We start from the raw sequence: 230,686 nt of genomic DNA, 5'->3' as shown, positions 1-230,686 counted from the left end.
ACAATTTTTTGATAGAGAAAGACGCCTTGTTCAAACAATCCCATTTCTCTTTTGAGGATAACAAGCTGACCGTGGAAGGCACCTATGATCAGATGGAGCTAAAGCTCGTTGGTAACTATGAGCTCGTCTCTCCTACCCAACTCAAATTCCACATTACCGAGCTGTACTTTGACGGCTTTGCCTTGCCTCAATCGACCGTGGAGGAAATGGAGGAAGCGTACGATCTCGGATTTTATCCGGAGCTGATCTCCCCCAATATCCAAGTGCAAGGCATCACGCTGATGGACGAAGAATTAAAACTCCAGTTACAATTCAATCTTCCATTTGGATTCGGAAAGAAATAAAGCCAGCTATTCATTAGCTGGCTTTTTTCTTGGAGACAACCTTATTGACATGAGCCGGCATTTCCTTCTGCAATTGTGTCATGTACTGGATAGCTTCTTTCGTCAGCGTAGGGTATTTCTGTCCCTGCTTCAGCTTTTCCAATGTTTCTGACACCGGGTAAATGACATAGTTGCGCTTGTTATTTTTCCGATAAAAATGAACGTAAGTCGGAATCATTTCAGCACTTTCGATGCTGGCCTCTCCTGATTCATTTTTGTACAGCACGAGCTTCAGGATAGCGCCAACATCCTTGTAGTCCCAACGCTGCGCAGAGATGAAATTACCCAAAGAGTAGGTGATCAGTCCTTTGTGTTGACGTCCATCTTCGAGGGTAACCGTCTTCCATTCATAAGGTTGTACCACATGTGGATGCGCACCCAAAATCAAATCCGCTCCAAATGTTAGAGCTTGCTCGGCGCTCTTGATTTGTTCAGGACTGGGCATGCGTTGATACTCATTTCCGAAATGAAGCGCTACTGCAACCAGATCGGCTCCTTTTTCTCTTGCCCGTGCGATGTCTTTTTTCATCAGCGCAGGCGAAATCAGATTGACCAGATACGGCTTGCCTTCTGGAATCGCGATTCCATTCGTTCCGTACGTATACGATAGCAAGGCTAGTGTGAATCCGTCCTTGGTCAACAACAAGGGCTCATCTCGATCCTCGGAACTTGCGAACGTTCCCGTGTGCGGAAGACCGGCTTCATCGAGATATTTGATGGTTTGCAGAACCCCTTGTTCTTTGCGGTCCATCGAATGGTTATTCGCTGTCGATACCGCAGTAAATCCAATTTCCTTCAACGTATGTGCAAGCGACTCAGGAGAATTAAACATCGGATAGCCTGAGTATTTTTCCTTGCTACCGCTCATCGTTGTCTCAAGATTGCCGATGACCCAGTCTGCCTCGCGGAACATCGGGATGACATTCGGGAAGAATCGTTTAAAATCATAGCTTTTCGTCGCTGGGTCCCAAACGGCATCCAACTGCTCCTGATGCATCATGATATCACCAACGGCAAGAAGGGAGATGCGCTGTTCCGGAAATCTTGATGGCAAAGGCGGAGGTTGTGTCTCCTGATGATTGGGCGCTGTCTGCGGTGGTGTTTCGGGATCAGGCGCTTTCACGTTGGGAGCTTGGTTCGTCTTATCTGCTTGGGCGATGGGTGCCGCACACCCAACCAGACTCGTGCAGGCGATAACGAGAATGAGTGCCCATTTCCATGTTCGCTTCATAATGAATAGCTCCTTTAGTAAATGGTAACCCCCTTCCTTTTCTCCACCAGCTGACAAAATCCTCTCCCAACCTTTATAAAGAATGATGAAGTGATTTAACGAAGCATGCCTGTGACAAACGGGTTGTACGTTTTCTCATAGTCGATCGTCGTCTTCGGTCCATGTCCTGGATAAACAATGGTTTCATCATCGAGCTCAAACAGTTGATCCTGGATACTGATCATCAGTGTCTCGTAATCTCCTCCGAAGAGATCCGTACGCCCGATGCTCTGGTTAAACAGAACGTCACCACCGAAGCAGTGCTGGCCAATTACAAAGGAACAGCTGCCTGGTGAATGACCTGGCGTATGCAAAACCTGAATGTGAAAACCTGCCAATTCCAGCGTCTGACCATCCTCCAACTCGTGCTCGGCCCGCTCACATACGATGAGTTCAGGCAGATTCCAGCGTCGAGATCCGTTGAGATCAGGGTTCGTGAGCCAGTCCTGCTCCAGTGGATGAATGTAAACCGATGCTTTTGTCAATTCTCTTACTTGGTTGAGACCACCAATATGATCCAAGTGGGCATGGGTCAGAAGAATGGCAACAACATTTTTATTCTCGAGTGCGCGGAGCAACTGATCTGGCTCCATGCCCGGGTCAATCACAATGGTTTGGTTGGTATCGGTGTTTGTCACCACATACGCATTGGTTTGAAATGCTCCCAACGCATAAGATTCAATGGTAAGATTTTGATTCGTCATAGGAAACCTCCTTGATTTTTTGATACGATAGAAAAAACACGCTTGCAAACATGGGGGTATGACATGCGCCATATGTACGGAATTGAACTGAATGTACCAGCCGGGAAGCTCCCTGGCTTCTATGCTCAAGTCATACATAAAATCGGAGATCATGTCAATGTCTTTGATCGGGACAAACTGCTTTTTATTGTAGAGAATCAAGCTGAACAGGAGAAGCTGGAAACCATTTTGGAGAAGTCCAACATGTTAGGCGATGCCTTTTCCCTATTGCTTCTCCCGTCTGCAACCACAATTGATCAACTCGATGATATCGGTTTTTTATCCCAAAATGAACATTTGTATGTATATGCAGATCAAGTTGCCATCGTAACGCTCGGAGCTCCATCCCAATCAGAAGATCAGTGGGCTGCTATGGAGCAACTCCGCGAGCATGTTCTAGGCGTGATACCCGAAAATACACACCAACCCGAAGCCTACCTGATCGATCAGAGCTTGATTCCACTGGCAGAAGGAATCGCGAAGGCTTATCAAGTGAAACTCGTTTGGCACCATCCGACTAAATGAATCCTTTCCATGCAAAAAGGGAGTTCCTGATAAGAGGACTCCCTTCTCCTTTTTACGATGATTTACGATCAAATCGGAACCACACCACTTGATTGTCCACAAGACCAAAATTGGCGGTGTATTTGCTGCCTTCATATACCACTTCTTGTTCGCCTTTTCCTATGCCGTACAGCTTCTCTAGCTGCTCAGCACTATCAAACATGGCGAGTCCTCGATATGTTTTGAATTTTTGCGCGTCCTCACGGGGAACTCCTCCCAGCATGATCGATGTTAATTCACCTTTGTGGACTTTGATCATCATCTGGGTCTGGTTAATTAGCAGCATGCCCATCACTGCATCTCCCGCACCCTGCGCCATCTGCTCTACTGTGTAGCTTTGTCTTGTCACCATATCCATAAAATCAGCTTTTGTCGGCTTCAAAATATCTATCGCTTCTTTTATGTTCTGTCCGAGATAAATGCCGTTTACTCCATATTCCTTTTGATTTTCGGGGTCAAATGTAGCAGTTGGTTCCGACTGGGCCGAACATGCCACCAAGACAACTACTGTTAACATCCAAAACGCAGTCATTCGCAAGCATTTCCACATCATTCAGTTGTGCCCACCTTTGCTACCGCTCTTTTGGTTATCTTAGCGTATCCGGCAAGCATCGGGCAACCATAGGGAGACGAGGTTATTCTCGTGTGCCGCTGACTTTGCGGCGCGGTCGATTAGGCGGCAGATTGCTATCCACCGATTGTTTGAAGCTCTCTAGTATTTTGAGGAGTGATGCGAAAAACGGTGAGCCAAACACCGCAACAATTCCCCACATCCAGGTTCCTAACTGCCACGAATTTTTTACATAAGCGGATTCAGAACCAGTTAAAATGAGAGCCGGATCCAGACCAAGCATGCCAAAAATGACACCAGCAGCCAATACGGAAATTACCAAATTGAAAAAGCGCTTGTAATGCATCAATCGAGCAGCGTGATACTGATCCTCCCAGCAATTTTCTTTCGCCTCATAGTCCGTCGCCAAAAAGGGAATGACTGATTTAAATGCTTCCGTTACACCTGCTGCCGCGCTGGACACCGCTGTTATATAAATCAAAAAAGAAATAGATGAATCCAACGTAACCATCATGCTTCCCTCCTTTGTACATATGTATGGAGTTGGAGGGACAACTTGCAAATTTTTTTGCAGTTTGTATATTTCCCCTTTGCCGTTTATGCGGTAACATGTTGTTGCATGTAAATATGAGGAAGGGCAGGGATTGCTATGCAGGACTTTTCTTTTGTATGGAATCAGTACGACTTGATTCGCGGAATGTTTTTGGCGAGATTGACGGAAATAACCGAGGAAGAAGCAGAGGTGGTTCCAGTTGGCTTTAAAAACAACATTCGCTGGAATATTGGTCATATTCTTCTGACACAAGATTACTTGCTCTTCGGACCAGAAGGAATGAAATGTCCTCCGCATTACGCAGCCATGTTCGCTCCAGGAACCAAGCCTGCTGATTGGCAAAAAGAAGGGCCTTCCCTCGAAGCCTTAGCTACCGAGCTAAAGGAACAGCATGTGCGAATCAAAGAAGAATTGCATTCCCGATTGAATGATCCATTGCCAAAACCGTTTGAACTAGGCGACAAAGGCACTATGCATACTTATGGGGAAATGATGGTTTTCAATCTTTTCCATGAAGGAATGCACATCGGATGTATTTCGTCATTGCGAAATGCGGTCGCAGCTGCTAAATAAGGAAAATCGAACAAAGACGCGGGTATTTTTTATCCGCGTTTTTCTTTTTGCCTCCGAATATGCAAAAAATGAAAACCGCTCCAATGAGGAGCGGTCCTTGTCGAGCCCGAATTGCTTATGGGGTTCTACCGGTTATTCTCTTTGGCTCTTCAACCTCCATCGTAGAGAAAAGTAGCTAAAGGAATCGGTGTATTTCCATACGACTTTCGTCGATTGCTTGATCATGATTATCCACGGATCTTCGCCTCCTGCAAGGCATTTCGCCGTTTACTTACATGAATCATCGGGCTCGACAAATATAGTATGACCTCCTCGCAGTTTTTCATACATCTTCTTTACAATAAATCTGCGGCCAGCTGTGCGAGCACACTCCGTTCGCCTTTTTCCAACTGGATATGTCCTGCTAGCTTTTGATCTTTAAATACTTCTACCACGTAGGTTAAACCGTTGTTGCTCTCATCCAGATACGGATGATCGATCTGCTCAGGATCACCCATTAGCACAATTTTCGAACCGTCCCCCACCCTCGTCAGGATCGTCTTCACTTCATGCTTTGTCAAGTTTTGGGCTTCATCAATGATAATAAATTGTTCTGGGATGGAGCGCCCACGAATATACGTCAAAGCTTCCACCTGCAAACTACCCATGCCTGCCAAAATTTTATCGAGATCACCTGGGCGCTTTGTGTTAAATAAATATTCCAAATTATCATAAATCGGCTGCATCCACGGTCGAAGCTTTTCTTCTTTTTCGCCGGGTAAATAACCGATGTCTTTTCCAAGCGGAACGATAGGTCTTGCCACTAACAGTTTTTTGTATTTTTGCTGGTCCTCGATTTGCAGCAGGCCCGCTGCTAATGCCAGCAAGGTTTTTCCTGTACCGGCCTTCCCGGTCATGGTTACTAAAGGAATATCATCTCGCAGCAGCAATTCGGTTGCCATCCGTTGCTGCACGTTACGGGCTCGGATGCCCCAAATCGGATCATCATCTGACACAAGCATTTCTAACATTTTTCCGTCCGAGTCGACTTTTCCAATCGCTGAAATAGATGGGTTACATTCATCCTTCAGCACTAAAAATTGATGAGGGTAAAAGCGATAGCGTGGAAAGCAGGAGGCCAGCTGCAGCTTTCTTGTCGCGTAGTAAGCCTTGATGATGTCGGACGCTACCATCATCTTCTGATACCCCGGGTAAATACTGGAGAACTCCCCCACAACTCGATCCGAAAGAAAATCCTCTGCGGAAATATTCAATGCATCCGCCTTGACCCTCATAAGAGCATCCTTACTTACCAAAATGACTGGCCTTGGCTGTGGTTTTCCGTTTTCCTCCTCCTGTAAGTTTAGTGCGACCGCCAAAATGCGGTTGTCATTGCTCATTTCCGTGAATTGTTTCTGAAGGCGGTGGAAAGAGGAATGATTCAGTTCCACCCGAAACAACCCACCTGTTTCTAGGGTAATGCCAGTGTGCAATTGCCCCAGCTCACGAAAACTGTCAAAGAGCCGAGATACGTACCGAGCATTGCGGCCAATTTCATCCATGTACCGCTTTTTGGAATCGATTTCTTCTAATACGACAGCTGGTATGACAATTTCATTGTCAGCGAAAGAAAACATCGCCCTAGGATCTTGCAGGAGTACGTTTGTGTCCAGTACGTAGATTTTCTTCAAAATCTCGCCTCCTATTCCCCTTCTTAAATACCTTATGCAATTTTTGGAGGGATGCTCAAATGCGGCGACGTGATGTACTACAGTCTATGTTCAGGTAGACAGAGATAGACGACCCATTGGCAGAATGAAAATGGGCAGCCCAGAACAAAATACTTGTAACCCTGCCCTCCTCACGAAGGAAGGCAATACTGGGAAAGGGAGAATGCCTGTGAAACGGATCATGATCTTCTGCCTCGGTTTTAGCTTGTTGCTTACAGCATGCATGTCGGGCAATAAACCACCGGCGAATCAGGCTGCACAGCCGAAGCATGCCACTCATACTCAACGCGTTCAGCAAACAGCTCCTAAGCCTGCTTATAATCAATCTTCGCAAGCTACCGCTGATCGTCTGGTCCAACTGGCAACACGTGTGAAAAGAGTACACAGCGCGACTGCTGTGGTCTTGGGCAAATATGCCGTAGTTGGTATTACTGTGGACCCGAATCTGGATCGCCCAGAAGTTGGCGTCATTAAGTATACGGTTGCGGAGGCACTGAAAGAAGACCCTCAAGGAGCGAACGCTGTCGTAACCGCAGACCCCGCCGTCGTACAACGGTTACGGGAGATGAGAGATGATATTCGCCGCGGTCATCCTGTTGCCGGAATTACGGAAGAGTTAGCGGATATCGTAGGTCGGATCATACCGCAACTACCGCGCAGTGTGCAGCCTCGCGAAGAAACACCTGCTCAAGTAAAAGAAAAACGCATGCACAAAGAGCCGCAAGGACAAAACAAGATCAACGCAAATCGTACAGGAACACCTTAAAAGAAAAGAGGTATCCCCCGAATTTAAGCCCGGGAGAATACCTCTTTTTCTTTATGGACGGGTGCTTCAGATGGCAAATGATCCAAAGCTTGCTTCAAATCTGCCACCAAGTCATCGAAATCCTCCAAACCAGCTGACAGCCTGATCAAACCATCTGTAATTCCCCTTGCAGCTCTTTCCTCAACAGGCATCGCTGCATGTGACATCGTAGCTGGGTAGGAGAGAATCGTTTCCACTGCCCCGAGGCTAACAGCCACAATCGGCAATTTTACGCGATCAAACAACGCTTTTGCTCGCTCGCGGCTCCCTACATCAAAAGAAAGAACAGCCCCATGACCAGTCGCTTGTTGTGTTTGAATCAGGTGACCAGGATGATCCTCCAGTCCTGTATAGTAGACTCGGCTTACCTCTGGATGCGAAGACAACCAGTCAGCCAAGCTCGCGGCTGTTTTCGTACTGACATCCAATCGGGCCTTCAATGTTTTGAGCCCACGCATCACGAGCCAGCAGTCCTGCACACCCAAAATCGCTCCCATGCCATTCTGGATAAAGTAGAGCTGCTCCCCTAACGCAGCTTCTCTGGTCACAGCCAGACCTGCCACGACGTCGCTATGCCCTCCGATAAACTTCGTTGCACTATGAATGACCACATCTGCGCCAAGCTCCAATGGCCGCTGGTAATACGGTGTAAGGAATGTATTATCGACAATGACGAGCAAGCCGTGCTCCTTCGCGATACGAGAAACCGCTGCAATATCTGTCACCTTTAAGGTGGGATTGGAGGGGGTCTCCAGGTAAACCCCTTTCGTTGCCGGTGTAATGGCCGCACGAACGGCTTCTGTATCTGTTGCATCCACGAACGTAACGGAGATGCCCATTCTCGACAATACCTTGGTCAAAAACCGAAACGTGCCACCGTATACATCTTCCGCCACTACTACATGGTCTCCAGCTGAAAACAACATGAACACGCTGGAAATGGCAGCCATGCCAGATGAGAACGCGAAACCACGTGCGCCTCCCTCCAGAGACGCAATGGCTTCCTCCAAAGCCTGCCTGGTCGGATTGCCTGATCTGGCATAATCGAATGTACCTGGCTGATCGATATCAGCCTGATGAAACGTGGAAGCCTGATAAATTGGAACCGACGACGCACCTGTGAACGGGTCAATGCAAGTCGAACCGTGGAGGAGCTTGGTTGCAAAATTCATCGTACACTCCCCCCTACGACCAAACTAGCATTCAAGGCCTGAAACAAATCGGCTACGACATCATCTGGATGCTCGATGCCAACCGACAGTCGCAACAATCGATCACAAACACCGACATGCTCTCTGACTTCTTGCGGGATATCGGCGTGAGTCTGCGTCGCCGGATACGTACACAATGACTCGACACCACCCAGACTTTCTGCAAAGGACACGATTTGCAGATTTTGCAGGAACAATCCCACCTGCTCTGCATCACGTACGCGGAACGATACCATCCCACTATGCCCAGTCGCTTGATTCACCTGGATCTCATGTCCCGGATGCTCTGGCAGACCTGGATAAAATACCTCCGCCACTGCCGGATGCTCACGCAACTTTTCCGCTACAATCAAGGCATTGGATTGGTGGCGCTCCATCCGCAATGCCAATGTTTTCATCCCGCGAACGAGAAGCCAACAATCTTGCGGTCCAAGTACAGCACCGATTGAATTGTGCAAAAACCGGATTTTTTCCGACAACTCTTCTCCTTTTGTTACGATGAGTCCCGCCAGCACATCGTTATGTCCTGCCAAATACTTGGTTGCACTATGTAGGACGATATCTGCACCAAGCTCTAGTGGGCGTTGACAATACGGGGTTAAGAATGTGTTGTCTACAATCGTTAGGAGCCCGTGCTGTTTCGCCAATTGTGTTACTGCTCGAATATCAGTAATCTGCATGAGCGGATTGGTTGGCGTCTCGACGAAGATGGCCTTTGTATCCGGGCGAATCGCATCATTGAGTGCACGAATGTCACGCAAATCCACGTACGAAAACGTCAGACCGTAACGAGAGAGCACTTGCTCGAACAATCGATAGGTTCCCCCGTACAGATCGAGTGAAACGATCAGATGATCCCCTTGGGAAAACAAACCCATGACAGTATGAACAGCAGCCATTCCTGAGGCGCAAGCAAATCCTGCATCCCCTGATTCCGCTTCAGCGATAGTCTCCTCCAAAATGGTGCGAGTAGGATTAGCTGTGCGTGTATAATCATATCCAGTGCTCTGACCCAAGGCAGGATGGCGATAAGCCGTTGCATAGTAAACAGGAAAGCTCACCGCCCCTGTTTTTTCGTCTCTGCCTACGCCCGCCTGAATCAATTTCGTTTCCATTTTCATGTCTGTTTCTCTCCCTCCAATTGTGTACGAGGGCATCAAAAAAGCCCCCTTTCCTCTGAAAGAAGGCTTTGTTTACGTCACCGTAAGCAAATCCTTCTCATCTTTCAGAGTTTGATAACTCTGCAGGAATTAGCACCATTATCTCCCTGTTAAAATACAGGTGATTGGTTGCCGGGCATCATCGGGCCAGTCCCTCCGCCGCTCTGGATAAGAAGATTGCTATTCAATTTGATTGACCCTAATACTAAAGGATCGGCAGGATTCTTGTCAACAATTTATTTCCACCCGTTAATTTGCATCTTTCAAGGCGGTCATAACTTGATTGTCCAGCTTCGCTGCCGCGTTTTTGTCATACGTCTTTTCATATTGTGGTTCTACGGAAATACGGGAACCGTAAAACATAATATCACGAACAGCCTCAATCTTGATTTCTGCCATGGCCAGCTTGAGCGGAACACCTTCCAGTCGGTCTGTTTTGACGACAGCACGACCATTAATGGCGAAAGACGAGCCGGCACCGATCAAATGCAGGACAACTTGCGGTTCCTTCGCAATATTAGCCAGAATACGTGAGCGATTATCCACGGCAAAACGAATCATATCGGCGCTGACAGCATACGTCCAGGACAAAGAGCTGAGCGATGGTGCCCCTGACTCATGGTCTACTGTGCCCAAGGTAACAAAACGCTCCTTTTGCAAGAGCTTGAATAAATCTTCGGAAAGAGATTGGGAAACAGTTTCAGCCATTTCAAAGCCTCCTAACAAACGTTTTGTACGTTCATTTTACCCTTCGCTTAGCTGATAGGCAAACGTTTCCTCTTCACCTTGATTCTGGTTGTCTTTTTCCCTAGACTGGTAGGTAACGATACCGAATGATGGAAGGGGATGGACAGCTTGTCGCCTACAGACCGCCTCATGCAGCAGATTGACCAAGTACTTGAAGAGCTTCAGGAAGTTCGGAAGGTAAATGAGCGGATGCATAAAATTGCGATGTTCCTGGAAGATATTCGACTAGCAGATGTGATCCAAAATTACACAGCCCCGCGCAAGCTGCTCTGGATCAATTTCCTCGCAGGTCTTGCCCGGGGTCTGGGGTTGACGATTGGTACTGCTATCGTTTTGGCTTTCCTCGGCTCCCTCTTGACGCAATTTCTTTCCATCCCCATTCTGGGGGATTACATCAGACAATTGGTGGAGTACGTCGAGACGTACAAGCAGCGACCTTAACGCTAGAGACTAGTCTCTGTCGTCACGATCATCATCGTCCTGGTCATTATCGTCAACATGATGTTTGTCGTGCTTTTTCCAATAGCCATACGCGTTGCCGTTGGGATGCTTATCTTTCTGCTTCCCTTTTTCTTTTTTCTTTTTGTCATCATCATCGTCTTTATCCTCGTCTGTTGGCTTCACAGGCTCTACAATGACTTTTGTGCTTAATGCAACGTCAGCTTTCTTAACCAGCTTATCGTCTTCATACAATGCGAATTGAATCGATTTAGCGCTAAAGGAATGGTTCTTGTACGACAACGTCAAAGAAAACTCACCTTTGTCATTCGGTTTAATCTCTTTTTTCTTCCCGTCAGGAGCGATCACAAACAATTCCGTATCGTCCTTTTTATTCCAGCCGCTTACTGTCCCCTTCACTTGAATGGACTTGGCGGCAGGATTGTTTACAGCAGTCGCCTTGATGGCATATACGGTCGCTTGATCCTTGTCAGGAGCGTTAACGATTTCTACCTGAACGGATTCGGAATCAACCTTCTTGCCATCCTCGTAAACCTCGATCAAGGCTTTTTGATCTTTTGCTGCTTGTACATCCTTTAGTGAAACGGTAAAGCTCCCTACACCATCCCACAGCTTTTTCACGTTTGCGTCTTTTTTCACGCCATTATAGGTGACAGTTACTTTGTCTGCCCCCTGCTTGACAATTCCTTTTACTTTTAGTTCCTTTTTCTTCGCGTCCAATACAGACATGGTATGGATGATCATTTCCTTATCTTCTTCTGCTTTTGGAACGATCTTTACCTTTTCGCTATCAACCAACTTGCTGCCTGCATAGGCACTTACGGTTACATACGGTTCATAGGATGCATCAGGAGCTTCAAAGCTGACCGTAAAAGAGTGCTCGTTGGTCGGCACGACTTCAATGATGTCGGAATTCGGCTTTTTCACAACCACTTTGGTGACATCCGAAGTCACAATCCCCTTTATGTACACCTTGTTATTTTCAGTCTTGGCATTTACACTCACGATTTCTTCATCATTGTCTGTTAGGCGCACTTCCAGCCAAATATCGCTGTAGTACTCATTGTAGATACGCTCCCACTCCGCTTTGTTTTCTTCCATAAACGTTTGGAGCTTCGTGTTCAAGTTGATTTCTTCTACAATGATGTACAAGTGGTCCGCTTGATTTTTCAAGAGCATGTTCAACGTGGTTGGATCATTTTGAGCAAGTTCTTTCAGATTGTAGCGTGTGACTTGCTTGCCCTCGTCATTCATGACTACCTTTGTGGCACTTGGACTAGCAATCGAGCTTGCATCGGCAAAAATTGGCGTCAAGCAGCCAAGAATACCTGCAGCTGTCACCACCGCTAATACGGGCTTGGTCATGTACTTTTTCAATGGTAGTTCCCCCTTCTAGTCTGCCAAAATCCCCCTGGTTGCTTGGGGCATGAATATTGACGGGAAATCATTTTCAAAAGTTGCATCACCCACGAAACCGCATCTTATTACCTATGAAATGCCCTTGATACAAAAAAACTCCCCCTAACTTCCGAATCATTTCGGTAAGTGGAGAAGAGTCTTTGTCCCGTTAGTTGCAGTTGTACTTCGGTTCACTTTCAATCGCGGCCAATAAAGCTTCGACTGATTCAGCAGGGTATCGCACTTCCATGGACTGTGAATCAGCGTTCCCAAATAGCACGTACCAGCTGCCTTCCTGACGATAGCCGATATCGCTCATTTGATGATCCTCTTGCAGCAATTGCAAGAAAAAAGCAGCTGTCTCCAAAGCAGAGCGATCTTCTGGTCGCGCATCGGCAACCACTTGAATTTGGAGCCAGTTAAAAAGTGCATCTTCACGCTTCACGCGGTTCTCCTCACTTTCGCCCAGTTTGCTCCGGCTTGATCCGTACCTTTACAATCACGAGAATCGCGATCGCCACCAGCATTGCACTTTTCACAGGTAGCTGCACATCCAAAATAGCGAATATGAGAGCTCCAGCAAATAAAAGGATGTACAAGAGTAAGGTTTTCAAAATAGGCATACGGATACGGGTAGCAAAGCCGAGATAATAGACAATAATTAATTCCACAAACAAAATCCAAGCCCGATATTTATCAGCCCATATGCGAAAGCTGTCATATGCTGTGAGCTGATCTGGATTAGTTGGCACATAGGTTGATGCGATTTGTATCCAGTCCATCACTTATCTCTCCTGTCTTCAAGCGGTGAAACTCCTACCGCTTCACATGCCTCATAGGCGGAATGAAGCGAATAGTCACTCCTTTTTTCTTAGGAAAACGCTATCTTTCTTACTTTATCAGGTGGTGGATTCTGTGTCAAAAAACGGTAGGCCCTTCCAGGTTGCTGGCATGAATTTCACCGTACATGCTATGATGAGGATATGTCAGTAGAAAAAGGTGGGAATAAGATGAGCTTGTATGATATTGCCGTCAAAACGATTTCCGGTGAAGAGAAGACATTGGCCGCCTTCAAAGGGCATGTCCTGCTAATCGTGAACGTCGCTAGCCAATGCGGCCTTACCCCTCAATACAAAGGGCTACAGGAGCTGCATGAGCGCTATCAGGATAAGGGTCTCGTCGTTCTCGGCTTCCCTTGCAACCAGTTCGCTGGACAAGAGCCAGGAACAGAAGAAGAAATCGCAACGTTTTGCGATCGAAATTACGGCGTGACGTTCCCGCTGTTTGCAAAGATCGATGTCAATGGTCCTGATACTCACCCGTTGTATCAGTACTTGAAGGAACATGCCCCGAGCGAAGAAAATCCAGATATCGAATGGAACTTCGCCAAATTCCTCGTGGATAAAGACGGTCATGTCGTAAAACGCATCAGTGCTCGTACTCAACCTGAAGAGCTCGTCTCTGATATTGAAAGTCTGTTGTAAGGACAGCCCAAACAAAAACGCCACTTCATCCCAAACAGGATCAAGTGGCGTTCTTTTCTTTTCTATCTTACGCTTGCGGTTGTGCTTCATAGCGTCTTTGCTTCTCATAGCGCTCACGATCTGATTTGTTCAGATATTTTTTGCGCAGACGAACGGATTGAGGTGTTACTTCGCACAGCTCATCGTCGTTCAGATATTCCAATGCCTCTTCCAAAGACAACATGCGAGGAGCCTTCATTTTGACAGTCTCATCCTTGGTCGCAGAACGTACGTTGGTCGCATGCTTTTCTTTACATACGTTAACAACAAGATCGTTGTCACGGTTATGCTCGCCCACGATCATGCCCTCGTATACTTCTGTACCTGGGTGAATGAACATCGTTCCGCGATCCTCTACGGACATCAAGCCGTACGTGGTAGCTGTTCCTGTCTCGTGGGAAATAAGTACCCCTGCGTGACGTCCTCCTACCGCTCCTGGTACAAGTGGACGATAGCTGTCAAAGGAGTGGTTGAGAATACCGTAACCGCGTGTAATCGTCAAGAACTCTGTACGATATCCGATCAAACCACGGGATGGAATAATGAATTCCAGACGAACTTGTCCGAAGCCGTTGTTGATCATGTTAACCATCTCGGCTTTACGTTGACCCAATGTCTCCATAACCGGCCCTGTGTATTCCTCAGGTACATCAATGATCAACAGCTCAGCCGGTTCCATTTTTTGTCCATCGATCATACGAATGATAACCTCAGGCTTGGACACACCCAGCTCAAAGCCTTCACGACGCATGTTCTCTACCAAGATGGACAAGTGCAATTCACCACGTCCAGAAACCACATACGCATCTGGCGAATCTGTTTCATCTACACGCAGAGATACATCTGTCTCCAGCTCAGACATCAGACGATCACGCAGCTTGCGGGAAGTCACGTGCTTACCTTCGCGACCAGCAAACGGGCTGTTATTCACGAGGAACGTCATTTGCAGAGTAGGCTCGTCAATTTTCAAGAGTGGCAATGCCTCTGGATGATCAACGTGGCAAACGGTTTCCCCTACGTTGATATCGTCAATACCAGAAATCGCTACGATATCTCCTGCTCTTGCTGTTTTTTGCTCAACACGTTGCAAACCGGAGAAACCGAACAGCTTTTGAATCCGTGCTTTTTTCACTTCGCCTTCACGCGTAGTGACAGATACCATTTCATTCAGGTTCATGGTTCCGCGATAGATGCGGCCAATCCCGATACGACCCAAAAAGTCGTTGTAATCCAGCATGGTTACTTGCATTTGGAGCGGAGCAGATTCGTCTGCGTCAGGAGCAGGCATATGCTCTACGATGGTGTCAAACAGTGGGCGAAGGTCGCCTTCCAGCTTATCTGGCTCAAGTCCTGCAATCCCTTGCAGACCGGAAGCATATACGATTGGGAATTCCAGCTGGTCTTCCGTCGCATCCAGATCAATGAACAGGTCGTACACTTCGTTGATAACTTCTTGAGGACGTGCATTGTCGCGGTCTACTTTGTTCACGACAACGATAGGGGTAACTTTTGCTTCCAGCGCTTTTTTCAATACAAAGCGCGTTTGTGGCATACAGCCTTCGAAGGCGTCGACGATCAACAGAACGCCATCCACCATGCTCATGATACGCTCAACCTCGCCACCGAAGTCAGCATGGCCTGGTGTATCCAAGATGTTAATCGTGAAATCATTGTATTTGACCGAAGTTGTTTTCGCCAGGATCGTAATTCCACGCTCGCGCTCCAGGTCGTTAGAGTCCATCATTCTCTCTTCTACCTGTTGGTTCGAGCGAAATGTGCCCGATTGGATCAAAAGTTTGTCAACCAGCGTTGTTTTTCCGTGGTCAACGTGGGCAATAATTGCAATGTTGCGTATGTCAAGACGCTTCATGTGAACCTCCTCTATTATGCATACCTTCCATATTAACAGGTAGTGAAACGCGGCACAATGGGCAGTTTTTTACGGGAGCCACTTCCTGAGTAAGGGACTTTATTTTCGTCATACTAAGGAAAATGGAGGTGGCATACGTATGAAACGGTACGGCCCGAAATGTTTGGTTGGCTTGCTTACGATTGCAACCATGATCACCGGATGCGCAAGCTCGAGCAGCCATCCCAAAAATCAAGCTCACACACAAAGTACCACCTATCAGCAGGCCCCAGGTGCACGGACAAGCCTCGCTCATGATTATCATGCCTACACTGGCGGAATCAATGCCCGCAATTATCGAAACGGATATACAGTTAACGGTTTTAATCAGGATTTGGCTGAACAGCTCACCATGGTCGCAGATGACGTACCTGGTGTGGAACGTGCTACTGTTCTCGTGAGCGGCACAGATGCCGTCATCGGAATTCGTGTTCGGAAAAATTTTGGCCCTGAGCAAACGCGCATAATCGAACAGCAAGTCCACTCAGCTGTTCGTTCACGTGTTCCCAACTTCTCGATCCAAGTAGCCTCCGACGCAGCCACATTTGACCGGATTCGTGCCATCCATGCAGATATTTATGAAGAAGCGACGCATCGGACCAATCAAGTTGATGTGAGACCCGACATGAAAAGCCAGATCACCAATACATCCACAGAATTTCGTTCTCTGCTCCACGATATTGGCCGCAGAATTCCTACTGTCACTCCATGATGACCTATATGAATCGAAGCTCCATATAAAAGAGGTGCGGAATTAGCCCGCACCTCTTGAAAACTTTTCCATTTGTGACTTACTTTGCCGCTTCAACCAGCTTCATTTCTGGCTCAACAACTTGCAGTTCACCCAAACCACGAACTAATTTCTTCGCGTAAGTTTTTTCCGGCTTCAGCACGGATACCAAGTAGTCGATGGCGATTTGCGGATCAACGGTTTCCCCACACGTGTAGCAATCCAGAGCAGCAAAGCCGCGCTCAGGATACGTATGAATGGACAGGTGGCTTTCCGAGAGAAGAACCAGTACGGTAGCACCCTGAGGAGAAAACTGCTTCGCTTGCACACTCAGTACCGTAGCACCGCATGCCTCAGCAGCCTCAATCATTTCCTTTTTCAAAAATTCTGCGTCGTTCAACAAATCAAACTGAACTCCCCATGTGTCAACAGCAACGTGTCTTCCGAAAGTCGAATATTCCATCTTTCGGTTCCCCCTTCCTAACGAGTGTAATGTTAAACATCGCTAGGACCTGCGTCATTCACTAACGGGGGCGGTTTCCGTTGTTATCCACCCTTTAAAGTGAATCCTGGTTCCTAATCCTGTTTCCAACGAAAACAACAATACCATGCTTTGGCCTAGTTTGACAATACCCTTTTTCAATAATCTATTAAGAACACTATAAATAGGCTGACGGCTATCTCTACAGGATGGAGAGTAACCACCTGCTACAAGTGGATTTCACATGGTGTGAGATATGCTACACTTTCAGAAATGAACCAGAATGGAGAGGATCGCAAACAAATGATTACTATCCGTAATGCCAAAGCAAAAGATTTGCCTGCATTGATCGCCATCGAGCACCTTTGCTTCTCACCAGATGAGGCTGCGACACAGGAAGCATTTGAGAAGCGTATTCGTTTGATTCCTGACAGCTTTTTTGTAGCGGAAGCAGATGGGGTGATTGCGGGTTTGGTCAATGGACCCGTCATCGAATCCACCTTCATTACCGATGATCTATTTCAAACAATTAAAGAAAATCCAGCATCTGGCGGACATCAAACCATTTTGGGATTAGCGGTTTCTCCCGCTTTTCAAAATCGCGGCATTGCCTCCATGCTCCTATTGCACCTAGAAGCATCAGCAAGAGAGTCCGCCCGTGAAACGATCACGCTAACGTGTAAGGAAAATTTGATCGGCTACTATGAAAGTCATGGATACCTCAACAACGGTGTTTCCAGCTCAGATCACGCTGGAGAAATTTGGTACAATATGAGCAAACCATTACAATTGCGCTAAGTGAAGGGCAAAAAGCAAAAGCGGGCACCTCTTGTTAGGAGGAAACCCGCTTTTTGTTAATCGCTGCCTGATCACATACATAAAAAAGGGCGCCCCAGGCACCCTTTTTTCACTACACTTCTAATTCAAATAGACGTCGCGATAACGTTACTAATCGAACATCAATTGCTGGAAGTTTTTCCGGGGCAGTTCTCTTTGCCCAATTACGCAAATCCAGCCATCGGTCCGTTTCTTGACGTAAGGACTCAATCTCCTGCTCACTGCCATCCTGCTGGAACAATGCCTCCAGCTCATTGGCCATGTGCAGAGAGTTATTTTCAAAGATGGACACTTCTTCGTCTCCGGTAAGCTCCTGAATGCTCACGACTGATCCTTGATCGTAGTGATACACCATTGTGAAGCCGTCATAAATCCGGTGGACAATTCCATAGCCTCGGAACGCTTTCATTGCTTTTCTCATTGCATTTGCCAGCTGCCGATCTCGGATCAGATATGAGCTGTCGCATGAGTAGCGGCTGCCAACCCGGCAAAAACTCAATTGAATTTCGCCGTTCTTGTCATTCAAGATTACGTCACGATCGCCATTGTCACACACTTTGACTTGGACTGAAATGTGTTCATTGGTGAAAAGCGAAACGAACTGGTTCAGCTCTTCTTCATTCACCGTGAAATAGGCCTTGGCGTAATTAGTTGCTAAACGCTGTGCCATAAATATCTCCTCAATTCTTTTGGTTTGCATGGGCCGAGTACGACCGAACAGTTATCCAAAACAGAGGAGATACGCTAAGTATCAACAAAAGAACGCTGTAGAACCTGGCCTTGCCCCGGGAATCGAAAATCGATTTGGGTAATGAAGGCGGATCACCTACTTTTTGTTTTTCGCAAAAAAGCCATTTTTGACATCTTTATTATACCTCAGATGCCCTCAAAAGTCTTGAGCAAAATGACGATGAATTTTAGCAAAAAACCGGAATATCCGCAATCAGAGGCAGGGAAACGAAAAGAACTCCCTGATTCATTCATATGCTTGCTGTTTCATTGAAATTCAGAGGGACTTATATCCCTGCGGTTGAGGTCATCGCTTTTTTAATCGCAGCCTGTTCTTCTTCAGACAAATGGTAGCTCGATGTCCCCTGCTCAAGCGGCTTGGCGTACACGCGAGATTCTTCTCGTCCAAAAATGCTGGTGATCACGACGCCATTCCCAGCGTCATCTGTTACCGCCAGCGAAAAGCTAAGATCACTGCCGACATCCCCGAAGGCATTGTAACGGATAATCGCTACCTTGCCGCATTGCGCTGCCATTCTTTGTGACAGACGATTGATGGCAAACTGCTGATCGCTATGCTGCTTTTTCATTTCCTCTACCTGATCCAGCAGTCTGTGCAAGCCCTCCTCGAGATTCGCTCCTCCCGTCCCTGTCATAATCCGGTTGATTGATTTCCTCAATCTACTAATCCGGACGGACTGCATAATCACGATCCATATCAGGATCAGTGTCAATGCGATGACGGCTAAAAGCAGGATCGCTACATTGGGGATTTGTGATAGGAATGCTTCCAAAACTTTTCTTCCTTTCCGGCGTGTGCGTAAATATGCTGTCAAAAACCTTCTTTATTGTACAACCGCCGGGCCTCCCATTCAAACAAGTCTTTTATAAAAACAACAATTACTAAATAAGCGACTTGCAACCAAAAAAAGCGACACCCTCATTTGTTTGAGATGTCGCTTTTTCATTCCGTATTGGTTTGTGTCAAACTCATCGTCCTTTGGCTATCCTCCAGTCTGCCTACGCTTCCAAAAGCAACATTTCCCGACGGAGCTGTTTTAATCGCTCTGTAGACTGCTTCATTTGACTTTGGTCTTTGGCCTGCATGGCGTCATACAACGTTGCCAGTTCATAATCCAACTCCAGACGCAGCACCGGGATTCGTTCTTCCGAGTCACGTCGTTTCATCGCGGCAATTACCTGATCCATCGTTACATTGCAAAATTTTTCATAGATCACTTTTTTCTCAGCTCCTTTTAATTCCACTATTCTGATAACTTCTCCGTACTGGATTTGCTTCAGCAAGACGCACTCTTCAAAAGTGACCTTGATCATGGCATGCCCTTTTGCCCGCTCTACGAAGTGGTACAATACGAGTGCCACTCGAGAATCATTGACAGGAATGCCGGTAATGTGCAGCTTATAGGACCCGTTTAAACGCTGCATTTTCCAGTCGGATCGGCCATCTGTGGTGTTCACGAGGAGGTGAAACTGCTCGGGAGATTCTTTCCACGTGACGCTCACCCCTGCTCCCACCAGGGCCTGCACCATCGCGTGCAATGTTTTGCGGTCAAACCAAACTGCCAAATGAAAATACTCCAACTCCATGCCGAGATTCATCTTCTACAGGCCCCTCCCGTTGACAGAATACTCAGATATCACTTTAGCCGCAAGGGAGTGAGTGGTATATCATATTATTCAGGCTTTGGTTTTGCTATTCATAAAACTCGGCATGTATTTTTTTCCTGGATGGTATGATATCATATGAGGATTCCAAGCTCCCTTGACGGGGACGATCGCCCTTTTCTTTCCACTGGGGTTTGATGATGCTTAAAAGAGGTGTTTGTTACATGACAACGTTTCCAGGCTTTCGTCAAGAAGATTTTGATGTTTTTGCCATTGATGGACTGGATGCTCGGATGGACGCGATCAAAACCAATATCCGTCCCAAATTCGAAGTACTCAGCCAACACTTTGCGCCTTTTCTCTCCGTTGCAACCGGGGATGAAATGTTTACGCACATAGCAAAACATGCACGCCGTACAGTGAACCCACCAGCTGATACGTGGGTTGCCTGGGCTAATGATAAACGCGGTTACAAAAAGCATCCGCACTTTCAAATCGGCTTGTGGGGAACACATTTGTTCGTTTGGTACGCGGTAATCTACGAGTCTCCTTCCAAAGAGATCATCAGTCATGCGTTTAACAAGCGTTTAGATGAGGTCATCGCGATGGTTCCGGAGCATTTTCACTGGTCTCCAGATCATATGCAACCAGCAAGCACGTCTCAAAAAGAGCTGGGCACGGCTGGCGTGAAAAAGTTGGTGGACAGGCTGGCACAGGTAAAAAAAGCGGAGTTGCTCTGTGGAATTACCATTGACCGTCATGATCCAATCTTAGCAGACGGAGAAGCATTGGTGAGTCGTCTCGAAGAAACATTTGGCGTGTTGAGTAAGCTCTATACATTAGGAAATTCTCGTGGATAGACCGCCTCCCGCTTTCTTTAGTTAAGTTATATGCAAAAGAACAGGTCCGCTTTCATTTGAAAAACGCAGGCCTGTTCTTTTGTTTTAGGAAAAAGACCCAAGTCGATCCAACGACTTGTTCACATCGGTAAACATGCGGTCAAACAATTGTTGGACACTTGGTACATCATCAATCAATCCAATAACCTGACCAGCCCAACCAAAGCCATGCTGGCTGTCGCCCTCATAAATAAATGTGCAATTGTTCGCTCCACTGATGAAGCTCTTTAACTGCTCGTAGCCTGCCCCTTCTTTTTCCAATTGGAGAATATGATCTGAGCCTGGTGTACGAACGACCCTCGCAGGTGTTCCCAGCGTGCGCTTAATAACTGCGGTATCGTGCTCCGTTCCAGCAACCAACGCCTCTTTGTAGGCAGAATGCGCATGGACACATTCCTTCGTCGCAATAAATCGCGTCCCCATCTCCACACCCTCTGCACCAAGTGCAAGCGCTGCCAAAATTCCCCGACCATCACCGATGCCACCGCTAGCCAATACCGGAATTTTCACGGAATCCACCACACGCGGAATTAAAACAAACGTCCCGATATCATCTCTTCCGAGGTGACCCCCACCTTCTTGACCGACAGCCATCACAGCATCCGCGCCAATTGATTCTGCTTTTTGTGCTTGGCGCGCAGACGCAACCAAGACAAGCTTTTTGATGGGATGACCATCGAGTCTGCGCAGCAACGGTTCTGGATTGCCTCCAGTTACCGAAACAGCTGCCACACCTTCTTCAATCGCCACATCCAGCATTTCTTCATACGGCCGACCGTGTTGACCAATGGCATAATTCACACCAAATGGTTTATCCGTCAATGCACGGACCTTGCGAATTTCCTCCCGCAGTGCATCTGCCGATGGCAAGGACATAGCCGTAATTTGACCGAGTCCCCCGGCATTTGACACAGCCACAGCCAAGTCTGCGTAAGCCAAATAAGCCAAGCCACCTTGAACTACCGGATATGTAATTTGAAGTAGCTCGGTTACTCTCGTTTTCATCCATTTATCACCTCGTGTAAAGGACCTTCTCGGCTTACAAGGCAAACTCCTGCCACCACTCGCAAACATGAATAAAAATTCGCTTGCTTTCCCCCCCTATTTTGCTATACTCAATTTGTTTGTTTTTCCCCTTATTATTCTTGATTAGTAAAGTGAGGCGATCGTAGTGAGACAAATGAAAACTCCTTTGTTCAGCGGGTTGTTGGAGCACGCCAACCGGAACCCGATTCAATTTCACATTCCGGGCCATAAGAAGGGTATGGGTATGCATCCGGCATTTCGCGAGTTCATCGGGGACAACGCTCTTTCGATAGACCTCATCAACATTGCGCCTTTGGATGACTTGCATCACCCGAAGGCAATGATTAAAGAAGCACAAGATTTGGCAGCCGAGGCATTCGGCGCTGACCATACATTTTTTTCCGTGCAAGGTACAAGCGGCGCCATCATGGCGATGATTATGGCGACATGCAGTCCTGGCGACAAAATTATCGTACCGCGCAACGTACACAAATCGATTATGTCGGCAGTTATTTTCGCTGGAGCAATCCCAATCTTTATTCACCCTGCCATGGACGAGCGTCTGGGTATTTCTCACGGGATCACAGTGAAGGCCGTGCAAAAAGCACTGGAAGCCCATCCTGATGCTGCTGCCTTGTTGGTGATTAACCCAACGTACTTCGGTATTGCAGGTGACCTGCGTGAGATCGTGCGGGCTGCGCATAACTATGAAATTCCTGTATTGGTAGACGAGGCTCATGGTGTCCATATTCATTTTCATGAGGAACTGCCGATTTCGGCCATGCAAGCAGGTGCCGACATGGCAGCAACTAGCGTACACAAGCTGGGTGGCTCTTTGACCCAAACATCGATCTTGAATGTCCGGGAAGGCCTCATCGATGTCGATCGAGTGAAAACGGTCATGAGTATGCTCACGACGACTTCGACTTCTTACATCTTCCTCGCGTCGTTGGACATGGCGCGTCAACATTTGGCCCTCAACGGGAAAATGCTCGCGGACCAAGCGATGGAACTGGCAGCAAAAGCACGCGATATGATTAACGAAATCCCGCGCATCTACTGCGTTGGCAAAGAGATTCTTGGAAAGCCTGCGACTTATGCGATGGACCCAACCAAGCTCCTCATCCACGTACGCGATCTCGGAATCACTGGATGGGAAGTCGAGAACTGGCTGCGTGACAAGTACAACATTGAAGTAGAGATGAGCGATTTGTACAACATCCTCTGCTTCGTTACTGCGGGAGATACGGAAGAATCCATCCGTACGCTGGTAAATGGCTTGCGTGATCTGTCCGTTGAATTTTCGCACGTACAAGCAGAAGAGAAGCCTACCATCTCACTGCCGAATATCCCTGTGCTGTCCACAACCCCTCGAGATGCATTCTATGCAGAAACAGAGACGATTCCGTTGGTGGAAGCAGCAGGTCGAGTCATCACTGAGTTCATCATGGTGTATCCTCCAGGCATCCCGATTTTCCTTCCTGGGGAGGTAATCACTGAGGAAAATATCGCGTACATTCAGGAAAACATTCGAGTCGGATTACCCGTACAAGGTCCTGAAGATGAGACACTAAAAACGATTAAAGTCGTAAAAAGACAAACCGCCATTTCTGGCTAAGCGATCCTATACGAGAAACGGCTGCCTCTTTCACGAGAGAGCAGCTTTTTTTATTTTTTATGCAAACCTTTTGAGTTAAGATGAGATTAGGAAAAATAAGGAAAGGTGGCGATGCTACCATGCCAGACTGGTCGTATCAAACGATGTTTCGGCCACTTCTCTTTCTCATGCCACCCGAACGGGCACGTTCTATTACCTTGCAGTCAATCGGCACTTTGGCAAAAATACCGGGTGGTTCGTTCATCATCGAATGGATGGGACATATGGAGCCTCCCTCACAGCTCTCCAAATCAATTGGTCCCGTCACGTTCCCTACTCCAGTCGGGTTGGGTGCCGGATTGGACCCGGAATGCATCGCCATTCAGGCGCTGTCCAAATTCGGTTTCGGGTTTCTAGAGCTGGGACCTGTGTCCAAAGAACCGATTGATTCCCACGGCACTGTTCAACGTGACATCGCCGCGATGAATATCCACTATTCAAGTCCACTGGTAAATAATGGTATATATACCCTTCAGAGACGCCTGGAGGGGGCTTCTGGCATCAAAATCCCTATCGGAGTCAGATTGGCCTGCCGACCAGAAGCCAGCCTGAGAGAAGCCACAGAAGAGCTTCAGGAGCTGATCGACAAATTAGAGCGTTTTTGTTCGTTTTTCACAATAGATACGCGGGCGATTATGGGACAGCCAGAATGGGGCCATACAGCGTGGAAGGAACATTTTTCCTGTTTGCGTGACCAAACGGATCTGCCACTCTTGCTGGCGATCCCTCCGAGCCTTACAGAAGCGGAAGCAATCCCGATTCTTACCTCGGCAAAAGAAGCAGGACTCAACGGCTTAGTTGTCGCTGGAGGCACGATTCAGGAAGATTCACCATGCGTGAACAACTCTGTTTACATCACAGGGAGGAGTTCACACGAGCAAGCCGTCAAATTTGTCTCCTGGGCACGGGAACAGTGGTCAGATGCCCTTATCATTGGATCAGGTGGCATTCTGGAGCCACAAGATGCTCTGACTTTTCTTGCAGCGGGTGCCAATTTTGTGCAGTTGCACAGCGGCTTGGTCTATTCTGGCCCCGGCTTGCCAAAACGAATTAACGAAGCCATCTTGCAAACACAATCAGACACTGACCCTCCTCAAGAAAAGCGACCTACTTTTTTATTTCCTTCTTGGATATGGGGAATTTTGTTGGGCGTGGGCATGATGATCGGTGGGGCACTTGCTTGGCTGGTCGCAGCAACAACCGTCGTCCTTCCCTACGACGAACGCTTTCTCGGGATGTCAGCCGACCAGCTTGCGCTCTTAAATGCGCAAATCCTCTCTTTTATGTCACACGATCGGATTAGTCTGGCAGGAACGATGATATCTATAGGAATTTTGTATAGCCAACTTGCGTACCATGGCCTACGTAAAGATATTCACTGGACGCGGACTGTCTTGCTCGTCTCCGGTGCTGTTGGATTTTCCAGCATCTTTTTATTTATTGGATACGGGTACTTCGATTACTTGCACGCGATTTTAGCGCTCGTGTTGTTCCCCATGTTTTTGCTCGCTTTACGGACACCAGCAAAGGTTCATTTGACTCGCCTACCTCCTCAGCTTCACAACGATCGGGATTGGCGAATGGCTCTATGGGGACAATTGCTCTTTGTCATCATCGGATTTGGTTTGACAGGGGCTGGTATCATCATTTCGATCATCGGCGTCACAGGTGTCTTCGTTCCTTCCGATCTCGTCTTTCTCTGTGTGTCTACAGATACCTTGCAGTCTTACAATGAACGATTAATTCCGGTCATTGCTCATGACCGTGCCGGCTTTGGTGGGGCATTAGTTTCGAATGGCCTGGCCGTCTTGCTGATTAGCCTTTGGGGTATCAGGCGAGGAGAAGCGTGGATTTGGTGGACATTGTTTTTAGCAGGCATTCCAGGCTTTGTTTCTGGCATAGGCATACATTTTACTGTTGGCTATGTCGATTTTATTCATCTCTTGCCCGCTTATGTCGCAGTCATTTTCTTTCTCGTAGCACTCTTACTGTTGAAGCCGTATTTATGCCGGACATAAAAGAAAACAGACGAAAGAAATTCTTTCGTCTGTTTTTCTCATATGGAGCCTGACTCTATTTATTCAGAATCAGTCCTCGTCTTTTTCATCATCGTCGTCTTCGTCATCATCACCCGGAGCGAAAGCCAACGTGTAAACGTAAGGATCTTTGTCGCGATCATCTACCCAGACAATGCGATTTCCACCCATGCGCGGGCTTTCCACTTCCGCTTCATCATCCCACTCGATATCGCTAAATGACCCCTCTTCGAAATCATACAGCTCAAAGTAGAACTGTTTACCTTTCCCGGACAGACGATTGTCTTCAAACAAAATCATATTTCGTGAAGCCTGTGGATTTTTCTGGTCGCCTTCCGTATAGCGTAACAGCGGATTTACTTTTTGACGGTCGATGTTGTAATAATACAAATCCCAACCTGTTTTGGAATTGCCAGTATCTTCGCTCCAAACCACGAAATCATCGCCAATCTCTGCTTTCTCTACTTTTACGTTTTTACGAATTTCTCTTTCTCTATCTTCCTCGATATCGTAGAGAACGATCGTTGCATTCTTTTTGCCTTCTTCGACTACCCAGGTTGCATAGTCCTGATAAATATCAACGCTTAACGGTTCACTTTTCAACCTTGTTACCTCAGTATGTTTTCCAGTGGACAGATTTGTGATGATCACTTCTGCTCTACGATCGACATTGACCCACAATAGGCGCTCTCCGTCGATTTCATAGAACTTCTCACTCGGCTTTTGATCATCATCTTCGTTTGTAATCTGCGTTTGTACGCCTTTGCGAATATCGTAGGAGAAGAGTGCGTCTTCCCGCTGATCATACCAAACAACAAAACGAGAACTTACGACAGGTCGAGCTGCATCGTGATCTGGGTCACTGATGGCTTTGCTCGTTCCTTTTACCATATCGTAAAGAACGATGGAATTGTTATTCTTAGACTTTGATGCATAAGCGACATAACGATCGTGACCACTTGGATTAATAGGATCGCCACCTACACTCCCCAGCGGAACTTGCTTTTTCTCGTCCAGATCATACAGGTGAAGCTGGAGCCTTTTATTACTGTCCTTTTTGGCATACATAACATAGTCGCCATAAATTTTCGGCCCTACATTTCCATAAAGGTTGGAGTCAAGTTTCTTTTTGGACGATTTATCGACGGTACGATACATCAGATTATTATCTTCAGCATACACATAATCGTCTTTGTACATATGTACAAATTCTTTGTCACTCGAACCGTTCGTCAATTCTTTATTTCTGCCATTACTGATGGTATGCACGTAGATTTGATTATAGGAGCGATTCTCGTACAAAATTTTATTCGAGGAAAGAGTAGGACGCCCTTGATCGCCTTTTTGGACGACTGCTGCCTTTTCTTCTCTCTTCTTGATATCGTAATAGTAAACATCGCTGTTGCCATCACGATCATCTTCCCATGCGACATATGCATCGCTTACCACTGGGTTGCTTGCTTTTCCACTCGCAGATACGACCTCTGTATCTCCTGTAGAAATTTTGTACAGATACACATCCCCGTTATCTGTCCAGACAACGTTTTTATCTCCTATCTCCACTCCATCGACAGAAGCTGACCCGTCAGACAACCGGGTTTCTTTTTTCTTTGCGATGTCATACAAGTAGACGTCTGAACCTCCGTCACGGGAATCGATCCACACGACGTACTCACCATCGACTTTTGGATTCGTCTTTTCAGATTCCTTTTCGCCAATTTGAGTTTGCGTACCTTTATCAAGATTGTAAAGGGTTACGGTTTCTTCCCCTTCAACCATCCACACGGCATATTTTTTGGAAATGTCATATCCGGCTCCGGAAATTTCAGGCTTGCTTGCATCGATTTTTTCTTCATCACCAATACTGTAGGCAAGCGCCGGTGTCCCGCTCCACAGAGATGTGACCAAAAGTGCAGCGGCCAGCATTCCCTGCATCGGTTTTCGCTTCATGAAACAATTCCTCCTTTTACAACGATTTTCACACTTCTCCATTATCCTCCATCCGGAAAAGGTTGTCAAAAAAAACAGGCCTCAACATAGGCCTGTTGACTATTTTATTATTCTTTTTCCTGTCTTTCACCAGGTCGGCAGTCACAGTTGCACACCGCATAAAGCGTTTTCACTGAATTACATTCAAAATGCTCGATGATGGTTCCGCAAGTCTGACATACGATAGTTCCCATCTATGTCCCCTCCGCATTCAATTGATTCACATATTACTACAAATGTTATGTTACATTCATCTTAATATGCCACTTCATTCGGAGTCAAGATGCATTTGTTGATAATTAGTATGTCACATTAATGCGGAATATTGTCATTCAACCAGTTCACGATTTTTTGCACGACTTCTTCCTTTTCAGGCTCATTCAAAATTTCGTGCCGCAAGCCCGCGAAACGTTCAAACATTTGTCCATCTGGAAGGCCCGCTGTAAACTGCTCCACTGCATCCGCATCAACCAATGTATCAGCACCAGCCTGCAAAACAAGGACAGGATGCTTGATCCGATTTCTTTCCTCCCACGCCTTTTCCATAGAGCGGTTCAATTCCGTGAACCATCTGACACTTACCTTGGAATAATTGAGCGGATCGTTCTGATAAGCAGCCTGAACAGCTTCGTCACGCGATACCATGTCGGGAGTAATTCCATTAGGCATGACAAGTGTTGGCCAGACCTGATCGAGAAACTGTGCCAATTGCTCTTTCCACGCCGGTACAGTCAGTTTCAGTTTTATGCATGGAGATGTGAGAATTAAGCCAGCCAACTCTTTACTCCGCTCATCCGTCTGAATAAAGCGGGTCGCAATGAGCCCCCCCAAACTATGCCCCATTAAAAATACCGGCTTCTCTCCTGACGCATCAGCAAGAGCGATACTCGTCCAATCACGTACACGGGACAAATAGTCTTCGAATGATTGAATATGTCCCCGTCTCCCAGGAGAGCGCCCCCATCCGGGCAAGTCTTCTGCATATACGTCCCAGCCTGCCTGATTGAAATAAGCCGCTACATGCTCATAGCGCCCATGATGTTCTCCCGTTCCATGGACGAGAACAATCGCTCCCCGAGACTCTTTGGCCGACCATTTATGTACACCCATTCTCCCTGTTCCTCCTACTGCTTGATTTCTTTCGATTATACTAAAAAACGGAAGACCGTATTTTACAGAAAAACCAAAACGAGCAGAAGATAAACTTCTGCTCGTTAGCTAATACTGATTTTCTTCAAATGGAATGGATGGTAAATGTTCCTGGAAAAACTCAGCAAGTGCGACTGCCTCGTTCTCTGAATCCAGCCTGAAAATTTTTTGCAGGTATCCTGGATTCACCGCATCTTCAGAACTGAGAAGAGTCGATTGCCCTGTCTGCATACAGATCACCAACGGCTTCCCATAAAACTTGTGTGTAAATACCATGCCAAAGTCGTAGCGTGTTCCCTCTGAAATAAATCCAAGGAAACGTACATTAGCATTCTCCGAAACGTCGTATAAGTGGTCGTAGTGCTCCATCAGCAATCCCTCCTCAACAGTATTTTGGCCTCCGAATTTCGTAAAATATTCGGATTATTCACTAGTATAAGCGAAAAATCACGTTTTTGCCACCCAAACAGCATCATTTACCAGACGCGTTGGGTTAATGACCCTGTCTTCCCCTTCTTGAATCCATCTCACTTTTTCTGCACCATGCAACGATTGCGCGACAAAGGAGAGACATTCAAAGAACAGTTCAACTACTGCTGTACTGTATCGTTCCTCCATTTTCTCCAATGCATACGTCAATCTAAAAATATCTGGTACACTTCTTCGACTGGCTTCCAATACTTCTTTTCCTTTTTCAGTGGGGTATACGTGAACTACACGCCCATCCAACTCCGACTTTTCGATAGTCACCATGCCTTTCTCCATTAATTTCTTGATATGAATGACAATCGATGAGGGATGCCAGAAGGTCCAATCTGCAATTTGCGTGACGCGTACACCTTCATAACAGTAGATGATCCAGAGAATGTTTAACTGTACGGAGGAATCCAATTCGGCTTCCTTCGCTGCCCGCTCCCAGTCTTCTTTGTTCACCACATCGATGGCGCGCATGGTGTTTAAAGCTTCGAATACGTGTCTAATTGAGGCCTCCTGCATGCGTATATTCCTCCATGATCCTTTATCGTTCATCTAACGGCATATAAATATGATATATATTTTACACTTTTCAGAAAAAACGCGCAATTGTTTTCGGTCGCCAACTGCCTCATTGCCAAAGAGTGGAAGACAATGCTACACTTAACGCACAGAATACCGGTACTAGGAGTGAGTGCAGTCGTGAAACTTCAATCGGCCTACATCTATTTCGTTGATGGTTCTACCGCAGCATCTGTAAGTATTGACGACGTGAAAGCCAAGTTTACTCGATACGTTGACATGACCTCAAAAACAGGAAAGCAGTTGGGCTGGACCTATGCTGACGCCGCTTTCCCTTACACCCTAGAAGAACGCCCTGAAGGAAAAGACTCGTGGTTCCTTCTCAAAGGAAAAGATCCAAACATGTATAAAGCTATCGTTGTTGGAGTCGGTAGCAAAAATGAAAACGGTTCCGAAAAGCACTACATACAAGTGTCCCTCCCTGAATCGGCCACACATGGCGATAAAAACAAGGCGAATGAGTACTGTCGATACTTGGCACGCGATTTTAAAGCAGAGCTCCATCTCTTCAACAAGCGCATTCAATACTTCCAACCTCGAAAGCCATAAAGAAAAACGTAAAAACAGTCGAGCAATATCGACTGTTTTTTCATGTTCAGACCTATTCCCCCTGACCTCTTTTTTTCATACGAATAAAAAAGAGTAGAAAGGGGTGTGCTTATGAAAATTACCAGCAATCCATGGAAGACCATGCCCAGTTTTTACGTAAGCCCGCATATAAAAACGTGCTGGCAGCCACTACTTCCGCACAAGCCGCATAGGCTTTAGAAGAGGCCAGCTACGCTACCGATCCTGCGTACGCTGAAAAGCTGACGCGCCTCATTCAGACGCACAACTTGTCTCAGTACGATCCATTTGCCTCAGAAGAGTCACAAGCGTTTCCTCCCTGGAAATTGGAGCTGGGCAATCGAGCGTTACAGGAGGCCTTGCTAACCTCGCCTGAATGGCTAAATAAGTTAGACGAACCAATGCCAGTATGGGCTGTTTTAGCGGTTGCCCTGCGACTACTGGACAAACAGCGAGAGAAGCCATGAGTCATAAATAAAAATCAAAAGCCCCATTGCCACAAGCAAATCTCGTGGATAATGGGGCTGTTCCGTATAAAAATGCAGTTGCCTCAGTCGTACGTTGCTTGAGCACGTTGATCAAATCATTTGAGACCTGGACAGCGAATAAAACCTTCCGTCCACCATCCGAATCCCCAGATCAACGCAATATTCCAATCCTTGCGTCACTCCGTACAAAATCCATTCGGAAGAACGGTGGTTGATATCAAAATCAGTGTAAAGGTCAGTGCCATCATTTCGGATCTCTTTGCGGTACGTCACATCAAAAAGGCGTAGGACAAAAGGTAGTTCAGCAAACGGAATAGCAAACTTTCGCTCTATTTCTTGCTCGAACTCCTTCGTCATGCTCCACTCTGCCTGAATGGATTGCTCATCTTTCCAGGCAATGCGTATACTCGGGCCTTCTACATCCGTGGACGATCGCGGGGGATTTGTCTCCATTCGCTCCCATCGTTCCTTTCTTTCATGTACTTGCTATCACCAAGTATATTGGCTTTTCCGTATATTATAGCACGGGGACATGCAAAGTGGAAACGCATCCAAGCCATAATTTTTAACGCCCAACTGTAAATGTATTTTCCCCGACGGTTACATAAGAAGTGAATTTCTCGGATTTCATTTGAACTTGTACTTTATAAGTGCCGTATGCTTCGAGTTTCGTAGATACAAAAGGCTCAGAAAAATAGAAGCTGTTTGCATTTTGTGTGGAGTATTTCCACTCTTTCCCTTTGGACACTTCTTTTCCATCCGGTCCGACCAACACGAGTTGCATCCGCAAGTCTTTGGCTACAGGCGCGTCATCAACCTCTACGAACACGTTAAACGTACGAGGCACATTTTTGTCGCTGTATCCTTTGACAGGGTTGCTGAAAACAACATTTTTATTGCGGGTCTGCTGAATCCCTTCGACCACAATAATATTTACGTTTGGCTTAATCACTTGCAATTTGCCAGATTGCTGATCGTAATCGGCGAAACCACCGAGCTTGTTCACTATTGTTTCAACCGATTCGGCCTTGGATGCTGGCATTTCACTCGCTACGGTTTCCGCACCGAAAAATACGCGCATCGCACCCTCTCCCAGCGCAGTAGTGCTCCCCACCCCTGCTGCTACAGTCAACGCCAACAAGGCCGATAACCATGCTTTTTTCATGTCAATAATCCTCCTGTATGTGTGCGCGGCAGCGCTTGTTTTTCCGGAATTTCTTCTCTCTAGTTTATACGTTTGGAAAAGGAAATAGTTGTGCTGCCCTGATAAGTTTTTTCAACAATATCCACATTATCCACAAGCACAAAAACCTTAGGAAGAAAGACTTATGCACAGAGATGTTAGTAACTACTTCTTACTCTTGACCAGAATACGGTTGGGAATGACACAGAAAAAAGAGCGGCTATCCAGCCACTCTTTTTTTGCTCCTGACACCTGCTACTCCTGTTGCGAAAGCCATGTAAAATACCGGGAGACCAGTCGAATGGCCACCTCGATCGCGTCATCGTTCGGCTCAATTTTGGAATGGTGCAAGCCGTACGGCGTTTGCACCCCAAGCCAGAATAAAAAGCCGGGAATTTCTTTCAAAAAGTAACCGAAGTCTTCTCCAGTCATGGCTTCCTTGCAGGTGATGAGAGTTACATCTTCACATTGTTCCTGTACCCATTGCATGAAGTCTGTCGTTAGCTGCTCCTCGTTGTAAACCTGGCAGTAGCCAACTCCGTAGTCAATCGCTGCCCGGCAATCAAAGCCTATTTCCACTCCCTTTACGAGAGATTCAATGCGGCTCTTGACGAGTGCCATCGATTCCATTGAAAAGGTTCGGATGGTCCCTTCTAGCCTGGACTTCTCTGCGATGATGTTCTGCTTCGTCCCGCTCTCCAGCTTGCCAATCGTTACGACAGCTGAATCCAATGGATCCATATTGCGCGAAATAATCGATTGAAGCTGTGTCACAAGATGGCTTCCTGCAACCACCATGTCATTCGCCTGGTGCGGGAAGGCTGCATGCCCCCCTTTGCCAACCAAATCAATGTACAACTCAGAAGTGTTGGCAAACAAAATTCCTGGCTTCGTCGCAATATGGCCAACTGGATATTCTGGCGCGATATGCAAGGCAAAAATGTAGTCTGGTCGCCACCCTGCAAACTCTTCACTTTCCATCATCGGCTCAGCACCGCCAGGACCTTCTTCTGCCGGCTGAAAGAGGAACAGCAAATCATCTGCTATCGGATGCTCGGTAAAATGCGTCAGGAGGCCAAGAGCGATCGCCATATGCATGTCATGCCCGCATGCATGCATGTATCCTTCATGAATCGAGCGAAACGGATAGGACGTTTCCTCTACGATCGGCAGGCCATCCATATCCGTCCGCCAGGCAATTAATCGTTTAGGCTTTGTTCCTGCCAGCTTGACCAAAATGCCTGTCCGCCACGTTTTGATCTCGATTCGCTCTTGTGGAAGCTTTTTCAAATAATCGAGCAAGTATTGTTGCGTCTTCACTTCAGCGAAGCCTGGCTCCGGTATTTGGTGCAGGTCTCGGCGAATTTGTGTAAACAAGGAAGTCGTCATGCCCTACGCCTCCTTTTTCGTACCTGATCTTACTTTTAATTGCTCCTCAAACACGGCAAGGAAACGGTCCACATCGGCTTTTGTCAACGTCAGTGGCGGAAGCAGACGAACAATCGTTTTCTGCGTCACGTCAACGAGAATTCCTTCGTCAAGCAACGCTTGCTGCAAGTGGCTTACCTCTTCCGGAGTGGAAGAGAGCGGAATTCCAACCATCAAGCCTTTTCCGCGAAGGGATTGCAGCTGATCTGGAAGACGTGTTCGCAACGCTTCCAAGCCCGACCACAGGTATGCGATGACTTCTTCTACGTGAGCGATGAAGGCTGGATCAAGCAATTCATCCAACACGACATTCCCGAGAGCAGCAGACAGTGGTGATGGTGCGAACGTCGTTCCGTGATCCCCTGGTTTGAACTGGTTCATCAGCTTTGGACCAGCGATGACACCGCCGAGCGGAAGCCCTCCCCCTATGCCTTTGGCAAAAAGGATAAGGTCTGGCATTACGCCTGCATGCTCATAAGCAAACAGCTTTCCTGTTCTGCCCATTCCTGTCTGGATCTCGTCCATGACAAAGAGCATGCCTTCTTGTTCACAGATCGCAGCTACCTCTCGCAAGAATGCTTCCGTTAACGGCACGACACCACCGGAACCCAAGACTGGCTCCATGAGGACCGCAGCGGGCCTTGCTTCCTGGCAAATCGCTCGCAATCCTTCCGTGTCCTCCACATCCAGTTCATAAACAGGAAAAGCCGGCTGAGGAAAGTCTTGATAGACGTGAGCCTGCCTCGTCAAACGCACTGCTCCGAGTGTTCGCCCGTGAAAGCTGTTGCGTAAGACAACAATGCCTTCACGACCTGCTCCCTCGTTCTTCGTCCATTTGTGAATCAGCTTGATCGCAGTCTCTGTAGCCTCTGCACCAGAGTTGGTGAAAAACACTTTCCCACTAATGCTGTTCGCAACCAAACGCTCGGCCAAACGAATAGCCGGTGTGTTTAAAAATACATTGGATATATGCAAGAAGCGCTCTCCCTGCTCACGCAAAGCCTGTACAATGCGCGGATGAGAATGCCCCAGAACGTTTACAGCAAGGCCGGTAAACAAGTCGAGATAGCTCTTCCCGTTCGTATCGTACAAGTAATTTCCTTCGCCTTTTTCTATGGCAATCGGAAGTCTTTTGTAAGAGGAGACGATATATTGTTCATCGAGCGAACGCCAGTCCATGTGCACTCTCTCCCTTACAGCTGACGTAGCTCCTGCTTGATCTCTGTCTTGGAACGAGTTTTTTCATCGATTTGCTTGATCACACGTGCAGGCGTTCCCGCAACTACTACGTATGGAGGTACATCTTCAATCACGACAGCACCCGCTGCAACGACAGCACCTTTTCCTACGCGTACACCTTCCAGAATGACAGCATTTGCTCCGATGACAACATCGTCCTCGACAACAACTGGCTGTGCAGATGGCGGCTCGATAACGCCCGCGATAACCGATCCCGCGCCGATGTGGCAGTTTTTCCCGATGGTTCCACGTCCACCTACTACAACATTCATGTCGATCATCGTACCTTCACCGATGACTGCACCGATGTTAATGGAAGCACCCATCATGATGACCGCATTATTACCGATTGTCACTTGGTCACGGATAATTGCGCCTGGCTCAATACGCGCTTGAATCCCTTTTGTATCCAGCAATGGAATAGCGGAGTTGCGACGGTCGCTTTCTACCACATAATCTTCAATTTTGTCTGCGTTAGCCGCGAGCACTGGCTCAATCTCTTTCCACTCACCAAAAACAACACCAGTAGGACCAGTAATGAAAGCTTTGGAGCTCGCACCGAAGTCGATTCCCTCCAGGTTCCCTTTCACATATACCTTCACTGGTGTTTTCTTTTCGCTTTTTTGAATAAACGCGATAATTTCGTTAGCATCCATCATGTTCATAGTTACATCCTCCTCAAAATAACAGCATGGTAAATCAAAAAAAGCAATGAGTGCATTCGCTATCTCATTGCTTTTGATACTACATAAGCAAATCATAAATAGCGCTCCACAAAAAGACTTGAGGTCCCTTGTGACAGGATGTTCATTTTTCATGAGACACCCCAGCCTGTGCTACGTAGGGGCATAGCATAAGCTTCGGCGCTTTAGCCTTTCTTCCTTCTCCTGCCCCCTGGCAGATTGCGAAAAGACTTACTCTTCTTCGGCGCACCTCTATTTAGAGTATATTATTATAATTTTATTTAACTCTACCAAAATCAATGAAACGTGGCAATAAGAAAAAAGTTATTGACAACGATTCTCATTTTCATTAATTTTATTTGTGAGAATGATACTCATTATCTAATTGGAGGTTTTACGTTTTATGAGCATTTTGATGGTATACGCGAGCATGACAGGGAATACACAGGAAATTGCTGAAGCAATTGCAGAAGGTATTCGTTCAACTGGTGCTGAGCTGGAGATAAAAGAAGTGATGGATGCGAACGCAAAAGAACTCGAAGCTTACGACGGAATCTTGCTTGGTGCCTACACATGGGGTGATGGCGAATTGCCAGACGAATGCCTGGATTTTTATGAGGAAATGGACGATATTGACCTCAGCGGGAAAAAGGTAGTTGCTTTTGGCTCTTGCGACTCCGCTTACGAGCATGTCGGTGCAGCTGTTGATATTTTGCTGAAAAAGGCGAGCGAGCGTGGTGCGGAAACTCCTTTGGAAGGTTTGAAAATCGAGCTTTCTCCTACTGCAAAAGAAGTGGAAACTTGCAAAGCATTTGGGGTATCGTTTGCTGAATTGCTCGGCTAATTGATGTTTCCCAAATACTCTGGCACATGATATACTATCAATCCAACTTTTTAAGGAGGATTGATCTCATGTCACTACATACAGACGAGATTCTCTTACGGCCTCTCCAACAACAAGACGCAGCCGAGCTCCTAGAGCTTCGGCTGCGTAATCATGACTTTCTCCAACCATTTGAACCGATCCGCCCCGCTTCATTTCTGACCCTTCCAGGACAGCAAGAACAGATTTCGCAAGCACAGAATGATTTTGAACGTGGCACAGCCTATGCTTTCGGCGTATTCACACGAGAATCCGGAAAGATGATTGGACGTGTAGCGTTGTCGAATGTCGCACGCGGCGCGTGGCAAAATGCTACGATTGGCTACTTTATGGATCAGGAGTGCAATGGCAAAGGCTATACGACAGCAGCAGTAAATCTCGCCCTTCACTTTGCTTTAATGGATGCTGGGCTGCACAGGGTACAAGCTGCTGTTATGCCTCGCAATCAAGCTTCCATTCGCGTCTTGGAAAAAAACCGTTTTCGCCAAGAAGGACTGTCGTTACGCTATTTGCAAATTAACGGTGTATGGGAGGACCATCTCCTCTACGCTCTTACTGTTGAGGAGTGGTCTCAGTAATTTCCTCGCTCTTTTCGCTCTCACGTAGCCGCTCCAGGATGCGCCGTTTGCGGTACAGCATCATCCCCGCTTCGGCGACATCCTGGACGGTTGAGCGGTTCAAATACGCCCCAAACAAAATACCTGCAATGGGCACCATTTGAAATAACTTTTTCCACCCAAAGTTTTCAGTGTACGTTACCACGACTTCACGCCATCCCTGCAATTGCGCCATTACCTCTCTCTGCGCATTTGGATCATCAAAGCGGGAGAGCTCAGCGAGTATCGCTTTTTTCCCTACAATGTCTGATGAAGCAAACTGCAAGCATTTGACGACGAACAGCCGCTCCCTCTTCTCTTCAGGTCGATAACCATAGGCAAGAGCCATCTCTTGTAATACTTTTAGGGATGTCCCCATCAACAACGGGATATCGATCGCGAGGGTAAAAATCCCTCCGAAGCCAGTCGTGGCACCTTGTACCGTTGCAAAATTCGCACGTGAATCCTTTAGCTCCATTGCGACATCATTCATGATCGTAAGCGGTACAGCGGCAATCTCCTCTTTGCCAATAACAGACGTGCCCTGTCCCTCTACTCGTTTGCCAAACCGTTTGTAAATCGGTTCATCCTGCACCAAATAAGTTCCACCTGTCTCAAGAAAGGCTGCCATTTCATCTACGGCTTTTCCCAGCTTCTCTTGAACGAAAGCAGGCGTAATCCGATCTAATAGAACAAAAGGAAGTCTGCCAAGCTTTTCCCAGAACCACAAGTCGTTCTGGTCCTTCTCCCAAGCCTCCACTTCACGTAATGCCGTAACTAATGTCTCCCTAGACTCCCTCAAACCCAACAACCTCCCTGGCTGCTCATTCAGATTCTCCTCGCTTCCACTGACATTGGTTGCGCAAGATAGACTTGATGTAGTCCTGCAACTCTTCTGACGTGGCGTGAGAGACGAATTCTTTTTTATTTCTTACGATTCCCAGCTTCAAATGTTTCACTTGCTCTCCTTCGATTCGAAACCCGAACTTTTCCAAGATCGCCTTCTGCTCGTTTGTCACAGGACTTCCTCCCCTTGTAGTCGAAAACCCCCATGCCAAAATGCAAGGGGGTCTACCTACCTACTTCACTTCAATTGTAATCGTCAATGTTTCATTGCGCTCATTTACATCGGTTTTCTTCGTGTACTTTCTTTTGGAGTTGATAACCGTGCAGGTCTTGTTTGTGAGCGTATTCGTTACCTTGATCTTGTATTCTCCAGGCTTATCCATATCGATATACCTTTTCAAATTCAGTGATTCAAGCCCCTCGCCATCGTCGCCATCACCTTTGCTAGGCTTGATGCTAGCGATCTCTTCCTCCCCGGAAAAGATCTCGATCCGATTTTCTGAGGAAATGGTACCGTTACTGTGCTTCCGACTGGCACCAATACCGATCTCGCCATGTTTCCATTCAAATTTCGGCATATAGTAGGCCTTCTTTTCGCTCTTATCCCTGATCTTTTTGGATCCGACAAGCTCAGCATGAGTAGCGATCAGCCTTAGGTCTTCCCATTCTTCGAGATTATCGCCTGCGTTCACGGTAATCTTTTGTCCGTCCCGGTATTCCTTGCCGCTCTCGCTTCGAAGAAGAAGTGGCGAGCTTGGCGGACTTACCCCTGTATCACCCGGCTCACATGCCGGATACGACTTGATTGGAGGCAAATCTTCTATCACTTGAACGTAGCCGCACCATACTTGCGCCGGGTCTCTTTTGCTATAGTAGTTGACTTTGTAGCGACCTGGCTTATAACCGGACAACAGCAATGCCGTGTGATCCCAATTCAATTTGCTCTCGTCGACAATGACGTTATCGATCGCCCATACACCCGGCCCCTCATCATCATCCGCTTCACTTCCATATTCGATGTGCTCGGCAGCAGTTGCCAGCCAGATCACATGAACAGGATTCTGATACAGCTTGACTGTATTATCAGAGGAATACAGGTTCATCTTTTCTACCCTCGGTGTTGATTGCTCGTTCTGCTTCATCAACACATCCATCGTAACATTTCCAGTAGCAGGGCCGCAGGCATTTGGTGCACCTGGTATTTGTATTTGAACCGTTGTCGCCGAAGTATCGCCCCACATAGACGATGTCTCTTTTTGCACCGAAACAGGCTCAAAGGTAACAGCGATTGTGATTCCAGCCAGTCTCTCAGGAATGTCCACCTCAAAATGTTGCGCGTCTGTCAAGGTTTGTCCTGTTCCGTTCACCGACCATCTTCCTGGGATGGGCGAATACAATGAAACCTTCCCTGGTGCTGCTGGAGCTGTTATTTTCTGATCTTGCGTCAGCTTTTGACCGCTTGTATCCGTTCCCATGTACAGTTCTGCAACGCCTACCTGAATCGTCGTCATCCAAGGTGACATGGTTGTATCATCCGGAACAAAGAGGAGTTCATATTGCCCCGTCAACAATGTCCCCGTCGAAAATACTGTCGCAGGAACAGACCTCATCTCTGTACTCGTGGACTTATTTGTTAATTTCCATGTGCCCGGTACAGAACTGGTAAAGTCGTGTGAACCCATCATTCCAAAAATCGCCGTTTGCCCGCCACTTGGTACTGGTTCTCCCTCTGCCTTTTCCCCATTAAATATGCTCGGGTAATTTTTGGCCTCTACCATAAATCGCACATGCAACGTGCTGCTCTTCCCCTTGGCATCCGTCACAATAAAGGTCAAGGTATGCGAGCCAGCAGACAGCTTTTGTGCTGGAATAGTAAACCGAGGTACTTGCCATTTGAATGAAGTCTGTGACGAGGTATTTTCGGCTTGATACTCCGATAACTCTACGCCATCCAATAAAACTTGCTTCCGATTGAGGTTGGTTCCACTTCCATAAGTGGTCTGTATCACGTCAATATCAAGTGGTGTCTCTGGAGGAAGAATAAACTCATCGTTCTTCACCCAGTTCCAACCATTTGAATCCAGTCCTGCAACCTGATAATCGTTAAAGATAACCATATCGTGAACAGGCTGCTGCCGGATTGGCTTAGATACTTGGCTGTTTTTTTTCATGGATGCTGTTGCCCCGGCCCCCATGGCTGGCGGTACTGACACACCTGATAAAAAGGTGCCAGTTGCCAAACACACTAGAAGTGCTTTTACAACCCATTTTTTCACGAATTGTCCTCCTACTTTCTTCCTTACAATTTTTCAACTGTGATCATTCGACAAAAACAGCGAAATATCCTTTACAACCATAATGCTTTTTCTCGTGCTTGATATAGTTAAATACTATTCAGTTTATAATTTATATAGATTTGACTTATATCTCCCCAGTCGGTAAAAATGGATGAAAGGGAGGGGATTCAGATGGTCCAAACCAATCAATGGAATGCCGGACTGTACGACGCCAAAATGAATTTCGTTTCTGAATACGGCAAAGGGTTAGTGGACTGGCTACAGCCGGCTCCTGGAGAAAGCATTCTTGACTTAGGCTGTGGAACAGGCGACCTGTGTGCTCAACTATCGCTTGCAGGAGCAAATGTGACAGGAATCGATTTTTCTACCGCCATGATTGAGACTGCTCGCCAAAAATATCCTCCGTTTGCCTTTGAAGTAGCCGATGCGCATACGTATCGTACAGATGTCCGTTACGACGCTGTCTTTTCCAATGCCGCACTCCACTGGATGAAACGTCCTGCAGAAGTCATTGAAACCATTTGGTTGGCTCTTGCTCCCAGTGGACGCTTTGTTGCCGAATTTGGAGGACACGGCAATTGCGGACAAATCACAAAGGCATTGCGAACTGTATTGGCGCGAAAAGGAATATCTGCTGATGAGCGCTCACCTTGGTATTTTCCCAGCATGGGAGAGTACACGACCCTTTTGGAGAAGCAAGGCTTCCATGTCGTACTTGCCTCCCATTTTGATCGTCCGACAGTCATGGCTGATGGGGACTTGGGGCTTTCGCATTGGCTGAATTCTTTTTGCAGTCCTTTTTTTGCGGGACTGTCCTCAGATGAAATCCAGCAAGTATGTAGGGAAGTCACTGACTTACTGCGTCCTGCCCTGTTTCAAGAGGGTCACTGGGTGCTCGATTACAAGCGTATTCGCGTCCTTGCCCATAAGAAATCAGAGAATGATACTCTTCATGGGGGAGCTGCACGATGACCCGTATTGCCTGTCTCCATGGACATTATTCGAATATTTCCCTCTTATCAGATGCGTTCGCAGCCTTTGAAGTAGAGCTCATTCATTTTGTTGATCCAGGTTTACTCCTACAAAACGCGGGAACCCCTATCCATACCAAGGAACAAGCACATGTCAAATTACGTGATCAACTAGCCTGGATGCAAAGCTGCGCGGTCGATGCAATCGTGATTACTTGCACGCAGTATGCCGCACTGGTAACACCTGAGGATGAGGCAACTGCCACTGTTCCCATCTTCACAATCGATGGACCTTTTTTTCACGAGCTTGCACGATATACTGAGCCACAAGTTCTTCTGTTCTCCAATCCCGCTACTGTCCAACCTACGATGGAGCGTCTCGCACAACACGCCCACTCCCACAACCTTCATCCAGAGATACAAGTAACCATCGTTGAAAATGCTTTTGCCCTGCTCATGGAAAACAAGCAGGAAGCGTACAGAGAAGCGATTAAAGACGCCCTGTATCAACTCCATCATACGTTTCCAGACCAGCCTATTGCAGTGGCACAGCTCTCCATGGCACCTGTTGCTGATCAGTTTGCGAAGGAAAACGGCTGTACAATTTCCCATCCTTTACATAGTTTGACGTCGCAAATGTCCGCAACGTTACGATTGCGTTCAAACCGTTGAAAAGCGTAAGCGTGTAAAAAACAGCCCCGTTTGCTCAGGTCTTTGGCCAGTGGCAACGGGGCTGTCGCTATAAACACAATTCGATTGGCTTTTACATGCCTTCGGAGTTGGTCACCAGAACCTCTTCTCCCTCTTTCAAGCCGCCTTTGATTTCAATAAAATCAAATCCTTCAATACCGATTTCTACGTCTTTCGGCATTGGATCTCCGGTGCTCGGATCTTTCACCATTACCGTTCCTTGACCTGGCCCCAGAATTTCAACCGCATTGCTTGGCAAGCGCAGGACATTCTGTGCTTGGGCGACGATAATATCGTTGTCTCCCGTCATCCCATGCTTAAAATCAGCCTTGTCTAGCAGTTCCACTTTTACCGCGAAACGAACTTCCTTGTCTTCTTTTTTCCCTTCTTTCGGGAGCTCTATGACTTTGCCTTTAAACGGCTCGGTACCAAATGCATACACATAAACATCGACATTTTGTCCGATTTTAATCTCGGGAATATCAAGCTCTCCAACGGCTGCCACAAAGTAAACAGAAGTCGTGTCCATAATAATGGCTGCAGGATCTGATCCTGGCGCTTCGCCTTGTTTAACACCTAGCTTGGTGATTACACCGCCAATTGGCGCTGTTACTTGATTCTTCGCAATTTCACGCTTTTTCTGCTCCATGTTCAATAAGGACGTTTTTAGCGCGAGCTCTTTTTCCATCAGCTCCATACCGGACGCTTCCATATCCATCTTGAACAGTTGTTGTCCTACTTTGACTACATCGTCCTTTTTTACGTCGATCTTGCCAATTTTTCCGTGAGTACCCGCCAAAATTTCTATTTCATCAGGCAACTGGAATTCTTTCTGATTACGGCTTACATATAAGAGGCCCTTATCATCCGTATACTGTACCACACCCTTGTCCCCAACATAAATGGCCCCAGGCTTCTTAACCAATACCTCGACATTGTGAATTCCGCCAGCACCTTCTACTTTTTCACCTATTCTATCCACTTCCGTAACAACACCATCCACAAAATACATGGAAGTCGGAATGAATACCTTCACTTTTTGACCTACACTGAATCGTTCAGACTCATAGGAGGTAAATTGCCCAATTATTTTCAAATAGTCGGTATTAGCAAGCTTGACTACTACCTGCTCCGGTCTTACATCTTGCCCTTCTTCTACAAGGACCTCAACCACTTTTCCTTCTTTAGTAGCCGTGATCTTGTCTTTCTTTTGTTTAATTTCACTTAGCTCTTTTTTCGCCTTTAAAATGTCCAGCTCCAGCTTTTGAATTTCTAACTGTGCATCCGAGCTATCGATCGTGAACAAAACATCGCCTTTTTTTACGGACTGCCCTTCCTTAACTAGCACACGTTGCACCTTGCCGCTGAGCTCTGGCTTGACTTCCTCACGCGCCTTCGCTTCCACTGTACCTGCTGAGTTGATCGTCTTCTTGACGTCACCACGTTCCACGAGCGCTGTCGGGAAGTTCGGTTTTTCTTCTGGCTTTTCTTCTGTAACCTCTTCGCCCTTGAAGTACGAATAGCCGTAATAGCTTCCCCCTCCAAGAACGGCCACGACTGTGGCGATAATGATCCATTTTTTCTTGTTCATCTTACGTTCCTCACATTTCATCACTTATTCAGATCGAATCGCTTGCAGTGCACTTAAACGAGACGCACGGATCGCCGGGAAGATTCCCGCCAACACCCCAATAATAAAGGAGAAGCCAATCGCAAAGAATGCCAGCCAGCTCGGAATGACCGCCAATTTTGTTGGCTCAGCCTCTGGATCACCACCACCACCACCGTAGCCCATGTTCAGACTATCCAAGAGACCGCCAGACGCTCCGAAGTAATTCACGAGCTCAACCGCTCCCCACGCCATGCCGAGACCAGCGAGTCCACCAATTAAACCAATAAAGCCTGATTCCATTAAGAACAGCCAGCGAATATTCAACACAGTGGCTCCGATTACTTTCATGATACCAATCTCTTTGGTTCTCTCTAAAATCGACATGATCATCGTATTGACGATTCCAATGGTTGCGACGAGCAAAGAGATTGCTGCAATTCCTCCGAGGACCATCTGAATCACGAAGAAGAAGTTATTGATGGTTTCCAGCTCACGTGCAGGCGACCATACTTCAAAGCCCTTTTCCTTCAACGCTTTGACTACACCCTCTACCTTTTCACGAGATTCTACCTTGACTGTAATTCTGTCAAATTCAAAGGTATCCTTTTTGGCTTTATCGCGTGATCTGCGCGATGCTCCCTCTTCGACTTCGTCACCTCGACTGCGCGTGACCCACTCGTTCAGCTCTTTCACTACGTTAATCGGTACATAAACCGCGGCTGACGAGTTACGTTCTTCAGACTTTTTTAATTGACCGACAACCTTCACACGCAGTTCTTTTTTCTCGTATTTCGGTTCATCGTCGATGCGATATTCGCGTGACAAGATGAGAGTCCCTGCTCTGTCTACGAGATTGAAGGCCAGTGCTTCTCCGCCCCCTATATCAGGAGGTGGCATCTGAGACATTTCATGCCGTCCAGCTCCGGCCTTTCTTCGCCGTTCCTCGCGCTTTTCCTTTTCTACGTCGCGCATTTCTCTGGATACATCGAAAGCAACCACTATCTCTTGTGGGGCGCCTGTCAGATAGCTTCCTTTTTCAATGTCATTTTTGCGATAGGCAGCCGACTCATTCACATCCACCCCAATTAGCTGTACGTAACCTTCTCGTCTACCTACCTTAAGCTTCGCTTGCTCTCGTAATTCTTTTATCGGCATAACTGCCTGAATGCCAGAAATCTTTTTTAATTCCTGCACCGCTTGCATATTCAGCTTCTTGACTTTATCCTCCGGAACATCAATCCATTCGCCATTTTCCTCGTACCAACGCAATGGCTCGACGTCCATCTCTGTCAAGTTTCCGAAGTTCTCCAAGCTTTTTACTGCACTTTCCTTAAGCCCTAAACTAAGTGCCATCATCGCGACGATTGCAGCCGTCCCGATCATAACACCAACCGACGTGAGGGCTGTCCGCAGCTTCATTCGCCACAGGTTCCTCCAGACGATGCGAAAAGAATCCATTACCTTCACTGTTTGTTCACCTCATACCCTCGCCTACGCTGGTCTTGTCCTTTTTTGTACAACCCGTCCGTCCTGGAGATAAATGACGCGGTCGGACTGTTCCGCTACTTCCTGCTCATGGGTAACGATGATGAACGTAGTCCCATTTTCCTTGTTCATTTCTCTCATTAATAGGAGAATCTCTTGTTCCGTCTTCGAGTCCAAGTTCCCCGTCGGCTCATCCGCCAAGATGATGCCAGGCTGATTGACAAGCGCTCTCGCGATACTGACACGCTGCTGCTGTCCACCACTAAGCTCATTGGGTCTGTGGTCAATACGACCTTCCAGCCCTACTCGGTGTAGGATGTCCGTTGCTTTAGCCCGACGTTTTTTCTTGCTTTCACCTGCAAAAATCAAGGGAAGTTCCACGTTTTCCAACGCTGTCAGATTGGGGAGCAGATTGTATGACTGGAAGATAAATCCCATATTTTTACGGCGAAACATGCATAGTTCGTTTTCGCTGTAGCTGGAAATCTGTGCTCCGCTAACCGTGACACTCCCTTCCTCCGGCTTGGTCAAACCTGCAAGCAAATTCAAGAGCGTAGACTTGCCTGATCCCGACGAGCCACACAAAGCCACGAATTCTCCCTTGTTGATATGAAGGTTGATATCATACAGCACGGGTACTTTGATTTTTCCCGTTCCGTAGCTGTGATTGACCCCTGTCACCGTCAGCTCTCCTGTTGAATTGACCATCGTTTGTCGCACCTCATTCGTTCTTTCAAAATGGAAGATTTCGTAAACATCACATACTAAAGACGTAACATTTCGCAAAACGTAACGCTACTTTCGGAAACAATTTACGATTTACAGAATAACCATATATTCTTCAAAAATATGTAACAGCTATGTAACCTTTTGCAGGCTGTTACGTACTACAATGTAGATGTCAACAAACCATGGAGGGTCGAAGAAGATGACTATCTATCGCTTTTTATTTGAAACAGCAACACGCAGATGGGTTGAAATCATCAAGGCACCCAGTATGTTTGAGGCAGCAAAGCAAGCCAAACAACTTGCAACCAAGCGTTCCAAGTCCATGTCCACTACCATCAGCTTCTCTTTTCACCACGCTGCTTCTCAAGCATAAATGCACACATACATAAACCGCTTGCCCGCTACGGGAGGCGGTTTTTATATTTTGGGGATATTATTGACAGCACCGATTTCTTCCTCTTTAATATAGAGAGAGGCATTACAGTGCATGACAGTACAGATCCGCTTCGATTGTGCAGCGGTATACAAAGGGAGATAATCACAATGACCATGAAGAAAGCACTCACCATTGCAGGTTCCGACACCAGCGGCGGAGCTGGTCAGCAAGCAGACCTCAAAACGTTTCAGGAGCTTGGTGTTTTCGGGATGACTGCCCTCACCGTTATCGTAGCCCAAGATCCACATAACGAATGGTTTCACGAAGTGTTTCCGATCGATGTTACGATCCTGGAAAAACAAATCGAAACCGTACTCGCAGGAATTGGCGTAGATGCTGTAAAAACAGGGATGCTCGGAACCACTGAACTGGTTGACCTCGCTACCCGTAAAATAAAACAATACGATTTGAAAAATGTTGTCGTTGACCCTGTGATGATCTGTAAGGGTGCTGATGAAGCGCTCCATCCAGAAATTGCAGTCAGCCTGCGTGAAGTCTTGCTCCCGCACGCAACAGTTGCGACTCCTAACCTGTTCGAAGCTGGTATTCTCAGCCAAATGGGCGCGCTGAAAAGTGTCGATGACATGAAGGAAGCGGCAAAGCGCATCCACGACTTCGGCACCTCTTATGTCGTTGTAAAAGGCGGCAGCAAGCTTCAAAGCGGAAATGCCGTAGATGTTTTCTATGATGGGAAAACGATCGAAGTATTGGAATCAGAGCGCTTTGAAACGAGCTTTACTCATGGTGCTGGCTGCACGTTCTCAGCTGCAATCTGTGCGGAATTGGCAAAAGGAAGCACCGTACACAACGCAGTAGCTGTTGCCAAAGAATTTATTACCGAAGCGATTCGCCACTCGTTTGCGCTCAATAAATATGTGGGACCTACTAATCACGGTGCGTACCGCATGAAAAAGCACGGCGAAGCGATTTGCTAATTACGTCCTTGTAAACAAAAACTCCTGACCATATCCGAGTCTTCCTCGGCTGGTCAGGAGTTTTCTTATGTTTACGCTTGTTTTTTGATAGCCACCTTGGGATTGATTGGGGTAGCTTTTCGTTTCATGCGTACGGAAGACACCGTAAATACGATGAGCGCAGACCAAATGAATCCAAAGCTGATGAGATGTGTTTGGGTGAAAGGCTCACCGAACAAGAAAACAGCTGATAGGAGCGATATCGTAGGCGCCAAGTATTGAATGAAGCCCACAACGGAAAGTGGGAGTGTAGTCGTTGCTTTGGCGAACCAGTAGAGCGGCATGGCAGTAGCTACCCCCGCCAGCGTCAGCAACAAAAGCTGCCACCACGCTAAGGATGTCATCGTCTCCGTCCCATTGACCTGTATCATCAACAGATAGCCGAAAGCAATAGGGGCCACAAACAGCGTCTCCCACGCCAGTCCGATCATCGCCTCCATCCGGACAAGCTTTTTCGCCAAGCTGTAAAAAGCAAAGGTCAGGGCAAGTGATAGAGAGACCCATGGAATCTCACCGTACTGGAAGGTGATGAACATGACTCCAAAAGCCGCGAGTATTAGCGCGAGCCATTGCCCAGCATGCATTTTTTCTTTTAAGAAAATGACTCCGAGCAGTACAGTGATGAGAGGATTCATGTAGTAGCCAAGACTCGTTTGCATGACTTGATCGTTATTCACAGCCCAGATAAAAATGAGCCAGTTTGCGCTGATTAAAAGTGAGCATATCGCTAATGCTCCGAACATTTTAAAACCAGTAACCGCTCTCCACATACTGCGCCAGCGTTTCGTTACCTGAATAATGATTGCGACAAAAATAATCGACCAGACGATTCGATGAGCGAGTATCTCCCATGCCCCCATTACTTGAAACAGCTTCCAATAGAGCGGGAGTAACCCCCAAGCCAAATACGCCACAATTGCGTAAATAATCCCCTGTCTCATCCTTGCTCCTCCATGTGTTTCGCCTTCTCTTTCTCTATAGACGACTTATTAAACTTCTTCTCTATGGAGTAGTGTAACGGAAATATGAAAAAACAGCTATGTATTCTCACGTAGAATAAGGAGTCTCCTACACTTTCATCCGTTACCATATTACCAATGCATGCAGCTAGCTAATTACCTTAGTAGCATAGTAAAGAGTTGACAAAAATTTTATTGTACCACGTTTAGACCTGTAGTACAATAGTCATTATTCTTCCGAGTTTAGTCATACGAAAGGAACTTTTACTTATGACATACTGGCGATCTATCTTCTTAGTTTTACTTGGTGCGTGCAGCTACGGTGTCCTCTCGATCTTCATGAAGCATGCTTTTCAACTCGGCTTTACGCCCTTTGAAATGAGTGGAAGCCAATTGATTTTTGGCGGATTGATCATGACGGTCATGGCCATCTTTTTCTCCAAGCAGCGGTTTTCGTTCAAGTATTTCTTGCTTTTGGCACCAGCCAGCCTCATGATGGCCTCAACCAGTCTTTTTTACCATCAGGCTGTTAGCCGGGTCTCTGCTTCGCTCGCAATCGTTCTCCTCTTTCAGTTTACCTGGATCGGTGTCTTGCTGGAGGCGATTGTGGATCGCAAATGGCCGACCGCTGAAAAATGGGCGTCTCTGGTTATGCTTGGAGTAGGGACGGTTCTTGCAAGTGGACTTGGCGAAAGCGGCATTCAGAATGTAGACATGGTCGGACTGTTCTTCGGTCTGATGTCGGGCGCGACCTTTGCCTTGGTTATTTTCTTCAGCGGGCGAATTCTCCCTGGAATGGATCCATACTTGCGAAGCGCGATTTCGATTAGTATGGCTGCTCTGATGCTCTCGATCGTTTATCCACCGACTTTCCTAGTAAATGGTCAGCTTCTGCAAGGTTTGCTGCCGCTCGGTCTTTTGGTTGCGATCTTCGGTTCGGTCATCCCGATCTTCTGTTTGGCTGTCGGTGTTCCGCGGATCGGCAATGGACTGGCTACCATTTTAAGTGCAGTCGAGCTACCTACAGTCGTGCTCTTGTCGAGTTTCGTGCTTCAAGAGACTGTATCGCTCCCTCAATGGGGTGGCGTATTCATGATCCTCGCTGCCATTTGTGTACCGCAAGTAAAATGGCGGAAACTATTCTCCCCTTCTCACACCCTCGAGCAGGAAAGAATGTAGCGCCGTTTCCTATACACAGCATAAAAAAAGCGTGCAGACGAGCTGGTTCTGCGCGCTTTTTTGTTGATACACCCCCTTCTCTATAGAAGGAAGGTAGATTCTCTGACTCGAATCTATTTGCAAAGACTGCCACTCAAAAGGGGGGAATATGTATGGAAAAGCGGCATAGGGTGCTATTCCAGCAACTAGAGGATTATCGACAGGAGACGTTAAAAGCAATCGATGGTTTGACGGATGAAGATGTGAACATCATTCCCGATGGTTTCTCCAACAATATCTTGTGGAATCTGGGACACATCTATCTCGATCAGTATTTATGGATCGCTCACCTTACAAAAGAAACGCCCCCAATCCCCTCTGGCTTCAACGAATGGTTTAACTTCGGGACAAAGCCAGCTGACTGGTGGGTGCACCTCACTTCCCTCAATACAATCCGGAGGTTTCTAGGCAAATGAATGAGAACATAACGCCGATTTTTCGTATGTTTGACGTTGAGAAGGCAAGAGAGTTTTATGTGGAGTTTCTAGGGTTTCAGATTGATTGGGAGCATCGTTACGAGGATCATTTTCCGTTGTACATGCAAATTTCTTCACCATCGTGCACGCTTCATCTATCCGAGCATCACGGGGATGCTTGTCCTGGCTCAGCAATTCGCGTACAGGTAGAGAACATCGAGCTTTTTCATCAGTCACTGTTGCATAAAGGATACATGTACGCTCGTCCCGGTCTGGAGGAGACACCGTGGGGAACGCGTGAAGTGAGCGTGACCGATCCTTTTGGCAATCGCCTTCATTTTTATCAGCCTATTGCTCAATCGTAGACGGATATAAAGAAAGCCCAGCCGGAGTTCCTTTACAGGAGCCACCGCTGGGCTATTTCATTTTACATTTTGAACATATATGGGGCGATCGATGGGACTTGAACCCACGAGTGCCGGAGCCACAATCCGGTGCGTTAACCCCTTCGCCACGACCGCCATATATAGAGTTTGCTTGGTGCGGTCGAGAGGACTTGAACCTCCACGGTGTTGCCACCACTAGAACCTGAATCTAGCGCGTCTGCCAATTCCGCCACGACCGCATATTAAAATGGTGGAGGCTGACGGGATCGAACCGCCGACCCTCTGCTTGTAAGGCAGATGCTCTCCCAGCTGAGCTAAGCCTCCATACCCCAAACCAGTTGTTGAGGCCCCCGCACAAAGCATTCACTTCACTTTGTGGGGTATAAAGTGACCCGTAGGGGATTCGAACCCCTGTATGACAGCGTGAAAGGCTGCTGTGTTAAACCGCTTCACCAACGGGCCAAGTATGATGGCGGATGGAGTGGGATTTGAACCCACGAGACGGTTCGACACCGCCTACACGATTTCCAATCGTGCTCCTTCGGCCGCTCGGACATCCATCCATCGAGCCTGCAAGCGTTCGCTTCGGCAAGAACTAATCTATCATATTCACAACATGATTTCAAGTGATATTTTGAAAGTTTTCCCCTCGTACGACCGTCGTTTCATCAATCTTAGGCGTTTTTCATTCAAAAAGAAAAAAGGGAGATTGCCTAAAGCAACTTCACGTTCTGTTCAATATGATACAAGTAGTATTCCTTTACAAGACGGAGTGATGCCAGTTGTCAAAAAGAAAACGCCGTTCAGTAGGCTTCCCCTGTTTGTACGGAAACTGGTGTGGGCCTGGATGCTCCGGGCCGGGTGCGCCGATTGATGACGTCGACAGATGCTGCAAGAGGCATGATGGTTGCTATCAAAAGCACGGCTATTTTTCTTGTCATTGCGATCAGGAGCTCGTACGCTGCCTTCGAAATAAAGTAAATAACTCAACGGAAAAAGGGAGAATGGCCGGTCTCATCTCGAATTTTTTCTCTCGAACAGGATGCTTTCCCAACAATCCCCGCTAGTTTTTTCTGAATCGTTTTCCTTGTCAGTTTTCATCCAAAAAACGGTAACAACTTGGACATGAATCAGACAAAATCACCTTGTTTTTCCTTGTATTTTTTTGGTACTCTATTGAATGTCCAAGGAGGGTACGCAGCGTGGAATTGCACATACGAACAGACGCCAGTGTGGCGCTGACGTTAAAGAGAGAAATTATTTGTCATGGTATTTCCCGTTTTTATGTCCGTCCATACGATGATGATCAAGTAGAATTTATATTCTTATCACTATCAGAGCACCAGAAGAAGCTGCTGTCTTATTCACTACGAAATTACAGCTACTGTCTAACATATCTAGCTTAATCGTTCTACGGCCATTTTTCTCCCCTTTTATAAAGGGGAATTTTTATTGTTTTTTTTCGATGAACCCAAAACGGCGAACATCGTCTGCGGTCAAGTTATGCAAGGCATTCAAAAATTCGACTTGGAAACTGCCTGGACCTACTCCTGCAGCTTGCTCTGCTGCCAGCTGCGCAGCAACACCGTAGCATACCAATGCTGCAGCACCAGCGATCAGCTTGTCATTTTCAATGGCTGCAAACGCTCCCATAACAGACGTTAACAAACAGCCAGTTCCGGTCACCTTTGTTAAGATTGGATGACCATTATGGATCGAGTAAGTCGTTTCTCCATCCGAAATCACATCGACCTTGCCTGTAATCGCAACGATTGTCCTTAGCTTTTTCGCTGCTGCTCTCGCTAGGTCCGCGACATCTCCGCCCGATTCCTTCGCATCTACACCTTTAATCTCCCAACGCTCCCCGATGACATTGGCAATCTCGGCAGCATTTCCTCTAATGAGGGTAAGATCGAGTTCCTGCGCAAGATGTTGACTTGTTTCGGTTCGGTACGATGTTGCTCCCGCTCCCACTGGATCAAACAAAACAGGAACGCCATGCTGATTCGCCGATTTTCCTGCGATCAGCATCGCTTCGATCTCATGCTCATTCAATGTCCCTATATTCAATACAAGAGCTCCGGCGATCTTTGCCATGTCTGCCACCTCTTGTTTGGCATACGCCATGACAGGTGATGCACCAAGAGCTAACAAGCCGTTCGCTGTAAAGTTCGTGACAACTACGTTCGTCATGTTATGGACAAGTGGATTTTCCTCGCGCACTTTAATTAGTAATTGCCCGATTGTCTCCAGAATCATGATCGTTACCCCTTTCCTCTTGAACGGCGAATCGTGGAATCATCTTGTACACCTCGATGACTTCCCCTAATATAGAATGCTCTTGCATGACACCAATGATGATATATGAGTGTTTTAAGAGGGGTAATTCGCGCATGTCAGCTACGATTTTCCACACTTTCCCATCATCATCCGTCACGCTAGCACTGAAGGAGACTCTTCCCGCCCCTTCTTTTAAGATGTCCAAGGCATCAAGGACTCCACATATTTTCATCCGATCATCTGGATGCATGATCCGGTTTTCCTCGACCCATTTTAGCTTCATTTCTTCTACTTTTAATGTTTTCCATCGATCAAGGAACTCCCAATCTTTGGAATGCGGAAATATATGCTTCGTTTGCTCAAGGAAGGTGTTGTACTCTCCATGCAGCTGATCTACATAATCATCTACGTCCTCAGAAATCACGCGAATCGAATCTTCTCCGCATGTACGGATGTGGTGAGCCAGGTATTTGAAGGACTCGATCATGTCAAAGTTCCCCCAGCCCCAGGCCTGTTCGCCGAAAACTCCCCCCCGGGTTCGGCATTTTAGGCAGGTGAAGTAATAGTATGTAGGCATATCTGTTCCCCTATCTCCCCTATTTTGTCTCTCTTTTGGTATCGGTTGAGGAAGCGCAGCAATTTATGTTACATTCGAACCTATTTTTTGAAACTTCTCACGCAATTTGTTCACAATTTAAATTCTAGTATTTAGTGTGAGTTAAATCGCAAAAGGTGGCTCCCCCAAAATTTTTCAGGAAGCCACTCTTCATTATACTCCTTTTATGGCAATAAGAGGGTTACATTTTGCAACGACAGATGCAAGATTTGCTCCGACAACCGAATCGATGATTTGATCCACATCTTTATAGGCTTGCGGGCATTCATCAAGGATGGAGGCGAGCGAACGGTGATTCACCATGATCTCATCTTCCTGTCCCACGCGCATTGCCTGCTCGAATTGATCGATGGTCACAAGCTCCTTCGTTGCTTTGCGGGAACGAACTCGCCCTGCACCATGACAGATCGAATAAAAGTTTTTAGCTCCGGCGTCCGATCCGACCATGATATAGGACGATGTTCCCATAGAACCTGGGATCAAGGCTGGATGTCCCGTTTCACGGTAAGCCTTCGGATTTTGGAAATGGCCTGCTGGCAATGCCTTCGTCGCTCCTTTGCGGTGGACGAGCATCGGTGTGTTGCGATGGAATTCTTTCAAGGCGTAATTATGCATCAAGTCATATAGGACTGGTGTACGCATCTCACTACCAAAAATATCTCGAAACGCCTGCTCCACTGAAAATCCGATCATATGCCGATTCGTTACTGCAAAGTTCAGCGCAGAGTACATCAAATTCAAATACTGTTGCCCTTCCTCGCTTTGGATCGGAGCATATACCAGGCTCGGCTCGGGATTATGAATCCCCCATTTGTACATGGCTTCCTTGAAGCTTTTGGTATAATCACGTCCTAGCATTGCCCCCCACGCACGCGAACCGGAATGAATCATGATGACGACCTGGCCGTCGAACAGTCCCCACGCTTTCGCAATCTCCCTGTTCTCCTCCGCGATGTCGATATGCTGGATTTCAATAAAGTGGTTACCGCCCCCCAAAGTTCCCAACTGGCCCCACCCACGACTCCAAGATTTTTGCGGTATTTGCTCTAAGAAGGAATGGTCGAATTCAAATGTGTACTTTTCCACATGCGAGAAAGAACGATGTAAGGTGTCAGGCGCTTCTTCTGTATCCGGAATGTAGTTGCTCGGCAGTCCTTTTAAGCCATGCTTCACGACTTCCTCCAAGCGAATATCTGTAAAATGCGTATTTCCCCGTTCGTTTGTCGGGACGTACGCTTCGATCGCTTCGATCAATGCACGTTTTAGGCTCTTGTCTTTGAGGTCGTCTCGATGCAACGGAGTCAGATGCACACGCATTCCACATCCAATGTCTGATCCGACGATGGAAGGCGAGACAAATCCATCGGCAAGATTCCAAACTGCTGTCGTCCCAATGCAGGTCCCAACGCCCACATGCGCATCGGGGGTATACGAAAAATAAACATTTCGCGGAATACGCAAATTATTGTCTGCCATTTGATATACGCGTTCACCGAAGCTCGCAAATACTTCGTCATTCGCAAAAACGTGCACATCTCCATGCTCCAGCTTCACTTCGCGATGGTTATTTCCATGTAAAATTGTTTTCATCATCCATTTCTCCTGTCTCTCACAGCCTGCGCTGTTTTTCATACCCTTATTTTCCATCCGCGCATGTGGTTTGAACATGGTAAAAGTATTACGAACCTCTTTTTTCATTGACTTCTCTTCAGCGTCTTCGTAATATGAGGACTAATTTGGAAATAAATGACGAATGAATAAGGATGAATGTAATGGCACGCGAAAGCTTTGACAAAGAGCTGCAATTGCTCCGTCTCCTGTTTTTGACCGCTGGTGCCTACAATCGGCAGCAGCTAGCCGAGCGGCTCGGAATCTCCGTTCATACACTTGATAAAACAATAAAAAAGCTGAAGGACATCCAATCGACCTTTTATCAGCATGTCGGCGATGAGGAGAAAAAAGAGTATTACGCGCAGCTTCGTTACAACTATTTTGAGGTCACCGACAATTTCTTGATGTTTTTGTACCATGCAAAATCATTGAAGGATTCGGAAGTAGAGCGACTGTCGCACATCTTGGAAAAGCTCAGACAACAGCCTCTCTCCATTAAAGGCTTGCTGGATACGTTTGTGGATACAGAGCCCGATGAAAAAACGATTCGCCAGGACATAAAATACCTCGAAGAAATTGGCGTGATTAAAAATGTTAGTGAGGTCAGACCGTTCGTTTATCATTTCGACGGTGAGCTACTGGACTCGCTGACGGACGACGAGTTATTGGACCTGTATGATTTCATCGACTTCATGGCCAATACACAGCTGCCGGCCGTCCCTGGTTATCTTCTGCAAGAAAAAGTGAAGCGTTATCTCAAATTTCGCTTGAAGCTAAACGATGCATCTGCGTTTTTATACAAATATCATTTCGTCTCACGTATTCTCGATGAATATCAAGCTTTGCTTCTCACGGAAGCCATTCGTCAGCGAAAAATCGTTGAATTTCACTACTACACGCCCAAACGCCTAAAGTTTTACGATTCCCAAAATACGAATCCGGCTTTCCAACGGGATACATCGGGGCGATATCAAAAAGTGATTCCACTCCGAGTTATTTTTGATCATCAATACGGCAGATGGTACTTGCTGGCACAAGGATGCGGCAATGGACCGCTGCGCAAATACCGAGTGGAAGGTATGACCAAGCTCGTAACAGGCAGGTCCGTTACGCCGGAAATCTTCTCTTCCTTACAAGCAAGTGCGGATGAGCGCATTGCCCATAGTTGGCTGATTGATACCGGAAAACTCGTAACCGTACGCCTTCGCTTTTTTCAGCCTCGGGATACGCCTCATTCCTTTATCCAAGAGCGAGTGGAGGCACAGGGGCAATGGGGGATTGTGACCGAGGAATCACGGGAAAGCTTTGTGTACGAGATAAAAGTGAACAGCACGATGGAAATTACACCGTGGATTCGCAGCTTCGGTTCAAGCGTCGAAGTTCTTGAACCGCTGTTTCTTCGCAAGCAATTCCAAAAAGAATGGGAGGAGCTGCTCGCCTACTATGAATCTGTTTGATAAGATACATAATTACCAGCTAGTGACACGGCTAGATGAAGCGGGGGTTTATCCGGTTACCTCACACGAAAAAGCGTGGCTGGCCCTGATGCTGGCGAATCCGTCTGCGGCAGAAATTTTCGAGCCCGCTACACTCAATAAGCTTCACCGTTTGACACACATGCCAGAAAGTGAATCGACCGAACAAGAACGCTTCGTGGAAAAAGCGCAAACACAGGCCAAACAGCTCTGGAGTCCACTCGTGCGAACACTGCGGCGAATCATTCTCGGCAAGAATCACATAAAAATAACCGCAGCCACGAACAAAGGCCCGATTTTTCGCAATCAACGAGGGGTTCCCTACAAGCTGGAATATTCACTTGTCAAGAAGGCCTGGTACCTGATTTGGCTAAACATGTCTTCCAATCGCCTGATTACGACTCCGCTGCATCTCATTCGCTCCGTCGATGAGCTTTACATAGAAGATGTATGGTATGACAGTTTTTTGCCGACTATTTCGGAACAGATCCAACAGCGCAAGCAGATGGCAAAAATTGTGATCATCCGTCGTTACACCGCTGAGCTCCAGCGCATATTGTACGCCTTTTCCTGCTTTGACAAAGAGGTCGCTTTTGATCCAGAATCACAGGTGTATACGATCACCCTGCACTTTCTATCCGACGAGCAGGAGTTTATTTTATCGCGCATTCGTTTTCTCGGCCTGCGGGTAAAAGTAGTAGAAAACGATCAACTCAAACAGCGAATGGCAGAGTCGGCAACGAACGCCTTGGCAAGATATACAGAAACTCCACTTTGATTGTCCCAAAAAATCAGGAAATCATACCCTATTCGATTTCCTGCATTTCCCTTATTATAGTTCAGGTGAGATAGTAGCTAATCCAAGTCAGAGGTAGAAATGATGAAAACAACATGTAAAAAAGCGTCTCTCATATGTGGGCTATGGCTTAGTCTGTCATGGCCGTTTATTACGGAGCCGACGCAAGCAGCAAGTGTCATCCAGGCAAAAGTGGTTGCAACCTCTCTGAACGTTCGCAGTGAACCAGCTCCCAATGCTTCTGTTGTCGCGACCGTGACGTATGGAGCGGTCGTGACGATTACCGATGAAGCATACGGCTGGGCAAAAATTAGATACAATCAAAAGGTAGGCTGGGTCGCGGGGTATTACTTGCAAAAAGGAGCGGTAACGAGTACGGGTTCAGCTTCTTCACCAGCCAATACAGCCACTGTCAAAAACAAGCAGGGCACGGTTTTGGCCGATTCGCTTCGAATGCGAAAAGGGCCAAGCACGAGCCATGAGATTATCCTTTCGCTGCCCAGAGGAACCCGTGTAGACATTTTGAAAAAGCAAGGAGACTGGATCCAAGCGAGAACTTCCAATGGACAAACAGGCTGGGTGTCTGCGACGTATATTGGCGATGCCAAGGCCAACGCTCCGGTGTCCAAAAGCTCCAAAACGCCAGGCTTAAAAGGAAAAGTCATCGTCATCGACCCGGGACATGGTGGTTCTGATATCGGGACACAAGGAACCAAGTGGAATAGCATGGAAAAAACGTTGAATTACAAAACGTCCATGCTGCTTGCCAGCAAACTGCGACAACGCGGTGCGCAAGTCTACATGACGAGGACAAGCGACACAGAAAAGCCTTCGCTATCGCAGCGTGTCGTTTTTAGCGAATCCAAGGCGGCAGATGCCTTCATCAGCATCCATTACAATTCTTCTCCGAAGCCAAATAGCGGGACACTTACGTTTTATTATTCGCAAGACAAAGATGAGCCATTAGCTCGAGCGATTGAATCTCGCTTGGCAGGTGGCATCGGACTCCGAAGCAACGGCATTTCATTCGGCAATTATCACGTCCTGCGTGAAAACGATGATCCATCCGTCTTAATTGAGCTTGGCTTCCTATCGAATCCAAAGGATGAAGGCATCGTCCGTACATCGTCCTATCAGGACAAAGCTGCGCAGGCGATTACAGAAGCCCTAGCTGATTACTTCGGTCGATAATCGTACGGCTGGACACTGTAGGAGAACAGCTTCCGCTCGAATTTCCCTTTGGCACCAATGATCTGATACCAGGTCTCTCCGATCAACAAGTCGGTTGCGAAATCTTTCTCCAGCAGATTGGTGATCATCTCTATGACCGCTTTCTCATTGTCTTTTTGGATTTTCAACGACAAGGCCAGGACGAAATACGCCTGGTCTTCTTCCATTTCCAACAGATGCAGACGGGCTGTACCACGACGTTTGGCGTTGAAACCATCAATCACATTCGACAGACCCTTTTTTGCCTGTACTTTATACTTTGTCGCTTCCCTCCAAGAGGAAATAACTGCATCGTACAACGAAAACGTCAGGATGAAATGGCTGGGGAAATCCTTCGGGTCAAAAGGCTCCGGTCCCATTTGCTTCTCATCCGCTGGTATGACGACGAATGCTTTGTAGTTGCTAAAAAACGGATCGCTCATGGCAGGTCCTTTCCTTCGATAGTATCTGTGTTGGTTAGTATCCACTAGGAAAGCAGGATATTATGTACAAAAACGGTCATAAACGTTCAAAAGGCCAAGTCGACATGAAAACCGACTTGGCCTTTTGCTTGCTTTTGTATAGGCATGTTTTTCAACTGAATATCTACTCATTACCGGTGGGTCATCGAGACGCTTCCATGCCCGTGCTCCTCTTCCATGACCTCCATTCCTGCACCATGATTGACGGTCCAGGTGATGACTTGGCTGGAAATGACAACGGCCAAAATGGTATACATCATCTCTTTCATCGGTACGAACCAGAACGACATGCAAAGCACAATGACGTCCAGTAAAAGAAAGACCGTACCAATGGACAATCCCGTGTACTTACTGATCAACAGGGAGAAAATATCGTCTCCACCTGTCGCAGCTCCATAGCGCAGAACCAATCCGGTACCCAGCCCGGTCAATACACCGGACAAGACAGACGCCAGCGGCATCATTCTGCTCATATCCATGACAATCGGTGAAAATCGTTCAAACAAATCGTAAAATACGGTAAAAGCAAGTGATGCAAAGATCGTGTCCCAAATGAACTGGCGGCCTCTTACTAACCAGGCAACCAAAAACAGTGGAATATCCAGCAAAAGCATCACCATCGCTGGCGACAAGTCAAAGGCGTATTTCGCCAATAACCCTAAGCCAACAAACCCACCTTCAGACAAATGGTTCTGAAAGTTAATGTGATAATACGCAAAAGCAAGTAAACAAGCTCCAAACAAAATCATACTGTAACGCTTAGATAACTGCAGCGCTCTCCTCATCATGGTTTCCTCGCATTTTTGTCGGTTTAGGCACAGACGACCAACCGACTACCGAGGAACATCGAAAGTATAAGTCGCTACTCATACAAAGGCCCCGCTTTCGTAGTAGATTAGTCGTCTTCAGTGACGATCGACTACTACGAAGCTAGATGTAGGAGAGGTCAAAACGTTTCCAGATCGTCCTATGGGGACGCATGGTATCCTGATCCCTTCCATGGCTTTTCTTGTATTATATCATAAAAAAGGTGAAAAGACGACTCGAAAGCGTCTTTTCACCGAGTTAAAATCGGAAAGCTTGTCCTTTTAGCTCCACCGGAATCCCTGCTGTGACAAGAAAAACTTGATCGGCCACAGCTGCCACACGTTGATTCATCAAGCCCGCTAAGTCACGGAACTTACGGCCCAACGGATGTTGTGGGACGAGTCCGTCGCCTACTTCGTTTGTCACCAGCAAAACCGTCCCTGGGTAGTCTTTTAGCTTGTTTACCAGCCTATCAACCTGCTGGAGCACTTGCTCAAACGGTTGCTCCTCTCCATCATGCAGCAGCCAATTGGACACCCAAAGGATCAAGCAATCAACCAAAATCACTGTCTGCTGTTCTTGTATGTCCTTTTGTGCTCCCAGCTTCGCGAGCCACTCTGTCAATGCGTACGGCTCCTCAATCGTTTGCCAAGGAAAGTTGGACTGCAAGCGGCGGTCTCGGTGGTGAAGGATCCGCTCTTCCATTTCCTCATCAGTGATTGGTGCGGTCGCGATGTAAACACCCGAGGAGCCCAAATGAGCCGCATATTTTTCGGCAAACGTGCTTTTTCCGCTGCGTGCTCCGCCTGTAATGAGTACGATCATGCTTCTTCCTTCTCCTTAAACAACCTCTTATACTTGCGACTGCAAAATAATTTGCGGCAAATGATGGACAGGATGCTCCATGACAATCGGTCTGGTTCCGTATACAGCCTCAATTCTGTCACTTTGCAAGATGTCTTTTGGTGCGCCGACGCTTATCTGCTTTCCTTTATGCAGCATCAAAATACGATCGCAGTATAGGGAGGCCAGATTCAGATCGTGCAGCACAGCAATGACCGTCACCTGCGTCGTCTTTTGCCATTTTCGCACGATGTCCATGAGTTGAATCTGGTACCCGATATCGAGGTAAGTCGTGGGTTCATCGAGCAACAGCACCTGAGGTCTTTGGATCAATGCCTTCCCCAAAGCTACGCGCTGCTTTTCCCCACCACTCAACTGATCCAGTGTGCGCTCTTCCAAATGGTCAAGACCGAGCATCTGTACGACTTCATCAATGAGCGATGCGACATCCTGCTTCTCTTCCCCCAGCCAATTTTGGTAAGGAAAGCGCCCCATCTCCAACACCTCTCGGACACGAAAGCCGACTGGCGGCAGGCCCTCTTGCTCCAAAACAGCCAGTATTTTGGCAAGCTCTTTGCGTGGATAGGAATGAAGCTTTTTCTCTTGAATTAAAATGTCTCCTGCATCTGCCTTGATGACACCTGAAATCATTTTCAGCAAGGTGGATTTACCGCTTCCATTCGGTCCGATGATGCCAAAAAATTCTCCCTTGTCCACGCAAAAATCGATGCCGTGCAAAACAGGCGTATCCTGATACGATTTTTGCAAGTTGCGCACATTGATCATTGCTAACGTTACCTCTTCCTAAAGCGTTTATTTTGCTTCAATAAATAGGCGAAAAACGGTGCTCCCAGAAATGCTGTCACGACACCGAGCGGGATTTCCGTTGGACTCAGCAGCATTCTAGCAAGAGTGTCGGCCCACAGCACATAAATACCCCCGCAGATCGCAGCCATCGGAAGTAAAATACGATGGTCAGGACCAACCAGCAATCGGACGAGATGCGGTACCACCAGGCCAACGAACCCGATAATTCCCGCGATAGAAACCGCCGCTGCAGTTAGGAGAGTCGAGACGACTAGAACCACCAGCTTCGTTCGATCCACATGAACGCCGAGATGCGCAGCCTGCCGCTCCCCTAACGCAAACAGGTTCAAGGAACGCGCATAGCTCACAAGTACCATTCCACCTATGACCAAGTATGGAATCAAGACGTACGTAAAGGCCCAGCCCCGAAATGATAGGCTTCCCATAAGCCAGAACACGATCTCATTCACGGTCTGGTCAGATAGCGACACCATAAAGGAAACGAGCGAGCCAAGAAAAGCCTGCACCACGACACCAGACAAAATCAGGGTCTCCGTTTGCAGCTTTCCTTGCGTGCTCGCGAGTCCGAGGACGATCCATAGACTGAGGAGTCCTGTAAGAAAAGCGACGACAGGCGTGCTCCATGCACCCAAAAAGCTGATTTGCAAGCCAAAAAGGATCAAGAAGGCTGCTCCGACAGCAGAACCGGATGCCACGCCCATCGTAAACGGATCGGCGAGCGGATTGCGCAAAACTCCCTGAAAGCCAGCTCCCGCAAGTGACAAGCAGGCTCCAATTAAGACAGCCAATACAACGCGTGGAAAACGAACCTTCATGACAATTTGCTCAGATGACTCCGGCCACGTTACGGTGATCCACTCAGACAAGCCCGGGATTTGATGGAGCAGGATGAGCCATACTTGCGAAATGGGGAGATGTGCCGCCCCCATCGAGATGCTGATGACTATTGATGCCAGAAGGACGAGACAGCTGACTCCTCCCCATATGAACAATCGTTTCTTCATTTTATTTCACCAAGTCAGGGTAAATCGCCTTGGCTACTTCGATCAAGCCTTGTGTAATACGCGGACCAGGACGGGACAAAATATTTTGGTCCATGCCAAAGATTTGTTTTTCACGGATCGCCTTCATTTTATCCCAGCCATTGCGATTCGCGATCATATCCTCCAGCTTGACGCCAGTCTTTTCATCGGTAATTCCGCTCGCATACAAAATGACGTCTGGGTCGTTTTGCAAAATCTTTTCTTCACTGATCGGATTCCATCCTTCGGTGTCGGAGGCAATGTTTGTCGCCCCAGCCAGCGTGATGAGTTCGTCCATGAATTCGCCTTTTCCGACTGTCCAGCCTGGGGAAAATTCCAGGTATACCTTTTTCTTCTCTTCTGGTTTTACATTTTTCACTGCTTCTTGAACGTAGGCGATGTCTTTCTTCATTTGTTCGACGACTTTTTCAGCTTGTTCTTGTGTATTTGTGATAACGCCCATCGCCAAAACATTGTTTAGGATGTCGTCCATCTTTGTCGGATGGGTAATATAGACTGGCATTCCGAGAGATTTGAGCTTGTCAGCCACTGGCTTTTCCATCGAAATCCCACCAACGACCATATCCGGTGTTTGAGCGAGAATGGCTTCTTCATTTGGTTTGACGACTCCGCCAATTTTCGGCTTTGCCTTCGCCGCATCTGGATAATCATCATAGTCTGAGACAGCTACGATCCGATCTTCCAAGCCTAATGCGAACAAAATCTCTGTCTCGGCAGGTGATGTTGAGACGATTCGCTCAGGAGCTTTTGCAAAGGTTACTTCTTTTCCTGTCGCATCCGTGACTGTCAATGGATACGTTGTTTGTTTTGCAGGCTGCTCGGCCGCATTCTCTTGCGGTGCTGTCTGCGGTGCACTTGTTTGTCCACCTGGTGCTGGCTGGCTGTTATCGTTACCCGCACAACCTGCGAGGCTCGCCGCAACTAGTAGTGGGATCATGAATCGCAATGAACGTTTCATATGTAGAACTTCCTTTCTGCATGTCTAATTGACTGTACCTTCCAATAAAAAAATCGACCCTTGCTTCCATTCGGAAATCAAAGGGTCGGCACCTCAGGGCAAACAGACAGGATGGTCTGCTTCCTGAAATAGGCCGATCCTTTCCGCGAAGGCAACAGGCACTAAAACAAACAGGCAGGTCTCCTGGCTTACGGCTGAGGAACGAGCCGATTTACAGTGGCGGGACCGCGTCGGATTTTCACCGACTTCCCTTTTCACCCGATCTTTTTGTTAAAAAGACGAGGCACCTATTTGTTGTTACGTTTGAAATTGTCACAGTCCATGACTCATCCTACATCATAGCATTCCTTGGATGAAAAAAGAATGACAAACACATAAGCCAATACTTTCTTGCCTCCTAAAAATGAAAAACGCCTGAACAAAAAGTTCAGGCAAATGTAAAGCTTTTTGGAGGCTATTACCCTCGTTTGTGCAAATAATCTAGAATGCCCATGGAGCATACTTGTAAATCGAGCTTGAGTACCTCGAAAACTTCGTGGTCACCACTGATTCCTTGTGACTGTAGATAATCCGAGACTCGTCCCAATAACTTACGAGACAGCTCGTCATAGGTTTGTCCAACAGCAAGCGTTGATTCTCCTTCCGCCACAAACACGGGGAGCCACTCACGTATTTGGCGGTACACGTCGTCAACCTGCTCTGACATCCCAAAATGACCAAAGTAAATTCGACTTAGCTTACGCGCTTCAAAACGGCTTAGAGACGCTAACATGGCATCCGGGTCAAACTGATTCGGCGAAGTAGATGGTAGCACGAGGTGTATGCCATCCTTTTTAAGCTGTGGATAGAGTACACCTGCGGTATCACCTGTGAACATGCCGCGGCTTACTGGATCGTAGATGCTGAAGTGATGATTGGCGTGACCTGGGGAATCCAGAAACTCCAATACGCAATTCTCCCCGATCTTTAGTGTATCTCCGTCCCCGCGAATCAAAATCCGCTCCTCGAGAACTGCCTCAATCGGATCAAACAATCGATCAAAATCATCATGATACACCGCTCTCGCCCCTGCGATCAGCCGGCTCGGATCAACGAGATGACGTGCACCTTTCGGGTGGACGACGACCTTTGCGTTCGGACAATCCTTCAGAAACAGTCCTACTCCTCCTGCATGATCCAAGTGAATATGCGTCACGATGATGTATTTTACTTGTTCCGGCGTATAACCGAGCTTGGCGAGACCGGCCTTGATGTATGGGACGGAGGGGCTTGGCCCTGTTTCGACCAATGTGAGCTCCTCTTCCGCGATCACATATGTCCCCGTACGTTCCGCCCAGCCCATATCGAAACCGTCTATTAAATGGATGCGTTCCCCTAAGTAAATTGGCGGTGATGATTGCATGTAAATGCTCCTCCTTTTCAAAAGTTATTTTGTTGCGAGAATATTTACACTTTATCACCTATTTTGGACGCACTGGGAAAAACAACACAAATTCTTCATATTTTTATCGTAATATGAGGGTAGCAAAAACAATTTCATTACTTGGAGGGGTGCAAAATGGGTCAGCTTTTTTCTGAGTTACGACCTGAGCATGAGAAGTTTATCAAGAAGCAACGGATGTTCTTTGTTGCCTCTGCTCCTTTGGATACAGATGGTCACGTGAATCTTTCACCGAAAGGGTACGATTCTTTTCGCATCATATCACCTACGGAGGTCGCCTATTTAGACCTGACTGGAAGCGGAAATGAAACCAGTGCACATCTACAGGAAAATGGCAGGATTACTCTCATGTTTTGTGCATTTGAAGGCCCCCCTCTCATCATGCGCCTATTCGGCAAAGGAACGGTTATTCTCCCAGATTCGCCTCGGTGGGATGAGCTCGTAAAAGATTTCCCGCTTCTGCCCGGTGCTCGTCAAATCATTACCGTAAACGTACAGGAAGTAAAGACTTCTTGCGGCTGGGCTATCCCCTTTTATTCCTATTCAAAAGAACGCGACACCCTTCAGAAATGGACTTTGGCTAAAGACGAGGAGGAACTGCTTGATTATCAAAAGGAAAACAATGTAGTAAGCATGGATGGATTGCCAACACCATTGGGACAAAAGCTTTTTCCCGCAGTAGGTGGGGATAACTAAGCGTAAAACGCAAAGAAGCTGCCTTGCTCGCAGCTTCTTTTTTTGAAACCTCTTTACTTGCTCGTATAAATGACCACTGCCTCTCGGAGAAACTCTGCAACACCAGGCTGCTCCTTGTCATAGTAAGCCGTGAAGCGCGGGTCATCGACATACATCTGGGCCACACCTGCGTGCGCTTCCTTACTGTAGCTGTCCCAATAAAAGCTCAGCCATTGACGGTGAAGATCAGCTGCTTTTTGCGCCAATTCATGAGCAGGATCTCCTGTCGAAAAAGCCTGCGCCAACGTCTCATGCAGCTCTTCGTTCAATTTCTCCAGCGCGACATACTGGTCTTCTGACATGCCTTTGACCTTCTGATTCGATTTTTCGATTTGTTCATTTCCGTATTTCGCTCGAATTTCTGCCCCGTACTTATCTTCATTCTCATCAATCATTTTTTGTTTGAAGCCTTCGAATTTCTGTTTGTCCGTCATCGTACTTGTCCCCTCTCTTTGTGCCAATGTCAAATCGACATTCGCAATTAATGCATCCAATTGCGCTCGCCTTTCCAGGAGCTTCTCGCGGTGCTCCCGCAGTGCCCGTTCAGCATCAAAGGTTGGTGAATCCAGGATCTCCTTGATCTCCTCCAAGCTCACCCCCAGCTCGCGGTAAAAAAGGATTTGCTGCAATCGATCCACCTCTTGCTGTCCGTAAATGCGATACCCTGACGAATTGATTCTCGCCGGCTTGAGAAGGTCAATTTCATCGTAGTATCGGAGCGTCCGGGTGCTGACACTCGCCAGGAGTCCTAGCTTTTGCACCGTATATTCCATGTTCATTCCTCCTGACAAATTGATCGTACACATTTACGGACCGTCAATGTCAAACACATTTTCACCAAAAATTGCGTTACTTCATTTTCATTATTTGCTAAAATATAGGGAAAGCCATACAAGGAGGGGACATTGATGCTCTATATCATCGGCTTCATTGTAGCCATACTCGGTGCCGGATGGGGATTAACAGGGCTGCTTAGTCTCAAAGCGAGAGATAAACATGCCATCACCCATTACAGTGACGATGCTTATGCCCAGCAAACCTTGTTCCATATGCACAACAACCCTACCCAAGGAATGTAATCATAGAAAAAGGCTGCCCACATTGGTCATAACCCCGTCAAGTAGACAACAATAAAAAGTCTGTTTATGCAGCGACTGCTTTCCGGTATTCAATCGGAGAGCGGTCGCTAAATTTTTTTTGGAAACGATCATGGTTGTAATAGAAAATGTACTCAGCGATAGCTTGCAGAAGTTCTTCTTGGCTTGTTGGTGGGTACAGATAGATTTTTTCCGTTTTTAGATGGGAAAAGAACGATTCGATACAAGCATTATCTAAGCAGTTTCCTCTTCTAGAATGGCTGCCTAGCAGACCATACTGCTCCAGTTTCTGATTGTATACTTTTGCGGTGTATTGGAAGCCCTGATCGGAGTGCAGAATAGTTCCTTTAAGCTTATTTAAGGGAAGCTGTTCTAGAGTTTGCATAACCAACGCCAGGTCATTTCGGTGTGAGATCTGCCAGGCTACAATCTCATTGTTAAACAAATCCTGAACAGCAGAAAGATAATAATATTTCTCGCCTACTAACAGATAAGTAATGTCTGTTACTAACTTTGTTTTAGGGGTATCGGTATGGAAATCACGTTCTAAACGATTTGGCTGGACAACCGATGACTGCTTGCCAAAGAACCGCCTTTTTTTACGGATCACTGAGCGAATGTTTAGTTCTTTCATCAATCGGTAAACCCGTTTATGGTTTACATACATGCCTTCTTTACGAAGAGCAGTTGTCATACGCAAATAACCATAATAAGGATGCAGACGATGGATGGCCATCATATGTTCTTTCACGTGTTGTTCTGACTCGATGCGTTTTTGCGAATTCGCCCGAGATATACGCCACTTATAGTATCCCGCACGGGATACCTGTGCCAGTTCTAGCAGCCAAGAAAGTGGATGAATGGAGCGAAGCTCATCTATGATGGAAAAACGTGCTGCTTTCAAAGTCACTCCCCGTGTAGATTTGGATACCGCTTTTTTAGATAATCGTTCTCCGCTTTGATGTAAGCCAATTCTTCTTCGATGCTCGAAAATTTGGTTTTTGGTCTTCCTTTTCGCCAAGCTGTCTTTCCTCGTTGGCCCTCTTTCAACTCTCCTTGTTCTCTCTGTTGATGCTTCTTTATCCAGTCCTGTACTTGAGTTTTGCTACGTACCCCTAACTGTGCTGCAATCCGATACGGACTCCATCCGTCCTCTAGGTACAGTCTTACTGCTTCAGCTTTAAATTCATCCGTATACCTTTTATTGATACGTCTTGCTTCAGGCACGAAAAATCCCCTCCGGTCAACAATGGTAAGCCTATCTTATCAGACAGACTTTTTTCATTGTCAACCACGAGGGGATAATACCACATCAAGTGCATGGGCAGCCTTTCTTATTTCTTACAGAGCTTGGAACGTATCAGTCAATACCGGTACGATTTGCTTTTTACGGGAGACAACGCCCTTCAGAACAGCTTTGTTGTCAACCAATGTTACTTGGTACGCTTTTTCTACTGCTTGTGTTGCGCTGCCGAGTGCGATCGCAACAGAATCGTTGTTCAAGATATCCGTTACAACAAATACGAACAAGTCCAAACCTTTTTCAGCAATGTTTGCATTCATAGCCGCTTCCAGTTCGCCTTGGCGTGCAAGTACATCATTAACGTCCACTGCATTTACTTGCGCGATTTCTACTTTCGCATTGCCCATTTGGAACTCTTTTGCATCCAGTGTGAGCAGTTGTGCGATTGTTTTGTCGCTCAGGTCTGCCCCCGCTTTGAGCATGTCCAGACCGTATGCTTCCAGATCGGCACCCGCGATTTCAGCCAACTCATGAGCAGCAGCTACATCTTGCTCCGTGCAAGTTGGAGATTTCAACAGCAACGTATCCGAAATGATAGCAGAAAGCATCAAGCCCGCCATTTCTTTTGGAATGTCTACGCCGTTTTCTTTGTACATTTTCTTCAAAATGGTTGTGGTGCATCCAACCGGCTCAGCACGGAAGTAGAGAGGATTGCTCGTCTCAAAGTTCGCAATACGGTGATGGTCGATCACTTCTACCACTTGCACTTGCTCAATGTCATTCGCGCTTTGCTGGCGCTCGTTATGGTCTACAAGAATGACTTCATTTACTTCATTCGCCACTGTTTCTACGAGGCGCGGCTCTTTTACTTGGAAGTAATTCAACACAAAGGCTGTTTCGCTGCTGATTACACCCAGGCGAACAGGCTCTACATTCGCGCCCAGTTTTGTTTTCAAGTCAGCGTACACAAGTGCTGAACAAATGGAATCTGTGTCTGGATTTTTATGACCGAAGATTAATTTTTTTTCCATCATCCATACTCCTTAATCGTAATTTGGCGTCAAAATTATACCATAGCTTAGAGGATATGCCCAAGATACATTATAGGTTCAAATTGGATCGTTGGAAATAAGGTTTTGAAGATCATCCGGAAAAAAATGGGAGGCGAAGTAAAATGAGAGTGGCAGCTTTGTATGACATTCACGGGAATGTACCTGCCCTGCATGCAACATTAGCAGAACTCGAAGTTGTGAAGCCTGATCTTATTGTCATCGGGGGTGATATTATCTCAGGCCCGATGCCCGTCCAAACACTTGAAATACTCTTCGAACTGGATACACCGGTGCAATTCATCCGTGGTAATGGTGATCGTGAAGTCGTCCTCACTTTTGACGGTGAGGCTCAGGCCTTGGAAATGTCCGATTCTGTTCGAGAAATCACGTCATGGGTTGCGGAGCAATTGAGCCGCTCTCATCGTGACTATCTGTCGCAACTCCCTGTTACCTACACGTTAACACGAGAGGATTATGAGGACGTACTATTCTGCCACGCCATTCCCACCAATGATGAAGATATTTTCACTCCCCTTACATCGGATGCCATCATTGCCACTTACTTCGAGGGGACACAGCAACGAACGGTCATCTGTGGTCATACACATGTCCAATTCGAACGTCGACTTGGCGATCAGCGTATCCTCAATGCTGGAAGTGTGGGCATGCCGTTTGCCGACAAACCAGGTGCATACTGGTTACTACTTGATGGTGACCGCTATGAACATCGCTTTACACCCTATGACGTAGAGGCAGCTGCAAAACAAATCGCTTCCACGAACTATCCGCAAGCTCAGCAATTTGCCGAAGAGAATGTCCGAAAAATACCTACGGCTCAAGAAGCGATGGAATTTATGGAGGCCATCGCACAAAAAAACCGACCCTCTACTTATTAAAGGGTCGGTTGAGAAAGATAGCAGAATCGATTAATCGTCCCAGTCTACATCCAGTACAGCGCCTGTCGTAGCGGAAATCTCCAAATCTACTTCCTGTCCTTTAGCCGTTTTCACTTCCACTTCATACACATAGTGGTTATCGTCTTCATCCAACTTAATGGATTTGATGTTGCCGCTCACTTTAGCCAAAGCGATTTTTTTTGCTTGCTCTACACTGATTTTTACTGGTTGGTTTTTCCACTGATCGTCGTTGTCGTCGTCATGATCATCGTTGTCATAACGGTCAACTGTTTGCCACACATCGCCAGTCATCGCGTCGACGTACACGTCAATCTCTTGATGCTTGTTTTTGATCTCTGCTTTGTATACGAGAAAACCGTCCTCTTCATCCAATTTCCACTCGGTAATGATACCAGACTGTGCATCCCGAACTTTTTTCAGTGCTTTTTCAGGCGTGATGCGCACGAGCTTCGCCCAGTTGTGTTTCACATCATCGTCGATTTGCAGGTACACGGTAGAAGTGTTCTTTTGCGGTACGCTGTAATATTGGTTGCTATGTGCAAACGCTGTTACGCTGAGGCTCCCTACAATCAGTGCTCCTACCATGGTCATGACTACTTTTTTCATATGATCTCGCTCCTTTTTTCGACTGGTTTTGTTTGATCTCCTTTATCATAAAAAGGACAGATGAAGGAAAAAAAAGAGAGAGATTAGAAATTGATGAGAAAATAGAGGTGACCTCTCACAGAATTCATGTTTGCCGGTGAGCCACAGCGATTAACAAAAAGAGCGAGTGTTTTCTACTGGCAAAAATGATCCATTCCGGCTGTAAATCGACATAAATGAAACATCCATGCTTTTGCGTGCTTTCCGCTTTTTTCCGTATAATAAAAGCAATCGAGAGGACAACAGCCGACTCGATGACATACGTAAGAGAGCGTGAATGGCAGTTTTTTCTTACATGAGAAGGAGAAACGATTTTTCCGTGGAATCACCACTTTTGAAAAACATCTTTTTTTGAATCTATTTTCTCGTCACCATGCAAACGGTCGTCATGTCCGTTATGACCTTGGAAGTGAAAAACCCAGCACGTATCCAATTGACTGCACAAGCAACGCAAGCTATCTCATATGCCCATACGGAATCAGGCAATCGGAAATGAAAAAAGGCACTCTACTAATCTTGTAGAGTGCTTCTTATACGTTTACGATAAACCATTCATGTGAAAAAGGAGTGACAGCAGGATGCGAAAAATGGAAGTACGCCCTTACGAAGCTGAGTGGGCGACAATGTTTAGAGACGAGACATTGTTGTTGCAAAGGATTTTCGGTGACGAACTCGTCGAGATCCATCACATCGGCAGCACTGCCGTACCTGGACTCTCAGCAAAGCCCATAATCGACATCTTGCCAGTGGTTCGGGATATCTCGCGCGTGGATGATTACAACAGCGAGATGCTGGTACATGGTTACGAACCTCGTGGAGAGTTCGGGATTGCAGGAAGGCGGTATTTTCCAAAGGGCGGTGACGAACGTACCCATCATGTCCACATGTATCAGGTAGGACATCCAGCTATTCACCGCCATCTGGCTTTTCGCGACTACCTGCGTGCTCATCCTGATGAGGCCAAGCATTACGGCGATGTGAAGGCAGAGGTAGCCAAACGATTCCCCTATGATTCTGGCGGTTATGTAAAAGGGAAAGATTCACTTGCAAAAGCACTGGAGCAAAAGGCGCTTGTATGGAAATATTCTCAGAATGAGCAGTAGTCAATTGCAAACGAGCAATCCCCCTCACGTCGTCTCTTCGAAAGGGGGGCTATCACATACGTATTTTCTATTTTCCGAGATTGTTCTTAATGGCTTCCAATCCAGCGATTTCTCCCAAGAAGAACGTATCGCCTGCGAGTGTATCCATCGTGTAAACCTGGTTGTTTTTCACTGCTTTGAGGTTTTTCCAGACAGGATGATCCTTCCAAATATGAATCAACCCTTCCGGCTCCTCTGCTTTTGCCGAACGGCGGTTCTCAGCAATAAAGATATGATCGGGAGCGAGCTCACTCAACGCCTCGATTCCGATACGCCCCCCAATCTTGCCGTCCTCGGGCAATCCTGCTATCGGTGTTAGTCCCACATCCCCATAGTAGATCGGGAAGTTTTTGGGATGCATCACCGTAAAATCCTTCCCATTGGAAACGAGGAATAGCGCCGTTTCACCTTTATGTTTGTCTGCTGCTGCTTTTGCTTCGTTTTTCAGCTTATCAAAATCGGCCAAAACTTGCTTCGCCTTTTCTTCTTTGCCAATCACTTCAGCTATTTTCATGAGGCGGGTGGGTGCATCTACTGAGAAATCAATGACGATGGAATCAGCCATTTTGTTGAATTCCTCAAATCTGGAGCCTTTTCCCGTGCTTGTCATGACAATAACCTCTGGGTCCATCTCCAACAAAGTCTCCAAATTCGTTTTTCCACCCAGATCCTTCACCGTTTTCCCTTCTGCATACTTCGCAAAAATCGGTGACTTACTTTTCGTCGACTCAAAGCCTTCTGATACAATCGGAGCAAAATCTAGCACGAGGAGGTAATCCGTTCCCATGATATCGACAGAAGCGACGCGATCCGGCTTTTTCTCTAGTGTGACTTCCCCCATCGTATGCTTGATGGTTCGAGGATACACAGGCTCTCCTGTCCCTTTTGTATCGGGTTGGGATGCTCCTACCTCAACCGTTTGCGTTTTATTGTTAGCGTTTGTGTCTGTAGTCGCCTGTCCTGCTCCGCACCCCGCCACGACGGCTGTGGCTATGATTACGGACAGAATGCTTGATAATTTCTTTTTCATATCGATTGAACTCCTTTTTTCATCTCCTGATTTCAAACGTGTCTTACCCTTTTGTCCGGATCAACAAATACAGAAAATAAGGCCCCCCAATGAGGGAAATAACAATACCCGCTGGTACTTCTGTAGCCGGCATGATGCTTCGCCCTATCGTATCCCCGGCCAATACGAGCAAGGAACCGACGAGCGCCGTAATGGGCAGCATGTATTGATGCTGGGGTCCGACCAATCTGCGCGCGATATGCGGGCCAAGCAAGCCGATAAACCCTATCCCTCCGCCTGTCGCTACACTCGACGCAGCCAGACCAACCGCTCCCGCCATCAAGGCCAGTCGCTCCCGTTGAAGAGATACGCCCAGGCTTGCTGCAATCTGTTCGTTCATACTGAGCAGGTTCAGCACACTTGCCTTCCGATACACGTACGGCAACAGGATCACCATCCACGGCAAAAGTGCCAGCACGAACTTCCAATTGGAACCCCACAACGATCCCATTTGCCAAGTGACGACAAACTCGAGGTTTCGCGGATTCAACTGAAGCGTCAAAATAATACTGATGGCACTAAGCCCCGCCCCAACTGCAATCCCTGTAAGCAGGAGACGAGTAGGAGATATGCCATGCCCCTTCTTGTATGCAAGCAGATATATGATGGCTGCAGTGGCAGTGGCACCGATGAGTGCGAGAAACGGCATCAAAAAAGGCGGAGCCATGTTCGTCGCGGGATATAGAGAGACGAACAACAATACGGCCAGTCCAGCACCCGAACTGATTCCAAGAATGCCGGGGTCAGACAGACCATTGCGAGAGATTCCTTGCAGAATCGCTCCCGATACAGCAAGCCCAGCCCCAATCATGACCGCAATCACCATCCGAGGAAGTCGCAGCTCAAACAGCACGAGATTCTGCTTTTTCGAGCCCTCCCCCAGCAACGTCTGCAACACCTCGAAGGGCCCAATGCTGTACGGTCCCGTGTTCAAGCTCAGGACAAATCCGACAAGCAAAAGTACCGCGAAAAGGAGGATCATTCGGACACTACGACTTTTTCTTTTTTGGGAAAATAGATCGATGTCCACTACCACTCCCTCCTTTCCTTACGTGCCAGGTACAGGAAGAAAGGGACTCCGATGACAGCGATAATAGCGCCAAGCGGTGTCTCGTAGGGCATCGCTATCATTTTGGCTCCGATGTCTGCAAAAACAACCAAAACGCCTCCCATGACTGCCGAACAAGGAATAATCCAGCGGTAATCAACCCCGACCAGAAAACGGACGATATGCGGGACGACGAGACCGACAAACCCAACTCCGCCAACTGTTGAGACCGAAGCACCTGCCAGCACCATGACGACAGCCGCCGCCAAGCCCTTCACGAGCCTGGTCTTTTGTCCGAGTCCCGCTGCGATCTCTTCTCCCAGACTCAAAATGGTAATGGAGCGAGAAAGAATCATGGCCACAATGATTCCTCCCACAATCCATGGCATCATGACGGATACTTGAAACCACTCTGCTGTAGATATCCCCCCTGCTGACCAGAATGCCAGATCGTAGTTGATCTGAAAGAGGAGGGATATCGCCTGACTAATCCCTGATATGATCGAGCTGACGACTGCCCCCGCCAACGCGAGCCGTAAAGGTGTCAAACCGTTTTTGGAAAAATAGGCCAGTCCATAAACAAGCCCTACCCCCAGACCCGCTCCAACAAAAGAAAAGAGAATAATAGACTCAAAAGGGAGTCCTGGTGCAAAAGCAAAAACGAGTACGAGCACGAATCCAGCCCCTGCATTAATGCCCATCAAGCCCGTATCGGCAATCGGATTTCTCGTGACTCCTTGCATGATGGCTCCCGCTACGGCAAAAGCAGCTCCTACTAGCGCTCCTGCCAAGGCACGCGGCATTCGCAGTGTTTGAATAATGACATGATGCTCGTTGCTAGAATCATAGTGAAAAATCGAGTTCCATACGGTGGCAAACGAGATGTTCGCCACTCCCGTGATAATGGATGAACCTAGCCCGAACAAGATGGCGCAAATCCCCGCAACAATCAACACGGTCGCCATCCACGGCCTGGTTCGAAGCGAAGCATTTTTAGTGATCGGCTGTGACAGTGACATTTCCCTTCTTATCCTCCAGAGCAACGTTCGAATGAATCACGGTCAGCTTGTCGCTTGCAGCCGTTCTCGCTCTTGCTTCCGGGATGACCTCCGGAAAGCCAAGCTGAAGCATTCCGACGAGTTTTTCCTCCGCACGTACCCCTACCGCTTGCAAAAATCCTGCTTGATACGTGAACGGTTCCGTTTTCCAAACGACGCCCAATCCCCGCTCCCACGCCGCTAGCTGAAAGTTTTGAATCAAAGTGCAGGCTGCCGCATAATCCTCTTCCCGTTCTCTTTGCCGAGAGTCTTCATTTACAATAACCAAAAGATATGCCGGGACGCGTAAAAGCAATTCCGGATCTCTTTTTTTCATGGCGTTTTGAAGAATGGCATCGACGACAACCCGCTTCCCTTCTTCCATATAAAGGACGAATCGCCAAGGCTCGCGTAGTCCGTGGTTAGGTGCCCAAACAGCTACATCCAGTAACTCACGAATCAATTCCAGTGGAATCGGGTCTGGCTTGAATTTCTTTATGGTTCTGCGGTCACGGATCGCTTGTGCAATCGGATACAATGATGATCCCATCTCGTTCCCTCCAACAATAGTGATACTCATTCTCAATCATTATCACAAACTTGTGGACGTAAGAAAATTGAAGAACCTGATTCCTTTTTTGTACATTCCTGTGACTCTGCAGCAAGATGCGTGAGCGCCTCTGATATGGCCTGCTCATGACCGAGTGCGGAATAATGCAGCCAAGGATATACCCCAGCTCGATGTACATTTCCTTTCAAACGATGCTTGCGTACATCCGTTCGAATTTTCCTTTCATCAAAAAGCAGAATATGATCAGCCTGAAAATCATGAAGCTCTTCCAGGCTCGTGATATCCAGAAAGGCAAAATGATCTGTTCCCACTGGAGGTCTTACCTGAAGGTCTCCGTACAAAATATCGGAAATTTTCCGCCTTCTCGCACCAAATATACGGGCTCCACCATCCCAAGCCCTCACTGCCATAACCGTTTCATTCCCAATTTTTTTGCGGATACGCTCGCGGGCTGCAACTGCTTTCAGATCATAATAATAGAGCCAACTCGTCGCTACTTCTGCAATTCCCAGCATGGTAGCTACCTGCTGCAAATGATCCCGCCAGGTCGTTGTTTTGAAGGGAATGAGCCAGGTCGGTGCAATGGCTTCCATTTGTTCAAGCCAGGGTGCAACCTGATCTGTACCGACAATCAAATCCGGCTCCATCTGGCGCAGACGGTACAAGTCAAATTCCAGCGTGGCTGCGTCCATTTGGGAGTACGGCCTCTTTTGCCGATCCTTTTCCCAAACGGGGATCAGATGCTGGATCGAAACCCCCAATGCGAGCAGATCGCCGATGATTGCGGGATGGAGTACAGCTATTTTCTTTTGTAACGATTTCTTGAAGCGATAAGGGGGAACGCCGACGATCTTTTTAAACATACGACTGAAATAGTACACATCCCGATAGCCCACTTCATTAGCTACCTCAGGAATCATTACGTCCTCCGCCACCAGAAGCTGACAGGCCTTCTCCATTCGTTTCCGATTGATGAATTGCAAGGGAGTGAGCGAGGTGTACTCCTTAAACTGCTGATAGAAAAGGGTCGGCGTCATTCCTGAGTAGCGAGCCATCTCCTCGATCTGAAAAGTCTCCTCACAGTGCTGCTCCATATGCTCAGCGATCCCTTGAAGAAGTTGCTGACGATCTGTTTTTTTCTCTTGCAGCGTGATTCCAGCCATAATAGCTTGCCATAGCTTCCAAAAAAGAATTTGCATGGTTGTCTGATCGAAGTGATCTTTTCGCCATGCCAGATGCAATTGTTCGATGTGATGGTGAATCAAGGAGATCGTTTCGATATGGTGCTTCCCACGGATCGGGAGCATCACTTCGTTTATAAGCCAGCCATCCCTTTCTTTTCTGGCATGAGCAGCAAAAAGCGCCACGTAACAAACATAGATGTTCTCCGTAATGGGCAAAAGGGCGAGCCCTTCCTGCATATCCTCTGGAGCTATGACCATGAAATCTCCCTGGTTAAGCATGCCTCCTGTCTGATCCAACCGAAACGACGCCCTGCCCTCTATTACCCAAATGATTATTTGTTCGCTTCTATCTCTCGCTTCTACAAGCTTCCATTCTTTTGAAATGGACAAAACTTGCACATCATTTACAGTGATGACATTCGGATCATGATATTTGTCTGTTTTTCCCATAACTAGCTCCTCTTACATCATGATGTAGCAATTTGTTGATAACAATTCTCATCAATTGTACGAGAGACATGACAAAACTGCAATTCCACTTGAATGTGAAAAAGCAAAAAACGCCTAACGATCATCAAGATGACCACTCCGACGTTTTACTTTCCTTGTAGACAAATATTTCAAAATGATCTTATATGTTAACAAAGCATCTCATATTTTCTACCTATGTTTCTACTAAATCACAGACAGAAAGAGGTACAGGTATGCTGAGCAATCAAAAAGTAATTGTAACGGGAGCAGCTTCTGGGATCGGGAAAGCCGTAGTAATGCAATGCCTACAAGAAGGGGCCGCTGTCATCGCGTGTGACCTCAATCAGGAAGCCATGCTCGCACTGGAAGAAGAGATGGATCGAGGAGAAAGACTACATACGTATTGTGTGGATGTTAGCAAATATGAGGAGGTCGCGGCTTTTTTTGCGCATATCGAGGCAGAGCATGCGGATTGTACCAGTCTCGTCAATAACGCAGGCATTTACCTAGCGAAAAACGTACTGGACTACGACTTCGAAACGATTGAAAAAGTGCTTGCGATTAATATAAAAGGATACATTTATTTCTCACAGATGTTCGGGAAGTTGCTTTTTCCTGCCAAAAAACGTGGAACGATCGTCAACCTGTCCTCTGTATCCGGACTAGAGGGCAGCTCGGATGCGGTCTATGGAACCTCGAAGGCGGCGATTCTCGGCTTGACGAAAAGCTGCGCGATGAACTTCGCTCCCTACATCCGGGTCAATGCGGTTGCACCCACCATGGTTGCTACACCGATGATGGACACCATTCCAGAGTGGCGTCGAGCAGAATATCTCGCTCATGGCCTCATCGATAGCCCTGTATTGCCTGCGGACGTGGCGGATACCGTTGTTTTCCTGTTATCGGAGAAGTCCAAGCATTACACCGGAGCGACTTTTGACATCAACAACGGAGGATATCTGCGGTAATAGCAAAGGGGCGTTTATTCAGAAAGATGGAGACTGAATGAACGCCCTTTTGATCATTTCCGTTTAATGCCCTACCATCCAAGGGCGTTTGCCCCCACGGCTGTGGGTATGTCCCCGATGTGCCTGACTACCGTGGCTATGGCTGTGGCTGCACCCTGCCCCTTCATGGGAATGCGATTGTTTCCGTAGGATTTTCGGTTCCACACCACGCTCGATCCGTTGGCGCAGTGCTTGCGGTGTCATGATCAATCCTGGTGCAGCATACAAACGCTTTGACGATTGCTGGCAATCGGGGCAAGCAACGCTCTCTGTCAGCTCGCTCATCTTCAACCACTGTACAAATGGACCACATTCCTCGCACATGTAATCGTATCTCGGCATCGTATTTGGCTCCTTCTTTCGCGGTCTTTTTCTTGGCTACTTCGGCAAAATATCTCGATCAAAAATGCTTGTCGGGATAGACAAGGTGCAGCACGCGTTTGGAATATCGACGATCCCCGCAATTCTTCCCTCCACCGGTGCTGTTCCCAGCAGCATGTACGCCTGCTCCCCGGTGAAACCCATCGCTGTTTTCAAATACTCGATGGCATTCAGGCATGCATTTCGGTAAGCGACATGTGCATCCATGTACAGCTGTTGCCCTGTCGTCTCATGGACCGAAATCCCTTCGAAAACGAGGTATTCCGTGTAGCGAGGCTCTACTGGGCCTGGCTTGAATACAGGGTTGTTCACGATGTTATACTTCGCCATCCCGCCCTTGATGACGTCCACGTGTAGATCCAGCCAACCAGCCATTTCAATTCCGCCGCAGAAGGTCACTTCTCCGTCTCCTTGTGAAAAATGCAAATCGCCCATGGACAGCTTCGCTCCATTTACATAAACCGGGAAGTAGATGCGAGTGCCTTTGGACAAGTTTTTAATATCGCAGTTTCCGCCATGCTCGCGAGGGGGAACTGTTCGAGCCGCTTCTCTGGCAATCCGATCAAACTCCGCTCCTTTTAGACTGCCTAACACGGCACTGTGCGGGGTCGGCAAATTCGCGAGTGGCGGCATTCGTTCAGGATTTGTCGCTACGAGGTCGCTCTCTCTTCGGTTCCAGCGATCCAGTAGCTGATGGGACGGCGCCGTACCGATCAAGCCTGGATGAAGAATGCCAGCAAATTTGACTCCTGGCAAATGGCGAGAGGTGGTGTAAATACCGTGGAAGTCCCAGATCGACTTGGCCGCTTGCGAATAATGATCGACGAGAAAGCTCCCGCCGTTTTCTTTGGCGAAAATCCCATTAAAGCCCCATTCCGATTGGGGGAGTGCCCCGATATCGAGAATATCGACAACCAAGAGGTCGCCTGGTTCTGCTCCATTCACCCAGACAGGCCCACTGAGCACATGGACGCGATTGAGATTGACATCGCGAATGTCGGAAGGGTCATCGTTGTTCGCGATCTGCCCGTCCGTCCAGTCCTTACATTCCATGCGAAAAACAGCTCCTGGATTCACGGAAACGGTTGCTGGAATGTCTGGGTGCCATCTGTTGTGACCAGGTGTATCCTGCTCCTCCATCGGTTTGTTCAAGTCAACTCGAAATAAAACTTCTGGCATGCTGCTTCCCCCTCACATGTTCAAAATGGCGTATGCCGTACATACACCAAAAGAAGCAAATGACATGCCAATGCTTGCCGGCCCCGATAAAAATTTGATGAGACCGATTCTTTTGGCTATTTTCTCCTGTATACTTATTACAAAGAGCTTGTCGCAAAACAGGTCATGCAGTTGATCTGTCTTTGATCGGAAAATTCCCTCATCTCTTGTATCGCTTTCGTCATTGTGTGTCGTTTGTTTCCCTGCTTCCTTGTCGGACACCTGTCCCACGATCGAACAAACAAACTATTACCAAGAAAGGATGCGAGAACGATTTTTGAAGCCGGCATACTGCTCTCGTCTTTCGATTCTTCCTCCGTAATCGAGCGTTCCCATCATCGCGCGATCCCTCATGCAGTCTTTCATTCTCTCTATCAGCAATTACAGGCCTCTACGAATCTATCACCCTACGAATTTTCTCTGATCAGGGATGCGCTAATCCATTTGCTACAAAATAGCTCTTTGCCACTTTTCCCGCTATCCCTTTCCACTACGCGACGTTCTTCTGCACTCCAAACTGATCCTATGAATCCAGCTCTCAGGCATACCTCTCATTCTGTTCCCAATTGGAAGAGTCTTCTTTTCGCATGGGCCGAAAATAGCCAAGAATACCTCATCGCCGTAAGCGACGATCGTGTCGTACTTTTTGCTAACCAGCGGGCACAAGAACGATTTTCGTTAGTTGAAGGCCTCGTGCTCGAGGCGGATTGGGAACAAGAACGCTTAACCAATTGGTTCTTGGAGGAACTCGATCTGGGGGAAAAGACGTGGTATCGCCTCTTTTTTATTCGCCCACGCACGTCAGCCTTGTCAAAGACAACTAGCAGTTACTCGTTTTCAGAGATTCATACAAATAGTCCCCTCTATCAAGCCCAACTACATACAGCGCGTATCGCTGCACAATCTCTATCAAATACGTTATTGCTCGGAGAAACAGGCTGTGGCAAAGAAGTTCTGGCACGTGCCATCCACTCCTCCAGTTCACGAAAAGACGGCCCTTTTCTTGCGGTCAATATCGCAGCACTTCCGCGTGAACTGATCGCCAGTGAGCTATTTGGATATACAGAAGGAGCTTTTACTGGAGCAAAAAAAGGAGGACAATCAGGGAAATTTGAAGCAGCAAATGGAGGAACGCTATTTCTCGATGAAATCGGGGAAATGAGCATGGAGCTTCAAGTGCTTTTGTTACGCGTCCTCGAAGAACGCAAAGTGACGAGATTGGGCTCTCACGAAGAAAAGTCATTGGACATTCGGATTATCGCTGCCACCAATCGTTCCATTGAAGAAGAAGTCCGAAATGGGCAGTTTCGTGCAGACCTTTACTACAGGCTCAATGTCCTGCAAATACGCATCCCTCCCCTGCGCGAACGCAAGGAAGATATTGCAACCTTGGCTGACGAGTTCCTCCAGCAGCTTCATACCCAATACGCTTGCGGTCCGACAGGCATCTGTGAATCTGCCCTGGCAATCTTGCAGCAGCATTCATGGCCCGGAAATATTCGTGAGCTGCGCAATATCGTGGAGCGAGCCTTTTTACATGCGTACGCCGATTCGTGGCTCACCTCTCACCATCTTCCGAGCGAATGGCAGCAACAGTACGGACTGCAAGAAGCATCCGGTGAACCTTTGCCATTATTGCGCGAATTAGAGCGACAGACGATCCAGCAAGCCATCACACAAGCTCCGTCCATCAGCGCTGCTGCCAAAAAGCTAGGAATTGCGCGAAGCACCCTGTATCGAAAAATGGAAGAGTTAGGAATCGGATAAGGAAAAATCGGGGGATGAGCGTAAGCAGCTTGTCCCCCGAAACATTTTACCGATGCCCTATTCGTCAGCGAGTGCTCGCCTTATCGTCATTCTTGCTTCCTCTGCGACTTCTTTGTCATTATGATCAAGGGCTTGCATCCAGAGCAGCATCGGAATGTACACCGCCATGATCCTGGCCAATATTTTTGTCTCTTCATCCACTTCTCCATACGCATGAAAAAATGACTGGCGGGCTTGTGGCGGTAAAAAACTGTAGGCCACATTTAAATCCGCTCCCGGGTGACCCACATTGAGATCTCCCCAGTCAATGATGCCTGATATATGCCCTACTTCATTTATCAGCATATTTTTAACATGCAAGTCTCCGTGCAGAAGCACTTCACGCGGACTTATTCGGTCTATCACGATTTGCCCTAAATAATTCGCGATCGCATCCCGATCCTCTTCAGAAATATGTACAGCCAAGGTAGACAAAAACGTCTGCATCTTTTCTTTTCTCTGTGCAATATCCAGGAGGTTCCTGTGATCATGTTCGATCCCGTTCTCGCGGGCAAGCTGGGGCGGAAACGTGTGCAAACTTTTTAAAAACGTCGCAAGTGCCACTGCCGAAGAAGCACGCTGCTCGTCGGTCAAGCCTTTTGGAAACGTTCCCGAAACATACGTGTACCCCAAAAAAGCGAATGGATAGTCGTCGTTTGGTTCTCCATAAAAAACTGGCTTCGGATACGGTATCGTCAGGAATGCCGCAAGCATTGGCAGCAGCACCCCTTCCTTTTTGATCAATTCAACAGCGACATTCCTCCTGGGAAAACGGAAAACATATTCGTCCCCTACTCGAAAGGCCATGTTATCCCAACCACAGCCGATCAGCTTGATGGGCATAGTAGATAGCTGCGGAAACTGACGGAAGATGAGTTCGCGTGCCAATGGTTCAGATACTTCCCAGTCAGCATCCCATGGATTCGAGTTGGTCATTGTGTTCGTTCCCTCCCATTTGTCGTTTCATCTGCCGTGATGATGCTTTGCAGCTACGATTGCGTAGAACGGATCTGATAGACACATTTCTTACCGCCGATTGCCACGCATTCCGTCCGTTCTACGCTCGTCTGCAGTAGCGCTCGGTAACAATTAAGCTCTCTTGTACAGATCATCTGATACCGACCTGCTACTTTAAAATATGGACAATTGTGCTGCGTGATCACATATTCCTCATCACTTACCTGTTCCCATCTCGCCATAAATCCGTTGTCATCTTGGATGCGTGCCATCTCTGCTACCTTTTCAGATAGCGCTTTTCCTTCCATTTGTCCCTCGTATTTCTGGATAATCTTCTCTTGCTGTCTTGCGAAAAATTGATCCACTCGGTCTTCCCCGTCTGCCAGCACGATATGCTCCATCAAATCCACGGCCAATTGCCCATAATCATTCGGAAATTGTTCGTTACCTTGCTGTGTCAACGAGTAGTAGTGCATCGGTCTACCTGCTTTTTGACGGCCTACTCTACACACAACAAAACCGTCTTTTTCCAAGTAAATCATTTGCCTGCTGACAGCTACCTTTGTGAGCTCCAGCCTGTTTTGCAAATCCTTTGTGCTGAGCTCCCCTTCCCTTTTCAGCAACAATAGAATGTATTCGCGTGTTGATAGGTGTCTATATCTCTCCATTTTCTCTTCGCCCCTTTATTGGAAAAGAACGATACGCTCACAGTATATGTCCTTTGTATAACTAATTCAACAAACATGTTTATAAAGTGACACTCTTTGTTCATCGAGAAACCTACACAGCTGCAATTTATTAAACATTTTAGTTGAATATATATAAAATAGTGCATATACTGTGATTGTAGTGCAAGGTGCTTTTTTCCAAGAAGGATAGGTGAAACGAATGAAACCTGTATTCTCCCTTCTCCGTGAACGACAGGTCGAAGTGACTTATCAGGAGCCTTTGGCGGCACATACTACCTGGAAAATTGGCGGGCCTGCAGATTTACTGATTACACCGAGCAGTAAATCCCAACTGATCATGGTCCTACAAATACTGAATGAACATCATGTCCCATGGATGGTGATGGGAAAGGGCTCCAACCTTTTAGTCACAGACAAGGGTTATCGTGGCGCGGTCATTAAATTAAACAAAGCTTTGGACTATGCCCGAATCCTAGGCAATCAGATTTATGCAGGGGCCGCCTACTCCTTGATCAGGCTTGCAGCATTGGCAAACAAGTATAGGCTCAGTGGTTTAGAGTTCGCAGGCGGAATACCCGGGTCTGTCGGCGGCGCTGTGTATATGAATGCAGGCGCGAACGGATCGGATATATCGGACATTTTTCACTCAGCTGAAGTGATCACACAAGCTGGAGCCATTCGCTCCCTGCGTGCTGTAGATATGGATTTTTCTTATCGCCACTCTTCCTTGCAAGAGACTGATGTCATTATCACGGAAGCTATTTTTGAGCTGACTCCGCGCGACAGCGAAAGCATCAAGCTCCAGTGGAACCACTATAAAGAAAAACGTTTAAAAACACAGCCGCTGCCGTTTGACTGTGCGGGCAGTGTATTCAGAAATCCCCCAGGCCATTTTGCTGCAAAGCTCATTGAAGATGCTGGCTTAAAGGGCATGCGGTATGGAGGCGCGGAAGTATCGAGCAAGCATGCCAATTTTATTATGAATACCGGTAATGCTACCGCACTTGATGTATGGACACTCATGAAGCAGATTCAGGAAACAGTTCACAGCCAATCAGGGATTCACCTTGTTCCTGAAGTTGTAGTCGTAGGTGAACAGTAAACATAAAAGGGAGGTCTCACGATGATTCAAATTAGCGAAGCTGCCGTCACTCGTATTCAAAATATGCTCGAACAAGAAAGCTCTTCTCTCTTCATTCGTTTTGGTGTGAAGGACGGAGGGTGCTCCGGGATGACCTACGGGCTCGGTTTTGATGATGCTTATCAAGAAGGCGACACCACAATCGATATTGATGGTGTGAAGTTGGTCGTCAATCCAGAAAGCTATCCGTATGTCGATGGCGTCGAAATCGATTACAAAGAGACTGGAATGATGGGCGGATTTACGATCCAAAACCCGAATGCGATCGCAACCTGCGGCTGTGGAAGCAGCTTCCGTACAGCCCTACATCGAGGAAAAAGAGAAAAGTGTGAGTAGACCTCAGACGAAAATGACTTGTCACTGATTCCAAACGAATGCTATTCTATTGAAAAAATTCCCCCTATTACTTTGGTAAGGTGACAATATGCTTTCATTTTCAAGACTCAGTAAATGTAAACCCCCAATCCCGTAATCTCCTCCTACGCTGTTTGAGATTTTCGGAATATAGGGGGAATGTACAAGTGAATAGAAAAATCTCAACACCATCTTTGTTACTGTTGATCATCTTGGTGGGCTTTCCGCAAATTAGTGAAACGATCTATACACCTTCGTTACCTGATATCGCCAATAGTCTCCATGCCAGCAACAATACGATCCAACTAACACTCAGTATTTACTTCCTCGGTTTTGCCTTTGGTGTATTTTGCTGGGGAAGGCTCTCTGACTCTATCGGTCGACGCCCTGCCATGCTCTGGGGAATTTTCGTTTACGGCCTGGGCAGCTTGGGTTGCTACCTCTCCGATTCGGCTGACTGGTTGTTATGGAGCCGGTTCATTCAAGCCTTTGGTGCGAGTGCAGGATCGGTGGTAACCCAAACCATCTTGCGAGAGAGTACCGACACCACCAAGCGTCATGCTGTTTTTGCTCAGATTTCAGCTGCTCTCGCTTTTACGCCTGCAATTGGCCCCTTAATCGGTGGTTGGGTGGATCAATCGTTTGGATATCAGGCTGTTTTCTTCACGCTGATTGCGATGAGCGTAGCGATTTTTGCTTACGCGTTTGTATCGTTGCCTGAGACCAAAACGTCTACTGCTTCAAAAATAAACACGTTAGCTGTAGCCAAACGACTTTTTACGGACAAAAGGATTTGGACTTTTGGCTTCTTAATTGGGGCGACAAATGGCATGTTGTTCAGTTACTATGCCGAAGCGCCATTTATTTTCATTGCGTTTTTCGGAATGACGCCTGGCGTGTTTGGGTTCTTGGGTATTTTCGTAGCTTTGGCTTCTGTGATTGGAGCAATGCTCTCGAAAAAACTGCTAATCAAATACCCGGCTGAGAACATTATTCTAATCGGCTCGCTGGTTACGACGTTAGGTGCAGTATGCCTCACAAGCTTCACTATGTACGGCGCGAGTCCGTCCGTTGCCTCGATGGCGATCATGGTAGCCTCTATCTTTACCCTTTTGCTGGGGATTGGGATCGCGATTCCAAACTGCCTGAGTTTAGCTCTCGTCCACTACGGCGATGTGCTCGGAACTGCTGGCGCTATTTTTGGTTTGGGTTACTACCTCATCGTAAGTCTCATCACGAGTGGCATGAGTTATTTTCATAACGGCTCGCTGGTTACCATGCCAATCTACTTCTTGCTATTGGCGATCATGATGGTGCTTGTTAGTAAACAAATTACGGTTAGCCATACAGCCAAGTAGCCTATTCGCTCTTCCCATCAACATCAAAAATCAAAAAGCCGATTCTCTCTAAGAGAAAATCGGCTTTTTACCTATCCTGGTCACCCCTCCCGCTTCGTCTCGATCGATAATCCTTCGACATGCTTGCGACTCATCATTTTACGCTTCTTCCGGTTCTCTTTTGTCTCGAATACGATGTCCATGTCATAGTCGGCTGGATACAGTTCTTTGCCTTCAATATGCAAGACGAGGCGCTTTTTGTTGATTTTATATTTCTGATTTTGAATCATGACGCCAACGATACCTTTGGAGTCCTCCGCAGCAAACACGATGCCGGTTCTCCCCAGATAGGAAATGAATACACAATCACCAACAGCAAATGGTTTGTCACGCTCATGCGTGGCTGGTGTAACTGCGGCATTTTCGGAAATCTCCTGTGAAGGTTGCTCACGCTTTTCCTCTTCTACTTTTACTGCCACTTCCGCTTCTTCCGGCTGTTCTATCATCCGTGTCTCCACATAATTGGCAGCCTCATACTGTTCCTGCTCAACGTCTTGGTATTGTTCCAGCCTTTCCGTAGTGGTAGTCGTAGTCGTGAAGCTATTCCGAGTAATTTCCCGTGAACGCTGAATCATCTCAGACGGGATACCTAGCCTCAGTGCGATCAGGAATGCGTAGCTCTGGCCAGCTTCTCCTATTCGCAAGCGATAAAGTGGCTGTAAGGTCTCCTCGTCGAATTCCATTCGTGCATTTTGGAACCCGGCAGTTGCGGAGGCAAAATTTTTGATCTCGTTAAAATGGGTATTCACAATCACCGTCGCTCCTCTTCGGTGTAGCTCCTCCAAAATCGCAATCGACAAGGCGACACCTTCTCCTGGATCTGTACCGGTAGCCATCTCATCAATCAGAACGAGGGTCGAAGCATCGGTAACCTGCAGGATTTCCAGGACATTATGAATATGTGCGGAAAACGTGCTTAAGGCTTGCTCAATGCTTTGCCCATCTCCAATATCAACCGCGATGTTGCGGAAAATGGAGAAGCGACTGCCTTCCTGCACAGGTACGAGCAAACCCGACTGTACCATCATGGTTAAGAGCCCGATGGTTTTTAACGTCAATGTTTTCCCGCCTGTATTTGGACCTGTAATAATAAGCGATTTGTACTCTCGACCAATTTTCAAATGCAGCGGCACCATTTTCGGACCGAGCAACGGATGCCGTGCTTCCTTGACATCGATGATCCCTTTTTCGTTTAGTTCGACATTCGCGCCTCCGATTGCCAATGCGTACTTCGCTTTTGCGAAAAGGAAATCATACATTCCAACGGTCTCGACATTCACGGTGAGTTCATACGTATATTCTTCTGCGAACGCGGACAATTGCATTAATACTTTTGTTACTTCGCGTTCTTCTTCTGCCTTGAGTGCTGTGAGTTCAAACTGTACGGTGCTGATCTCAGTCGGTTCCATATAGACGGTTTGACCGCTCGCCGATTCATCTAAAACACTGCCAGCCACTTGCTTGCGATGTTCTTTTTTGATGGGAATGACATAACGTCCATTGCGTGTACTAATGACATTTTCTTGCATGATCGAACGATATTTGTTCATGATGGAATCCAGTTGTCTTTTCAAGCGCTCTTCAAATACGATGATGCGCTTACGCACCTTTAACAAGTCTTTGCTGGCGGAATCGACAACTTGCCCATGACGGATGCATTGTTCGATTTCATTTTTTAATTTTTGGACGTCGTACATCGATGCTGCATAGGTGCTTACGCGTGGCGCTAATTGTGCTTTTGTCGCCATGTACTTCATTAGCTGTGAGGAACTCGTTAAAAACAGGTACAGATTCGTAAAATCGTTTACGCCAAATACATATCCCGTCCCCAGGAGGGAAAGGATCTTCTCCATCCCTTCCAGCGCGGGAATCGGTACACTCGCTCCATTTTGCAGGATGTTCTTGGCTTCTGCTGTTTCGTCCAACTTACTTCGTACTACTTTGACAGAGTCCATCGGCATCATTTGTTCTACATGCTTTTTCCCTACGTACGATAAAGCGTATTCCATTACCTTTTCTTTGATTTTGTCGTATTCGAGACGCTGCAATGTTTTTTCATTCATGTCTGATTTCTCCTTTTTTATGAAAAATAAAAAAGGGCGAAGAATGAACAAATGTCATTCTCCGCCCTTTTGGGATACCTAAACAAAACGCAACCAAATAAAAAACCGCGCTGAACACAGCACGGATTTTGGGCGCAATGATAGGGTTTTCACCTAAGGCATTGTATGATATCCGTTGTTCTTAACTAATTCCAAGGCCGATTATCACCCAGCACAAAGAAACTTTGCTACATGGCAAAATTTCAAATGATGAATCAAGACCTTTTGTATGGAATTGCTTTAGTTAAGAACGACCGCCGACATCAACATCTCTCCCTAGATATGGTTCTTTTCACTATAGCGCATGTGATCCTATGCCGTCAATTCGCTTCGAATTTGTACACCTTCACGCCATAGCCAGCAAAAATATCGTCAAGCTGTTTCCTTACCACATCCCAGTCCCCCGGCGGTTGTTGATACTGAATTTCTTTCAAAATATCTCTATTACGTTGAATAAAAGTTGATATACTGTTGATGATTGATGTACTGTGTTGTACGATGTATATACAGGAGGTAGGCGTGAAAGGCGGAACAGATATGACGTATATATGAAAAACAAACCCGTTTACAAGAGTGTTTCAAGGAAAAGAAGGCATTTAGGGGGGAACATACATGTGAAAAAAGAGGAATTTACCGATTGTTAGGACAGAATGGCGTTGGTAAAACAATTATGAAGATGATTACAAACTTAATGATGAGATTTTGTCATTGGTGGAGATGATAGCTGAGTGATTAATAGGGAACAACAAGCAACCACCTATACAATATGAATAGAGAAGAGGAATGTCTTATGAAAATACATAGTCAAATTATATTTGCAAGTATGGCCCTAGTAATAACTGGAAGTTCCCTGCTATACACATCGCCAACCTCAATTGTAAAAGCAGAGCCCACTCAAAATGTATCTAGTTCGTTACAAACAAGCACTCAACGAGATCATAATTCCGTCGAGCAAGCAATGCGGGAAACATTGCTATTGGGATTCCCGGGGATACTTGCTAAAACTTCTGAGGGTGGAAAAACGTGGGGTTATGCGGCAGGGGTAGCGGATCTGAGCACAAAGAAACCAATGGAAACAGATTTTCGCTTTCGCATTGGTAGCGTGACGAAGACGTTCACCGCAACGGTTGTACTTCAATTAGCTGGAGAGAACCGCTTGAATCTAGACGACTCCATCGAAAAATGGTTGCCTGGTGTCATTCAAGGAAACGGATATAATGGTAAACAGATTACCATCCGGCAAATATTGAATCATACAAGTGGGATCGCTGAATACTCAAGGTCAAAAGACGCTGATTTTATGGATACAAAAAAATCGTATACGGCTGAAGAAATAGTGAAGATGGGGATTTCTCTGCCCCCAGACTTTGCCCCAGGAAAGAGATGGTCTTATTCAAACACAGGATACGTATTACTGGGGATTCTTATTGAAAAAGTAACCGGAAACAGCTACGCGGAAGAGATTGAAAATCGGATTATTGAACCGCTTGAATTGTCGGATACATTCCTACCTGGCAATTCAAGCGTTATTCCAGGCACCAAGCATGCTCGGGGATATTCTCAACCAGACGAAGCAAGTGAGATAAAAGACGTTACTTTTTATAACCCAAGTGCAGGTAGCTCGGCTGGAGATATGATTTCTACTGCTGACGACATAAATAAATTCTTCTCTTCCTTGCTCGGTGGCAAATTACTAAAGGAACAGCAACTAAAAGAAATGCTTACTACAGTTCCTACAGGAAAAGCAGGAATGGATGGATATGGTCTTGGAATCATTGAATTTAAGCTTCCAAACGGTGTCTCGATATGGGGACACACAGGTGGCATTCTAGGGTTTTCTACTTTTGCTGGAGGTACACTTGGAGGCAAGCATACGTTGGTCGTCAGTTTGAACAGTTTAGGTAGAGATAACAGTCCTAATCCTTTTACAAATATTTTACTTGCTGAATTTAGCAAGTAGAAAAAAAGAAAATTTTGTCATAGTTTTTATAGTTAAAAATATACCTTTCTGGTTCAAAATCCCCAACTTACTTTTAAAAAAGAATTTGGGGATTTTTGGGATTTCGTCAGCAACTTTTTAAACCTTGCCCCTCTCAAAACGCGCCCGGAAAACCCGCACTATACAAGGGCTTATGCGCCACTAATGCGTAACATTGCCCGCTGTTTCTGCTTGCGTTCGGCGGTTGTTGGTACTGTATTTCTTTCAAAATATCTCTATTACGTTGAATAAAAAAATTCTGATATACTATTGATTAACGAAGTACTGTGTTGTACGATGTATATGCAGGAGGTACAATACATGAATGTAGAAGATTGGAAATCACAAATTAAGCGAGGAACACTCGATTTTTGTATTCTATTGCTAATAAAGCAACGACCATATTATGGGTATGAAATCATAAGTAAGTTAGAGCAGTATCCTATTATTGCTGCAAAAGAAAATACAATTTATCCCTTGCTTAGAAGATTATTGAAAGAAGAATATATTTCTTCATCTTGGCAAGATAGTACAGAGGGCTTGCCACCGAGAAAATATTATACCATTACAGAAAAAGGAAACGAATACTTAAACGCTATGTCCTTAGAATGGGATAATTTATTAACAGCTATATCAGAAATTAAGGGGAGTTAAATTATGGATAAAATTTTGAATGACTATCTTGAAAAAATCGGAAAACATTTGAAGCCTATGTCCACTCCCGAGCGTATTGACATTGTAAAAGAAATCAAAAGTGTAATGCTTGAATTGCAACATAATGGTGTATCTTCTGAGCAAATCATCGAACGGTTAGGAAACCCAAAAGAATTAGCGAAAGCATACTTAGGTGAAGCCATTTCAAAGAACAGTACATTTAGTTGGCGTAAATTCGGGGCTGTATTTGCATTTTGTAGCAGCTTTGCAGGCGTAAGCGGTATTTTTGTTTTGCCGATTATCAGTACTCTTTCCATTGCTTTAATGATTAGTGGAGTTATTACACCAATAGGCGGAATTATTAAATTTATCGGGTATCTTATGGGACATGATATTGCCGGAATAACATTCGAATTTGGAGCATTTACAGCAACCCGCCCAATGCAGTACTTGCCAATTTCTATTGTGAGTGGTGTGTTGATGTTTTTGTTGGGGAAAGTGTTATGGAAACTTACAATGAAATATATACACGCAATTAGTCAGAAAAAGATAACATTGTAATAATAAAAAGAACGGGGCGCGGCGGTCATTCATAGACCAACCGCACCCCGTTTTTACTATGGGTGTGTCACGCAGTAGAACGCTGATTTTGAGGGAAAAGGTATAAAACCCTTACCCCTTTCCTTTGCTTCCAAAATGTTGCCTGAGACGACTTGAACCCAATCAGTTATAACGATCACTTCTTGTCTCGTTACAACTGCTCACGCAAAAACAGTTCGGGATAGATCAGAACAAGTCCGTTCGAATCTACTGTAATGTTCTCCACGAATGTTCCTGCCCGGTATTGATAGACAGAAGAGTCCCCTTTGCTTTCTAGCAACGTATATTGCTGTTGCACTTGTCTGTACGTCAGCTCATGGGCTGAGAAATAGGCTACTTGTATATACTGAGGTTCTAACTGGGTATACGACAACCGGCGGATCGGCAGTGTATTCGTGAAAGGTGTACAAGAAATATCAATATCGATACAGCCAAAGAGCTCAGGAATGGGCTCACCCACCTCGTTTGTCCAATTTCCCTCGCCATCCGATGAGAGATGCAAAGCTCCTTCTTCGCCCATGATTGCCAGTGAAACCTCTCGCGTGACCCAATTTGAATCAAGGACAATTTCATATTGGATTCTTGATAGGGTGGCGTCATCCATCCTCCCGATCACTATGCTATTTACGTGGATTCTGTTCGAGCCCTCCCGTATTCTCAAGTGCTCATATCCGACTCCTGTCGTTGGTTTCCAGATAGCATTTGTTGGTAACATGCGAACCCCTCCGATCATTTGTTCCCCTTTTCTCCATCCTATCATTTCTTGGATGAAAATGGTAGAGTCCTGTATGATCAGCTTACACAACGCATACCTAAGTCATCCATGGAATAGGATCATAGTACCGGAAAAGAATGGAAAGGAGACAATCGATGGATAATCCCTCCTTCTCCTTAACACAACCTGACATGCTGTCCATTATTCGCAATGGACTCCCACGAACGCACTCCCCCCTCACTATCATCATCGTCGGGGCTGGAATGGCTGGTCTTGTTTCTGCCTCATTGCTAAAAACAGCGGGACACAACGTAACGATTTTGGAAGCAGCGGACCGGATAGGCGGCAGAGTTTACACATTGCGCTCTCCTTTTACCCATGGCCATTTTCTAGATGCTGGCGCCATGCGTATTCCTCACACGCACGAACTTACCCTAGCATACGTGAATAAATTCTCTCTTCCCCTTCATCCGTTTATCAACAACTCTCCGAACGACATCATCTCAATAAATGGCATCAAAACAAGACGTTGGATCTACCAACGCGATCCCGACATCCTCCGCTTCCCTGTAGCGCCACATGAAAAAGGCCGTACTTTCAATGAATTAGCCGGGCAAGCCATTCAGCCTGTCATTGACTTCATCAAACTCAATCCAGCGACGAACTGGCCCATCGTTGTCCAAAAATACGATCGTTTTTCCATGGATCAATTCTTGCGCTTCAATCCTGTTGGCCCTTCCTTATCCGCCCCCGCAATCGATATGATCAAGGTCATGACTGGCTTCGAAGGATTCCCTGAGCTCGCCTTTCCCGAAATTTTACGAGACTTCATCTTGTTCGATTCTTCTACACGCTTTTACGAAATAGCAGGAGGATTTGACCAGCTACCACAGGCATTTCTCCCCCAATTACAGGAGAAGATCTATTTCCGGCATAAAATGACGCGAATCGTCGAGACGGGAAATCAAATTACCATTTCCGGCGTGCGTACCGACACAGACGAACTGTTCCAGATGACCGGTGATATCGTGATTATTACCATCCCTTTTACCGTTTTGCAGTTTGTTCGGGTTGAACCGTACGATCTGTTTTCCTATCAAAAATGGAAAGCCATTCGTCAACTCCACTATGTTTCCTCATCCAAAATAGGCGTCCAGTTTTCTCAGCGATTCTGGGAAGCACAAGGAATACGGAGCGGACAAACAGTAACAGATACGCCTATTCGCCTCTCCTACTTTGCCAACCACGGTTTTGATCAGCCTGGGGGTGTCGTATTGGTCAGTTACACATGGGAGGATGACGACCTTCCGTGGCTCAGTATGTCGAAAGAAGAACAAGTGATGCAAGCGGTAAAGCATCTAGCTGACATTCATGGGGAGCAGGTGTACAATACCTTCGTTACGGGGGTCACACATAATTGGGCGTTGCAGCCTCATGCTGCTGGTGCCTTTGCCTTGTTCAAACCGTTGCAGGAGACGGAATTAACTCCCTACATTGGTGCGCCTGAAGGAAGAATTTATTTTGCAGGGGAGCACACCTCGAATGAACATCACGGTTGGATTCAAGGGGCGATTGAGTCTGCTTTGCGCGTGGCTGTAGAAGTGGGGAGAAAATGAGCGGGGGTCTGTACGATGAAAAATTCCGTACATTCCCCCGCCGCTTATCGATTCTTTTACGAATTCAATTCATAATCTTTTCGAAGCAACGCCAGCTTCACAAGATCAATGTACATCCCATTTTCAAATTCCGTTTCTCGATGGATTCCTTCCACTTGAAAGCCAAATTTTTTGAGCAAATGGATAGATGCCGTATTTCGCGTATCTGCCTCTGCTTCTATTCTGTTTAGGTGCATATGCGTAAACCCGTACGCGATAATGGGCCGCATTGCTTCCGACATGATCCCCTTATTCCACCACGAAAAATTCAGATCATAGCCAATCTCCGCTTTGTTATGTACAGCATGGTAATGCTTGTAGCCGCAGCTGCCAAGAAATTTTCCAGTGGAACGGTCCGTAACCGCCCACCTGAGTCCCTGTTTTTGTTCAAATAAGTCTCGATACCATCGAAGTTCATTTTCAGCATCTGCTATCGATTGAAACCTCGCTATCCCTACATATCTCGCCACATCTTCATGTGACAACACTTCAAAAATATCTTCTAAATCTTGTTGATCAGGTTGGCGAAGGATCAACCTGTCTGTTTCGATGACAGGGAATTGATCGAACATAGTCGGATTACTCACGATAAGAACCTCCTCGAAAACGTAGGATGGGAGATTTTTGGTGCCTACTCCCTTTCATCATCTAGAGAATGATATGGTTTATTATAGGAAGGACAAGAAGTAGAAGCAATGGGATCGTAAAGATATCTAGCCAATTCAGCCCACCCAAAACGTTTACGTTTGATCCCAGTCAAGATGAGCCGCGTAGTTTGGCGTGGCACTTTTTGGCTACTCGCGGTTTTACGAAATATTCATTGGGATTGCTGAATCGGGAGGCTCCTAGCTATGACTCCTTTTTTGACGATGGTATTGATCGGTATTTTTGTCGTGACAACATTGTTCTACTGGTGGAAGGAAAGCAGAGTGAAATGAGGCAAAAAACCATCTTTGCCTATTATTTTTCTATCTGAATGGGAACTTCCCACGCGTCTGGAAGAAAAAAACATCTCGTCATTTGGAAATTATTTTTGAATCCGCGCATCACAAAAAGAAAAAAACTTGATTTATCAAGGTTTTAAACTTGCGCCATCTATTCGCACGACAGAATCTTACGAAAATGATATTCCATCTCTCCACCCAAGGCTGCCGGAGTATCACCTGTTACTCGGAAATCATGGGTATAAATCGTTTCAAACGGCCCAAAATCCGCTTGCTTATAAAATTCAAAGCAAGGGAAGCCATCATGCGCTCCTTCGATTTGTACAAGCCCATCCCTTTTCGCCGTTACCGATATGAAGTAGTCAACCGGAGGCGCATGCTCATTCAGGGGATTACTCGCACTTGCGCTCATTTCAAAGCTCACTTCTTCATCCGACTTCCATACCATATTCCTGCACAAAATGCCCTCTGTACTCGCTTTTCCTTTTCTCAGCTGAATCGATCCATCAGGATTCGTGATCTTCTCTGTTGTGATTCCCGTGTTCTGATAACTAAAAATTTCTTTTTTCAAAAAGTCTACGACAACCTCTTGCTCCACTCTAGAACGCATCGTGTTAACGGCATAAGGGGTAAATTCACGTGAATCGCCTTCGAATTGAATGATTTTTCCTGTTTGCGGATCGGTCCTTGGTTCCGTCCATGACAGGGGGATAAATACACTCGCTCTAATTTTGATCAGGTTTACCATACATTGGAACCTCCATGTGTTATTGTTCTTCTAAGAAAAATATGTGATGTTTTGGTGTGGAATGAACTCAAAAAAGATATCTTCAAATTCTTTGCAATCAGCCAAATTGGACAGATTCATGGGGGCTTGTATCCTTTCTACACCCATCTTCGGATTCACCAATAAATAATACGCCATGAGCAACGCATTTCTACAATGATCCTGGTTTGGTTCACGCACGAGGAGCTCGCGGATGATAGCTGTTCTCTTCTCCTCGTCGTATTGTAAGGCGAGATGATAGTCCCAAAATGGTATGGAGCTTTTACTCCCAGCAGAACAAACAATAGGGAAACGAGCCTGTACAAATTGATTGATGATCTCATTTACATCATCGGTGCTTACCTTCTTCATTGCGTTGTCAACGCAGCTTATTCCTTGATGAATCACCAGATAATAAGGCACATTCAATAGATGCTCCTGAAATCTCTCTATTAATTCCCCTCGCAAAAAAATAGGACCTATCACGATAAAGTCCCCCTCATTTTGGTGTGACTGTACTTCCTTTTTCGACACGTAGAAATATTATCCTATTTGTGCTTCATTTTCTAAATCGCGTTTTCATGACCGCCATGTTATGATTCAAAAAGCTAAGGATTATCCAATGATTACCATATAGACTCACATGACATCGAATAAGCAAGGTGGGATGATGATGTTGCAAGAGAATGCCAATCTTCACGCTCCAGACAGATGTATTTTTCTCGTTACAGGGATTATGGCTTCTGGTAAATCAACAGTAGCTCAGTTACTTGCTGAAAAGCTAAATCGAGGCGTTCATCTACGAGGTGATTCGTTCCGACGAATGATTGTAAATGATAGAGAGGAATATATGCCCGAACCGTCAGAAGAAGCCATTCGTCAGTTGTGGTTGCGCTACAAAATAGCTGCCTCTACGGCAGACACTTTTTTTGAAGAAGGATTTAATGTCGTTGTACAGGATGTTGTGATCGGCCGCTTTTTGAGCGAATTTGTTGAAATGATTCGGAACCGTCCGTTGTATGTTGTAGTACTCACGCCAAATGAAAAAGCGGTTGAAGAGAGAGAGGCTTCCCGTTCCAAATCAGGGTATGGTGCTTGGACGATTCCCCACCTCAATAAAATTTTGCAGACCGAAACACCAAAGCTCGGCATGTGGATCGATTCTTCCGAGCAGACACCTCAGGAAACTGTCGAGGAAATCTTGCGGTTGGTTGATTGCCCGCTATCCATGAAAAAACCTGAGTTCGGTGAAATCCCGAACTCAGGCAATCAGATGGTCTAACCGCTTACACTGCGTACATCGTTGGCCAGAAGTACTCTACGCCTTCCGCGTACAAGAAAGCTTGGAACTTTTTCAGCTCATCAGGAGTATTTCGGACAGCGCGTGGAGTCAGGCCATATTGCAAGCAATAAGCTGTCAAATAGCCAGCTACTTCACCGACGTTCCACTCTACTGGGTGGAGACGGAAGCATCCATTTGTAATATGCGTAACCCCAAGATTTTTGCCCGCTGGCAGCAGGTTATTTACACGCACAGGGATTAAGCTGCCCAACGGAATTTGGAACGGATAGGTAGACACATCAACGTAATTGCGGTTTGCTGTGCTCGGATGCAGGTCGATTCGGTAGCTGCCGACCCCAACGGAATCATGGAAGGCTTCTGCTTTGCCTGTATTGCGGACAAATGCACTCACATGTTGCTCCAAAACGGTGAATTCGGCTTTGATCCGGCGGGATTCACGAATATAAGGATACATCGCCAGTCCATCCTCTGTTCCCATTACATCCTTGCGCAATCGCAGTCCTGGATACCCTTGTCCACCATCTGGGCGAGGAGCCTCTGTTTGCATCCAATACAGAAGGGAGAGACTCAGTTGTTTACCGCCGTAGAGGTGACGCTGACGCTCTTCCTCTGGCACATCAATGATCGAACCGAGCCAGTAATCATTTTGCGGCCAGTTAACGGTCGTTACGCCGCTCTTGTACAATCCGGTTTGGAAGTTTTTCGGGTCAGCAATCTGACGATACGTAAAGAGCGGAAAATATTTAGTACCCGGGAACAGCTCATATCGTACGGATTCAGCAGTATTTCGCGGATTGGAGCCTGTCCAGCTAAGCAGCTTGTCCGGCCAGAAATCTGCTTTGTAGTTTCGCCAGAAGTCATACGTTTCTGGTTTGGCAATCGTATGATTTTCTCCCTCCAAATAATCCATGGCAAAGCAATACGTAAACGCCTGAATATCATTTGGCTGTGGCGGCCCGACAACAGCATTTGGCTCCCCTGTTTGATCGACTGATTCAGCGCCAAGCACGTATTCAACGCCGGCTTGTGGGAGCACATCTCCACATTCTGTCGCATCCAAGAAATAAGGTGCTACCAGTTCATGAAAATCATGATGCTTCTGATCTTCTACTGTGATCGACAGTACGTTATCGCCAGCCATGCGAACGGCATGCAGCTTGTTATTCGTCAGAATAGTAAGTCTACCACTATTAATATAAGGAGCAAGCATCTGATAAAAAACAGCGAGCGCTACTTTTGGTTCATGGCAAAGTCGACTTACGGAACCATTACCAGGGTCAAGATTCGGGATGACACGTGCTTCTGCCGTCATTGGATAATGGTTGCGATAATAGTCACGCACGCTGTCACGGAATGTACGATAGCTTCGCGTGCAACCAAACTGTTCGATCCATGGATGCTCATCTGGCGGTACCGCTTGGCTCGTAAATTGACCGCCAATCCAATCGGTTTCTTCCGTCATAATGACTGATTTTCCTGATTTTGCTGCTGCCAGTGCTGCTGCGCAGCCACCAGTACCTCCCCCAATAATTACCACATCAGCATGAAGTTCTCTCATTCTTCTTCCCTCCACATTTTCTACTTTTTGGTTGTTTCTGCCAATTAATACGCAAAAAATGACAATAGGTTACAATTTTCGCAAAAATAAAATAAATAATTTTGTATTAGCTTCTACTTGTGCAAACTTTGGCTCTGCACCAGTGCCTCAAATTTGCCTCTGAGTTGATGCCCCTTTTCAGCCCCTTCCTGCTGTCTCTTACCAAACCGGAATTCCACATCTCCACCCTTAAATTTGTGTTTTTGGGTGAAATTGTATTTGCAAAGATACCAAAACAAGAACGTACGTTCTTATATAAATATATACAAACAAGATGCGAACAGTCAAGAAATCATTTCCTTTTCTTTCTATTATTTGTAGAATTCTAGGCGTAGATAGTAGGTCAGAGTGAACATAAGCACAAAAAATCCCTCCAGCTCGACTTTCTCCAGCATGAAGGGATTTTTGAATCGTCTTTATTTAAACAAATTAATCGTGGTAATAATGATCGGCATCGCGAACACGTCAATCAGGAAGGCACCTACGATCGGAACGACTAGGTATGCTTTTCTCGAAGGACCAAATCTTCCTGTTACTGCCGCCATATTCGCCATTGCGTTTGGTGTAGCGCCCAGACCATGTCCTGTAAAGCCTGCGACCATGACTGCGGCGTCGTAGTTTTTGCCAAGCAAACGGAACAGGACGAAAATCCCAAACAAAACGATGAATACTACTTGAACAAACACGGTGACTAGCATTGGAAGCGCAAGATCTGCAACTTCCCACAGCTTAATACTCATCAGTGCCATGGACAGGAAGATTCCGAGCGTCACGTCACTGATCAGGTTGATGCTCTTCATGTCGATTGCCTTTGGATTGAGCTTGTCTACGATGTTACGGACAATCACCGCTACAAACATCGCTCCCACATATCCTGGCAAAACAAATCCGGTTGCAGTCGAGAACAGCTCTCCCAAATACGTTCCCAATGCCATACAGAATGTAATCAACAGGACTTGGATGAAGAAGGTATTCGAGTTAATTGGTTGTCCTTTTTCTTCTACTGTCTCTACTACTTCTTCCGTTTCCGTCGGCTTCAGATCGTATTTGGTAATCAAATATTTCACAGTGGGTCCGCCAACCAAGCCCCCTGCTACGAGACCAAAGGTAGCTGCTGCGATCCCAACCGCCAACGCAGATTGAATGCCCATGTCCTCAAGCGTTTGTCCAAAAGCGCCAGCCGCTCCATGTCCACCTTCCATGGAAACAGCCCCTGCCATCATCCCAATCAATGGATGAATGCCGAATACTGAAGCCAAAGACACACCAATTACGTTTTGTGCCAAAGCCAGAAATCCACAGGCGATCCAGTAAATAACGAGCAGCTTACCGCCAAGCTTGATCAGCTTAAAGCTCGCTCCCAATCCAACGGTAGTAAAGAACGTGAGCATGAACAAGCTTTGCAAGGAAGTATCCAATGTAATTTGTAAAATTCCGGTCGCTTTCAAAGCCGTTGCAATGACAGCGAACAACAAGCCCCCAACCACTGGTGCCGGGATACAAAACTTTTGCAAGAAACTAGCCTTTCTTACGAGGAATGTACCTAATACGAGAAGTGCTACTGCGAGAAAAATCGTCGTTACTTGATTAAGTGCTAACGTCATAGTTGTCTCCCCTTAGTTCTCTAGTAATCCCATGATGGCTTCATTCGTCAAGTAAGCACCTAACTTTACTGTTCTTCCGTTTTCATCTAAAATCGGATTCACTTCACAAATATCAAAAGAAAGCGTTTTCTTATGAGCGGCAACGGTACGGATCAAAGTACGAACAACCATTGGTGTAAGGCCAAAAGGAGATGGAGCACTTACTCCCGGTGCAAAAGCTGCGTTTAATACATCTGTACATAGCGTTAGCATGACATGATCGTGTTTCTCGATGAATTCGCTTACAGATAAAGTAATTTCATCCATTCGTGCGTCTGTCATCTCTTCTTCATACACATAACGGACACCGAGCTCGTCTGCTTTATCAAATAGCTCCTGCGTATTTCCGAAACGCTGAATCCCCAACACAAAATAGCTGCTATTTTTGTCATGCTCTAGTATTTGCCGAAACATCGTCCCCGATGAAGGCTGAACTTCATAGGAACGTAGATCGAAGTGAGCGTCAATATTGATGATTCCCAAGGAAGCCTCTTTTCCAATATGCTTTCGGACACCTAGGTAATGACCATACAATGTCTCATGGCCTCCACCTAAAATAATGGGCGTCATAGCTTTGGAAAAGATTGCAGAGACGGCGTTCCCCAATTCTTCCTGGGCAGCTTCTAGCTCTTCGTTTGGACAAGCAACATTCCCCACATCAACAATCCGTTTTCCTTCCTCCACCTTCCAAGGAAGGCTTGCAAGCGCTTGCCGAATTGCGTTTGGAGCTTTGGCTGCACCTAATCGTCCTTGATTGCGCCTCACTCCCTCTTCACATTCAAACCCAATGATGGCGACTGTACGATCCTTAGCAGCTTGCAATATATCCAAGTCCGTTATTTCTACAATCTGATGATAGCGAAAACTGCTTCGTCTCTCCGTATGGTCAGTCCGGCCGGTCCACAAATCTGCTGATACATTCTTTGGCAAGCTATTCATCCTTTCTGAACCTTTTGTTTATTGATTATATAATGACAAACTTATTATTTCTAATATATAATTTAAATAAATTGATAGCTTAAAGCTATAAATAAGGGTAGGCGATCCAGTTGGACATCAAACATTTGCACTATTTTGTGACAGTTTGTGATCAGTTGAGCTACTCCAAAGCCGCACAAAAACTGCATATTTCACAGCCTTCCTTAAGTAATGCGATTAAAAATCTGGAGCAAGAAGTCGGCTCTCCACTGCTCGAGAGAAACACAAGAAAAATGGAATTGACGGATGCTGGTAAAATTTTGTATCAGAAATCGTTGTTGCTTCTTTCCCAAATGAACATGTTGAAAAAAGAGATGGAAGAAGTAAAGCTGACTGGCAGCGGAGATCTCATCATCGGCATCATTGAGTCCGTGAAGCATTGGATTCCAAAAGTCATTCGCGGATATCAGGGACGTTTTCCCTCTATTAACATCAAGCTAATCGAGGTGTTGAGCGGGAAAGCTGTAAAGGAATCACTGCGGAAGTATCATACGCATTTACTCATAACCAACCAATTCATCGATGAAGAAGATATCGAATTATTTCCCCTGTATGATGAGCGCTTAATGCTGGTGCTGCACAAGGATCATCCACTTGCGCAAAAGGAATCGGTTCGATTGAAAGACTTAGCTAGTGAGCCATTCATCATTAGTACAGAGGGATTTCAGACGAGGGAGGATATTCTAACGGCCTTTTCGTTTGAACAAGTCAACCCGCAAATCAAATTTGAGATTGAGCGATTTGAAACTGCGTTAACGTTAGTGAGGGAGAATCTCGGGGTTACGATTATCCCGGAGAACTATTTGTCTGGATCAACAGATGCTTCGCTTGTTCGGAAAACGATTGATTCGCCTGCGCTGGAGCGGACGGTTTATTTGGCGTATATGAAAAATCGTTATTTGTCCCCGGCGGTGCAGGCTTTTTTGGAGGAGGTTCGGGGGAAGTTTCCATCCCGGTGATCGTTACGAAAATGGCTCATAAATAGATTTCACAATTCCCTCATCCTTTTATATAATTGGGAAAGTCTTGAAAACATTTAAAAGCAGGTGATCCTTTGGTTCAAGTAGGCGATGCTCCCTCTAGCTTTATTGTGTTCCTCCCGTTACTAATAATCTTATTTTTAAACATCATTAACATTGTCATCAGTATTTGGGTATACCGCGATGCAAGGAGACGAGGGAATAGCAAGGAATTCGCTATCATCGGGCTTGTTGCTTCCTTGTTTTTTCCGCTTATAGGGTTGATTGTTTATTTGTTGATTCGGAAAGATAAGTATTGAAAAGTATGGAATTCTATTTTCCTTCTCTCCAAATAAAAAAAGCAGTTGAACAGGGATAACCTTCCTGCTCAACTGCTTTTTTAGAAACGAAAACGGGCAAACGATAGGATTAGCCTCTCGTTACATTGAGAATCAGATCGTTGTCAAAGCCGCCGATTGAGATGTCTGAGTAGCACTTGATCATTTCTGTTAGCATCACCTTTGCTTCCAGCCTGGATAGTGGTGCGCCCAGGCATAAGTGGCAGCCCTTTCCAAAGGATAAATGCTTGTTGCTATTAGGTCGATGGATATCGAATTGATCTCCCTGTGCAAAGGTATTTTCATCACGATTGGCAGAACCGAGCCATGCCATGACGATTTCGCCTTTTTTCATCAGACTTCCGAACATATCCGTATCTTCTTGAACCTTGCGCATCAAAACCTGTGCTGGCGGACGGAAGCGCAATACTTCCTCGATTGCTTGATCTACTAGTTGCGGATTCTCTCTTAATTCACGATAGACGCCTGGTCGATCCAGTAAAAAGCAGTAGAAAACACTAAACAAGAGCGTACTTGTCGTTACATTTCCGGCAAGCAGCAAGCTGATTGCAATATCAATAATCTCGCGGTCAGATAGTTTTTGGCCTTTATATTCTGTTTGCGTTAAATCGGAAAGGAAATCTTTTGCCGGGTTCTCTCTTTTTTCTTGAATGATCGGAGAGAGATAAACGGCCATTTCCTTCATGATTTCTTCCTTTTTGAGGTTAATATCCTCATACGTTTCGCGGGTCCCGGAAGAGATGAGAACATCGGACCATTGTTTGAACAGCATCCAATCACTGGACGGTACACCGAGCAAATCGGCAATGACAATTACCGGCATCGGGGTTGCGAGATCACCTAAAATTTTGATGCTTTGCTTTTCTTTTACTTCCTCTAGCAAATGACGTGAAATTTCTTGAATACGCGGCTCCCACTCCTGGAGTGTTCTGGTTGAGAATGCCTTTGTATAGAGAGCTCTCCTTTTTCCGTGATCAGGTGGGTCCATCTCTGTGATCCCCTTTTCTTTCAATGCGAGGGAACCAGCGATTCGTTTGCCTGTATCGCTTGAAAAGAGGTGATAATCGGTCAGCACACGCTCTACATCCGAATACAGAAATACGTTCCAAACCTGTTGCTTTTCGTCGTAATGTACCGGGCTATTTTTTCTCATTTCTGCATACCAGCCGTAGGGTTCGAACTGTTGTTGCAGATTCTCGGCACCTGATATTTCATTAGGGAATACTACTTTATTCATTTCATTCACTCCTTATCTAAATGGGTAGGTAATTGCTGTAAGCTGGCTACTCTCGGTATGACTTGATTTCTTCTACCATGGTATCCAGGAGTTTTTCTATTAACCCAATGTCTGTGTTCGATTCAAAGAAGGAAATGTTGAGGGTTATGCAATCTTGATACGTACTGACTCCAAGCATCAGTCCTGGTGCGTAATAGGCTGGAGATACGATGTACGCACCTGCGACTTTCACATCATCGAATGCTATCTGACTAGTACCAATCATACCAAAATTTGATAATATTGGAGTGCTGTTTCCATCTGCTACGATTTGTTTTCTTACATCCTGTATGATCTTCAATGTCTGTTGAAACTCAAAATTTTCCACAAAGGCAAACGTGTTTACCGCATCATGCAGAATCTCTTTGTTATCGCGTTGACTCTTCATGAATTCCGCCACTTCTTTCACCTTATCTGCAAATGTCCCTGCTGCTTGATTCATGGAGGCGTGAACAACACCAGACAAGTTGTAAATCGCGTCCGCCTTCCCCGTGGGTAAGAATTTTCTTACATTAACCGTCACCATGACTTTGACCTGCTCAGCTGGAACATTCTTCATTTGTTGATATAAAGCTCGCATGTAGCCAGCCAATAACACATCATTTACTGTAAACCCTTTTTGTTTAAATCCTTGCGCCAGCTCTAGCCACTCTTCGCGCGGAATTCTGCGAATGGCTTGTCTCCTTTTAGCTGGTTCTCCAGGCGTAAAAGGAAGTGTTGGTCCCTGGGGTTCTGGAGCTTGCTGCATCCCGCCATTTGGGATACCCATCTCCTTGAACAAACGGCTCTGATCCCTACCCTCAGGGTTTGACTCGGGAACGTAGCGAGGGTTTTTGGCAAGCTCACTATATAGCGAAGCTAGCAGGTGAACATACTCTATCAATCCTGCACCATCACTGCATAAATGATTCAATTTGATGCAAATGATATCTTTGGTCGAGGTCCGCAGAATGCGAATTTTGACCATCGCATCAGCATCGATGTCTATTGGGCTCGACAGCCACTCCTGTATGGCTTTCTCTACGGAATCGGACTCACTGAGAAGTTGCAAGGAACACCAACCGCTTGACGCCAAATCGCTGCGTCGCTCCCAATTGGGGCGGACTGGATCTTTTATAAAACGGCAACCAATGATAGGTTCCGCAATGGTGCTTGCCTCCATCGCTTGAAGCAATCGCTGTTGATTCACCTGTCCGTCCATTTCCAGCACCATTTGAAGTTGGCAATCGGAAAGATAGCTGACCATGTAATTAAACCTGTCACTTCCGTTTGCAGGCAGTCGTTGTGGGATTGCCATATTCTGATTTGCCTCACTGACATTCATTTCCTACACATCCCTTCAACTACAATTTTTGAAAGAAAAACAGTCAGGAATAAGCATCCTGACTGTCCTTTTTATCAGCAAATCTTAGGGCTTCTATCGAATGGAAACCTTGTATTCCTCTAACCACATATTTATTTGGACGAGGTATTCGATCAGCTTCGTTGATTGAGCTAGATTCATAGGTGCTTTTCCATCCAGTACAAATTGGATCACAGACTTATTAATCAATGGTAGTAGAGGCGAATTAGGGTTCGCTAAAATTTGTTTCATATGGTCCAAAATCGCATGGTAATACTCTGGATGATAGGTCATCGGATATGCGCTTTTGTTGCGGTACAATACTTCATGCGGCAAATATCCTTTGTATGCTCTGCGAAGCAAGCCTTTTTCGATTTGATCAATATTTTTTACTTTCCATGGAACATTCCATAAATATTCAACCAGACGGTAATCACAATAGGGAACACGTACTTCAAACCCCGTATACATGCTCATTCGATCCTTGCGATCCAATAGCAACGGAAGAAAACGTGTGATAAAGAGGTACGACATTTTGCGCTGTTGCGCTTCCAATGCTGTCTCCCCTTCCAAAGGATGTACCTCTGCAATCCCTTCTTCATACCGCCTGCGAAGATATTCTTGTGGGCGAATCCTTTCAATGGCTTCTTCATTTAAAAATGAACTCCACCCGTCATGCTCCATCCAAGGGAATTTGCCTGAATTCAAGAATTTCTCCTTCTGAAACCAAGGATACCCGTTAAACACTTCGTCTGCCGATTCACCTGATAGCGAGACGGTCGCTTTTTTCTTCATTTCCCGGCAGAACAAATAGAGCGAGGTATCCGTCTCCCCTAATCCCGGGAGATCACGCGCTCTCATTGGCATATGAAAATGAGTAATCAGATCTTGAGCGTTGAAGGTAATCTCTTGATGCCTCGTTTGTACATGCTCTGAGACTGATTTCGCCCATGGTGCATCCAAGCTAATGTGCAGCAACCCTTCTTCAAAATGCTGATCATTGTCAACAAAATCAACCGAATAGGTTTGCAACGTCTTCCCTTTTTTACTTAGCTCTTCAGCAGCTAAAGCCACCAAGCCACTAGAGTCCAAACCGCCAGACAGCATACTAACTAAAGGCAGGTCAGAGATTAACTGGCGTTGTACCGTGTCTTGTAACAGTGCGCGTATTCTTTCTGTCGTTGTATCCATATCATCGGTATGCACCTTGCTCTCAAGTTTCCAGTATGGCCTTGTCCTGATTTGATCCTTCGTGACTGTTACACAATGTCCAGCTCGAACCTCATTTACATTGCGGAAAATACCGAATCCAGGCGTTCTCGCCGGACCAAGTCCGATAATATCTGCTAACCCATCCGCTTCTACTTCAGGCTTCACTTTTGGATGGGCGAGCAAGGCTTTCAGTTCGGAGCCGAACAAGAACGAGCTCCCTCGTTGGCAATAAAATAATGGTTTTACACCTAAGTGGTCACGCGCTAAAAACAATCGATGATTTTTTTCGTCCCAAATGGCGAATGCAAAAATTCCATTGAGATAACGGACACATTCCTCTCTCCATTCCAAAAAAGCGTGCAGTAATACTTCCGTGTCAGAATTGGTTTGAAAGGAGTGTCCAAGCATCTCTAATTGGCGGCGCAGTTCCAAATAATTATAGATTTCGCCATTAAACGATAAGACGCACGTCTGATCTCCTTCTCGGTAGATCATTGGCTGCTTGCCGCCTTCTGGGTCGATCACGATCAGGCGCCGATGCGCAATCGCTGCCCGGGGAGACAACCAATATCCCTCTTCGTCTGGCCCGCGATGTTGGATCGCTTGAGCCATTTTGTGCAAAATAGCATGCTGGGATGACAAATCGTCATCCCAATCAAGCCATCCCACAATTCCACACATACTAACCTCTCCTCTTGTTCGCAAATTTAGTGTTGGGGATGATACTTTATAACTTGGACTAGCTCGCTTACCTTTTGCTCTGGGTTTGCTACCAATCCTTCTAAAAGATCATTCAAGTGCTGCAACATACTGCTAATCTCCTTATCGTTGAAGAAACGTCGATAATAGTTGATATGCAGGACTAGCACTTGTTCATAGAAAAGGATTTCCACTCGTAATGGATGCTCCGTCTGAGCGATGGAATCATAGATGGTAGCTCCGAGGACATCATTAAAACCTCTAAAGACAGAAGAGAAATCTGGGAGCTGTTCGCTTACCAGATAGCTGTCAAATAAAAGACGATCTCGTGGAATATCGCACCACTCGTATATATTTTTCAGTGGCGTGTATTCGTACTGACTCGTCTCTACTACCTTGGACTGCATGTTTTGGAGCCAAGACAAGAACCTCATGTTTTGCTCGATGCTCACGCGAATGGGCAGAATATTGAAGAAAAGCCCGACAGAATGCTCGACTTCCATCATCGCTATGCTGCGGCCGGAAAAGATCGTACCAAATACAACGTCTTCCTTGCCGCTGTAATGATGGAGCAGCAATGCCCAAGCCCCTTGTACCAATGTATATGGCGTCAGATGGTACTTTTTGGACAAGGATAACAACGCCGCGGAGACTTCTGGCGATACGATGAACCTTTCTTGAGAATAGGGAGACTCTTCGGCAGAAATATTATTCCTGCTCGTTTGCGCCCATTCAAGAGTGGAGCTGGTCATTCCATTCAGATTCTTCTTCCAAAACAGCTCGGCATCTGTTAAGTCCTGCTGTTTTTGTAGCGCAACATAATCCCGGTAAGGATATACAGGAACAATATCAATCGCCTTCCCTTGGGAAAACGCTTGATAATATTCGAATAGTCTCTTAACGATCAACGTATAGCTCCAGCCATCCTGCAACATCAGGTTGAAGACATAAATAAAGTAGTAGACATCCTCTCCTACTTGAAGCAGAGCAAGATGCGCATGTGGTGCTTGGCCCATCACAAATCCTTGTTGTCTCAGCTTTTGAATATAGGATTGCAATTGTTCATGTTGATTTTCTTCCGGAATGCCACGCCAATCTTCCTGTTTGATGTGGATATCCACTTTCTCATGCACGATCTGCATCGGTTCATCCAGCTCTTCCCAGATGAAGGAGGTTCGCAATGCAGGGAATTGTTGGATGAGATGCTGCCATGCCTGCTCAAAAGCAGATACGTGGAAAGGGCCTCCCTCTATGCGAAAAGCATGATGAACCACATTCAAACCAGGCTCTGGATGATGCTTGTATCGATAAAGCATATTCTCTTGCATAATCGTCAGCGGATATACATCCTCCATGTATGGATTGTCTACTTTTATGCTATCCAGCTGATGTTTCTCAAGAGTTGGTAACTCTACTACTGTTGTCGTTCGCTTCGCATTTTGGGTGGAAGCCTCACCTGCAACCTCTGCCAGTTCAGCTATGGTCTGGAATTGGAAAATTTGCTGTGGAGTTAATTCCAAACCGTGTTGTTTTGCTCTCGCAACCACTCGAATGGTATGAATGGAGTCGCCACCTAATCCGAAGAAGCTATTATGTATGCCAACCTTATCCAAGCCCAGTATTTCAGCCCAGACATCGGCAAGAATTTTTTCCGTCTCCGTCGTCGGTGGTACAAAATCTCCCTCCATCTCTGGCACTTCCATAAGCGGCGTAGGAAGCGCTTTGCGATCCAATTTTCCATTCATGTTCACTGGCATTTCCTTGATAAACTCAAAGATAGACGGAACCATGTAATCTGGCAGCTTATCCCGTAAATAACTGCGCAGCTCTGGAATGAACTGGCGAGCAACTCTGTCTGTCAAAGGATCGTTCGCATACGTTTCGATCGGCTGGTAGTTTTTCGCTGGACGGTGCCACGCGGTGACCACTGTGTTACGCTGTCTTTTTTCGAGTAAATGCTCAGGTCTGAGCACAGCTTCATAGTTGCCATCTTCTCTATCACCCATCCAAGCGATATCCACACTGTATCGAAGCTCAGCCCCCAACTTCCAAAGGTCTTCAGGGTCTATTCCAGTGCCTGGATGGTTCTGATCCGTTCTCAGTTCTTCCACCGTTTTGAGAACATCTCTGTCAGCAAGCAATGACTGGTATCGATTCGCCCTGTCCAACCGCAGATTAGGGATATTCGTAAGACCTAAGATTTGCGGTTTATACTTGGTCATGATTTGACGAAGTCCATCAATATTTTGGAATCGCTCCTCATGCCAATCCAGCCATGAAAAGTCCTCTATTGGCTGCACTTTTTTGCCGAGATGAAGAACCACATCATAACGATAGCGAGTTAATTCATTAGGATGACTTCCACGTTTCAACTTGATTTCTACATGGCTGATTTGATGCAGCTGCTCTTGAAGCGCATAGAAAAAGGCTGGGTCTATAACCAGCTCCTGCTCTTGTCTCATTCGCTTCTGCACGCGGCGCTGCAATTGATCGGTGGTCAACGTCGCTGGTGACTTTTCCATCTCCACCTCAGTAAGGAAGGTTTGCAGTAAAGAGAGATTACGAACATCACCGACAAAGATTGCTCCTTTGTCATTCATGGCGTTTATGGCCTTTTTCAGCACATCCAACAGGTAGCTCGCATCTGGGAAATACTGCACGACAGAGTTGAGCACGATCACATCGAACTTCTGTCCCTTTAGTCCACTAAAATCATCCGCATAGCTCTTACGCAGGGTGACATTGGATAAATCCTCTCTTTGGTTGATCAGATTCGCAGTAATATAATCCAACGCCATCGACGAAAAATCCGTTCCCCAATATTGTTCACAATGAGGCGCAATTCGGGATAACAACAGCCCTGTACCGCACCCGATTTCGAGTACCTTTTTCGGTTGCAAGGCAAGGATACGATCAACCGTCGAATTGACCCATTCACGCATTTCTTCCGCTAAAAGAGGCTGACCCGTATAACTGCTGTTCCAGCTGGTAATGTTGAAATCGGCCTCATATTTATTTTCATCATCATAGGCTTTATCAAAGACATCCTGCCATTCTGATACCTGTTCCGCAGGAAGTGCTTCTTCTACTGTTGCCTTTTTCAATTTTTCCTTGGACTGTGAATCTGGCACGATATAAGATACCAACTGCTTATGCCCTGGTCTCTGCTCGGATTCATGAACGATCACAGCCGCTTTTTGTACATGTGGATGTTCATCTAATACAGCTTCAATCTCACCCAACTCGATACGGAACCCTCTTAATTTGACCATAAAATCAATTCGGCCCAGATACTCGATTGTTCCATCCGACATGTAACGTGCCAAGTCACCTGTTTTATAAAGGCGTGCTCCCTCTTTATTGCTGAATGGATCAGGGATGAATTTTTCTTCTGTCAGCTCAGGTCGGTTATAGTATCCGCGAGCCAGTTGCACACCACCGATGTGTAGCTCTCCAGCAACACCGACGGGAACAGGATTCAAGTGCTCGTCTAACAGATAGATTTGGGTGTTCGCCACAGGACGTCCAATCGGCACGGATCTAAGCTTGCTTCCTTTTTGACATACCCAGTACGTGACATCAATCGCCGCTTCTGTAGGACCATAAAGGTTGTGCAATTCCGCATCGAGACACTCGAAAAAGCGCTCCTGCGTTGAATAAGATAAGGCTTCCCCACTGCAAATGACTCGTCGCAGCGTTTCGCAGCCGCTAATTTCCGTCTCCTCCAGGAATACTTGAAGCATCGAAGGAACAAAGTGCATGGTGGTGATTTTCTCTTTTTTGATCAGACGGGCCAGATATGTTGTATCTTTGTGACCTTCTGGACGAGCTACTACCATGCAGGCGCCCGTCATTAACGGCCAGAAAAATTCCCATACTGACACATCAAAGCTGAAAGGCGTCTTTTGCATTACCCGATCGGTTTCATTCAGCTGATATTGTTCCTGCATCCATAAAAGTCTGTTGACGATACCGCGATGAGCATTCATCGCACCTTTTGGCTTACCAGTAGAACCTGAGGTGTAAATCATGTACGCCAAATTGTCGCTGTTGACTCCGCTTGCAGGCGCCACATGGCTCTCCATGCTGATTGTCTCCCAATCTGAATCGAGGCAAATTAGTTGTCCATCGTATTCAGGGAGCGTGTTCTTCAGCCCTTCCGCAGTCAAGAGGAAAGAAGGATTCGCATCCGTGATCATAAAGGCAACCCGATCTTGCGGATAGCTTGGATCTAGGGGAACGTAGGCGCCGCCTGCTTTGAGGATACCTAACAGCCCAATGACCATCTCAAAGGAGCGCTCCATATAAATGCCCACAAGCGTTTCCGCTCTTACGCCCTGTTTTCGGAGATAGTTAGCCAGTTGATTCGCCCGTTGATCCAATTCCTTGTAAGTGAGTTGCGCCTCTTCAAAAATAACGGCTGGCGCATCTGGTGTTTTGGCAGCCTGCGCTTCGATCATTTCATGAAGGCACCTATCTTGCTGTGGGTAGTACGTCTTCGTATCGTTCCATTCAACCAACAGCTTTTGCTCTTCAGCAGCGGTCAAAATCGGCAAATCTGAAATCGGCTTGTTCGGATTCGCAACAATGCTTGCCAGCACGATTGTAAAGCTTTCTAACAGGCGACTGATTGTCGATTCATTAAAAATATCGGAGTTGAACTCAACGTCTAGGTCAAGGATATCCCCTTTTTCTACAACCTGAATCCAGAGGTCAAACTTGGATGTGTTGTTACGGAACTCTTCAAATTTGACCAAGGAAAAGCCTAATGCAGACATGTCCGATTTTTTCGGCATAGGAAAGTTCTGCAACACAAAGCAGACTTCAAACAGTGGATTTTGACTCATATTACGCTCAGGCTGCAATTCATCCACTAGTCGTTCAAACGGTACATCTTGATGCCTGTATGCGCTGTTCGCCGTTTCTCTCACACGTGACAACAGCTCTCTAAAGCTACGATTGCCGGAAACATCTGTTTTGAGGACCAACGTATTTACAAAAAAGCCGACCAGATTCTCCATTTCCACGCGGTTGCGGTTCGCTACGGGCACTCCCACCCGGATATCATTTTGCCCGCTGTAACGGTGCAACAATATCTTTAACGCGGTGATCATGACCATATACAGCGTGGCATTTTCTTGCTCGCACAGCGCTTTTATGGCATGTGAAAGGGAAGAGGGAATTTGTAGTTTTAGGCTCCCTCCTTGAAACGTTTGGATAGGCGGTCTTGTACGGTCTACTGGCAGCTCTAACACGCTACTATCTTTTCCAAGGGTTTCTCTCCAGTAAGAAAGCTGTTTCTCCAGCACTTCTCCTTGAAGCCACTCCCGCTGCCAGCTTGAAAAATCAGCATACTGGATCGGAAGCTCAGGCAATGGGGAAGGCTTACCCGCGAGATAGGCCTGATAAAGCAGAACCATTTCTCTGAAGAAAACCCCGACTGACCATCCGTCAATGATGATATGGTGAACGTTCAAAAGTAGAATATTCAAATCCTCGCCAAGTTTGAATAAAGTAACACGCAACAAGGGTCCCTTAGTTAGATCGAAAACATACATGCTTTCCTCTTTAGCGAGTCGGCGAAACTCTTCCTCCCTCTCACCCTCGGGATGTCCTGTAAGATCGACGATGGGAAAAGGAATTTGCAAGGCAGGAGCAATTAGCTGATACGGCTCTCCATTTGCGACTTGAAAGGTGGTTCGCAGGGCTTCATGGCGCTTCACTATCTCATTAACGCACCGCTCCATGATGTTTGTGTGAAGCTCACCCGATAGATGGAAGGCAGCCACCACATTATAAGCAGGACTGTTTGGTACCAACTGGTCTAAAAACCATAGTCTCTGCTGGGCAAAAGAGAGGGGCACGAAGCCCTCTCTTGAACGCCGCGGAATCCCAGTCTTTTTCGTCTCCAGTTTTGAGCCTTTCAGCTTCTCCAGCAATGCCAGTTTCTTCTCGGAAAGCTTCGATTTGCTCTCGGCAAGTATCTCATCTCTTGATTTAGCTGATTCCTTATCATTGAACATCGGATTGCTCCTTCCCACATGTTGATTCTGCTGCCTTACTTCTAGGTGAATTCATCAGCTTAATAGCTCCAAAATCGCCTCTTCTGGAAGTTCATCAATAACAGCAATCAGTTCCTCTTCAATCAGCTCCGCCATTCCTGCAACGGTTGGCGCCGAAAAGAGATTGTCTAAATTCAAATCAACCGGAAAGCTATTCTTCAATCTGGAAATAATCTGAGTGGCCATGATTGAATCGCCGCCCAGGTCTTGGAAGTTTTTGTGGATGTTAACCTTTTTCACCCCAAGTACCTCTTCCCAAGCAGCAGCAATTTTTCTCACTAGTTCGTTACGTGGTGTATCGTCATCATCAGCATGTATAACATCATGATGGGTAACGGAGCTTTGGATTTCTGTCTCCCTCACATCAGCTTCTTCCGCCTGATCAGGGGTTACCTCAGTTGAGTTGGCTATGTCTGCTACTCTCTGTTCATGTTTTTCTGCTGTCAGTTCGGAGGTCGCGGCCGCTTCTTGATGGGGACGGTTGCCTACGACAACTTTGGGTAAACGGTATCGTTCCTCGGCAAAAGGATAGCTTGGCAGACCTGATAGACGGCTCACCATTCCTTTTGGATAGAGAGCTCCCCACTCTATTTCGTTACCATGAACCCATAGCTCCGCCAGCTTTTTGATCTTCTTGTTCAGAGCGAGATTGCGGATAAAATCCCTTCCCTCTTCGGTATCGCCGATCTTGATTCCGCCCGTTTTGTTTATTTCTCCGATAAAGAGATCAGCCGTTTTCGCCCCATTACTTTGTATGAATTGCTCTAACTGCGCAATCAGCTGTTCCTTACTGTCGACCACGATTGCTACTCGATGAGACATCGATTCCCTTGCAATCTGATAGGTATAAAGGAAATCTGCCAGTTTCACATCATGATGATTCTCTACAAATGCCTTTGTTTTCTTGGCATAGGCCATCAATTGTTCACGTGATTCAGCTGACAGCACGAAGACTCCCGTTGCTATCTCTTGACCCTTAACAGGAGCAGCGGATCTGGCCTTGCTTCTATCAAACTCTTCGATCACCAGATGAGCATTGGTGCCGCTGAAGCCAAAAGAGCTGACCGCAGCCAAGCGAGAGCCTTTGGAATTGGTCTGCCAATCTTGCAGCTTGGTATTCACATAAACAGGGCTGTTTTCAAAATCAATGTGTTCATTCTCTTTGACAAAATGGATCGAAGGGGCCATCTTCTTGTTTTTCATGCTGAGTAAAACCTTGATGACACTCAACACCCCAGCCGCTGCTGTGGTATGCCCGATATTGGCTTTCAAAGAACCAATTGCGCAGAATCGTTTCTTCGGCGTGAATTGGCGGAAAGATTCACTCAGTGCATGAATCTCAACAGGGTCCCCTAATTTGGTCGCGGTTCCGTGTGCCTCGATATATTGAATGTCTTCCACATCAATCTGTTTTTTCGCGTAAATAGATTTTTGCAGGTCGCTTTGCGCTTGGAAGCTAGGCACGGTAATGCCCAATGTCCGTCCATCCTGATTGGTTCCACTGCCACGGATTACACCATAGATGCTGTCGTTATCCCGTAATGCATCTTGCAATCTTTTTAAAATCACAACACCAACACCATCCCCAACGACAATGCCATTGGCTCCATTGTCAAACGGGCGGCACTCCCCTGTAGGAGATAGCATCCTTGCGTTACTCATCGAGATAAACGGAGCAGGATGGGAATAAATCGTAATACCTCCTGCGATAGCAAGATCGACCTCTTCCGTCTTCAGCTTTTGGCTAGCAATATCGATTGCAACCAAAGAGGATGAGCAAGCTGTGTTCACAGCCAAAGCTGGTCCTTTTAGGTCAAGGAAATAAGCAATGCGCGAGGCGAGTATACTCGTATCCGATCCGAGCATGCCAAAATGAGAGAAATCTTGTTCTACCGTCATTCCCGCCATTGCACCAATGACGGTTCCAACCGGTTGTCCTCGCAGCATGGACGGGGTATAACCTGCGTCCTCTAGCGCTTTGTAGCTCTCTTGTAAAAGGATGCGTTGCGTGACATCCATCGATTGGGCTTCAGTAGGAGAAATTTTAAAAAACGCTGGATCAAAATATTCAATTTCCTCCATCGCCCCATATTTAATCGGAATATCGCCGAGTGCATTTTCTTTGAAAAAGGCGCGCCAGTCTGGATTGGTCACTTCTCTGATACAATCTTTGCCCTGACTGACGAGCTCCCAGAACTCATCTTGCCCCTTTGCACCTGCTGTGCGGCAGGAAATCCCAATGATCACAATATCATCAGAAGCTGCTTTAGTCGGCTCGTAGGCAATATTCCGCGTCGAGACTCTCTCCGTATAAGCAGGCTTCTCTTCAAGATTTCCGTGATTTTGGTTAAACGATTCTGTTTGAGCTGGCTGGCGCTCTGGTAGATGAGTCGCTATGTAGCTCGCCAATGCTTCTAGCGTATTATGTTCAAACACTACACTTGTCGGTAGTTTTAGATAAAACTTGCTATTGATGGCTTCGGATAATTGAACGGCATTGAGCGAGCCGATTCCTAATTCCTTTAGGGATTCTACATCTTCCAGATCTTCTTGTCTCAAGCCTAAAACGGTCGAAAAGACCTCGATCAGACTCGCTTTGATTTCTGTCCGATCTGGAATGGACTGATCTGTCGACAAATTGCGTTTTCGTCCAGAATATTCAGATGCTATTAGTTGATTTTGAGCATCCGACACGAATGGTTTACTTGCATGGAGCTGGCTAGGCTCGTCTTGCTGCAAATGGCTAGCAATATAGCTTGCCAAAGAATCTAACGTATTATGTTCAAACACAACGCTGGTCGGTAGCTTCAGATTAAATTTGCTGTTAATCATTTCGGATAAGGCAACGGCGTTAAGAGAGCCAATTCCTATATCCTTCAAGGTTTCTACTTCTTCCAGTTCTTCTGGTTGAAGACCTAAAACGGCGGCAAAAGCCTCGACCAACGATTCTTTGATTGTTTCCCTATTCCAATGAAAGCTGTGGTCATGCTGATTTGGATGAGGAAGAGTTCTCATTTGCTGTTTCGGATAAGGAATATAGCCGCTGTTTACCATTTCCGCTAATGCTTCTGGATACGGTCTTTTCTTCGATATTTTACTGGCATTCCATTCACAACGCTTCGTGTACGCAAGATGCGGAGCCTTTTTCAGCTTAAACAAGCAATAGCTGATCCACCCTCTTTCAAGAGAGATGGATTGATTCACCGTGTTGATATACAAATCTTGAACAGCTTTAGGCAAATGCTTGATGTACTGATCCACGTCAGGATCATGCAAGGCGTTAGCAATCTGCGGCGATACGTCAATGATTTCATCGATCACTAACTGATGCTCCGCTAAAAGCTCACTCCATTCTTGCACCGTGGGAATGCTGACTTCTACGTTCTGGTCTACGATCGGTCCTCGCGTATTGGCTATGTAATCGATCAACAGAACGGTTCCCTCTTCGTTCAGAGAAGAGGAGATATTTTGAAATAGTCCATGTTTATTACGAATATGGAAGCTCACTTCAATCCCGACGATAATGTCATAGAGAGCGGGAAAGGCATCCTTGGAGCTGTCTTTATTAAAAATTTTCGCTCGTGCCCCCAGATTTTTCTGCGCGATTCGTTGATTGCCAAGTTCCGCTTGCGCCTTGGTAATTGTAAATCCATGGGTTTCCATATGCGGATAGAGCTCTGCTATTTGAATCACATCTGTCCCGTGACCGCATCCAAAGTCCAATACTTTTTGCACTCGCGAAAAATTTTCTTTGCAAAAAAGTACCTGGCGCATCTCTACTTGCTTCTCTCTTACCATTTCTCTTTCCAACGGATATTTTTCCGGGTTCAAAATGACACGGCTCATTGAAAAGCCTGGAATCTTCCTTTCAAATGGACATACAGTCAAGTAATCCTCTGAAAACTCCGCTTCGCTGCTATTGGCGCTATATGTGTAAATCTCAACGGCCTTGTTTTCGAATTCTGGATGAGCGGATGTCATGCTCGTCTCCCTCCTAGAGCGATTCGTTTGATTGCGTTCTATCCAGCACGTTCTCCTCTTAAATGGATAGGTTGGGAGCTTAGCTACTCGGGATAACTCCTTCCCTTTATGCAGCTTCTGCCACAGGATGGGATTGCCTAGAACCCACAATTTTGCCAGTTCTCCTACATCTTTTGATTCGATGGCCCGCGTAACCCGGTCTGACATCAATTCTTTGTTTTCCTTGAGATCGCCAAAAAAGCAATGTTCCGTCTCTTCTTGATGTTCTAACCAGCGTTCCAGTTGCTGGTAAAGCTCTGTTTGACTTTTGGTGATGACAGCCAAACGGCAAGGCATTTCTTCTCTTCCGATTTGAAGGGTATAGGCTGTATTCGCTATTTCGATATGCTGGTTCCTATGCAAATAACCAATCCAGCGGTGAATGTATTCTTGCAATCTCTCTTTATTCTTAGCCGAAAAGACAAACAACTCAGGTTCTGAATCGTTTACTCTCCTTGATGATGGATTGTGGTTGTATTCCTCAACGATAAGATGGGCATTCACTCCACCGCCGCCAAAGCTGGTAATGCCTGCTCGCCGGGGGACTGTCTGCCCATCTACTGTGACCTGCTTCCATTCCGATACCTCTCGCTGCAATTGGAATGGGAGTTGATCAAAATGAATATTCGGATTCAATTCGTCAGGAATCAGGGTTGGAACCAGCGTCTGATGCTGTAATGACAAAATTACTTTCATCAGCTGCGACATGCCGGAAGCCGATTCACAATGCCCGATATTCGGTTTGACCGAACCGAGTCGATAATCCCCTTCTGCTCCTTGACGGTTGTGAAAAGCTTTCGTCACCGCTGTCATCTCGACGGCATCGACTATGTCTGACCCATAGGCAGAAGCTTCCAGATAACTAATGGATCGAGGGTCCAGTCCGCTTTCTCCCAACGCCTCTTCCATCACATCTGCAATGGGGATGGGGCTTGGTGTCATGTAGCTATTGGCTTTACCCTTATGGTTGACGGCGGTTCCTCGTATCACGGCATAGATATGGTCCCGATCATGTACAGCCTGATCGTAATCCTTGAGAACAACCACACCCACTCCCTCGCCAGGCACAAAACCTATACCCCCGTTCCCAAAGGCAGCACTGTCAGAAGTATGGGAGATGAGCTGGCCCACTGTCAGACCGAAGTACGTAAGCGGATGTGTGTACAGATTCACCCCACCAGCAATCGCCATGCTTCCCTTCCCGTTTCGGATGTATTCACATGCTTCATGAATCGCTACTAAAGCTGAGGAACACATCGTATCAATCGGCATACTCGGTCCCTGTAAGTTTAAATAGTAGGAAGCCCGATTAACCATCGATGAATACGAGGTTGTCGGAAAGTGATGGGTAGTTTCCGTGCTATACAGATGAAATCCTTGTTTCGTAATGCCACCAAAAACCCCTGTTCGCTTTCGTAGCTCCGTAGACATCTTCGATGAGGCATATCCTGCATCTTCTAACGCCTTCCAACACTCTTCTAAATAGAGGCGCTCTTGAGGGTCTATATTTTCTGCTTCTCGCGGAGTCATCTGAAAGAATAACGGATCAAACTGATCAAATTCCTCTAAGAAGGCACCCCATTTGCTATAACTTTTTCCTTGGGAAATGGCTTCCTCCCGATTTGGATGATAATACGCTGTCCAATCCCAACGCTTTTCTGGGATTTCTGAAATAGACTTTTTCGCATGCAGTAAATTCTCCCAAAATTCGTCCAAGTTGTTAGCTTGAGCAAAACGCCCACTCATTCCAATAATCGCTATTTTACCGGAGGACGTAGGCTTGGACGCCGTCATTTCCGAATGAGCAGATGACGCAAATGCTCTCATTTTTCCTCGGTTACGTTTCCCTTCGGTTTTCGGCAATGGGGCAAACTCAACATGATCTTCCGTTCGATTTAACTCCTGCTCCTGCTTGTGATCATCCAATCCTGTGAGCGAAATCAGCGCTTCTCTTTGTGTCTCTAGTAAATGCTCGACTAAGTCAGCTACTGTCTGATATTCAAAAAACAAAGTACCGCTGATAGTTTCACCGAATATTTTCCGAAATTGATTGATCAGTTGTACAGAAAAAATGGAATCCATACCGTAGGCCTCTAAAGGCTCGGAAGCATCCATTCGGTTACTCGGCATCTTCAGTGTTTCAGCGATTCGCTGTTTGATGTATTCCGTACTTTTTTCGCGCAGGACATCCTCGATTGCCCTTTCTTTAGGAGCGGAAGGTATATTCACTCTCTTTGCTTTTGGCTGTTCAGCATGTATGTTTGGCTTCGGTTTAGGCTGTTGTCTTTGCTGTTGGCGGATCACGCCGTCGCTTTCGGTAACAATAATCTGCTGCCCCATCACATGCGCCTCTTCTGATGGGAAAAAGACCGACTGAAATCCTTCTTCCTCCAATACTCTCTGCCAGGTTGACGAAGATAACCCAGGGCAGCCCGAAAGGCGCAGCTCTGGGTCTTCATACAGCCACCATCCCTCCAGCAACCCAAAGGTAAGATGGAGGAAGATGGTGTTTTTACTCATTTCATTTAGCAGAAGCAAGCCGTTCTTCTTTAGAACGGCTTTCGCGTTACGCACGGTTTGGCGAATATTTTTGGTGGCGTGCAGGACATTTGCTGCAATGACAATATCATACCTGCCCAGATCCATTCCTTGTCCCGTCACTGACTCTTCTACGTTAAAAATCTGATAGGTCAAATAAGGATTGCTTGGGCCGTACTCTTTTTCTGCATGCATGAAAAAGGCTTTGGAGAGATCTGTGTAGCAATATTCCTGGATATGCTCTTCATACGCCTTTAGTTTTTGGAAAACGACAGCACTCGTTCCTCCCGTACCTGCACCAATCTCGAGAATGCGAATTCGGGCCGCAGAATCTTGGTTCAGCTGTTCCTCCACAAAAGCAACCACTGTATCAGCAAGCACTTCATTGAAGTAGTCGGAAACGGTGTTATTTTTGTATACCTTCTCTACTAATTCCATCGACGAATTGGGAAAGATGACCTCTGTGGCCCGCACTTTTCCAGTGAGAATTTGTGGTAAAGCACGCAAGGTTGCCTCCACTAGCTTAACTTGCGCATTCGTATCCGAATTTTTTAGCCAGACTTCTTTTTCTTGCTCCCATTCTTGCCAGACAGCCGTACTGGAAATGGGAGCAGTATCGATCACGGTAGATGTTGCGCTATCGTAAACGAGATAATCATTCCGGGCCAAAACAGAAGCCGTTTCTTCGAGCCACATGTCGTATAAGTCAAGCAGACCGCTTTTTCTTTTGAGATCGCTAAGCTCTTGATTCTTTTCCGTAAAGCAGCCAAGCGACTGCATTTGACCCCACAATAATTTTAAGAGAAGCTCGTCCATTTTGTTCATTCTAGGCACTCCTTCGGCTTACACGTATAGAACCGGTTTGTCCTGTTCTCTTTCCGATTGAGATTTCAGGGTGGTATTGACTAGAAATTCAGTGATGTGCTTAAGCGTTGGATAGTCCATCATCACAGCTGGTGTCAGTTCAAGCTTGTACTTCTGATTGATTTTGGTAGAAAACTCGGTGAGCTTGACTGGATCGAATCCGTACTCCTTCAGTTCAATATCCGAATCTATTTCTTCGCTCTCTACCTTCAGGATTAGAGAGGCGAGTTGAATGATCGTTGCTTGTACGTCATCAAACAAGCTGTGCCTGTCCGTATCCATTTCTGATGCAAAATAGGCTGCTCTCGGCATCTCTTTTACTTTTAACTTGTTTTTAATGCTTGCCATGCTGGAGGAAATTTTGTTTGAAACGACTGCAACAGATTCGCTTGTATTGATTCCCTCCATATCGAGTGGCTTGGTCGTTTTCATCAGCGCCACTTGATTCATCGGACCAGATAACAAGGCTTCCAATGCCTCCATCCCTTCTGAAGGTTCAATCGAGCCAATGCCGATTTGTTCCATGCGTTCCATATAGCCCTTGGACGCAACGATTCCAACACTGCCCCAGTATCCCCAGTTCATTACTTTCACCGCACACGTCCATTCCTCGGCAAGCTGATGGGCGAAAGCATCTTTGAAGGCGCAGCCTGAAGCATAATTGCTTTGTCCTGGCGATTTCGTAAACGAGTTAATCGAGGAGAAAAATAGGACGAAATCCAACGGCTCCTCGCCAAATACTTGGCTCATCCGCACGCTTACCTCTACTTTTGGTACCAGTCCAGCGCGGAAGGTTGTCTCGTCCATATTCGCCAGACTTCTATCAAGGAGAACAATAGCGGAATGAATTACCCCGTTAATTTTGGCATATTGCTTCTTGATCTCTTCGTAAGCAGATTGCAGCGACTCGCGATCCGTAGCATCGGCATCGATGTAGAGCGGTGCGGGTCCTAGGGCAGCAAGTTGATTTATTTTGTTCTGAATCGACTCATCTTTCTTGCGACGACCGATCCAAATGATCTGTGCTTGATAGGTGCGGATCATGTATTCGCTCCACGCTTGTCCAATACCGCCCGCGCCTCCAATTACAACATAGACTCCATGCTGTCTGTAGACGGTTTGACTGATGAAAGGACTCTGCACAGGCATCAGCTGCTGGCGATACCACGCGTGTCCACGATATGCCCAAGCGTTTCCATGAGCATCGGCGGGTAAAGCAAAAATATCACGTAGCGGCCAATCGGTATGCGCTCCCAAATCGACGAGTCTTACCTTCCAGTTCGGATATTCCTTCGCCATCGATCCGATCAACCCGTGGATGCTGGCATGCGTTGGATGAACCGTATCTTTTTTGTAGATAGCCAGCGCCTGAACAGTAATGATCGTCCAGCCCAAGTCTCTCGTCTGATACCCCAACGCAAGCAAAGCCTTGATCAAGCGGAAAACTTGAATAACGCCCCGCTCCTGATCGTTCATCAAGGACTCCTCTTTTACGGATTCCACAGAGCTATCAGGAGCAACCCACATGATATGATCGATTACCCCCTGCTCTTCCAGCTTATTTGAGATAACCTCAATAGAGTCATCTGACTGAAGCGGTAAAACAGTAGCTTGAGGGTAATGACGTTGTAGGAGACTTCCGTCCTTTTCTTCGGCGCAAACGATGACTACTTGATCACTTGTTGCTGGAATGACTTCCCCTTTTTCGACAGACACGGCGTTCCATACTGGAGTGAGCATCGTGGTTCCCATCAGCGGTGGAGCGGAAGTCACTGTTTCCTGAGTCTCTCTCAACGTCGCAACCCGTTTTTCGCTCCCAATTGATAGGCCTCTCATCCTCACGCCTATTCTGCCTGCCTCATCGCATAAATCAATGTCTATTGTCGCAGTCTCATTCTCCGCTTGGACATCATCACTGAATCGAATGAGAGCAAACATCAAAACAGGATGATTCTCGAAGATCTCCAGCTCTTCAAGGGTAAAAGTACCATCTGATTGGATGGAGCTGATACTGTCAGATGATGTAACCTCCGTGATGAGATGACGAGATGACTGCAACAGGGACTCTAGCAGGCTAGGATGAAGAACGAATTGTCCTGCTGTCTCCGTCACAATTGAGGGCAAGGAGAGTTTTACCAGTACTTGTCCTCGTGTCCTGTATACGTGGTCAATCCCTTGCAAATTCGGTTGATCAGCCATTCCACGTTCTTTTAACTGCTCGTAGCATTGTCGGGCAGTAAGCATCTCGCTGCTCTCGGCTTGCAAGGCAGTTAGATTCAAAGTTGGTGCTTCAACGAGCGAAGTAAATTCGACCATACCTTGGCTATGTACCACAGACTTGGTATCATCTTCTTTCGATTCGCTGTAGATTTCATAAGCAAGCTCTCCAGTATCCTCTGGATAGATCCCCAGATGTACCTGAACCAAATCATCGCCCACCAATAGCGGCTCTTCTGTAGCAACCTGAGTCATTCGGATTCCAGATAAAGTCCCCGCTCTATCTCCTGCTGCCTGTTTCACTGCCGCCCGTGCCATTTCCAGATAAGCAGTGAGTGGAAAGAGGCATTGCCCGTTTCCAAGATGATCTGCCAAGAACGGCTCCTGCCCTGTAAAACTGGAACTGTATCTCAGTTCATAGAGGTCAGAAGTGTTTTTATGAAGCAATGGATGGAGGATATCCCCGCTAGCCGAAAATGCTTCGGGCATACCTGTTGCTATTGGCTTTTGAACGTTTATCCAGTAACGCTCTCTAGCAAAAGGATAGGTAGGCAAACTGACGCGGCGCGGCTTATCTTCGCTATATAGTTTATTCCAGTCAAGAGAGACGCCCTTGACCCAAAGGTTCATCAGTTTTGCGTATTTCCCCTTGGCAATCCATGTCTCCACTGTTTGCTTCATATCTTCATCAGCAAAAAGAGCTACCGTGTCATGGTTGCGTTTCACTCGCCCACGATACAGCTCGGCAATGTACTCTGCGCCTTCTGCAAAATGCGTTAGTTTTTCCTCCAGCTCATCAACTGATCTGACGATAACAGCCAAGCGTTCTTCCAGCGATTCCCGCCCTACTTGAAGCGTAAAAGCGATATCAGCCAAATGGGCATCGGTGAATGATTCTTCTTTGATCACCTTCAATAATTGATTCACTTGAACGAACAGTCTCTCTTCGTTCTTCGCGGAGAGCACGATCATTTTTGGTTGCTGTGGCTGGATGCTACTCTGAGGCTGTCTATCTTTTTCGGGATACTCTTCGATGACGATATGGACATTAGCTCCTCCTGCCCCGAAAGATGATAGCCCGGCGATTCTCGGATACTCCTTGGTTACTCCGTTGATTTCGATGGTTGGTCGTTTCCACTCAGCCAGCTTTTGCTGAACTGCAAATGGTGTATCGCTGAAATCAATGTTTGGATTCATGACCTCAGCGTGCAGAGATGGTGCGATTTGACCATACTTCATCTGAAGCAATATTTTAGTCAAGCCTGCAATTCCTGCCGCGCTCTCCGTATGTCCAATGTTCGACTTGGCCGAGCCGATCGAGCAAAATTGCTTGTCTTTCGTGTATTGTCCGAATGCGCGAGTCAGTCCCGCAATCTCGATTGGATCGCCCAAAGCGGTACCTGTACCGTGCGCTTCGATATAGCTGACGGCACGAGCATCCACTCCTGCTCGCTGCAATGCCTCGTGGATTACCTGCGACTGCGCGATGGGGTTTGGAACCGTATATCCATTTGTTTTGCCCCCTGAATTGAGCATGCTTCCCTTGATCACGCCGTATATGTGGTCTCCGTCGGCAATCGCCTTTTGCAGAGGCTTCAATACGATAGCTCCCACACCTTCTCCATCTACAAAGCCGTCCGCTTGGTCGCCAAACGACTTGCAGCTGTCACCAGCAGATAGCATAGTCGCTCCAGACAGTCGAATATAGTGAAACGGATCGACAATTAAATTGACACCGCCAGCGATGGCACATTCACTTGTACCGCTGTACAGGCTTTCCAAGGCTAAATGGATCGCCGTCAAAGAAGAGGAGCACGCCGTATCCACTGCTAGACTCGGTCCTTGGAAATTGAACAAGTAGGTAAGTCGATTCGCAATCGACCAGTAGCTCGTTCCTGCTGGGTAATTTCCATTCATGACACCAACAAACACACCAATTTTTCTACTTTCTCCTAATGTGGCAGGTGTGTAGCCCGCATCTTCTAAACTGGCGTATGCCGTTTGTAAAAATAAGCGCTCCTGAGGGTCCATCTGCTCTGCTTCGTTAGGCGAAATTTGGAAAAATAGCGGGTCGAATTTATCAATATCTTCGATGAAACCGCCCCATTTGGTGTACATGTATCCTCTTTTTCCTTTTTCTTCGCTGAAAAATTCTTGCCAATTCCAACGATCCTCCGGTACTTCCGTGATGCAATTCTTCCCTTCTTTCAGGCGAGTCCAAAACTCCCAGACATCCTCCGCTTGCGGATAACGACCTGAAAGACCAATGATCGCCACATCCTGTCTGGACGGCGCTGTTGGTTTTTCCGATTTTGTATCAAGAACTTGCAGGAAACGGCGAGACTTTGCCTTTCGAAATGTCGAGCCAGCTTGCTCTCTGGTTGGCTTTGCAGAAGCTGCTGCGTTGGTTATTTGCTTTTGAACAGGCCGCTGGTCATCTATTCCGACTAATGCAAGCAATTCATCCGTTTGTGTTGTCATGAAATGCTCGACCAGCGCATCAATCGTTTGATATTCAAAAAAGAGGGTCGTGCTGATCTGATGCAATTTTTTCCGTAAGACATTCGTCATCTGCACAATCATAATCGAATCAATGCCATACTCCTCCAGAGCGGCAGAAGAGTCGATCTGGTCAAATGGAATTTTCAGTGTTTCTCCGACCAATTGTTTGAAATAGGCGATGCTTTTCTCCCGAAGCATTTCCTCTGTGCTCGTTCCTCTGTCTGCATGTGAAGAAATGGGTAGAGTGGAAGCTGAGGTCCCCATTGATTTCTGCTGTTGTTTGGACTTGCGGACCACGCCGTCACTTTCAGCAATCATCAACTGTGGATAGGAGACAACTCGGTAGCCCTCATCTCTCAATACTTTCTGCCAAGCTTCCAGAGGTAGTGAAAGACCTTCTGCGAGGTCTTTAGGTACGTTTTGATCGGTCATCTCTTTTACTAGAAGCAGACCATTCCTTTTTAAGAGATTCTTGCAGTTACGCATGGTTTGGCGAATTTGTTGAGCTGTGTGCAGTTTATCAGCTGTGATAATCAGGTCGTATTCACTAGCATTCATTCCTTGTTCACTTAATGCCGCTTCTGGATCAATAACTTGGAAGCTCATAAAAGATTGATAGGCATGTAATTTTTGTGAAATCAAGGAACTGGTAGATTCTGTACCTGACCCGAGTTCGAGAATCCGCATTCGCGCTGATGGATCCTGCTTCAATCTCTCCTTGATAAAGGCAGCCACAACATCAGCAAGCCCTTCATTTTCATGGGCAGACAGCTGTAGCATGGATGGATAAAGTGCAGAGTGAACACCCACCCATTCCTCTACCTTCATCCCTTCAATGACAATAGGCTTCGTGGTCTTCATTAAAGCAACTTGATCCATAGCTCCTGCGAGAAGTGTCTCTATGGCTTGCATGGCTTCTGGAGGCTGAATAAGACCAATGCCGATTTGCTCTAAACGACGATAGGTCTCTACCATCTCTTGATGAGACTCTTCCACTTGCCCACTGCTCCAATAGCCCCAATTGATCAGTTTCACCGCACATGGCCATGCTTGGGTCAATTGATGAGCATAGGCATCCTTAAAGGTACATCCAGCCGCGTAGTTGCTTTGCTTCGGAGCTTTTGTAACTGCCATGAGCGAAGAGAAGAATAATACGAAATCCAAAGGCTCCTTCTCAAACACCAAAGCGATGTTCACACTCACGTCAACCTTAGACGAAAGCACTGCTCGGAAACCTTCCTCTTGCATGTTTTCCAAGCTTTCCTCAACCAGGACCATGGCAGAATGAACAACTCCGTCAATCCGTGTATACGTTTGCTTTATCTGTTCATAAGCTTCTTGCAAAGCATTCTGCTGCGTTGCATCCGCTGCTATATAGGCTGGTGCTGGTCCAAAAGTGGCAAGCCTATCCATCTTCGCTTGAATCTCTTCATTTTTTTGACGACGACCAATCCATATGATCTGGGCTTGATAGGTACGAATCATATATTCGGTCCATGCTTCACCGATGCCACCAGCACCGCCAATCACCAAATAAATGCCACCCTGCTTCATACGTGTATGATCGATCGGGGGATGATCGACGGTAAGCAACTGCTGGCGATACCATTCACCCTGACGATAAACCCACGGACGCCCCTGACGATCTCTTGGCAGTCTCACCATATCATCTAATGGCCATTCAGATTCGGCCTCTACATCCATAAGTCGAATCTTCCAGTTTGGATATTCCTTTGCCATCGAACCAATTAATCCATGAATACTGGCGTGGCAAGGATTCACAACATCTGTATGGCAAATGGGCTGGGATTGAACCGTGATGACGCTCCACCCCAACTCCTTACTTCCGTATCCCAAGCAAAGCAAGGCTTTAATCGTTCGGAAGCATAGAATCACTCCCTGATCCTGCCCCGCGATTAATCGATGATCCGCCAAGGAATCTATCGCATCAAAAGGAGCGATCCACACCAGATGATCAATGGAACCAAGCTCTTCCAGTCGGTGTACGATTTCCTCAATCGTATTCTCAGCCTGAATGGACGACACTTTTGCTCGAGGAAAGTATTGTTGAATGGAGCGTGCATTCTCTTCATTTCCCCCCACAATGACTACCTGCTCATCAGCAGTAGGGAAAAGCTGTCCTTTCTCAACTGGAGTCACATCCCACACAGCGGACAGCATGAGATTCCCCACAGGAGGCTCCAGTGAGATTACGGAAGAAGCTAGGCTCGAAGAAACATGGTTTGCCTGCTTCCCATCCTCGAGCACTCGCATGGAATATCCCTTTATTCGTACACAAACAGTTCCTTGGTCATCGCATAAATCAATATCCAGCTTCTGCACCTTGTCATCTGCGCTGCTGTTGGCACTGTAGCGAACATACGCCCACATCGAGGACGTGCACTTGTCGTAAATGTCGATCTCCTCCATGGCAAAAGGCAAGGAGGGCTTGCGATTCGAATGGCCATCCGCTGATGGGGTATCCTCCGCAACCATCATGAGCCCGATAGATGCCTGCAAGGCAGAATCCATTAGGCTTGGATGCAGTACAAAAGGATTCTCCATTTCGGAGATGGAGGCTGGCAAGGACAGCTTGGCTAATACTTTGCCCTCCCCTACATACAACGAGTCAATTCCTTGATGTGCCGACCCATAATCCATTCCTATTGAATGAAAAATGCTGTAGCATTGTTCAGATGAAAACTCACGGTGACCGCACTCCGCTTGTAAGGATGGCAGATTCAAGGCATGTTTCTCAGCAACAGAATGAAGCATGACGCTGCCCTGACTGTGTAAGACGGGTTCTGTATCCATAGCCTCCAACTCGCTATAGATTTCAAAAGTAATCTCACCATTCTCTTCGGGAACAAGACCGATATGTATCTGTGCAGGCTGGTCCCCCACGACAATTGGCCGTGTCCAAACCACGTTTTTGAGTTGAATCTGGGCTGGTTCTTCTGTCAAGGCAGCCGTTGCTTGCTCTGCTGCTGCTCTCGCCATTTCCAGATAGGCAACTCCCGGCAAGATTCTCTGCTTCTTCACGACATGGTCCGTTAGGAAAAACTCCTGACCTGTAAAGGTGGAACTAAACCTCTGTTCAGAAAAATCAGAAGTATTCCTTTGCAACAGTGGATGAATCGCAGCTTCACTCGTGAATGTGAATGGCGCTGCTGTCTTGCCGCTTACAGATTTACTTTTGCTTTCCGGAATCCAATAACGATTCTTCGCAAATGGGTATGTGGGCAAAGGAACACGTCTAGGTTTGTTATTCAGATAAAGCTGTTCCCAATCCATTTCATAGCCTGTCACCCATAATTCAGCTATTTTTCTGATGCTGCCTTCTGCAACCCAGCTTTGGATAAGCTGTTGAGAGTCGTGGTTATCGCTTAATAATCCGAATGAATCGTTGTTAGGCTTCGAGCTCCCTTCCCAACAAGTATCGATCGTATTCTCGCCTTTCGAATAAGCTTCCAATTTTCCCATCAGCTCAGGTATATCCTTGACGACAAAGGCTACTCGTTCTTTCATCCCTTCTCGTCCAACTTGCAAGGTATACGCCACATTTTCCAGATCGAGTTGCGTTTCTAAATCAGCAAAAGACTGAACTTCTCCCTCAATATCCTCTCGATGGTTATCCATGAGAGAAGCGATGACGGAAGCAATAGAGCTGCTTTGATCGAACTCCTTGATATCTAGCTGAATATGCAGCTCCTCTTGCAGTTTTTGCTTTAACTGTGTGATTTGAACGAGGTCTACTCCGTATTCATGCCACTCTTGTTCGATCTCAATGCTGTTCTCTCCCACATGAATAATACTGGATAAAATCTTGCGTAGCTTCTTCTCCAGCATTTCTTGAAGCTGATTGTCAGATGATGCCCCTTTTAGAAACTCCGCTACTTTTTGCGCATAGGCTTGCAATCTTTCCTTATTCTTGGCAGATAGCGGAATTATCACTGGGTGATTTTTATGGCCAATTGCTTGCGCTTTCGGCTTTGTTTCGGCTGGGGTGTATTCTTCCAAAATAACATGGGCATTGGACCCCGAAGCTCCAAACGAACTTACCCCCGCTCGTCTCGGAACGGTGACTTCTTGACCGTTTTCCATGCTCACCGTTTTCCATTCTTCTGTCCGTTGCTGTACATAAAAAGGAGATTGCGCAAAATCAATAAACGGATTCACTTCCTTGGCATGTAAGGAAGCAACGAGCGTTTTATGGTGGAGCTGAAGAACAGCTTTTTGCAGACCGCTGATACCCGCGGCAGATTCTGCATGCCCGATATTTGATTTCACCGAGCCAATGGAACAAAACTGCTGATCCTCTGTAAATCGACGAAACGCTTTCACCAATCCTTGAATTTCAATCGGATCGCCTAAAGAAGTCCCGGTCCCGTGTGCTTCTACATAACGAATCGTTCTCGCGTCCACACCGCTCTTTTCTAGGCATGCTGTAATCACCTCAGCTTGAGCAACAGGGCTTGGTACGGAAGGCCCGCTCACCGATCCGACGTGGTTCACACTGCTTCCTTTTACCACGGCATAAATATGATCTCCATCCTCAATCGCTTTGCGCAATGGCTTTAACACGACGGTACCGACGCCTTCGCCAGAAACATACCCGTCGCCATCCTTACCAAAGGTATGACAATAGCCATCACTAGCGTGCATATCCATCATGCCATATGACAAATATTTGCCAGGATGTAAGGATAAATTGACGCCACCCGCCAATGCTACCTCACATTCTCCTCGCTTGATGCTCTCCAGCGCCAAATGAACAGCCGTCAGAGAGGATGAGCATACGGTGTCAATCGCCATGCTTGGACCATGAAAATTGCAGAAATAAGAAACGCGATTGGCAATCGGTGCATAGTTCAAGGATAACGGGAACATTTCTCCCCGAGACATCGCTTCTGCTCCGATGAGGGCATAATCCTTGTGCATCACGCCAACAAAGACACCAACCTGCCGTCTGTTACTGCTCCCCCGAGCCGGAACAATCGTCTTCGGCGTATAACCCGCATCTTCCATCGCTTCCCAGCATGTTTCCAAAAACAAACGCTCTTGGGGGTCCATCGTTTCTGCTTCCCGCGGCGATATTCGGAAAAAGGGAGAATCAAAGCAATCAGGGTCTTCAATAAACCCTCCCCATTTGGACATCTGCTTTCCTGAAGGGGATTTGAGTTCCCCAAACTGCTGCCAATCCCAGCGAGATTTCGGGACTTCTTTGATGCAGTCTTTGCCCTCTTTTAAATTCATCCAGAATTCTTGGAGATTTCTGGCCTCTGGATAACGCCCTGCCATCCCGATGATCGCAATTTCTTCATTGGCATTCGCTGCATGACTCTCAGAGATTGCTGATGAATCTACGACCCTGGCAGGTTGCGGCAACTCTTGTTTACCTTCCTGTTTCATCAAATCAAGCCCGCTGAATACGGAAGCATGATTCTCGGCAAGATAGGCGGCCAACTCAGCGATATTCGTATACTCAAACAATAAAGTAGGAGACAGCGGTGTTCCTACTTTCGCTTCGACAGCCTTCACCACTTCCAATAAGCCCGGTGAATTCAGCCCCATTTCATAGTAACCAATCTGCGTATCAATCAATGCGGCTGGAACTTGTAATCGATCTGCCAGCAGTTGTTGTAAAAAAGTTTGTGCTTTACTCACGAGGGCAGATTGCGATTCATTCGCCTCATGAACAGATCCTTTCGACAGAGATACTGTTTGCTTCGATGGTTGAATCTCCTCTCGAAGCTGAGGTACTTCTTTTTTATTGGGATTGATCAGACCAGGATCACGAACTAGCTTGCCCGCAAAATTTTGCAAATGTGCTATTTTTCTACCTGATCTATCAAAGAACTCCATCGTCATATACATCAGTTCATTTTTTCGCTGGATAGATGACGTTTGTACTCTGGCAAAGCAATGTTGCTGTAAAAGAGCGGAGGCCCGAAAAGATTCATAAAAAAGCGGTAAAAATAGCCGCTGTTCTTCTTGGACTACCGAGGTGAACATTACCATCGAGCCGATCGCGGACCCATCGATCAATGTCGGGTGAAACATGAACCCTTCCGCACTGGGAAGGGCATGTTTACCGAGTGAAATATCGATTACCGCCGCTGAATCTGTTTCGTAAATCGTTCCTTCTGCCTTCATAAAACCTGTATGCACCAATTCCTGGCGGCGGCATTGTTCATACACATCATGCAGATTGACCTTTTTGTTTGCCGCTTGCTCTATCATGAGAAGATCCAGCGTTTCATCGAACTGCATAGCGGCACTATGATGCATTTCAGCAGTGACATACAGCTTTTTCTCCGAGTCTAAAATGCCGTTGCGCTGTGTCTGACCCTCCATCCGAATCTGCCACTGTCCTGCTTTGCCTTGCGTGCACTGAATGCTCAGCATGACATCATAGTCTTGTCCCACCATGATCGGATGATAGATCGTTAGATTACGCAGCTCAAGCTCGCTGTAATCATGACCATTTTCGCGAAACATTTGATACAACAGATCAATATGGGCTAATCCGGGCAACAGTTCCTGACCGTGCGCTTTATGATTTTTGAGGATTGGATGGTTGATCGTTATGAGAAACTGATCATGCACTTTTATCCCTCCACTATTTGTCGCTTCCAAATACTGGTCGTATGGTTGGGCTTCTGGCTCAGATATGTCCGTGTTTTTGTTGAACGACCTGCCTCTTCACGGTAGACGTCAAATCGGTTTAACGTCGGAGGTGCAATCGAATGTCGTTTGTTCGGACGTGAGACTGCCTCCTCCCAGGATTGTAAAACGACGTTGGCATTGGTTCCCCCATCTGCAAAACAATTAATCGCTGCTATTCTGGGCGAATCGTTCCATTCAGAAAGCTGTCGTTGAAAATAAAAAGGCGTTGACTCCATATGGAAATGGGTCATCGGCTCTTGCCCTGACAGGAACGGAACCAATTGTTGGTTTTTGAGCATCAGCACGACTTTTATCAAACTAGCAATCCCTTCTGCACATAATGGATGACCGATGTTTGGCTTGATCGATCCTAATCCGCAAGCGGCCGTATGAGATGAGCGATAGACAGACTGAATGGCTTTGAGCTCAAGTAAATCTGTAACCTCTGAACCCGAGCCATTCGCTTCTATATAGCTGATTTGTTCCGGCTTCATGCCAGCTTTAGCCAGTGCCGAGTGCATAACCTCTTTTTGGGCTTGCAAATTCGGGGTGGCAGGACCTGCCGTTCGTCCATCATTGTTGACCGCTACTCCCTTGATGACGGCATGTATTTCATCACCATCAGCCAGTGCTTGCTCCACGGTCTTCAATAAAACCATTCCTACGCCTTCTCCCAATACGAGTCCGTCCGCACGCCTGTCAAAAATATGGAAGGCTGGCTCTTCGCTTAAAATTCCTCTTTGGTGGAACATCCGATGCGCTTCATCACCACTTAACACGTTAACCCCGCCGATGATAGCAGCCTCAATCTCTCCAATACGAAGAGAATGAATCGCCATATTCATCCCGACCAGCGCCGAAGAGCATGCGGTATCGATGACCATGCTGGGACCTCTAAGATCGAAGTACTGGGAAATATTTGTAGCCAAATAGTTTTGTCCCACGGTCATAATTGGGTTTTGTGTTTGATGCAGACGATCTTCACTTGGGCGATGATTACTTCTTGCCCCGATGTAGACGCCTACCGATGTTCCCTTGATGTCCTTCGGTGTGTATCCAGCCTGATGCCATAGATGAAGACTTTCCTCCAATACCAATAAGGCTTGCGGGTCCATGGCCTTCGCATCTTCTTTTGCTATCAGGAAGTATGAAGGATCAAAAGCAGTAATGTTGTCCAGAAGTCCTGCATGATAGGAATTTTCATACCCCCAGCGTTCCTTGGGTACAGCACCAATGGCTGAACGGCCCTCCGCTAACAACTCCCAATATTCTTCCACGTTACGAGCACCCGGAAAACGGCAAGAGAGCCCCACTACCGCAATGTCAGATGGATTTGCCTCCCTATATGGGGTAGCCTGATTACTCACCATCTGGCTTTTCACAGTCTCACTACGTATGGGCTGACTCTTCGGATCGTCGTTCATTTCAGGAGAAGTCTGCGTCAGATCGTCAGCGATGGAATCCCCGTGATTGCTGGTCAGCCATTCTGCAAGTGTTTCTATGGTGGGATATTCATATAAAATCGTCGGGTCCAAGTCCTTGCCCAACCATTTACTGATCTCATTCATGACTTGAGCCAGTAACACCGAATCGATCCCATAGTCAGGAAACTCTTTGTCTATCTCCAATCTGGCAGGATCTATTTTCAACTCCTTCGCAAACAGCTCAATTAGTTTTGTTTGTGCTGTCTTCACAAGATCCACTAAGCTTTGCGTCCGCTTGCCTGCTGTTAGACGATGAGACGACAGGTTCGCAGCATAAGCTTCTTGCTTTTTGTGTCGCATCAATTGCTGGGGTTCCCACAGCTCTTGGTTGATTGCTGCCGGGAAAACAACGGGACCCATCTTTTTCAAAAGAATATGATCCAGTAATCGCAGTCCTTGCTCGTCAGTGATGTGTACCAGTCCTGATTGTTGATAGGCTTTGGTCGTGACTGCACCGATTCCTGTTTCCTTCCAACTCGGCCACTGAATGCTCAAGATCGGGCAAGAATCAGCATGTGCGGAAGCAAAATAATCCATATAGGCATTGGCTAACGCATAATCACTCTGGCCCGAAGCCAAGGACGGAATGATTGCCGAAACAGATGAAAAGAGAACGAAGAACTGTAAAGGCTCGTCCTTGCAGCTTTTGTATAGCGTATTAAGCCCAGCCACTTTCGGTTGTAATACCTGCTGAATTCTATCCGTCGATTTCCGAATAAACGCAGGATTTTGATCATCGCTAAAACCAGCACAATGAATCACCCCGCCAATCGGACCCATCGTCTGTTTCAACTCGTACAAATGCTGTTGCAAAGCCTCTTCATCGGTTAAGGATACAGATAAGACTTGAACCTGTACGCCTTGCTCTTCCAAAGCTTGTACCGCCCGAATTTTCTTTGCTACGGAAGTGCTTTGCTGCTGATAAGCTCCCCATTGCTCGCGCGGCGGCAGACTTTCTCGCCCTGTGAGCACCAGTTTTTTGACACCATAACGCTCTACAAAATGCTTGGCGCATAAATAACCAAGCCCCCGTGTACCGCCTGTTATCAATAGAACATGGTTCTCAGGGAAAACAAGCGCTGGCTCCTGACCGTCCGCTACCATCTCTTCCTGAAGATAAGCGCTATAACGCTCACCCAATCGATAGCAAACCTCTGTTTCCTGATCCTCAATGAGGAACTCTGCTGCAATCTGTTGCGCAAGTTCTTCTCCATCAGCTAATGGATCTAGATCCACATGGCGTGATTGCAGATGCTTATATTCACTTTGCAGCATCCGGTACAAACCAACACGTGAGGCACCCGACAGATTGACAGAGTCATTCTGGTAAGACTCCAAGCCTTTTGTCACACCCAATAGCTTCAAGCCTTCCTTATGACCATTCTCAATGAGTTGTTGCAGCCATGGAATCCAAATCAGCGAATCGGTCTGCTGATGTCCACAACCGACCAAATCTACGATGCCATCATAGTTTTTCCACGCCATCTCATCCTGATGGAATCGTGATTCGAGCTCGTTCAGCTCTAGGATTTCACTCTTAGCGAAATGGTTGGACAGTTGAATCGCCAAATGCTTCGTTTCATCCGTTGTGAAAATACCAATCGTTCGATGAGCTTCCTTGGTTGGCATCGCTGGGCAAGCCTTCCATTGCTTTTTCACAAAACGCATGTCTGGCTGAACGGGATGTTGCTCATATGTGGCTCGGGATGCTGCACCTGTAAATGACGTATATCCACCAGGCACCCAATAAGCTTCTCTGCTAAATGGATAGGTTGGAAGACTAATCCGGCGAGGCTTTCTCTCCTCATACAAGCTGCTCCAGTCCATGTTCAGCCCTTTGACCCAAACGTCCAGTAATTTTCCGTATTTGCCTTTGTTCATCCAGGAATCAATCATTTGCGGCATATCATCATCTGCTGCAAAGATTGCCAAGGTCTCTTTATGACGTTTTACCTGTCCGTGGTACAGGTCTTCAATCTCCTTCTGTCTTCCTATGAATTGCTTCAATTTCTCTTCAAGCTCAGTCATCGAGCCTGCGATCACAGCCAAACGTTCTTCCATCGCTTCTCGTCCCACTTGAAGGGTATACGCCATTTCTGCTAAATCCGCATCGGACAATCCCTGTTCCGCAATGGCTCCGAGCAGTCGTTGTACCCGTTGATGTAGCTGTTCTTCATTCTTGGCTGATAAGAGTATCAAAGCAGGATTTTGCGGTCTTGCTATTTCTGTAGGCTGTTCTTGCATTTTTGAAATATATTCTTCAATCACCACATGAGCATTCGATCCGCCCGCACCAAAACTGCTCACACCGGCACGCCGTGGAGCTTCCCGTCCGTCAATGACAGGGCGCTTCCACTCCGCCAGCTCTTGCTGAACCACAAACGGCGTCATACTGAAATCAATATTCGGATTGAGCACTTCAGCATGCAGGGATGGTGCTAATTGTCCATGCTTGAGCTGCAATAAGACCTTCGTCACCCCAGCGATTCCGGCTGCACTCTCACAATGCCCAATGTTGGACTTCGCCGATCCAATGGCACAAAACTGTTTGTCATTTGTATACGCTTGGAAAGCCTTCGTTAAGCCCGTCATTTCAATCGGATCACCTAAAGAGGTCCCCGTACCGTGTGCTTCCAGATAGCTGATCGTCCGCGGATCGATTCCGGCTTTTTCGAAAGCACGTCCAATAACCCGAGCTTGGGCATTCGGGCTAGGTACATTGTATCCATTCGTTTTTCCGCCATGGTTAACCGCTGTTCCTTTTATCACACCATAAATTTGATCTCCATCGGCAATCGCTTTCGCCAGAGGCTTGAGCAGGACTGCTCCCACTCCCTCGCCAGGTACATACCCGTCACCGCCGATACCAAAGCTTTCGCATCGTCCCTTGCTGGATGCAAATTTGCCTTGTCCAAGCATCAGGTATTTATTAGGGTGAATCGATACATTGACCCCACCTGCAATAGCAGCCTCACATTCCCCTTGCTGGAGACTTTGGCAAGCCAAATGAATAGTTGTCAGAGAAGAGGAACACATCGTATCGACCGCCATGCTAGGCCCATGGAAGTTGCAGAAATAAGAAACCCGATTCGCAATGGAGGCTGGACTTCCTGCCAGCGCCATCGGTCTGCCGAGCATTGTTTCTTGGGCTCCATAGAGCTGGTATTCTTCGTACATGACTCCGACATAAACCCCGACATTACCGCCTAGACCCATGCCAGGTGTTGAGCCGAGCGTTTCACGAGTATACCCGGCATCTTCTAACGTTTCATAGACGCATTCCAAGAACAAGCGCTCCTGCGGGTCCATAATTTCAGCCTCTCTTGGTGTGATATTAAAAAATAACGGGTCAAATTGATCTACACCGTCCAGGAAGCCTCCCCACTTGCTGTAGGTTTTTCCTTGCTTTTTCTTATCTGCATCAAAAAACAGGCTGTGATCCCAACGCTCTTCAGGAATTTCTGTGACACAATCCTTGCCATCACGCAGGTTACGCCAGAACTCATTCATGTTTCTCGCTTTCGGATAACGACCGGAGACCCCAATGATTGCAATATCGAAGGCGTCGTTTGCTGGTTGGGTTTCTCTCCTCGTTTCCTTCAACGCGTTGCCTTTGCTCCTGCGGTTGTTGATGATCGGTGCAACGCTCGACTTTTTAACAGGGGATGCCGTTGGTGCTTCTTTCTCATCCATACCAAGGATACTCATCATTTGCTCTCGGTGCGATGCCAGGAAGTATTTCGCAATTTCTTCGATAGTCTGATATTCGAAAAATAATGTTTTCGACAACGAACCAAACGTTTTTTCTAATTCATTTGTTAATTGCATGACCATAATCGAGTCAATTCCGTACTTTTCCAACAAGGCATCTGCTTCGATGCGGTCTATTGGCAGCTTGATCACGGAAGAGACCAGCTTTTTGAAATAATAGATCGCTTTTTCCTTTGGCAAATGATGACTTGATGGTTGTATGACGGGAGAAGCTTTGACTTCTTGTTCTGTTGTCTTCGGTCTTCCCACCACTGCTGCGTGGAGGCGTTGTAGATCTCCTTCCATTACCATCACCTGATCTTTTCGAGAAGCTACGGCTTCATAAAAAGCACGAATACCCGTCGCGGTCTGCAAAGCGATCATTCCAATCCTTTGTTTCACCATCTCCTCAACCGCTTCATCTACTTGCATTCCGCCCTCTTTCCAGAGCGGCCAGTTGATGGAGACTGTTTGACCTTGACGTTGCTTTGCCTGCACCCGTTCATTTCGATATTTCGCATAGCCATCCATAAAGGCATTCGCGCAAGCATAGTCTGCCTGACCACTATTTCCTATACTTCCTGCTATCGAAGAAAAGAGGACGAAGAAATCGAGAGGCTGATCTTTACTTGCCTCATCCAAATTCGTAAGGCCGGTAACTTTTGGCGCTACCACTTGGTTCCATTCTTCAGTCGTTTTCTTGAGGATGAAGTTATCTCGAACGACACCAGCGCTATGGATGATGCCGTGAAGACCTCCGAATTCCTGTTGAATACTTTGGATGAGCTGGACTACTTCCTCCTTGTCCGTCACATCAACTTGACGGTAGACTACGCTTGCCCCTGACCTTTGCAAATCATGAAGCATCGCTTGTTTATCTTCACGAAGAGGAGAACGTCCTGTGAGAATTAAGGTTGCCTGTTTCGCTTGGCTCGCGATTTCCCTTGCGAAAATCAACCCTAAGCCGCCTGCTCCACCCGTAATCAGATAGGTTCCTTGATCTTTCCACGGAATGGCGACCTCATCATGCAATGGCTTGGTTTCACACCAGCCCATTACATAACGTTTACCCGCTTGATAGCGAATTCGGTCGTCCATAGGATGGCAGGCATTCTCATGCAGCTTGTTTATGATTTCTGCCGCATGTTCACCTTGGTTTATTTCAATGAATTGGCCGATTACATTTGGATTCTCCTGCTGAGCTGTTTTCAGCAAGCCAGAAAGTCCGCTTACGTACGAATGCTCCGCTTTGTCGGGAACAACGACCTGCAATAACACCTTGCCAAGTATCTTTTGTTGAAAGATGCTTTGGATTTCCAAAAATACTTGGGAAGCATAGGCCTCGAACCTGTCCGCAATACCATCCTGTTGGGATTGTAAAGGAATCAAGTGCACTTCATTCATCTGTGCTGATAGACTTGCAAGCGACGATTCAAAACCTTCGGCAATCATCACGATATGCTGTGCATAGGTAGGAGGCTCCGTTTTCTGAGCACCTACTTGTTCCTGCCAGCAAGGATGAACCATCAGCATCTCTTGTGCCCTTGTAGCTTCGAAGCCTTCCCCTTTGCCATCCAGCTTACGAGACGAAAATCGTTTCATTCTGATGCAAACATTTCCTTGCTCGTCACATAAGTCAATATCCAGCTTCTGCACATGATCAGAAGCGTTGCTGCCATCACTGTAGCGAATATACGCCCACATTTGCGGCGTGCATGGACTGAAGATTTCCAGCTCATCTAGGGCAAACGGCAAGATTGGCTTGAGCGAATCAAGATGGTCGGCGAGACTCCTGTCATCTGCCCCCATAAATAAACCAATCGCCGCCTGCAAAGCAGAATCCATCATACTTGGATGCAGTACAAACTGCTCTTCTGTCCCCAAAACAGCAGAAGGTAAGGACAGCTTTGCCAACACCTGCTCCGTGCCCTTATGCACTAGCTCAATTCCTTGCAGCGCTGGACCATAATGGATTCCCATTGCTTTATAACTGTCATAGCATTGGCTGCCACTCAAGATACTATGGCTACACGCGGCTTGTAACATAGCGAGATCAAGGGTTGGCGTATCCGCAACCGTATGGAATACGGCACTTCCCTGACTGTGCACGTTCTCTTCTGCTGCATTTCCGGTATGCTGACTGTAAATTCGATAGCCAATCTCTCCACTGTCTTCCAGCTGCAGACCAATGTGAACATCGACAGGCTGATCATCGACAGCAATTGGCTTGGCCCACACAATATTTTTGAGCGTCATGCCATTCTGTTCCGCTTTCAAGGCTCCTGCTGACTGATCGATTGCCTCACGTGCCATTTCGAGATAGGCAACCCCCGGTAAGAGCTGCTGTCCATTAACAACATGATCTGCCAAGAAAAACTCCTGTCCACGGAAGGTGGAACTATACCGCTGTTCCAACAATTCAGACGTGTTTTTCTGGAGCAATGGGTGTAGGAAGAGCGTCCCTTCTGATGCAGCTGCAACTTCTCTCGCAGATTGTGTCTCCATCTGAGGAATCCAATAACGTTCCCTTGCAAACGGATACGTCGGCAAGCTAATGCGACGAGGCTTCTTCTCACCGTAAAGCTTTTGCCAATCAACCACGCCTCCACTTACCCACAGATCAAGCAGCTTGGCGTATTTTCTTTTGCTCATCCAAGCATCGATTGCCTGTTTCAAATCTTCATCCGCTTCAAATACGGTGATCGTCTTTTTATTGCCTTTCACCAGTCCTCGGAATACGTCTGTGACGCCTTCCTGTCCCTCTACAAATTGCATCAGCTTTTCCTGAAGCTCTTGAATGGAACTGGCCATCACAGCCAGGCGCTCTTCCATGGCTTCTCGCCCAATTTGAAGCGTGTAAGCAATAGCTGCTAAGTCCATGTCAGAAATGGACTGATCCTTGATCGCAGCTAACAAACGCTGTGCCTGTTCGTGGAGCTGGCTTTCATTCTTCGCTGACAGGAGAATGATCGCTGGATTCGTGTGACTTACTTGGATAGCTGGACGTTTCTCATCGTCTGGAATGTACTCTTCCAAAACGATATGAGCATTCGAGCCACCCGCACCAAAGCTGCTCACACCGGAGCGTCTTGGAATTTCCTGACCGTCAATGACAGGACGTCTCCACTCCGCCAGCTCTTGCTGTACGACAAACGGAGTCGTGCTGAAATCAATATTCGGGTTTAGCACCTCCGCATGCAAGGATGGTGCTAGTTGTCCATGTTTGAGCTGTAACAGGATTTTCGTTATCCCGGCAATTCCCGCTGCACTCTCACAATGCCCGATATTGGACTTCGCTGATCCGATTGAGCAGAACTGCTTGTCTGTTGTGTACGCTTGGAAGGCTTTTGTCAAACCTGCGATCTCTATGGGATCTCCTAAAGAAGTACCTGTACCGTGAGCTTCCAAATAACTAATCGTCCGTGGATCAATTCCTGCCTCCTTCAAGGCACGGCCAATTACGCTCGCTTGTGCATTCGGGTTAGGAACGGTATAGCCATTTGTTTTGCCACCATGGTTAATGGCGCTTCCTTTAATCACACCGTAAATTTGATCTCCATCGGCGATTGCTTTCGCCAGAGGTTTAAGCAGTACCGCTCCGACACCCTCTCCAGGCACATAGCCGTCACCGCCAAGCCCAAAGCTTTCGCATCGTCCCTTGCTGGAAGCAAATTTTCCCTGTCCAAGCATCAAATATTTATTCGGGTGAATGGACACATTGACACCCCCTGCAATCGCAACCTCGCATTCACCGCGCTGCAAGCTTTGGCAGGCAAAATGGATGCCGGTTAGAGAAGAGGAACACATGGTGTCAACCGCTACGCTAGGACCATGGAAATCAAAGAAATAAGAAACCCGGTTCGCTACAGATGAGAAGCTTCCGCCAAGGGCCATTGGTCTGCCCATCATGGTTTCTTGTGCACCATACAGTTGATACTCTTCATACATAATGCCCACATAAACACCGACATTACCGCCAAGTCCGAAGCCTTGGGACGATCCGAGAGATTCACGGGTATAGCCTGCATCCTCTAAAGTTTCATACACACACTCCAGGAATAAACGTTCCTGCGGGTCCATGATTTCTGCTTCCAGAGGCGAGATGTTGAAGAACAGCGGATCGAATTGATCTACACCGTCTATGAATCCGCCCCATTTGCTGTAGGTTTTCCCCCGTTTGTTCTTATCCTCATCAAAATACAGACTGTGGTTCCAGCGCTCTTTGGGGATCTCCGTTATGCAATCCTTGCCATCGCGCAGATTGTTCCAGAACTCTTGCGTATTCCGTGCTTTCGGATAACGTCCAGAAACCCCAATGATCGCAACATCCAAAGCTCCTTTGGCTGGTTGGGTTTCCTTTTGTGTCGAAACGAACCGCGAGCCTTTGCGACTTCTTCCGTGATGGCTGTTCATTTGCCTTTTCGACGTATTTTCTTCTTTTGTCACGGATGCTGTTTCTTCGATAACAACTGTTTCCTGCCGCTGTGGTTCCTTCAGACCCAAGATTTCAATGAATTTGTCTCGATAGGAGTCCAAGAAATATCCAATCAATTCTTGAATCGTTTGATACTCAAAAAATAACGTTTTCGGTAGTGAGCCAAAGCTTTTCTCTAATTGGTTGGTTAATTTCATGGATAGAATCGAATCAATTCCGTATGTCTCCATCGAAGCATCTTCTTCGATTCGATTTACGGGCAGTTGCAGTACCTCGGCAAATTCCTTTTTCACAAAATGAGTCGCTTTTTCCTGGAGGACATTTTGTTCCACATATGTGGTCGCTTGTTTTTCATTTTGCTCTACTCTGATTGGTGTGATTGATGCCACTGGCTGCATCTGTTTGACCAGCATGTCTTCAAATTCTTCAAGTAAATAGGACGCAAGCTGCTGAAGCGTCGGACACTCCACGAATACAGTCGGAATCAGTCCAATTTGATATTGCTGACTAAGCTTGTTGGTGAATTCAGTCAGGAGAACCTGATTGAATCCGAGTTCAGACAGCTCCACTTTGACATCAATATCTGTGGTAGGAACCTGAAGCAGCTCCGACACGGTTTGCATCAAGGCCAGTTCCACTTTTTGCAACAGACTGCTGGCATCCACCGTTACCGAATGTTTCGATTGAAAACTGTTGACTGGCGTTTGCAAAAACAGTGTTTGCTTGAGCTTAGCCAGATCACCTTCCATCACCATGACCTGAGCTTTTCCGGAGGCTAAGCCTTGGTACATAGCTGCAATCCCCGTCGAAGTCTGCATAGCGACTACACCCATGCTATGCTTCAACATGTCACCAGCCTCTGCATCAGCCTGCATTCCGCCCTCTTCCCACAACGGCCAATTCATGGACAATGTCTGTCCGTGTCGCTGCTTTAATGCAACCAATCCATTGCGATAGTGGGCGAATCTGTCCATAAAGGCGTTGGCGCAAGCATAGTCAGCTTGTCCGATATTTCCCAAGCTGCCTGCCACCGAAGAAAACAGTACCAGGAAATCCAGTTCTACATCTTTACTGGCTTCATCCAGATTGATAAGGCCCGTAACCTTCGGACCCTGAACTGTTTGGACTTCTTCCCTGTTTTTCTTGAGGATATAGCTGTCACGAAGCACGCCAGCACTATGAATAATGCCATGAAGACGTCCATAGTCCTGTTGAATCGTGCGAATCAAATCTGCCATTTCCTGTTTCTGCGTCACATCAACTAGACGGTATTCAACTCTTGCTCCCGATTCTTTCCATTCCCGGAGTTTTCCTTGCTTCTCTTCATCTAATGGGGAACGTCCTGTCAGAATCAAGTTCGCATGTTGAACCTTTTGTACAATTTCGTTGGCAAAAATATAACCCAATCCGCCTGCCCCGCCAGTGATGAGATAAACCCCACCGTCTTTCCACGGAATGCTCGCTTCTTGTGGAGTATCCAGTTCTACCCACTCAGCTACATATCTCTTTCCAGATTGATATCGAATCTGAACATCCAATGGGCAGCGGACATTCTCATTTATTTTTTCAGCAATCTCGAATTCGTCGTTGCTCGCTTCTACCTCTATTACCTGTCCAATTAGGTTGGGATTCTCCAATTTCGCCGTTTTCAGCAATCCAGAGAATGCGGTGAAAAACGGCTGTTCAGCTCGCATGGGAACGACAATCTGAACCAATGCCTTGCCGCGTACTTTTTGCTTGAAAATCTCTTGAATTTCCTCAAATACCTGCGTCGTATAATCAATGAAACGCTCGGAAATGCCTTCTTGTGCGGATTGCAAAGGAATGCAATGGACTCCATTCAAATAGGTTTGGAGATTGTTCCAAGAAACGCGATCCGGTTCAATCATCATCACGACTCGCTGTGTATAGTCAGGGGTTTCGGCGTTGCTCACAACCGCTTGTTCCTTCCACTCAGGATGAACCAGCAGTGTTCCCAGTTTCCCTTTGGAATCCAGCGTCTCTACTTCGCCTTCCAGCACTCGTGCGGAGAAGCCCTGCATACGCACGCAAACCGTTCCTTGGCCGTCACACAAATCAATATCTACTTTCTGTACCTTGTCTCCCATCCTATTGCCGTCAGCCTGTCGAATCCATACCCACATCTGGGAAGAAGTCTGGCTAAAAATGCTCAGCTTCTCCAGTGCAAAAGGCAGGATTGGCTTCAGAATCGCTGTATCGCCTGCGCTAAGCAGTAATCCGATAGAAGATTGTAAGGCCGAATCTAGCATGCTCGGATGCAAGACGAATTCTCCTTGCGTCTCGGCAACCTTGGAAGGCATGGCTAATTTGGCCAATACTTGTCCCACTCCCACGTACACTTGCTCAATTCCTTGATGGGCCGGACCATAGACAAGTCCCATTGTTTGAAAAGCTTCATAGCACTGACTTGCATGAAGCGTGCGATAGCTGCAGTGGGCTTTGATCGCATCGAGATTATGCGTGGGTGCAGCAGTGATCGCTGTTAACACCACATTTCCTTGACTGTGTATCACCGCTTCAGCCTGTTCTGCTTGCGGTTCGCTGTATATTTCATAGTGAAGCTCCCCGTTATCCTCAGGATAAATGCCAATGTGGACTTGAACAGGCTTGTCTTCCACTACAATCGGTTGCGCCCAACCTACATTTTTAAGCTCTATCGCGTATTGCTCGTCTTCCAACGCTCCCACTGCTAAATCCGCAGCAGCTCGAGCCATCTCAAGATAAGCAACCCCTGGCAGGATTCTCTTTCCTTTTACAACATGATCCGATAAAAAGAATTCCTGACCATCAAAAGTAGAGCTGAATCTTTGCTCACGGAGATCCGAAGTATTTTGATGCAGCAAAGGATGAAGGGACGCAGTCAGACCAAGCGTACCTTGTGTGTTAGTTGACGGCTGTGTCTTCGGTTTTGGCAGCCAGTAATGCTCTCTAGCAAAAGGATACGCAGGCAAGCTGATCCGACGAGGCTTGTTTTCGTCATAAAGCTTATTCCAGTCAACATTCAAGCCCTTTACCCAGAAATCGAGAAGCTTAGAGAATTTTTTACGCTGTATCCATTTTTCAATCGCTTCTTGCAATTCCTCATCGCCTGCGAAGATGTCTGTTGTTTCTCTGCCGCGCTTTACCTGACCTTGATAGAGGTCGGCAATGTTGTCATCACCTGCAAGAAAGCTACGCAACTTCTCCACAAGTTCTGAAAGCGAGCTCGTCAGCAGGGCCAGGCGTTCTTCCATTGCCTCGCGTCCCACTTGAAGCGTATACGCAATATCTGCCAGATCCACATCTGTAAATGATTGCTCCTCAATCGACGCTAACAGTCTTTGCACTTGTTCGATGAGACGCTCCTTATTTTTTGCCGACAGGACGATGATCGACGGATTTTGCGGACTGACCGTGATCGACGGGCGTTCCTTGACCTCTGGAATGTATTCCTCAATCACGACGTGTGCATTGGCCCCTCCTGCACCAAAAGAAGAAATCCCGGCAATTCTCGGAAATTCTCTCCTTTCTCCATTCACTTCCATTAACGGTCGCTTCCATTCAGCCAAATCCTGCTGAACGACAAAAGGCGTTTTCGAGAAAGGAATATTCGGATTCAACTCTTGCGCATGCAGACTTGGGACCAGCTGTTGATGCTTCATTTGCAGCAAAATTTTTGCCACTCCTGCTATTCCAGCCGCCGCTTCCAAGTGACCAATATTGGATTTAACGGAACCAATCGCACAATATCCCGTATCCTGCGTATCCTTGCGGAAGGCTTGAATGAGACCTGTAATTTCAATCGGATCGCCAAGCTCCGTGCCTGTTCCGTGCGCTTCTATATAGCTTACGGTTTTGGCATGAACGCCTGCCTTATCCAGTGCCTGGCGAATCAGCTCTCCTTGAGCAGTTGGATTCGGTACGGTATAACCATTGGTTTTTCCGCCGTGATTCACGCTGGTTCCACGAATCAACCCATAGATATGGTCGCCATCCGCAATGGCTCTCGACAGTGGTTTGAGCAGCACTGTACCTACGCCTTCCCCCGGTACAAAACCGTTTCCTCCTTGCCCAAAGCTTTTGCATTGTCCATCTACGGAAAGCATATGCAGTGCTGACAAAAAGACATAGCTGGAAGGATGCAGATACAGGTTGACTCCGCCGGCAATCGCCAGTTCACAATCCCCGTTATACAGATGCTCGCATGCCTCATGAATCGCTGTGAGCGAAGCGGAGCACATCGTATCAATCGGCATACTCGGACCTTGGAGATTGAGGAAATAGGAAACACGATTCGTCAGTGAGCTAAACGATGTGTGCGGGTAAATCAATTCACCCTGCTTCCATAAATCAGGTCCATACAAGCTGAAACCGGTCTTTGTGATCCCTCCAAAAACCCCGACTCGTCGATTGTACTTTTCTGCAAGCTGTTGTCTCGTATAACCTGCGTCCTCCAACACTTCCCAGCAAGACTCCATAAACAACCGTTCCTGTGGATCAAAATGCATCGCTTCCCAGGGTGACATATTGAAAAAGAGGGGATCAAAGTCAGCGAATCCCTCTACAAAGCCGCCCCATTTGCCATAGCTTTTTCCTTCTGCCACAGCTTTGTCTGGATCAGGTTCGAAAAAGCCATCCAGTGACCAGCGTCCTTCCGGAATTTCTGTAATGCAATCCTTTCCAGACTTCAGATTCTCCCAATACTCATTCAACGATCGCGCTTTTGGATAGCGTCCGCTCATGCCGATAATGGCAATCGGCTCCCGCGCTATCTGATTTCCTGATTGCACGGCTACACTGCGAGTCGGTTCATGGCTGGCTGTATCACGTACGTTACCCGTCAATGGTATTGATGTTCCGCGATTGACTGCACCCTGACGATCAAGCCCCGTCCACTTCATGCATTCCTGTAGATGATCAGCGACGAGATAATATGCAAGGGTGTTAAGAGTCTGGTATTCATACAGGATGGTCTTGGACAATTCGCTAAAGACATCACCTAGCTTTTTATTCAGCTGGATCACCATAATCGAATCGATTCCGTATGTTTCGAACGGTTCATCGACAGCGATTTTACCTGCTCCAAGTCTCGTCTCTTGACCGAACATCACTTTTAGCTGATAGAGCGTTTTCTCTTTTAACACGCCTGCATCGACCGATAGCTTCGCATCCTGCATCGGTGTAGAATCGAGCTGCGACACGGCGGGAGTACCTAGCAATTGTTCCATGAGTGCTGGCAGATTGCCTTCGATTACCAGCATCTGCCCAGAGCCGGAAGCCACCCCTTGATACAGCGCCTGTATGCCACTTGCAGTCGGCATCGCGATCATGCCTCTGGTCTCCATAATCTTCTCTGTCGCTGCATCAACACGCATACCGCCATCTTTCCACAGCGGCCAATTGATAGAGAGTGTTTGGCCTTGTCGTTCGCCTGCTTTCAACAAACCCCGGCGATACTTGGCGTATTGATCCATAAAGGCATTGGCTGCAGCATAATCAGCTTGCCCTGCATTCCCGAAGCATCCTACGCCAGAAGAGAAGAGAATAAAGAAATCAAGTGCTATATCCTTGCTTGCCTCATCGAGATGAACCAGTCCAGAAACTTTCGGCGCCAGCACTTGTTCCAGTTCATCCGCTGTTTTTCTAATGATAAAACTGTCACGGATGACACCCGCACCATGAATGATGCCTGTGAGGCTACCAAACTCTTGCTTGATGGCTTGGAATAAGTCTTCTACCGCCTGCTTTTGTGTGATATCAGCTTGACGATATTGAATATTGGCTCCTAGTGCTTGCAATTCGCTGCATTTGGCTGTCTTTTCTTTATCCAAGGAAGAACGACCCGTGATAATCACTGTCGCTCCCTTCGTTCTCTGAGCGATTTCCTTGGCAAAAATCAAGCCTAATCCGCCAGCACCGCCCGTAATCAGATAAACCCCATCATCTTTCCATACATGCTTCGCTTGCCCAGAAGATTTCAGTTCTGTCCAACCGCTCACCCATCGTTTGCCATCCTGATAACGAATGTGCTTACTTTTCTCATCGTTGCTGTTTTGTTGCAGCTTATGAACCAATTCCTCTGGATTGTCCTCTGCATGTACTTCAATAAGCTGTCCAATCAGCTTGGGATTCTCCAATTGCGCCGTTTTCAGTAAACCTGAGAGGGCCGAGAAGCATTGCTGTTCCTCTTTGTCAGGGACAACAAGCTGAAGCAGAACTTTTCCCTTTGGTTTATTGACAAGGATTCGCTGGATTTCCGTGAATACCAAGACGGTGTAGGCTTGGAACCGTTCTACGATACTTTCCTGCTGTGATTGTGGCTGTAAAACCAGGCAGCGCACTCCGTTCATTTCGGATTCGATACGCTCTTGGAATTCCTCTGTCCATTCACAAAGGATCACGAGATGCTGTGCAAAAGCAGGTGAAGCAGCTTTTTGACTGATCTCCTGTTCGTTCCAGCACGGTTGGAGAAGAAGCGTTTCTGTCCTTGGAGTTGCTGTAGAGATTGGCGAAATCTGTACAGAAGCCGCTACCAACTCCTTGTACGCATTCTCAGGAACCCCATAGGACTCCTCAGCAAAAGGATAGGTAGGCATGCTGATGCGCCGAGGTCTTGCGTCGTTGTACAGGACTTCCCACTCGATATCTAGACCCTTGCTCCACAACTCGACTGCTTTTTCTCCATTGCCTTCTGCAAACAGCTTGGTAATCAGTTCACGATTCGTCTCATTCTTTTTCAATAGGGATACTTCGTGGTTTGCTTGTTTTACATTTCCTCTAAAGCTACCCGCTGTTTGTTCGACACCACTCAATAAGTCATCCAGCTTTTGAATGAGTTCCCCTGTACCTTTGACAATAAAAATAGCCCTGCTCTCCATTGCTTCTCTTCCTACTTGGAGAGTATAGGCCAAATCTGCTATATGGACTCGTTCCTGATTATCTCTAAGGAAATCAACGAGTTGCTGGGCATACGCTAGAACACGATCATCGTTTTTGGCTGATAACGGCACGAAATAAACGCGATGGTTGCTATCATCACTCACGTTGTCACGCCTAGCTTCGGCCCCGATCTTCCATTGTTCAAAAATCGCATGAGCATTCGTCCCGCCAAGACCAAATGAACTTAACGCCGCTCTGTGGGGAACAGGCGCATCCTCCCATTTTTGGAGCGTATCAACCACATAAAACGGTGATTGATCCAAATTGATATTCGGATTCGGCTTTTCATAGTTTAGCGATGGAGGAATTTCATTATGGTATAAGCTTAGTGCTACTTTGATGCAACCGGCTAACCCTGCGGCTGTATCGAGATGTCCAATATTGGTTTTCACCGATCCAAGACCGCAGTACTGTTTATTGGTTGTGTATGTTGTATATACTTCATTGAGCGCCGCAAATTCTATCGGATCGCCTAAATAAGTACCAGTTCCATGCGCTTCGATATAGCTAATCGTTTCAGGATGAACCTTGGTGTCATCTAATACTTGCTGAATCACCTCAGCCTGACCTTTTATACTTGGCGCATAAAATCCGACTTTATCTGCCCCGTCATTATTGATGCGAATTCCTCTCATGAGGACATAAATATGATCGCCGTCCTTGATCGCATCGGAAGCTTTTTTGAGGACAACCACGCCGACTCCTTCTCCACCGATCATGCCGTCTGCTGACGCGTCGAACGTTTTGCAGTGACCATCACTGGAAAAGTTCAATCCAGCTTGATAGACATACCCTGTATAAGTCGTAGGGAAAATAGTTGCGCCCCCTACTAAAGCCACCTTCGATTCTCCCGCTTGCAGGCTGCGATAAGCCAGATGCAATCCAACCAGCGAGGAAGAGCAATTGGAATGGACGGCAAAGCTCGGCCCCTTCAGCCCCATTTTATGAGAAATCATCGTTGGAATGGTTCCACCTTGTGCTAAAACCCACGAGACATATTCATTGGGGTCTTTCATGACATTCGGTGATTCCTTGGTGAAATGCGGCAAGAGTGCTTGATAGTAACTATTGCTCGCCGACATAAATACACCCGTCTGCGGAACCTGTTTCGGCGTATACCCTGCATCCTCCAATGCTTTCCATGAATGGGTCAATAACAGTCGAAACTGCGGGTCCATAAATTCTGCGTCTCTTGCTGAAAGGTGAAAGAATCCTGGATCGAAATGATCTTTCCCTTCAATAGTGGATTGTACCGGAATAAAGTTCGGATTCTGTAAGTATTCATCTGGCAGGTGTAATTGATCGATTTCCTCATCAGAGAAGAAACGTACACTTTCTACGCCGTTTCGTAAATTCTCCCAGAACTCTCTATGATTTTTCGCTCCTGGAAAGTGGCAGGACATTCCAATAATCGCGATGCTATCCTCATAGTATTCAGGATATGACTCCTCCACTTGTCCTTCACTATACTCCGTTGCCTGGTTCGGATTGACAAAATCCGCTTGCTCATCCGATTCATTCTCTTTCCTTGTTGCGATATATTCGCTAATCTCTCGAATATTGACGTACTTAAACAGAGTGGTCACATTTAGATCGCACTGAAACTCTTCCGTCATTTTGGCTACAACCATGGTAGCGAGAATCGAGTCTCCACCCACATCGAAAAAACCATCTTCTGTACTGATCCCGTCTACATTCAGGACATCCTGCCAAATTTTCAAAGTCCTTTGCTCAATATCAGAGTGCGGCAGACTCTGCTTCTTCGCCTGTGTTACCACAAGCTTTTGATTCAGCAGCTCTGCGCGATCCACTTTTCCATTAGCGGTTAACGGGATTTTATCCATGGAAACAAAAAATGCCGGGAGCATATACTCTGGCAAATTCCTTCTCAAATAATCCCGTAAATTTGACGGCTCAAGCCGTTCATGGTTCGCACCTGCTTTTGGAACATAATAAGCAACCAACCGCTTATGATCTCCCTCTTCTTTCACCAACACGACAACACTTTGGATCTGTGGATGAGCCATTAGTTGGCTCTCGATCTCACCCAATTCAATTCGAAAGCCTCGAATTTTTACTTGATGATCGATTCGGCCTAAATACTCAATCGTTCCATCAGGGAGCCAACGTGTTAAATCACCTGTTTTGTACAACTTAGTTCCCAGTGTAAACGGGTTATCTACAAACTTCTCTGCGGTAAGCTCTGGGCGATTCAAATACCCACGAGCCAAGCCTTTTCCTGCAATACAAAGCTCTCCTGGAACACCAACTGGCACGGGATTCATATGGCGATCAACGATGTAGAGTTGCGTATTTGCGACAGGTCTACCAATCGGTGTATTGCTGCTGACCAGTTCATTTTCAGAGCAGGAGAACCATGCTGCATAAATGGAGGCTTCTGTTGGTCCGTAAATATTTTCGATCTTCGCCTTTTGAAAAGTGGCAACCGTCTTTTTCACCAACTCTTTTGGAAAGGCTTCGCCCGCAACCATCACATATTTTAGAGGACAATGCTGTAGGAATGGCTGATTCGCTACAACGCCGTTTACGAAGACATTCAGCATCGCTGGAACAAAATTGACATGTGTCACGCGATGCTTCACGATAGATTCCGCTATCATTTCTGGAGATTTCTCCCCATGTGGCGGAAGAATGACCAGACGTCCTTTACCAATGAACCAACCAAACAGCTCGGACAGCGAAACATCAAACACATAGTTGGTTTTCAACAGATAGACATCGTTCTCCATAACCGGATAACGAGATTCAAGGAAAAAGAGGGTGTTGATGATACTTTCATGACTCACCATGACCCCTTTTGGTTTCCCTGTGCTTCCAGATGTATAAATCACATAAGCCAGATGGGTTGGGTTTACTACCCGGTTGAGCGTTTTTTGTCGCTGGGCTGTCTGCTCAACCTCTTCCCAATCCCTGTCTAACAAGATGCATTTCGTATTTTCTCCTGCGGCTGAAGATACCTTGTCCAAAAGGCGAGTCTGGGTAAGCACTAAATTGCTCTTGCTGTCTTCCAACATGTATGCCAACCGCTCTGTGGAATAGGTTGGGTCCAATGGAACATAAGCGGCGCCAGCTTTCAGAATACCTAAAATGCCGATGACCATTTCCAAGGAGCGTTCGACACAAATCCCTACCGTAGCTTCTGGACCTGCTCCCTTGGCCTGCAAATAGATCGCCAGCTTGGTAATCTGTTCATCCAGTTCACGGTAGGTCAACGACGTATTTTCATAAACAACAGCCACCGCATCTGGCGTTTGCTGGACTCGCTTCTCGAACAAGTCATGGATACATAAAGCCTGTGGAAATACCGCTTCAGTCGCATTCCACTCAACGAGCAGCATGTTTCGTTCTTCAGCAGAGATAAGCGGTATCTCATCCAAAGCGATGTCAGGATTTTTGATGACTTCGTTTGCGATATTCTGATAATGCTCTGCCATCCGCTGTATCGTCGCTTGGTCAAATACATGTGGATTGTATTTCAGATTCAATACAAACTCGGCTTCCTGCTCAAACACCTCTAACTCAAATTCATACTCACCTTCTTGATGAACACCCTCAATCAATTCGATGGCAAGCTTGTTTTGACATTCATCATAAAATCGCTGCAAGTTTTGCGATTGCAGAAAATTTTGGTACGTAAAGATGATATCGAATACGGGTGAATTTCCATGAAGGCGAGGAATATTTGCCTCGCGAACCATCGCTGGAAAAGGATATACAGCGTGATCCATCCCGTCAATCAGCGTAAGCTGCAATTCCCGAATGAAATGGGAGAAAGACTTTTCCCCTGTTACCTGACTGCGAATGGGGATCATATTGACAAAATAACCGATCAGGGAATCGAATCTCTCTTCTGGACGCCCCATCGTCGGCATGCCGACAATCACATCGATTTGACCTGTATAGCGATACAATAAGGCTTTAAAAATCCCTAACAAGAGAACAGATGGGTTCATGCGGTAATGCTTGGAGAGCTGCTTCACCTGTTGACTCAAATCTCGTGAAAATACGTGCGTAAAAACCTGTCCTTCAAAGCTTGGTGCAGAAGAACGCGGGCGATCGGCAGGAAGCTCCAGTTGTGGTAACGTACCTGACAATTGCTCCAGCCAGTAAGAACGATGTTCCCCACCTTCCGTGCTTGCCATCATGTCCTGTTCCCACTTTACGAAGTCAGCGTAATCGGTTGAATTCAGTGTTACTTTTGGCTGCTTTCCTTCAACCAGCTCGATATAGGTATGGACCAATGCTTGTAGTAATAACAAAGAGGAATGTCCGTCAAATATCATATGATGAATCGTAATCAGGACAAAATGCTCTTCTTCCGAACGCGACAATAGATGAATGCGAAGCAAAGAACCCTTTTCCAATGAAAAGGGTTCTTTTACTTTTTGCCTGAGATACGGCAATACATCCTGGGACGTTAGGTGTGAGATGTCCTCCTGCTCAATGGCAAGCGATTGCTCCAGATGTTGAAGCAGATACGGAACACCATGCTTTTCTATAATCGAACGCTGTAAAATCGGATGCTGTTTTCGTACAAGGTGGCAAGCCTGAATAAATAAGGCTACGTCCCATTTCTGACGGATGCAAAAGCATAACGGAACATTATAAGCACTCATCGTAGGAGACATTTTTTGCAACATCCACAATCCTTGCTGCCCGACGGACAGAGGACTTGTAAACGATGGGTTTTCCAGCTCCAGAAGCTTCTCTTTGACTTCCGCAGCAGACAGCTTACCTTCTTTGTAAGCCATGAGAATTTCCCGTCGCATCATATCATCCCTCCTTTGTCGATTAACTGTTCGATCTCTTCTAAGCTTAGTAGGCCTTCTTTGAATTTTTGCAACATATCGACTCCGAGATTCTCCGTCCGTTCACCACTATCCTGAGACATTGTTTCTAAATCTGTAGTGGAAGCAATCTCTTTATGACTCCACTCTTTTATTTTTATCGCAAGTAGATGGGCCAAGGACTTCATCGTCGGGTTCTCCAGTACTTCCCGCCCTCTGATCTTGATGTTCCAGCGATGCTCTAAATGACGAATCAGCTTGGTAACCATGATCGAATCCATGCCATAGTCCAAGAAATATTTGTTTGGCTTAATTTGCCCTTCCGAAAGGTGTAATTCACGTGAGATAAATTGTGCCATATCACGCTGAATGTTTTCCTCTGTTGGGCTGTCCGGGTTGATAGCAATCGCTAACGTCGCTTTTTCCATAGGTTGAGTGATCGTTTCAGTTCCAAGCTGCTCCTCCTCACCCTCGGAAGTGGAGAGCCAATAGCGTTCTCTCGCAAAAGGATAGGTAGGCAGAGATATCATGCGACGCTCTTGTGGATGCAAGGATTCCCAAGGAATTTTACCTCCCTGCGTCCAATGAAGGGCAAGCTTTTCCAGATTATTTTCTGCTAAAAGAACCTGCAATACGGTATCTCCTACCTTGCCTGAAAGAAGATTTCTCACTCCTGCATGCTCTTCTTCGAGATCTCCTGTATAGATAGGAATCGATGCAGTTGGCTCACTGCCTTGTTCGACCGCTTCCAAATACGTCTGTAATCCATGAATCAGCTCATCTCGATCTTGAACCACCATAGCCAATCTGCATTCCATAGCCTCTCGTTTCATTTGAAGTGTGTAGGCAAAATCCGCCAAGGAGAACGCTTGCTGCTTGGCAAATACAAGCATCTGCTGGGCTACGGCACGCAATCGCTCAGCATTTTTTGCCGAGAAAACCACAATCTGGGGTGAAGTGGCGGAAGAACTGGATTTCCTCTCTGTCTGCGCCGGAATATATTCTTCGAGAATCAAATGAGCATTTGACCCGCCTGCTCCAAATGAACTGATCGTCGCCCGGCGTGGAACCTCTCGTTCTTCTCCATTGATTCTCACCACTGGTCGATCCCACTTTTGTCGATCTTTTTGCAAATAAAAAGGCGTTTCTGCAAAATTGACATGCGGGTTCAACGGCTCCGCTTTTATAGAGGGAACCAACTCCTGATGCTGTAGCTGCAAGATTACCTTTGTCAGCTGAGAAATACCGGAAGCTGCTTCTGCGTGACCGATATTCGATTTTACCGACCCAATTCCACAAAACTGAACATCGTCCGTCTGCTTCGAAAAAGCATTCGTTAACGCCTTCAACTCAATCGGATCTCCCAGCAGCGAGCCATTTGCGGCGGCTTCCACATAACTGATCGTCCGTGGATCAATGCCCGCTCTAGCAAAATTTTCTTCTATCAATTGCGCTTGTGCTTGGGGATTAGGCACGGAAAATCCATTGGTACGTCCGCCATGATTGGTCGCGGCTGATTTAATAACGGCTAAGATGGAATCCCCATCCTCCATCGCTTTTGCTAAAGGCTTCAATAGTACAGCGCCTACGCCTTCTGCTGGTAAATATCCGTCTCCATCTCCAAAACTTCTACTGTCTACGTGGCTTCCAATCATTTGGGCCTTACTTAAGCCTAGGTATTTCTTAGGATGAATCGAAACATTCACGCCACCAGCGATAGCAAGCGAGCTTTCTCCCTTCATCAAGCTTTCGCAGGCATGATAAATGGCAATAGCAGATGAAGAACACGCTGTATCAATCGCCATGCTTGGACCTTGTAGATTAAAGAAGTAAGAGACTCGGTTGGCAATCGAATGGTAGGAAGAGAGGGAAATGATAGAACCCTTATCCATATCCGTATCAAATGCGTGATACGGCTGATACATCGCCCCTACATAGACGCCCACTCTATTATCATATTGACGTTGTAACACCTCTCGCGTGTGTCCTGTGTCCTCGAGCAGATTCCACACGGTTTCCAGGAAAAGGCGCTCCTGAGGGTCCATCATTTCTGCTTCTCGTGGAGAAATATGGAAAAACAGCGGATCAAATTGATCGACACCGTCTATGAATCCGCCCCATTTGCTGTATGCTTTTCCTTGTCTGTTCTTATCCTCGTCAAAATACAAGCTGTGATCCCAGCGCCCTTGCGGAATCTCTGTAATGCAATCCTTGCCGTCCCGCAAATTGTTCCAGAACTCTTGTATATTGGAAGCCTGCGGATAGCGACCAGAAATACCGATTATCGCAATGTCTAGGTCAGATTTTGTTTGTTTATTTTCCTGCTTATGGGTAACACCCCGTGAGAAGCGACGGCGATGCTCTGTTATGGAGTCAGCAGTAGGCAGTACATGAGCAACATTCTCTACTGTACTTGTCTCTACGGTTTTCCCAGCCCCTATGATTTCGATGATTTTGTCTCCATGATGTGTCAAAAGATAGCCTGTCAAATCCTCTATGTTTTGGTATTCATAGAGCAACGTTTTTGACAACGAACCGAATGCTTTTTCCAATTGATTGGTCAATTGCATCGCCATGACTGAGTCGATCCCGTATTTCTCTAGAGGAGCATCCTCATCGATTTTATAAGCTGGGAGCTTGATAACAGCAGAAATTTCCTTTTTCAGATACTCCCTTACTTTTGCCCGAAGCACATCTTGTTGCCCAACGGAAACAGGCTGTTCTTTCTCCGTTTTTGCAGGGGTACTTGCGCTCTCTGCTGGTTGGAACTGTTGTATGAACCGATTCTGGTATGCATCTACCAAGTATTGCGAGACAGCAAAAAGCGTCGGGTACTCTACCCATACAGTTGGAGTAAGATCAAGCTCATAGGCTTGATTCAGCTTGTTTGTAAATTCGGTCAGCTTAATCTGGTCAAAGCCGTACTCATGGAGCTCAGCGTGGATTTCAATATCCTCTCTATCAACCTTGAGCAAATCAGCGACCATTTTCAGCAAAGACGCTTGAACCTCGCTTTGCGTCAATGAGGTCACAGAGCCCCCCATCAGCCTTTGCTTCATTCGTACAAGATCGCCTTCCATGACCATCAACTGATCTTGTCCCGAAGCTAACCCCCGATACAAGCAGTTGATACCCGAAGCCGTCTGCATAGCAACCATGCCGAGGTCGTCCCACAATCTCTTTTCTGTCTCTTCGTCTACCTGCATTCCGCCCTCTTTCCACAGAGGCCAATTGATGGAGATAGTCTGCCCCTGCCGTTCGCCTAGCGCGATCTGTTCGTTGCGGTAAGCGGAGTAGGTATCCATAAAGGCGTTGGCCGTTGCATAATCTGCTTGGCCCATATTGCCCAAGCTTCCAGCCGCTGAAGAAAAGAGCACAAAGAAATCCAGATTCAGTCCCTTAGTCGCTTCGTCTAAATGAATGAGTCCCGCAACCTTTGGCGCGAGAACTGCTTGTACTTCTTCTTTGGTTTTCTTCAGGATAAAGTTGTCGCGAGTCACGCCCGCCCCGTGAATGATCCCGTGAAGATCGCCAAACTCTGCTTGAATGCTTTGGATCAAATCCTCTACGGCCTGTTTCTGCGTGACATCCACTTGGCGATATTCGATTCTTGCCCCTTTATCCGCAAGCTTACGAAGCTTTGCTTGCTTCTCCTCAGTCAGCATAGTACGTCCCGTCAAAATCAAGGTGATGCCATGAGCTCTCGCTGCCATTTCTTCGGCAAAAATAAGTCCCAAGCCACCTGCTCCACCCGTGATCAAATAAATCCCGTTGTCTTTCCACGGTTTACTTACTTCATCCTGTGGAGCTGCCACTTCACTCCATCCCGCCATGTACCTTTTCCCGAACTGATAGCGAATCTGGCAGTCTGTAGGGCAAAGGCTGTTTGCTTTCAGCTTTTCCGCCAATCCCGCTGAATCTTCTGTTGAATCGATTTCGATCAACTGTCCGACTACTTTCGGGTTTTCGATCTGTGCAGTTTTCAACAGACCAGCTATACCAGCAAACAGTCGTTGTTCCGATCGGAGAGGAACAACGATCTGAATCAGTACCTTCCCCTTTGGTTTTGCTTGAAGAAGAGCTTTTATTTCTTCGAAAACCTGAACAGCATACGCTTGGAATCGTTCCGCTATTCCTTGCTGATCGGATTGCAATACAAGGAATCTCGCATCATTTATCTGAGATGAAATGCTATCCCAAGAAATCTGCCCTGGTTCACAGAGCATCACCACATGCTGTTCATATTCAGGAGCTTTGGCTTCTTTAGGAATGGCTTGTTCGATCCAAGCAGGCTGTAGCATCAACGTACTAGTGATTTTGCTTGATTCCCCTGTACCTTTACTTTTTGCAAATCCGGCAGCTTTTTCACCTTCGAGCACCCTCGTTGTGAATCCCTTCATGCTTACGCAAACCTTGCCTTGCTCATCACACAAATCAATGTCGAGCTTCTGCACGTTTTGCGTAGCTGCATTGCCGTCACTGTATCGAACCAACGCCCATACAGCAGTTGTCGAAGCACTGTAAATGTTCAATTGTTCTAAGGCAAAAGGCAGGGACGGCTGAAGGTCGGTAGTGCCCATCATAAAACCGAGCGATGCCTGTAACGCAGCGTCCATGATACTCGGATGAAGGACAAATTTTCCTGCTGTATCCGTAACTGAGGAAGGCAAGATCAGCATCGCCAGCACTTGGTCTGGCCCGACAAACAGCTTCTCAATCCCTTGGTGTGATGGACCGTATGCCAGTCCTATCGCATGAAACGTTTCGTAGCATTGGCTAAAGCTATAACTACTCGCTGTGCATTGTGCTTGAATGGCAGAAAGGTCGAGCGTTGGCGCTTCCATAGCTGATCGTAGTACTGCTCTTCCCTGGCTATGTACTACTAGATTCTCCTGAGCCTCCCTTGACTGGCTGTAGATTTCAAAAGCGATTTCATCATTCTCTTCCGGATATAGTCCCGTGTGTACTTGGATCGGTGCCTCTTCCACAATAACTGGTTTCGCCCACACAATATTTTTCAATTGAATCGCCGACTGGTTATCAGATCGGACACCTGCTGCCAAATCCACAGCCACTCGTGCCATCTCCAGATAAGCTACCCCAGGCAAGACCTTTTGCCCCTTCACGACATGATCTCTAAGGAAAAACTCCTGCCCAGTAAACGTCGAACTGTGCCGTTGTTCCGAAAGTGTAGACGTATTTTGATGCAGCATGGGATGCAGAGTAGCCAGTGCTCCTGCTGCGATCAGACCAATGTCGTGTGACTCCACCTTTGGCAGCCAATAGCGCTCTCTTGCAAAAGGATAAGCAGGTAAGCTGATTCGGCGAGGCTTCGTATCCCCGTAGAGTTTGTTCCAGTCAAAAATCAGTCCCTGTACCCACATCCGCAAAATCTTTGCGTATTTCCCTTTGGTGATCCATGTATCGATTGCCTGTTGCAAATCCTCATCTGCTGCAAATACATCCATCGTTTCTTTATTCCGCTTTACTTGACCCGTGAACAGGTCTTGTCCATCATCCTCATCTTCCAGATAACTCGTTAGCTTTGCTTCAAGCTCAGAGATTGATTTGACGGTCACAGCAAACCGCTCTTCCATCGCCTCGCGTCCTACTTGGAGAGTATAGGCAATCTCTGCTAGTTCGTTGTCCCTCAGCACTTGCTCCCGAATAGCAGACAACAACCGCTGTACCTGCTCCCGAAGACGGTCTTTGTTCTTCGCTGACAATACGATGACAACTGAATTTTTTGCCGAGATGCTGATTGCTGGGCGGTGTTCCTCTTCGTTGTATTCTTCAATGACGAGATGAGCATTTGCTCCTCCCGCTCCAAAGGAGGATAACCCCGCAATCCTTGCATATTCTCTCGTTACCCCATTGATTTCAATCACGGGACGCTTCCATTCCGCCAGCTCTTGCTGCACCACAAATGGAGTCTTGCTAAAATCAATGTTCGGGTTACGTGTGCGGGAATGCAGGGACGGAACTAACCTCTTGTATTTCATTTGCAGCAATATCTTGGTCAACCCTGCTATCCCTGCCGCACTCTCTCCATGCCCGATATTTGACTTGGCCGAACCAATCGCGCAGAACTGATTCTCCTTCGTGTATTCCTGAAAGGTCTTCGTCAATCCGGCAATTTCAATAGGGTCTCCTAATGAAGTCCCTGTACCGTGTGCCTCTATATAGCTGACCGTTCGCGGGTGAATTCCTGCTTCTTCAAAAGCTCGACGAATCACCCTTGATTGAGAATGAGGATTGGGAACCGTATAACCATTCGTTTTTCCACCATGATTAATGGCGCTTCCTTTGATCACGCCATAGATGTGGTCTCCATCAGCGATTGCTCTTGCCAGAGGTTTGAGTAATACCGTTCCGACACCTTCGCCAGGTACATATCCGTCGCCGCCTTCCCCAAAGCTTTCGCATCGGCCTTTGCTGGAAGCGAACTTGCCCTGCGACAAATACAGATATTTGTTTGGATGGATAGAAACATTCACACCACCTGCGATCGCAACCTCACATTCGCCGCGTTGCAAGCTGTGACACGCTAAATGAATCCCCGTCAACGAAGAAGAACACATCGTATCGACCGCCATGCTCGGACCGTGGAAATTGCAAAAATAGGAGACGCGGTTAGCGATGGAAGCTGGACTTCCCGCAATCGTAAGCGCTCTGCCCAATGCCTGTTCAGCGGACGCATAGAGCTGGTATTCCTCGTACATAACACCTACGTAAACACCTACATTGCCTCCCAAGCCTTCGTGCTTGCCAAGAGCATCGCGCGTATACCCTGCATCCTCTATCGTTTCATAGACACACTGTAAAAATAACCGCTCCTGTGGGTCCATCAGCTCTGCTTCCCGTGGGGAAATATGGAAGAATAGTGGATCAAATTGATCGACACCATCTATGAAGCCGCCCCATTTGGAATACGATTTACCGATCTTGTCCTTCGCTTCATCAAAGTACAGACTGTGATCCCAACGGTCTTTTGGGATTTCGGTAATACAATCCTTGCCGTCGCGCAGATTTTTCCAAAAGTCTTGTATATTCCATGCTTGCGGATAGCGTCCAGAGATACCAATAATGGCAATGTCCAACGCTCCTTTTTCTCGATGGGTTTCCATTCGCAGGGACGAGAATCTTTGAGACTTGCGTTTTTTGCTCCTGCGCTCTGTCTCGGCTGTCCTTTCGTCCACAATCGTTGCTTCTGGCTCTTGCGTGAGGGAGGCTTCCGCATTTTCCCCCATCCCCAGGATGTGCATCAGGCTCTCACGGTAATTTTCAAGGAAAAATCCTGTTAATTCTTTTATCGTTTGGTATTCAAAAAATAACGTTTTTGGTAACGAACCAAATAGCTTTTCTAACTCCTTGGTCATCTGCATAGCCACAATGGAATCGACACCGTATTTTTCCAACGAGGTGTCTGCTTCCATTTTATTTGCTGCCAATTTGATGACGGAGGAAAGCAGCTTTTTAAAATAATGGGTTGCCTGTTCCATCAGTGAGGAGGAATCTACGTCCTTCTCCTTTTCGAAAGTAACGGCAGCTTTTGGCGCTTCTACTCCTGATCCAACAGATTCATTTGCGATCTTGCGCGTAGAAAAGCCCTTCATCCGCACCTGGACATTCCCGTTCTCGTCACATAAGTCGATATCAAACTTCTCCACTTTATCTCCAGCTTTACTGCCTTCACTGTAGCGAATGAGTGCCCACATGGAAGCGGAGCAAGCACCTACGATCTCCAATTCCTCAAGAGCAAAGGGAAGGATCAGCGAAAAATCACTGGTTGCCATCATCAAGCCAAGCGAAGCCTGTAGAGCTGCGTCGAGCAAACTCGGATGCAGACCAAATTGCCCTTGGCTCTTCACCACGGAAGTAGGTAGCGACAGCTTCGCCAGCACCTGCCCCTGACCGATCAAAATTTGATCGATCCCACGATGTGCAGGCCCATAGTCGACTCCCATCTTTTTGAAAGCCTCATAGCATTGTTCTGCGCTGAGTGTGCTTATCTTGCACTGTTCCTGCAATACGGAGAGCTCGAATGATGGGATATCTGGAATCGAACACAACACGGCACTTCCCTGACTGTGTACAATCTCTGCCGTTTGATTCTGATCTTCCTTGCTATCGCTGTAAATTTCAAAAACAATTTCACCATTCGCCTCAGGATAGAGTTCGATATGTGCCTGAACGGGTTCTGCCCCAACAGCCAAAGGTTGAGTCCAGACCACATTTTTGAAACGAAGTCCGTCCTGTTCTTGCTCCGAATCAAGACCTCCCGTCGCCAACTGTATTGCTGCCCGTGCCATCTCCAGATAAGCCGCGCTTGGCAAGACACGTTGACCCTTAATGACATGGTCAGTCAGGAAAAACTCCTGTCCCGTAAACGTGGAGCTAAACCGCTGCTCCATGAAATTAGATGTATTTTGGTGCAATAAAGGATGAATCGAACCCACCCCTGCGCTACTGCTAACAGACTTGGCTTCGATCCAATAAGATTCCTTGGCAAAAGGATACGTTGGCAAACTGATACGACTCGGTCGCTCTTCCTGATAAAGCTTGTTCCAATCGATAGGTAAGCCCTTCACCCACAGGTCGAGAAGCTTGCTATATTTACCGCGTTCCATCCACCTCGCAATCGTTTCTTCCCATTCATCATCGGACGTCAAAATATCCAGCATTTCCTGATTTCGGTTTACCTGACCACGATACAAATCAGCAATATGCTCTTGCCCTTCTACATAAGCTGTTAGTTTTTGTTGCAACTCCTTCATAGAGCCAGCAAGGACAGCAAGACGCTCTTCCATGGCTACACGTCCTATCTGAAGCGTGTACGCCATGTCTGCTAAGTGCGCATCAGATAAGGAATGTTCTTGGATAAAAGCTAACAACTGCTGTGCTTTCTCATACAACCTCTCCGCATTCTTTGCTGACAAAACAAGAATAGCTGGGTTCTGAGGGGTGATCATCCTACTGGATCGCTGTTGCTCTTCCGCAATATATTCTTCAATAATCACATGGGCATTGCTTCCCCCTGCACCAAACGAGGAAATCCCTGCAATTCGTGGATATTCATTGGTTGTGCCATTGATCTCTACAATCGGTCTTCTCCATTCCGCCAACTCTTGCTGAACCACAAACGGAGTCTTGGTGAAATCAATATTGGGATTGAGCGTGCTGGAATGTAAGGAAGGCACTAATTGCGCGTGCTTCAACTGCAATAATATTTTCGTTACGCCAGCAATTCCTGCCGCACTCTCACAATGTCCAATATTCGACTTCGCTGATCCCAATGCGCAGAACTGTTTGTCCTGGGTGTCTTTTTCAAAGGCGCGAGTAAGTCCAGCAACCTCGATCGGGTCGCCCAGCTCCGTTCCTGTTCCGTGTGCTTCCAGATAACTGACCGTTCTTGCATGTACCTTGGCACGTTGTAAGGCATCTGCCACTAATTGCGCCTGTGCCTGCGGATTCGGAACAGTATAGCCATTCGTTTTCCCACCGGTATTCATCATGCTTCCTTTGATGACTCCGTAAATATGGTCACCATCGGCTATCGCCTTATCCAAAGGCTTCAAGACGATAGCGCCCACACCCTCTCCATCCACAAAGCCATCCGCTTGATCGCCGAAGGATTTGCATTGATTCGTAGGAGAGAGCATCGTCAAAGCTGACAATTTCATATAGTGGACAGGATCGACAATGAGATTGACTCCCCCTGCGATTGCACACTCGCTTGTACCGCTGTACAGGCTTTCCAAGGCGAAATGAATCGCTGTGAGAGAAGCGGAGCAAGCCGTATCCACCGCCACACTTGGACCTTGAAAGTTTAATAGATATGAGAGTCGGTTCGCGATCGACCAATAAGTGGCTCCCGTCGGATAATTACCATTCATCACGCCGACAAAAACGCCTACTTTTCTGCTTTCACACAGAGTTGTAGGCGTATATCCAGCGTCCTCAATACTCGCATAGGCTTCTTGTAAAAATAACCGTTCTTGCGGGTCCATCTCCTCGGCTTCTTTTGGGGAGATTTGAAAAAATAAGGGATCGAATTTATCCATATCCTCGATAAATCCGCCCCATTTTGTATACATAGATTCCTTTTTGCCTTTTTCTTCGTCAAAATAGTTCTTCCAATCCCAGCGATCCTTAGGGATTTCAGAAATGCAGTTTTTCCCCTCTTTTAAATGATTCCAGAATTCATCCACATTTTTCGCCTGCGGATAACGCCCGGAAAGACCGATGATCGCCACATCCCGCACCACAGATAAAGGCGAAATGGATTCCTTGCTCTCTTGTTCCCGAACGGATAAAAAGCGTCTCGTTTTTCTCACAGGAAGATTGGTGTACGCCGTTGAAGCAGAGACGGTCATTTCCTCATTCTCTATCTCGCTCGGATATGTTTCGTCAATTGCTTCTTGTGCTTCAAATCCTATTACCTTGATCAACGCTTCCTTTTGCGTCTCTATGAGATACTCTACCAAGGCATCAATCGTTTGATACTCGAAAAATATCGTACTGCTCATATTCGAAAAATCTTTGCGAAGCGAATTGGTCAATTGCACAACCAGAATCGAATCAATCCCATATTGTTCTAATGGGGCTGATGATTTTATCTGTTGGGTCGGAATTCTAAGCGTTTCACCAATTAACTTTTTGATATAAGCCGTACTTTTTTCACGAAGCAATGCCTCAGTGACTCTGCCTGACTTTTTCGCTGGTGTTGTGCGAACAGGCACTTGTTTTTTGAGTGGCTTCACCTTCAACTTTGAGGCTTGCTTTTTTGCAGGCGAATACGCAACTGTAACCGCCGACTGCCTCGGTTGACTGCTGCGACGAATAACCCCATCACTTTCTGCCACAATAATCTGTTGGCATAAATCCAATTGCTCTTCAGCTGGCAAGAAAACAGATCGGTATCCTACCTTCTTCAACACCTTTTGCCATGTTTCAACCGTTAACAGGGGGCAACCGGGAATACGCCATTCTGGATCATCATAGCGCCACCAACCATCCAGCAAGCCAAACGTCAAGTGAGCAAACAAGGTATTGCTGGTCAACTCATTCAGAATCAGTAAGCCATTTTTCTGTAAAATTGTTTTGGCGTGGTGTAAGGTTTGGCTAATATTTTTCGTAGCATGCAAAACGTTTGTTGCAATCACCAGATCATAGGTATCCGCAGCGATATCCTGATCCTCCACAGGCTTTTCCACGTTAAAAATCCGATACGTGAGATATGGATTTTCGGCTCCGTATTCTTTTTCGGCGTGAAGTAAAAAGGCTTGCGAAATATCGGTATAACAATATTCCTCGATATGCTTCTGAAAGGGGTTTAGCCTTGGCAGTACGATCGAACTAGTTCCACCTGTACCCGCCCCGATTTCCAAAATTCGAATCCGCGCAGAAGCATCTTGCTCCGTACGCTGCTTCACATAGGTAACAATCGTATTCGCGAGCACTTCGTTAAAGTAGTCCGCAACCTCGTTGTGTTTATAAATCCCTTCCACCAATTCCATCGAGGAATTAGGGAACATGATCTCTGTAGCGGGAATCTTTCCTAGTAAAATCTCTGGCAGTACACGCATGGTTGCCTCAACCAGAATCACCTGAGCTTTACTATTCGGTTCGTTTAGCCATGCTGTTTTTTCTTCCTTCCATTTTTCCCATGCTGTATCGAGATCGATAGGAGTGGCATCGTTTGCGATGAGTGACTCTCCATCGTACACAAGATAATGGTTTTGCACGAGAACGGCTATGCTTTCTTCCAACCATTTGCCGTACCTATCATGCAATTTGGCTTTGAGTTCTGCTATTGTCTGTTTTTTTACCGTGAACAGCCCGATTGATTGTAATTGACCATAGAGTAGTTCACTGAGAAGCTTATCCATTGTATTCATTTATAAGCCTCCATTTCAGATTGTCTGCGTTGAGACGAAAACGCTAGTTTGGGCATATCATTCTTTACACGTTCGATGTGGGATACCAGTTTTTCTGGATAGATGTGAATTGATTTATCCGGATTTATCGTAAGCATGGCCTGTGATCTCGTTGTTTTCACCAACGCGACCTGATTCATCGGTCCAGCAAGCAGGTTTTCCAAGGCCGCCATCGCTTCGCGAGGTTCAATGGAGCCTAATCCTGCCTGTGCCATCCTCTCCTGATAATCCTTGGTGGCAACAATGCCTACGTTCGCCCAGTATCCCCAATTCATAACCTTCACTGCACTGAGGCTATGCAACGAAAGCTGGTGCGCGAATATATCTTTAAACGTACAACCTGACGCATAATTGCTTTGTCCAGGAGACTTGGTAAATGAATTGATGGATGAGAAGAACATGACAAAATCCAATGGCTCCCGATCAAATACTTGAGCAATCCGCACGCTTACATCTACCTTTGCCGAAAGTCCGGCACGGAAGCGATCTTCGTCCATATTTGCAAGACTTTTATCTAGCAGAACAATCGCGGAATGAATGACTCCGTTCACTTGTTTATATCGTTTTTTAATCTCTTCATAGGCAAAATACAAGGACTTGCGATTCGTCGCATCCGCCGCAATATAGACGGGAGCAGGTCCGAGCGTAGCCAGTCGATCCACTTTGGCTTGAATTTCTGCATTCTTTTCTCGGCGTCCAATCCAGATGATTTGCGCTTGATACGTGCTGATCATGTATTCGCTCCAGACTTCGCCAATACCGCCAGCACCTCCAATCACCACATAGACTCCACCCTGTCTGTAGGAAGCCGGTTCCCATTGTGGTTGACGCAATGGAATCAATTCCTGACGATACCATTTCCCTCCGCGGTAAACCGATGCATTCCCCTCAGCATCTGGCGGAAGTGTGAAAACCTCTTCTATTGGCCAAGCACGACCAGCTTCCAGATCAACAAGTCGGATACGCCAGCTTGTGTATTCTTTTGCCATCGAACCGACTAATCCGTAAAGGCTGGCATGAATAGGATTGACCACATCGTTTGGATGAATCGGTTGGGTCTGGAAGGTTACGAGACTCCATCCTAGCTCCTTGGTATCGTAGCCCAATTTGAGCAGGGCTTTTAGCAAGCGAAACACATGAAATACACCGCGCTCCTGCTCGATGATAAGTGCCTCTTCTGCCAAGTATTCTAAATCAATCCATGGCGCAATCCAGATGATATGATCAATCGAACCAATCTGCGCAAGCTTCACCGCTATTTCATCCATACTTTCTGCGGGTGTAATCTCCATAACAGCTGCCCGAGGATAGCGTTGTTGAACAAGGCTTCGGTTCTCGTCATCTGCACAAACAATCAGAATCTGATCGCTTGCAAGTGGCATTTCCGAACCTCTGGTCAACACAACCTCTTCCCATACAGGGCTGAGCAGCATGGTTCCAATCAGCGATTCGCTGGAGGTCTCAACTGGCGCTTTTGTTGCTGTACGATGGGTTTGAATCTCTCTTTCCAATACCCGATATGTGAATCCCTTCATACGTACACAAATCGTTCCAGTGTCATCACATAGATCCATATCGTATTTTTCTACCTTATCCCCTGCTTGGCTGCCGTCACTGTAGCGCACATATGCCCACATCTCAGAGGTGCACGGGCTGATGATTTCAATCTCCTCCAGGGCAAAAGGCATCACTGGCTTGCGTTTTGCCATACTATCCGACGACATCACATGACGGGAAGAGAGTGTCAACTCCACAGAGGCCTGCAAAGCTGAATCCATCAAGCTTGGATGCAAGACATACTGATCCTCTGAGCCGGTGACCGACAACGGTAGAATAAGCTTTGCCAAGACTTGTCCAGGCCCGACATATACCTTGTCTATTCCTTTATGTCCGGGTCCATATTCAATGTGAATCGCTCTGAAGAACGCATAGAATTCCTCGGATGAAATCACCTGCTCGCTGCACTGCTCTTGCAAAACAGGCAAATCAAGCATTTGCAACTCCGCGTGCGGGGTAAGCACAGCATTTCCTTGACTGTGTACCACGATCTCGGCATCACTACCCTCTGCCTCGCTATAGATTTGGTAGGATACCTCACCATCTTCTTCGAGAACGAGACCCGTATGTACCCGAACAGGCTGATCGCCTACAACGATCGGGCGAGCCCATACGACATTTTGTAGTTTAATTGCCGTATCCCCGTGGGCGTTCTCTCCTACAGCGTGCTCCATCGCGGTTCTTGCCATCTCCAGATAGGCAACTCCCGGTAACACCCGCTGCCCTTTGACTACGTGATCCGCCAAGAAAAACTCTTCTCCCGTAAAGGTGGAGCTAAACCGTTGCTCAGAAAAAGTAGAAGTGTTCTGATGCAGCATGGGATGTATCACGGACGCTGTGGTAGTTTTTGCCGTTCCCCTTGCATTTGCTTTTGTTTCACTCTCCATTACCCAATGGCGTTCTTTGGCAAAAGGATACGTGGGAAGTGAAATACGAGAATACGGATCGTTCGCAAACAGCTTGTCATAATCTAATCCATATCCCTGCCCAAACAATTCCGCGATCACAGACAACTGCTCCAAATATTCACTTGCCTGACTCGTCACATGCAGATTCTCGATGCTTTGATTTCCGTAACGTTTCAATGCGGTTTGTTCACGATGATCTTTTTCATGTAACTCGGAAACAAAAGCCTGAGATGCTTTTCCTGTTTCCAGCCACTTTTTCAAAAGCTGAACTAGCTCAGCTGTATGTTGAACGATGCAAGAGAAGCGGTGATGGAAATGTTTTCTGCCTACTAACAACGTATAGCTGATATTTCCACAATCCGTCTCCGGTGCTTTTTCGCAAAACGAATGCAATTGGGCAACCTGCTGGCGTAGCTGTTCAAAACTACGAGCCGATAACACAATCAAATAGCCTGGCTTTTTCGCATGATTCTGCTCTACTTGAGGCGCCTCTTCGATTACCATATGCGCATTTGTACCGCTGGCTCCAAAGGAACTGATCGCCGCACAACGTTTGGCTTGCGACTCCACTGACCATTCCTTCAGGCTTGTATTGACATAAAAAGGGCTGTCTGCAAACTTAATGTTTGCGTTTCCTGCTTCAAAATGCAGGGATGGCGCTAATTGTTTGTGCTTCAATGACAAAAGGATTTTGATAACCCCTGCAACACCTGCTGCGATCTGGGTATGACCAATATTCGTCTTGATCGATCCAATCGCACAAAATTCTTTTTTATCCGTATAGGCCCGAAAAGCACGAGTGAGCGCTTGATATTCAATCGGATCTCCCAGCTTGGTTCCTGTTCCATGAGCTTCTACCATCGTAATTTGCTCAGGATTGATGTCGAATGTATCGTAGACATTGCGTTCCAAGCGCTCCTGAGATTTCGCACTTGGCGCCGTAATCCCATTCGTCATCCCATCCTGATTGATTCCCGAGCCTCGAATGACACCATAAATATGGTCACCGCAAGCAATAGCTTCCGAGAGACGTTTCAGTACAACGACACCAGCGCCCTCCCCCGTCGCAAATCCATCGGCACGCTCATCAAACGTATGGCAGCGTCCTGTCGGTGACAGCATCCCTGCTCGCTTGGCAGACAAATAAAATCCTGGCGTAGATTGAATGAAGACACCACCTGCCAATGCCATGTCGACCTCACCTGTCCGCAAGGCTTGGCACGCCATATGAATCGCCACCAAGGAACTGGAGCAAGCCGTATCAATCGTGACGGCAGGTCCCTGCAAGTCCAGATGATAAGCAACCCGAGCAGGCACAATGGACTCCATATTTCCCCAAAAAGCTTGGGCAGGAGGATTCTCTCCCACGAGACGATCGTAATCACCTTTGGCACATCCTGCGTAGACGCCGCATTGGATTCCTTGCACGCCTTGACCCGCATAGCCAGCATCCTCCAACGCTTTCCAGGATTCCTCTAAAAAGAATCGTTGCTGCGGGTCCATATAGTCAGCTTCTAAACCGGAGATGTTGAAAAAAAGCGGATCAAACAAGTCAATATTTTCTACAAGCCCGCCGTATTGATAACCCTCTGCCTCATTCAGACCGTACTCCGATAAATCCCAGCGAGTCACTTTCGTAAGTAAATCCGAACCGTTCACCAAGTGATCCCATAAGTCGTCAGCGTTGTTAGATGAAGCAAACGTACCGCTCATTCCAATAATCGCAATAGGTTCAGTGAGGAACGAAGCTTTTTCTGACACGCTCCCTTTTTCCTCTGAAAGCATAGGAGCTGCTTGAATGAATGGCTCGGTCTGAATAGCAGAGACGAAATCTTCCCTCTGCTCAGATAGACTGATCTTCTGCCCTAACGCTTGAGCAATGACCGCTTTGTACTCAGACAAAATATAGCTTGTTAGTTGATTTACCGTACTGTAATCAAAAAGAATCGTCGTCTCAATTTCAATCATCAACGCTTGATTGATCTCTTGAACCAATCTAACGCCAAGAATGGAATCCAATCCATAATCTCTGAAAGGCTCGTCCACATCGACCGAATCGACATCGACTTCCAATGCAGTGACCAGCTTTTCAATAATCATATCTTTCACATAATCCGTCACCGTCTGCTCGGTCACCACAGACTGGCTTCGGATGTTTTGGGACGCTGGCTGCGAAGAGACTTTCCCTTCTACTTTTGCCTGCTGAACCGTCTCACGTGCGATAGGCGAAACACTCGCACCGACGCGAACATCAGGGTGAAGGACGCCATCGCTTTTTCCAAGGACAATCTGCTGTCCCAGATCATGAGCTTCCCGAGCTGGAAAAGAGATCGTGTGAAATCCTTCATTTTCCAGTACCTTTTGCCAGCATGCCGGAGTTAAGGCAGGAGAACCAGGAATACGTACATCCGTATCTTCAGACAGCCACCAGCCCTCCAAAAGCCCAAAGGTCAGATGAAGGAACAAGGAATTACTGCTAATCTCATTTAAAAGAACCAAACCGTTTTCTCGCAAAACAGCTTTGGTATGGCGCAAGGTTTTGCGAATATCTTTGGTGGCATGCAACACGTTAGCCGCAATCACCAGATCGTAATAGCCCTCTCGAACTCCTTGCTCAGCAAAAGGCGCTTCCACATTAAAAATTTGATAGGTCAGATACGGAACGTGCGGTCCATATTCCTTTTGCGCGAACATCAAAAATGCTTTGGAGATGTCGGTATAGCAATATTCTTCAATAAACTCCTGATAAGGCTTCAGCTTTTCAAAGACAAACGTGCTCGTTCCGCCCGTTCCCGCACCAATCTCTATGATGCGAATTTTTGCAGAAGGATCTTTTTTCAAGCGTTCTTCCACATAAGTTGCGACTGTTTCCGCGAGCACTTCATTGTAGTGATCCGCCACCGGGTTATTTTTATAAATATGTTGGACCAATTCCATAGAAGAGCCGGGAAACATAACATCCGTAGCAAGTTTCTTGCCTGTTACAATGTGCGGCAGAGATTTCATCGTAGCTTCCAGCAATCTTATCCGCACTTCCAGATTGGCATCCTCACGCCACGCCACCTTGCGTCGATCCCATTCTTCCCATACAGCTTCTACCTCGATCAAAGTCGGATCAACCACCAGGCATTGCTCTCCATCAAAGCCATCAAGATAGCCATGACGAGTTAACATCGCCATACTTTCTTCCATCCATTTTTCATAACGGTGATGGAAGCCTGTTTTTGCCTTAAGGTCGGCGACATTCACACTCTTGTCAGTAAACCAACCGATGGACTGCATTTGCCCCCATAACAGCTTGCAGAGAAGCTCGTCCATCTCCTTCCACAATTCGGGGTGGGTATTGGGCAAGCGATCCTGTCTCTCTGTTTTGGGCAGCCAATAGCGTTCCCCTCTAAATGGATAGGCTGGCAGAGGCACTCGGGTGTATCTGCCGGTTTTATATAAGGAACTCCAATCCAGCTTGTATCCCTTTATAAATAAATCAGCAAGCGTGGACAGCTTCTCTTTCCTTGCGTGGGTGGTTAGCGAACTGTTCTCTGCTACTTCTGTCATTAATTTTTCTCCGAACTCTTTCAAGCTCTTGTCTAGCCGCACGGAATCCGTTTCATCCTGGACAAAATAATCAGTAGATGTTCCCGTTTCTTTTACTTCCGCAATTTTTTGCCGCAATTCATCTACGTCTTTGGCAATAAACATGCAACGGTGTGATAAATGACTTCTTCCTGTGAACAAGGTATAGGAAATATCTTGTTCGTGAAAACGTCCCGCTTCTTTTGCTAACCATTGGGACATTTCATCCAGTTTTTGCGTGAGAGCTGACTCGCTCTTGGCTGAAAACGGGAACAAGTAATACGCTCCTACTTGCTGATTGCTTGATTGCGGTTGTACCGTCGGAGCCTCTTCCATAATCAGATGACAATTGGTTCCGTTCGATCCTAGAGCGCTCACACCTGCTCTTCGCGGAGTGGCCCTACTGGTATTCCATTCTCTGAGCTCGGTGTTGATAAAAAAGGGACTTCCGTTCAATTTGATATGCTTATTGACTTCCTTGACGCTGATCGTCGGCGCGATCTTCTTATATTTCATCGCCATGACAACTTTAAACAGACTCGCCAATCCCGATGTCATCGTAGTATGACCGATGTTGGGCTTATGTGAGCCAATCGCGCAAAATTGCGCTTTATCCGTAAACGAACGAAATGCTTCAATCAATGCCTTCACTTCAATAGGGTCACCCAGTTGCGTTCCTGTCCCATGTGTCTCGATATAACTGATCGTCTCCGGATGAACCCCTGCATTTTCATAGGCATCCACAATCAATTCTTTCTGGGCAAGCATGCTCGGTGCTGTAATCCCGTTTGATTTTCCTGTCTGATTCACGGTCGAGCCCTTGATGACAGCATAAATATGGTCGCCATCTTCCATTGCTTGTGCAACTGGCTTCAGTACGACTGCTCCAACGCCTTCTCCAAACACCATTCCGTTTGCATCATTGTCAAAAGTGTTGCAAGTCCCATCGGGCGAGACCACCCCCATTTTCGAGGACATCGCAAAAAATTCAGGGGAGCTGTGTATCGCCACTCCTCCTGCAAGAGCCATTTCGGTTTCTCCCCTACGAAGACTGTCGCAGGCTAAATGAATGGCTACCAAAGCAGAGGAACAAGCTGTATCTACTGCGAGACTTAGTCCCTTGAGATTTAGAAAGTAGGAGAGTCTTGCTCCTAACATCGACATTTCATTGCCTAGCATCGTTTGTGAAGAGACACCTTCGGCCAACATGGATTTCTCTTTGTAGTCTGAATGGCGCCCCCCAACAAACACACCTACTTTTCTCCCGGATAACTGTTCACTAGAGTATCCGCTATCTTCAAAAGCTTTATAGGATTCTTGCAGGAACAACCGTTGTTGAGGGTCCATACTTTTTGCTTCATCAGGAGAAATATTGAAAAAGGATGCATCAAATTGATCAATGTCCTTGAGTAGACCGCCGTAATATTGATCCGCTTCCCAGCCACTGCGCTTTATTTCCTCGATACAACTGTCGCCAGACGCAAGATGTTCCCAGAACGCTTCCACTGAATCCGAGCCAGCAAATCTGCCTGCTATTCCGATGATCGCGATATCAGAGTGGCGAATTTCGTTTCTTGTATGATTTATATGATTCCGTTCATTTCCGAAAACAGTAGGCAGGATTTGGCTGTCATCTGCTGCCATCTCTGTTGCAAATTGCAGAGAGATATATGCAGCCAGCTCACCCACCTCTGTATAGTCAAAAATCACTTCTACGCCGAGATGAATCCCCAAGTCAGCATTGATTGCTTCTATTAATTCGACCGCCAACACAGAATTGATCCCCAGCTCGATGAAACTTTTATCGAAATTCAAGGTTTCCACAGGTGTATCCAATAGCTGAGCAATGATTTTACCTATCTTGCTCGCAATCGTTGTTGAACCGTTATCGGCCTGGGTACGATCTGTTGTTGGAGCGATTTCCTGATATTTTTCGAAAATGTGCGTGGCTAGTTGTTTGGTATTCTCATGATCAAAAACGACCTCAATCCCCAAGTCAATGCCTAGCTTTTCATTAATCATCTCTATCATTTCTACAGACAAAACCGAGCTGATACCTAGCTCCACAAAGCTTTTATCGAAATCCAAGGGATTCGTCGTATCTTTTAATAAGTCGGTCATTACTTCTTTCACAATGGTTTCCATATCATGAAATGAATGAAAAAGTACCTTCATACTCGACTCCCCCCTTTCTTCTACACCGATTTCTCACCAACAGCCATGTATAGCTGTCTGAGAATAGAATGACCTTCCGTATTCAGCATGTTTCGCCATGCAACAGATAGCTTGCCCAGTGCCTTGCTGGATAAATAACCATCACGCACCAACTGCACAGGAATGCCTACACCCTCCGACTTTAGGAACATTTCGTACCCGAGAAGCTCACTGTGAGCGCAAATGACTTCGAAATCTATTTTTCCAAGTCCGCCTTGCTTGAGGACCGTTGGCAGTTCACGACCGATTTTCGGGTTGCCGCCTTCCGCATAGCGTGCCGCGCAGTAGGCATCATACAGCTCTCGCAATTCTGGTACATGTGGGGTGGTCATGATGTGCATCTCGAAATCATTGTCGATAAATACCGCTTTGCCACCTGGTTTTAACAACCTCGCAACTTCACGAACCGCACCGACTGGGTCGGGTAAATGTTCCAATACGAGTCGAGTAATGGCAAAATCATAGGAATCGCTAGGTAAGCCCGTTTCCATAATCGATCCCGCGACAATCTCAAATCGATCAGATTGCTTTTGTGTCAAATAGTTTCTGGAATAATCAATGAGAAGAGGATCAATCTCCAATCCCGTCATTCTGCAATTGGGAAACTCCTGCATGACCTTTTCCATTACGAATCCTGGCCCCGAGCCTAGCTCTATGACCGACATCCCATCTGTCAGACCAAACTCAATATGATGCTTCAACTCTTTATCCCAAAACAACTCCACCTGAGATTTCAAACGTTCTATTTCTACCTCAACATTCGTTGCAATGTTTGCGATTTGATAAGAACCTTCCATGTTATTCCCTACCTCCGCCATTCAGATATAGATTCGCTCAAAAAAGTCAAAATGTGGCCAGCAACAGCTTCCCATTCAGGATCAAGCATCATATCATGACTGATATTTTGGAACAGAACGGGTTCGATTCCGTATGTTTTGCCAATTCGGCGCGTTGTTTTCTCAGAAATCATCCGATCCTGCTTGGAGCCGAGAACCAGCATCGGAGCTTTCCCACTGATGGTTTTTGGAACAATTTTTCCATTCATCTCGGTTCTTGCTTTCAGTGATTCAGGCTGCAAGAGCTTCACCCACTCGTCCTTTTTTTCAATCGGCAGCTCCTTGGAAAAAAAGACATTGGCGAGTAGTGAGGCATCTCTTTTTTCGTTATATGTAAATAGCTGCATAGCTTCTTTAAAATTTTTGAACATCAATCGGAATAAGTCGCGCATCCCGCCATGCGGAGGAATCGAGGCAACGAGAACGGTACCCGAGATTATATCTGGATGCTGGTGCAAGATCTTTTGCACAATGCCTCCGCCCATGGAGTGTCCGATCAGCACTGGCTTGTTTTTTAGACGCCCGATCACTTCAAGAACATCATCCGCGTAATCTTGTAGTGTGTAGGAATGAAGGTTTTCAAAGCCGTCACTTTCACCGTGTCCGCGAAGGCTCAGTGCATAGGAAGAAAAGCCTTTTTCAGCAAAATAAGGAAGGAAGTTTTTTTCCCAGCACCATGCTCCGTGACATGCTCCATGCACAAAAAGAAGAGGCGCTTCGCTTGAAACGCCTTTAGGGTGGTATTCTACTAGTTCCAAATTCATTTTTCGCCGTTCCTTTCTTATTTGAGAGTCATTCCTTATTTACTTACTTGAACCTGTTAAGGCATAGATACGTTGATTCAAAAGGGTGGCTGTCTCCTTGATCATCATTTCACCGATTTGATCAACATGACGGTCTCTCCAGTTTTCAATAGCCGTTCCCTTCACCCATTGATTAAAAGAACCTAGTGCAGGACCGCAGTAAATCTGATAATCCACTTTATAGCTTTCGGCTCCATCCAAAGCCCAGTCAAAACAGCGGTTAAAATACCATTTGAAAAGTAACGCCATCTTGTATTTAGGCGTTCGTTCCGCTCTTTTCAGTTCCTGAGGTGGGCAAGTAGTTTTCATCTGTTCATACACCTCTTCAAAGCTGCGTTTAAAATACTTTTCCTGGAGCTGTTTCTTGGTTTTCTCATCGATTTCATCAAGCGAGTTGTATTGACGATAGAGGTCGTGCAATTTGTTCGCTCTCGCTGGAAAGAATAAGCCTTTTTTCAACACCTGAATTTTGGCTCCCATTTCAAACATTTCACCGGCTGGAGCATACTCTGTGTCTTGAACATTGGCCAACTGCAACGAATCCTTCACCGACTCGCTGGTCGCCGCCTCCACTGTGCACTGGTTAATCGAACCTGTGACAATATAATCCGCCCCAAGCATGAAAGCGACCGCAGCAGCTTCAGGAGTTCCAATGCCGCCCGCAGCCCCGATTCTGATCGGCTTACGGTATCCATACTTGTGCATCATGTTATCTCGGAGCCTGATCATCGCTGGCATCAAAGCAGATGCTACACCGTGATCAGTATTTCCTCCAGAGTCGGCCTCCACCGTTAACTCATCCGCCATCGGAACTTCTCGTAACAGACTCGCTTCTTCCCTTGTCAGCTTTTGTTCTTGCAGCAATTTTTCTATCAGGTACTCAGGTGCCGGACTTAAAAAGGCTTCCGCTACCTCAGGCTGTGATACCTTGGCAAAAATTTTGTTTGCCGCCTCCACTTGCCCGTTCATCGTCCGCTTTAATCCCTTGGCCCGATAGATAATCAACGCAGGGGTAATCGCCATAAATGCAGATGCTTCAATCACTCTCACTTGATAAGCAAGATACAGCTCGACGGTTTTTTCTTCCATCGACGGGTCGCTTGGATGATGCAGCAAATTCATCCCATACGGCTCGCCTTGCTGTAGTTCACGTTGAATCTGTTGGATGGCACGCTCGATTCTTTCTAGCTGTAAGCCACCGCTTCCGAAAAAACCCATCATCCCGGCTTTCCCCATTTTAATGACCAGCTTTTCCGATGAGATTCCCTTGTACATCGCTCCTGCCAGGTAGGGATATTTCAGCTTGTAGTCCTGCTTAAATTGCTGATTTCCTAGTGAAGAAGCGGTAATTCCTTTTGGCTGCTCCATGTGGTTCGATATCTCTTCCGCCTGTACGGTGATAGCAACCGGCTTTGCCTCTTGCTCCATGTTTTCTTTCTCTTCTTCCACTTCTATGATCAGCGGCTCTGCTTCATTTCGGATCGTAGTAACTAATTTGGTCAACACAGTACCAGGGCCGACTTCTTCTATTTCGTTTTCCCCCAAGGCCAGGAGATATCGAATGGTGTCATTCCATTTCACTGGGTGTGTAATTTGTTCAACCAAATTTCGTTTCACATCGCTCTGTTTATAGGGTCTTGCGTGAACATTGGAAATCACAGGGATGGTCATACTGGAAAACGCAAACTGATTCAAATAGTCCTCAAAGCTCTGCTTCGCATCACTCATGTAACGGGAATGGAATGCTCCGCTGACCTTTAGCGGTATGTATACTTTTACGCCTGCTTCCTGAAAAACAGGGTTGGCACGCTCGATATCTTCTTTTCGACCTGCAATCACAAATTGAGCGGGAGAATTGTGATTGGCAATATCAATGCTGGTCAAATTATTTTCATGTAATACGCGTTCCACTTGCTCCAAAGTAAACCCGATCACAGCCGCCATCCCTCCACCGACGGCCAGACTCATCAACTCGCCTCTTTTTTTCACCAAATGTAAGCCTGTCTCAAAATCAAACGCCCCTGATGCAAAAAGTGCATTGTACTCACCCAAGCTGTGCCCCGCCACATAGTCAGGTTTTTTCCCGGTTTCCTTCACTTTTTTCAGATAGCTAAGCGCATTTACCACATACAGAGCAGGCTGGGTAAATTGCGTTTTACTTAATTGTTTGTCTGGATCATGCAGACATAATTCTTTGATGGAATAACCTAATATCTGATCAGCTTTGGCCGTTATTTCTGGAAACTCATCAAAAAGAGAGCCCCCCATTCCTTTTATTTGGGAGCCCTGCCCTGGGAAAACATATGTGGTCATTTTTCTGCCTTCCTTTCTGTTTGTATTCAACCTTTTATTTGAGAATAGCTGCTTGATGCGCTCTACATTTTCACCATCCTTTTTAAAAGGAGTGATAATCGAGTGGCATTCTGATTGTGAATCTTGCCGCAGATTTCGCTTTGTAAAATTACTCAAATTTCCTGCTGGTCCCAAATCTAAATAAATATAACTTTGCTGTTTCTCCAGCTCTTGGACAGCTTTTGGAAGCTGCATTGGCTTTCTTACCACTTGCCAAAAGTAGTCAGCTGGCAGTTCCTTCATGATTTCGCCATGAACACACGATACAAAGGGAATCTGGGGAATTCCAAACGATTTATGTTTCAATACCTCCCGATAATGTGGTTCAGCCGAATCGATGTAAGATGAGTGAAACGCATACGATACAGGTAGTCGTTGACAAATAATCCCCTTGCCTTTTACATAATCCTCCATGCGCTGTAGCTGATGACTGCTCCCGGAAATGACAAAATGCGAATGAAAATTCACCGCTACCAACTCACTATTTCGCTGCAAGAGCGGCTCTTGATAATAAAGATCGGGATTGTGGAGAATCGCAAGCATACTCCCTTTCTGACAATACGTTTCGTAAAGGGTGGCTTGTTCAACCACGAGTTGCAGTAATTCTTCCACAGGCATGATCCCAGCCACAGCCGCCGCCGCAAACTCCCCCAAACTGCTCCCCAGGCAATAGTCGGGCTTCATTCCGCTTTCCATGAGAACCTGGGCCAGAGCGTATTCCACCATAAAAATGGCGGGGTGCGTATAAAGGGTGCGATCAAATATGTCGTCTCGACGCTTCGTGTCATCATATAACTGGGCAAGGACAGACTCCCCGATCAGGGAATGTACCTTTTCATCTAACCTAAGCATACATTTGCGAAATACCGGATTCTGATCAAAAAGGTCTTTCCCCATCTGATAGTACTGAGACCCCTGTCCAGAAAACATAAACACAACAGGCTTTTCCATGTATGATGCACCCCTTGTTTTCATAAAGGTTTCTATAAAGAAAACTCCCCACAGCCTGGTCAATTGACCGCTAATGGGGAATTTTTATCCGAGATTTGTCATGGATGGTTCTATCTCCTGAAGTACATCCTTTACTACAGCAACACTCCACTCTGTCTTTTTCGGGTAGGTGATCGAGCACACATAGTCACCAAGGATAAAGGATGCCGTATGGTATTGAGGAAAGTTTTCAAAATGACTATAAACAACCCCGTCCCTTGCCTCCACTTGGCTTATTTCATAGATATGAAAAGAGGTTGTTAAGCCTGTCTTCAAAATTTTGGATAACGCTTCCTTGACTGTCCAGAAAAGAGTAAGATTCGTTTCATAGGAATAAGGCAAGTACGAAAACAAGCTGCTCTCTTTCACAGTCATTTGCGTCTCTAGAACTTTATTTCTATCAACACTAATTCTCTCCATATCAATCCCCATTGGTAGCTCTTCCGAAAAAGCAATGGCGGCTGCAAGATCGTCACAGTGGGTGATACTCACTTGGACATTAGTTGTATTCGGTAAGTTCACGACAGGGTGATGAAAAATGCCCTGTTCCATACATATTCGCTCTAAGCTGTCTTCTCCAGTCAAAACCGAAACAGCTCTTTTGGCGACATATCTCCCTGTCAGGTAGCTTTTTACTCTCCGCTCAAACTCCAGATGAAAATAGTACTCGAATTCTTTTGGGTGCAGGAATTTTACTATTTTTAAAAAATCTGCGGGAACAGAAAAGTAGCCTATGCACAAACTCGCACGAAACTCTCTATCCGTACCTTTTATAACGAATTCTCTGGTAGATATCTGTGGAAACATATGCAATCCTCTCTCCGCCTTCCGTTCTCCTACTATGCCAAAGGGCAGAGCTTCCCCAGTTCGTGGGTAAATAAATATACACACTACTGTTTCTCCGTATGACCTCCCTACGTTCCTTTAACGTGCCGAAACATCGTTTAAATTCCCTAAGGGATTTTACTTTCGATAAAAAACTTATATCGCTAACTCTTTATATTTATACAGAATGTTACAACAACCGCCTTTATTGCATAACGCAAAAGAATTGGGTATATTTAGGATAATACCATAAAAAATGGTAATTCATCTACTCAATCATTCCCATTTTTTTTGGAAAGCAGCCAGCGCTCCAGATACTTACGAATCCACTTCATAATGAAAGGATTGCTCACCTTGAAATGGTATGCCATCTTTGTAGAATCTGGTAAAGAAGAAGTCGTTCAAAAGTACCTCAAACTCTATTTTAATGAGCAGTCTTTAATGTCCGTTGTGCCGAAGAGATTGGTTCCTGAGAAAAAGGCAGGCATTGTGTATAATGTCATCAAGAATATTTTTCCTGGGTATGTACTTATTAAGACTGAAATGACTAACGAAATGTTCCATAAAATCAAAAAAATTCCTGGGAGCTTGCGTTTGGTCAATAACGGTAGTTACTATTCGCAAGATGAGGGCACTTATTATTCGAGCATTGACGAAAAAGAAATCACCCTGATACTCCAACTCATGGGAAACGGTGAGGTTGTCGATTATTCAAAAGTTTATCTGGAAAATTCAAAAGTGATCGTAGAAGCGGGTCCCCTAATAGGACTGGAAGGCATTATCAAAAAAGTGGATAGGCACAAAAATAGAGCGAAAATACTTTTAACCTTTATGGGAGTAGAGAAAACAATAGATGTGGGAATTGAAATCCTCTCAAAACCTTTGTAAAAGGGGAGCGTTGCGTACGCGCCCCTTTTCCTTTTTCTTCCACACCACTTTATAATTCGTCATTGCCCCCTCCCCTCCTGTCCGATAAGCAGTCATATATTTTCTTCATACAAGCACGCATTCCATCGTAAAAACATAGGCTCATGGTAAGTGTCATTCGAATAGAATTGCCCTGCTATCATTTGGGAGGGAGAGACAAGAGTTCGATATATGCCCTTTCAAAAGTGTTAGATCCTTATTCTTGTTTGGAAAGGAATTTGTCTACATGGTTTTCTCGGACGAAAACAACATGTTTACTAGTCAGGCTGCCATTTTCCTTGCAGCCATGAGCTATCAGACTTATCTCCTATTTTTTGAAGGGGAGCTTATCTTACCCAAAGGTTTTCAGCTTCGATATACCATTCGGGCTTTTGCTGACGTAGAGAATCCAACGGAACATGTGTATGGTTTTGTAGCAGAATCAAAAGATGAAATCATCATTGCCTTCAGAGGGTACGCAGCATATCCGGCAGACCTTTTGGCAGCTTATGACATCCTCCAAGTCCCCTATCCTTTTGTTACAGATGCAGGGAAAACCTCACGTGGATTTACATGCCTGTATCAATCAACACGGGATCGGTTACTCAGAAAAATAAATCAGTTTTCAGCATCTAAAAAGCTGTTTATTACTGGTCACAACTACGGTGGCGTGCTAGCTGTGCTGGCAGCCTTAGATATTGCGGAAAACACGCAGTTTCGGCAACCAATCGTTTATACCTATGGCAGTCCGCGTATTGGTGACCCCCACTTCGCTTCACGCTTTAATAAAGTTGTTGCCAATAGTCTACGCATTGTAAATGTTCACGACCCTTTTCCTACATTCCCCGATCAAAAGTATCCGCCTCCTTTTACCCAGGAAGGTATCTATTATCAACATGTAAAAAACAAGTTTCCGATCTCGTTTCAACTGAATAATACGCCTCGCAACGATAGTATCGCCTGCTATTTTCATAGCCTCATTCAGCTTGACCCTGATTATGCCCAAACGCTCTGTGTGGAAAATCCCGGGTTTTGTCCCGATACCGATACGTGTATTCCGTTTCAAGGCAAATGCTAGGTTTTACAGCCTGGAAACTCAGAAAGGGAGACACATGAATGATCGATCGTATATATAACAGCGAAGATGCGATTTTACTTGCGGCCATGATCCATCAGGCCTATCAGCTTTTTGAAACAGATTCACTTGTCTTGCCAAAAGGGTATCGTCAGCGCTCGACGATTCGAGCATTGGCTGGTGTTGAGACTCCAGAGCAGGAGATATTTGGTTTTGTAGCCGAGTCTCCAGACAGTATTGTTGTTGCTTTTCGGGGAACACGCACGTTTAATGACAATGAGTCTGATCAAGATTTGTATCAAGTCCCCTATCGTTTTGTCAAAAAGGCAGGAAAGACCCATCGTGGGTTTACTTGTATTTATCAATCTGCGAGAGATGAATTGATTCGGGAGTTGAGCAAGCTTTCAAGATCGAAAAGACTATTTGTTGCGGGGCACAGTTTAGGGGGAGGTTTGGCCGCACTTGCTGGTTTGGATATTGCGGTGAATACGAAGTTTATGCGACCTGTTGTGTATACGTATGGGAGTCCTCGTGTCGGAGATCCTGTCTTTGCTTCGCGGTTTAATGAGACAGTAAAAAACAGTGTTCGGATTGTGAATGTCCATGATATTATTCCGACTTTGCCATCAAAGGTGTACCCTCCTCCGTTTACGAAGAAAGGCTTGTACTATCAGCATGTGGATCGGAAGTATGTGTTGGATTTTCAGTTGAATAGTCTAGCTGTAAGGAATCATGAAATTGTTTGTTATTTTAAGTTTCTGGCGCAGAAGGAGCCTGGGTTTACGGAGAGGTTGTGTGCGGCGAATGAAGGGTTTTGTCCGGATACAGGGATGTGTATGCCGTTTTTAGGGGGATGTTGATTCAATGGAATCACTCTCTTTTTTTATGCCCTGTTTATCACGCCGTACGAGGTAATCTAACAAATCTAAAAAAAACTTATTGATAATCATTTTCAACGAGATTATAATGGGTGTAATTTCCAAATATTTACTTTCGCTCATGGATGAGCAAAAAAGGAGGAGCCACGATTATGAAAAAAGCCATTTTAGCAGGGGCATTAGGAATTGCACTACTTTCGGGTGTATATTTGCCAGGATTGGAAGTCTCAAAAGCTAGCGCAGCAACAACTGCTTTAGACATTCAAGAGGTTACGAAATACTATTCTCTGAGCTCATACGAAGTAACGCAAAAAGAATCTTTCTCGCTTAAAAAGGGAGAAGAACTTACGATATTTGTAACCAATTCAGGATTCCCGATCTCTTATACAGTCTTTGATGCGGATAATCAAGTGATTGGTACATACCCTGCTAATTCACCTTACGGACGCGTCTTTCAAGCAGAAAAAGACGGCAATATTTCTGTACAATTTCAAGCTGGAGCGAACTCTTCCTATATGAAAAAAATGAATTTTACAGCTAAATTCGCTCTTTCCAAGTTTCATTAAGCGTTAAGCGTATGTAAAAATAAGGAGGGCTGTCTCGAAAGTCGATTTTCCGACTAAGAGACAGTCCACTTGGATTCATTAACGATTCAAAAAACAGTGTTGTAGACGCCAATGAACCAAGCGCAATAAAAAAAGAACCCCCTTGTCCATCAAGGGGAATGAGGTTATTGGTAATGATTTGAAAGAAGCAGTCTATAAGTACAATATAATCATACACGGATGTTCTGTTCATAAAGTAAAGATTTACAGAATTGCAATGGGACAACCATTTTTCCCCGTTCGTTGCTTCTTATTTCTTTAATTCCTCTGGAATCTCAGGTTTCCCCACGAAACCAAAGGATGCTGTAGATACCGCCAGTACCGCAACAAATGAAGCAATTGCTGAAACATGTTTCGCTACGAACATCATCGCTTTATTTCTCATCTTTTCCACCTCCTTTCAGTGGAATTAGCGTCAGCGCTTGCACAAAGAAGGTCTTTACCAGCGTCTCGCTTTCTATGAAAAATAATAAACTGACGATGATAATTGAGATGGTTTTGAGGAGCAACGTCTGATTTTGTTTGAATAGTCGTGATTGCATTTCCATTTCTTGGGGTGCAAAAAGTGCTACTAGGACTAATGTGATGATAATAATCGGGGTGACAAATTCAATAGGAAAGGGAACTAGAGGGATTAATACAGCTCCCACTATACTTGTCATGGTGCAGTAGACGGACGATGAGTAGTGAAATCCTCCTGAAAATTGGCGTAGTACTAAAAATCCGGCCAATGTGATTAATGTTCCTGGAAATGTCCCTATCATGAGTGAAAGGGTAAGGCTAATCGTAATGATGAGCAGCATGTTGATGATAAGGATTAACCCAAACTTCATTGTAGGGACTGACTTCGTTTCATGCGGATTGATCGACTTTAGTTGTATGGCTATTCTTTCAGCGAGAGTTTCAATCATATTCCCCATCCCTTTTTATAGCCAGCCATGCCAGTATAGTGATTCCGATGGCCATCCCAAAGAAAATCCACACTAAGGAAGCAATTCCATATGTACTTGCTAATTTAAACAAGACCGTTATCAATACACCTGTTACAATGATCAGTGACAAAATAACCATGTTGATTCTATGGTGAATAAAGAAAGGCGCTCCGTCTCTGACAAATGTAAATTGCAGTCTACATTTCCGAAGTCCATAGCATAATGCAAAGGTAAGGAATGCGGAGATTGTCTGGAATATGAACCCTGTGTTGATGCTTCGATCCCCTAACGATTCAATTGTCTCTAGGATTCCTATAACGGTCAGGAAGAACACTTCCATCATCTGAATACCCAAGTATATTCCTGCTGTGATAATAGTCATTAAGGCAGCATGCCCCCAATTCACGTTCCATACTAAGATTAATGCCCCAAAGATTATGACGACTTGGGCTATGGTTGCATAGTCTTCATATGGCGTAAATTGTCGTAGCCCAAACGAGAAAAGCATTAATACCAAACTCACAAAGAGAATCCGGTTGATATGCACCAAAAAACCAAACCGAAACAGCGTAGTCATAAGAGCAAAAATTGCGAGGTATTCTAATGTTGAAAATAGGACAAACAGCATTTAACTTTTTCACCTCAATTACTTATTGAGGGTTATATTCTACTAAAAACGACAGATTCCTGCTTGTTTTTACCAATTTTGACATTTTAGAGCGTTCAAGCGCTGCTGGGATCCCCCTGGAATCTGAAGAGAACGTACAAACGAGTCATAAAGAGCGTAGACATTCCAAAAATACGTTTCCATGACATAAGACATACTCATGCTACGCTTCTTCTTATTCAAGGTGTCAATCCTAAAGTGGTATGTCAAAGATTAGGATATGCAGCCATCCGATTGGCTCAATACTCTTACTCCTTCCAAATTCGTGTACCCAAAGCAAAAACCGCCCGGTTATTTACCCGAGCGGCTTATTCATCGTGCGTAGCCTTAGTATAGAGTGTTTAGATGTGTCAAATATGTTCAACCTTCAAATCATAGTTAAGTGTACTCTTTCCAGACGTTCTAAACTTCCTCAGGTAGATTAAAGGTTATAGTAGTGATTGTAAGGTGAAGGGCTCATTCGGCACTGGGTAGCCCCCACCATTACTTATTGAAACCTAGCCAATAAATACTACTGCACCTTCTCTTCGAAAAGCATTAGGAAGTTCAGCCTCAAGTAATTCAATTCTTTCAATTATTTTTTCTTGTTTTTCGTTGGGTAAATTTGTTTTTGCCCAATCCTTTATCATAGATAGTTCCTTCATCACAAACGGCAAGTCTTCTTTCACCATATCTAATCCAACTGAAAAAACATTAACCCATTCTAAGTTCAGTTCTTCAATAGCAGGCTTCCAACATTCCTCAAAGAAAGAATCAGTTGCAACAGGAATATTAAATTTTTCTTCATATTCATTCTCAGGCTCTTGAAGAAAAGCACAAATTGACATTTTTATCTCCCTCCAAATTGAACATTAAATGTATACTCTGGGAACTCTTTTCTTAGTTGCTCAAGGCTTTTTTCAACAGCTTCTCTAAGCTCAGGTGTGTCTCCATCCAGCCTGAAAACAAACTGTCGTATGCCTTTAATTTCTTCAAGAGAGGGTGCTTCTGGGCTTCCATTAGCTGCTGGTCTTGAGGACACAGCACTTTTGTGAAGGTTGTTAATTCTATTCCTAGTTTTCGTCAATATTTGTTTATCGGCAAATTGCTGTGGTGTTTGTGCTGGTAGCCCAGTTTTGGGATTCAGAATGTCTAGTCCTTTTGCAGTTTTATCCTCGTAAAAAATGCCATTTTTCATGTCTATCTCATCAAACTCACCGATTGGTCTTCCATTCATATCTACAATTTCTACTTCTTTTATCGGCTTAAAATCACCCGTCCTCTTCTTTCCCTTCTTTAACGCCTTCACTAAATCCTTAACGTTTTTACTTCTCCCCAAAGTCAGTGCATGAACGACAAGCCCACTGATTGCAAGTGCATCCTCAAGATTGATATCCTCATCCCGCAACGTATCCAAGTCTTCTTGCATTGGCTCGATATGACCTTCCCTCACAAACACTTCAATACCCTTTGGCAAATCCTCTGCTGCCTTCTTCAACCCTTTTGGCAAATCATTTGCAGCTTTCTCCAAAGCCCCTGGCAGCTCACTTGCCGCTTTTTGCATCGCAGCAGGAACGTCTCCTAACTTCGAGATTCCTTTGACAAAGTTATCCCACATGTTTGGCTTTTCCTGTGGCTTCTCGCAAGCTGGTCCTTGCCCAAAACCGGTAGCTGACGGTCCGCTATTTGCTGGCGACTGACTTCCTATCGTCACACCACCCAAATCCTGCCCGTCATCTTCAATCTTTATCAGCCCACAATGGAAGCACATATTTGTTGAGTTGTTCAGCAATGCTGGATGGCCACCGACCATTTTGTCCGCTTTCCCGTCCATCCATGGCATTGTCGTCAGAGGTGTGCACGGCATTGGAGTGTGAACACCATTATTGGCGGCGGTGGCAGAGGCGACGGCGGGATTTTTCAAGCTGCTGCATTTTCCAAATGGCATGATATTGATGTTGGGGACGAAATCCATGATGCTCACTTGCGGCTTCCCTTTTACGAACACACCATGGCTGAACGGCATTTTCAGCCTACTCTGCTTACTACCACTACTACATGATAGAATGGCTCCTACAACCACGTAGCTCTTGCGTTCCGCACTTGATTGTTGGATGTTGATACCTTCAATATTGGGCATTCAGTCCCCTCCTCTCTGTAAAGGATTTCATACAGATGGAAGGTGCTCATGGTGATCGACATGCCAGATATCCAATCTATATATAAAAAGGAAATAATGCCCACGTTTTGAGGTATCGGATATAGAATGGTCACGAGCAATAGGTATAAAGTTCCAAATGCACCTGTATATTCAAAAAACCGTCTTACTTGGTACGAAGTCTGCCCCACTCCACATACCCGTGACATGAATTACGATGGATGAATATTGCCATGTGGTCTCAAAATTGCTTAAAGAAGTTGCTGACAACTTCGAGAGAAAGATGAAACAAAGACGTTCAGGATGCTTTTGTTGAATCAAAGCTGTTAAAAATGTTAGCATGCGATAACCCCTGCGGGTTATGTAATCAGGGTGGATGATTGAGGAAATAAAAATGACCCTTGATTTCTCAAGGGTTTTAACAAATGTTATTACGAGTGGATACTCGAAAACCTCCCCGTTCCTTACAGCTCATGCAATAAAATAAAAAATAGACCGTGATCGGCCTATTTTCTCTTCACCAGCCCAAAGCTGTCAAAGTTTTGGATGGAAACACCCTGTTTATTTAACAATTATTTTGATGGTTTTGAGCAAAACTCCGTTCTGGTCATATTGATACAGATAATCCGTTCCCCTAGACAATCCTGCCACCAATTTATACTGAAAGGAGCCTTTATCATAATCGAGGTAGACATGCTTTCCCTCCTTTAATGCATACCAGTAGCCTGGGGGCGTTTCCAAGTAAATCACTTGGGCCATGCCGATTTCGATGAGCCCGATCTCCTGCTGTTCCACCATAGCTTCACCATTCTTTTCCTGTGCCAAGCTGACTCCCTGCAAGCCGAATAGTACAGAGGTTACAAGAGCTGCATGTAAAACAGGTATGAATCGTTTCATTAACCAATCCCTCCACTGTATGGATTTTATTGTAAATTAAGTAAAATTATAATTCGAGCGCAATATGTTTTCAATTCTGACTATTTGCTTGTAAAGGAATTTTTTAATTGATCAGCTAAAATTTCATGGGAATCGTTTCGCGAAAGCAAGCCTTAGTTTTTCACATACTTTCATCCCTTGTCGAATTAACAAGTTGTCCTTTCTGAAAATGCAAAAATACCGCCCGTAGGCGGCTGGTGATTAACTTTCTATGCTATTAATATACACCGAAAAAAGAGTCTCGGATCACATAGAGTCCCCAAATATATCAAAATGAATCCTCAGAACACCGTTACAAATTAATACTCCCAAACCTTAGATTTGTACTCTCAAAAGTAATTTTCTAATTTTGAATCAGGATCGATCGGAGGTAGTGGACTTACCATTTGCTCATAGTGATTCTCAAACAGCAAACTCATTTGCAGTCTCCTCCACCAATCCAGCCTCTATCAAACCACGGAGAATGTCAGACGCGTATCCTGGGCTACCACCTGTGTGGATTTTGCTTAATGCTTTGACATGCTTTAGGGTTAAAACCGGAACAGCCTGTAGTTGGTCGTCAATCACTACTTGGATTGTCTCCACATCAACCACCCTTTCACGAACATTCGTTCTGTATATATACGAACAACATAAGCAAATGCAAACAGTGAACTTAGTAATAAAATACTTGTTTAATACCGATTTTATTAATAATTAAATTCGTATAAATAAATTGTAATATTCAAAAATTTTTAAAACCATTTACAAATACGAAAAAATAATGTATAAATGTGGAAGATAATCCTTAAAATGGTAAATACCAAAAAAGAGGTTTGTTTAGCACTTTTTTAAAAGGGGAGTGTACATGTTTAAAATCAAAAGGCTTTCTTTATTAGCGTTACTAGCAACAACTTTAGTTTTGCCAAACTTCGTTACTACATCTTCTATCCAGGCATCAAACGAATCCGTTCAAGTTCAAGAAGCTATTGAAACTGACAGTGTTACAAAAGAAGTTACAGAAGATAACGTTACTCCAGAAAAAATAGCGGGAGAGGCAGAACCACTTAGAAAGAAACCAAAGCCAAAACCGAAGCCAAAAGATGCATATAAGAAAGCTAAGGAAGACGGCGATGAAACAGCTAATCATTCCACAACTACTAAGAGCCCTCCGTCAAAAGACCAAGATGCTTATTCTTCAATAGACTGGATTAAAGATGGTGAACTCTATCAGCGTCGGTATTATGATGGGGACGGAAAAGCTGAAATGGATATAGATTACACAAACCATGGCAATCCAAAAACCCATCCAAACGTTCCACACAGACACGATTGGTTTTGGCCACCAGTTGGACCTCCATCTAGAGGAGAATGGTACTAATCCAAACAAGCTAGTAAACTTAAAAAGTCGATGGGGCATTATGAACGCCCATCGACTTTTTTTGAATAAGATATTAAACTAAGAAAAATCAAGCCGTGAATATAGGGGGAAGTATGGACTATACATATGAATCTTTAATGACCGATTTGAAAATTGGACGTGAAATAGAGTTTGAATATAAAGCATCAAGATACTCCATTACTCGAACTAATGGATGTTGGAACTTCACCACATTCAATCAAGAAGACTATCTACAGATAAAGAACCTTGATGATATCGGTCTAGTAAAAGTTGAGGATTGTTTACTAAAAGATCTATTTGATTTAGGAAAATATCAAGACTTAACTATTTTTTAATGTAATTAATTGTATTTGTCTGTTCAACACCCGATTAATGGGTGTTTTTTTATTGAAGTTTATGCACACACTTCTCGTATCTAACAATTAACGCAGCAGACACAACTATGCATACAACATAATTCTTTATTCGAATTGTCTACTGTGTACGTCAAGACAGCTCGAACCATTTTATGAAAAATATGAATCGATACTTGCACGATCCTTTTAATGCATATTGCTCAGGGGATTGAGACTAAAAAAGCCCTCCCCCGGACACAGATCCGAAGGAGGGCTTCACTATTATATAGGGATACCAACAGCGTCGCGCAATGCAACTGCTGCATAATGGACTGCATTCCTTACTTTTGAATCGGCACTTGCCGCCCATAGCGCACCAAGGACAACAATCACTTTTTCAGCTGATTCTTTAAAGATAATTTCACGCCATTATCAACTGTAGAACGCATTTTAGCTCTAGAGAAATTGGATTTCGCTGAGCATATAACTCAAGATCAAATTGATAGTTTATCAGATGCTGCTATCTATGAATTAAGTAAAGAGGAGGGCGAAATTGTTAGTATTCAGGGGGTTTATAGAAACCTTGATGAAGAGGATACCAGAGAGGTTAAGCTACGAACATTAGACAAAGACGATTTTAAAATGAGTGTTGTTGCTAAAAGAATTAATGAAAAGCGTGGCAAAGATAATTTTAAATTTATAGCCACTGGTGAATGGCTGACAAACCCATTTTATGAATTTACTGATGCAATTGCACTAGCTTGGTCAGATGATTTCACGTAATACGAAGATGACTGCTATATCATGAGACAATTTGGCTCAGATCGTGATGACGTTGCCCTAAATGATGTTGACCCAGAAAAAGGAATTGCCTATGATGTAGATATTGACTCAATGAAAAACGACTACGAAATTGTACTGACCGCAAAAGTTTATAAAAATGATGATGATGGCTCAGCAAATGTTGTTGGAGAATATGGACATGTTCAAATTCATGCGAGTGGTATTGAAATTGGCTTCTCTGGAAGTTCTACTCCTTCAGTTAACATGAACGTATCTTATGCTGCAGATATTGAAATGGCTTCTCCAGATTACGATAGCTTTGACTACTAAAATTAGGATGGTCTTCTATGCTTTAAAAATTTTGTACGGTATTCTTGTCTACGTCATTGGTCACATTGTGGTAGTTGCTTCTGTTTCAATTTATAACAATGACACGGATCAGGATTCTTTTTAAGAGCTATAGTTGCATCAATTCTTTACTTAGCAGCAATAATTTGTGTTACGAACAATCGTAATACATAAGAAAAGCCCTCCCAGGAATATTCCGAAGGGAGGGCTTCGCAATTTTTTTGGATTCCTGCTGCATCACGCAATGCATCGGCTGCGTAATGTGCCGCATCGCTTGCTTTAGTGTCTGGGCTTGCTGTCCGAAGTGCGCCAAGGACTCCAGTGACAGCTTAGAGGGATTATGTTGTCAGGGTGGATGGACGAGGACATAAAAAACCCTTGATTCCCAAGGGTTTCAGTTCGTTAAATGGTGATCCGGACTCGGTTCGAACCAGCACCCCCCCCTGTCAAAGAGACCGGGTCATCGTTTTTAATCCTAATTGATCTGTAAAACCCTTGAAAATCAAGTGTTTTTCCTGTTCGTATCCGTTCGCATCTGAGTGAATCTTTGACGATTCAAGTTAGTTTTGTCCCCATTCGTCCCCACTATCCTACATGGTCCAGAAATCATCCTGTTTCGCATTTTTGTCTACCCTTCTAAGTGCATTCAGTATTCGTTGAGCAGTTTTCATAGTCGCTAGATATTCATTATCTGATGCTAGACGCGAAACAGTAGTATTGTTTACCCCCGATTCTTTGCTTAGCCACTGTTGGGTAAATCCTCTCTTATCTAGCCGCTTTCCTAACTTCGATCTTTTCTTTCTTAATCCAAACACGAATACCTCAGGATGGGCAAGGATTCAGAAGATTAAACTTGTCTTCGAATAAAAATTCGAGTATTGGACAATCCTTTCTGCATTTACTCATCATACACACGAAATAAAGGAGGAGAATCGCTTGGGCGCAGAAAAGTACATCCTGCAATTGGAAATAAATGGTATGCTAATCCTGCTCAATCGAATATTCTTGAAAGGACGTTCGGCTATCCTCTCGGAAGGGAAGTGATGCCTGTGGAGGTTAGAGATGCTTTGACGCTTATGATTGGTTTCGGCATGCTGATTATCGCATTGCTGGGACTGGGTGAATCTATCGTCACTGCCATCAACCAAAACAAACGTAAATAAACCTCCCTCCCAGGAAAGGTAAGAAGATGAGCGTTTGCCCAAAAAATGGTTAATTTTTTGATTAGCATTAACAACGTTACTAATTTCTAAACGAGGATATTTCTTGCAAGATGACTCACTGTTCAACACTTTTACATCTATTTTAATGCTAAATCTAGGAGGAGTTTGAAATGAAAAAAGTCACAAATGCAATAATCGTTGCAACAGTATTATCAGTAGGTTTTTTACCGGGGTTGCAAAAGGAAATGTCTGTAGCGGCTGCGGTAAAAAATCCAAGTCCAACTGTAGAACAAAAGAATCCATACTTTGTCGCTGGCATTGATGATGCGAAGGCATTTGAGTCATATTTTACTAGTCTGCAAAAAGAGATAAAAGCTGGAGACAAAAATAGTGTGGCGAATCGTTTCGAATTCCCGTTGACTGTAAGTAGCGAAAAGAACGGTGAAGACATAGATATAATAATTAAAACCAAGCAAGAATTTATCCAAAAATATGATCAAATTTTAACCAAAAACGTCAAGGATGCTTTTTTAAACCAAAAAGTGAATGAGCTTTTTGTGGAATATACCGGGGTAATGGTTGGAACAGGTGAGGCTTGGATTGCACCAAAAAATACACAAGAAAATACGAAAGAGCAGTACTCTGTGTATGCCATTAACGACAAGATGATCGGCGTGAAAGTCGATCAAGATGCTACAATCCAATGAATAAAGATGCGTTTACTTTTTACGTAGACAAATTCCAAAAAGGTTACACACTTGAGAAGATGGAATGGAAATCAAATGAGAAAACAATTGTGAATACAGTTGAACAAGCGGCGGAAAACGATTTTTCTGAGAGTACAGAACCTAATTTTACGATCGGTGGCTCCTTGCAGATACACAGTTTTAATTATGATGCTCAAAAGATGAAGGGTCAGAAGGGTGTCCTAACGCTCACTTTTAAAAACGAAGCAAATCAAAAATTGGTATGGAAAAAGGAAATTGTACTAAAGTAACAGTTGAGTATTTGAGACTCCCACCCCTAGGGGCAAGCGAAACCTTGGGAATCAGTGGGATTCTTAAGTGGTAGTCGGAAGTGCATTTCGGCTCTGTCAAAAGTTTTGTGTAAACACTGAAGTGTGGACAAGCCCCCTGGTGAATAGCCAAGGGGCTTTGACTCTGTACTCACAATTTAGGTCATACGATCGATTTTACTTATTGCCACTGCTGATATAAGGTCATCCACTTCTGCCGATATACACGTTCACGTTACGAAAAAGGTCAAGAAACGAACAGCAGGAAAGCGATAAGTTTTCCCGCAAAGAAAAGAACAGGGAAATATAAAAGAAGAAACCTAGAATGCCCCGCCCCAATTTGTCCCCAAAACCGTTTTATCAAGCCATCTCATCATTTTAGAAACTATTGTAAAATAAGAAAAACCCTTGATTCCTCAAGGGTTCTAACGTTCATACTATGGTGATCCGGACTGGGTTCGAACCAGCGACCCCCACCCTGTCAAGATGGTGCTCTCCCAACTGAGCTACCGGATCATGGGATATGTGTGTGATCGTTTAATGGTGGGCCCTGTAGGACTCGAACCTACGACCAATCGGTTATGAGCCGACCGCTCTGACCAACTGAGCTAAGGGCCCGAATCGTATCGGACGTCGATCACATTTATTACTATACAGTATCGTAAAATGAATTTCAAGAGGAAATGAATAATTTCTTGTAAAAATTTTCACTCGTACCAAAAGAACACTAAAAAACCCAGTGAAATCAGGCTTGTTTTTTCCTTGTAAAAAGCCATTCCCCACCGCTGCTGCCCACATCCCCTACAAAACATGGGGATTACCTACATGATGGCATCACATCATACATGACGCATCAAGCATATGAGCTACACCGGTGAAGAATTGGCTCCTGCTAAGCTGAAAACTATTCAATAGAGTTTAAAACAAACAAGATAATTAGGTAACGATCGAAACAAACTCCCTCATCCCAAACCTAACCTACCCCGCCTGCTCCGTCCCTTTCCCTTTCTCCTCGACACGCAGCTCGGCTTCCTGTTGCTTCAACGCCTCACTTCGTGCCAATTCTGCCTCCTGCTCATCTCTCATCCGATGGGCCATGCGGCTAGATGCATTGGCTGCCACACTCGCCACGAGGTCGTCCAAAAATGTGTGAACGCGTCCCTCTGCCGACTTGGTATCCAGCCTTTTAATCACTCCGACCTTGTGCTTATCCAAATGTCCAAAAGTGGTCACAGCGATACTTCCATATCCAAACACGGAGCCTAGTGCCAATGTTTCGTCGCATCCGAATAGTCCTTCATCTGACGCGATGATGGATTGGAGCGGCTCGGACAAGAGGCCCTTCTCTGCTAACGTATCCAACTCAACGCCAACCAGGATGGCGTGCTGCATTTCCCTTTTTTCCAAGACCGCTTTCACGCTCTCAATGCACTGTGCCATCGTGAGATCTGGATGGTAGGGCGACTGCATGAGATAGACGATCTCTGCGATATCATCCAACGTCACTCCGCGTTCTGCCAAACGTGCGAGAGCAGCGTTTCTGACTTCGATGCTGTGTACTTGCTTCTTCATATAAGAGACAACCCCTTCCACAAATCGAGTGAAGTCGTTTCCTACCATAGTATCACACGCTGACCAAATTGCGACAATCTTTCGCCCACTGCCTGACCCTGCACCCAAACTCTTGGGCATGCACGCTCCCTCCTGTATAATAATGAACAGAATATCCCAATAAGGAGGACACCGCAGTGGCCCTTGAGGAAATCGTCTTGAAAAGCCGGCATTTGGGGACGCCGGAAAAGCTGGTTGTCTACACACCCCAACGCTACTCGCCACTCTACTCGTATCCCGTCCTCTACGTACAGGATGGAGAAGATTACTTGGCAATGGGCAGGATGGCTACTTTGTTGGATCAATTGAACCAGGACAAAGAACTGCCTGATATCATCGCTGTCTTTCTCCCTGTCGAGAAAAGCAAACGGCATGACCGTTATCATCCGGATGGCAAAGAGCACATGGCCTACCGACGCTTCCTCGCCGAAGAAGTCGTGAGCTATGTCGATACGCATTACTCCACACATCCTTTAGGGAACGCACGAACACTTCTTGGCGAATCTTTGGGCGGGGTTGTCTCTCTGTTCACTGCTCTTAACTATCCACATACGTTTGGACAAGTTGCCTGCCAGTCGATTGCCATGGACGCAAAGCTAAATCGTCTGGTAGCTGACGCTGACTTTTCCGTACCGCAGACCATTTATTTGGAAATTGGGACAAAGGAAACGGCAGTAAGCACGGGGCGTGGCACTTTGAATCTTCTAGCGGCGAATGAAGAACTGCGCGAGATTTTGGGCACGAAAAAAGTCACCCTCGTTTATGAAACGTTTGAGGGTGACCATACGTGGGGCTACTGGCAGCGCAATCTACCGCGTATGCTCAAGACGCTTTACGGGTAAACTTACCGTGGCTGTTCTTCTTGTGGACCTTCATCCTTGATAGTCGATACGAGTGCCTCTTCGAATTCTCCTTTTCGTATCGCAGTCAAGATGGTGAAGGTCAGCACAGACAGTAGAAGCAGAACGAGAAAAATGAATGTGATCATCATAGCCGTATACATGCAGTGCGGCACCTCCTTGCACTACACAGTCTTTCCTTTGGCGCAAGGAATATACGGACCCACGCTTAACATTACACAAATGAAGAATTTTCTGTTAAAATAAGTTCTTGTAGAGCACGATAGATAGTAAGGAGGAGTGGTTCTGATGATGTACAGTATCGTAATATTCCCATCTAGCAAGGTGCAAGAAGTAGCCAACTCTTACCGGAAACGTTATGACCCGGGCTATGCTTTGGTTCCTCCGTATATCCGTTTGAAGGAAGCCTTTGAGCTGGACGAAGCCAAGTTGTCTGAGCTGGTGAGCCATCTGGAGCAGGTTGCCTCCTCTACCGACAGCTTTTCGGCTCATTTCCATCGAGTATCTTCTTTCCACCCTACCACCAACGTGATCTATTTGGCTGTGCAAAACAAAGAACCATTTAACGAGCTGCATCAAAAGATTGCTAATCAGTGTGTGAATGAAAAAGAAACCTACGCATACGTACCGCATCTGACCATCGGGCGCGACCTGTCCGACGATGAGCTGCGAGATGTAACCGGCCAACTGAGCATGGCAAAAATTGACCTGAACAGCGAGATCGATCGCTTCCACTTGATTTATCAGCTCGAGGATGGCATCTGGAGCGTTTACCAGACTTTCCTTCTCAAAAAATAAACACCCTTTCCTCAATCACCAACCCTCCTTGCGTATCCATCGTAGGGAGGGATATTTTCTAACAAAGGACGAATACCGATGAACCTGCAAACCTACCAGATCCAAAAAGTCACCACTGAACAAGAATTGGCGGATGCCCTGTCTGTACGCCGAGTCGTTTTCATCGAGGAACAGGAAGTACCGGAAGAGTTGGAAATAGATGAGCATGACACACTGGATGGTGGGACGATTCATTTTGTGGCCTACCGCGATGGAAAGCCAGTGGGCGCGAGCCGTATCCGTACCTACGCACCTGGCGTGGGAAAAATTGAACGGGTGGCGGTTGCTAAAACAGAACGCGGTACCGGGCTAGGCCGCCAAATCATGCTCGCTATGGAAGAGCTAGCCAAACAGCACGAGTATGACAGCTTGAAGCTGAACGCACAGACGCACGCCCAACGGTTTTATGAAAAGCTCGGCTATGAACCTTTTGGCGACTTATTCGACGATGCGGGTATCGAGCATATTGCGATGGTAAAATCCTTTCGCGAATAACTGAAGCTGCGTGCAACTCAATCCCCTAGTCGGAAAACAACCTCGTTTTCGCTATGATCATCATGCGAAGAGAGGTTGTTTTTCATTGGTACCCGATAAAGGTATGAAATCACCTGCGGTTTCCGGATTGCCTAATCACTCGTTCAAAAGAGTCATCACCGTAGCCCTCTGCTACTTTCTCAATACAAAAATCAATGCTTCTTGACACATCACACACCGTGGAATAACATGGAACTAGAAACATACGATACCGTATCTTTTGAGGTGAACCATGCAATACGTACGTGAAGATTGGATTCGGGCAGGGCTCGATATGTTGGCTGAAGCAGGTATTGACACTGTCCGTGTGGAACCTCTCGCCAGAAAACTGAAGATCAGCAAAGGGAGCTTTTATCATCACTTTTCAGATCGTCAAGCGTTACTGGACTCCATGGTCGATTATTGGGAGGAGCATGCGACCGAGCGGATCATTCGAGCGCCACACTCGGACAACATGTCGTTGGAACAGCTGTTGTTGAGCGTTTTTAGCAGCGAGCGAAAAATCGAAGCCGCTATCTACAACTGGGCGAAGCAACATCCTGCCCTTTCCAAACGTCTCGTGGAAATCGAGAAGCGCAGGATCGGCTTCGTTGCCTCTTTGTATGAGAAAAAAGGGCTGGCTCCCACTGATGCAAAGACACGTGCTCAGCTCGCGTACCTCCTCTATATTGGTTGGCTCGTGCGCAGAGAGCTGGAAGCGCCTTTTGATATGTCCGCACCCTTGCATCATTTTATGACTTGGATTTGATTACCCCTTCCTGCCTGACAGATTGTCTTGCGCAGGAATTTTTTCACCCAAAACATACGGATACGTATCTTCCGCAAAAACCTTATGAATCAATAGGAGGTATTCCCATGACGCATGTTTTCCCTATCTCATCTGCTATCTTCTTAGTTATCGTGTCCTTGCTGCATTTTTATTGGGCCTTCGGAGGAAAATGGGGGACCGATTCCGTCATCCCCACAACAGCCGATCATTCACGCCGAACTTTTTCCCCTGGGAAAGGCGGAACGATCGTCGTTGCCTGCTTATTGGCTTTTGCCGGTTACATTTTGCTCGCCCAGAGCGGTTATCTCTCGCCCGTAATAGCCCCTTCTTTGATTCAATGGGGATGCATGATCTGTGCAGCTGTATTTGTCCTGCGCGCTGTAGGAGACTTCAACTACATTGGCTTTTTTAAAAAAGTAAAAAATACGAAGTTTGCCCGTCAAGATACAGCATTGTTCAGCCCTCTATGCTTGTGGTTAGGAATATCCTTTCTGCTCGCATTGTTTTAAGCTCACCAAAAACCCTCTTCCCATAAAAGCGAAGAGGGTCGTTTCCGTTACGTATGGATGAATGAATTATACCTTCCGCTTCGCCGCAATCGCACGTAGCTGTTCAACAGCATCCATCGCTGCGGTATGAGAGCCAAGCATCGCATGAAACGGCTCCTCTCCACGCCAGCCATGGAAATCAGAACCGCCCGTTACAACAAGCCCGTGTTGTGCTGCCCACTTGCTGTAGCGCATTTTTTGGACCTCATCGTTATCCGGGTGATTGACTTCAATCCCGTCCAATCCGAATATAATCAACTCCTGGACCAGCTCATCATCGTCATACAGACCCGGATGAGCCAGCACCGCCACTCCGCCAGCCTCTTTGATCAGCGTGATTGCTTCCTGCGGGGTAATGCGTGGAGGATTGACATAAGCCGCTCCCCCTTTGCCCAAGTACTTATCGAAGGCTTCCTCAATCGTAGAAACGACCCCCAGCTCTATCAGTTCTTCAGCAATATGTGGTCGCCCGATGTTTTTGTCCGTGCCCTGCTTGCGGCGGTATACCTTTTCCAATGAAATGTCGATACCGAGCTCCTGTAGCCGTGCTATTAATAGTTGGTTACGCTCATGCCTTGTCTCTCGCAAACGGAAGAGACGCTCTTCAAAAGCTGGGTCTTCATACGGGACAAAATAGCCAAGAACGTGAATATCCTGCCCCTTCCCTACGGAGCTCACTTCGACTCCCGGAATGATTTCCACGTCGAGTGCGCGGGCAGCCTCCATTGCTTCTGGAATCCCTGCTACCGTGTCGTGATCCGTGATTGCCAGTGCAGCAAGTCCCGCCTCCTTCGCCAAACGTACGTTTTCCGCAGGCTCGCAGGTACCGTCTGACGCTTTTGTATGTGTATGCAAATCTGCCATAAGTTGCATCCTCGTCCACTCCTTCTTTTCTTTTTCTACAAGTCTGAATCGGTATTGCCGTACATAGTATTGGAGTAAGCTTGATTTCTCAATGGTTGAACCGAGGAGGATGTCCATGCGGTTAAAAAACAAGACCCTTACCGGTGTCGTTCAGCCACTCTCTTATGTTGACAAAATGCTGCGACAACAAGGCTTTCATCGATCAGGCGGGGACAGTATGCCCACGTACGATGTCGTCATGTACGATTCCGCCAGTAGCAGCGCGTATTTTTTGCGTATCCCTACGAACTACACCAGCACAACAACCGGAAAAGGGGAACTGAATGTCAAACTGGGTCATCCGTATTTAGAAGCAAAGTTCTATATGAACACCACATCCGAAGAAGTTTTTTTCATTCCCAAGGCCGTCCGCGAAGCTGCAGAGCATAAGCTAGCAGAAATCGCCGATTACCTGTCTGCTCCCTCCGCTCCATCCTGAACGGTTCTCCACAACCACCGATTATGTTCAAACCGGTATGCCACCCTCTTTGTTTTCTGCAGCCCGACCAAGTAACCCATAAACGCCGTCCGAAACAGGACGTAGCTCGAAGCATTTTCTATGGAAATGTGTAAACGCTCACACAGGAGAGTTAACGCTTCTTCTGGTGTCCTCTCCTCTACTAAAATGTTGCAGATCACCGAGAAAATCCGCTCATGCCAAGCAATATTTTTGTTCACGGCATCATGAGAGGTGGTGGTATATGCTCCGTGCCCAGGCAAGTATCCCTTGTAGTTGGTTGCAAGCAGCTTATGAAGACTGAGTAGGGTCTCATGCGCATCCACAAGAAACGGCAGCTTGTGCTTTTCCAAAACCTCTTCGCCTAAATAACTGTCGGCAGCGAAGCAAATCTCGTCACAGACGACGCCAACCTGTTGCCAGCTATGCCCCGGCAGAGAAAGGATATAGAAAGGTACGCCAGCAATTTCGATCCCTTCATCTAGTGGAAGGTGGTGGTCCACCCGAGAAGGTTGCGCCAACAAAAACTTGTTTTTGAGATCCTCAAGTGGTGCTGCACCCATGTTCAAGTAAATAGGCTCAAGTATCGGATTCCGAATGATCGCCTCTTCCAGCGGTGGCGCATAGACCCTTGCTTCGGGCCAGCATCCGAGCAAGTAGGCGTTGCCACCGAAATGGTCGGCATGAGAGTGTGTTTGAATGATTGCACACAAGGGCTGGGCGATAGCGTCCAGTCCTTTCTTGATTTTTTTTGCGTTCTGGGTATCCAGACCTGAATCAATCAAGATCGCTCCATGCTCACCAATAACAAGGCCTATGTTAACATGACCGGGAAAATATCCAACATGCTCCGTTATCATTTGAAATGCTTGTCCAGACAAAACAGTCCCTCATTTCATCCTTTTCCTATTTATTTTCTCCAAAATATCGCCTTCCCCTTCCTGTTCCTATATCTCGTGTTCGTGTTTACCTGGAGCCGCGACGAGCGACCCTCCATTTTATGAGAAAAAAGCGGGCCAATGATCGTATACGGTGGCAGAGGTCGTCCGAGTCCACTGAACATATGCGTAGTCGCCGCAACGGCAACGATTGTCAGCAAAGAGAATATCATTCTCTCCATCCCGATCGTTTGAATCGAGCAGAGTACGATCAACCCATCAATTAGAAAGATCAGCAAAGCAACGCGCAGCTTGTATCGCCTGGCAAGAAATTGCGCGAGTAGGTCTGTCCCACCCGTATTCGTCTCGTAGGCAAGCATCAAGCCGATACCTATTCCGATTAACACGCCGCCAGTTACTGCTGAAAAGGATGTTGACCATAGATTCCAACCACGCATATCCGAGAGAATGTCTATAAAGAAGGCAGAAATCAGCATGCCGTGAAAGCTGTGAAAAAACAATCTGCGATCATAAAAAAAGACGATGAAATACACAGGGATACTAACAAAAATCATCACGAGACCTGGCGGCATCTGCATGTAATACGTCGCCAACAAACCGATCCCGATCATGCCCCCGTCCATCAGGCGATGCGGAACCAAAAACAGATTGACTCCTATGCCAAGAAGCACGCTTCCTGTGAGAATCGCTACACTTTTTTGCAGCCAGTACACGTCGCTCCCCTCCTTGGACCGTGCTCGTTTAGTTTATGATCGGAAAGAAGCAGGTATGTCCAAGCATTGCCTAAGAATGCGCTCGTTCAAATCGGAACGTTTTGACTGTTCGGTTGACCTATTGGTATACTTACGAGTAACAAGAAAACCTGTAGCATGGCTCATGAAAAGCATATCCATTGCAGGTTTCAGATCGAATATTTATCCATTTTTGGTCGTACATGTAAAATACCATTATCGTATCGGAGGTGAATTCTCCACCTTTCGCACTGCGGGAGGCGGAGGTGTGCTTGGAGAGTCCGATAGGGGAGATTACGCTGAATCTGCTGCTCGTGGTATTTTTGGTTCTTCTGAACGCCTTCTTCGTCGCAGCAGAATTCTCGTTAGTAAAAGTTCGCCAAACTCGTCTGACCCAGCTCGTCAGTGAAGGCAATAACAAAAGTGCCCGCTACGCGCAAAAAGTCACACGTGAGCTCGACGCCTATCTGTCCGCCTGCCAGCTCGGAATTACGCTGGCTTCGCTGGGGTTAGGTTGGGTCGGTGAACCTGCCGTCGCCCATTACGTCGCGCCCGTCATGGCATTTTTTCATTTCCCATCTTACTTGGTCGGTCCGACCTCACTTGCGATCGCCTTTGCTATCATCACATTTTTACATATCGTCTTCGGAGAGCTTGCTCCCAAGTCTTTGGCGATTCAAAAAGCGGAGGCCACTTCCCTATGGACTGCCGCACCACTCACGTTTTTTTACAAGCTGAGCTATCCGCTCATCTGGTTTTTAAACGGAGCAGCCAATATACTCATCAGACGCCTTGGAGTCGAGCCTGCCACCGAAAACGAATCTGCTCATACAGAAGAAGAAATCCGCCTGCTCATGAACCAGAGTCATAAAAGTGGTCACATTGACCAGACCGAGATGGCTCTCGTCGACAATGTCTTCGTGTTTTCCGAACGTCTTGCCCGGGAAATTATGATCCCACGAATCGAAATGATCTGCCTCTACGACGACAACACGTTTGACGAAAACCTCGAAATCATGAGAGAGTCTCGCCATTCACGCTTTCCCGTTGCTCATGAGGATAAGGACAGGCTGATTGGCTTTGTGCACACCTCTGATTTTTACCTTTCTGCACTAACGACAGGGAAAGCAGAGTTAACTGATTTTCTCCGTCCATTATTGACGGTGCCGGAGTCCATGGAAATTAGCCACGTCTTGCGCTTAATGCAAAAGCGCCGTTCCCAGCTCGCCATCGTGATTGATGAATATGGCGGTACAGCAGGGTTGTTAACGATGGAGGACATTTTGGAGGAAATCGTCGGTGATATTCAGGATGAGTTCGATGAAAATGAGCGCCCTGAAATTGAAGAAAGCTCCAGCAATACGCTCTCGGTTTCCGGCAAAACTCTCTTGACAGAACTGAATGATTACATATCGATTGAAGTCGTTTCCGACGAAGTCGACACCATTGCCGGATGGCTCTACAGCCAGTTAAATGAAGAGGTCGCGAAAGGCAAAACCGTCACATTCCAAGGCTATCTTTTTGCGATCAGTGAACTAGAAAACCATCGCATTACACGCGTGAGCATCACGTATTTGGGAGCAGAAGATTCGTCCGCTCTTCCCGAGGATATCGTGTCGCTGCACTCTTAATCAAAAAGAACAACCAAAATGGCAAGTGTCCCCTGCCGACAGGGGGCACTTCTTGTTTCCGAGGTGTCATGATGAACTACGCTTTACTAGACAACAAACCCATCCTGTTGCTACCAGAGAACTACAACCGCATACCGTTTTGGCGCATGGCTGCCCGGCAGGACAAGGTACGTTGTCCTGCCTGTGCATCGGCGCTTCGTCTTCATGCTGGCATCAGCTTCGAGCCGCATTTCTTCCATCCTGAAGGAGCAGAGTGCCCGCTTCTGACGGAAAGTGGTCCTGCTTCTCTCGATTCGCTACAAGCGATTAATGAGACGGCTGCCACTGCCTTTCAGGCTGTCTTGGCTGCTACGGTCGAAAAGGAGCACAGCGACGATAACACGAAAGAACCACTCGCTTTCTCAACCAAGGAGCACAGCGAGGCATCCATAGACGAAGAAAATACAAAGACCATCGGCTCCTTTCGCCTTCCAAAAAAGAGAACGATTGGCACGAGCACGACGCCTCCCCCGCCTGCACCGAAGCCACCGATTTTCCGCAAACGCTTGATGCCGAAGAAGACCATCTCTCACATGGCTGAGCAAATGCGTGATCAATCGCTGCACCCGGGACAACAGCAAGCGGTTCACGCTACCGAGGGGCCTTTTCTCATCCTCGCGGGAGCCGGAAGTGGCAAGACGCGCGTCATGACTGCACGCACGACTCACTTGATCTCAGACTTGGGTGTAAAGCCGAATCAAATCATGGTCGTGACCTTTACGACCAAAGCCGCCGATGAAATTCGTCAGCGCATTGCCCGGCAACTACCCGCTGGACAAGCACGTGAGCTGATTGCCGGTACGTTCCACAGCATCTTTTACCGAATGCTCCTGCATCACCAGCCAGAACGCTGGGATCAGCAGCGCCTCTTGAAAAAGGATTGGCAAAAATGGCGGTTGATGCGCGAGACCGGTGCACTGCTCGGTCATGACGACCTTGCCACGTTAAAAGAAACAGAGATCACCGAAGCACTCGGCATCATCAGTCGTTGGAAAAACGAATACATCCTCCCCCATGAGGTCGCGTATCGGGAAGCAACGAGCGATGCAGAAAAACGGGCGATCCAGCTTTATCCTCTGTATGAGGACACGAAGAAAAAGCATCAATGGTTTGACTTTGACGACATGCTCATTGGCTGCTACGAAATGCTGCGCGATGATCCAGGACTCCTTCGCCGTTATCAGGAACGCATCACCTATGTAATGGTCGATGAGTTTCAGGATATCAATCGCATTCAGTATGAGACGGTCAAGCTATTAGCCGCTCCACAAAACAATTTGTGTGTCATCGGGGACGACGACCAGTCCATTTACGGCTTTCGTGGCAGTGATCCTCAGTACATCTTGGGCTTCACCAAAGACTTTCCGCAGGCGTCGACATTTACACTCGAGGTCAACTACCGTTCCCATTCCTCGATTGTCAGTCTTGGCTACTCGCTGATCGGCCACAACCGGGAGCGTTGGGCAAAGGATTGTCAGTCCTTTCATCGCGAGGAAGGCGACACGTATTTATTCGAGCCGGAAGACGAAGAAGAACAAGCTTCCCGGATCGTCGATGAAATTATCCATCGTCGTGAGCAAGGGGCCATTTTGGGTGAATGCGCGATCTTGTACCGCACCAATGAATCTGCACGCCCCATTTTGGAGCGCCTGAGCGAAGCAGGAATTCCTTTTCATTACACGCAAGAGGAGGATTCCTTTTACCAACGCCAGACGGTTCGCTGGACGCTGAATTATTTGCGGCTCGCGTTAAACCCAGATGACACCGATGCACTAAAAGAAATATTGTCGACCCTCTACATCTCAGCCGAAATGTGGAATGCCTTGCGCAGTCAAGCAATCATTGAGGACAAGCCGATTCTGCACGTTCTTCCGCATTTGACACAGCTCAAACCGTATCAGCGCAAGCACATGCAGCAAATCAATGAGATTCTCACCGCGTGTAAGGAGGTTCCACCTGCTCAGGCGTTGGAGCTCATCTATGAGGACGGCAAACTGCGTGACTATCTAAAAAAACGCGCGAAAGACCGGGAAGATGGCCGGGAACGTTGGAGCGATGAGCTGCAGCAAATACTGGCAGCTTCTAAGCGCCATGCGACAATCAGCGATTTTTTAGCTTATATCGATCAAATGGCGCGACAAGAAAAAGAGTGGCGCACGATGCGACCACTCCCGGACGAAGCTGTTCATGTTTTAAGTATCCATCGGGCAAAAGGTCTCGAATATGACCATGTCTTCTTGCCTGATCTGGTAGAAGGTGCCCTTCCTCATGAGTACACATTGGATGAGCTACGAAAAGGCGGCTCGGGTGCGCTTGAAGAAGAACGTCGTCTCTTATACGTCGCGATTACCCGGGCCCGTCACAGCTTGTGTATCGGTATCCCCCGAGAGCGATTCGGACGAAAGACCCGCACCTCCCGCTTCATCGCCGAGATGGGCAGGTAAGTACTGAAAGCCGCCGCCCATATAAATCAAGAATTCTTCCATGTTCGTAATCAATGGAAACATAATAAACAGGCCCCCTTTCACGCATTTTGGGTATAGTATGCGAGAAAGCGGGGCCTGTTATTCTTTTTCGGGAAAATTACTTCTGATTAGCCGCCCATAATGCTGTAGCCAGCATCAACGTGCAGAATTTCACCCGTGATTCCTCGGGAGAGATTGCTGAACAAGAAGAGAGCGGTGTCGCCTACTTCCGATTGGTCAATCGTGCGGCGCAATGGCGCTTTTTCCTCAATTTCCTTCAGTACGGTGTTGAAATTGCGGATTCCTTTTGCAGCAAGCGTACGGATTGGACCAGCAGAGATCGCATTGATACGAATGTTCTCTTTGCCCAAGTCGTTTGCCAAATAACGAACAGATGCATCAAGCGCAGCTTTGGCTACACCCATTACGTTGTAGTTTTGAATCACGCGCTCACCGCCAAGGTAAGTCAAGGTCACGATGCTACCGCCCTCGGTCATCAAAGGACGAGCAGCACGAGCAACTGCTACCAGGGAGAATGCGCTAATGTCTTGTGCCAGTGCGTATCCTTCGCGGGATGTGTTAACATACTCGCCTTCGAGCTCTTCCGTTTTCGCAAACGCGATGCAGTGCGCTAGACCATGAATAACGCCCACTTTTTCTTTGATCACAGCAAAAGCCGCTTCGACATCCTCATCCTTCGTGACATCGCAATTTACCAACAGCGCTTCTACTCCCAATTTTTCTGTGAGTGCCGCCACGTTTTCACGCAGGCGCTCCCCTTGGTAGGTAAAAATCAGATTCGCTCCAGCATTATGTAAGGATTGCGCAATTCCCCAGGCAATGCTGCGGTGGTTTGCTACGCCCATGATGACGATGTTCTTTCCTTGCAACAATGTATTCATTATGTATCTGCCCCTTTCCCAACTTATTCCCCTGCATTATAACCGATCTTGTCCATGGATACGAGGGATAAACGAGAGGGGCAGTACAAAAACATTTAATCGGTACTTCCGGCCTGATCGGTTAGCGCAGTTAGAGCGTCAGAGGAAGCCCACGATTCCTGCAATGGATTCAACGATGTCCCCATGACCGGGAATTCAGTCAGTGACTGCAAGAGATCGTCTGTTTGCAATTGCTCTTGATGGTTCATACTGTCAGTCCACACTCCCTTCCTCCAGTCTAGACTGGCTAGGAATAGGACCTTTTATGCATGCAAGTGGTTCGCGTGCAAATAGGCAGACAAAATCAGATACACGGCCATGGCACCAACAAAATAAACTCCATACTGTGCCTTTTTGGTTTGTCCGATATAGGGGACGAGATGGCTGGCGGATACATACAAAAATATACCGGTCGTCATCGCCAACATAATGCCAGACCAATTCGGTGGAAACATTTGCTCGGCAAAACCAAAGCTAAGAGCACCTGCAATCGTCGCGATTCCAAGCGATGTCGCCCCCCAAAATGCTTTCTTTCTCGAATTGGTCGCTGCCAGCAAAAGCGAGGCAATGGTTACGCCATCCGGAATTTTGTGCAGCAGCATCGCCACCAATACGGATACCCCTACTTCTGAATCCATCCGCAAACTAGCGACTAATGAGACGCCTTCGACAAATGCATGCAATAAAAAACCCGTCATGACCCCGATAATTCCCGTGGAGCCAAATTCTCCGCTCGACTTGCTGATTAATTCCAGAGCAAAAAGCGTCACAAAGCCAACAAGCACAAATGGCATCAACCATAAGCTCTTGTCAGAAAAGACATGTGGCATCAAATCTAGCAGCGTAATCGCCAGCAGTAACCCAGCCCCTGCACTGATCATCGCAAACAATGCCTCGGATGACCAGGCACGCAGACATAACAGCAGTCCCCCGATACTGCTCGCCAAGGCAGCAGTCAAAAGGACAATCCAGAAAACAGATTGCATCATCCGGTCCTCTCCTCACCCAACGAGCAAAAACATGCTTACTCCTTCCATATGTACGCGCCTGTCCCGGTCATTATGAGCAGACAACCAAATTTGACAAAATACGACGATCTGTCCGAATCGGACGAAAGATCACTAGTTTTTAGAACCTTTGTCGATTCTCTCTTGCCCGGAAAATTTTGGTGCTATAATGAGTCCACCGGGAATACCGAGAGGAAAAAAGGAGTGATTCGGGATGGATGTACAAGTTTGGATGGCTTCAAAAGAGGTAGCTGATCGCCTTGATGTGCATGTTCGTACACTGCGTAACTGGCTGGACTTGTTCGTACCTGCACAGGAACGTCTGAAAAATCCGCAGGGTCACTATTTGATCAGCGAAGCAGGCTTTGAACTTCTCAAGGAAGTAAAGGAAAGAAAAGACAACGGCAACAGCTCGTTAAAAGATATTCAGCGCCAATTGATAGAAGAAGGACGCCTGTCTGAGGAAATGCTCCTGGAAGAAGAACTCGTAGGGGCGGAAGAAACCGCCGTTACGATCAGCGCCACAAACAAGCTGGGAATGGGCATGCGAGAAGTGGAAGTGACGGTCCACGAGACACTCGTCCAATTTCAGCAGGAGCTCACACAGCTCTCCTCTATGAATCATATGCAATCGACCATTCTGCAAAAGATTGCCGATATTGAAGAAATGCAAGAGTCCCTTCGCTTAGAAATGCGTCGCGTTACTTTTGAACTAGATCTCATGCAGCAGCGCTTGACTCGTCGCAAGGAGCGCTATGCCCGCTACGAACCTCGCTGGTCACTCAACCCTTTCCGCTGGTTTACACGTTCAGATCGCGCAGCCGAGCAATAATCGTGTTTTTTGATACGGAAAAAAATGACAATTGAGAGAAGTACCTCAACAGCGGTAGTCTCCCCATGTTCTACTGTGATAAAATGGTACTACATGAACTGACTGAAAATCAGGACTATTTACATTCCACCAAAAAAGGACTGGGGCTTTCGTTGTGAGAAAATTGCATATTACTTCGGTAAAGCCAGGCGATGTTATCGCCAAGAGCGTGTTCCAAGAAAATGGGAACGTTCTGTTGGGGATCGGGGTACAACTAACCCCCCGTTACATTGAACGGCTTGTTCAATTGGGAATTGATACCCTTTACATTCAAGACAAGCACACAGAAGATATCATGCCGGAAGATGTAATCCGCGATGAGACGCGTAAAGAAGCCGTGGATGCCGTGTACAAAACGATGACCACCCTCATGGATCAGCCGCAGATCAAGCGCCGTACGTCCGCCCCTGATTTCGGGAGCAGTTTTCAAAAGGTGTTTCGGGAAATCTTTCAAGATTTGAGCAGTCGCAAAGATATCTTGGTCAACCTGTCCAGTCTTCACGTGTTGGATGGTTACCTATTTCATCACGCTGTCAATGTCGCCATTCTGTCTGGTGTGGTAGGGATGGCCAAAGGCTACAACCAGCAGCAGATGATGGAGTTGGGCATTGGTGCGCTTTTGTTCGACATCGGCATGACACAGGTTCCTAAGGAGCTCTGGACCATGCGTACCGAGTTAAGCGCAGAAGAACGCCAACGTGTCCAATACCATACCGAAGAAGGCTTCAATATTTTGCGGAATCAACATAACATCTCGGTCGTCTCCGCACACTGTGCGCTTCAGCACCACGAGAGATACAACGGAACAGGATATCCTCGTCAGCTGTGTGAGAAAAACATTCACGAGTATGCACGAATCGTGGCAATCGCTGATGTTTACGATGCCTTAGTTTCTCCGCGTCCATTTCGGAAAAGCTACTCGCCAAGTGATGCTACCGAGTACTTGTTCGCTACAGGAAACACCTATTTCGACCTCGACCTGCTCAAGCTATTCTTGCAGCACGTCGCCATTTATCCAATTGCTTCTACTGTATTACTGAGTACAGGACATACCGGGGTCGTTTCCAAAGTGAATCCATTGGCTGTGAATCGACCTACGATCCGTATTCTTACTAATGAAGATGGCTCTGAAGTAGCCAGCACCTATGAAATCGATCTCTACGATAAAGAATGGATGAGCGTGACGATCGTCAAAACCTTATAGGCCCAAAACAAAGCTGAGATTCATTATTCATCTCAGTTTTTTCATGCGTGGGTACGCGTTGTTTTCGTCCGCTGCAAATATCCCGCAGCTAACACGAGAGCGACCAACCCAATTTTGATTGCATATTCGAGCCAAAACCTACCGGCGATCCACTCATGCATCGTATCTTCCATTAGAATCATATTCACCGCAGCCACAGCTAGGACACCTGAACCAACATAAACAAGCCATACAAAGCGCTCCATTGCTTTTAGAATGAGCTGGCTGCCAAAAATCATGAGAGGCACACTGATCAAAAGGCCAAACACAATGAGGACGATATCTCCTTGCGCTGCCCCTGCAATGGCGAGTACGTTATCCAGCCCCATCATCACATCTGCTACGACAATCGTCTTGACCGCTTGGACTAAGTCTTCACTCGAGTTGATTGCTTCCTCTTGTTCGTCCTCGCGTAACAGGTTGTAGCTGATCCATAGCAGGATAACTCCGCCGATCATGTACAGATACGGGATTTTCAGTAAATAAACAGCAAGAATCGTAGCGATCACGCGTACGATGATAGCAAGAAACGTCCCCCACAATATGGCTCGTTTTCGTTGCTCGATCGGAAGCTTCCGACAAGCGATGGCAATGACCACCGCATTATCTCCACTTAATACGATGTTGATGGTAATGATGAGTAGCAATGACGAAAAAAAGGCAGATTCAAACAAAGGATGCACCCTCCCTAAACTTTTTGAGCCCTACTCGTCACCCTTGTACGGTGCCCCTGATTTTTTGTATGATGGTAACGAGGAGGGTTGTCGAAATGTCGAAACAATTCGTTATAGAAGCGATCATGTTGGCTATCTACGGGGAGTTGATGGTCCCATCGCAACCAGTAGAATATCTGATACCCGCGTCGACAATCTATGAATTGGACGAATTTATCCAGAGTCCTGAACCTATCATGCCCTACTCTACTGATGATCAGTATGTCCGGCGGATTATGAAAGAAATGAGCCAATTTTTTGCCGATCCATTCAATCGCAAGCGAATGGAAAAAGGACTGATAGCCCCATGGTCCAAGGTTCCCTTTTCTTTTCCGAACGGTGTGACCCTGACGGTCGTGAAAGTGGAGGACAACGCCATGTGGGGGGAGATATTTGATCCCGTAGAGACACAGCTATTGTTGACGGCCATGAAATTTGAGGCCCCACTTCTCACAGACCAGCCTGATTATCAGGATCGGATATTGGAATATATCGTGCCTGTTCAATTTTACGATGTGGATGATTTTGATTTCGCGCTTGAGCAAGGAATCTCATTGAACGATCTTCGTGAACCATAATCAAGAAAACAGACCGACGAGCCTGACGCTTGTCGGTCTGTTCTTAGTGAGACAAATGAAAAAGGAAGAAAGGAGCCGTCATTCATCCGTCAGGTTCTGCTGAATCAAAAGGATGATTCAGCTTGAAGTTGTCCCAACATTCGGTACAATCTCTGAAGCCTGGCGTCTTGGTTACCCTGCCCTCATCCTTCCTATCATTTGTATCCTGGCATCGCATAACTATCCCCTCAAAGAAAGTAGATAATCGAATAGTTAATAAGATTTGACGAATACCACTGGACCATTATGATAGAAAAAGCCACAGAATTCAGTGTATCGGCCTCTGCAAATGGTTCTTGGATCATAACTAAAAGCAATAAGCCGCCCACAATCATCTCTGTTTTTAGCTGGTGTCGCTCCTGGTTTGTGGCCCCACATCGCACCATGAGATCCATCCGTGACAAGCCGATAGAAGTGAAAATCCGAATCAAGTGGTCCGCCTGGTTTCATTACGCATCCAATCATCAATCCGTTCAATGAGCTAGGTGAGCAGTGATGACTCCAACCATCGGCGTACAGACCACCTATCACTTCACTACAGGTATTTCCCCTTGCTGGACGGCCTCCGCGGAGGCCAGGGTGAGCCCAGCGCCCTCCCCCCAGATGATTACTGGCGAAGGTAATAAAACGACACCTCTTGCAGCCTCTTCACGCAGTTGGTCCGTTACTTTACTGTTTTTCTTTTCTGATGTTCGCAAAAGCCACTCAGTAGCGAGGGCTTGCTTCGCTGGTTTACTTCCAACACGGAACTCCATGGGGAGTGGCCTTTCCAATTCCCGATTGGTCCTGCTCCAAATCCCTTCATCCGTCTTAATCTCGCGGACAATAAATCCGCGATAGCCAAGACCAAACTCCTCCTCAGGGGTATACACTGGTGAAATTTGCGTCGGGTCGGAGGTTATTATTTTGAGTAGTTCCTTCTCTTCGGTCTCAGACAAAATCCATTTAGGATTGGGCCTTCCGGAAAAGATATCTAGTGTTCAGAGAAAATAAAGTATTAGACTGATGTTGTTGATTTGATGCTATTACTGTCTAAGAAAGCTCTTTACCTTAGAAAAATAAGTATTAGACTATTCAATCCTTCCATACAAAAAGGCCAGTCATAACACAAAAATAAAGTGTTAGACTGGCCTGGTTAATTGAGCTATCGTATCCATTAGCTTAAAGCGTTATCACAAACCTTTAATACCACCAAAAAGTGCAACAGTCATTAAGAAAATACCTATACATACACTAACATATCCACTTACAATAAATCGTTTATTGATGACTGATACATCATTTCAGACCTCTTATTCACGAACCAAAATTATTATTCATTCTGAAGAATCTTTCTGTATTCAACACCGTGAATATGTATAAGTATTTTTCGCTTTTCTAATACTTCAAAAAAATTCAACATATCACCAAATGAATTTTTAAAATATTGAATTAAGTGTTTAAAATTCTCAGTTGTTTTCAAGAAGTCATAAAAAAAGTAGGGATCCACATTTCCAATATCGTCTGTATTCCCGAGGGAAACCTCCAGTTTTTGTCCAGTATCTAAGTTTTCAAACATGCAATGCTCTCCATGAACATCAAAGTACCAATTACCGGTTAAATGTTCTTCATCGTTTAGTAATTCCGCATTTGAAATTAAGTAGTAACTTCCTTTTATTATCTCTGATTTTTCAGGCTGGTTCGTTTCCAATATTAATTTGTCAATGAGTTCTTGCGCAATTACTTTATAAGCGTCCATTGCTGCCAATAATTCATCCACCGTTTCTTTAGTTAGCGAGTTCATAAATTACCGCCTTCTATGCTATTTATATTTTTCAGTTAAAGTTTTCTTTAAAGCGTTTCTTAACAACTCACCCTGCAACCTTTGCCAAAAACTCTGCCAGTCCCAAGTTTCTGCAAGCCTGCATTGTGAACTTAGTGTTATGTGGGGTTTCGTGCCTTTTTTCACTTTTCAAACTGGCGTAGTGGTTGTCCGACTATCTCTGAGTATTACTTCAAGAACATGCATTCAGGAAATTTCTGATAACGTCTTATTCACGAACTTCGAAAATAATTCCATACGTAGAGTATTCGCAAAATTATTGAGCTATCTATAATGCTCCCATAGACTGAGACACGGGAGGTTAAAAAATAAGTTATGATAAGAGCATGGAAAAACGAAACCAATTTACGCCCATACTATCGAAAAAATCGCATCCTAAAAACAAAGAACGAATTCAATCATCGATATATCGTACTTGAGGGTAATAATAATGTGCTTTATGACTTAACTTCTGATGTAATGAAAAGATAATTTTAAGGGGGAAGAAAGTGGTGAATAATCAATGTAATTTAAAATGGGCTGATTTAAGCGATCCAGTTAAAACGATAATAGAACACATTGATATTAATTGTTGTGATGAAGATTTTCAAGTTGGAACTAAGCTAAATATACCGTATTTTAAGGGGAGATTCACTCAAGAAATGGCAGATGCAATTCTCGAATATCAATATTCAACTGAAAATTTAAACGAAAATTGTTATTCTGCCGAACTGCAAGATGGTGTATTGATGATAAAGTTCGTTAAGAGTTGAGAGATAGCTCGTTATGTCCAATTTTATAACCAGGAGCGCCCTCATCAATCTCTAAATGAAGCAAGACCCGATCAATTTTACGCCCATACTATCGAAAAAATCGCATCCTAAACACTAGGACTACGAAAAGGAGGACATAACTTATTCCTCAAAAAATCGTGTCTTGACAACGGGGAGCATTACAATCCTGCTCATGAGCAAAGGCTGCCGATCGTTCGCGGGTGTTACTACTATCGAAGTGTTCTCGCTTCCTTGCAGATTATCCCCTGAAACTAGTTCATAAGTCTTTGCCTGTCACAAAAAAACGTCCTGAGTAGGTTTGCCCATGGTACAATATGGGTAAAGACATGGAAAGCGGTTCGGGGAGGAATAGTGCACATGGAAATGACGAAAAGAAGCAACGGTTCGGATTGGGAGACAGAAGCAGCTGTAGACCAACAGATTTTGTTTAAAATGGGGAATGAATATTACGGACTGTCGATTTCGCTCGTACGTGAGATTATCAAGCCGCTGCCCATTACACGTTTTCCAAAATCTCCACCATATGTCGAAGGAGTCATTGATCTGCGTGGGCGGATCTTACCGATAATCAACTTGCGAAAAATGTTTGATTTGGAACCTTTGGAAGAAACGGATGACACTCGCTTTGTCGATTTGCAGATGGATGGGTTGAACATCGGGATTATCGTGGATGCGGTCTCTGAGGTCATGAATATTCCGCAGAGCTTGATCGAGCCTGCCCCACCCATTATCGCTGGTGTAGAGGGCAAGTATTTGCAAGGCATTGCCCGTATGAACGACAAGCTGATCATGCTGCTCGATGTGGATGAAATTTTTGGACAGTGGAAAAAGAAGTAAGTGGCAGTGTAAAGCCCAGTGCGATGATGCACTGGGCTACTCTCTTCCTCCGCTTGCTAAATACGCATAATTCACCCATACCATTTCTTCGATTCCCAAAATTTCTTTGAACAGGTCAACCGAGTCGTACAACAGTGAAGCTCCTGTGTCGTCATCGACGTTCGTCAACAACTGCAAATCAAAAAGAGAACGTAACTGCTGAATCTGCTTCGGACCCACGATCCGACCAAACGACTGTGGCTTGATACGTGTGATTCCTTTACCTACCTCGCGCCGATACAACTCCGAACGCACTACCCTCTCCAGTATGTCTTCATACTTTTGCCGAACGTCCTCGCTGTCTACGATTCCTTCCTGCAGGTCGATCTCTGGATAAAGCCTGCCAAACTCGGCTTCCGCCATTTCTACATCGAGCGAGTAGCTGATTGTCGCTGACGCAACCTCGAAGCCTGCATCGAACAAGCGAAAGCCCCAGCCGTTGTCCTCAGCGTCATGAAACCAGAGGAGGGGTACGAATTGCTTGGACAGTCTCAGCAAAAAATCAAGCGTCGTGGAGGTTTCCAGCCACTCATCCTGCAGGAAAAATGCATTCCAGTCGCTGTTGACGTTTCTGTGGAAGTGTGGCTGCTCTGTCTTGGATAAGGCAATCAGTACTTTCGGTTCGTATTTGCGTGGATAAAGAATGCCGGTCGTGAACTCACCCATCCGCTTTCCACCGCTTTCTGGAAGGCTTCCCTGATCCTTTCTTCTTAGTCTATTCAGGCAACGCTTGTTTTTTGCTGTGATCTTTATCAAACGTGCTCGTGTGGATCATCGTATGTACCGCGCCCTCTGGCAACAGCTCGGAACGATACAAATGGAAATGCCGTGCCTTCCATTGTGGCGGCTCCTGCGCTAAATAACGTTCATTCCAGTCTAGGAGGGCCAACTCATCTCCGTTGCGATGCGGACCGCGCGCCAGCGTAATATGCGGCCGATACTGTTTCCGATCGTAGGACAAGCCTTCGTGCAATTCGAATCGTCTGCCCAACAACAAATGCAGCTGCTTGAGAGGAGAAAGTTGGCCGCGCAGTCCCAGCCAGAGCACACGTGGATGTAGGGCATTCGGAAAAACTCCAAAGCTACCAACACGCAGGGTAAATGGCTGGATGATCGCGCTGACGATATCCATATCCTCACAGATAGCGGGTACGAGTGACTCATCCACTTCTCCAAGAAAATGCAGAGTCAAATGCAAGTTAGCGAGAGACTGCCACCTGTCCGCAGCCACATCTTGCTTCAACCGTTTTTGAACATCGGCAATATAAGCAGCAGCCTCAGCTGGAATATCCAGTGCTATGAATAAGCGCATTTCTGTCCTCCTTCGAAAAAAATAGCCCTCCTGTGACGGAGAGCCATTTATCTTTCATGCCGCGTTAGGCAGCCATCATCTTTCCGGTTACGATTCCCAAAACACTCCTGACATATTCCGCAAGAAGGTTCAATCCAGGCTGGTAGGTAAAACGCAAGGTCAGCTCACTATGACCGACATGACCAGCGGGAGGGATATTCCAGAAGTACTCTGCTTCCCCGTATAAATACTCTTCAATGCGCTGCTTCTTTCCTTCGATATCGATACTCGGATCATGCGTCAAGGAAAACTTCATCATGACAGAAAACGAATCTGTCCAAACGTGATCGCGCTTATGTAATTTCCCATGGATAACAACTAAACCGGCTTCTCCCCACAGATTGTACTCGAGTAAAGCCTGAAACTGCGGATGTACCTGCAGCTCCAAGGCAGGAAGCCCTCCTTCGATCGTAAGCGCATGACGTTGTGCCAGTTGCTCAATCTCCCCTTGAAAACGGTGGGCGCATTCAGAAACAGCCTGGAACAAATTGGGTTCAACAGCGTACATCGTCGTCACCTCTCCCCAATGAATTGTCTATCTTACCTAATTCGAACTCCCGCTTGTCATATCCTTTGTTGAAAAATGACTTATTTACCCATATTTCATCGAACACCAAAAGATTCCGGGGTGCGTCTTTTTTCACAATCTCTCAACAATTACAGGTAAGGGATAGACATTCCTGGAAACGCTTTCGCAAACACCTGCGCGAGATGGTTCTGTACATCTTCATTCAGCTCCAAATGATAGAGGCGACCGCTCTCATAACGCAATAGTGGATAGGCACCCAACTGCAAGGGAGAAGCGTCCTGCGTCTGCACGTACTCCGGCAAGGTCATCAAAAAGCGCGAGAACGGATTCGCTTCATCCTCTGACATATGAACGACCTCGAATAAATGCGAGAGACTTGGCGTCAACACGATCATCGCGTAATCGTCCGCTTCCGCAGCCCATATGGTAAAGGACGTATCCCGGACCTCGCTGCGGGCGTGCCTGCGTATAACCCACACTGCTTGCTGCACAGTACTCATCAATAAGTGCTGGGCTCCTTCTTCACCATGGACATCTCTCATGTGCTTGTAACGCAATACGAAGGACATCCCCGATTCTGTAAAAACAGATGCAGGCAAGCTCATCGCTGAGATGCTTTCGGTCTCTTCCTCACGCACCTGCACTTCTTCTGGAAGTGTATCGGGTGTTCCCTCATAGAGCGCCTGAATCATCACATGCGTACGAGCCACTTCCGCTGGGGAAAAAGAGATGGATTCGGAATAGATGTGGGTAAGCTCTCGATCTGCGTAAGCCAAGTAGTGCAAAAAGGTATACGGCTGCTCGATCATTTTCAAGGCCATGCTTCGCTCATCAGCACGCGCTATGTCAAACGTCAAGGGAAAACCAAGTGGATTCAGCGGGTCCGACAGTGTCCAAATGACCGCGAGCAGTTTATTTTGATACGTCTTGAACTCGAGAGAAACGGCATCTCTCGTCTGCTCACTGAAAGCATCCACCGATTCGAATACCAAATATAGCTCCACTTCGCCCGTTCCACTTAGACGGACAAAGTAAGGAAGCCCCTCTTCTTCTGCCAGCTTGTACAAATCGTGATAAACCACGGGATCAAGAACCTCTCCCTGTGTTGACTCATCTGGAGAACACAGGGTGTCATCGGGGGTTAGCGGAGGGAAAAATTCCTCATTCATGCGTTAATCCTCCTGTTTTCCCCAAGCTTTTAGCAATGCCCAATTGTCCATTTGTTTTAAGAGAGTCCGATCTGTCGCGTCAATGTGGACAGGGGTAATCGCAATATAGCCATGCTTGAGCAAATCATAGTCCAGCGGCTCTGCCAGTGGCATGACTTGAGGGTACTCGCGTGCCAAATAATAGCCTTCTGCTTCTTCGCTATATTTGTCTTCATAGTGGTTCATGGACAAGGTGGCGGGAACCATTCCTTTCACCTCAGCCAGCGGTACATGCGGGATATTAATATTCCAGAATACCTCTGAAACCAGTTCTCCTTTGACCGCACGATCGCTGAATTCTTTTACAATCGGACGAATCATCTCCACTACGTCGCCGTAGTTGTCTTGATCGAACCAGTTATCATAGGAAAGGGCAACACCGGGAACACCCAAGATTACCGCCTCCCTGGCACCGCTGCACGTACCGGAGTAATAAATATCACGTCCGAGATTCGTCCCGACGTTAATCCCCGAGAATACGATATCCGGCTTTTTCCCATGTTCAAACAGGAGATGGTAAGCAGCTTTTACACAGTCTGCCGGGTTGCCATTGACCGCCCACGCTTTTACCGGCATTCCGTAAAAATCACGCTGTTCAGGCGCGAGTGCACTGCGATAAGTGATTCCATGTCCGACCCCGCTTTTCTCTTCAACCGGTGCCACTATATAGACTTCCGCTTCCTCCAAAGTGAGCAAAGCTTCTACCAACCGCTTGATACCAAGAGCATCGATGCCATCATCATTCGTAACCAAGATCCGCAAAATAGGGTCTCCTCCTTCATCCATAGCGTTGCCACTCGCTGAGACGTTATTTTTCTTATTGTACTGTAGATAACGAGGCTGCGCCACGCTTCCACCTAAAACGAAAGGACCCCAATCATATTGGGGCCCCGGCTATTCGCCTACGATATCTTTCCAGCGTTCGCGCCAGACAATCCCTTCGCGAATCCACTCTTCTACTTGTCGCTGCTTTTCCTCCGAGATTCCGATCAGGCATGCGATACGGGCAATCTCTTTTGTCTCCGACGGTGATAGCTTCCGATCGATCAATGCCATGTGGTAGAGCTTGCGCATCATAACGAGCTTTTCGGCCTGCGTCATGGCTACCAGATCTTCCACGATGACCTCCGGACGCTTCGGATAATCCATGTCATCCATTAAAATTTGTCGTTCTTTCAATGTAAAATGCTCCGAATTCACGATTTCATGAATACGATCCATTTCTTTATTTCCTATATAACCATCGGCGTGCCCGACGCAGATCATCAAGCGAATGGACGCAAACAAAATGTGTTTGTCCTTTTCGATTTTGGTATACACCGGCATAGTTCCTCCTCAAAAAACTTTATGAGCATAATATATAACTACATATGATAATACGATGAAAAACGAAAGCGGTTTCACATAATTATGTGACAAATTTATGCTATTCCCTAACAAAAATGCGTCTGAAATCAATCCAGCCATAGGCATCCAGACTTACACCAGATAACCGCGGATGTGCAAGCATTTCTACCCGATTCGAATACAGTGGGACAAACGTACTGTAAGCCGCAAGTGTATGCATGATACTGTCCACGCAAGCTTGTCGGTCTTGTGCTGTTTGGACGCACGACATGCGGTTCATCCAATACGCGATCTCTTCCTTTCCATGCGGATCTAAATGATGAGAAATACTCAACGCACCAGCGTATAGAAATTCTCGTAACGACAGCTCCGCCCTTTCATCTACATTGGCACTATCTACAACCAAATCTGCCTCTTGTAATAACGAAGGCAAGGCAAGCTCCTCCGGGGATGCATACCTGATCTCAATGGCAATTCCGTATTCCTTGCACGTTTTCTGAATCCACTGGGCATCTTCTATATGATCGGAATCTGGATACGTATAGAGCAACAGTGCCTCTCCCAGATATCCGCTCTCTTTGAAAATACGAACCAACTCCTGTGAATCCGGCACCTCTCGTTTTTCTTGGAACGAATCAGTTCCACCCCAGATGACTGCATGCTCTCTCGTTCCCTGTAGCTCTTGTCTCAAGGCTTGTCCACAAATGATAGCCACCATGAGACTCCGAAACTCGCTATGTGACAGCGGGCCATTTTTTGCTCCATTCAAGCTCACGTATTGAAAACATTCTTCCAATCTGTCAACGTCACTCCACGCCAGAAAGCTCATATCACGATGATCATCCATAGCCATTACGGATAACAAGCTCTCATCTACCTGTGCTTCTGCTGCCATTCCAGGTACGCACCAGATTTCGATTCGGTCCAAGAACGGCCTCCCCCCAAAATAAGGCGTGAACGCTTCAAGTACGAGCATGGAATCATCGTTACGGACTACTCGAAACGGCCCCGTTCCTACTGGCATTTGCGTAAATTGCTCCCCCATCTCCAAAACATAATCACAGGGGACAATCGCCAAATATTCCTTGCTCAGTGCCTGTAGAAACAATTCATCCGGCATATGCAAAGAGATCATCAATACGTAGTCATCTTTGACGGTAATCGATTCGATTGAAGCAGCTAGCCAGCGATGTTTATAGGAATGCTCCATCAATCGAAGCAAGGAAAAGCGCACATCATCGGCCACAAGTGGACGGCCATGATGGAATAAGACACCTTTCCGCAAATAAAAAGTCCACTGCTTTCCTTCTTCACTAGCCTCCCAATAAAAAGCGATAGCGGGTTCAATCCGTTTCGTGACTGTATCAAACTGGACGAGAGAATCAAATAGCTGCTTGACCATATGTGACTCGGAGCGCAGGAGAATATGAATCGGATCAAGCACTGCGAATGGTCGACTGTAAAACAATCGCAAGGTATCGCCTCTGCCCTTACTTCCCTTTTCCCGCTTCACACGATGTCCAAACTGACTATTCATCCATCGTGAAAATTTTTCACCTAAAACCGGCACATTTACCCCATATTCGTCGATCATATCCCGTGCAGCACGAATCTCCCCTTTTTGCACGAGTTCCTTGGCTACGCTCATGATCAGGTCTTCGGGCACTAGCAAGCATGTCATTACAGATCGATTTCCTCGCCCTCTCCCCGGCTGCCAGACTACCCATCCCCGGCTTTGCATTTTTTTCAAGGTCAAGGTCGCATTCCGCAATGTACAAAATAAAAGCGAAGCAACTTCAGCTAACGATATGTCAAGCGGATGCCCTATCGTTTCATTAGGCCGACCCGCACATAAGCGCATGTATTGTTCAACGAGTTGCATCTTGCCACCACCAATTTCCTCATAAAACATGAAAAAGCTATTCGCCTAATCGTACGCTTTTTCTCCGGTCTTTGCCACCTTACAATTCTAAAAACACCAACTAACCGGAAAAGCCGGAGAAAGGACTTTCTTATGTCACACATCCCTCATGCACTCAGTCGATTCTTTGCTGCGTATCCGACACTCCTCTGGGTCCGTCTGTTCGGCGAAACGCTTACCTCTTTATCCAGCGCCATGATCGCCCCGTTTCTCGTATTGTACTTGAGCGAGAACATCGGCGGCTCTGTCACTATGACCATGCTCGTTATTGGTTTGCAACCCTTCTCCGAGATTTTGCTGACGCTATTTGCTGGTGGCATCACGGACCGCTATCGACGAAAAACGATCATGCTACTCGCCTTGTTTCTGCAAGGCTTCGCCATGTTGGGAATGGCTTGGGCAGACTCTATGCTGGGCTTTGCGATCCTGTACATCATCAACGGTGCTGGCCGATCCCTGTTTATCCCTGCCAGCCGCGCGCATCTAGCTGATACGATTTCCTCCGCACAAATGGCCGGTGCTTTTGCCCTTCTCAATACTTCTAGCAGTATCGGGGCCGCATTGGGCCCTTTAGTCGGCGTCGTCATTTATAAGTACGATCCCGCTATGGCATTTTTGTTTACTGCGATCTCGCTATTGATCTATTCTCTTGCCGTCTGGTGGAAAATCCCTCAAACACCACTGCCAGAGGCTCCTGTCGAAGAAGCAGCAAACGTACGTTCACGCGGCTCCTGGCATGTTTATCGACCAGCCCTTGCCATTATGATGCTGTCTTTGCCGATCAGTCTGTTTTACGCGCAAACCGAAACGAACCTCCAGCTTCATCTGAAATACACGCTACCAGACTATTTGCAGACACTCGCCTTGCTCATTGCGGTAAAAGGGGTACTGTTGCTCCTGTTCGAGTATTTGCTCGTCAAATGGACCCAGCACTTGTCGGCTCGCCTGTTGATTAGCAGCTCGTATATTTGTTTTCTCATCGTATCCTTGGGCTATGCCTTCATTGACAACGTGCCTGTCCTTCTCGCTTTGCAAGTGTTGCTCGTCCTCGGAGAGAGTATTGGTCTGACTCAGTTGATGGCCTTCGTCACACGGATATCACCTGTCACGATGCGCGGACGGTACTTCGCGATCACAGGAACACACTGGGATATTTCCCGCATGTGCGGACCGTACTTGGGAAGCCTTGTCTTGCTGCATTATGGCGGCGCGATGCTTTTCACGATCGTTGCAGGCATCCTCTTAATCGGTGCCGGATTCATGTACGTGTATCTTTCCAACAACGAAAAAGCCTCCCCGCTTGAACAGGAAGGCTGATTCGATCCGATTAGGTTAACAAGAAGCGATCTTCACTGAAGCTTTCTCCACCGCGGGCTGTTTCGAATGCTCGAAGCAGATCCTGCGGTTTCATCGTCCGTTTTTTCTCATCCGGAATGTCGAGGATGATTCCCCCATCGTGGAGCATCAACAGACGATTACCCATGTTCAACGCTTGTTCCATATTATGCGTGACCATGATTGTCGTCAGTTTATAGCGCTCCACGATTTTTTCGGTTAAATCTACAATCAGCTGCGCCCGTTTTGGGTCAAGCGCTGCTGTATGCTCATCGAGGAGCAAAATCTTCGGCTCCGTGAAGGTAGCCATCAACAGGCTAAGCGCTTGACGCTGTCCTCCTGAGAGAAAACCAACTTTGGTCTTCAAACGGTTCTCCAGCCCTTGATCCAGCTGCTTGAGCTGCTCGCGGAACAACTCTCGCTTATGGTTATTCACCCCAAATCCAAGTGTACGACGTTTTCCCCGTCCCAAAGCGATTGCCAGATTTTCCTCAATCGTCATGTTCGGCGCTGTACCTGCCATTGGGTCCTGAAACACACGGCCGATCAGACCTGCGCGTTGGTGCTCCGCTAAACGCGTGACATCTTTGCCGTCAATTGTAATGCTTCCGTTATCTGGCGTCAGTCCACCGGAGATCATGTTCATCATCGTCGATTTACCGGCACCATTACTACCGATAACGGTGATGAACTCTCCTTTCTTTACGTTCAGATTGACGTTTCGAAGCGCGATCTTTTCATTCACAGTTCCTGCGTTGAATACTTTGTTGACGTTTGTAATTTTAAGCATCGCTGCTTCCTCCCCTTGCCGTCCGTCCCGCTTGCTTTTTCCAAATGCCTTTTGCCACAGTTGGAACAGTCAGGGCAATGATAACAATCAGGGCAGTAATCAGCTTCATATCAGAAGGATTGAGCCCAGCATCCAGAGCCAGGGCAATGACTAAGCGGTACACAATCGAGCCGAGAATGACAGCAAGCGTCACTCTGAAAATCGAAGAGCTACCAAACAAAACTTCCCCGACAATAACGGAAGCGAGACCGATGACGATCATCCCGATCCCCATTCCTACATCCGCAAAGCCTTGGTATTGGGCTACCCACGCACCAGCTAAAGCTACCAAGCCATTGGAGAGAGCCAAACCGATGATCGTTGTCGAATCCGTGTTTACCCCAAAGCTGCGGATCATCTTCGAGTTGTCACCTGTCGCACGCAAATCCAGACCCATATCCGTATGCAGGAACCAGTCAATGATGAGCTTCAACACCATAACCCCTACGATAAAGACGATTGCTACACCAGACAGCAAAGTAACTCCACCTACGGACAGGTTCGGAATGCCCATATCCTTCACATAAGTGAACAGGGTATCCTCCCTCAAAAGAGGCAGATTCGCTTTCCCCATGACACGCAAATTGATCGAGTACAAGGCAATCATCGTCAAGATCCCCGCCAAAAGTGCGTTAATCTTTCCTTTGGTATGCAAGACGCCTGTAAAAGCTCCTGCCAAACCACCTACGATGAAAGCCAGCAGGGTAGCCAAAAACGGATTAGTTCCATCGATAATGAACTTGGCTGCGATTGCGCCTCCCAAGGCAAAACTACCATCTACAGTCAAGTCAGGAACGTTTAGGACTCGGAAGGTCAGATATACACCGAGAGCCAAAATACCAAATAGTAAACCTTGCTCAATGGCTCCCATTACTGCCAGTTGATTCATAGAAGAAATCCTCCAATTACTGCATTTATTACTCGATCACTTGTCCAGCACGGTCGAGCATGGCTTGCGGAATCGTCACACCCATTTTTTCCGCTGCTTTCTTATTCAATACGAGCTTCATGTCTGCTTGCACTTCAACAGCCATATCAGCTGGCTTTGCTTCACCCTTCAGGATTTTTGCTGCCATATCAGCTGTTTGCTCGCCCAGCTTCGTGTAGTCGATCCCATAAGTGGCAATCGCTCCGCTCTTCACAGAGTTTTCTTCACCAGCGATGACCGGAATTTTTTGTGCTTCCGCTACACTGATAACAGCAGCAATCGAAGATACGACCATGTTGTCAGTCGGTACATAGAAAGCATCTACTTTGCCTACCATGGACTCAGCTGCTTGCTTCACTTCTGTCGCGCTCGTAATGGCCGCTTCTTTGATTTCTAAACCAAGCTTGCTGGCTACAGCTTTTGCCGCATCTACTTGTACTTTGGAGTTGACTTCACCTGAGCTATAAATGATTCCAACAGATTTCGCATCAGCTTTCATTTCTTTGATCAGCTTCAATTGCTCTTCGACAGGGTTCATATCCGATGTACCAGTTACGTTCGCTCCTGGCTTGTCCATCGCTGCAACCAGACCAGCTTCTACCGGATCAGTAACCGCAGTAAACAGGATCGGAATTTCTTTACTGGTTTGTGCGGCAGCCTGTGCCGTTGGAGTCGCAATGGCCAACACCAAATCTACTTTGTCAGCCTCGAATTTTTGGGCAATCTGAATGGCTGTATCCATGCTCGCCTGAGCGGATTGCACATCGATTTTTACTTGCTTGTCTTTTTCGTAGCCGTTTTTAGCCAATTGGCTGATAAAGCCCTCTCTTGCTGCATCCAAAGCAGGGTGTTCAACGAATTGGGCAATTCCAATTGTCAGCTGCTTGGTTTCAGTAGACGGAGCAGGTGCCGTCGTGGTTGCAGGAGCGGGTGTAGAATTGTTTGCAGGGGTAGCGCTTTGCTGTCCACAAGCGGTAACAGACAAAAGCAATAAAGGAAATAAAAAACTCTGAAAAATTTTAATACTCTTCTTTTGTTTGAACATTTAGTGAATTCCCCCTCGTGAATTTTTTTCTACAATTTTAACATGGATAAAACGGTTTTAAAAGAATAAAAAGAGAGCATGACGCTCTCTTTTTACTTGATGATTTCTTTCGCCTGTTGTTTGAGTGCCTCAGAAATAGTGAGCCCAAACTTTGCAGCAGCTGTTTCATTGATATACAAATCAGCTTGTTTCGAAATCTCTACAGGAGTATCAGCAACACTTTGCCCTTTTAAAATACGGGCAGCCATATCGCCTGTTTGTTTACCGATTTGGTAGTAATCAATCCCATACGTAGCAACCGCTCCACGTTTTACTGTATCGGTGTCAGAAGCAAATACAGGGATTTTGTTTCCCTCTGCTGCTCCGAGTACCGCTTCAAACGAAGATACGACGGTGTTGTCAATTGGGATAATAATGGCATCTGCTTTACTAGCAAGCCCTTGAGCTGCCAGCTGCACTTCGGATAGCTGCGAAATGCCTGCTTTGATGATTTCTACGCCTTCTTTTTGCGCTGCTTCTTCCAATTCCTTGACCTGTACCTCTGAATTAATTTCGGAGGTTGTATAGATCACGCCCAGCTTTTTCAGCTCAGGCAGGAAGGCTTTCACCAGCTTCAATTGTTGTTCCATCGATACTTTATCGGACGTCCCGGTCACATTTTTGTCTGGCTTCTCCAGACTGCCAACCAGTTGAGCCGAGATCGGGTCTGTTACGGAACTGAAAACAACAGGTTTGTCAGCAATCGCTTTGGCTGCAGCCTGAGCGGATGGCGTCGCAATCGCTACGACAAGATCCTTTTTATCTCCGGCATACTTCTGTGCGATCGAGACCGTATTGTTCATGTCACCATGGGCGTTCTGGGAGTCTACCTCCAAGTTCTTGCCCTCTTCGTAGCCAGCATCCTTCAGACCATCCAAAATTCCTTTATGAATCGCATCCAGTGCAGGGTGCTCCACGAATTGCGTCAGCCCCAGCTTCACTGTTTGCCCTTGGCCTGTCGTTGCTGCTGTTTCTGTTTTCCCACCTGTTTCGTTGCCACATGCTGCCAAAGAAAACGCCAGCAATGCGGTCAGTACCATACTGACTGCTCGTCTCATCTGTACTTCCTCCTCTAGTCTCTACTCTCTGCTGCTCTAATCACCCTAAGCAATTAGGCTCATTGCCATCTATGCAACTTGTGTCCCATTATAGCAATTATATTACGCATTGAGAAGCCCCCTTTCCTCACTTACGTGGAACTGATTTCTTCCTCTGCTTTGCCGATTTTATTTACATATACCCTGGTAATTCTGTAATGGTCGACTTCTCCCACGACAAATTCGTACTTCCCCTCTTTTACTCGATCCCCCACGCGTGGCGGATGGTCGATTTGCATGTAAATCCAGCCTGCTAGTGTATCTACATCGCTTGACTCCAATTCGATGTCCAGATAATCGCCCACTTCTTCCAGTAGCATACGCCCATCCAATGACAGCATCCCGTCACTGCGCTCCACCTCTGGACGCTCGTCGTCGAACTCATCCTGAATGTCACCAACAATTTCTTCCATTATATCTTCAAGGGTCACCAGCCCGGCAGTGCCCCCATACTCGTCTATGATAATTGCCATTTGTCCTCGTTGTTTTTGCAGCATGGTCAACAACCGGCTGATCGAGATTGTCTCCGGTACAGTCAAAATAGGACGCATGAAGGTCTGAAGGTCATGGCTCTCTCCTTCTAATAGCCCTGTCAGCATATCCTTGATGTGCAAGCTACCTACTACATGATCCTTGTCACCATCTACTACTGGATAGCGGGTAAACCGTCCGTTTTGGACATGCTTGACGTTTTCGTCAAAGGGATCGCGCAGGTTCAAGACAACCATATCCGTACGCGGAACCATGATTTCTCTTGCCATCGTCTCCGAGAAATCAAAAATATTGTCAACCAGCATCAGTTCGGTTTGATCAATCAAGCCGCTTTTATGACTTTCATTGACAAGAATGCGAATCTCTTCTTCTGTATGTGCTTCCTGATGCGGCTCCAAGGATATATGAAAAAGCGCAAGAAAACGGCTCGCAGCCCAGTTCAGCATCTGAATAAAGGGATACATGATTTTGTAAAAGAGTTGGATCGGCTTGGCTACTGCAAGTACCACCTTTTCGGAGTATTGAATAGCCAGTGTCTTAGGTGCCAGCTCCCCCAGCACGATATGCAAAAACGTAATCAGCGAAAAAGCGATAATAAAGGAAATACTGGAAACAACCGTTTCATTTAATTGGAAATAACGAAAAACTGGATGTAGAAGATGCGCGACGGCAGGCTCACCCAGCCAACCGAGTCCTAATGAAGCCAGCGTAATCCCGAGTTGGCACGCGGAGAGATAGGCATCCAAATTGCGCAAGACCCTCTCGACGTCAACAGCGCGCTTGTTTCCTTCCGCTGCGAGCTGCGCAATGCGCGATTCCCTTACTTTTACGATCGCGAATTCGGTCGCAACAAAGAACCCGTTCAGGAGTACGAGGATCATGACCAAGATCAAATTAAACAAGCTTCCCCAAATTGCCATGCTCCCCGCCATCCTTTCCGTCCATGCTTTGGGATATTGTTTCCCATCCTCGCCAAAATGTTACCTGTTCGTTTTTCTTTCTTTTTGAGATTGTGATACCATAGTGCTGATTCCTATGCCTTTTGTAACGAGGTGAGTCTATTGTCGTACCGTCCAGACCTGCCCTTGATCGTTCAAAGCGATCGGACGATATTGTTGGAAACACAGCATCCTTTATTTCCAGAGGCCAGACAAGCTATCAGTGGTTTTACCGAGCTAATCAAGAATCCAGAATACATCCATACCTATCGGATCACCCCTTTATCGCTTTGGAATGCGGCTGCTTCTGGTCTTACATCACAAGAGGTAACAGACGTGCTTGGCAGCTACAGCAAGTACGGTGTCCCACCTACCATCGTCAAAGAAATAGAAGATACGATGCGAAAATACGGCTTGTTTCGTTTGGAACGCATTGGCGATCATCTCGTATTAATGAGTGATGACCCACTTCTTTTAGCAGAGGTGACCAGTTATAAATCAATCGCTGCTCTTTTTGAGCATGAATTCGTTATCAAAAGCTATGCGCGCGGTCTGATCAAACAAGAGCTGATCAAGCTCGGGTTTCCTGTTCAAGATTTGGCGGGCTATACAGGAGGCGAATCCTGTGCAGTCAGCTTGCGGGAAACGACATCCCGAGGCAGAGCATTCTCTTTGCGTTCTTATCAAAAAGAAGCTGTCGATGCCTTCTATTCTGGTGGAGCTGTGACTGGGGGAAGCGGCGTACTCGTCCTGCCCTGTGGTGCTGGAAAAACAGTCATTGGGCTTGGTGCCATTTGCCAATTGCAAACAGCCACCCTCATTTTGACCACGAACACGACATCGGTTCGTCAATGGATCGCAGAGCTCTTGGACAAAACAGGACTTGATCCAAATATGGTCGGCGAATACACTGGTGACAACAAAGAAGTCAAGCCAATAACTGTGGCGACTTATCAAATTCTTACATACCGCCCCACCGCCGAAGATGATTTTCCTCATCTGAAACTCTTTTCAGAGCGCGACTGGGGGCTTATTATTTACGATGAGGTGCATTTGTTGCCTGCACCCATCTTTCGTGTTACTTCTGGGATTCAAGCCACTCGCAGACTTGGGCTGACTGCTACTCTTGTTCGGGAAGACGGGCGGGAGGAAGAAGTTTTCACGCTGATTGGCCCAAAAAAGTACGAGGTTCCGTGGAAAGTCATGGAAGAGCAAGGCTGGATCGCAGAGGCGCATTGCCGAGAAATTCGACTCCCCTTTGAGCCGAAATGGCGAGAGGCTTATGCACATGCAACCGCTCGTCAAAAGTTTCGCATTGCGGCGGAAAATCCAAAAAAACTGGAGGTCGTCCGCGAGCTATTGGAGAGGCACGCCCACGATCGTGTTTTGATCATCGGGCAATATATCGATCAGCTTGAGCAGATGGCATCAGCCCTCCAACTGCCACTCATTACAGGAAAAGTACCGGACAAAGAACGTGAGATTTTGTACACGCAGTTTAAAAAAGGGGAAATTACACGCCTGATCGTATCCAAGGTAGCCAACTTTGCGGTTGATTTGCCGGATGCCAACGTCGCGATCCAAATTTCCGGGACGTATGGTTCCAGACAAGAAGAGGCACAGCGCCTGGGACGTATCTTAAGGCCCAAAACAGACGACAACACCGCCCATTTTTATACATTGGTAACACGAGACACGAGAGAGCAGGAATTTTCGCTTCATCGCCAGCTTTTTCTGGTCGAACAAGGCTATCCATACGATATTATAGAAAGCGAAACGCTGGTCTGAAACGTTTACGAATAACCAGCGTCTCATAGAGGGAAGGGAGGCCAAAGATTCAATGCAATCCGACGCCGAAATCATTCAGCGGATTCTTCAAGGCGACATCGAAGCGTATCGCGACCTCATCCAGCGATATCAGCATATGATCTACGTTTTCATTTACAAGATGGTAAACAATCGCTCTGATGCAGAGGATCTCACTCAGGAAGTATTTGTAAAAGCGTATGAAAAATTGTCCACATTCCGCGGGGACAGCCAGTTTTCTTCTTGGTTACATACGCTTGCCCGAAATAAGAGCATCGACTTCTTGCGTCGCCGAAAGTATCATGACTCGGATGAACAACTGGCCTATGTGCCATCCAATACACGAGATGAATCCCCTCAGGAATCGCTCATGACAAAAGAGCAACGTCGAGAAATTCAGGAGGCCTTTGCTTTACTGTCGGATTCTTATCGAGAAGTGATTGTCCTTCGCTGTACGCACGAATATCCGTTTGAAAAAATAGCTACACTCCTCGGCATCGCCGAATCTACAGCTCGCGTCCGTTACTTGCGTGCTCGTCAGGAACTCGCAAAATTGTTATCCCGCAAGGAAGGGGGGCTCGTACATGAACTGCCAGGCATTTAGAAAAGCATGGCTAGATGACACAGATAGCGATTCACACTCACATATTGAAACCTGTGACGAATGCATCGCTTGGATAGAAACGCAAATGACAACAGAAGAGGAGGTGCAGTTCTTGAAGGAGGTTCCACTACCTCAAGCGAACCTGGAAGACAGAATCATGCAAGCAATCTACCAGACCGCCGAAAAAGGTGTACCCCCTCACGCCGCTACTGCATCTTCAGAACAACAAACGAGCACAGTGATTTCAAAGCCAAACAAGCGTTGGACCAAAGGCTTCCCTTCATACGCCTGGGTTAGCGCAGCGGCTGTCTTGCTCGCAGTTGGTTTCGTCGGCTACCAACAGCTGGCACCGGGTAGTATTCAAATGGCTACCATACAAGAAAGCGGGACGCACGACAACCAGAACACTTTTGCATTCAACGATACGGTATCAAAATCGGCACCGCAAGCACCTGCTATCGCTTCCATACCAGCAGCTGCCGATAGTCCGACGATGAAAAAAGCAGAGTCCGCTGCTACACAATCGCAGGTCGCTCCGACTGCACCTACAAAAGATACGCCTCCTGCATCACCTCCCCAATCGAACAATGCGATTGCGATGGTGAAACCAGAGGAAAAAGTAGCAACACCCGAGCCACGTACGATCAATAAAGACGGGCAGAACAGCGTGGCATCTCGCGGATTACAGGGGAACTCAGCTGATCAAGCGGCAAAAGCGAAATCGGAAGTTCCAGCCGAGTCAGCAAATACTGGTAACCTTGTAGCCGCTAAGGAAGCCAATGGCGCTGCTGCTGAGAAGCCTACGACTTTTGGGATCGCTTCCCAAGTGGAACCAGACACTGCTGATGGCGGTACGACTGAGAATGCATTAGTGGGTCCAACGTTGCCGACGGCAGCGAAGCAGCCCATTACGCTCTCTTCCTTCTCGGATTTGAACACCGCTGTACAAGCATCAGATATGCCCGTGCCTGCCCTCTCGCAAGCACCGAATGGGTTCTCGATGAGTACGGTATCGGTCCAATATGAATCCGAAACCAGTCAAAAGGTGACTCGCTTAACTGCAGATTACAAGAAGAACAACGACTGGATTCGCATAGATGTTGTACGCAATACAGAAGGCAAGCGCAGCCTCTCTATCCCAGGTACTTTCTCCGCTACTCAGTTGTTCGCGGTCAACGGAGAACAAGCCATCGCTGTTTCATTTGATCAAACTGACTCAAAAGGATCAACGGCCCAGCACGCGGCACATTTTAACGCACAGTCCGACAACCAATCGTTGTATGTAGTCATGACGGCACATGGAGTCACCTTAAATGAATTAATGGATGCTGCCAAACATATCACGTGGAATCCGTAAAACGATCCCTGCAATCGGAATAGACACGACCTACTTTTCAGGATCGTGTCTTTTTTCTTTTCTGTTTTTTGATCAAATCCAATTTACGATATAATGAAGGAAGATAATGATGAGGAGCTAACTAATGAACAAATTTCACATCTGCTTTGGCCTATCTGCCTACGGTACACTTCGATCCGTCTTCCGCAAACAAAATCTACTACAGACAGAAAGCATCATCTGCATCGAGGATGATTTTTCAGTTGGACCGCTACATCAACTGGAGACCGCAACTGGGATGAATGAAAGGATTGAATGGATTCATTCTTTTCTCAAACGAGTAGAGGCAATCTCTCTCGAAGACCTGACAACGGTAAAAACATACCTGCTACGAAATCTATCCTTTCCAGCCCAGATTCCGGACGGCAGTAACGTAATTCTGTGGCATGGTCAGAACGCATCTGACAGTATAGGGATTCGTTATGTTATCTCCATGCTTCAGAATAAAAACCTCTCATTCGAAACAATCGACATAACGGCATTTAGTGTACATTGCGATTACAAAATAAGAAACATAGACGGCAACGAGGTATCTTATGTATTGAAAAGCGCGGGTGCCCTCCCTCCTAAATTGGTGATGGACGCTTATCAGGTGAAAAAGAATACGCCTGCGCCTCTCGTACAAAGTCTCATCCTTGACTGGGAAAAGTGGTCGCAATCTGATAGTACGCTGCGCGTTTACAAACAAGGTGAGGTACTGGAAGTATCGGAGGATTATTATGATGCCATGCTCTTGGAACATGCATCAAATAAGTTCCAAAAGGCTGCACGTGTGATTGGTACCGTCATGGGGGAAAGCGATCAATGTATTGGTGACACGTATTTGACATACCGGGTTCATGAGCTGATCAAGCAAGGCCTGCTAGAGTACTGTGGAGAGTTGATGCCTCTACGCTGCTTAGAGATTCGATTGAAGTAAAAAAACGCTGTTCTCTTTCGCAAAGAGACAGCGTTTTTTCCTATCTTTAATGCTTTTGATTTTTCTCCTGATTCCATTGCTTGATTTGCTCGATGATT

At 46.4% G+C, this 230,686-nt stretch carries 181 protein-coding genes, 7 tRNA genes and 3 riboswitches (2 of these 191 running past the window's edge); of the genes, 70 read left to right on the top strand and 118 right to left on the bottom strand.

The window, feature by feature from the left end:
• Window positions 1-344: the end of a hypothetical protein gene (locus HP399_RS11515; RefSeq protein WP_173617195.1), read on the top strand. 733 nt of this gene lie to the left of the window's left edge; the window shows 344 of its 1,077 coding nt (coding positions 734-1,077); its start codon lies off the left edge, out of view; its stop codon occupies window positions 342-344.
• 13 nt (window positions 345-357) lie between these two features.
• On the opposite strand, the gene HP399_RS11510 is transcribed toward HP399_RS11515, so the two are convergent.
• Both HP399_RS11510 and HP399_RS11505 read right to left on the bottom strand, forming a co-directional pair.
• The gene (locus tag HP399_RS11510) at window positions 358-1,614 is read right to left on the bottom strand and encodes a CapA family protein (protein ID WP_173617194.1); all 1,257 of its coding nucleotides are present in this window, start codon (window positions 1,612-1,614) and stop codon (window positions 358-360) included.
• A 95-nt stretch (window positions 1,615-1,709) separates the two neighbouring features.
• Window positions 1,710-2,357, bottom strand: a complete 648-nt coding sequence (locus HP399_RS11505) for an MBL fold metallo-hydrolase (protein ID WP_173617193.1) — start codon at window positions 2,355-2,357, stop codon at window positions 1,710-1,712.
• A gap of 63 nt (window positions 2,358-2,420) precedes the next feature.
• Here HP399_RS11505 and HP399_RS11500 point away from each other — a divergent pair, with 63 nt between their 5' ends.
• A complete protein-coding gene (locus HP399_RS11500) occupies window positions 2,421-2,921 on the top strand; it encodes a hypothetical protein (protein WP_173617192.1) in 501 nt (166 codons plus the stop codon).
• A gap of 52 nt (window positions 2,922-2,973) precedes the next feature.
• Here the strand turns inward: HP399_RS11500 and HP399_RS11495 are convergent, their stop codons facing one another.
• On the bottom strand, window positions 2,974-3,513 hold the full coding sequence (locus HP399_RS11495; RefSeq protein ID WP_173617191.1) for a hypothetical protein: 540 nt from the start codon (window positions 3,511-3,513) through the stop codon (window positions 2,974-2,976).
• An 82-nt stretch (window positions 3,514-3,595) separates the two neighbouring features.
• Window positions 3,596-4,042, bottom strand: coding sequence for a hypothetical protein (locus HP399_RS11490; RefSeq protein ID WP_039960866.1), 447 nt, complete (start codon window positions 4,040-4,042; stop codon window positions 3,596-3,598).
• 138 nt (window positions 4,043-4,180) lie between these two features.
• Between HP399_RS11490 and HP399_RS11485 the strand changes: the two genes are divergently transcribed.
• Window positions 4,181-4,657 carry a DinB family protein gene (locus tag HP399_RS11485; RefSeq protein WP_173617190.1) on the top strand — a complete coding sequence of 159 codons (477 nt, stop codon included), beginning with the start codon at window positions 4,181-4,183 and terminating at the stop codon, window positions 4,655-4,657.
• 335 nt (window positions 4,658-4,992) lie between these two features.
• On the opposite strand, the gene HP399_RS11480 is transcribed toward HP399_RS11485, so the two are convergent.
• A complete protein-coding gene (locus HP399_RS11480; protein ID WP_173617189.1) occupies window positions 4,993-6,327 on the bottom strand; it encodes a PhoH family protein in 1,335 nt (444 codons plus the stop codon).
• A 202-nt stretch (window positions 6,328-6,529) separates the two neighbouring features.
• Here HP399_RS11480 and HP399_RS11475 point away from each other — a divergent pair, with 202 nt between their 5' ends.
• Window positions 6,530-7,132, top strand: coding sequence for a YhcN/YlaJ family sporulation lipoprotein (locus HP399_RS11475; RefSeq protein WP_173617188.1), 603 nt, complete (start codon window positions 6,530-6,532; stop codon window positions 7,130-7,132).
• Window positions 7,133-7,155: 23 nt separating this feature from the next.
• Here HP399_RS11475 and HP399_RS11470 read toward each other — a convergent pair whose 3' ends face one another.
• The 3 genes from HP399_RS11470 to HP399_RS11460 all read right to left on the bottom strand — a co-directional run bounded on the left by HP399_RS11470 (window position 7,156) and on the right by HP399_RS11460 (window position 10,250).
• A complete protein-coding gene (locus HP399_RS11470) occupies window positions 7,156-8,343 on the bottom strand; it encodes a trans-sulfuration enzyme family protein (protein ID WP_173617187.1) in 1,188 nt (395 codons plus the stop codon).
• Window positions 8,340-9,503 (bottom strand): aminotransferase class I/II-fold pyridoxal phosphate-dependent enzyme, encoded by a 1,164-nt coding sequence (locus HP399_RS11465; protein ID WP_173617186.1) that lies wholly within the window; start codon window positions 9,501-9,503, stop codon window positions 8,340-8,342. Before HP399_RS11465 ends, HP399_RS11470 begins: the two co-directional genes overlap by 4 nt.
• A 94-nt stretch (window positions 9,504-9,597) precedes the next feature.
• A riboswitch (SAM riboswitch) is annotated at window positions 9,598-9,717 on the bottom strand.
• A 74-nt stretch (window positions 9,718-9,791) separates the two neighbouring features.
• Complete coding sequence (locus tag HP399_RS11460) at window positions 9,792-10,250, bottom strand: pyridoxamine 5'-phosphate oxidase family protein (RefSeq protein WP_173617185.1); 459 nt, start codon at window positions 10,248-10,250, stop codon at window positions 9,792-9,794.
• 138 nt (window positions 10,251-10,388) lie between these two features.
• On the opposite strand from HP399_RS11460, the gene HP399_RS11455 reads away from it, so the two are divergent.
• Window positions 10,389-10,730 carry a DUF5665 domain-containing protein gene (locus tag HP399_RS11455; protein ID WP_007723262.1) on the top strand — a complete coding sequence of 114 codons (342 nt, stop codon included), beginning with the start codon at window positions 10,389-10,391 and terminating at the stop codon, window positions 10,728-10,730.
• A gap of 9 nt (window positions 10,731-10,739) precedes the next feature.
• On the opposite strand, the gene HP399_RS11450 is transcribed toward HP399_RS11455, so the two are convergent.
• From HP399_RS11450 to HP399_RS11440, 3 genes are all read right to left on the bottom strand, one after another.
• Window positions 10,740-12,125 carry a hypothetical protein gene (locus HP399_RS11450; protein WP_173617184.1) on the bottom strand — a complete coding sequence of 462 codons (1,386 nt, stop codon included), beginning with the start codon at window positions 12,123-12,125 and terminating at the stop codon, window positions 10,740-10,742.
• A 190-nt stretch (window positions 12,126-12,315) separates the two neighbouring features.
• Window positions 12,316-12,591, bottom strand: a complete 276-nt coding sequence (locus HP399_RS11445; RefSeq protein ID WP_173617183.1) for a hypothetical protein — start codon at window positions 12,589-12,591, stop codon at window positions 12,316-12,318.
• Window positions 12,592-12,601: 10 nt separating this feature from the next.
• Window positions 12,602-12,928: a YlaH-like family protein gene (locus HP399_RS11440; RefSeq protein WP_173617182.1), complete on the bottom strand. Its 327-nt coding sequence runs from the start codon at window positions 12,926-12,928 to the stop codon at window positions 12,602-12,604.
• Between the two features lie 228 nt (window positions 12,929-13,156).
• Here HP399_RS11440 and HP399_RS11435 point away from each other — a divergent pair, with 228 nt between their 5' ends.
• Entirely contained in the window at window positions 13,157-13,630 is a 474-nt protein-coding gene (locus HP399_RS11435) for a glutathione peroxidase (RefSeq protein WP_173617181.1), read from the top strand.
• A 67-nt stretch (window positions 13,631-13,697) separates the two neighbouring features.
• On the opposite strand, the gene typA is transcribed toward HP399_RS11435, so the two are convergent.
• Window positions 13,698-15,539, bottom strand: coding sequence for a translational GTPase TypA (typA, locus tag HP399_RS11430; protein WP_017249600.1), 1,842 nt, complete (start codon window positions 15,537-15,539; stop codon window positions 13,698-13,700).
• Between the two features lie 139 nt (window positions 15,540-15,678).
• On the opposite strand from typA, the gene HP399_RS11425 reads away from it, so the two are divergent.
• Complete coding sequence (locus HP399_RS11425) at window positions 15,679-16,290, top strand: YhcN/YlaJ family sporulation lipoprotein (RefSeq protein ID WP_173617180.1); 612 nt, start codon at window positions 15,679-15,681, stop codon at window positions 16,288-16,290.
• A 79-nt stretch (window positions 16,291-16,369) separates the two neighbouring features.
• Here HP399_RS11425 and speD read toward each other — a convergent pair whose 3' ends face one another.
• Window positions 16,370-16,771 carry an adenosylmethionine decarboxylase gene (gene speD, locus HP399_RS11420; RefSeq protein WP_007723244.1) on the bottom strand — a complete coding sequence of 134 codons (402 nt, stop codon included), beginning with the start codon at window positions 16,769-16,771 and terminating at the stop codon, window positions 16,370-16,372.
• A gap of 321 nt (window positions 16,772-17,092) precedes the next feature.
• Here speD and HP399_RS11415 point away from each other — a divergent pair, with 321 nt between their 5' ends.
• The gene (locus HP399_RS11415) at window positions 17,093-17,587 is read left to right on the top strand and encodes a GNAT family N-acetyltransferase (protein WP_173617179.1); all 495 of its coding nucleotides are present in this window, start codon (window positions 17,093-17,095) and stop codon (window positions 17,585-17,587) included.
• A gap of 112 nt (window positions 17,588-17,699) precedes the next feature.
• On the opposite strand, the gene HP399_RS11410 is transcribed toward HP399_RS11415, so the two are convergent.
• From HP399_RS11410 to HP399_RS11400, 3 genes are all read right to left on the bottom strand, one after another.
• Entirely contained in the window at window positions 17,700-18,296 is a 597-nt protein-coding gene (locus HP399_RS11410) for a hypothetical protein (RefSeq protein WP_007723238.1), read from the bottom strand.
• A gap of 346 nt (window positions 18,297-18,642) precedes the next feature.
• Window positions 18,643-19,149 (bottom strand): DUF4446 family protein, encoded by a 507-nt coding sequence (locus tag HP399_RS11405; protein WP_173617178.1) that lies wholly within the window; start codon window positions 19,147-19,149, stop codon window positions 18,643-18,645.
• Between the two features lie 226 nt (window positions 19,150-19,375).
• A complete protein-coding gene (locus HP399_RS11400) occupies window positions 19,376-19,975 on the bottom strand; it encodes a hypothetical protein (protein WP_173617177.1) in 600 nt (199 codons plus the stop codon).
• Window positions 19,976-20,205: 230 nt separating this feature from the next.
• On the opposite strand from HP399_RS11400, the gene HP399_RS11395 reads away from it, so the two are divergent.
• The gene (locus HP399_RS11395) at window positions 20,206-20,841 is read left to right on the top strand and encodes a YktB family protein (protein ID WP_173617176.1); all 636 of its coding nucleotides are present in this window, start codon (window positions 20,206-20,208) and stop codon (window positions 20,839-20,841) included.
• 84 nt (window positions 20,842-20,925) lie between these two features.
• Here the strand turns inward: HP399_RS11395 and HP399_RS11390 are convergent, their stop codons facing one another.
• The gene (locus tag HP399_RS11390; protein WP_173617175.1) at window positions 20,926-21,885 is read right to left on the bottom strand and encodes an NAD(P)H-dependent flavin oxidoreductase; all 960 of its coding nucleotides are present in this window, start codon (window positions 21,883-21,885) and stop codon (window positions 20,926-20,928) included.
• A gap of 166 nt (window positions 21,886-22,051) precedes the next feature.
• On the opposite strand from HP399_RS11390, the gene HP399_RS11385 reads away from it, so the two are divergent.
• Window positions 22,052-23,524, top strand: a complete 1,473-nt coding sequence (locus tag HP399_RS11385) for an aminotransferase class I/II-fold pyridoxal phosphate-dependent enzyme (protein ID WP_173617174.1) — start codon at window positions 22,052-22,054, stop codon at window positions 23,522-23,524.
• A gap of 119 nt (window positions 23,525-23,643) precedes the next feature.
• Window positions 23,644-25,581 carry a beta/alpha barrel domain-containing protein gene (locus HP399_RS11380; RefSeq protein WP_173617173.1) on the top strand — a complete coding sequence of 646 codons (1,938 nt, stop codon included), beginning with the start codon at window positions 23,644-23,646 and terminating at the stop codon, window positions 25,579-25,581.
• Window positions 25,582-25,650: 69 nt separating this feature from the next.
• Here HP399_RS11380 and HP399_RS11375 read toward each other — a convergent pair whose 3' ends face one another.
• The 5 genes from HP399_RS11375 to HP399_RS11355 form a co-directional block, all read right to left on the bottom strand.
• Window positions 25,651-27,549: a hypothetical protein gene (locus tag HP399_RS11375; RefSeq protein WP_173617172.1), complete on the bottom strand. Its 1,899-nt coding sequence runs from the start codon at window positions 27,547-27,549 to the stop codon at window positions 25,651-25,653.
• A gap of 107 nt (window positions 27,550-27,656) precedes the next feature.
• Complete coding sequence (locus HP399_RS11370; RefSeq protein ID WP_007723214.1) at window positions 27,657-27,782, bottom strand: GapA-binding peptide SR1P; 126 nt, start codon at window positions 27,780-27,782, stop codon at window positions 27,657-27,659.
• A 118-nt stretch (window positions 27,783-27,900) separates the two neighbouring features.
• Window positions 27,901-28,698, bottom strand: coding sequence for an alpha/beta hydrolase (locus HP399_RS11365; RefSeq protein WP_173617171.1), 798 nt, complete (start codon window positions 28,696-28,698; stop codon window positions 27,901-27,903).
• Between the two features lie 108 nt (window positions 28,699-28,806).
• Complete coding sequence (locus tag HP399_RS11360) at window positions 28,807-29,106, bottom strand: DUF3055 domain-containing protein (RefSeq protein WP_015892160.1); 300 nt, start codon at window positions 29,104-29,106, stop codon at window positions 28,807-28,809.
• Between the two features lie 78 nt (window positions 29,107-29,184).
• The gene (locus HP399_RS11355) at window positions 29,185-29,733 is read right to left on the bottom strand and encodes a MarR family winged helix-turn-helix transcriptional regulator (protein ID WP_007723208.1); all 549 of its coding nucleotides are present in this window, start codon (window positions 29,731-29,733) and stop codon (window positions 29,185-29,187) included.
• A gap of 180 nt (window positions 29,734-29,913) precedes the next feature.
• Between HP399_RS11355 and HP399_RS11350 the strand changes: the two genes are divergently transcribed.
• Window positions 29,914-30,342, top strand: a complete 429-nt coding sequence (locus tag HP399_RS11350; protein WP_173617170.1) for a DUF1885 family protein — start codon at window positions 29,914-29,916, stop codon at window positions 30,340-30,342.
• A 596-nt stretch (window positions 30,343-30,938) separates the two neighbouring features.
• On the opposite strand, the gene HP399_RS11345 is transcribed toward HP399_RS11350, so the two are convergent.
• The 5 genes from HP399_RS11345 to dapD form a co-directional block, all read right to left on the bottom strand.
• Window positions 30,939-31,301 carry a DUF4912 domain-containing protein gene (locus tag HP399_RS11345; RefSeq protein ID WP_007723202.1) on the bottom strand — a complete coding sequence of 121 codons (363 nt, stop codon included), beginning with the start codon at window positions 31,299-31,301 and terminating at the stop codon, window positions 30,939-30,941.
• A 112-nt stretch (window positions 31,302-31,413) separates the two neighbouring features.
• Window positions 31,414-32,013 carry a hypothetical protein gene (locus tag HP399_RS11340; RefSeq protein ID WP_007723201.1) on the bottom strand — a complete coding sequence of 200 codons (600 nt, stop codon included), beginning with the start codon at window positions 32,011-32,013 and terminating at the stop codon, window positions 31,414-31,416.
• Window positions 32,014-32,286: 273 nt separating this feature from the next.
• Window positions 32,287-33,420, bottom strand: a complete 1,134-nt coding sequence (locus HP399_RS11335) for an N-acetyldiaminopimelate deacetylase (protein ID WP_173617169.1) — start codon at window positions 33,418-33,420, stop codon at window positions 32,287-32,289.
• A gap of 3 nt (window positions 33,421-33,423) precedes the next feature.
• Window positions 33,424-34,638 carry an aspartate aminotransferase family protein gene (locus tag HP399_RS11330; RefSeq protein ID WP_173617168.1) on the bottom strand — a complete coding sequence of 405 codons (1,215 nt, stop codon included), beginning with the start codon at window positions 34,636-34,638 and terminating at the stop codon, window positions 33,424-33,426.
• Between the two features lie 14 nt (window positions 34,639-34,652).
• Window positions 34,653-35,363, bottom strand: a complete 711-nt coding sequence (dapD, locus tag HP399_RS11325) for a 2,3,4,5-tetrahydropyridine-2,6-dicarboxylate N-acetyltransferase (RefSeq protein WP_007723196.1) — start codon at window positions 35,361-35,363, stop codon at window positions 34,653-34,655.
• 91 nt (window positions 35,364-35,454) lie between these two features.
• Window positions 35,455-35,644, bottom strand: a riboswitch (Lysine riboswitch).
• Window positions 35,645-35,784: 140 nt separating this feature from the next.
• Here dapD and HP399_RS11320 point away from each other — a divergent pair.
• Window positions 35,785-36,225: a flavodoxin gene (locus HP399_RS11320; RefSeq protein WP_007723194.1), complete on the top strand. Its 441-nt coding sequence runs from the start codon at window positions 35,785-35,787 to the stop codon at window positions 36,223-36,225.
• A 68-nt stretch (window positions 36,226-36,293) separates the two neighbouring features.
• Window positions 36,294-36,842 carry a GNAT family N-acetyltransferase gene (locus HP399_RS11315; protein WP_173617167.1) on the top strand — a complete coding sequence of 183 codons (549 nt, stop codon included), beginning with the start codon at window positions 36,294-36,296 and terminating at the stop codon, window positions 36,840-36,842.
• Here HP399_RS11315 and HP399_RS11310 read toward each other — a convergent pair.
• From HP399_RS11310 to HP399_RS11300, 3 genes are read right to left on the bottom strand one after another with little or no spacing between them, the layout of a single operon-like run.
• Entirely contained in the window at window positions 36,817-37,671 is an 855-nt protein-coding gene (locus HP399_RS11310; RefSeq protein ID WP_173617166.1) for an EcsC family protein, read from the bottom strand. The two genes, HP399_RS11315 and HP399_RS11310, sit on opposite strands and share 26 nt — an antisense overlap.
• 13 nt (window positions 37,672-37,684) lie before the next feature.
• Window positions 37,685-37,879: a hypothetical protein gene (locus HP399_RS11305; protein ID WP_228088500.1), complete on the bottom strand. Its 195-nt coding sequence runs from the start codon at window positions 37,877-37,879 to the stop codon at window positions 37,685-37,687.
• A 60-nt stretch (window positions 37,880-37,939) separates the two neighbouring features.
• Window positions 37,940-39,982, bottom strand: a complete 2,043-nt coding sequence (locus tag HP399_RS11300) for a hypothetical protein (RefSeq protein WP_173617164.1) — start codon at window positions 39,980-39,982, stop codon at window positions 37,940-37,942.
• 192 nt (window positions 39,983-40,174) lie between these two features.
• Here HP399_RS11300 and HP399_RS11295 point away from each other — a divergent pair, with 192 nt between their 5' ends.
• Window positions 40,175-40,975 (top strand): class I SAM-dependent methyltransferase, encoded by an 801-nt coding sequence (locus tag HP399_RS11295; protein WP_173617163.1) that lies wholly within the window; start codon window positions 40,175-40,177, stop codon window positions 40,973-40,975.
• Window positions 40,972-41,646, top strand: coding sequence for a hypothetical protein (locus HP399_RS11290; protein WP_173617162.1), 675 nt, complete (start codon window positions 40,972-40,974; stop codon window positions 41,644-41,646). The genes HP399_RS11295 and HP399_RS11290 overlap by 4 nt, the downstream gene beginning before the upstream one ends.
• Window positions 41,647-41,737: 91 nt before the next feature.
• Here HP399_RS11290 and HP399_RS11285 read toward each other — a convergent pair whose 3' ends face one another.
• The 3 genes from HP399_RS11285 to HP399_RS11275 are packed head-to-tail and all read right to left on the bottom strand — an operon-like array spanning window position 41,738 to window position 45,469.
• Window positions 41,738-43,255: an efflux RND transporter periplasmic adaptor subunit gene (locus tag HP399_RS11285; protein ID WP_173617161.1), complete on the bottom strand. Its 1,518-nt coding sequence runs from the start codon at window positions 43,253-43,255 to the stop codon at window positions 41,738-41,740.
• Window positions 43,256-43,279: 24 nt separating this feature from the next.
• A complete protein-coding gene (locus tag HP399_RS11280; protein ID WP_173617160.1) occupies window positions 43,280-44,743 on the bottom strand; it encodes an ABC transporter permease in 1,464 nt (487 codons plus the stop codon).
• A gap of 24 nt (window positions 44,744-44,767) precedes the next feature.
• Window positions 44,768-45,469: an ABC transporter ATP-binding protein gene (locus HP399_RS11275; RefSeq protein ID WP_007723179.1), complete on the bottom strand. Its 702-nt coding sequence runs from the start codon at window positions 45,467-45,469 to the stop codon at window positions 44,768-44,770.
• A 220-nt stretch (window positions 45,470-45,689) separates the two neighbouring features.
• Here HP399_RS11275 and HP399_RS11270 point away from each other — a divergent pair, with 220 nt between their 5' ends.
• Entirely contained in the window at window positions 45,690-45,863 is a 174-nt protein-coding gene (locus tag HP399_RS11270; protein ID WP_007723176.1) for a hypothetical protein, read from the top strand.
• Between the two features lie 170 nt (window positions 45,864-46,033).
• Entirely contained in the window at window positions 46,034-46,861 is an 828-nt protein-coding gene (gene pdxK / locus HP399_RS11265) for a pyridoxine/pyridoxal/pyridoxamine kinase (RefSeq protein WP_173617159.1), read from the top strand.
• Between the two features lie 71 nt (window positions 46,862-46,932).
• Here the strand turns inward: pdxK and rarD are convergent, their stop codons facing one another.
• Window positions 46,933-47,841: an EamA family transporter RarD gene (rarD, locus tag HP399_RS11260; RefSeq protein WP_173617158.1), complete on the bottom strand. Its 909-nt coding sequence runs from the start codon at window positions 47,839-47,841 to the stop codon at window positions 46,933-46,935.
• A gap of 288 nt (window positions 47,842-48,129) precedes the next feature.
• Here rarD and HP399_RS11255 point away from each other — a divergent pair, with 288 nt between their 5' ends.
• The 3 genes from HP399_RS11255 to HP399_RS11245 all read left to right on the top strand — a co-directional run bounded on the left by HP399_RS11255 (window position 48,130) and on the right by HP399_RS11245 (window position 49,858).
• The gene (locus HP399_RS11255; RefSeq protein WP_173617157.1) at window positions 48,130-49,038 is read left to right on the top strand and encodes an EamA family transporter; all 909 of its coding nucleotides are present in this window, start codon (window positions 48,130-48,132) and stop codon (window positions 49,036-49,038) included.
• 152 nt (window positions 49,039-49,190) lie between these two features.
• Window positions 49,191-49,493, top strand: a complete 303-nt coding sequence (locus tag HP399_RS11250) for a DinB family protein (RefSeq protein WP_173617156.1) — start codon at window positions 49,191-49,193, stop codon at window positions 49,491-49,493.
• The gene (locus HP399_RS11245) at window positions 49,490-49,858 is read left to right on the top strand and encodes a glyoxalase superfamily protein (protein ID WP_173617155.1); all 369 of its coding nucleotides are present in this window, start codon (window positions 49,490-49,492) and stop codon (window positions 49,856-49,858) included. The genes HP399_RS11250 and HP399_RS11245 overlap by 4 nt, the downstream gene beginning before the upstream one ends.
• A gap of 80 nt (window positions 49,859-49,938) precedes the next feature.
• On the opposite strand, the gene HP399_RS11240 is transcribed toward HP399_RS11245, so the two are convergent.
• The 8 genes from HP399_RS11240 to HP399_RS11200 all read right to left on the bottom strand — a co-directional run bounded on the left by HP399_RS11240 (window position 49,939) and on the right by HP399_RS11200 (window position 54,365).
• Window positions 49,939-50,014, bottom strand: a tRNA-His gene (locus HP399_RS11240).
• A gap of 17 nt (window positions 50,015-50,031) precedes the next feature.
• Window positions 50,032-50,118: transfer RNA gene (locus HP399_RS11235), tRNA-Leu, on the bottom strand.
• Window positions 50,119-50,127: 9 nt separating this feature from the next.
• Window positions 50,128-50,203, bottom strand: a tRNA-Val gene (locus HP399_RS11230).
• 64 nt (window positions 50,204-50,267) lie between these two features.
• Window positions 50,268-50,341, bottom strand: a tRNA-Glu gene (locus tag HP399_RS11225).
• Between the two features lie 8 nt (window positions 50,342-50,349).
• Window positions 50,350-50,442: transfer RNA gene (locus tag HP399_RS11220), tRNA-Ser, on the bottom strand.
• An 886-nt stretch (window positions 50,443-51,328) separates the two neighbouring features.
• On the bottom strand, window positions 51,329-52,138 hold the full coding sequence (gene thiM, locus HP399_RS11210; RefSeq protein WP_173617154.1) for a hydroxyethylthiazole kinase: 810 nt from the start codon (window positions 52,136-52,138) through the stop codon (window positions 51,329-51,331).
• A complete protein-coding gene (locus HP399_RS11205; protein WP_228088498.1) occupies window positions 52,104-52,646 on the bottom strand; it encodes a hypothetical protein in 543 nt (180 codons plus the stop codon). Before HP399_RS11205 ends, thiM begins: the two co-directional genes overlap by 35 nt.
• Before the next feature lie 282 nt (window positions 52,647-52,928).
• The gene (locus HP399_RS11200) at window positions 52,929-54,365 is read right to left on the bottom strand and encodes an RtcB family protein (RefSeq protein ID WP_173617505.1); all 1,437 of its coding nucleotides are present in this window, start codon (window positions 54,363-54,365) and stop codon (window positions 52,929-52,931) included.
• A gap of 182 nt (window positions 54,366-54,547) precedes the next feature.
• Here HP399_RS11200 and HP399_RS11195 point away from each other — a divergent pair, with 182 nt between their 5' ends.
• The 3 genes from HP399_RS11195 to HP399_RS11185 all read left to right on the top strand — a co-directional run bounded on the left by HP399_RS11195 (window position 54,548) and on the right by HP399_RS11185 (window position 57,848).
• On the top strand, window positions 54,548-55,843 hold the full coding sequence (locus tag HP399_RS11195; RefSeq protein ID WP_173617152.1) for a helix-turn-helix transcriptional regulator: 1,296 nt from the start codon (window positions 54,548-54,550) through the stop codon (window positions 55,841-55,843).
• Entirely contained in the window at window positions 55,830-56,639 is an 810-nt protein-coding gene (locus HP399_RS11190) for a WYL domain-containing protein (RefSeq protein WP_173617151.1), read from the top strand. The genes HP399_RS11195 and HP399_RS11190 overlap by 14 nt, the downstream gene beginning before the upstream one ends.
• Window positions 56,640-56,741: 102 nt before the next feature.
• Window positions 56,742-57,848 carry an N-acetylmuramoyl-L-alanine amidase family protein gene (locus HP399_RS11185; RefSeq protein WP_173617504.1) on the top strand — a complete coding sequence of 369 codons (1,107 nt, stop codon included), beginning with the start codon at window positions 56,742-56,744 and terminating at the stop codon, window positions 57,846-57,848.
• Here the strand turns inward: HP399_RS11185 and HP399_RS11180 are convergent.
• The 7 genes from HP399_RS11180 to HP399_RS11150 all read right to left on the bottom strand — a co-directional run bounded on the left by HP399_RS11180 (window position 57,833) and on the right by HP399_RS11150 (window position 64,229).
• The gene (locus HP399_RS11180) at window positions 57,833-58,309 is read right to left on the bottom strand and encodes a hypothetical protein (protein WP_173617150.1); all 477 of its coding nucleotides are present in this window, start codon (window positions 58,307-58,309) and stop codon (window positions 57,833-57,835) included. The two genes, HP399_RS11185 and HP399_RS11180, sit on opposite strands and share 16 nt — an antisense overlap.
• A gap of 170 nt (window positions 58,310-58,479) precedes the next feature.
• Window positions 58,480-59,136: a YitT family protein gene (locus HP399_RS11175; protein ID WP_173617149.1), complete on the bottom strand. Its 657-nt coding sequence runs from the start codon at window positions 59,134-59,136 to the stop codon at window positions 58,480-58,482.
• 277 nt (window positions 59,137-59,413) lie between these two features.
• Entirely contained in the window at window positions 59,414-59,980 is a 567-nt protein-coding gene (cobU, locus tag HP399_RS11170) for a bifunctional adenosylcobinamide kinase/adenosylcobinamide-phosphate guanylyltransferase (RefSeq protein ID WP_173617148.1), read from the bottom strand.
• Between the two features lie 27 nt (window positions 59,981-60,007).
• Window positions 60,008-60,784: an ABC transporter ATP-binding protein gene (locus HP399_RS11165; RefSeq protein WP_173617147.1), complete on the bottom strand. Its 777-nt coding sequence runs from the start codon at window positions 60,782-60,784 to the stop codon at window positions 60,008-60,010.
• A gap of 8 nt (window positions 60,785-60,792) precedes the next feature.
• Window positions 60,793-61,830, bottom strand: a complete 1,038-nt coding sequence (locus HP399_RS11160; RefSeq protein WP_173617146.1) for a FecCD family ABC transporter permease — start codon at window positions 61,828-61,830, stop codon at window positions 60,793-60,795.
• 1 nt (window position 61,831) lies between these two features.
• The gene (locus tag HP399_RS11155; protein WP_173617145.1) at window positions 61,832-62,827 is read right to left on the bottom strand and encodes an ABC transporter substrate-binding protein; all 996 of its coding nucleotides are present in this window, start codon (window positions 62,825-62,827) and stop codon (window positions 61,832-61,834) included.
• A gap of 155 nt (window positions 62,828-62,982) precedes the next feature.
• Window positions 62,983-63,133: riboswitch (cobalamin riboswitch) on the bottom strand.
• A 151-nt stretch (window positions 63,134-63,284) separates the two neighbouring features.
• Window positions 63,285-64,229: an MBL fold metallo-hydrolase gene (locus tag HP399_RS11150; protein WP_173617144.1), complete on the bottom strand. Its 945-nt coding sequence runs from the start codon at window positions 64,227-64,229 to the stop codon at window positions 63,285-63,287.
• Between the two features lie 156 nt (window positions 64,230-64,385).
• Between HP399_RS11150 and HP399_RS11145 the strand changes: the two genes are divergently transcribed.
• Window positions 64,386-64,964 (top strand): pyridoxamine 5'-phosphate oxidase family protein, encoded by a 579-nt coding sequence (locus HP399_RS11145; protein WP_007716439.1) that lies wholly within the window; start codon window positions 64,386-64,388, stop codon window positions 64,962-64,964.
• 53 nt (window positions 64,965-65,017) lie between these two features.
• On the opposite strand, the gene HP399_RS11140 is transcribed toward HP399_RS11145, so the two are convergent.
• Complete coding sequence (locus HP399_RS11140; protein WP_173617143.1) at window positions 65,018-65,776, bottom strand: MerR family transcriptional regulator; 759 nt, start codon at window positions 65,774-65,776, stop codon at window positions 65,018-65,020.
• 135 nt (window positions 65,777-65,911) lie between these two features.
• Between HP399_RS11140 and HP399_RS11135 the strand changes: the two genes are divergently transcribed.
• Window positions 65,912-66,082 (top strand): hypothetical protein, encoded by a 171-nt coding sequence (locus tag HP399_RS11135; protein ID WP_173617142.1) that lies wholly within the window; start codon window positions 65,912-65,914, stop codon window positions 66,080-66,082.
• 64 nt (window positions 66,083-66,146) lie between these two features.
• Here the strand turns inward: HP399_RS11135 and HP399_RS11130 are convergent, their stop codons facing one another.
• The 3 genes from HP399_RS11130 to HP399_RS11120 all read right to left on the bottom strand — a co-directional run bounded on the left by HP399_RS11130 (window position 66,147) and on the right by HP399_RS11120 (window position 68,374).
• On the bottom strand, window positions 66,147-67,121 hold the full coding sequence (locus tag HP399_RS11130) for an IS3 family transposase (RefSeq protein ID WP_228088497.1): 975 nt from the start codon (window positions 67,119-67,121) through the stop codon (window positions 66,147-66,149).
• A complete protein-coding gene (locus HP399_RS11125) occupies window positions 67,007-67,327 on the bottom strand; it encodes a transposase (RefSeq protein ID WP_228088496.1) in 321 nt (106 codons plus the stop codon). The genes HP399_RS11130 and HP399_RS11125 overlap by 115 nt, the downstream gene beginning before the upstream one ends.
• Before the next feature lie 114 nt (window positions 67,328-67,441).
• Window positions 67,442-68,374: a manganese-dependent inorganic pyrophosphatase gene (locus HP399_RS11120; protein WP_173617503.1), complete on the bottom strand. Its 933-nt coding sequence runs from the start codon at window positions 68,372-68,374 to the stop codon at window positions 67,442-67,444.
• A 143-nt stretch (window positions 68,375-68,517) separates the two neighbouring features.
• Between HP399_RS11120 and HP399_RS11115 the strand changes: the two genes are divergently transcribed.
• Window positions 68,518-69,291, top strand: a complete 774-nt coding sequence (locus HP399_RS11115; RefSeq protein WP_173617140.1) for a metallophosphoesterase family protein — start codon at window positions 68,518-68,520, stop codon at window positions 69,289-69,291.
• A 30-nt stretch (window positions 69,292-69,321) separates the two neighbouring features.
• Here HP399_RS11115 and HP399_RS11110 read toward each other — a convergent pair whose 3' ends face one another.
• A complete protein-coding gene (locus HP399_RS11110) occupies window positions 69,322-69,918 on the bottom strand; it encodes a PepSY domain-containing protein (RefSeq protein ID WP_173617139.1) in 597 nt (198 codons plus the stop codon).
• A 617-nt stretch (window positions 69,919-70,535) separates the two neighbouring features.
• On the opposite strand from HP399_RS11110, the gene HP399_RS11105 reads away from it, so the two are divergent.
• Window positions 70,536-71,060, top strand: a complete 525-nt coding sequence (locus tag HP399_RS11105; protein ID WP_144613907.1) for a GrpB family protein — start codon at window positions 70,536-70,538, stop codon at window positions 71,058-71,060.
• 67 nt (window positions 71,061-71,127) lie between these two features.
• Here HP399_RS11105 and HP399_RS11100 read toward each other — a convergent pair whose 3' ends face one another.
• From HP399_RS11100 to HP399_RS11080, 5 genes are read right to left on the bottom strand one after another with little or no spacing between them, the layout of a single operon-like run.
• The gene (locus HP399_RS11100) at window positions 71,128-72,129 is read right to left on the bottom strand and encodes an ABC transporter substrate-binding protein (RefSeq protein WP_173617138.1); all 1,002 of its coding nucleotides are present in this window, start codon (window positions 72,127-72,129) and stop codon (window positions 71,128-71,130) included.
• A gap of 43 nt (window positions 72,130-72,172) precedes the next feature.
• Window positions 72,173-73,198 (bottom strand): FecCD family ABC transporter permease, encoded by a 1,026-nt coding sequence (locus HP399_RS11095; protein ID WP_173617137.1) that lies wholly within the window; start codon window positions 73,196-73,198, stop codon window positions 72,173-72,175.
• Window positions 73,198-74,235 carry a FecCD family ABC transporter permease gene (locus tag HP399_RS11090; protein ID WP_173617136.1) on the bottom strand — a complete coding sequence of 346 codons (1,038 nt, stop codon included), beginning with the start codon at window positions 74,233-74,235 and terminating at the stop codon, window positions 73,198-73,200. Before HP399_RS11090 ends, HP399_RS11095 begins: the two co-directional genes overlap by 1 nt.
• Complete coding sequence (locus tag HP399_RS11085) at window positions 74,210-74,803, bottom strand: nitroreductase family protein (RefSeq protein WP_173617135.1); 594 nt, start codon at window positions 74,801-74,803, stop codon at window positions 74,210-74,212. Before HP399_RS11085 ends, HP399_RS11090 begins: the two co-directional genes overlap by 26 nt.
• Before the next feature lie 32 nt (window positions 74,804-74,835).
• Window positions 74,836-76,458 carry an AraC family transcriptional regulator gene (locus HP399_RS11080; RefSeq protein ID WP_173617134.1) on the bottom strand — a complete coding sequence of 541 codons (1,623 nt, stop codon included), beginning with the start codon at window positions 76,456-76,458 and terminating at the stop codon, window positions 74,836-74,838.
• A gap of 254 nt (window positions 76,459-76,712) precedes the next feature.
• Here HP399_RS11080 and HP399_RS11075 point away from each other — a divergent pair, with 254 nt between their 5' ends.
• Complete coding sequence (locus HP399_RS11075) at window positions 76,713-77,447, top strand: SDR family NAD(P)-dependent oxidoreductase (RefSeq protein WP_173617133.1); 735 nt, start codon at window positions 76,713-76,715, stop codon at window positions 77,445-77,447.
• Between the two features lie 63 nt (window positions 77,448-77,510).
• On the opposite strand, the gene HP399_RS11070 is transcribed toward HP399_RS11075, so the two are convergent.
• Together HP399_RS11070 and fmdA are read right to left on the bottom strand one after the other, a co-directional pair.
• Window positions 77,511-77,828, bottom strand: coding sequence for an FmdB family zinc ribbon protein (locus HP399_RS11070; protein ID WP_173617132.1), 318 nt, complete (start codon window positions 77,826-77,828; stop codon window positions 77,511-77,513).
• A gap of 36 nt (window positions 77,829-77,864) precedes the next feature.
• Window positions 77,865-79,046: a formamidase gene (gene fmdA, locus HP399_RS11065; protein ID WP_106782843.1), complete on the bottom strand. Its 1,182-nt coding sequence runs from the start codon at window positions 79,044-79,046 to the stop codon at window positions 77,865-77,867.
• A 483-nt stretch (window positions 79,047-79,529) separates the two neighbouring features.
• Here fmdA and HP399_RS11060 point away from each other — a divergent pair, with 483 nt between their 5' ends.
• Window positions 79,530-80,852 (top strand): sigma-54 interaction domain-containing protein, encoded by a 1,323-nt coding sequence (locus HP399_RS11060; RefSeq protein ID WP_228088495.1) that lies wholly within the window; start codon window positions 79,530-79,532, stop codon window positions 80,850-80,852.
• 57 nt (window positions 80,853-80,909) lie between these two features.
• Here HP399_RS11060 and HP399_RS11055 read toward each other — a convergent pair whose 3' ends face one another.
• Together HP399_RS11055 and HP399_RS11050 are read right to left on the bottom strand one after the other, a co-directional pair.
• A complete protein-coding gene (locus HP399_RS11055) occupies window positions 80,910-81,827 on the bottom strand; it encodes a phosphotransferase (protein WP_173617131.1) in 918 nt (305 codons plus the stop codon).
• Window positions 81,828-81,880: 53 nt separating this feature from the next.
• Complete coding sequence (locus tag HP399_RS11050; protein WP_173617130.1) at window positions 81,881-82,516, bottom strand: helix-turn-helix transcriptional regulator; 636 nt, start codon at window positions 82,514-82,516, stop codon at window positions 81,881-81,883.
• Between the two features lie 220 nt (window positions 82,517-82,736).
• Between HP399_RS11050 and murB the strand changes: the two genes are divergently transcribed.
• The 3 genes from murB (at window position 82,737) to HP399_RS11035 (ending at window position 85,390) form a co-directional block, all read left to right on the top strand.
• The gene (murB, locus tag HP399_RS11045; RefSeq protein WP_173617501.1) at window positions 82,737-83,639 is read left to right on the top strand and encodes a UDP-N-acetylmuramate dehydrogenase; all 903 of its coding nucleotides are present in this window, start codon (window positions 82,737-82,739) and stop codon (window positions 83,637-83,639) included.
• Window positions 83,640-83,660: 21 nt separating this feature from the next.
• Window positions 83,661-84,014, top strand: a complete 354-nt coding sequence (locus tag HP399_RS11040) for a HesB/IscA family protein (protein ID WP_173617129.1) — start codon at window positions 83,661-83,663, stop codon at window positions 84,012-84,014.
• A gap of 185 nt (window positions 84,015-84,199) precedes the next feature.
• Complete coding sequence (locus tag HP399_RS11035; protein ID WP_173617128.1) at window positions 84,200-85,390, top strand: multidrug effflux MFS transporter; 1,191 nt, start codon at window positions 84,200-84,202, stop codon at window positions 85,388-85,390.
• A gap of 80 nt (window positions 85,391-85,470) precedes the next feature.
• Here HP399_RS11035 and HP399_RS11030 read toward each other — a convergent pair whose 3' ends face one another.
• Complete coding sequence (locus HP399_RS11030; RefSeq protein ID WP_173617127.1) at window positions 85,471-87,492, bottom strand: endonuclease MutS2; 2,022 nt, start codon at window positions 87,490-87,492, stop codon at window positions 85,471-85,473.
• Window positions 87,493-88,321: 829 nt separating this feature from the next.
• On the opposite strand from HP399_RS11030, the gene HP399_RS11025 reads away from it, so the two are divergent.
• The 3 genes from HP399_RS11025 to HP399_RS11015 all read left to right on the top strand — a co-directional run bounded on the left by HP399_RS11025 (window position 88,322) and on the right by HP399_RS11015 (window position 90,724).
• Window positions 88,322-89,491, top strand: a complete 1,170-nt coding sequence (locus HP399_RS11025; protein ID WP_026043227.1) for a serine hydrolase domain-containing protein — start codon at window positions 88,322-88,324, stop codon at window positions 89,489-89,491.
• 339 nt (window positions 89,492-89,830) lie between these two features.
• Window positions 89,831-90,163 (top strand): PadR family transcriptional regulator, encoded by a 333-nt coding sequence (locus HP399_RS11020; RefSeq protein ID WP_007716392.1) that lies wholly within the window; start codon window positions 89,831-89,833, stop codon window positions 90,161-90,163.
• 3 nt (window positions 90,164-90,166) lie between these two features.
• Window positions 90,167-90,724 (top strand): DUF1700 domain-containing protein, encoded by a 558-nt coding sequence (locus HP399_RS11015; protein ID WP_173617126.1) that lies wholly within the window; start codon window positions 90,167-90,169, stop codon window positions 90,722-90,724.
• Between the two features lie 190 nt (window positions 90,725-90,914).
• On the opposite strand, the gene HP399_RS11010 is transcribed toward HP399_RS11015, so the two are convergent.
• On the bottom strand, window positions 90,915-91,478 hold the full coding sequence (locus HP399_RS11010; RefSeq protein WP_173617125.1) for a putative glycolipid-binding domain-containing protein: 564 nt from the start codon (window positions 91,476-91,478) through the stop codon (window positions 90,915-90,917).
• A gap of 155 nt (window positions 91,479-91,633) precedes the next feature.
• On the opposite strand from HP399_RS11010, the gene HP399_RS11005 reads away from it, so the two are divergent.
• Window positions 91,634-93,094, top strand: a complete 1,461-nt coding sequence (locus HP399_RS11005) for a flavin monoamine oxidase family protein (protein WP_173617124.1) — start codon at window positions 91,634-91,636, stop codon at window positions 93,092-93,094.
• 56 nt (window positions 93,095-93,150) lie between these two features.
• On the opposite strand, the gene HP399_RS11000 is transcribed toward HP399_RS11005, so the two are convergent.
• From HP399_RS11000 to HP399_RS10990, 3 genes are all read right to left on the bottom strand, one after another.
• A complete protein-coding gene (locus HP399_RS11000; RefSeq protein ID WP_173617123.1) occupies window positions 93,151-93,720 on the bottom strand; it encodes a GNAT family N-acetyltransferase in 570 nt (189 codons plus the stop codon).
• Window positions 93,721-94,228: 508 nt separating this feature from the next.
• Window positions 94,229-94,825 carry a DUF3238 domain-containing protein gene (locus HP399_RS10995; protein ID WP_173617122.1) on the bottom strand — a complete coding sequence of 199 codons (597 nt, stop codon included), beginning with the start codon at window positions 94,823-94,825 and terminating at the stop codon, window positions 94,229-94,231.
• Between the two features lie 30 nt (window positions 94,826-94,855).
• The gene (locus HP399_RS10990) at window positions 94,856-95,329 is read right to left on the bottom strand and encodes a hypothetical protein (RefSeq protein ID WP_173617121.1); all 474 of its coding nucleotides are present in this window, start codon (window positions 95,327-95,329) and stop codon (window positions 94,856-94,858) included.
• 184 nt (window positions 95,330-95,513) lie between these two features.
• On the opposite strand from HP399_RS10990, the gene HP399_RS10985 reads away from it, so the two are divergent.
• Window positions 95,514-96,125 carry an AAA family ATPase gene (locus HP399_RS10985; protein WP_173617500.1) on the top strand — a complete coding sequence of 204 codons (612 nt, stop codon included), beginning with the start codon at window positions 95,514-95,516 and terminating at the stop codon, window positions 96,123-96,125.
• A 4-nt stretch (window positions 96,126-96,129) separates the two neighbouring features.
• Here HP399_RS10985 and HP399_RS10980 read toward each other — a convergent pair whose 3' ends face one another.
• The 3 genes from HP399_RS10980 to hutG form a co-directional block, all read right to left on the bottom strand.
• Complete coding sequence (locus HP399_RS10980; RefSeq protein WP_173617120.1) at window positions 96,130-97,704, bottom strand: FAD-dependent oxidoreductase; 1,575 nt, start codon at window positions 97,702-97,704, stop codon at window positions 96,130-96,132.
• A 455-nt stretch (window positions 97,705-98,159) separates the two neighbouring features.
• Window positions 98,160-99,347: a sodium/glutamate symporter gene (gene gltS, locus HP399_RS10975; protein ID WP_173617119.1), complete on the bottom strand. Its 1,188-nt coding sequence runs from the start codon at window positions 99,345-99,347 to the stop codon at window positions 98,160-98,162.
• Between the two features lie 12 nt (window positions 99,348-99,359).
• The gene (gene hutG / locus HP399_RS10970) at window positions 99,360-100,325 is read right to left on the bottom strand and encodes a formimidoylglutamase (RefSeq protein ID WP_173617118.1); all 966 of its coding nucleotides are present in this window, start codon (window positions 100,323-100,325) and stop codon (window positions 99,360-99,362) included.
• Between the two features lie 110 nt (window positions 100,326-100,435).
• On the opposite strand from hutG, the gene HP399_RS10965 reads away from it, so the two are divergent.
• Window positions 100,436-101,323 carry a LysR family transcriptional regulator gene (locus tag HP399_RS10965; RefSeq protein WP_173617117.1) on the top strand — a complete coding sequence of 296 codons (888 nt, stop codon included), beginning with the start codon at window positions 100,436-100,438 and terminating at the stop codon, window positions 101,321-101,323.
• A 95-nt stretch (window positions 101,324-101,418) separates the two neighbouring features.
• Window positions 101,419-101,643: a hypothetical protein gene (locus HP399_RS10960; RefSeq protein ID WP_228088494.1), complete on the top strand. Its 225-nt coding sequence runs from the start codon at window positions 101,419-101,421 to the stop codon at window positions 101,641-101,643.
• A 109-nt stretch (window positions 101,644-101,752) separates the two neighbouring features.
• Here HP399_RS10960 and HP399_RS10955 read toward each other — a convergent pair whose 3' ends face one another.
• The 13 genes from HP399_RS10955 to HP399_RS10895 form a co-directional block, all read right to left on the bottom strand.
• Window positions 101,753-102,919 carry a cytochrome P450 gene (locus HP399_RS10955; protein ID WP_173617116.1) on the bottom strand — a complete coding sequence of 389 codons (1,167 nt, stop codon included), beginning with the start codon at window positions 102,917-102,919 and terminating at the stop codon, window positions 101,753-101,755.
• A 46-nt stretch (window positions 102,920-102,965) separates the two neighbouring features.
• Complete coding sequence (locus HP399_RS10950) at window positions 102,966-104,282, bottom strand: condensation domain-containing protein (RefSeq protein ID WP_173617115.1); 1,317 nt, start codon at window positions 104,280-104,282, stop codon at window positions 102,966-102,968.
• 93 nt (window positions 104,283-104,375) lie between these two features.
• Entirely contained in the window at window positions 104,376-106,193 is a 1,818-nt protein-coding gene (gene asnB / locus HP399_RS10945; protein WP_173617114.1) for an asparagine synthase (glutamine-hydrolyzing), read from the bottom strand.
• A gap of 26 nt (window positions 106,194-106,219) precedes the next feature.
• Window positions 106,220-112,234: a non-ribosomal peptide synthetase gene (locus HP399_RS10940; protein ID WP_173617113.1), complete on the bottom strand. Its 6,015-nt coding sequence runs from the start codon at window positions 112,232-112,234 to the stop codon at window positions 106,220-106,222.
• Window positions 112,235-112,288: 54 nt separating this feature from the next.
• Window positions 112,289-119,656: a beta-ketoacyl synthase N-terminal-like domain-containing protein gene (locus tag HP399_RS10935; protein WP_173617112.1), complete on the bottom strand. Its 7,368-nt coding sequence runs from the start codon at window positions 119,654-119,656 to the stop codon at window positions 112,289-112,291.
• A gap of 18 nt (window positions 119,657-119,674) precedes the next feature.
• A complete protein-coding gene (locus HP399_RS10930; protein ID WP_173617111.1) occupies window positions 119,675-131,023 on the bottom strand; it encodes an SDR family NAD(P)-dependent oxidoreductase in 11,349 nt (3,782 codons plus the stop codon).
• Window positions 131,024-131,025: 2 nt separating this feature from the next.
• A complete protein-coding gene (locus HP399_RS10925) occupies window positions 131,026-152,484 on the bottom strand; it encodes a non-ribosomal peptide synthetase (protein WP_173617110.1) in 21,459 nt (7,152 codons plus the stop codon).
• Entirely contained in the window at window positions 152,481-164,399 is an 11,919-nt protein-coding gene (locus HP399_RS10920; protein WP_173617109.1) for an SDR family NAD(P)-dependent oxidoreductase, read from the bottom strand. Before HP399_RS10920 ends, HP399_RS10925 begins: the two co-directional genes overlap by 4 nt.
• A complete protein-coding gene (locus HP399_RS10915) occupies window positions 164,396-172,651 on the bottom strand; it encodes an SDR family NAD(P)-dependent oxidoreductase (RefSeq protein WP_173617108.1) in 8,256 nt (2,751 codons plus the stop codon). Before HP399_RS10915 ends, HP399_RS10920 begins: the two co-directional genes overlap by 4 nt.
• Window positions 172,652-172,671: 20 nt before the next feature.
• Entirely contained in the window at window positions 172,672-173,487 is an 816-nt protein-coding gene (locus HP399_RS10910; RefSeq protein ID WP_173617107.1) for a class I SAM-dependent methyltransferase, read from the bottom strand.
• Between the two features lie 8 nt (window positions 173,488-173,495).
• Entirely contained in the window at window positions 173,496-174,290 is a 795-nt protein-coding gene (locus tag HP399_RS10905) for an alpha/beta hydrolase (RefSeq protein ID WP_173617106.1), read from the bottom strand.
• A 39-nt stretch (window positions 174,291-174,329) separates the two neighbouring features.
• Window positions 174,330-177,632, bottom strand: coding sequence for an ACP S-malonyltransferase (gene fabD, locus HP399_RS10900; protein WP_173617105.1), 3,303 nt, complete (start codon window positions 177,630-177,632; stop codon window positions 174,330-174,332).
• 84 nt (window positions 177,633-177,716) lie between these two features.
• Window positions 177,717-178,478, bottom strand: a complete 762-nt coding sequence (locus HP399_RS10895; protein ID WP_228088493.1) for a 4'-phosphopantetheinyl transferase superfamily protein — start codon at window positions 178,476-178,478, stop codon at window positions 177,717-177,719.
• Between the two features lie 372 nt (window positions 178,479-178,850).
• On the opposite strand from HP399_RS10895, the gene loaP reads away from it, so the two are divergent.
• From loaP to HP399_RS10875, 4 genes are all read left to right on the top strand, one after another.
• Complete coding sequence (gene loaP, locus HP399_RS10890) at window positions 178,851-179,384, top strand: antiterminator LoaP (protein ID WP_173617103.1); 534 nt, start codon at window positions 178,851-178,853, stop codon at window positions 179,382-179,384.
• A 265-nt stretch (window positions 179,385-179,649) separates the two neighbouring features.
• On the top strand, window positions 179,650-180,480 hold the full coding sequence (locus HP399_RS10885) for a lipase family protein (RefSeq protein WP_173617102.1): 831 nt from the start codon (window positions 179,650-179,652) through the stop codon (window positions 180,478-180,480).
• Window positions 180,481-180,518: 38 nt separating this feature from the next.
• Window positions 180,519-181,337: a lipase family protein gene (locus tag HP399_RS10880; RefSeq protein WP_173617101.1), complete on the top strand. Its 819-nt coding sequence runs from the start codon at window positions 180,519-180,521 to the stop codon at window positions 181,335-181,337.
• A gap of 170 nt (window positions 181,338-181,507) precedes the next feature.
• Window positions 181,508-181,921, top strand: coding sequence for a hypothetical protein (locus tag HP399_RS10875; protein WP_173617100.1), 414 nt, complete (start codon window positions 181,508-181,510; stop codon window positions 181,919-181,921).
• Between the two features lie 289 nt (window positions 181,922-182,210).
• Here the strand turns inward: HP399_RS10875 and HP399_RS10870 are convergent, their stop codons facing one another.
• From HP399_RS10870 to HP399_RS10860, 3 genes are read right to left on the bottom strand one after another with little or no spacing between them, the layout of a single operon-like run.
• Entirely contained in the window at window positions 182,211-182,345 is a 135-nt protein-coding gene (locus tag HP399_RS10870; RefSeq protein ID WP_172139938.1) for a cyclic lactone autoinducer peptide, read from the bottom strand.
• On the bottom strand, window positions 182,335-182,871 hold the full coding sequence (locus tag HP399_RS10865) for an accessory gene regulator ArgB-like protein (RefSeq protein ID WP_173617099.1): 537 nt from the start codon (window positions 182,869-182,871) through the stop codon (window positions 182,335-182,337). Before HP399_RS10865 ends, HP399_RS10870 begins: the two co-directional genes overlap by 11 nt.
• Complete coding sequence (locus HP399_RS10860) at window positions 182,864-183,520, bottom strand: hypothetical protein (RefSeq protein WP_173617098.1); 657 nt, start codon at window positions 183,518-183,520, stop codon at window positions 182,864-182,866. The genes HP399_RS10865 and HP399_RS10860 overlap by 8 nt, the downstream gene beginning before the upstream one ends.
• Before the next feature lie 102 nt (window positions 183,521-183,622).
• On the opposite strand from HP399_RS10860, the gene HP399_RS10855 reads away from it, so the two are divergent.
• A complete protein-coding gene (locus tag HP399_RS10855; RefSeq protein ID WP_173617499.1) occupies window positions 183,623-183,895 on the top strand; it encodes a tyrosine-type recombinase/integrase in 273 nt (90 codons plus the stop codon).
• 161 nt (window positions 183,896-184,056) lie between these two features.
• Here the strand turns inward: HP399_RS10855 and HP399_RS10850 are convergent, their stop codons facing one another.
• The 4 genes from HP399_RS10850 to HP399_RS10835 all read right to left on the bottom strand — a co-directional run bounded on the left by HP399_RS10850 (window position 184,057) and on the right by HP399_RS10835 (window position 187,217).
• Window positions 184,057-184,386, bottom strand: a complete 330-nt coding sequence (locus HP399_RS10850) for a hypothetical protein (RefSeq protein WP_173617097.1) — start codon at window positions 184,384-184,386, stop codon at window positions 184,057-184,059.
• A gap of 2 nt (window positions 184,387-184,388) precedes the next feature.
• Window positions 184,389-185,678, bottom strand: coding sequence for a DUF4280 domain-containing protein (locus tag HP399_RS31125; RefSeq protein WP_370642699.1), 1,290 nt, complete (start codon window positions 185,676-185,678; stop codon window positions 184,389-184,391).
• Window positions 185,679-186,257: 579 nt separating this feature from the next.
• Window positions 186,258-186,593, bottom strand: coding sequence for a hypothetical protein (locus HP399_RS10840; protein ID WP_173617096.1), 336 nt, complete (start codon window positions 186,591-186,593; stop codon window positions 186,258-186,260).
• Between the two features lie 441 nt (window positions 186,594-187,034).
• Window positions 187,035-187,217, bottom strand: a complete 183-nt coding sequence (locus HP399_RS10835) for a hypothetical protein (protein WP_173617095.1) — start codon at window positions 187,215-187,217, stop codon at window positions 187,035-187,037.
• A gap of 262 nt (window positions 187,218-187,479) precedes the next feature.
• Between HP399_RS10835 and HP399_RS10830 the strand changes: the two genes are divergently transcribed.
• The 4 genes from HP399_RS10830 (at window position 187,480) to HP399_RS10815 (ending at window position 189,461) form a co-directional block, all read left to right on the top strand.
• The gene (locus tag HP399_RS10830; protein WP_173617094.1) at window positions 187,480-187,992 is read left to right on the top strand and encodes a hypothetical protein; all 513 of its coding nucleotides are present in this window, start codon (window positions 187,480-187,482) and stop codon (window positions 187,990-187,992) included.
• A 113-nt stretch (window positions 187,993-188,105) separates the two neighbouring features.
• Complete coding sequence (locus HP399_RS10825; RefSeq protein WP_173617093.1) at window positions 188,106-188,348, top strand: hypothetical protein; 243 nt, start codon at window positions 188,106-188,108, stop codon at window positions 188,346-188,348.
• 465 nt (window positions 188,349-188,813) lie between these two features.
• Window positions 188,814-189,131: a hypothetical protein gene (locus tag HP399_RS10820; RefSeq protein ID WP_173617092.1), complete on the top strand. Its 318-nt coding sequence runs from the start codon at window positions 188,814-188,816 to the stop codon at window positions 189,129-189,131.
• 21 nt (window positions 189,132-189,152) lie between these two features.
• A complete protein-coding gene (locus tag HP399_RS10815; RefSeq protein WP_173617091.1) occupies window positions 189,153-189,461 on the top strand; it encodes a hypothetical protein in 309 nt (102 codons plus the stop codon).
• A gap of 608 nt (window positions 189,462-190,069) precedes the next feature.
• Here HP399_RS10815 and HP399_RS10810 read toward each other — a convergent pair.
• A complete protein-coding gene (locus tag HP399_RS10810) occupies window positions 190,070-190,294 on the bottom strand; it encodes a helix-turn-helix domain-containing protein (protein ID WP_173617090.1) in 225 nt (74 codons plus the stop codon).
• 228 nt (window positions 190,295-190,522) lie between these two features.
• On the opposite strand from HP399_RS10810, the gene HP399_RS10805 reads away from it, so the two are divergent.
• The 3 genes from HP399_RS10805 to HP399_RS10795 all read left to right on the top strand — a co-directional run bounded on the left by HP399_RS10805 (window position 190,523) and on the right by HP399_RS10795 (window position 191,639).
• On the top strand, window positions 190,523-190,642 hold the full coding sequence (locus tag HP399_RS10805; protein ID WP_370642698.1) for a putative holin-like toxin: 120 nt from the start codon (window positions 190,523-190,525) through the stop codon (window positions 190,640-190,642).
• 170 nt (window positions 190,643-190,812) lie between these two features.
• A complete protein-coding gene (locus tag HP399_RS10800; RefSeq protein WP_173617089.1) occupies window positions 190,813-191,349 on the top strand; it encodes a hypothetical protein in 537 nt (178 codons plus the stop codon).
• Window positions 191,346-191,639 carry a hypothetical protein gene (locus HP399_RS10795; protein WP_173617088.1) on the top strand — a complete coding sequence of 98 codons (294 nt, stop codon included), beginning with the start codon at window positions 191,346-191,348 and terminating at the stop codon, window positions 191,637-191,639. The genes HP399_RS10800 and HP399_RS10795 overlap by 4 nt, the downstream gene beginning before the upstream one ends.
• A 458-nt stretch (window positions 191,640-192,097) precedes the next feature.
• Here the strand turns inward: HP399_RS10795 and HP399_RS10790 are convergent.
• From HP399_RS10790 to HP399_RS10780, 3 genes are all read right to left on the bottom strand, one after another.
• Window positions 192,098-192,173, bottom strand: a tRNA-Val gene (locus tag HP399_RS10790).
• A gap of 25 nt (window positions 192,174-192,198) precedes the next feature.
• Window positions 192,199-192,275, bottom strand: a tRNA-Ile gene (locus HP399_RS10785).
• Window positions 192,276-192,635: 360 nt separating this feature from the next.
• Window positions 192,636-193,229, bottom strand: coding sequence for a phosphatidylglycerophosphatase A family protein (locus tag HP399_RS10780; protein ID WP_173617498.1), 594 nt, complete (start codon window positions 193,227-193,229; stop codon window positions 192,636-192,638).
• A gap of 176 nt (window positions 193,230-193,405) precedes the next feature.
• Here HP399_RS10780 and HP399_RS10775 point away from each other — a divergent pair, with 176 nt between their 5' ends.
• Window positions 193,406-194,110: an alpha/beta hydrolase gene (locus tag HP399_RS10775; protein WP_173617087.1), complete on the top strand. Its 705-nt coding sequence runs from the start codon at window positions 193,406-193,408 to the stop codon at window positions 194,108-194,110.
• Window positions 194,111-194,112: 2 nt separating this feature from the next.
• On the opposite strand, the gene HP399_RS10770 is transcribed toward HP399_RS10775, so the two are convergent.
• The gene (locus tag HP399_RS10770; RefSeq protein ID WP_017250308.1) at window positions 194,113-194,271 is read right to left on the bottom strand and encodes a hypothetical protein; all 159 of its coding nucleotides are present in this window, start codon (window positions 194,269-194,271) and stop codon (window positions 194,113-194,115) included.
• A 145-nt stretch (window positions 194,272-194,416) separates the two neighbouring features.
• Between HP399_RS10770 and HP399_RS10765 the strand changes: the two genes are divergently transcribed.
• From HP399_RS10765 to HP399_RS10750, 4 genes are all read left to right on the top strand, one after another.
• On the top strand, window positions 194,417-194,926 hold the full coding sequence (locus HP399_RS10765; RefSeq protein WP_173617086.1) for a YjcG family protein: 510 nt from the start codon (window positions 194,417-194,419) through the stop codon (window positions 194,924-194,926).
• A 78-nt stretch (window positions 194,927-195,004) separates the two neighbouring features.
• Window positions 195,005-195,460, top strand: a complete 456-nt coding sequence (locus tag HP399_RS10760; RefSeq protein WP_173617085.1) for a GNAT family N-acetyltransferase — start codon at window positions 195,005-195,007, stop codon at window positions 195,458-195,460.
• Window positions 195,461-195,731: 271 nt separating this feature from the next.
• The gene (locus tag HP399_RS10755) at window positions 195,732-196,247 is read left to right on the top strand and encodes a TetR/AcrR family transcriptional regulator (protein ID WP_173617084.1); all 516 of its coding nucleotides are present in this window, start codon (window positions 195,732-195,734) and stop codon (window positions 196,245-196,247) included.
• Window positions 196,248-196,354: 107 nt separating this feature from the next.
• Window positions 196,355-196,777: a DUF3995 domain-containing protein gene (locus HP399_RS10750; RefSeq protein ID WP_173617083.1), complete on the top strand. Its 423-nt coding sequence runs from the start codon at window positions 196,355-196,357 to the stop codon at window positions 196,775-196,777.
• 66 nt (window positions 196,778-196,843) lie between these two features.
• On the opposite strand, the gene HP399_RS10745 is transcribed toward HP399_RS10750, so the two are convergent.
• Window positions 196,844-197,689 carry a PHP domain-containing protein gene (locus HP399_RS10745; protein WP_173617082.1) on the bottom strand — a complete coding sequence of 282 codons (846 nt, stop codon included), beginning with the start codon at window positions 197,687-197,689 and terminating at the stop codon, window positions 196,844-196,846.
• Between the two features lie 106 nt (window positions 197,690-197,795).
• Here HP399_RS10745 and HP399_RS10740 point away from each other — a divergent pair, with 106 nt between their 5' ends.
• Window positions 197,796-198,158 (top strand): hypothetical protein, encoded by a 363-nt coding sequence (locus HP399_RS10740; RefSeq protein WP_173617081.1) that lies wholly within the window; start codon window positions 197,796-197,798, stop codon window positions 198,156-198,158.
• Here the strand turns inward: HP399_RS10740 and HP399_RS10735 are convergent.
• Both HP399_RS10735 and HP399_RS10730 read right to left on the bottom strand, forming a co-directional pair.
• Entirely contained in the window at window positions 198,128-199,057 is a 930-nt protein-coding gene (locus HP399_RS10735; RefSeq protein ID WP_173617080.1) for an MBL fold metallo-hydrolase, read from the bottom strand. The two genes, HP399_RS10740 and HP399_RS10735, sit on opposite strands and share 31 nt — an antisense overlap.
• A gap of 29 nt (window positions 199,058-199,086) precedes the next feature.
• On the bottom strand, window positions 199,087-199,788 hold the full coding sequence (locus HP399_RS10730; protein ID WP_228088492.1) for a YitT family protein: 702 nt from the start codon (window positions 199,786-199,788) through the stop codon (window positions 199,087-199,089).
• Between the two features lie 284 nt (window positions 199,789-200,072).
• Here HP399_RS10730 and HP399_RS10725 point away from each other — a divergent pair, with 284 nt between their 5' ends.
• Window positions 200,073-201,437 carry a hemolysin family protein gene (locus HP399_RS10725; protein ID WP_173617079.1) on the top strand — a complete coding sequence of 455 codons (1,365 nt, stop codon included), beginning with the start codon at window positions 200,073-200,075 and terminating at the stop codon, window positions 201,435-201,437.
• A gap of 71 nt (window positions 201,438-201,508) precedes the next feature.
• Window positions 201,509-203,920 (top strand): UvrD-helicase domain-containing protein, encoded by a 2,412-nt coding sequence (locus HP399_RS10720; protein ID WP_173617497.1) that lies wholly within the window; start codon window positions 201,509-201,511, stop codon window positions 203,918-203,920.
• Window positions 203,921-204,069: 149 nt separating this feature from the next.
• Here HP399_RS10720 and fabI read toward each other — a convergent pair whose 3' ends face one another.
• The 3 genes from fabI to HP399_RS10705 form a co-directional block, all read right to left on the bottom strand.
• Window positions 204,070-204,843, bottom strand: a complete 774-nt coding sequence (gene fabI, locus HP399_RS10715) for an enoyl-ACP reductase FabI (RefSeq protein WP_007716940.1) — start codon at window positions 204,841-204,843, stop codon at window positions 204,070-204,072.
• 95 nt (window positions 204,844-204,938) lie between these two features.
• Window positions 204,939-205,106, bottom strand: coding sequence for a hypothetical protein (locus tag HP399_RS10710; RefSeq protein ID WP_173617015.1), 168 nt, complete (start codon window positions 205,104-205,106; stop codon window positions 204,939-204,941).
• A 39-nt stretch (window positions 205,107-205,145) separates the two neighbouring features.
• Window positions 205,146-205,871 (bottom strand): ZIP family metal transporter, encoded by a 726-nt coding sequence (locus HP399_RS10705; protein ID WP_056485663.1) that lies wholly within the window; start codon window positions 205,869-205,871, stop codon window positions 205,146-205,148.
• Between the two features lie 232 nt (window positions 205,872-206,103).
• Here HP399_RS10705 and HP399_RS10700 point away from each other — a divergent pair, with 232 nt between their 5' ends.
• Window positions 206,104-206,721 (top strand): MerR family transcriptional regulator, encoded by a 618-nt coding sequence (locus tag HP399_RS10700; RefSeq protein WP_173617078.1) that lies wholly within the window; start codon window positions 206,104-206,106, stop codon window positions 206,719-206,721.
• Between the two features lie 154 nt (window positions 206,722-206,875).
• Entirely contained in the window at window positions 206,876-207,964 is a 1,089-nt protein-coding gene (locus HP399_RS10695; protein ID WP_173617077.1) for an HD-GYP domain-containing protein, read from the top strand.
• A gap of 41 nt (window positions 207,965-208,005) precedes the next feature.
• Here the strand turns inward: HP399_RS10695 and HP399_RS10690 are convergent, their stop codons facing one another.
• Window positions 208,006-208,686, bottom strand: a complete 681-nt coding sequence (locus HP399_RS10690; RefSeq protein WP_173617076.1) for a TerC family protein — start codon at window positions 208,684-208,686, stop codon at window positions 208,006-208,008.
• An 86-nt stretch (window positions 208,687-208,772) separates the two neighbouring features.
• Here HP399_RS10690 and HP399_RS10685 point away from each other — a divergent pair, with 86 nt between their 5' ends.
• Window positions 208,773-209,294: a hypothetical protein gene (locus HP399_RS10685; protein ID WP_007716952.1), complete on the top strand. Its 522-nt coding sequence runs from the start codon at window positions 208,773-208,775 to the stop codon at window positions 209,292-209,294.
• 566 nt (window positions 209,295-209,860) lie between these two features.
• Here the strand turns inward: HP399_RS10685 and HP399_RS10680 are convergent.
• Entirely contained in the window at window positions 209,861-210,271 is a 411-nt protein-coding gene (locus tag HP399_RS10680) for a hypothetical protein (protein WP_217367481.1), read from the bottom strand.
• Window positions 210,272-210,645: 374 nt separating this feature from the next.
• Window positions 210,646-211,116, bottom strand: coding sequence for a DUF6896 domain-containing protein (locus tag HP399_RS10675; RefSeq protein WP_173617075.1), 471 nt, complete (start codon window positions 211,114-211,116; stop codon window positions 210,646-210,648).
• A gap of 530 nt (window positions 211,117-211,646) precedes the next feature.
• Between HP399_RS10675 and HP399_RS10670 the strand changes: the two genes are divergently transcribed.
• Window positions 211,647-211,907: a hypothetical protein gene (locus HP399_RS10670; RefSeq protein WP_173617074.1), complete on the top strand. Its 261-nt coding sequence runs from the start codon at window positions 211,647-211,649 to the stop codon at window positions 211,905-211,907.
• A 378-nt stretch (window positions 211,908-212,285) separates the two neighbouring features.
• A complete protein-coding gene (locus tag HP399_RS10665; RefSeq protein ID WP_173617073.1) occupies window positions 212,286-212,765 on the top strand; it encodes a chemotaxis protein CheW in 480 nt (159 codons plus the stop codon).
• 36 nt (window positions 212,766-212,801) lie between these two features.
• Here the strand turns inward: HP399_RS10665 and HP399_RS10660 are convergent, their stop codons facing one another.
• The 7 genes from HP399_RS10660 to HP399_RS10630 form a co-directional block, all read right to left on the bottom strand.
• The gene (locus HP399_RS10660; protein WP_173617072.1) at window positions 212,802-213,470 is read right to left on the bottom strand and encodes a hypothetical protein; all 669 of its coding nucleotides are present in this window, start codon (window positions 213,468-213,470) and stop codon (window positions 212,802-212,804) included.
• Window positions 213,471-213,519: 49 nt separating this feature from the next.
• Complete coding sequence (gene thpR / locus HP399_RS10655) at window positions 213,520-214,116, bottom strand: RNA 2',3'-cyclic phosphodiesterase (RefSeq protein ID WP_173617071.1); 597 nt, start codon at window positions 214,114-214,116, stop codon at window positions 213,520-213,522.
• A 64-nt stretch (window positions 214,117-214,180) separates the two neighbouring features.
• Window positions 214,181-214,663, bottom strand: coding sequence for a hypothetical protein (locus tag HP399_RS10650; protein ID WP_173617070.1), 483 nt, complete (start codon window positions 214,661-214,663; stop codon window positions 214,181-214,183).
• Between the two features lie 149 nt (window positions 214,664-214,812).
• The gene (locus HP399_RS10645) at window positions 214,813-215,853 is read right to left on the bottom strand and encodes a hypothetical protein (protein WP_173617069.1); all 1,041 of its coding nucleotides are present in this window, start codon (window positions 215,851-215,853) and stop codon (window positions 214,813-214,815) included.
• Between the two features lie 3 nt (window positions 215,854-215,856).
• Window positions 215,857-216,678: a 5'/3'-nucleotidase SurE gene (gene surE / locus HP399_RS10640; RefSeq protein ID WP_173617496.1), complete on the bottom strand. Its 822-nt coding sequence runs from the start codon at window positions 216,676-216,678 to the stop codon at window positions 215,857-215,859.
• Between the two features lie 108 nt (window positions 216,679-216,786).
• Window positions 216,787-217,218 carry a tellurite resistance TerB family protein gene (locus tag HP399_RS10635; RefSeq protein WP_048033900.1) on the bottom strand — a complete coding sequence of 144 codons (432 nt, stop codon included), beginning with the start codon at window positions 217,216-217,218 and terminating at the stop codon, window positions 216,787-216,789.
• 100 nt (window positions 217,219-217,318) lie between these two features.
• Complete coding sequence (locus tag HP399_RS10630; RefSeq protein WP_173617068.1) at window positions 217,319-219,121, bottom strand: SgrR family transcriptional regulator; 1,803 nt, start codon at window positions 219,119-219,121, stop codon at window positions 217,319-217,321.
• A 132-nt stretch (window positions 219,122-219,253) separates the two neighbouring features.
• Between HP399_RS10630 and HP399_RS10625 the strand changes: the two genes are divergently transcribed.
• A complete protein-coding gene (locus tag HP399_RS10625; protein ID WP_173617067.1) occupies window positions 219,254-220,477 on the top strand; it encodes an MDR family MFS transporter in 1,224 nt (407 codons plus the stop codon).
• A gap of 10 nt (window positions 220,478-220,487) precedes the next feature.
• On the opposite strand, the gene HP399_RS10620 is transcribed toward HP399_RS10625, so the two are convergent.
• The 5 genes from HP399_RS10620 to HP399_RS10600 form a co-directional block, all read right to left on the bottom strand.
• The gene (locus tag HP399_RS10620; RefSeq protein ID WP_173617066.1) at window positions 220,488-221,285 is read right to left on the bottom strand and encodes an ABC transporter ATP-binding protein; all 798 of its coding nucleotides are present in this window, start codon (window positions 221,283-221,285) and stop codon (window positions 220,488-220,490) included.
• Window positions 221,278-222,213 (bottom strand): ABC transporter permease, encoded by a 936-nt coding sequence (locus tag HP399_RS10615; protein ID WP_173617065.1) that lies wholly within the window; start codon window positions 222,211-222,213, stop codon window positions 221,278-221,280. Before HP399_RS10615 ends, HP399_RS10620 begins: the two co-directional genes overlap by 8 nt.
• Window positions 222,214-222,241: 28 nt before the next feature.
• Entirely contained in the window at window positions 222,242-223,297 is a 1,056-nt protein-coding gene (locus HP399_RS10610) for an ABC transporter substrate-binding protein (protein WP_173617064.1), read from the bottom strand.
• A 92-nt stretch (window positions 223,298-223,389) separates the two neighbouring features.
• Window positions 223,390-224,394, bottom strand: a complete 1,005-nt coding sequence (locus HP399_RS10605; RefSeq protein WP_173617063.1) for an ABC transporter substrate-binding protein — start codon at window positions 224,392-224,394, stop codon at window positions 223,390-223,392.
• 131 nt (window positions 224,395-224,525) lie between these two features.
• Window positions 224,526-225,845 (bottom strand): hemolysin family protein, encoded by a 1,320-nt coding sequence (locus tag HP399_RS10600; protein ID WP_173617062.1) that lies wholly within the window; start codon window positions 225,843-225,845, stop codon window positions 224,526-224,528.
• A 141-nt stretch (window positions 225,846-225,986) separates the two neighbouring features.
• Here HP399_RS10600 and HP399_RS10595 point away from each other — a divergent pair, with 141 nt between their 5' ends.
• The 4 genes from HP399_RS10595 to HP399_RS10580 all read left to right on the top strand — a co-directional run bounded on the left by HP399_RS10595 (window position 225,987) and on the right by HP399_RS10580 (window position 230,588).
• Entirely contained in the window at window positions 225,987-227,651 is a 1,665-nt protein-coding gene (locus HP399_RS10595; protein WP_217367480.1) for a DNA repair helicase XPB, read from the top strand.
• A gap of 52 nt (window positions 227,652-227,703) precedes the next feature.
• Window positions 227,704-228,273: an RNA polymerase sigma factor gene (locus HP399_RS10590; RefSeq protein ID WP_007716978.1), complete on the top strand. Its 570-nt coding sequence runs from the start codon at window positions 227,704-227,706 to the stop codon at window positions 228,271-228,273.
• Window positions 228,254-229,630, top strand: coding sequence for a hypothetical protein (locus HP399_RS10585; protein WP_173617060.1), 1,377 nt, complete (start codon window positions 228,254-228,256; stop codon window positions 229,628-229,630). The genes HP399_RS10590 and HP399_RS10585 overlap by 20 nt, the downstream gene beginning before the upstream one ends.
• A gap of 124 nt (window positions 229,631-229,754) precedes the next feature.
• Window positions 229,755-230,588, top strand: coding sequence for a DUF1835 domain-containing protein (locus HP399_RS10580; RefSeq protein WP_173617059.1), 834 nt, complete (start codon window positions 229,755-229,757; stop codon window positions 230,586-230,588).
• Between the two features lie 46 nt (window positions 230,589-230,634).
• On the opposite strand, the gene HP399_RS10575 is transcribed toward HP399_RS10580, so the two are convergent.
• Window positions 230,635-230,686 carry the final stretch of a YusU family protein gene (locus tag HP399_RS10575; protein ID WP_015892299.1) on the bottom strand. It continues 209 nt past the right edge of the window, so only the last 52 of its 261 coding nucleotides appear in the window; its start codon lies off the right edge, out of view; the stop codon is at window positions 230,635-230,637.

It is taken from the genome of Brevibacillus sp. DP1.3A (assembly GCF_013284245.2).
Lineage (GTDB): Bacteria > Bacillota > Bacilli > Brevibacillales > Brevibacillaceae > Brevibacillus.
Note: the sequence above shows the minus strand (reverse complement) of the source record. Positions and strands in the feature narration are given on the sequence as shown.

Bases quoted from the DNA above. Each gene is read 5' to 3' on its own strand.
- HP399_RS11500 (WP_173617192.1), top strand. From the start codon at position 2,421: ATGCGCCATATGTACGGAATTGAACTGAATGTACCAGCCGGGAAGCTC.
- HP399_RS11005 (WP_173617124.1), top strand. From the start codon at position 91,634: ATGGATAATCCCTCCTTCTCCTTAACACAACCTGACATGCTGTCCATT.
- HP399_RS11435 (WP_173617181.1), top strand. From the start codon at position 13,157: ATGAGCTTGTATGATATTGCCGTCAAAACGATTTCCGGTGAAGAGAAG.
- HP399_RS10870 (WP_172139938.1), bottom strand. From the start codon at position 182,345: ATGAGAAATAAAGCGATGATGTTCGTAGCGAAACATGTTTCAGCAATT.
- HP399_RS10955 (WP_173617116.1), bottom strand. From the start codon at position 102,919: ATGAATAAAGTAGTATTCCCTAATGAAATATCAGGTGCCGAGAATCTG.
- HP399_RS11110 (WP_173617139.1), bottom strand. From the start codon at position 69,918: ATGAAAAAAGTAGTCATGACCATGGTAGGAGCACTGATTGTAGGGAGC.
- HP399_RS11175 (WP_173617149.1), bottom strand. From the start codon at position 59,136: ATGATGAGGAGAGCGCTGCAGTTATCTAAGCGTTACAGTATGATTTTG.
- pdxK (WP_173617159.1), top strand. From the start codon at position 46,034: ATGACCATGAAGAAAGCACTCACCATTGCAGGTTCCGACACCAGCGGC.
- HP399_RS11135 (WP_173617142.1), top strand. From the start codon at position 65,912: ATGCTCTATATCATCGGCTTCATTGTAGCCATACTCGGTGCCGGATGG.
- HP399_RS11025 (WP_026043227.1), top strand. From the start codon at position 88,322: ATGAAAATACATAGTCAAATTATATTTGCAAGTATGGCCCTAGTAATA.
- HP399_RS11160 (WP_173617146.1), bottom strand. From the start codon at position 61,830: ATGAAGAAACGATTGTTCATATGGGGAGGAGTCAGCTGTCTCGTCCTT.
- fmdA (WP_106782843.1), bottom strand. From the start codon at position 79,046: ATGCCAGAAGTTTTATTTCGAGTTGACTTGAACAAACCGATGGAGGAG.
- HP399_RS11040 (WP_173617129.1), top strand. From the start codon at position 83,661: ATGATTCAAATTAGCGAAGCTGCCGTCACTCGTATTCAAAATATGCTC.
- HP399_RS11105 (WP_144613907.1), top strand. From the start codon at position 70,536: ATGCGAAAAATGGAAGTACGCCCTTACGAAGCTGAGTGGGCGACAATG.
- HP399_RS10840 (WP_173617096.1), bottom strand. From the start codon at position 186,593: ATGAAACGATTCATACCTGTTTTACATGCAGCTCTTGTAACCTCTGTA.
- HP399_RS10860 (WP_173617098.1), bottom strand. From the start codon at position 183,520: ATGCTGTTTGTCCTATTTTCAACATTAGAATACCTCGCAATTTTTGCT.
- HP399_RS10750 (WP_173617083.1), top strand. From the start codon at position 196,355: ATGACGCATGTTTTCCCTATCTCATCTGCTATCTTCTTAGTTATCGTG.
- HP399_RS10650 (WP_173617070.1), bottom strand. From the start codon at position 214,663: ATGTACGCTGTTGAACCCAATTTGTTCCAGGCTGTTTCTGAATGCGCC.
- HP399_RS11345 (WP_007723202.1), bottom strand. From the start codon at position 31,301: ATGGAGACAAATCCCCCGCGATCGTCCACGGATGTAGAAGGCCCGAGT.
- HP399_RS11010 (WP_173617125.1), bottom strand. From the start codon at position 91,478: ATGTTACCAACAAATGCTATCTGGAAACCAACGACAGGAGTCGGATAT.
- HP399_RS11495 (WP_173617191.1), bottom strand. From the start codon at position 3,513: ATGATGTGGAAATGCTTGCGAATGACTGCGTTTTGGATGTTAACAGTA.
- HP399_RS11485 (WP_173617190.1), top strand. From the start codon at position 4,181: ATGCAGGACTTTTCTTTTGTATGGAATCAGTACGACTTGATTCGCGGA.
- HP399_RS11055 (WP_173617131.1), bottom strand. From the start codon at position 81,827: ATGACCAACTCGAATCCATGGGATGCTGACTGGGAAGTATCTGAACCA.
- HP399_RS11455 (WP_007723262.1), top strand. From the start codon at position 10,389: ATGGACAGCTTGTCGCCTACAGACCGCCTCATGCAGCAGATTGACCAA.
- fabI (WP_007716940.1), bottom strand. From the start codon at position 204,843: ATGAATACATTGTTGCAAGGAAAGAACATCGTCATCATGGGCGTAGCA.
- HP399_RS10880 (WP_173617101.1), top strand. From the start codon at position 180,519: ATGATCGATCGTATATATAACAGCGAAGATGCGATTTTACTTGCGGCC.
- HP399_RS10985 (WP_173617500.1), top strand. From the start codon at position 95,514: ATGATGTTGCAAGAGAATGCCAATCTTCACGCTCCAGACAGATGTATT.
- HP399_RS11155 (WP_173617145.1), bottom strand. From the start codon at position 62,827: ATGAAACGTTCATTGCGATTCATGATCCCACTACTAGTTGCGGCGAGC.
- HP399_RS11015 (WP_173617126.1), top strand. From the start codon at position 90,167: ATGGATAAAATTTTGAATGACTATCTTGAAAAAATCGGAAAACATTTG.
- HP399_RS11205 (WP_228088498.1), bottom strand. From the start codon at position 52,646: ATGATCGAGTCCTTCAAATACCTGGCTCACCACATCCGTACATGCGGA.
- HP399_RS11075 (WP_173617133.1), top strand. From the start codon at position 76,713: ATGCTGAGCAATCAAAAAGTAATTGTAACGGGAGCAGCTTCTGGGATC.
- HP399_RS10630 (WP_173617068.1), bottom strand. From the start codon at position 219,121: ATGCAACTCGTTGAACAATACATGCGCTTATGTGCGGGTCGGCCTAAT.
- HP399_RS10925 (WP_173617110.1), bottom strand. From the start codon at position 152,484: ATGATGCGACGGGAAATTCTCATGGCTTACAAAGAAGGTAAGCTGTCT.
- HP399_RS10780 (WP_173617498.1), bottom strand. From the start codon at position 193,229: ATGAAGAAGCAAGTACACAGCATCGAAGTCAGAAACGCTGCTCTCGCA.
- HP399_RS11290 (WP_173617162.1), top strand. From the start codon at position 40,972: ATGACCCGTATTGCCTGTCTCCATGGACATTATTCGAATATTTCCCTC.
- HP399_RS11365 (WP_173617171.1), bottom strand. From the start codon at position 28,698: ATGGGTGTACATAAATGGTCGGCCAAAGAGTCTCGGGGAGCGATTGTT.
- HP399_RS10800 (WP_173617089.1), top strand. From the start codon at position 190,813: ATGAAAAAAGTCACAAATGCAATAATCGTTGCAACAGTATTATCAGTA.
- HP399_RS11375 (WP_173617172.1), bottom strand. From the start codon at position 27,549: ATGAAGCGAAAACCGATGCAGGGAATGCTGGCCGCTGCACTTTTGGTC.
- fabD (WP_173617105.1), bottom strand. From the start codon at position 177,632: ATGGAAAAGCCTGTTGTGTTTATGTTTTCTGGACAGGGGTCTCAGTAC.
- HP399_RS11355 (WP_007723208.1), bottom strand. From the start codon at position 29,733: ATGCAGGAGGCCTCAATTAGACACGTATTCGAAGCTTTAAACACCATG.
- HP399_RS10645 (WP_173617069.1), bottom strand. From the start codon at position 215,853: ATGAATGAGGAATTTTTCCCTCCGCTAACCCCCGATGACACCCTGTGT.
- speD (WP_007723244.1), bottom strand. From the start codon at position 16,771: ATGGAATATTCGACTTTCGGAAGACACGTTGCTGTTGACACATGGGGA.
- HP399_RS10665 (WP_173617073.1), top strand. From the start codon at position 212,286: ATGGAAATGACGAAAAGAAGCAACGGTTCGGATTGGGAGACAGAAGCA.
- HP399_RS11200 (WP_173617505.1), bottom strand. From the start codon at position 54,365: ATGAAAACAATTTTACATGGAAATAACCATCGCGAAGTGAAGCTGGAG.
- HP399_RS11195 (WP_173617152.1), top strand. From the start codon at position 54,548: ATGGCACGCGAAAGCTTTGACAAAGAGCTGCAATTGCTCCGTCTCCTG.
- HP399_RS10760 (WP_173617085.1), top strand. From the start codon at position 195,005: ATGAACCTGCAAACCTACCAGATCCAAAAAGTCACCACTGAACAAGAA.
- HP399_RS10805 (WP_370642698.1), top strand. From the start codon at position 190,523: ATGCCTGTGGAGGTTAGAGATGCTTTGACGCTTATGATTGGTTTCGGC.
- dapD (WP_007723196.1), bottom strand. From the start codon at position 35,363: ATGAACATGATGGATGCTAACGAAATTATCGCGTTTATTCAAAAAAGC.
- HP399_RS10660 (WP_173617072.1), bottom strand. From the start codon at position 213,470: ATGGGTGAGTTCACGACCGGCATTCTTTATCCACGCAAATACGAACCG.
- HP399_RS10950 (WP_173617115.1), bottom strand. From the start codon at position 104,282: ATGAATGTCAGTGAGGCAAATCAGAATATGGCAATCCCACAACGACTG.
- HP399_RS11470 (WP_173617187.1), bottom strand. From the start codon at position 8,343: ATGAATTTTGCAACCAAGCTCCTCCACGGTTCGACTTGCATTGACCCG.
- HP399_RS10830 (WP_173617094.1), top strand. From the start codon at position 187,480: ATGTTTAAAATCAAAAGGCTTTCTTTATTAGCGTTACTAGCAACAACT.
- HP399_RS10895 (WP_228088493.1), bottom strand. From the start codon at position 178,478: ATGTTTCCACAGATATCTACCAGAGAATTCGTTATAAAAGGTACGGAT.
- HP399_RS11190 (WP_173617151.1), top strand. From the start codon at position 55,830: ATGAATCTGTTTGATAAGATACATAATTACCAGCTAGTGACACGGCTA.
- HP399_RS10585 (WP_173617060.1), top strand. From the start codon at position 228,254: ATGAACTGCCAGGCATTTAGAAAAGCATGGCTAGATGACACAGATAGC.
- HP399_RS11330 (WP_173617168.1), bottom strand. From the start codon at position 34,638: ATGGACTGGCGTTCGCTCGATGAACAATATATCGTCTCCTCTTACAAA.
- HP399_RS10605 (WP_173617063.1), bottom strand. From the start codon at position 224,394: ATGAGACGAGCAGTCAGTATGGTACTGACCGCATTGCTGGCGTTTTCT.
- HP399_RS11440 (WP_173617182.1), bottom strand. From the start codon at position 12,928: ATGGACTGGATACAAATCGCATCAACCTATGTGCCAACTAATCCAGAT.
- HP399_RS10635 (WP_048033900.1), bottom strand. From the start codon at position 217,218: ATGCCGGTGTATACCAAAATCGAAAAGGACAAACACATTTTGTTTGCG.
- HP399_RS11080 (WP_173617134.1), bottom strand. From the start codon at position 76,458: ATGGGAAAAACAGACAAATATCATGATCCGAATGTCATCACTGTAAAT.
- HP399_RS10910 (WP_173617107.1), bottom strand. From the start codon at position 173,487: ATGGAAGGTTCTTATCAAATCGCAAACATTGCAACGAATGTTGAGGTA.
- HP399_RS10815 (WP_173617091.1), top strand. From the start codon at position 189,153: ATGAGACAATTTGGCTCAGATCGTGATGACGTTGCCCTAAATGATGTT.
- HP399_RS10885 (WP_173617102.1), top strand. From the start codon at position 179,650: ATGGTTTTCTCGGACGAAAACAACATGTTTACTAGTCAGGCTGCCATT.
- HP399_RS10980 (WP_173617120.1), bottom strand. From the start codon at position 97,704: ATGAGAGAACTTCATGCTGATGTGGTAATTATTGGGGGAGGTACTGGT.
- HP399_RS11270 (WP_007723176.1), top strand. From the start codon at position 45,690: ATGACTATCTATCGCTTTTTATTTGAAACAGCAACACGCAGATGGGTT.
- HP399_RS11425 (WP_173617180.1), top strand. From the start codon at position 15,679: ATGAAACGGTACGGCCCGAAATGTTTGGTTGGCTTGCTTACGATTGCA.
- HP399_RS11165 (WP_173617147.1), bottom strand. From the start codon at position 60,784: ATGATCAATGTGCGCAACTTGCAAAAATCGTATCAGGATACGCCTGTT.
- HP399_RS11140 (WP_173617143.1), bottom strand. From the start codon at position 65,776: ATGGAATATACGGTGCAAAAGCTAGGACTCCTGGCGAGTGTCAGCACC.
- HP399_RS11250 (WP_173617156.1), top strand. From the start codon at position 49,191: ATGGAAAAGCGGCATAGGGTGCTATTCCAGCAACTAGAGGATTATCGA.
- HP399_RS11255 (WP_173617157.1), top strand. From the start codon at position 48,130: ATGACATACTGGCGATCTATCTTCTTAGTTTTACTTGGTGCGTGCAGC.
- murB (WP_173617501.1), top strand. From the start codon at position 82,737: ATGAAACCTGTATTCTCCCTTCTCCGTGAACGACAGGTCGAAGTGACT.
- HP399_RS11085 (WP_173617135.1), bottom strand. From the start codon at position 74,803: ATGGGATCATCATTGTATCCGATTGCACAAGCGATCCGTGACCGCAGA.
- HP399_RS11335 (WP_173617169.1), bottom strand. From the start codon at position 33,420: ATGACGACTTCCTTGTTTACACAAATTCGCCGAGACCTGCACCAAATA.
- HP399_RS11360 (WP_015892160.1), bottom strand. From the start codon at position 29,106: ATGGAGCACTACGACCACTTATACGACGTTTCGGAGAATGCTAATGTA.
- HP399_RS11245 (WP_173617155.1), top strand. From the start codon at position 49,490: ATGAATGAGAACATAACGCCGATTTTTCGTATGTTTGACGTTGAGAAG.
- HP399_RS10905 (WP_173617106.1), bottom strand. From the start codon at position 174,290: ATGAATTTGGAACTAGTAGAATACCACCCTAAAGGCGTTTCAAGCGAA.
- HP399_RS10625 (WP_173617067.1), top strand. From the start codon at position 219,254: ATGTCACACATCCCTCATGCACTCAGTCGATTCTTTGCTGCGTATCCG.
- HP399_RS10940 (WP_173617113.1), bottom strand. From the start codon at position 112,234: ATGTTCAATGATAAGGAATCAGCTAAATCAAGAGATGAGATACTTGCC.
- HP399_RS10700 (WP_173617078.1), top strand. From the start codon at position 206,104: ATGGATGTACAAGTTTGGATGGCTTCAAAAGAGGTAGCTGATCGCCTT.
- HP399_RS10865 (WP_173617099.1), bottom strand. From the start codon at position 182,871: ATGATTGAAACTCTCGCTGAAAGAATAGCCATACAACTAAAGTCGATC.
- surE (WP_173617496.1), bottom strand. From the start codon at position 216,678: ATGGATGAAGGAGGAGACCCTATTTTGCGGATCTTGGTTACGAATGAT.
- HP399_RS10795 (WP_173617088.1), top strand. From the start codon at position 191,346: ATGAATAAAGATGCGTTTACTTTTTACGTAGACAAATTCCAAAAAGGT.
- HP399_RS11100 (WP_173617138.1), bottom strand. From the start codon at position 72,129: ATGAAAAAGAAATTATCAAGCATTCTGTCCGTAATCATAGCCACAGCC.
- HP399_RS10675 (WP_173617075.1), bottom strand. From the start codon at position 211,116: ATGAACTCGCTAACTAAAGAAACGGTGGATGAATTATTGGCAGCAATG.
- HP399_RS11465 (WP_173617186.1), bottom strand. From the start codon at position 9,503: ATGAAAATGGAAACGAAATTGATTCAGGCGGGCGTAGGCAGAGACGAA.
- HP399_RS10610 (WP_173617064.1), bottom strand. From the start codon at position 223,297: ATGTTCAAACAAAAGAAGAGTATTAAAATTTTTCAGAGTTTTTTATTT.
- HP399_RS11090 (WP_173617136.1), bottom strand. From the start codon at position 74,235: ATGTCACTGTCACAGCCGATCACTAAAAATGCTTCGCTTCGAACCAGG.
- thiM (WP_173617154.1), bottom strand. From the start codon at position 52,138: ATGATTCTGGAGACAATCGGGCAATTACTAATTAAAGTGCGCGAGGAA.
- HP399_RS11145 (WP_007716439.1), top strand. From the start codon at position 64,386: ATGGGTCAGCTTTTTTCTGAGTTACGACCTGAGCATGAGAAGTTTATC.
- HP399_RS10705 (WP_056485663.1), bottom strand. From the start codon at position 205,871: ATGATGCAATCTGTTTTCTGGATTGTCCTTTTGACTGCTGCCTTGGCG.
- HP399_RS10590 (WP_007716978.1), top strand. From the start codon at position 227,704: ATGCAATCCGACGCCGAAATCATTCAGCGGATTCTTCAAGGCGACATC.
- HP399_RS11285 (WP_173617161.1), bottom strand. From the start codon at position 43,255: ATGAACAAGAAAAAATGGATCATTATCGCCACAGTCGTGGCCGTTCTT.
- HP399_RS11115 (WP_173617140.1), top strand. From the start codon at position 68,518: ATGAGAGTGGCAGCTTTGTATGACATTCACGGGAATGTACCTGCCCTG.
- HP399_RS11505 (WP_173617193.1), bottom strand. From the start codon at position 2,357: ATGACGAATCAAAATCTTACCATTGAATCTTATGCGTTGGGAGCATTT.
- HP399_RS11380 (WP_173617173.1), top strand. From the start codon at position 23,644: ATGCCAGACTGGTCGTATCAAACGATGTTTCGGCCACTTCTCTTTCTC.
- HP399_RS10615 (WP_173617065.1), bottom strand. From the start codon at position 222,213: ATGAATCAACTGGCAGTAATGGGAGCCATTGAGCAAGGTTTACTATTT.
- HP399_RS11370 (WP_007723214.1), bottom strand. From the start codon at position 27,782: ATGGGAACTATCGTATGTCAGACTTGCGGAACCATCATCGAGCATTTT.
- HP399_RS11185 (WP_173617504.1), top strand. From the start codon at position 56,742: ATGAAAACAACATGTAAAAAAGCGTCTCTCATATGTGGGCTATGGCTT.
- HP399_RS11120 (WP_173617503.1), bottom strand. From the start codon at position 68,374: ATGGAAAAAAAATTAATCTTCGGTCATAAAAATCCAGACACAGATTCC.
- gltS (WP_173617119.1), bottom strand. From the start codon at position 99,347: ATGACGTTAGCACTTAATCAAGTAACGACGATTTTTCTCGCAGTAGCA.
- HP399_RS11295 (WP_173617163.1), top strand. From the start codon at position 40,175: ATGGTCCAAACCAATCAATGGAATGCCGGACTGTACGACGCCAAAATG.
- HP399_RS10600 (WP_173617062.1), bottom strand. From the start codon at position 225,845: ATGGCAATTTGGGGAAGCTTGTTTAATTTGATCTTGGTCATGATCCTC.
- HP399_RS11275 (WP_007723179.1), bottom strand. From the start codon at position 45,469: ATGGTCAATTCAACAGGAGAGCTGACGGTGACAGGGGTCAATCACAGC.
- HP399_RS11070 (WP_173617132.1), bottom strand. From the start codon at position 77,828: ATGCCGAGATACGATTACATGTGCGAGGAATGTGGTCCATTTGTACAG.
- HP399_RS10685 (WP_007716952.1), top strand. From the start codon at position 208,773: ATGTCGAAACAATTCGTTATAGAAGCGATCATGTTGGCTATCTACGGG.
- HP399_RS11460 (WP_173617185.1), bottom strand. From the start codon at position 10,250: ATGGCTGAAACTGTTTCCCAATCTCTTTCCGAAGATTTATTCAAGCTC.
- HP399_RS10935 (WP_173617112.1), bottom strand. From the start codon at position 119,656: ATGAACAAAATGGACGAGCTTCTCTTAAAATTATTGTGGGGTCAAATG.
- HP399_RS10720 (WP_173617497.1), top strand. From the start codon at position 201,509: ATGAACTACGCTTTACTAGACAACAAACCCATCCTGTTGCTACCAGAG.
- HP399_RS10915 (WP_173617108.1), bottom strand. From the start codon at position 172,651: ATGAAGGTACTTTTTCATTCATTTCATGATATGGAAACCATTGTGAAA.
- HP399_RS10745 (WP_173617082.1), bottom strand. From the start codon at position 197,689: ATGCAACTTATGGCAGATTTGCATACACATACAAAAGCGTCAGACGGT.
- HP399_RS10580 (WP_173617059.1), top strand. From the start codon at position 229,755: ATGAACAAATTTCACATCTGCTTTGGCCTATCTGCCTACGGTACACTT.
- HP399_RS10850 (WP_173617097.1), bottom strand. From the start codon at position 184,386: ATGTCAATTTGTGCTTTTCTTCAAGAGCCTGAGAATGAATATGAAGAA.
- HP399_RS11050 (WP_173617130.1), bottom strand. From the start codon at position 82,516: ATGGAGAGATATAGACACCTATCAACACGCGAATACATTCTATTGTTG.
- HP399_RS11315 (WP_173617167.1), top strand. From the start codon at position 36,294: ATGTCACTACATACAGACGAGATTCTCTTACGGCCTCTCCAACAACAA.
- HP399_RS11340 (WP_007723201.1), bottom strand. From the start codon at position 32,013: ATGAAAAAAGCATGGTTATCGGCCTTGTTGGCGTTGACTGTAGCAGCA.
- HP399_RS10765 (WP_173617086.1), top strand. From the start codon at position 194,417: ATGATGTACAGTATCGTAATATTCCCATCTAGCAAGGTGCAAGAAGTA.
- thpR (WP_173617071.1), bottom strand. From the start codon at position 214,116: ATGCGCTTATTCATAGCACTGGATATTCCAGCTGAGGCTGCTGCTTAT.
- HP399_RS11395 (WP_173617176.1), top strand. From the start codon at position 20,206: ATGACAACGTTTCCAGGCTTTCGTCAAGAAGATTTTGATGTTTTTGCC.
- hutG (WP_173617118.1), bottom strand. From the start codon at position 100,325: ATGAATAGCTTGCCAAAGAATGTATCAGCAGATTTGTGGACCGGCCGG.
- HP399_RS10755 (WP_173617084.1), top strand. From the start codon at position 195,732: ATGCAATACGTACGTGAAGATTGGATTCGGGCAGGGCTCGATATGTTG.
- HP399_RS11490 (WP_039960866.1), bottom strand. From the start codon at position 4,042: ATGGTTACGTTGGATTCATCTATTTCTTTTTTGATTTATATAACAGCG.
- rarD (WP_173617158.1), bottom strand. From the start codon at position 47,841: ATGAGACAGGGGATTATTTACGCAATTGTGGCGTATTTGGCTTGGGGG.
- HP399_RS11030 (WP_173617127.1), bottom strand. From the start codon at position 87,492: ATGAATGAAAAAACATTGCAGCGTCTCGAATACGACAAAATCAAAGAA.
- HP399_RS11020 (WP_007716392.1), top strand. From the start codon at position 89,831: ATGAATGTAGAAGATTGGAAATCACAAATTAAGCGAGGAACACTCGAT.
- HP399_RS31125 (WP_370642699.1), bottom strand. From the start codon at position 185,678: ATGCCCAATATTGAAGGTATCAACATCCAACAATCAAGTGCGGAACGC.
- HP399_RS10995 (WP_173617122.1), bottom strand. From the start codon at position 94,825: ATGGTAAACCTGATCAAAATTAGAGCGAGTGTATTTATCCCCCTGTCA.
- HP399_RS11410 (WP_007723238.1), bottom strand. From the start codon at position 18,296: ATGGCACAGCGTTTAGCAACTAATTACGCCAAGGCCTATTTCACGGTG.
- HP399_RS11475 (WP_173617188.1), top strand. From the start codon at position 6,530: ATGCCTGTGAAACGGATCATGATCTTCTGCCTCGGTTTTAGCTTGTTG.
- asnB (WP_173617114.1), bottom strand. From the start codon at position 106,193: ATGTGTGGAATTGTGGGATGGCTTGATTGGGATGACGATTTGTCATCC.
- typA (WP_017249600.1), bottom strand. From the start codon at position 15,539: ATGAAGCGTCTTGACATACGCAACATTGCAATTATTGCCCACGTTGAC.
- HP399_RS11180 (WP_173617150.1), bottom strand. From the start codon at position 58,309: ATGAGCGATCCGTTTTTTAGCAACTACAAAGCATTCGTCGTCATACCA.
- HP399_RS11390 (WP_173617175.1), bottom strand. From the start codon at position 21,885: ATGAAAACGAGAGTAACCGAGCTACTTCAAATTACATATCCGGTAGTT.
- cobU (WP_173617148.1), bottom strand. From the start codon at position 59,980: ATGATCGTACTCATTACAGGCGGAGCACGCAGCGGAAAAAGCACGTTT.
- HP399_RS11150 (WP_173617144.1), bottom strand. From the start codon at position 64,229: ATGCAATCATCACCGCCAATTTACTTAGGGGAACGCATCCATTTAATA.
- HP399_RS10920 (WP_173617109.1), bottom strand. From the start codon at position 164,399: ATGAATACAATGGATAAGCTTCTCAGTGAACTACTCTATGGTCAATTA.
- HP399_RS10740 (WP_173617081.1), top strand. From the start codon at position 197,796: ATGCGGTTAAAAAACAAGACCCTTACCGGTGTCGTTCAGCCACTCTCT.
- HP399_RS10620 (WP_173617066.1), bottom strand. From the start codon at position 221,285: ATGCTTAAAATTACAAACGTCAACAAAGTATTCAACGCAGGAACTGTG.
- HP399_RS11320 (WP_007723194.1), top strand. From the start codon at position 35,785: ATGAGCATTTTGATGGTATACGCGAGCATGACAGGGAATACACAGGAA.
- HP399_RS10825 (WP_173617093.1), top strand. From the start codon at position 188,106: ATGGACTATACATATGAATCTTTAATGACCGATTTGAAAATTGGACGT.
- HP399_RS10875 (WP_173617100.1), top strand. From the start codon at position 181,508: ATGAAAAAAGCCATTTTAGCAGGGGCATTAGGAATTGCACTACTTTCG.
- HP399_RS11415 (WP_173617179.1), top strand. From the start codon at position 17,093: ATGATTACTATCCGTAATGCCAAAGCAAAAGATTTGCCTGCATTGATC.
- HP399_RS11510 (WP_173617194.1), bottom strand. From the start codon at position 1,614: ATGAAGCGAACATGGAAATGGGCACTCATTCTCGTTATCGCCTGCACG.
- HP399_RS10770 (WP_017250308.1), bottom strand. From the start codon at position 194,271: ATGTATACGGCTATGATGATCACATTCATTTTTCTCGTTCTGCTTCTA.
- HP399_RS11400 (WP_173617177.1), bottom strand. From the start codon at position 19,975: ATGAATCTCGGCATGGAGTTGGAGTATTTTCATTTGGCAGTTTGGTTT.